The sequence below is a fragment of the Roseibium litorale genome (assembly GCF_014842915.1).
GTDB classification, from domain to species: Bacteria; Pseudomonadota; Alphaproteobacteria; order Rhizobiales; family Stappiaceae; genus Roseibium; species Roseibium litorale.
This window is the reverse complement of sequence record NZ_JACYXI010000003.1, coordinates 1-230,686: the sequence shown is the minus strand read 5'-3', so window position 1 is coordinate 230,686 and position 230,686 is coordinate 1. Positions and strand designations below refer to the sequence as shown.

Below are 230,686 nucleotides of genomic sequence, written 5' to 3'. Positions count from 1 at the left end.
CCCGCCCGCCTTGCCAGCCAGCTGGTCGCCTATCTGGACGGCCTGCCGCGGGGCGCCAGCTCGATCTCCGATCTCTCCTCCCATCTGGAAGAGGCCGTGGAGCGCGGTTGGGTCTATGGCTCCCTGATGCTGGGCGCAAACCAGGTGCGCACGGGCCATCTGATCCTCGGCATCGTCAAGACCAGCAGCCTGCGCAACCAGCTGGAGGCCATGTCGGCGGAATTCAAGAAGATCAAGGCCGAGGATCTCTCCACCCGCTTCAACGAGATCCTGAAAGGTTCGCCGGAAGAAGGTCTGGCGCCGCAGGACGGCTCAGTCTCTGCCGGGACCGGCGCGCCTGCCTCCGCGTCGTCCCTGCCGCAGCTCGGCGGCAGCGCGGCGCTGGAGCAATATTGCACGGACCTGACAGAAAAGGCCCGGGTGGGCGAGATCGACCCGGTCATGGGCCGGGACGAGGAAATCCGCCAGGTGGTGGATGTGCTCATGCGCCGCCGCCAGAACAACCCGATCCTGACCGGCGAGGCCGGTGTCGGCAAGACCGCTGTGGTCGAGGGCTTTGCCCTGCGCATTGCCCGGGGTGACGTGCCCCCTGCCCTGCGCGATGCCCGGCTGCTGACGCTGGATGTGGGCCTTCTGCAGGCGGGCGCTTCCATGAAGGGCGAATTTGAAAACCGCCTGAAATCTGTGATCGAGGAAGTTCAGGCGAGCCCGGTGCCGATCATCCTCTTCGTCGACGAGACTCACACGCTGGTGGGCGCTGGCGGCGCGGCGGGAACGGGCGATGCGGCCAATCTGCTGAAGCCTGCCCTTGCCCGCGGCACCCTGCGCACCATCGGCGCGACCACCTGGAGCGAATATAAGAAGCATATCGAGAAGGACCCTGCCCTCACCCGCCGCTTTCAGGTGGTGCAGGTGGCCGAGCCGGATGAGGCCAAGGCCGTGCTGATGATGCGCGGCATTGCTTCCATGCTGGAGCGTCACCACCAGGTGCAGATCCTCGACGAGGCGCTGGAAGCCTCGGTGAAACTCTCTGCCCGCTACATTCCCGCGCGCCAGCTGCCGGACAAGTCGGTCAGCGTTCTGGACACGGCCAGCGCCCGCGTCGCCATCAGCCTTCATGCCATGCCCGCCTCGCTGGATGATTGCCAGCGCCGACTGGAGGCCTTTGAGACCGAACTGGAGATCATCGCCCGGGACGAGAACGCGGGCAGTGACGTGACCGCGCGGCGCGCCACGGCCCTTGCGGAGCTTGAGGCCGAGAGCCTGCGCCACGGCGAGCTGACCGCCCGCTGGGAAGCGGAAAAGGCCCTGGTCAGCGAGATCCTGACCTTGCGCGCCAAGCTCAGGGAAGGCGGCCAGCCGGTGGAGGCAGAATCTGATAAGCCCCCAATTGCCCCCTCACCCCAGCCCTCTCCCCAAGGGGAGAGGGAGTCCGGTCCGGACACAGTCACTGCCGCACCGGTAGACCGGGACACCCTGATGGCAGAGCTTCGCGCCAAACAGGCAGACCTCGTCGCGCTGCAGGGCGAAGATCCGCTGATCCTGCCGATTGTCGATGCCCAGGCCGTGGCGTCCGTCGTCGCCGACTGGACCGGCATTCCCGTTGGCCGCATGGTCAAGAACGAGATCCGCACGGTGCTGAACCTTGCCGAGCATCTTGGCAAGCGGGTGATCGGCCAGGACCACGCGATGGAGATGATCGCCAAGCGGGTGAAAGCCTCCCGCGCCGGGCTGGACAATCCGTCAAAGCCCATCGGCGTCTTCCTGCTGGCCGGAACCTCCGGCGTCGGCAAGACGGAGACCGCGCTGGCGCTGGCCGAGACCCTTTATGGCGGCGAGCAGAATGTCATCACCATCAACATGTCCGAGTTCCAGGAAGCCCACACGGTCTCCAGCCTCAAGGGCGCGCCTCCGGGCTATGTCGGCTATGGCGAAGGTGGGGTCCTGACCGAAGCCGTGCGGCGCAAGCCCTATTCGGTGGTGCTGCTGGATGAGGTCGAAAAGGCCCATCCGGACGTGCATGAGATCTTCTTCCAGGTGTTCGACAAGGGCATGATGGAGGACGGCGAAGGCCGGATGATCGACTTCCGCAACACCCTGATCCTCCTGACCTCCAACGCGGGCTCCGACGTGATCATGGACCTGTGCTCCGATCCGGAGCTGATGCCAGAGCCGGAAGGCATGGCCAAGGCCCTGCGCGATCCGCTGCTCAAGGTCTTCCCGCCAGCGCTCCTGGGCCGCATGGTCGCCATTCCCTATTATCCGCTCTCGCCGGACATGATCGGCAAGATCACGCGCCTGCAGCTCGACCGGATCGCCAAACGGGTGAAGGACACCTATCAGGTGCCTTTCAGCTATTCCGAGGAGGTGGTCGACACCATCGTCTCCCGCTGCCAGGACCTGGAAAGCGGCGGCCGCATGATCGACGCCATCGTCACCAACACCATGCTGCCGGAAATCTCGACCGAGTTCCTGACCCGCATGCTGGACGGCAGCAAGATCGAAGCCATCACCATCAGCATCGAAAACGGTGACTTCGCCTACGGATTCAGTTGAGCGAGAAGGCCGCAATTTTTTTTGCTCCCCGCCCGAACCTCGGGCAGCCGCGCGGGCACTTACTAGGGAACAGGCTGGAATTTCTGGCCTTGCATGTCCCCTGGATGAGCTTGTGGAGAGCGGCAGATGTCGAAGAGCGGTCAGAAATTCGTTGCGCGCAACCGGGCGCCGCGGGTGCAGATCGAATACGACGTTGAACTGTACGGCGCGGAAAAGTCCGTCCAGCTGCCCTTTGTCATGGGGGTCATGGCGGATCTGACCGGCAATCCGGCCGAGGAGCTTGCCTCCGTCAACGACCGCAAGTTCCTCGAAATCGACGTCGACAGTTTCGATGAGCGGATGAAATCGATGAAGCCGCGGGCGGCCTTCACCGTGGCCAATACGCTCACCGGCGAGGGCAATCTTGCCGTCGATATCACCTTCGAAAGCCTTGAGGACTTCACCCCTGCCGCCATCGCCAGGAAAGTCGAGCCGCTACGCAAACTGCTGGAAGCCCGCACCCAGCTGGCACATCTGACCACCTATATGGACGGCAAGACCGGCGCGGAAAACCTGATCGCCCAGCTGATCAGCGATCCTGCGGCGCTCGCGGCCCTCAGCGCTGTTCCCGCCGCATCGTCCAGCGACGCGGAAAAGCAGGCCGCCCTTGCCGGATTACGGGCTGCTGGTGAGGCAATCCGTGAAACGGTCCCAACCGACGCCGCAGCCGATGTTCTTGCTGGACTGAAGGCACAGCCCGTCGCGCAGGCGGCAGAAGACACGGGCACGGCGGAGGCGCTGGCCGGTCTTCGTACCCTCAGCGAGAACCTGCCGGACACGGACCTGGAAGACACCAACACCGCAGACGTGCTGCAGGGCATGAAGCTGTCCGCGCCCGAGGAAGTGCCTGCCTCCGGAGAGGATGGCGACCTGAACCTTGCCGCCCTGCTGCGCATTGAAGAGGACGATGACCTTGGCCGTCTGGAGGCGGAGAACGGCGCAGATCTGGCCGCGATGCTGGCCGGTCTGGAGACCGACGCCTCCGCTGACGAAGCCGGTGAACCGGAGGTCGATGAGGCGGAAGCGGACTTCGACGCCGAACTTAAGGCCCTGATGGCTGACGATGACAGTGATGCCCTTCCCACCGAAGAGATGCTTTCGCAGGAGGTTTCCGAGGGCGATGACGGAGATGCGGACGATGAACTCGCCGCCCTTCTCGCCGGGGACATGTCCGGCCTGGAGGATCTTCTAAACGGCGACAGCGAAGGCGAAGAAGAGGACGGCGCTGCCGAGGAAGCCGCAGAGGACGAAGAGGGCACCGGGTTCGAATTCGAGGCACTGGACGCACAGGAAGAAGATGCGGATCTGGCGGCGCTTCTGGCCGCTGCTGCCGACGATACGGATGAGGCAGACGAAGAGACGTCTGACGAGACCCCGGATGACGCAGAGGCAGAAACCGAGGCAGACACGGATCTGGATTTCGATCTCGCTGCCCTGATGGTGGAAGACGACGGCGACAACAGCAGTGACAGCGATGACCTCGCCGCGCTTCTCGCCTCTGTCTCGGACGATACGGATGAGGAAACGGGGGAAGAACCCTTCGAAGACGTCTCCGAGGATGCGGACGCAGAGGTCGATACGGATTTCGACGCCGAGCTCGCGGCACTGACGGCGGATGACGAAGGCGCCGCTCTGTCCTCGCTTCTGGACGGCGGCGATGAGGCCCTTGATGAGGCCGGGGAAGACCCGGCGGACCTCTCGGCAGACGATGAGCTCGCCGAGCTGATGGCCGGTGACGCCGACGACGCGCTGGCCGCCCTGCTTTCCGGCAACGACACTTCGGACGAGACGCTGGGCTTCGACGAGGAGGAAGCGCCCGTTCCGGCAGATCCCTTCGGCATCCTGACCGCCCCCCTGCCGGAAGACCATGGCAAGCCGCGCACCAAGTTCCGCATCGCGCTTCTGGGAGACTTTTCCGGACGCGCCAGCCGGGGCGACATGGAAACCGGTGACGGGCTGGCCAGCCGCAAGCCGATCAAGTTCGATGCCGACACCATCGACGATGTGATCGCCCGTTTTGCCACCACCCTGGTGCTGCCCATCGGGGAAGAGGGCGCAGGGGTCGAGGTCCGGCTGTCCAGTCTGGATGACCTGCATCCGGACGAGCTTTACGAAAATGTCGGCCTTTTCGAGGAACTGTCCGCCCTGCGCCAGCGGGTCGTCCGCAGCGATAAGTCCGCTCTATCTGACCTGAAGACCTGGGCGGCGGAAAACGGTAAGAGCAGCGGCTCTTCCCGCCAGCGGGCCAAGGGCAGCGCGGTTCCCGCGGACCGCAAGCTGAGCGATTTCCAGAGCCTGATCGGTGACATGCAGGGCAAGCTGGCAACAGCCAGCCCGGCAGAAGACCTGATCAGCCGGATCGTAGGGCCTCACATCGTTGCTGCCGCCAGCCAGGAACAGGCAGACCTGCTGGCCGCCCTTGACGAAGCCCTGTCTGGCGCCATGCGCACGATCCTGCATCACCCGGATTTCCAGGCGGTGGAATCCACCTGGCGCTCGCTGGAGTTTCTGGCCCGCCGGATCGAAACCAGCGCAACGCTGGAAGTGGTTCTCTATGACGTTTCCGCCGAGGAATGGGCGGCGGATCTGGCTGCGCAAGACGATCTCGCCAAAAGCGGTCTCTTCCGGATGCTGGCAGAAGAGCCACGGCTGGACGAGGCGCAAGGCCCCCTGTCAGCGGTCTTCGGGCTCTACACCCTGGAAGAAACCCCACCCCATGCGGAGCTGATGGCCCGCATGGCCAAGATTTCGGCCTGGATGAATGCGCCCTTCGTCACCGCCATCTCCTCGCACTTTCTCGACACCCCGAAGAAGGACCGGCACCCGCTGACCGCCAAGGCCTGGGACACGATGCGGTCGCAGCCGGAGGCAGCCTTCGCGGGTCTTGCCTCCCCCCGTTTCCTTCTGCGTCTGCCCTATGGCGCGAAGACCGAGCCGGTCGATCCTTTCGACTTCGAGGAATTCAGCCTGCGCAGCGGCGTGAAGGGCATGCTCTGGGCCAATCCGGTCATCCTGAGCGCCGCCCTGCTGGCTGCCACTGTTCAGAAGTCAGGCAAGGCCATGCGTCTCGGCGAGGTCATGTCGCTCGGGGATATCCCGGTCCACACCATGGTCGACCAGTATGGCGACCAGGTGGCCCTGCCCTGCACCGAGCGCCTCTTGAACACCCGCACCATGGCCGATGTGGTCAGCCGCGGGTTCATGCCGGTTCTGTCGATCAAGGGCCGCAATGAAGTCCGGCAAGGGTCTTTCCAGGCCCTTGGCGCGGGCGAACTGAATGGCCCGTGGGAACTGTCTCCGGGCATGGGCTCGGCTGCTTTCGGGACCAGCATCGCTTTTGGCGCAGCACCTTCCTCCGCCAAAGCCAAGGCAGGTCACGCAGCAGGTCCAACCTCCGCCGCCGGGGCTGAAGATGATGCGAACGACAGCGCCCTCACGGGCAGTGATGACGACGGCTTCAATCTGGATCTGGGCGGCGGGGACGACGACGACAGCGATCTCGACAATCTGCTGGCCGGATTTGGAACGGACGAGAGCGAGGATGACTGCGAAATGGATCCTGAGCTGGCCGCGCTTTTGGGAGATTTGTGATGAGCATGGAACCGCAGACCGTTGAACATGAGCCAGATGCCGGTGAGACCGCTGGCGTTCTGCTGGGCCAGGTTGGCAACGCCTATTGGCTGCTGGACGGGGAAGAGCATCTCGACGCGCTGCTGTCGGGACAGGAGTCTTACCCCGCGCCGGTCAAATGCCTGCGCTTTTCCTCGTCGTTTCATATGCAGGCACTGATGCCCATGGGGCAGCAAACGGGCCACCTCTGGGGCGTTCACCCCGCCATCATCGAGCGCCTGAAACGGCGCGGCGAACTGATGGTCTTCACCGCTCCCGAGGCCAACTGATCCACCTCCCGCGAAAGGGAACCCTGATGCCGCAAGATATTACTCTCGAAGGACGTAAGGCCCGCGTGAACCTGCCCGGCAAGCTCAAGGGTTGGCTCGTGCGCGCGCAGGTGGATGACGGCCTCAGCCGGATTCCCGAGACGACCATCGAGTTCATGTCCACGGACATCGATATCGACTTGCAGAAGGTGATGGGCGAGCGGCTGCGCCTGGAGATCGACGCGCCCAAGGACAAGGTCCGCTACTTCCAGGGCCGTTGTGTTGCCGCCGAATATCTCGGCTCCCATGCCGGGCGCGGCTATTACCGCGCCGCCGTCCGTCCCTGGCTGTGGTTCCTCACACGCACCCAAAACTGCCGGATCTTTCAAGACAAAACCGTCATCGAAGTGATCAAGGATGTCTTCGGCAAACACGGGTTTTCCGATTTCAAGGACACGACCAAGCACAAGTACCGCAAGCGGGCTTACTGCGTTCAGTATCAGGAGACCGACTTCGCCTTCCTGTCGCGGCTGATGGAAGAAGAAGGCATCTATTATTACCACACCCACGAAAAGATGAAGGAAACCCTCGTTCTTGCGGATGATTCCAGCACCCACAAGGCCATCGAGGACAATGCGGATATCGACTTCTATTTCCGTGAGGACGAATACCGCCGCGCCAATGACCACATTTTCGAATGGCGCAGCGGCGAGCGCATCCGTTCCGGCAAGGTAACCCTTCAGGACTATGATTTCGAAAGGCCGAAGTCGGACCTCCGGTCGGTTAAGTCCCTGCCCGTCGGCGGCCACGCCTACAGGTCCTATGAAGTCTACGACTATCCGGGCCGGTATCTGGACACGGGCACCGGCGAGCATCTGGCACGGGTGCGCGTCGAGGGCCTTGCCGCCGAAACCCAGCGCTGGCATGGCGTTAGCAATGTGCGGCAGATGGCGGCCGGTGCCAAGTTCAAGCTGAAGAAGCATCCGCGCAAGGCTGAAAACGCTGAATATCTGGTGATTTCCGCCCGCCACCAGATCCAGATCGACGCGGATATCGAGGATAGCGAATACGTTGAAGCCATTCTGGGAACGGAGCTGTCCTTCGACACCAGCAACAGCCTGGACATGTACCGCTGTATCTTCGAGACCCAGCCGGTCAATGCGCCGTTCCGGGCGCCCCAGACCACGCCCTGGCCCCGGTTTCCGGGGGTTCAGACCGCCGTGGTCGTGGGCAAGAAGGGCGAGGAAATCTGGACGGATGAATATGGCCGGGTGAAGGTTCACTTCCACTGGGACCGGCAAGGTAAGCGGGACGACACTTCCTCCTGCTGGATCCGCACCTCCGTACCCTGGAGCGGCAAGGGCTGGGGCGCGATCGGCGTGCCGCGCATCGGTCAGGAAGTCGTCGTTCAATTCGAAGATGGTGACCTCGACCGGCCGATCATCACCGGCATGGTCTATAACGGGGAAACCAAGGTTCCCTATGCCCTGCCAGCGCACCAAACCCAGAGCGGCGTGAAGACCCAGAGCACCAAGGGTGGCGGCGGCTTCAGCGAACTCGTGTTCGAGGACAAGAAGGACGCCGAGTTCGTGCGCCTCCAGTCCGAGCGCGACTTCAAGCAGATCATCAAGAACAACGCCGAGATCACCGTGGGTCTGGAGCACAAGAAGGGCGGCACCTACACCCAGACCATTCACGGCGACAAGACCGAGACGATCCGCGAGGGCAATCACTCCTTCACTGTCGCCAAGGGTGAGGAAACCCAGTCCATCGCCAAGTCGCGCAAGACCGACATCGGCGCCGACGACCTTTTGAAGGTGGCGGCCAATCAGGCGGTCTCGATCAAGGGCAAGAAGAACCAAGACATTTCCAGCAGCTACACCATTGATGTGGGCGCCGCGCTGGACATCTCGGCCAAGACAAAGATCACGCTGACCTGCGGGGCCTCCAAGGTCGAGATCACCCCGTCGAAGGTCACGATTTCCTCGCCTCAGCTTGAGTTCAAGGCCGATGCAACCGCCAAGCTGACCGCCAACGGCCAGCTGAAGCTGGAAGGCAGGGGTCAGGCCGAGCTGAAAGGCGGAGGCATGCTCAAGCTCGAAGGCGGCGGCATGACCCAGTTGAAATCCTCAGGGCTGCTGATCGCCAAGGGCAGCCTGACGATGATCAATTGAGGAGGCCCGGATGACCACGCCGCAAATGACCAGCTCCAACCGGTTTTCAGACCTGACCAAGGTGCCCGCGGCCCCTGCCGCCAAGGTGCTGGCCCGCGGCAACGCGGTGCTGCAAACCCCGCTCGATGCCCCGGCGAGCGCCTCCGTCGCCGATGTGCTGGCCGAGCTGGAAGGCAAGGGCGCTTTGATCGACATGCTGCAGGTGCTGGCCCATTCGCTGCCTCCACGCGAGGCGACCTGGTGGGCCTGCCTCTCCGCCCGCGACACGCTGGCCGAAGGCGCCCCGGTTCCCCCCGCCCTGAAGGCTGCCGAAGCCTGGGTCTTTCAGCCCGGCGTGAAGACCAGAACCGGGGCCCGCGAGGCTCTCGATACGGCCACCAACGAGGACGAGACGGTGCTTTGCGCCATGGCCGCGTCCTTTGCCGATGGCACGCTTGGCCCCGGTGAGCTGGAAGATTACGACGCCCCTGCAGGGGCCGTCGGTGCCGCAGCCTTCGGCATGGCCCTGACCGCCTTGTTCCACGACGAGGACAAGGTGGAAGAGGAAGGCAAGCTGCTGCTTGCCCGCGCCCTGGACATTGCCCGCGGCGGCAGCGGCACTCTTTCATCCGGTTCCAACGCTGCTCCCGCCAATGGACTTGCAGCCGGATCCGGCCCAGCACCCAAGGGGGAGCAAACCCCATGACCCTTCCCGCGGCCCGTGTCGGCGACAATCACGTTTGCCCGATGATCACCGGTGTCATCCCCCATGTGGGCGGACCGGTGGTCGTGCCCTGCCCGACCGTCCTGATCGGCAAGATGCCGGCGGCAACCGCGACGGCAATGGCCGTCTGCATCGGCCCGCCCGACCTGATCGCCAAGGGCTCTGTCACGGTTCTGACCGGCAAGAAGCCCCAGGCCCGCCTGACGGACACCTGCGGCCATGGCGGCCTGATCGTCATGGGCTGCCCCACCGTTCTGGTTGGAGGCTAGACCATGAGCCTGACCCTGCGCCTGATGAATTCCGGAACCCTGCCCAACGGCATGTCCTCCGTCCCGATGAAGGACGGCGTGCTGACCATTGGCCGGGGCGAGGAAAACGACCTATCCCTGCCCGATCCGGACCGGCTTCTATCCAAGCGCCACTGCGTGATCGAAGAGCGGGCCGGTGACTTCGTCATCATCGATTTCAGCACCAACGGCACGTTCCTCAACTATGGCTCCGAACGGATCGGCCAGATCCCGACCCCGCTGAGCCATGGGGATGTGGTGCTCCTGGGCGCCTTCGAGCTGGTGGTGGACATCACCTCGGCCCAGGCCCATGCGATGGCGGCCGAGCCCCTGCCCCCGGCCGAGGACAGCCGCCACGCGCCGGTCTCGCCTGTGCGCGACCCGGCCCATATCAGCCTGGACGATCCGCTGGACAATGGCGCGGAGCCCTGGGACGCCTTCTTCGGCGAACCGCTGGACGCACCCGGCCATGGGTCCTTGCCGTCTGGCCAGCCTGCTGCTCATCCCGGAGCCTGGGCGCCGCCCGTGCGCCCGTCCGATCCCCTCGCCTTTGACGACCCGCTCGGCAGGGATGATCCGCTTGCGCCAGGAGCCCCGCTCGGGCTGGACGATCCCTTTGCCGCAGCGCCCGAAGCCTTGCAGGGTGGTATGCCGGGGCAGAGCGCCTGGCCCCATGGCGCCAGCGAAGGCGACCACCGGCCGACGCAGCAGGATTTTTTTCCCACACCCTCCGTGCAATCGTCCCTGATACCGGACGACTGGGACGATCTTCTGCCGCCCGCAGCCGCACCGCAGGCAAGCCCCGCCGCTCCGGCGCAACAGCCAGTTAAACAGGTTTCCCCGGCTCCTCAAGCTTTCAAGCCGGTGCAGGCGCCCTTTGACGATCCGCTGGATGGACCGCTTGAGGGCTCTCTGCCCGAGTTGCAGCCAGAAGCCTTTCCGGATCCTCTCTCCGAGCCTGCCGCGAACCCGTTCGCAGAGCCGCTGCCTGAGGCGCGGGCCGCTGCAGCCTCTCCTGCGGCCCAAGCTCCGGCCCCCTTGACGCCTGCTGCCCCGGCTCCCATGGCCGCTGCACCGGCACCGTCTCAAGGGTCTGAAGCGGCGGCCCGCGCCTTTCTGGCCGGTGCCGGTGCCGGGCATCTCGCCATTCCGGCGGAAGAGCTTGAAGAAACCATGGCCCGCATGGGCCGGGTCTTCGCCGCTCTTGTCGCGGGCATGCGCGAGATCCTTCTCACCCGCGCCGCGATCAAGAGCGAAATGCGGATGAACCGCACGATGATCAGCAGCGGCGGCAACAATCCGCTGAAATTCTCCATCAGCCCGGAACAGGCGGTGGAAGCAATGATCCGCCCCTCCGTGCGCGGCTATCTGGACGCGGAGACGGCGGCGGCTCAGGCCCTTGCCGACATCCGCGCCCATGAAATCGCGATGATGTCCGGCATGGAAGCCGCCCTCAGGGATTTACTGATGCGGCTCGACCCCAACCAGCTCTCCCTGCGCATCGAATCCAGTTCGTCTCTGGGCGGACTGCTCGGCGGCAAGAAGGCCCGCTACTGGGAGGCCTACGAGAAGATGTACGCCCAGATCGCCCGGGAAACCGAGGACGACTTCCAGGCGGCCTTCGGCCGTGAATTTGCCCGCGCCTACGAAGAACAACTCAAGAAGCTATGACAGGAACACACCATGCGTCTTAAATCCGCAGCCATTGCTCTCTTCAGCCTTGCCGCTCTTGCCGGATGCGTTTCCGGCGGGCCCAAGCCCACCACGGTCGATCTGGCCATCTCGGGGACTGCCAACATGAACGGCGGCGCCCCGGCCAAGGTGAAGGTCTATTACCTCGCCTCGCCCGCCACCTTCCAGAGCAGCGACTTCTTCTCCCTTTTCAACAATCCGGAAGCCACCCTCGGCACGGACCTGATCGCCGTCGACGAGTTCCAGCTGGCACCGGGCCGCACCGTCTCCGACGTCAGAAGCGTCAATGGCACGCCGGTCGCCATCGGCGTCGTGGGCGCGTTCCGCGACATCGACCGGGCGAAATTCAAGGGCGTGAAGCGCCTGGTGCCCAATTCCGGCAACCGCGTCCGCGCCACCCTGTCCGGCACCACGGTTTCGGTCCGCTAATCCTGTTCGGGCCAAAGGAGTATTCAGAGCGTGTCCTGGGAAAACAAGGTTGTCTGGCAGGAGGGTCTTTTCCTCCAGCCCCACCACTTCCAACAGCATGATCGCTACGTCGAGGCGCTTGTCTCCGGCGTTGCCGCCGCTGCTGCCCCCTATCTGTGGGGCCTGAGGGAGCTGACACTCGACGAGGATCTCCTGAAGCTCGGCAAGATCGCCGTGAAATCCTGTTCGGGCCTGACCCCGGACGGGGTGACCTTCAAGGTGCCCCAGCGCGAGGATCATCCCCAGGCGCTGGATGTGCCGGGGGGCATCAAGAACACGGTGGTCTATCTCGCCATTCCGATCCGCCGCGCTGGCGCTGCGGAAGTGGACCTGACCGGATCGCCCAAGTCTGCCGCCCGCTATCAGGTGGACGAGATCGAGGTCACGGACAGCATGGGCATGGACCGCCGCAGCGTGCTGATGGCCATCGGCAAACTGCGTCTGCAGTTCGCGCTGGATCTGGACGACCTGTCGGATCAGATGGTGATCCCCATCGCCCGGATCATTGAGGTCCGCCAGGACCGGGAAATCATCCTCGACCGGTCTTTCATCCCTTCCTGCACGGATGCGCGCGCCGCGCCGCCGCTGCACGGGTTCCTGAAGGAGCTGGAAGGCATGCTCAGCCATCGGGCCGAGGCCCTGGCCGGACGGCTCAACCAGAACGGCAATGCCAAGGGTGTGGCCGAGATCGCCGATTTCCTGCTGCTGATCTCCGTCAACCGCGCTCTGCCGGTGATCCGGCACCTGACCGCTATCGAGAATGCGCATCCGCAGGTCATCTATCAGGCGCTTGTTAGCCTTGCCGGAGAACTCGCCACCTTCATGACGGCGGAAAAGCTCTCCACCGAGTTTCCGGCCTACCGCCATGACGACCTGACCAACGTATTCCAGCCGGTGTTCCGCATGCTGCGCCAGCATCTCAGCGCGGTGCTGGAACAGGGCGCCGTGTCGATCTCGATCGAGCCGCGCAAATACGGGATCTCGGTGGCGATGATCTCCGACAAGCGCCTGCTGCAGTCGGCGACGTTCGTGCTGGCGGCAAAGGCTGCCGTTCCGTCTGAAAGCGTACGCCGCCACTTCCCGACCCAGGCCAAGCTTGGCCCGGTGGAAGAGATCCGCCAACTGGTGAACTCGGCCCTGCCGGGCATTGGTCTCAGGCCTTTGCCGGTCGCCCCGCGCCAGGTCCCCTATCACTCCGGTGTCGTCTATTTCGAGCTCGACGCCACCAGCCCCTACTGGAAGCAGATGACCACCTCCGGCGGTCTTGCCATCCACGTGGCGGGGGATTTCCCGGACCTCGAAATGGAACTGTGGGCCATCCGATGACCCGCCGCACGCTCAGGAGCGACCGATGAACCGCGACGACCCCTTTGCCGAACCGTTCGACACGGAAAAGACGGTGATCCGGCCCAATCCGGCTGGCCGCAGACCGGCAGCGCCAACCCCTATGCCGCCACCCGAAGGCGCTCAGCAGGCCTATGACCAGCCGCATGCGCAACCCCAGTCGCAGGCTTATGGCCAGCCCGCGCCCAAAGGCATGCCTGTAGCCGGTGGACTAGCCCCCGCCTACCAGGCCGGCGCCTCTGCCAGACCGGCGGTTCCCCTGAGCAATGCCTCTGCCGGGATGAACCCGCTGAATGCAGCCGCATCGCCGCTCTTCGCGCTCGTTGCCCGTATCCGCAACCGCGCCCAGCATGCCGATCCCGCCGCCCTTCGCGAAAGCGTGATTGCCGAGGTTCGTGCCTTTGGCAACAACGCGCTCGCAGCCGGCGTTCCGGCGGATATGGTCCGCATGGCCCGCTATGCGATCTGCGCGACCGTTGACGACGTGGTGCTCAACACCCCCTGGGGCGGCCAGAGCATCTGGACCCAGCAGAGCATCGTCGGCACCTTCCACAAGGAAACCTATGGCGGCGATCGCTTCTATGATCTCCTGACCCGTCTGGAGAGCGCCCCCTCCCAGAACCTCGACCTTCTGGAGTTCTTCTATGTCTGTCTCAGCCTCGGTTTCGAGGGGCGGCTGCGCGTCGCGCAGCGCGGGGCGGAAAAGCACCTGTCAATCCGCGACGGCCTCGCCCGCCTGATCCGCACGCACCGGGGCTCCGCCGAGCCTGCCCTTGCTCCGCACTGGAAGGGCAGCGGCATCAGGCACAAGCTGCTGTCGGTCTGGACGCCGCTTTTCATCGCCAGCGGTGTGGCGCTTGCGGCCATCTGCCTGATGTTCTTCGTGTTCTCGTTCCTGCTCAGCGGCGACACCCGGCAGCTTAGCATCCAGATCGCAGCCCTCGACTTCAACGGCCCGATTGAACTGGCCCGCCCGGCTCCCCCACCGCCGCCGCTGCCACCCGCGCCAAAGGAAGTCGAGACCATCGAGACCGTTTCCGCCTTCCTGGAACCGGAAATCAAGGAAGGCCTTGTCAGCGTCCGAAGCCAGGGCAACACCTTGACCATCAACATTGCCGGAGAAGGCATGTTCGCCTCCGCCTCCGACCTGCTGGACCCGCGTTTCCAGGAAATCATGGACCGGGTCGCCAAGGCGCTGGACGACGAACCCGGGCGCATCATCGTTGCCGGTCATTCCGACAATGTGCCGATCCGGACTGCCAGGTTCCCATCCAACCTCCAGCTGTCGCTCGCCCGCGCCCAGTCGGTGATGGCCCGCATCTCCGCCTCGCTCAAGGACAACGGCCGCATCAGCGCCGAAGGCCGGGCGGACAAGGAACCCGTTGCGTCCAACGACACGCCCGAAGGACGCGCCAAGAACCGGCGCATCGAAGTCATTCTCGTGAAGGCAGGCTGACCCATGCTTCAGAAAATCCGATCCCTCGTCTTCAGCCCCATCAGCCTCCTGACCCTGTTCAGCCTGATCCTGGCCGCAACCCTCTGGTATCTCGGCCCGCTGCTCGCATTCGGCGGCATCCGGCCTTTCGACAGCACTGGCAGCCGCCTGATCGCCATCGGCGCGGTCGCCGCCCTGACCGTGATTGCCATTCTCGGCATCCTTCTGGCCCGCCGCTCCCGCGACCGGAAGATGACAGAGGCCATCACGACCAGCGCAGCGGCTCCCGCGCGCGGGAGCGATGAGGAAGCCGTGGAGGCGGAACTCGGAGAATTGCGCCAGCGGTTCACCGAAGCGCTTGCCTTCCTGCGCAAGTCCAAGCTCGGCGGGCGCTTTAGAACCCGCTATCTCTACCAGCTGCCCTGGTACATCATCATCGGCCCTCCGGGCGCGGGCAAGACGACCGCCATCGTCAATTCCGGCCTGCAATTCCCCCTGGCCGAACGCATGGGCAAGACAGCCATTGGCGGCGTTGGCGGCACACGCAACTGCGACTGGTGGTTCACCAACGAGGCGGTTCTGATCGACACCGCCGGGCGCTACACCACCCAGGACAGCAACAAGGATGCGGACGCGAAGGCCTGGAGCGGCTTTCTCGACATGCTGAAAAAATACCGGCGCCGCCAGCCGGTGAACGGTGCGATGGTGGCCATCAGCCTGTCGGACCTTTCCCTGCTGGACGAGGAAGGCCGCCGCGCCCATGCCCGTGCCATCCGGGTCCGCCTGCACGAGCTGCGCGAACGTCTAGGTGTCCGGTTCCCGGTCTATATCCTGCTCACCAAGGCGGATCTGATCGCCGGTTTCCAAGAGTTCTTCGACAATCTCGGCACCACTGAGCGCGAGCAGGTCTGGGGTTTCACCCTGCCCTTCGAGAAGGCCTCCAAAGAAGGCGATCCGGTCGCCGCCTTCGATGCCGAGTTCCAGACGCTGGTTAACCAGCTGTCCAGCCTGAGCCTTGAACGCATGCAGGCCGAGACCGATTACCAGCGCCGCAGCCTGATTGCCGGTTTCCCCTCCCAGATCGCCTCGCTCCACGGCGTGGCCAAGGCCTTCCTCACGGATATTTTCCAGGAAAGCCGCTACGAGGACAGCCAGCTTCTGCGGGGGGTCTATTTCACCTCCGGCACCCAGGAAGGCACCCCCATCGACCGTCTGATGATGGGCATGTCCCGCACCTTCGGGATCGGGCGTCAGGCCATCGGCACCGGCCGGGGCCAGGGGCGCAGCTATTTCCTCACCCGCCTGCTCAATGGCGTCATCTTCCAGGAGTCCGGCCTCGTTTCCGCCGATGATGTGGTCGAGCGGCGCTACCGCTGGATCAAGCGCGGTGCCCTGGCCGCCGGTGTGGTGGGCCTTGCGGGTGCCGCCGCGGTCTGGACCAACAGCTATCTGGGCAATCTGGATCTGGTGGCCGGCGCAAGGGCTCAGGTGGAGCAGTTCCGCGAGATCTCGAAGGAAATCCCGGGCAACCCGATCGCCGATGACGATCTTCCACCCATCGTTCCGGCCCTCAACACCCTGCGCGACCTGCCGGGCAATCCGGCGGCCAGCGATCCGGAGCCGCCGGTCGAGCTGACCTTCGGCCTTTATCAGGGCGATGCCATCGGCACGGAATCCGCGCAAGCCTATCGCGGTGCGCTCAATTCCCTCTTTCTGCCGCGCATGCTGTTCCGCCTTGAAGAGCAGATGCAAGCGAACATCAACAACACCGACTTCCTGTTCGAAGCGCTCAAGGTCTATCTGATGCTGGGCCTACAGGGCACGATGGATGAGGCGACGGTTAAGCAGTGGATGCTGGCGGATTGGGCGCTGGAATATCCGGGGCAGGACGCGCTTCAGGCCGATCTTGCCGATCATCTGGACGAACTCCTGAACCAGCCCATGCGCCGCATCGGGCTCAACGGGCCGCTGGTCGACCAGATCCAGTCCCTTCTGGCGGAAACCCCGCTGGCCGAACGGATCTACCAGGGCATCGTCAAGTCTCCGGCAACCCAGCGCCTGACGCCCTTCCGCATCACCGATGCAGGCGGTCCCGCGGTGTCGCGTGTGTTCATCAGAACCTCCGGAAAGCCGCTGAGCGCGGGTGTCGAAGGCGTCTACACCTATGAGGGCTTCCACGCCTACTTCCTGCCCGAACTTGCCACCATCGAGGACCGGGTAAAGTTCCAGAAGCTTGTTCTTGGCCCGAAGGCCGAGGAAGTGACTCCGGAAACGCTCAGCCGCCTCAGCCGTGATGTGCTGGCGCTTTATGAAAACGACTATGTGTCCCGCTATGATGAGCTGCTCGCGGATGTGGACATCATTCCGATGGAAAGCCTTGGCCAGGCGACCCAGGTGGTCAACGTCCTGTCCGGCCCAACATCTCCGGTGCGCAACATCCTCAATGCGGTGGACAAGGAAACCCGGCTGACACAGCTTCCCGGCACCGAAGCGGTGAAGAGTGGCGCGGCATCCGCAGCGGCCAGTTTCGTCCGCGACGAAGTGGTCTCCGCCCTCGATGCCCAGGGGCAGTCCGCGGTCGCAGCCCTGTCCTCCGCCATTCCGGCATCGGACTCCGGAGCGCAGCCTGCCATTCCCGGCGCGTTCGTTGAGGAGCGTTTTGCGACCCTGCATGATGTGATTGCCGGGGGCGGCGTACCGTCCCGCCTCGACGAGGTTATGCAGCGGATGAGCGCGGTTTTCGACGAGCTGAACCGACTGTCGCTCGGCCAGGATTCCGGCGCGTCCATCGTGGGCCAGAAGGCCACGGCTTCCGATCAGCTGGAAGTGCTCACTACCCAGTTGCCGAACCCGCTGCAACGCTGGACCGCGCAGGTGGTGGCTGCCTCTTCCGGTGCAGCCGTTGGCGGGGCCCGCACGGACCTCAACATCAAGTGGCAGGCTGATGTGCTGCCCTTCTGCCAACAGGCGATCAATGGCCGTTACCCGGTCGACCGTCAGGCCAAGGCGGACATCGCTATCAAGGACTTCGGCAAGCTGTTCGCGCCCGATGGCCTGATCGACGGCTTCTTCAAGGAGAACCTTGCTCCCTTCGTTGACACCTCCGCCAATCCCTGGCGGCTGCGCCGGGTAAACGGGGTCGACATCGGCATCTCCAGCGCGGTCATCTCCCAGTTCCAGAAGGCACGGGAAATCCGGGACAGCTTCTTCCTGGCCCCGGGCCTGCCCTCGGTCACCTTCGACATCAAGCCCGTTGCGCTGGATCCGAATGTGGAACAGGTGGTGGTGGAGATCGACGGCCAGCCGGTCACCTATGCCCATGGCCCGCCGGAAGTGACACCGCTGGTCTGGCCGGGTCAGGGCGGCGGCGGACGCACCCGCGTCACCGTTTCCCCTGCCCGCTCCGATCTGAACAACACCATCCAGCGGGAAGGCCCCTGGGCCTGGTTCCGCCTGCTGGACACAGCTGAAGTCCGCCGCACCAATGTGTCGGACCGCAACCGGGTGATCTTCAACCTCGGCGGCCGCATCGCAATCTTCCAGCTGCGGGCAGGCTCGGCGCTGAACCCCTTCACCATCACCGCGCTCAACAACTTCTCCTGCCCGAGCTCGCTGTGATGGAGGACGGGGGCATCCTCAAAGCCGCGTGGCAGGCCGGATGGTATGGCAAGGTGCCCTGCACCGGCGATTTCATCCGCTCCGGCCTGTCGGCGGGTCTCGTTCGCAGTCTGGACCAGTGGCTCCAGGAACTGCTGACGGCAGGCCGGCAGGCTCTGGGAGATGAGTGGCAGGCGGCCTATATGACCGCGCCGATCTGGCGGTTTTCAGCCCCTGCCGGTGTGCTCGGCCCCGCACTCTGCGCCGGTGTGATCATGCCGAGCGTCGACCGGGTCGGGCGCCAGTTCCCCCTCTGCCTTGTCCTGGAAGGCCAGGAAACCGGAGAGGGCCCCATGAGCGCCGTGGACGCCTACGATCTGCTGGATCCTATCTTCCCCGCCCTTGAGGACGCTGCCCTTGCCATGCTGGACGAGGAGGCCAAGCTCTCCGTGCTTGAAGAGGCCGTGGCACAGATGACGAAGCAAAGGCGGCAGGCGCCATCAGATGCCCTGCCCCTCGACCAGCTTCAGGAAATGCTGGCGCCCGGTTCTTCTGCGCAGGCCAGCCCGGTCCTGAAGGTAAGCTCTGCCGGTCCTGCGCAGCTCATCCTGCTTGAGGAAGATCACCCCCCTCTGTCAGCTGCGCTGACATCTCCCCCGCAAGGGGGGAGAGGGGCCGGTACGGGAGGCTCAGGCACATCTTCGATCCTTGCCGCAGCGCCCTTCTCCCCCCTTGCGGGGGAGATGCCCCCAAAGGGGGCAGAGGGGGGTAACGCCATCGAAACAACTGGGAACGCCTCCCTTCCCGATCCGCTGACCACCAGCCTCTGGATCTCCGCCTATCAAGGCACGGAGCGCTTCATTCTGGTGCCGGGATTGCCTGAAGGAGCCGATCTGGCATCGGCCTTCTTCGATCTGGAGGCGCCCTGCTGGCAGCCTGCCGCCCCGGACCTTTCAACCCGTACGCCAAACCCGGAAAGTTCAGGATGACCGGCAGCCTTCTCAAGGACACAAGAGGCCACAGCGCCACGACCCACACCGGCTTCGTGCGCAAGGTCAACGAGGATGCGATCCTTGCCCGCCCGGACCTCGGCCTCTGGGCCGTCAGCGATGGCATGGGCGGACACGCCGGAGGCGACTTTGCCAGCCAGACCGTCGTTGAGGCCTTGAACCGGCTACCCGGCGGACTGGATCCGGCCAGCGTGATGCAGGAGGCGAGACGGGCGCTGTTCGAGGCCCATGAGGCCATTAAGGCCGAGGCGCAGCGCCGGGCCCATGGCACCATTGGCGCCACCGTGGTGCTCCTGGTCCTGTCGGAGCAGCATTTCATGTGCCTGTGGGCGGGGGACAGCCGTCTTTACCGGCTGCGCCAGGGCAGCCTCAGCATGATCAGCTTCGATCATTCCGTCGTGGGCGAACTGGTCGAACAGGGGCGCATGACCTGGGAGGAGGCAGCCGCCTGCCCGGGCAGCAACCAGATAACCCGCGCGGTCGGGGTCGGCAGCGAGTTGGAGATCGACAAGCGCCGGGGGGATATCCTGCCTGGTGACCGGTTCCTGCTGTGTTCCGACGGTCTGTCCCATTATGCCGACGATGAGACCCTGCTCCACTATCTCACCTGCCACCCCATCGAAACCGTCGCCGGGAGCCTGCTGTCGGTCGCCCTGGCAGGCGGCGCTTCCGACAATGTGTCGGTGATCGCCGTGGAGGTCTGATCCCAATGCCCTGTTTCTGCACCGTTCCGGCCGACGCCGCCCGCAACATGTTCATACCGGGCATCACCCCGATGTTCCCGTCCGTGCCCCTGTCGCTGAAGCTGGCCGCCGCCCTGCCCAATCTCGATCCGGCCAGCCGTCTGGATGTGCAGATCGCCGCGGGCATGAACCCGGTTGCAATGCCCAATGTAAACTTTGGCGGCGGGCCGATGATCGGCTTGTCCATGATGCTGTCGCTGGTCGCTGGCAACTTCGTTCTGGACAATCTGCCCATGCTGGAAATGCAGATGCAGCAGGCAGCCACGAGCCTGGTCAACAATGTCTGGCCCCGGCTCGGCTGGCTGACGAGCCTCAAGCTCCAGCCCCTAGTCAACTACGCGATTATCGCCAGGCTGGTGATCGACCTGCAGGCCATGGGCCTCGACCCGATCGCCATGACGGCCTTTCCGCCCGCGCCCTATTTCACCAGCTTCAGCACCGTTCTGACCCGGCCGCAAATCACCATGGCGAAGTTTCTGGGAGGCCTGCCAAGTCTTCTGAAGATGAACCAGGCCCTGAATCTGCCGCCGCTCGGCGATGCCGGGGCGATGCCTGCTCTTCAGAACCACCTCATGGGCCTTGCGAAACTGTCTCCGCCGAACCTCGTCGTCCCCACGCCCCTGCTGCAGAAGCTGGCGCTGGTGCTGGAAGCACTGACCACCATCAACCAGGCCTTCGGTGACGGCTTCTCCCCCATGACCATCTCCACCATCGAGCGGATGCTGGCGGTGTGGAGCAAGTTCCAGGTCCCCATCCCGCTCGGCGCCCTGCGGCTCAACAACCTGCTCCTGACCTTGCCCAAGCTCGAGGACATCCAGCTTGGGGAAAGCATGGCGGGCTCTTCCAGCTTTGCGATGCCCATCGCTCAATTCACCCCGCCGAAACTCGCCATAGCCCCCTTCCTCAACCTGGTGATGGCCCTCCACGCCGGACTGCAAGTAGCCCTCGACATGGAACCCTTCGACATGTGCTCCATGTGCAATTGCGCCTGAGGCGGGCGGCAGGCTTTTCCTGCTTACCTGGAGACTGACCTCCGGCGGCAAAACCGCCGTTCAGATGAACCTTGCGGACGCTTCCGGGCACTTACACAGCAGCAGGATATGCCTTTGCAGCCTCCTTCCCTGAACCGCGGGGAGGACTTCCCCGCTCTCAGGGAAGCCAGGCCCGTCAAGCAATTGACGCGGCTCTGTCCTCACAAGCGCCGGAAGGACAGGAAACCCCATGCCATACACAATTGACGGTCTGAAATATCCCGACACGCTCAAGGGCGTGGTGCAGGATTCTGAACTGACCACCGTGATGATCGGAAGTTTTAAGGGCATCAAGCCCTATCAGAACATGGTGCGGTTTTACCGCTCGCCCCCCAAACCAAGCCGGGCCTATACCGAATATCTGGCAGACGACGCGCCCGGGTATTTCCAGGTTCCGGACCGCATCCGCAGGCACATCACCGACCTTATGAAGAATGGCGGCAGCGACGATCCGAAGTCCTGGCAAGGCATTACCGAACTGACAGTTTCGTGGATCGAGCAGTATTTCAAAAAGGAAGTTCTGCCGGTCTTCTACACCAGACGTCTGTTTGAAATCTATCACGACAAGAAGGCCCGCGCCTTTGCCCTCAAGAAGATCGGCGACCCCAAGAAGGTGGCCGACAAGATGGGCATTACCGACGTGGATACGCTTCAGGAAATGCTGATTGCCCAGCCCCTGGGCCGCAAGGCGGAAGCGGCAAAGCTAAGCGCGAAGCTCAAGGCGGACGGCGCCAAGGCCAAGAACGGCAAAGACGCCAAGGTAGGAAAGCCCCCCAAGTCCGATGCCAGCATCAGGAAGCTGAAGCTCTGCGGTTTCGAGAAGGCCGGAGAACAAAAACTGCGCGACGCGGTCGGGGAAATGGCTGAGGCCTATATGGCGGAAGACCTTGTTGCCGCCCGCGCGGCCCACAAGAAGGTGCTCAACGTCGAGCCGAAGACGAGCATGGCAGGCAAGAACAGTTTCGACGGCCTGATCAAGCTGCTGAAGCAGTTCAAGGTGATCACGGCCTGAGGCTATGGATGTCAACAGGTTCCGGGAAACCGGGACCTGAGACTTCTTACAAAAGCTGCCAACGCGCTTCCCGGGCGCAGCGAAGCGGAGATCCGGGAACTTTCGCCATTTATTCTATTGAAAGAAATAGACTTTTTAGACAGATCCCGGCTCAAGGCCGGGACGGCACGGGGAGAACGTCCTGAAGCCTTAGGTTTGTCATCACGCTCAGGCCCCGGCTGCCTGGGGCCATTTCAGAAGCAGGGAACTTTCCTCCTCCCCTTCCAGCCGGTCCAGGTCACTTGCTCAGGACCTTGGCCTTGAACAGCGTCTTCAGGAGGATCTGGGGACTCATCTTGGCGATGGGGGAATCCCTCGGCTCAAGCCCGCAGAGGTTCTTGGCAAGAGACAGGAAGAGGACACGATCGTTTTCGTGAACAGCCTTCACCAGCTCCTTGACCGCCTTTTGCAGGGTCTTGTCCTTTGGTTTGCTAAACCCACACCGGCTCAGGCTTTCCGGCGTCACATTCATGGTCTTGGGCTTCGCATTGGCCGCAGGAACCTTGCCGCTCTTCAGAGCAGTGAGGAGCGTCTTCTTGTCGATGGAGAGTTTTTCCGCCCGGATCAGCTTGTCAGCCAGGGGCCCGGCCTTTTCCATCTCGTTGAGGGTGACGGCAATCATCAGGGACTCGAGCTGCTTGACATTCCTGACCTTCAGCTTGCGGGCCACGGTCTGAGGACTGTCCATGGCGTCCCGGGCGGCGCTGAGCACATTATCCCTGTGAAAGGCCTCGAACCGCTTGCTCTTGTAGAAGGCCGGGAGAACCTGGCTGTTGAGGATCTTCACGAAGTCCTTTTCCAGGGCCTTTGTGAGAGGCGCCCAGTCAGCCGCCTCACCGGCTTCCTCACGCGCGCGCAACGCCTTCACCTCCGCAGACAGCCGTCCATTGACCGGCACGGGAAGGGACGCATCCGGCGCCAGATAGACACTGTAGATGGACTTGGGGCTCGGCTTCTCATCCACGAAGCTGACCATGTTCCAGACCTGCGGCGCCTTCGTCGCATAGGGGTAGAACACCTCAAGCAAATCCGGGTCCATGACCAGATCCTGAATGGTTTTGGGATAGCGGATTGCGGCAATTTTGTTGGCCATGGAGATCCTCTCTGGTGTCTTGGCCTGAAGCCTGAGGCAAAAAGAAAAATGCCGACCGGGTCAGATTTCCCCGAGCCGGCGCCATTGCAGCAGCTTTTCGCGGCTGACTTCGAAATGCATGGAATCCTCCCGGCCAAAGCCCGCGCCCCAGATCCAGCCTTCCTTCTTGAAGAAATCCGCCAGAAGGATCAGGCCAAGCTGCGTGCGGCCATCGGCCAGTGTGTCGAGAACGCCGTCGATGTTGATGTCCACGGCCAGCCCATAGGCATGGGAGGAGGCAGAGGTGATCGAACCGCGAATCCGGCGCACGCACAAGGAGCCCGCGCTCTTGATCCGGGCATAAAGCTCCGGTTCGAACACCTGAACATTGGCAAAGACCTGCCGCAGGGAAACCAGCGCAGGCTCCAGCATGCGGGCATCGATCGGCCCGACATTCTCCGTCTTCAAGAGGTCCTTCAGCGCCGGATTTGTCGCCGACTGGCAGTCGTCCGTCAAACCTTCGCGCGGCAGGCCCAAAAGGTCCTGCAGGAACGACGGCGAGGCTACGGTGAGCCCTTCGTTTGCGGCCCGGCGGTCGGCAATCAGCACCACCTGGGCGAAGGACTCCTTCAGGCTGTCGGAAGCGCTGGGGGATTCCGGCGCAGGCTCTTCTTCCGCCCCCCCCCGGCTCAGACCAAGAGAGGTGCGGATGTCCAGACCGTCGACACGCTCCTGGAGCTGGGTCACCTGCTCCTTCAGCGCCGCCACTTCCACTTCCAAAGCCTTGGTATCAGCAACGGGCGCGGCAGGCGGCACCGGCGCCAGCTCGCGCTGCGCGTAGTGCCAGGCAAACGGCACCGAAGCGATCGCCAGAGCAATCAGAAAAGCAGACAACAATCGCATGACGCCAAACCCCAAGTCCCGGCCCGGATCCCGGCCGAGTGTCTGACCCACCATCAGGCCAGCCTCAGGTAGTCCGGGCAGTTCCTTGGGTAAGTGACGCGGTCAGGGCAAAAGGTTCATGCGAGGAGCAAGGAAATGACGCTTCCGGAATGCGGTTTCCGGCAAGCCTCACTGCTTTCCGGCTTAATTTCCGGGATTTCATCCAAGATGATGAAATCTAATCTCATTTCCGGCTCAAAACTTGATGAGACACGAAAGCCGCGCGGCATACTCAGCAAAAAGCTGCAATGTTCCGGGGGGGGGGGGGGGGAGAGGCCTATACACCCTCTGCCCCCATTCGGCGGCATATCCCCCGCAAGAGAGAGGCAGGAGCAAGCCGAGTTGCCGGTGTATCTGGAACAGATGTCTAAACCGGACACCAGTGGACAAACCTCACGTCAAGCTCCGGATCGGCGTGCCCTTCCGGAAGGCGGCGATAGCCTCGACGGTGTCCTGATAGAACAGCCGCCAGGTGTCTTCGGTGACATAGCCCAGATGCGGCGTCAGCAGAAGTCGAGGGCCGAATTCCTTTGCCGCGGCGCGCCAGGGATCGTCTGCGGCCAAAGGCTCTTCTTCGAAAACATCGATGGCCGCCTGGGCGGGTCTTTTCTTGCGCAAGCCCTCGAAAAGGGCGTCCCGGTCGATCAGCCCGGCGCGGGAGGTGTTGAGAACCATCGCCTCTTCCGGCAGGGCGGCGAAGGCCTCCGCGCCGATCAGGCCCCGGGTCGTCTCCGACAGCACCATATGGACAGAGAGAACGTCACTTGCGGCCGTCAGATCCGTCAAGCTGCCTGCAAAGCCGACGCCGATCGCATGGCAGCGCTCCCCGGTGAGGTTCGGCGACCATGCAGCCACTTCCATGCCGAAGGCCTTGGCAAGCACGGCCACCTGGGTGCCCACATTGCCGAGCCCCACCAGCCCCAGGCGCAGGCTTGCCAGGTCGCGGCCGGGGGCGCCCTGCCAGCCGCCAGAGGCCAGAAGGCCGGTTTCCTGGGGCAGGCGGCGGGCCAGCATCAGCATCAGGGCCAGGGTCAGCTCCGACGTGGTGGTCTTGCGCGAGCGGGTGCCGCAGACGGTGACCCCCTGTGCCTTCGCAGCCGCCACATCAATGCTGAGATTGCGCGGGCCAGTGGTCACGATCAGCCGCAACCGGGGCAAGGCCTTGATGACACTTGCCGGAAAGGGCGTACGCTCACGCATCAGGCAGACCACATCGAAGTCCTGAAGCGCCTCGACAAGCCCCTCTCCGAGCGGTTGATCAAAAAAACGGACGTCAACCTCAAGCCCGGCCCAGTCGGCCATGGCAGGGGCGGCTTTCGCCCAGTCATCAAGAACAGCAACTTTCATGAAGGCTCCGCAGGTCTGCAGCAATGAACATTTCCCGGCCAGTATATTCCGCCTTCAAACTCCCCGCCAATGAGGGGGCCAGCACCCCATGCGGCAGAAACCATATGCTATGCATCCGGTACCCGTTTCAAGGATAAGGGAATGCCTGTGTCTCTCACGATCAGACCTGCCCGGGAGGCCGATGTTGCGGCGGTCTTTGATGTGTGCAGGTCCGTGAGGGAAAACCATCCTTCCCGGCAGCAATTGCAGGAACTCGGGATCAACGAGGCGGCGATCTGCAGGATGATTGCCGCAGCGCCCTGCGCCTGGGTCGCGGAAGTTGGGGGCGGAAGGAACTCTTGAACAGGCCAGCCTGACCTTCGTTTCCTCCATTGCCATGGCCGAGCTTGCAGCCAGCGGCTATGGGGTGGCGCTTCTGCCCTGGCGCATGTTCGAAGCGCAGCTTCAAAGCGGCCGCCTGGTCCGCCCCTTCCGCACAGAGATCTCCAAAGGCCGCTACTGGCTCACCCGCCCAAGCCTCAAACCCGCCACACCGGGCATGCATGCGCTGGAGGTGTGGCTGAAGGCGGAGGCGGGGTGATGGGGGTTCGGCGAGGCCCTGCCGTCCATCCTTGTCACTTGTTCAATTGGTACTCAATGGTCCTACTCCACCAATCTCTTCTCTAAATAAGCTGCAATAGCTCTGCGGTTCCGGATGACAGATCGCCACATGGTTGTATATTCTTGCCAAAAGTGTAATGCGGAGAAACATTTTGTCTTTTGTAGAAAACCAACGCGTAGCTCAACAGAGATTTTCGCTACTACATCAGAAAAAAGATCAAGTGATTCTGATACATTATTCCTGCGAGAGTTTCTATGACTCTGAAGACGGCCGCACACCCAGAATAACTTCGATTGCCTGCCGCAACCTCGGAAGCGCACAGACTCGTTCTTTCTCGATCCACCAAGTCTCGGAACTTCCAAAGTTTTCTGGTGTGGATGCATGGGATAACTATGACAATATTGAGAAAGAACTCCTGGATCAGTTTTTTGCTTATGTTCAGGAGCATGTGGCTCATGCACTTTGGGTGCACTGGAATATGCGCGATATAAACTATGGATTTCAGGCTATTGAACACCGTTATAAGGTCTTGGGAGGCACACCAACAGAGATACCTGACGAAAGAAAGTATGATCTAGCGCGCATGTTTGTAGCAAGATACGGCAAGCGTTACGCAGATCATCCCCGCCTCGAGAGCATCATGAAGATCAATAACATAACCGACATCGGTTTTTTGTCTGGAAAAGATGAGGCATACGCTTTCAAGGATCGAAAATTTATCGCATTGCATCAAAGCACACTGAGAAAAGTCGACGTAATTTCGAGTCTGCTTGAAGCAGAAATCTCCGGACACCTTAAAACGAACGCCAAATGGTGGGACGTTAATGGTGGTTCTGCGCGACTTGTATGGGAGAAATACATTTGGACTCCCGCCGGCAAAGCAGTTTCTGCATTACTAATCATACTTGCATTGGTCGAGTGGTATAATCCAGATGCAAAGCACGACTTTGCGACATGGATAAAAAATATCGCGGATAACAATACGGAAAACTCATCAAAATAAAGTCTCCGATTAATCTTCTCAGCTCGCGATTGACATGATCGTTTCGATTGCCCAGATGTGAGTGGTTTCGTGAATGAGGAAGGAGGCGAGATCGACCTTCAGGACTTCGACGCTGTCGTAGAACGTCTCTCGCATCTTCACTCAGAAGAGCTTGTCCAGCACGGTTCTATTTAAGCACTCCTCGGAGCCGTCGTTTCTTTGGCGTTCTGACCTTGATGTAGCGTTACTCACACAGATGCTTTGCGACAGTCCTTATCTGAATTATGCAGCTGTGTTCACGCTCCGGATGAAGAATAGACCAGATCACGCCATATCCTCCCACGGATTCAGCAGCCTGATACCGGTTGCCTGAAAATCTGAAACGTTCCGGGTAACGACGGTCATGCCATGCACCTGCGCGGTGGCGGCGATCAGCGCGTCCCGTTCGGAGCGGGGATCGGGCACATGCAGGCGGGCGCAGGCGATTGCGACGGATGCGTCGACGGGCAGCGTCCGGTTCGAGAACTCTGGCACCACGCGGGTGTCCATCCAGTCTCTCAGCCGCGCGCCCTGTTCGGGGTCGCGCCGTTCTACCCGCAGGATACCAATCTCCAGTTCCATCAAGGTGACTGCGGAAATATAGAGACTGTCCGCGCTCTTCTCCTCGACCCAGGCCATGAGATTGGGGTCTGCACGCCCATCCCCGGTCTTGCGCAATTCGGAAATGACGTTCGTATCGAGCAGGAACATTCAGGACAGGTCCACTGGACGGCTTTCTATCCGCACCGGTTCCGGCTCGAAGGTGATGCCTGACAGACCAGGCATTGTCAAAGCTTTGACAAGGCTTCTCTTTCCGCCAGTCAGCTTTTCATAGTCGCCGATCGTCAGGAGAACGTGCGCAGGTTTGCCCCGGTCGGTGATGACCACCGGTCCCTCTGCCGCAGCCTTTTTGGCCCGGCCAACGTCCTGATTGAATTCCCGGCTGGAAAGACGGGTCACGGTCATGAAGACCTCCTGACTGCGGCTGGAAAACTTGTAGTTACATTACTACATCTACAGTCCGTCGTAAATCTTTCTGGAAGCCCCCCTCAAAACGCTTCCTGGTAGAGCGCCAGCGCATCTTCCTCGCGCACTTCCACAGGGTTGTTGACCAGCAACCGCGTCTGTTTCATCGCGTCTGCCGCCAGCATGGCCAGGCTGTTGCCGGTCACGCCCACATCGCGCAGACGGCGCGGGGCGCCGCTGTCATTCATCAGCTGTTCCATATGGGCGACGAAGGCGCTGGAGCGGGTGGCGGCGTCGCCCCCTTCCGATAACCTTACGCCGGACACGCCCAGCACATCGGCCAGCTCCGCATAGAGAGGCGCGGCGGCTTTGGCGTTGAAACGCAGCACCGGGCCCAGCATCAGGGCGTTGGAGAGGCCGTGGGGGATGTGATAGTGGCCGCCGAGCGGATAGGCGAGCGCATGAACAGCTGCCACCGGCGAGTTGGCGAAGGCCTGACCGGCCAGCGTGGCCCCCAGCAGCATGGCTTCGCGGGTGGCCCGGTTGGTGCCGTCCTGGCAGGCGGTAACGAGATTGGCGCCGAGCAGGCGCAGCGCCTCACGGGCCAGCGCATCGGACAGCGGGTTCTTCTTGTGGGCGCTGGTATAGGCCTCGATGGCATGAACCATGGCGTCAATGCCGGTGGCCGCCGTATGGATCTGCGGCAGGCCCACGGTCAGCTCCGCGTCCAGCAGCACGTAATCGGCATAAAGCTGCGGCGAGACGACACCCATCTTGGTGGTCTCGCCCGTGGTGATGATGGAGATGTTGGTGACTTCCGAACCGGTCCCGGCGGTCGTCGGCACCAGAACCATGGGCAGACGACCGCCCGTCACATTGCCGATGCCGTACATTTCGGAAAGCGGCTGGCCGGATGTCAGCAGAACCGCCACCAGCTTGGCGATGTCCAGGGACGAGCCGCCGCCCAGCCCCACCACGAGATCAACGCCCGCCTTGCGCGCCTCTTCCACACAGGCCTGAACCACATGTTCCGGCGGATCTGCGACCACCTTGTCGAAGAGGGTGACAGTGAGACCGGCGGCCTTCATGTTTTCCGCGACCGGCGCAATCAGCCCGGCCTTGACCAGACCGGCGTCTGTGACCAGCAGAACATTGCTGGCCTCAAAGCGGGCCTTGAGAATCTCCCCCAACCGCTGCGCCCCGCCCCAGGCCACCTCCATGGCCGGAACCGTGCGGAATTCAAAGGGTCTCATCGTCATCTTGTTTCCTCCAGGTGCAGCCAGTACTCTTGACCGGCTGCGGATCCGATCTCAAGGGGGACTTATGCCTTCCGGAACATCTTCCAGAACCTGGGTGGAGATTGTCGAGGCGAATGCCGCCAGATACGGCGATCTGGTCGCCGGCATCGATCCCTCCCTTCCCGATCTGCCCCGGTTTTTCGAGCAGGACGACGGTTCCGGCTGGATTGGCCGGTTTACCGATTTTCTTCTGGAAACCATTGAAGGGCATGTCGGCTTCGTCAAATTCCAGGCCGCCTATTTCGAGGCGGGTGGCCTTACCGGGCTGAACGCGCTTTCCTCCGGCATGAAAAGGGCAAAAGCCGCTGGCATAGGCGTTATTCTGGACGCCAAACGCGGGGATATCGGCGCGACCGCAAGCGCCTACGCGCGCGCCTATCTGACTCCGCCGGAACATGGCGGCAGCGGAGACTTCGAGGCCGATTGCCTGACCGTCAACCCGCTCATGGGGCCGGACACCCTCGCCCCCTTCGCCGACTGCGTCACACGCTTCGGCAAGGGCCTGTTTGTCCTGTGCCGCACGTCCAATCCCGGTGCGGGCTGGCTCCAGGATAAAATGGCCGGAAACAGACAGATTTCGGATCGTGTCGCGGATATGATCGCGGGCCTTGCCGCGCCAGACGGCGAAGGGCTTGCCCCCGTAGGGGCCGTCATCGGCGCTACCGTCCCGAACGAGGGGCGCCGCCTGCGGCATCTTCTGCCCCGCTCGATCATCCTTGCGCCGGGCCTCGGCGCTCAGGGCGGCGATATCGCCAGCATCCACGCCTTGCGCGGCCCACGGCCCGGAGATCTGCTGGTCCCCGTCTCCAGAGGTCTGACGCAAGTCGAGGACCGTGGGATCTCCCTACAGGCCTATCGCGGCCTGATCCTCGAAAGAATAGACCGGTTCAAAACAGCGATCGGCCGCGATCCTTCCCAGGTGCAGCCGGCAACAAGGGCGGAGAGCCGGACGGTCGCATGAAACAGCACCTGCCGGCGCTCATCCGGACAAGCCTCGCGGTGGTCTGTGCCTATCTCTTCGTCACCCGCTACTGGCTGAACCGGGACTGCATTGCGGAGGCCGCGTCGAGCTGCCGTCTGGATGACGGCAGCAATGTGACCAGCGGGGCCATGCTGTGGGGTCTTCTAGCCTTGATCTTTGCCGTGCTGGCCCTGCGGTCTGCCGGGAGAACCCGAGGCTGAGTGGCCTGGCGATAGCCTGCCATGATAAGGGCGCAGGCCTGGAAGGCACCGGCATTGCGCTGAAGACCAGGATGCTGGGGTGAGGAATGTATACGGTCCTGAAATGAAGCGCGCTCCTCATTCCGGTCCGCACATCTGACCCTACGCGGCTTGTGAGAAGACGCGAAGATCTTTGCCGGAAGGTGGCCGTTCTGTTCCAGCGATAGATTGCTTCCGGCTGCGCTGGCTCAGCCATAAAATTTTCCATAAATCACCCAACGGTTTGACAATCTCGCCCCGCAAGCCAAGATGAACGCTGCGGCATGCAGGGTGCCTGGCGGATATCCACGGGAGAGCCAATGAACAAACTGCTCCAAGCGTCAGACCGGCCCCAGTCCAGCCAGGATGTCTGTTTCGTCAACATGCCACTCTCCGGTCTTGAGCGCCCCTCCATCGCTCTCGGCCAGCTTCAAGCTCTCCTGTCTGGTGCCGGAATTGGCACCAAGTCCATCTATGCCAATCTCTGGTTCGCCGAATACTTTGGTCTGGAATTATGCCGTGTGCTGCAGACCGTTCCGCCGGAAGACGCTCTGGTGGACTGGCTATTCGGCGCTGCCGCCTTTCCGGATTTCGAGCCCGATCACGCGCGCTACCTGGCCCTGATGGAGAAGAAAGCGCCTCAGCTTGGCCGTGCCGGCATCACCTCTGAGACACTTATGGATCTCAGGGGCAAGATGCAGGCGTTCACGGACTGGACGGCTGAAAAGATCCTGCGCCGGACCCCACGCATTGTTGGTTGCACATCCACCTTTCAGCAGCACGTCCCCGCGCTTGCCCTGCTGCGCCGGATCAAGGAAATGGCACCCGATGTGGTGACGATCCTGGGCGGCGCCAATTGCGAAACCACCATGGGCCTGACCACCCACAGCCAGTTCACCTGGGTGGATTACGTGGTGTCCGGTGAGGCGGACAGTTTCATCGTTCCCTTCATTCAGAACGTTCTGGCTTCAGGGTGCGCAATTGAGGCAAGTGACCTGCCCTTCGGCGTGATGGGTCCTGTCCACCGCCTCTCCGGCTATCCGGTGACGGATCAGGGCGACGGAGTGCCAAGAGCCATCACCCAGGATGCACGCAACCTGCCCCTGCCCGATTATGACGATTATTTCAAGGAACTGAGCCAGTTCCTCTATAGCAGTGTGATCGAGCCTGGCCTGCCGATGGAGTTTTCCCGCGGCTGCTGGTGGGGCGCCAAAAGCCACTGCACCTTTTGCGGCCTCAATGGCGGGTCCATGGCCTATCGTGCAAGAGCACCGGAGACCGTGGTCGATGACATGACGGCGCTGACCTCCCGCTACAATGTCGACCGGGTGGAAGCCGTCGACAACATCATGGACCTCCGCTATTTCAAGACGGTTCTGCCGGAGCTGACAGAACGGAAAAAGCCCTTCCGGCTGTTCTTCGAGACAAAGGCAAACCTGAAGAAGGATCAGGTTAAGGCCCTGGCCAATGCAGGTGTTATCTGGATCCAGCCCGGCATTGAGAGCCTCGACAGCCGCATCCTCACCTTGATGGGAAAGGGTTGCACCGCCGCGCAGAACATCATGCTGCTGAAGTGGTGCCGCCAGTTCGGCGTGCGCTCCAGCTGGTCGATCATCAGCCATTTTCCGGGAGAAGAAGACAGCTGGTACGAAACGATGGCAGAGCTTGTGCCAGCTCTGACCCATCTGCAGCCCGGCAACATGGTGCCCCTGCGCTTTGACCGCTATTCGCCCTATTTCACCCGTCAACAGACCTACAAGCTCAAACTTAAGCCCGCCGAACGCTACCGCTACGCCTATCCACTGTCTGACGAACATCTGTTCCGGCAGGTGTATTTCTTTGAAAATGAAGCAGAAACCGGGCCTGAAGACCGCCCCGGCGTCAAAGCCATGCGCGCTGCCATGACAGCCTGGCTCAAGGCCTGGCGCAACGGCCCGCCGCCGGTTCTCTCCATGACGCCCACGCCTGAGGCCCTGATCGTGGAAGACAGCCGGCCCGGTGGTGTCACCATGTCTTTCGACGGCATTCACCGGTTGATATTGGAACTCTCTGACGATGGCCCCTCCGAGCATCAGGTGATCAAGACCCTGACCGGCATGGGGCACAGAGAGGAAGAGGTTCTGAACGTCATGGAAGATCTAGAGGCGCAGAAATTGCTGATCCGGATCGATGGCCGCGCCATAGGCCTTGCGCTGACAGCCCCTCACCAGCCTGTTCCCTTGCCGTCGGCCTTCCCGGGCGGCAGCATTGCGTCAGGCCGCGACAAGTTGGGAACGCTCCTTGCTGCGCTCTGACCCAGAAGGGCGCCTGGAAGACAGGCTCAATGCCCGCCCGCATCTCATCACGCTGGCAGATCCCTTGCAACTGCAAAGCGGCGCGGTGCTACCTGATGTCCAGATCGCCTGCCAGAGCTACGGCCACCTGAATGAGGCGCAGGATAATGCTGTTCTGGTGCTTCATGGCCTGACCTCTGACCAACATGCGGCAGGCGCATCCAGCGGACCGGCGAGAAAGCCGGGATGGTGGAACGCCGCGATCGGACCGGGCAAGGCGATCGATACGGACCGGTATTTCGTCATTGTGCCGAATGTTCTGGGCGGCGCAGGCGGCACCACGTCTCCAGCCGCTCAAAATCCATCAACCGGGCGCCCCTATGGGCTCAGTTTTCCTGTGATCACTCTGGCCGATATGGCAAAGATGCATGCTGCGCTGCTGGACGCGCTCGGTATCGAACAGCTGCACGCAACCATCGGCGGCTGTTTGGGCGGGTTTCAGGTTCTGGAAATGCTGGCGGCCTGTCCAGCCCGCACCGGTAAATCCGTCATCATCAGCGCAACAGCCCGGACCAGCGCCCACAACACAGCCCTTTGGGCGGTGCTTCGTGCGGCCCTGATGAGTGATCCGAACTGGCGCGGCGGCGACTATTATAATGGCCCCGGACCATCAGCTGGGCTTGGGCTTCTCGCCATGACGGGCGCGTTGTTCTGGATGTCCCGCGAAACGCTGGAGCGCAGATTCGGCATCGCCCCCGTGTCCGGTGTGCCCCGCTACACGATGGAGCCGGACTTCGCCGTCGAGCAGTTCCTCAATTCAGTGAAAGAGAATGCTTCCAAGGGCCGGTTGGACGCCAACAGCCTGATTTATCTGACCCGCGCCATCGACTATTTCGATCTTGCCCGGGATGCCGGATCGCTGCAGCTGGCACTGAAAGGGGTGCAGAACCCGGTGCTGCTGGTCAGTTACGCCTCAGACTGGCGCTATCCAGTGGAGGAAATGGCAGAGATCGCCAAGGCTCTGCCGGAAAACGTGCCTCATCAGCATCTCACCCTGGAAAGCACCATGGGACACGGCGCCTTTCTCTATGAGTTCGAGAGCTTGCGCCCAGCGCTGTCAGAGTTTCTCCGCTAGCACCAGATGATCGACGGACATGATCGGGTCGCCCATCATGGCGTGCCCCAGATCGACCTGTGGGCGGGACAAAAGCCCGGCGGTCCGGCTCGCTGCCCGGTGCACGGAGATCTCGGTCAGGAGCTGACCTGAATAGCCGTGGGCGGCATCAAGTCCGGTGATCAGGCTGCGGCCAATGTGGCGGGCTGCCCTTGCAGGGTCGACCGTATGGGCCTCGATGCAGACCATGCCGTGACGTGCGATCATCGGTTTCCAGGACCGGAACAGGGAAACCAGCGAACTGAAGGCCTGATCGGCTGAAATACATCCCCCTGAAGGATCACAGAACACCGCATGGGTCGGCGGAGATGTCAAGATCTCCTCCGATTCCATGAAAGTCCGGTTATGAAGGACCGACTTGTTGATGTGCAGAGCATCGGACGCGTCAACGCCCAGGGCGGCCAGTGTCCCGGCAATTTTTATGGGGGCGCCGATATCACCATGAACCGCATGGAACGGGCAACCAAGAGCTGCCAGACGACGCTCGGTCGTCACCCTTGCGACTTCCTCATATTCCACACCAACAAGCGTCAGAGGATGAACGTCCAGCACTTTGCCGCGTTCGGTCTGCGTGGCGATGGCTTCATAGAGCTCCGCCAGAACCGTGCCGTCCCCAGACCCGGTGTCGATCAATGCCGCAGGCTGCTTGCTCAAGGGACCATTGAAGACCGGCAGGACAGCGGCCAGAACCGGCGGTTTGCAGGCATTGGAAAACACCTTGCCGCTGAAGGCGATATCAAGCCCCCGGTCGACCGTATCCTCAGCCGTTCCACTGGCAGCTCCCTTGACCAGAATACGGGAGACGGCCTGATAGGTCGGCAGATAGGCCAGCGGATAGACATACTGGGGCGCAAGCGGCCTGGCGCTCAAGCCATCTTCCGTCCAGCCATGACCATCATGCCAGCCAGTCTGGCGCAGGAAGCCGCGCACCCAATCCACGGCAAGATCACCTGATGGATCGCTCCAGCTATTGTCCCGCGACAGCCGGTACCAGAGCGCGGCGCAGATCGGGCCGATCCGCTGAAGAGCAAACCGCTCCGGCATTCCATCAATAGGGAAAATGTCTTCTACCGCTAGATCCGGCGCAAGCGGTCCTTCGACCAGGAGATTGCGGGCAAAGGCAACACGCTGCCGCGCTCCCAAAGTCCAATCAGGCCGGGACGCGATCCACTGGCCGTCCAGCGTCAGCGCGTAGTCGCCATCCTCACCTGCAGCCAGACCTTGAGAGACCAGAAGCTTCAGCACCAGCGCTGCATAGCCAGGGCGAATACCGGTGGCCTCAGAAAGCCACCCGGACGTTACGGCCCCCTTTGCGAGGACATCATAAGCGCCAAGCTCATGCAGGGCTTCGTGAAGGGTTCCGGTGGCAATTCCATCGCAGTGATGGCACAGGGTGGCCCAGGCGCTGGTCAAACTCATTTCAACTGCCGCATGACAAGACGCGCGAAATGGCCATTGGCGGCGATCAGCTCGTCATAGGTTCCCTGCTCCGCCACCTGCCCCTTGTCCAGAACGATGATCTTGTCGGCTGTCTTGATGGTGGACAGGCGGTGAGCAACGATGATCTGCGTGCAGTTCATCTTGTTCAGGTTTTCCGTCACCCTGGCCTGGGTGATATTGTCGAGCGCGCTGGTCGCCTCGTCGAGAAGCAGGATGCGGGGTTTTCGGATCACGGCCCGGGCAATCATCAAGCGCTGCTGCTGCCCCTTGGACATCATCGCGGCCCCGTCGCCGATCATCGTGTTCAAACCCATCGGCCAGGATTTGATCTCTTCGGCAAAGCCCGCGATCTCCAGCGCCGCACTGACCTCCTCCATCGTATAGGGATGCCCGACGGCCACATTGTCGTAAATGGACCCACTCAGCAGGCTGCCATCCTGAATGACGACCCCGAAGAGCTGCCGCAGGCTCTTCTTGTTGAGGAAGGCCACATCATTGCCATCCACCAGAACCGTGCCGCTCTCCGGTTCGTCAAAGCCGAGAAGCAAGCGGAGGATCGTCGACTTGCCCGCTCCCGACGTGCCCACCAAGGCTGTCGTCTTGTTCTGCTCAGCAATGAAGGACAGGTTGGACAGGACCAGCCCCGTAGAGGTCGAATAGCGGAAGGTTACATCCCGCAACTCAACGTCACCACGGATTTCCGTCAGCTCTTCATAATCGGCATCCTCTTCCGGCTCGGCTTCCAGAATGGGCAGAACGCGGTTGTAATGCGGCTTCAGAAGGTAGAAATGCAGGATGCCCCGCGTTGCCATGAACATCGCCGAGGTGAACTGGCCAATGGCGACATTCAGGCTGACGAACCGCGAGGTGGGCATGACGAAATTGCCCTTCTCGACCGGCAGCGGCGTTGAGGCGAAGAAGTCGAACAGAATGCCGAGCTGAAAGCCGATCATGCCCAGAACAACAAGCGTCAGGAGATAGGGAAACGCCGAGCGGATGACCTTGAGCCGGTAGTTCTGAATGCTTTGGTGCAAGGACAGACCAACCATCGTGCGGTATTCCCGCATCCAATAGGCAAAGGCCCTGTTCTCCGCCCCTGCAACCCTCAGCTTGGGCACCGTGTTGGTGATCTGCAGCATCAAGCCCTGCAGCTTGCCGCTCTGATCGAGCACCTTCTGGTTATAGCTGAGGATGAGCCGGCCATAGACAATCGCCACGACCGAGAAGGCCAGAGAAACCAGCAGCACGATCAGCGTCACCCGCCAGTCATAGTAGAACATCAGCAGGAGACTGAAGACGGCCCCGACGCAACTGGTCATCAGCATGGAAACGGCCTGCGCGGCGGTCGAACGCATGGCGTCCACACTGTCGGCACGGCTTGCCAGGTCGCCCGCATTGTATTTCCGGAAGAACTGGGCACGCAGATTGAGAATGTGAACCCAGATTGCGGTCTGGACCCGGTACTGCATGCTGCCTTCCATCCTCAGCGCTGCCAGCGACTGGACGATGCCGGTCATTGCCGTTGCCGCGGCTGTCACCAGAAGCAGGGCGGTAAAGACCTTCACCTGCGCCAGCTCCGCGCTCGGAATGACGGAGCCCATCAGCCAGCCGATCGAAATCGGTGCCACGAGCGAGAAGAGCGCTCCGAGGATCAGGCAGAAGATGATGTTGCGGACATCCCGCCCTCTGCCGAAAAGACCAAAGCGCATCAGATGCCAAGGGTTCGGATCTCCTTCAGGCGTTGGCAGGAGGAAGGCATAGACCAGCGGATCAATCGCCACCGCGATCTGGGGTGTCACCCGTTTCCGGCCTTCCGGTGTGCTGACTTCGTAGCCGCCTGGAATCTGCAAAAGAGCAACCGGTTCCCGCGTCTCCCGCATATAACCCAGAAACGCGCCGTGGTCGCCGGTCCACCATTTCTCATCCAGCTTGACCGCGCGAAGCTGAAGATTGTTGCGGCGGCAGAACCGGACGGCCACATCCATCTCACTGTCGTCGGACCGGGGCAGAACCATTTCCGGAGTTCCGGCATAGCCGGTTGCCCGCAGGACCTGCCGGGCAACGGAATAAAAGGTGGCACCCCCGGACTCCGTTGGACGGAAATGCCGGTCCACCAGCTCCACCGTCTCCGCCAGGGCAGCAGCAACGTTTGCATCGACCTTCAACTTGGAAACTTCGGATCTGGTGTCCCGGCTGTGCCGCAAAGTGCCGAAACGAGCCGCTCCCTCCTCCAGGATCTTCTCACTTGCACCAGCGATTGCCTGGCGGAAGGTCTCCAGGGAAGCCTCAGGCGTAGCGAGGCCTTGCGCTGCCTCCATCGCGCTCAGGCTTTCAAACCAGGCGGCAGCCATGGTCTCAAGACGAACCGTTCCATTCTGACCGGAGAAGGCATGGAGTGCATCAAGCGAGGTCTGCACGATCTCCGTATCTTCGGAGGGGATCGCGATTGCGTGCGTGGCAGCCCCTTGCGGTGAAAGCGCTATGGCCAGGCCTCCGGCCTCGACCTTGCCAAGGAAGACACGTCCTTCCGGGCAGGACCAGAGGATATCGAGGGAACCTGAAAGAACCAGCCAGCAGGTGCCTTCCCCCCAGAGATCGAGCCGGTCCGATGCATCGGCAACCCGGCGGGCTTCCAAGAGCCCCATGCCCCGGACAATGGAGGCCGCCGGATCCTGCCAGTTGGCTTCCAGGATCTTTTCCAGCGCCGAGCTTTCGCCCAGGATGTCGTCGAGAAAACTCATTGCGATGACACCAGCTCGGCATAGATCCCCTTGAGGCGCATCAACTCGCGATGCCCCCCGCTTTCGGCGATCTTGCCATCTTGAAGAACGTGGATTGCCTCGCAGTCGCGGATCGTGCTCAGGCGGTGCGCGACGGTGAGGCAGGTAATGCCGCGGCGCTGGACATTGCTGATGATGCTTGCCTCGGTCTCCGCATCCAGCGCAGACGTCGCCTCATCCAGCACCAGGATGGCCGGTTCACTGGCCAGAACCCGGGCAATTTCAAGCCTCTGCTGCTGTCCTCCGCTGAAGTTGCTGCCGCCGGCCATCACCTTGGAGCCATAACCGCCTGCCCGGCTCATGATCGTCTCGTGAATGCAGGCATCTCTTGCTGCTGTCATGACAGAGGACATGGGCGCGGTATGATCCCAGAGCGTCAGGTTCTCCAGAACCGTGCCTTCGAAAAGTTCGCTTTCCTGATCCACCCACCCGAGGGCTGATGAAAAGCTCTGCCGGTCAATCTCCGCAATCGGCCTGCCGTCATAGAGCACCTCCCCTTTTGACGGCTGATAAAGCCCCAAAATCAGCCGCAGCAAGGTCGACTTACCACAACCACTGTGACCAACGAGGGCAATGCGCTGGCCGGGTTCAATGGTCAGGCTGACATCATCGATCACAGGCCGTTCGAGAACGGAATAGCCGAAGGTCACGTTCCGCAATTCGATCCGCCCATTCAGCAAACCCTGCCCTTTCGGTGCCGGACTGGCCTTCCCTTGCGCTTCAAGCAAGGCATCGGGTGGTGTCTCGAAGACGTCATTCAGCCGGTTCACATGACCATAGGCTGCCTGAATCTGGCTGTTGAAACCCATCAGCTGCTGCACGGCGGCCATGAAGTGACCGAGCAGCATCTGATAGGCAACGATGCCGCCGATGGAGAGATTGCTCTCGATGATCAGATAAGCGCCGAAGCCGAGGATCACCGCCGTGGTCACCGCGCTCAGCAGGGTTGGCACCGCCATCATCCAGGTCGAGATGCGCTCCAGATGCTGAGAGGCGTTGACTGCATTGGTCTGATATCCCGACCAGATGCCGAAGAAGTCACTTTCCGCGCCCGTCGCCTTGAGCGTTTGGATCGACTGCAGCCCAGACATGGCTGCACCGGTGATCTTCGCGCTGGTGTTCAGCAGGGACGAGTTCAGATCCCGGATCTTGCGCTGGACGATGACGACGACCAGAAAATTGACCGCCGTCATCGCAACCGCGACCATCGTCAGGGGCAGGCTGAAGATCGCCATGAAAGACACATAGGCGATGGCGGAAATCAGACTGACCACGGCCTGGGGTATGTGGCTGGACAGAAGCAGGGCGATGAAGTTAGTCGATTGCAGGCGGGAGATGATGTCGCCGCTATAGCGCTGGGAAAAGAACATCACCGGCAGCCGGAGCAGGTGCCAGACGAAGTTGGTGGCAATCGTCACCGCGAACTTTATCTGAAGCCGCAACAGCACGGATTGCTGAAGCCACGTCATCGCCGTGTTGAAGACACCGGCAATTATCAGCCCAAGCAAAAGCGGGAAGAGCCAGGAATTGAAATTCTGGGTCAGCACCTCGTCGATGAACACGCGCAGAACAGCCGACATGAAGATTGTCGGCACCACCAGCAGCAGGCTGATGGCGGCAACCAGAAAGACCGCCTTCAAGGATCCAAGGGACCATTTCAGGAGAGACGGCCAGGTTCTGGCGTGATGTCCGCCCTTGGTGAAACCTGGGCCGGGTTTCAGTTCCAGCGCAATGTCCGAGAAACTCTCCTCAAATTCCTTGAGAGACACGGACCGGCGCCCCTCAGCCGGGTCGTTCAGATAGACCCTTCCCCGCTTTGAACCCTCAACAACGACGAAATGATTGCGGTTCCAGAACGCTATGAAAGGCGGCGGGAGATCCAGTGCCTGGCTGGCATTCAGCTGCACGCCCTTGGAAACGAGGCCGAATTTCTCTGCCGCATGGCCAATCTGCGAGGCCCGGATGCCATCGCGCGAGACACCGCAGATCCGCCGCAACTCCGGTAAGGGCACAAACCTGCGGTAATAGCCGAGAATGATGCCGAGTGCCGCAGCCCCGCACTCCATCGCCTCCATCTGCAGGACGGTCGGCGTTGAAACACGTCTATGGCGGTGGCTGGTCCCCGGCATTGTCATCACTGCACCGTGAACCAGGTTTGCAGCACCGGCAGCAGAAGGCTGATCGGCTGCCTCCGCTCTGTCAGAACCCTGACATCAGCGGTCGTCCCGGCGCTCATCTGGACGGGAGGGCCCTCCGATGAGGTCCAGCGTAAACCGCTTTTGGTTGCGGCATCCGTGTCCAGCTTGACGGTCACCTTGATGGGGGCCCCCTGTGCCATCATCTGCGCGGCAAGGGCCGGGTTGCCCAGACTGTTTTCCAGAACGGACTCGGTGACCGGCAACGGGCTGACCTCAGTGACCGTGCCGCGGATGGAGCCGTAGATATTCCGCTCGACTGAGGAAGGAGAGATCTCGGCGGTCATGCCAGGTTCGACCTGCTTGCCTTTGCCAATTGGCAAGTAGCCCTGGACAGTGAGAACCGGCAGTCCGGACTGCACCGCCCCAAGCTCCTCTCCCTCGGTCACCACTTTGCCAACCTCAGTCGCCAGTTCGGACACCGTTCCGGAAACCGGAGACAGGATTGCTCCACCGAATTTCAGCTTCGCTTCATAGTCGTTCAGGGTCCCTTCCGCAGTGGCAAGATCGATCTTGAGTGCCGACATATTGTTGCTGATCGAGTTCTCGAACTCGACTTGCTGCTGCTTAAGCTGAGCAATGGAGCTGATCTTGTCGCTGATGTCCTGCTGAACCGAAATCAGCCGCTCCATGGACTGCTGGAGAACCGGCTGGGTCATGAGGCCCTTTTTCACAAGCTCCAGGTTGCCATTGTAGATTTCCTGCAGCTGGGTTTCATTCTTCCGCTGACTGGCAAGATAGGTGTTCAGGAAATCGAGCTGCTGATCCAGGTTCGCCTTCCGCGTTTTAATGTCCTCGGCAGACGTTTTCTCGTAATTGTCGACTTCCTGCTGCTGCTGTTTCAAAGCCTTGGCCGCGCCGTCACGCTGCGCCTGAATGGTCGATTGATCCACCACGAACAAGACATCGCCGGTCTTCACAGCATCGCCAGCCTTGACCTTGATCTCCTTGACCACGCCCTGGGCTGTCGCCTGGATGACAGCGATGTCGCCGCCAGTGAATTCCAGAACACCCGGCCCGTGCACATAGACCAGCAAGCGCCCGACCAGGCTCCAGACCACGACCGATCCGATACACAGCGTGAGCACGGCAAGCAGGATCCAGCTCGAAGCGGAGGTCAGCCGGATCGCGCTGTTCAGCTGATCCGGCGAGCGCAGCGGTTCGTCAGGAATGCTTGGCTTCAAGGCCATATCAGAAGCTCCTGTCCGGAAGTGCGCGCGATAGGATCGAGAGGAATTTCAAACCAGAACACCTCCGCCGATCTGAATTGGAATATGAGACAAGGCATGGGTCAGCACGGCAGCTTCAAAGCCGTAACGCAGGTAGATCAGCCCGGCGGCAATGCCGATGATGCCATTGAGAACCAAGGCACGGGTCACCACGATCACATCGATACTGACCATCGTGGAGGTCAGCGGCAGATGTGCCAGACCGAAGATCAGCGCAGCGGCGATCACGGCGGCAAACCGGAGGCTCTTGTTTTCAGCGGCTTGCCGCCCGAAAATCCGGGAAATAGCCCATATCAGCACAGAAACCAGGAACAGCCGCATCAGCACTTCCTCGTTGACGCCGCCGTAAAGAAATCCGCCAAGCAGTCCAGTCCAGAAGGAATCCGTCTCAAGGATGCTTTCGTATCCTGGATGCAAGCCGACGGCTTGGCTTTGGAAAATCAGGACATCCGCCAGAACCATGGCCATGCCCCCGGCTATGCCAACAATGGCCGCCAGAAGGAAACTGAATGGCTCCACGCTTTTGCGCTCACCACCAACCCATCGCAGCACCAGCGGCGCGCCCTTGAGGCCGCAGGCCTGCGCCGCGCAAAGTCCTAGAAAGGCTGCTGGCGCAAACAGCAGAACCGATTGCAGAACAGCAGAGCCATAGAGCTCCCAGCCGGGCACTTCCGGGGCATGTAACCTTGCACGTGCAGCAATAATCGCTGGAAGGATCGACAAGGATCCCAAGATACAGGCGAAGGTAAGCAGTGCAGTCGCACGCAGTTTGATAATCACCGGCGCCCCCTCGTGCCTTCAACGTCAACAAAATACCGGAACGGAAAATCCGCCCCTTTTCATAAAAAATTCTCTCTATATGACAGTCAGAAGATCTCTCCGCAGAACGCAATAATCTGACCATCAATTTGGTAAGAGGCTCTTAAGAACAACGCACGAATAGTTCATTTCTTCGAGTTTGGGCTTCATGCGTCTTGCAACAAACTTCGCCATTCGCGGCTGGTCCATCGAGACCGTGAAGCAAAAGCGGGCCACAGTCCCCAACGCCTTCTGCCGCTTCGCACAGGCAAGCCAGAGCGGAATGATCATGGCCTGATGCTGAAGCTCGGGCGCGACAAAAGAGCAGGTCCAGCGGATCAGATCTGCACCGATCTGATGAGTGATGATCCAGCCCCGGACCCTGCCGTCCCGTTTATCCCGCAGGGCTACGCTGGTTGGCAGATGCGCATCCCCTTCGAACACAAAGGGACTCAGATCCGGTGGCGACAGGCCGCCAATTGCCGCCGAGATCCTCGCCCGCGCCGCCTCGTCAACCTCCTGCCAGGCGATGACTTCAAAAGGATCCGGCAACCGCGCCTTGACCAGCCAGGAGGTCTCGAACGCCTTTTCAATCGTTGTCCGGCAGTTCAGCCCGGTTACGCGAAGGTTCGGCCAACCGGCAGACCGCAGGAAATGCAGAGGGCTCTGATCCTCCGGTTTCACCGTGACGTAACTTGCGCCCGTGCGGCAGCCTTCCGCCACAAAGGCCTGCTCCATCTCCCTTAGCAAGCGGGTCCCGAGGCCTTGGCGGCGGTAAAGCGGCAGGACATAGAGCGAGGCAAGCTCGAAGTCCGCATTGGGACCAGGGACACCAACGGCCAAGCCACAGGGAAATCCGCCGTCCTGAGCGATGGCCAGCTTAACCCCCGCTTTTCCGCGGAGTTTTTCCCGTAGAACCGGAAAGGTGAGATGCGCAACGGGTTCGAAGCCAGCCAAAGATGTCACAGTAACATCCACGCCTGCATGAGCCGCCGCCACCTCTGGGATCTGCGAAAGGAATGTCACGTTCTCCCCCGTGTCCCGTTTTTTCTCCGCCATTGCCAAGGACTGATGAGACCAGGACGGCATCATGCTGACACCGCCCTGTCTGATGTTCACTCAGCCGGAATGGCCGCCAGATTGGCCTCCAGAAGCTCGCCACGTAGCGCGTCGGCTTCTGCCTGAGAGCTGTATTCCTCAAGCACACCGGCGCTGAAGACCGTGTCCATGAATTCGGCTGCAACCATGAGACCCGTTCCCGCCTCCAACAGCACAGACACAACCTCGCCCATGGTCAGGTTACCGGCGGCAATGAGCTCTCCTGCTAGCCGGCCGCAAGCGGGGTTCTCGATCGTGTGCTCCTGGCATCTGGATATAAGCCTGAAGCCATATTTTGCCGGCTCGTAAGCGAGATCGGCACGGAACCGTGCCGGCCAGCTGGCAGGCATGTCTGTCATCATGTGCGTGTCAATCAGGTCATCGATAGCGGCCCCGAACGACGCAGCATCCTCGAAGTGGCGCTCGCCGAACACACGATAGCCAAGCGGATATTTATCGCTGCCCGGCACCGGAACAACGAGCTGCACGGTCTGGCGGACCATCGAAACCAGGAAGCCGGAAACACAGGCAATGGTCGTGTGATCGATTTCCAGCTCAGAAATCTTCTCGGACTTGCCGGCCTCCCTCAACTTCTGAACCCGCTCCCGCGCCCGGCCCGCATGCGCCTTGGCCGAAAGCGAATGCTTGCTCTGCAGGACCAGTTCCACACCCATGAGTTCTTCCGGTGTGAAAGCCGCATGGATCTTGTCCAGGTGCCGGACGCTCAGGACAGAGAAGCGGTTGGTGACGGTCTTGAACTTGTCGAAGAGCGCCAGAACGCGGCGGGTCAGCGCCTCGTCCTTCAGCGGCGCCGCCGTCGTCGTTTGCGGAAGCGCGCCGGTGATGTGGTAATAGTCCTCGATGAACCGGTCATAGTCCGGGTTGTCGCAGGGGTCCGTTGCCCAGTAGCAGAAACCGGTCTGAACAGCTGTGTCGAAGCGGTCGTTCATCGCCTTGACCACACCCTTCCACAGCTCGCCTTTCTCTTCATAAGAAACATGGCCGCGGAACTTGTCCGCCGACAGGCCGCAGAACCAGCAGCCGACAGTGCAGCCCTCGCTCAGCTCAAAGGCGACGATGGGGTGAACCACAGCATGGGCGGAAGCGCCGAGTTCGCTGTAGGACCGGCGGATCTGCCTTTGCCGCCAGCGGTCAAACTTCGGATGAATATGCTCTGTTGCGCCCTCATCGCGGATCATGTCGCGGTGGGTGAGCATATCCTTGATATAGTCATCCCAGGCCGCAGCCATGGGCCACCGGTGACGCTCTTCGGAATGGCGCCACTTGCGGTGGTCCACACGCCAAAGGGTCGGGACTTCTGCCGGGTCCAGCTCCAGACCGAAGGCCTCGGATGCCTTTGAGGGACAGTCCAGGTTCTCACCGAGAGCCTGCCGGAAAGCCGGGTCGGTCGCCAGTCGTTCCATGAACCGCTTGGTATGGGCCAGCTCGCGGATCTGCTCCGCGCTCCGGGTTTCAAATATGCCGCGGTAATGTCGTGTGGCCTTGGTGATTTTCATCGAGCAAAACGCCCCTTTCAACCGGTCCCCAAAAGGCATTTCCGCCCGCCCCCGATGCCGGAGACGGCAAGGGGCGGACCGAACCGTGCCAGCTCAATGCCGGCTGGATCAGGTCAGGACGGCAGCAGCCACGGCCACGACTTCGACAGCGGCAGCCACGTCAGCAGCCGCTTCAGCCACCTGCACCGCGCTGGTCGCCACTTCTGCCGCCTCCACGGCGGAACTGGCGACTGCTGTGGTCTGAGCAACAGTGCTCGAAGTAGCAACAGAGCTGTGGTGATGCTTGCCGCCGGCAATGGCGTCGAGCTGTTCGTCGGTGAGATCCTGGGGAGACCGGGACAGAATATATTCTTTCGCCTCATCAATCGAGAAATCATAGCCTCTCGACTTTGCAAATTCCACGACAGACGCGAGCCCGGTCGCCACTCCCTTAACAGCATCTCTCAGTTCCGGATCCTTTGCAATTTCGTCAGCAAATCGTTTTGCATCAGCAACAGACATATTGGCCTCCTGAAATGAGACTACAGACCCCGCATAGACGTATAAATTGCGGTATCAATCAGATTTACGTCGTTAAGGTACGTCCTTTCCGAAAGCCTCGTCCAGAATTAATTGTAGTTAACTCTGATTTAACTGCGAATTTCTCTACGTAATATATCAACACCCAACCCGACCTTTCCAAAGGCAGCCAGGGAAACACAATCATTCCGGGTACTTCCCGCACCCGCTCATGTATCCTCAAGGCGTTTTTTTTAAAACACATAAACAGGATTCCACCACTGTTCAGGTGCAGGCAAAGCAGGATACCGTTTCCGCCACAAACTCCTGCCCAAGGTCACATGATGCCCCGTGAAGATTTTGCACGCACCGGCCCCACTCGCCATACTGGAAGCTACTATGCTGCCAGCGCTAATCCGGCCCCAGACCGCCCGACGCTAAGTGGAGATCTCACGACCGACATATGCATTGTCGGCGCTGGCTACAGCGGCCTGTCCACTGGACTGCATCTGGCTGAAAAGGGCTACAAGGTGGTCATGATCGAGGCCGCTCAAGTCGGCTGGGGCGCATCGGGACGCAATGGCGGACAGATCGTAGCCGGGCTCAACGCCAGCCTTCAGACCATCCGCATGCGATATGGTGCGGACACGGCTACATTTGTCGCGGGTCTGGTTCAGGAAGGCGGACATATCATCCGCGAGCGGATCAAGACTTACGATATCCAGTGCGACCTGAAGGAGGGCAACATCTTTGCCGCCTATACGGGCGCACATATGCGAGAGCTGGAAGACCGCTTGAAGCTCTGGGCAAGCTATGGCCTGCACAATCAGGAAATGCTCAGCAAGGAACAACTTCGCAAGCACGTGGCGTCCGATGTTTATGCCGGCGGCATGATCGACCACTCGGGCGGCCATGTACATCCGCTCAATCTCGCGCTTGGGGAAGCTGCCGCCTTTGAAAGCCTCGGCGGCGTCATTTTTGAACAGTCGCCTGTCGTGAAGGTGGACACCGCTGCTGCCAGACCGAAGGTCATGACCTCCGGCGGATCAATCACCTGCAACACCCTGGTTCTGTGCGGCAATGCCTATCTCGGCCATGTGGTTCCGGAGCTCACCGCGCGCGTCATGCCCGTTTCCACTCAGATGCTGGCAACAGCGCCCCTTGGAGAAGACCGCGCCAATGCCCTCATTCCGACGGATGTCTGCGTCGAAGATGTCCGCTACATCCTCGACTATTACCGCCTGTCCGCAGACAAACGCCTGATCTTCGGCGGCGGCCTCGTCTATGGCGGTACGGACCCGAAGGACATCAAGGCCAAGCTGCTGCCGAACCTGGAAAAAGTCTTTCCGCAGCTCAAGGGCGTTGCCATCGACTATGCGTGGAGCGGCAACTTCGCTCTGTCCTTCAGCCGCGTTCCACAGATGGGGCGCCTCGGCAACAACACCTATTTTGCTCATGGCTACAGCGGGCACGGGGTAACTGGCTCGCACACATTCGGCCGTATTCTCGCCGAGGCCATCAGCGGCGACCGCTCGCGCTTCGACGTCTTCGAGAAGGTACCATGGTACCCCTTCCCGGGCGGGCGCATGTTCCGCGTGCCCTATTCCGTCATGGGCTCCTGGTGGTACGCCCTGCGCGACCGGCTCGGGGTGTGACACCCCTTTCCCTTCCTTCCCCTCACTGCGCCCGGTGGTTCAGATCGAACACCGGCACCACCTTTCCCTCCCGCCGGATCAGCTCGCGCAAGGCTGTAACATCCGGGCGGGCGGGTGCAGGAGGCAGGGCGGTGTCCATTCCACCCTTTTGAGCGAGCACTGCACAGGCAAGAACTGTTTTTCCGGGCTGGATCGTCCCGCGCAACTGGGGCACCAGGGAGCGGGCATTGATGATGTTGGTATTGCTCAGTGGGCTCAGAACCAGAGGCGTCCGGTCGTCATAGGCCTTGACCGCGCTCACATCGCTCCGGGTCGCGACCTGCGCCAGACCGTCCCCGCAGCCTTCCTGCCAGGCCTTGAAGTCCGGCTTTGCAATCGCAAACCCGCCTTCGGCAACCTCGAGCGGCCGGGCAGTCATGATCTCGTGAAGGCGCACATGCCATGGCCCTTCCGGGTAGATCCAGCTTTCCACCATCACATCGTCCATCGGGCTCCAACGGGAATAAAGCACATTCCCGGCATATTCCGCATCCTCACAGGTCTCGCGGATCCGGAAATGAAGACCATCCGACGAGAAGGAGATCATGTTGTCCGTCGCCGCGCTTGGGAAATGCCGCTCGTTGGCTTCATTGGAAAAGCCATAGCGAGTGGAATAGGCAAACTTGGCGTATTTCTCCGGCGTTCCCCGCCAACGGGCATAGTATTGGCCGGACGTCAGAGCAACCGTGTGTCCGGGAAGGTTCTGCATGACCATCCCTGCTTCGGGCAGAACCACTGGATCAGCTGACTTCTTTGGCAGCACTTCTTCAGCCGTCCAGAAAGGATGATCCTCCGGCAGGGCAAGAGGCAGGAAGGCCTTCATCGCCCAATAGGGCGAACCGGCGGAATTGTAGCCTTCGCTCATCAGGAGGTTGGGATAGCTGAAGCCGACGGACAGGACGCCATCCCGCTCGAACATGGGCTGACGGGCCCACCAGCGCAGGTTCCTGAGATAATAGCCCTTGATCTCGCCCCAGGGCAGAGCCTCAACACCGGCAAAGGCCAAAGCGCCCCAAAAGCCCGCATGGGCAAACCGATAGGTCAGGCTGCGGCCAAAGGGCAGCGCCGCCCCGTCTTCCGCATACCAGTGGCGGATCGAGCGGGCAAAGGCCGCCGCTCTCGCCTTGTAACGCTCTGCGCGGGCCTCATCGCCAGAAAGAACCGCATAGATCAGGCCGTAATAGTGAAAGGCGAAGGGAATGTAGTGGTCGGCGCTGCGGATCGGCCCGTCCCGGGACCAGCCCTCGCCCATATAAAAGCCGTCGATATCATCCAGATAGGCCTCCCGCATGGAGGCATCGACCGGGACGCCGCAATGCTCCAGGCCGAGATCCACCATAACCCGGAAGAATTTCCAATTGCTGTTGACGAACTCCCGGTCCCGGCCGGACTTCAGATAGGCCGCAACATTGCGCTTGGCCGTGTCTTCCAGCGGGCCCCAGATCTCAGCGCGCGCCAGCCGCAGGGCAAGACCGATGGCCGCCAATTCAACTTGCCGCTGATCGATGTCGGAAACGTCGCCCCAATACTCCGGGTGGTCCGGATCGGTGCCGTTCTTCAATCCCTCCCGGTAAAGCGCCCAGTGATCGAAGGCGCCTTCTCCCACAGTCAAAGGCACAATCCCCCAGAGCGGGCGGGCAAAGCCCTCCAGTTCTGCTGCGGCCTGATCGAAATGGGCCGACATGCTGCTCAGCCTGACGCGTGCCCCGGAGGCCGAGAAATGGGGCAGAAGCGGTTCAAAAAGCTGATGGACAGCGGCTAGAACATCGCTCCGGCAGCGCAAAGGATTCTCGGAAAAAGGATTGTTGGGCACGTGCGATGGGTCCGGAGTTGCGGGGCCGACACCAGGCCGGCCCCGCTCGGTTGGTTACTTGATACCTGCGACGTCGGCATTCATCTGGGCGATGCCGTCATCGATGGAGATGTTGTCGGTCATGATCTCGTCATGCACGCGGTTCAGCACCAGCTCGTACTCGGCGGCCTTCAGGTCCACCGGCATTTCCAGGTAGGTCGCCGTGGTGGTTAGGGCTTCGGCACTGGCCTTGTCCTGCGGGAAACCCGGCTTTGAGGTGATGGTCTCGATTACGTTGCCATCACGCAAGGCCGGGATGGTGCCGGTGGCAGCAATGATGGCAGCCCCTTCCGGACCGGAAACCCAGGACACGAACTCCTTCGCAGCTTCCGCATGCTTGGAGTTGACGTTAACGCCCAACGAAGTCACCTGACCAGCGGTAGAACCAGCTGCAACGTCATCCGGATGCGGATACTTCACGATGCCCCAGTTGGTGGCCTTGGATTCACCCGATTCCACCTTGGCGATCTGGGTCCCAATGAACCAGGTGCCCATCGGCAGCATGGCAATCTGACTGGCAAACCACGGTCCGGAATAGTGGGTCTGCGAGGTCTTCAGCGAAGCATAGCTGCGCACCGCCCCGTCCTTCTGGAGAGACAAGGCCCGCTCATACCAAGGATTCAGGAAGCTGTAGTCCTTGGACACCAGCGTATGTTCCCCGCTCTGGATGGCCGGAAGCTGGACTGTGGACCGCCAGGTGTGGAAGTGGGCACCATAAACCTTGTTCGGACCGAAGCCTTTGGTCGCTGCCCGGGCCTTCTCGTCGAATTGGGCCCAGGTCATATCGTTGGTTGGATACTCGACACCGGCGGCGTCGAAGGCATCCTTGTTGTAATAGACGATCCAGAAGTCTGTGCGGAAAGGCAGACCGTATAGACCTCCGCCCACGTCCAGCGCCTCGATCAGACCGCCATAGCCGCCGGTCTGCGCCGGGGCATCCAGCTTCATCAGACGGCTGGTGTTGACCATCTGGGCATAGCCCGGAACGTCCTTGATCGTGACAACATCGATATCATCGCCGCCGCCCGTCAGCTGGGTCATGACCATCTGGTTATAGTCACTCGAGCCAAGATCGGTGTGTTCGATCTTCACATCCGGATGAGCGCTCTCATAAGCCTCAATCAGCGGCTTGTAATAGGCCACCTTGTCCCAGTCCCAAAGGGCCCAGTTCAGCTTGATGTTTTCCGCCATGGCGTGGGCGGGCAGCAAGGCCAGAGCGGTCGCCGCCATCAAAACAGGCTTCATCAATCTACGCATTTGCATTGTCTCCTCCATTGTCAGTTCAAAGTGCCAGGCCTGTCCGGTCTCCCTTCGGACAGGTCAGCTATCGCGGGCTGTACGGGAACAGCCGAGTTCCACTCCCTTGAGCATCGCGAAACTCATGAGCAATGCGCCGAGGGAGAAGTTGACCAGCACCGGCAGAAACACCGACACGGGATAGAAAAGGATGTGCGCCAGCCAAAGCCCGGCCACGACGCCGAGAGCTGCCAGTCCCGGCAGCGGACGGGCCAGAACCGCGAGAGCAGCGATCCTGATCACCAGCCCGAGGGCCTGGACCTTCGCTTCCGGGCCCTCCGTCTTTGCCAGACTGACGAAAAAGCTGCTGGCGGCGAGCGGCAGCAGAACGGAAACCATCACGGCAAGCGCGAAGGGGGCCGCGAAAACAAGGTTGTGCTTGGCCTCTGCGGCATAGGCGGGAATGGCAACCCAAGCGAGGACAGCAGCAGCGGCAAAGACCGCCCCGCCAACCGTTGCCAACCAGAACCCTGACCGGAATGCTGCCCAGAAGTCCCGCCACAGATAGACGTTCCGGTCTTCGATCATGGCGACGCAGACGGAAACCGCCGCGGAATAGGCAGCCGGCACGGTCACCAGCGGCAGGCACGCCGCAATGAACAGAACGTTGAGCCGCAGCAAGTCCCACCATTCGCGGACAAGGATAGCGCCAAGCAGACGCAGCCCTTCAGGCTTCGGCGCATCCTTGTCGATGCCCGGCCCTTCGCGAAAATAGAAATTGGCGACCCAGTTCATATGGTCTTGTTTCCTTGCGGTCTCAGTGCGCCGGACGGCCAGTCCGGAGCGCGATTTCCGTTTCCTTGTCGAAAAGGTGAGCGGCAGACAGGTCGGCGATCAGCGGCACCGTGTCTCCGGTTCTCGCCCTGCAGCGCGGCGACACCCGGGCAATGATCCCATGGCTTCCCAGCTTGCCGTTCAGGTGCACTTCTGCGCCCATCGGTTCTGCCAGTTCCACCGACATCTCGACCGGAGCTGTCAAGGCAGGATCGACGTCCACCGGCGGGCGTTCGTGGAAGTTCTCCGGACGCAGACCCAGCACGCAGCTGCGGCCCTCATGACCAGCCACGGCCCGCGCAAGATGCTCCGGCAAAGGCAGGAGCTGGCCTTCATATTCCGCGGCAAACCCGCCGGCCGTCTTGCGGATGATCACATCCAGGAAGTTCATCTGAGGCGCCCCGATGAACCCTGCCACGAACATGTTGGCCGGCTCGTCATAGAGAACCTGCGGCGTATCCACCTGCTGAATGTAGCCGTCCTTCATGACCACGATACGGTCGGCCATGGTCATGGCTTCAACCTGGTCATGGGTCACATAGATGAAGGTGGCGTCCAGGCGGCGGTGCAGCTTGGTGATTTCCGCCCGCATGGCTGTGCGCAGCTTGGCGTCCAGGTTGCTGAGCGGCTCGTCGAGCAGAAAGACTTCGGGCGAACGGACCATTGCACGGCCCAGCGCCACGCGCTGCCGCTGGCCGCCGGAAAGCGCCTTCGGCTTGCGGTTGAGCAGATGGGTGATGTCCAGAACCTCGGCGGCATCCTTCACCTTGCGATCGATGTCCTCGCGCGGGTGACGGCGCAGCTCCAGCCCGAAGGCCATGTTCTTGTAGACCGTCATATGCGGATAGAGCGCGTAGTTCTGGAACACCATCGCGATGTCCCGGTCCTTGGAGGGAACGTCATTGACGATAGTATCGCCGATCACGAGATCACCGCCCGAAATTTCCTCCAGGCCCGCGATCATGCGCAGGGTCGTCGACTTTCCGCAGCCCGACGGGCCGACCAGGATGATGAATTCCTTGTCTGCGATCTCAAGGTCGATGTCGTGGATCACCCTCAGTTCGCCGTAGGTTTTCCGCAGTTTACGAAGTGAAATACCGGCCATTCGTCTTGCCTGTCCTCTCAGCCTTGTCCGCACTCACCAATAGGGAGCCCATTGCCGCGACAAGCGCGTCAGACCTTCGAAATAATAGTAGTCCCCCCAGGCGACACACTCGTCGACGCCCTCGCCCCGGCAGGTGTTGTAGGGGGTTTTCTTGGAATAGGTGCCGTGCAGCACCAGCCCGTTGGAGACCTCCGGATCACGAACCGCATAATTGCGCCAGAGGCTTGCCAGCATGCGCGCGGCAAGATCCTTGAGTTCCGCTGCCCGGTGCTCGTCCACCAGCTCAGCCATTTCCAGAAGGCCGCAGGCGGTGATGGCAGCGGCAGAAGAATCCCGCGGCTCATCGCCCTCGGTGAAGGTCAGGTCCCAGTAAGGAACCAGATCGTCCGGGAGACGCTTGAGGTAGTAGGCGAGCAGGTTCTCGAACGCCTCCAGATAGGCCTCGTCCTTTTCATAGCGGTAGCAGACCGCCATGCCGGCAATGCCCCAGGCCTGGCCGCGCGCCCAGGCGCTGTCATCCTTGTAGCCCTGCTTGGTCGCCCCGCGCACCGGCCCACCGGTTACCGGGTCCATGTAGAAGGTGTGATAGGTGGAATGATCCGGGCGCACGGAATGGGCCAGCGTCGTCCTTGCGTGTTTCAGCGCCTTGTCCCGGTAAACCGGATTGCCACTCTCATGGCTGGCCCAATAGAGCAGCGGCAGGTTCACCAGACAGTCGATGATGAAACGGTAATTGTCCGGTGCGCCCATTGCGCCCCAGGCCTGCAGGAACTCGCCCTTCTCATGGAAGCGCTCCAGAAGCTGGTCGGCCGCGAGCAAAGCCGCATGCCGCCCATCCTCATCTCCCACCAGTTTCCAGGCGGCAACGCAGGTCGGCGAATAGAGGAAGCCCATGTCGTGATGGTCCGTCGCGATCCGGTTCTCAATCCGGTGCAGGAAGCTCTGCACATGGATCTGGGCTGCGTAGCGGAAAAGCTTGTCGCCGGTTGCCTCATAGGCGAGCCAGATCGTTCCAGGCCAAAACCCTGCGGTCCACTGGTCGTTGGGAACCGGTGGATAGAAGTTGTTCACACTGGAATGGTTCTGCGCCGAATAGGTGAAGCTAGGCAGATTGCGCCGGATCTGCGAAACGGTGGCCTGGATCGCATCGGCCACTTCGTCGTCGGTGATGGCGGCAATGGTGTGGGCGCGGTCGGCTGCGTCGAGCATGATTATCCCTTAAGTCCCGTCGAGGCGATGCCTTCGACAAAGAAGCGTTGCAGTGCGAGGAACACGATTAGAACCGGGATCAGCGACACGACGGACGCGGCCATGATCAGTCCGTATTCCTGGGTGTATTGCGTGATGAACATCCGGATGCCGATCTGGATCGTCTTCAGGTCGGTTTTGGTCAGGTAGATCAAGGGGCCGAGGAAGTCGTTCCAGGTGTTGACGAAGGTGAAGATCGTCAGCGTCGACAGGGCCGGCATGGACAGGGGCAGCATGATGCGCCACCAGATGCCGTATTCGCTCATGCCGTCGATCCGCGCGGCCTCACACAGTTCATCCGGGATCGACATGTAGAACTGGCGCATCAGGAACACGCCAAAGGCGGTGAAGGCCTGCAGGCAGATCAGCGCCATGTGGGTGTTGTTCAGCCCGAACTCCCGCATCAGAATGAACTGCGGCACCATATAGACCTGCCAGGGCATCGCGATCGTGGCGATATAGGCAAGGAACAGCGCATTCCGGTAGGGGAAGTGCAACTTGGCAAAGGCATAGGCGGCAAAGCTGGATGTCAGCAGCTGCAAGACGGTGACGATGACCGTCAGCTTGGTCGTGTTGAGCACGAAGATGCCAAGCGGGATCTTGGTCCAGATGTCGATGTAATTCTGCCAGCGCGGCTCGGAGGGGATCCACTCGATCGGGAAAGCGAACACGTCCCGGTCCAGTTTCAGCGAGGCGGACAGCATCCAGACGAAGGGGGCCAGCATGGTCAGGGTGACGATGATCACGACCGCATAGGTCAGGATCAGCCCCCAGTTAATCCGGCGTGGCGGCCGCTTCAGCGTTTCGGAGGACGTGGCAAGGCTGACAGATGTCATGCGGTGTCTCCTTCATTCCTCTGGCTCCAGCGGAACTGGATGATCGTGATGGCAAGAACCAGGAGGAACAGCACAAGCGCGACCATGCTCGAATAGCCGAGATCCCAAGAAATGAAGGCCTGGTTATAGATGTGATAGACGAGCACAAGGGTAGAGGTGCCGGGACCGCCCTGGGTGATCATGAAGATCTGGTCGAACACCTTGAAGGACTGGATCGTCAGCATCACCGAGACAAAGAAAGTGGTCGGCGCGAGCTGCGGCAGGGTGATGCGCCAGAACTTCTGCCAGGGCGTTGCCCCGTCGATATCCGCCGCCTCATAGAGTTCCGCACTGATGCCCTGAAGGCCCGCCAGATAGATAACCATGAAGTAGCCCATGTTCTTCCAGACGGAAAACAGGATGACCGTGACCATGGCCCAGTGCCGGTCGGCAGCCCAACCCGGCAGATTGCTCGGATCAACGCCCAGCGTGTAGAGGATCATGTTCACCGGACCGAATTCCGGATTGAAGATCATGTTCCAGACGACGGCCACCGCCACGAGCGAGGCCACATAGGGGAAGAAGGCCACCGTGCGGAAGAAATTCCGGCCGAAGATCTTCTGGTTCAGAAGGATGGCAAGTCCGAGCGAACAGATCAGCGTCAGCGGCACCACGAAGCCGGTGAAGATGATCGTGTTCCAGAATGCGGCCTGAAACACCCGGTCAGAAAACAGCCGCCAGAAATTGTCGAGGCCTGCAAACTCCATCGGATTGCTGCCGTCCCAGCGCATGAAGGCAAGGACGAAGGCAAACAGGATCGGCCCGAGCGTGAAAACTGCAAAGCCGATGAAGTTCGGAGCAATGAACGAATAGGCGACCAGCGTGTTCATGATCTTCCGCCGGCGTTTGGAAACCGCCGTGCGGACCGGAGACCTGGCGGCCGCGCGGACTGCTAGGCTGGCACCGGTTCCTGCCGCTGTCTTTTCCGTCGTGATTGTCACCCGGGGTCTTCCTCCTATTCGATCCGCAAGCGCAGCACCGGCCCGGAAAGCGGCACCAGCACGCGGTAAATGCTCTCCGGCCAGGCAAGGCGCAGACGCCCGTCCGTGACGGGAATCTCTTCAAGCTTCAGCTGCCCCGCGCCTTCCAGCGAGAGACAGACACCGGACCTCAAGCGGAGCGACGTGCCGGAAATCTCGGGCCGGTCGCCCAGCATCAGGGAGAGCACCGCAGGCAGGTCACCGTCATGACGGTCCTCGAGCTCAATCCCCCTGCCCTTCAACAGCCGGACCGTGCGCCTGTAGCTGCGCAGTTGCGCCTCTTCCGGATAGGCCCCGGCAATATCCATCTGGATGGAGGCAACCTCGTCAGACAGATCAACGCTCACATCCCGCGCGGCAAAGGTCAGACCTGCCTGCTGCTGCACACCGCCGAAGCCCGGAAGATTGTGAAAGCCGGACTGCATGGTCCAGATCTCGTAGCGCTGCGGGGAGAAGGTCTTGGCCGTATAGGTCTCGACGCCAACGTCGATCAGAACCGGCTCGCCGTCCTTATAGACCGTCAGGCTGCCAACATCATTGTGATTATGGCCGTCATCATTGTCTCCGGCCTTCACCGCCAGAACAAATCGATCATCCCGCGCAATGAACAGTCCGCAGCTCGGATAGTAGATATCCGGAAGACCAGTCATAGGCTCGTTATAAGCTTGCATCTCTGCGTGCGTGCTGAGGGCAAGGAGCCGGTAGGAGAGATTGATTTCGTCCGGCAGATCCGGGCGCGGGTTGGCCTTCGCGTCTTTCGCGGCCAGCGCACAGAGCGGCTTCGAACCAACGGCTTTGCCCGCCAGAAACTCCCGTGCTCCACAAGGTTCCAGCACGGCGGAAGCATCCGCGAAATTGATATAGGTCCGGCCGGCAACGTGATTGTGAGCAATGAACTCCGCCATGTTGCGGAGCTTAGGCCAGTTCCACAGCGCCGAGACGCTGCCCGGAGCCACCCGATCAATCACGTTCAAGGCTCCGAACAGGCAAAGCGTGCCATGGCGATAGTAGAAGGCCCCTTCCTCGCAGGCGCCATCTTCCCCGAAATCCTTCAGAAAGGCATCCAGGCTTCCTGCTGCTTTTTGCAAGACCTTCTGCCGGAGAGCGGCATCGAAAGGACGGGTGAAAGCACTGATGAGGACATTCTGGCTGCACCAAGCTGTCCAGTTGTTCATCGGCTCGTCGCCGTTCCCCATCCACCAGAAATGCCGGTCAAGGTAAGGCTTCAGCACACGCTGCAGGACCTCCCTGTCGATCCGGGACAGGATGGCCGGAGACAGGCGATCCAGCGCATCGCCATGAAGATGGGCAACGACCGCGAGCTGGGCGGCGGTTTCCGCTGCAAAGAGATCCACGACCGGATTATCCGGATCCGGCAGGAGATCCCGCACCCCGCCCCGCTGGTGGGCGTTGTGAGCCGGAAGCTGCCAGCCGCTTTCCTCAAGGATCAGGTAAAGGCCATCGACGAGCGCATCAAGAAACCGTCCCTGCCCTTCGACAGCTTCCGCAAGAGCCAGCGCATTCACCTCACGGCGGCGCTGGAAATAGATCGTCTCATAGCCGGCCCGGTCGCCCTGTTCCCGGTAGGCCCGGTAGCCGCAGGCGGTCAGCAGACCCCATCCGCGTGCAAGAGCCTCTTCGCCACCGGCAAGAAGATCAGCTTGGATATTCTTAGGCAGGCTGACCCAGAAAGAGCGGTCTGACGCGTCCGGGCCGGGCACAAAATCACGCAAGGTTGCACCAGATGCGCTCACGCATCCAGATACCCGGTGTTCCGGGGCCTGCTCCTGACCAGCCAAATCCACGACGGAAAACTCCTCCTGTCGCCCTCCCGGCGAACGGCCTTAGTCAGACAAACCATCGTCGCAAAGTCAATTATTTTTTGCAATTTACGCAAATTTGCTTTTTTGCGTAACTTTTGCATAATTGCAAAATAGATCCTGAACCCCTAAAAATGCGGGGCGTCCGGACAGATAGAACGATTCTAAAATGGGGATGACCTTGACCGACAGCGACCGCGCAAATGCAGGCGAGAACGCTTTCCAGCCCCCGGCTTCCGGCAAGGTGACCCTGAAGGATATTGCCGACGCAGTCGGCGTTTCCATCAGCACAGCATCCCGGGCACTTAAGGGCATGCCGGGAATTTCCTCGGAAGTCCGCTCCCGCATTCAACAGGCAGCCGAACGGCTCAACTACGCAGGCACCTCGCAGCCCGGCGGGGTGCTGACGGTCCTGTCCGATCTCCACCTTGCAGAAAGCGCGACCGGAGAATTCATGCAGGCCGTTCAGGCCGGTATGGAAAAGCGCGCGAGAGAGCTGGGCCTGCCCATGTCCATGCAGCTGGTCAATCCGGCGGCCATGCGCCAGCTTGATCCGGATGCGGCAACCTCCGGCTATCTGCTTTTTTCCATGCAGCATGAAGACATCGTCTCCCTGTTGCACGAGCGCGGCATTCCGGCCGTCATCGTCAATGGCCGCGAACCCCTGATGCGCCTTGACGCCGTCGCGCCCGCAAACCGGACCGGCGGCTACCTGGGCGCCCGACATCTCACGCAACTTGGCCACACCCGCATCCTGAGGCTGACCCACTCCCCCCGTCCGACCATCCGCGACCGGATGGCTGGTTGCGTGAAGGCGATGCTGGATGCCGGGCTTGAAGACCACAACGATCTGGTCGTGGAACTTGAAGCCATGCGCACCCATTTGGCCTACCAGGCCATCAAGCAGTGGATCGAGGCAAAGGGGAAAACCGGCTTCACCGCGATCCTGTGCTGCAACGACGCCTGTGCATTCGGAGCGATCGCAGCCCTGAGCGAAGCCGGGATCAAAGTGCCTGAGGACGTCTCCGTCGTAGGCTTCGATGATATCCCGACAGCGGCCCTGAACTCGGTTCCGCTGACAACGATCCGCGTGGATGCCGAAGACATTGGCGCACGCAGCGTCAACCGTTTGCTCGAACGGATCAGGGGGCTGGACCCGCTTGCGACCTATACAGAGACAGCGGTCAAGCTTGTGGTCCGGGATTCCACGGCGAAAGTTGCTGAGTAAGTGAGAGGTCCGGGATTTGGCGGCCGCCGGTGTGACACAGCGGTACAATACCTGCCCGCTTTATTCACCTGCCCGCCTTATTCCGTTGACAACCAGCGCCCTGTCTGGCTTTTTGCCTCCAGCAAAAGTTGAGCTCGTATTTCACTCGCCAAGCTCAGCTTGAACGGAATTTTTTTGATTTTCCTGCAGGGTTCCCCGCTCTGATTTGCAGCAAATCCAATTGTCCCAGACCCCGGAAAGCAGTTTGATGCTCCGCCGCTTTGCAGCCTACTACGCCCCCTACAAGACCCTTTTCCTGCTCGACTTCGGCTGTGCAATCCTTGCCGGTTTGCTGGAGCTTGCCTTTCCGATGGCAGTGAAGCTCTTCGTCGACGATCTTCTGCCCACCCGAAGTATCGAGCTGATCCTGATCTCGGCGGCTGGCCTTCTGGTGATGTATGCCGCCAACACCGCCCTGACGGCCGTGGTGGTCTACTGGGGCCACATGCTCGGGATCAACATTGAGACCGATATGCGCCGCAAGGCTTTCGAGCATCTGCAGAAGCTCTCGTTCCGGTTCTACGACAACCAGAAGACCGGGCACCTGATTGCCCGCATCACAAAGGACCTAGAAGAAATCGGCGAGGTTGCCCACCACGGCCCCGAGGATCTCTTCATTGCCATTATGACCTTTATCGGCGCCTTCGTGCTGATGGCGTTCATCAATACGGAGCTCGCCCTGATCACCGCTGTCATTGTGCCGCTGGTTGCCTGGGTGACCAGCCGGTACGGCGGCCGCATGACCCGGAACTGGCAGGCGCTTTATGGCCGGGTCGGTGACTTCAACGTGCGTGTTGAGGAAAACGTCGGCGGCATTCGCCTGGTCCAGGCCTTTGCCAACGAAGATCACGAGCGCAAGCTCTTTGCCAAGGCAAACACAAGCTACCGCAGCACCAAGCTGGAAGCTTACAAGATTATGGCGGCCTCCACCTCGCTCAGCTACATGAGCATGCGGCTGGTCCAGCTCACTGTGATGCTGGCGGGCAGCTACATGGTGTTGCGCGAGCATCTGAGCTACGGGGGCTTCGTAAGCTTTCTGCTGCTTGTAACGGTCTTTTTCCGTCCCATCGACAAGATCAACGCGGTGATCGAAACCTATCCGAAGGGGATTGCCGGGTTCCGCCGCTATCTGGAACTTCTTGCGACCGAGCCGGATGTCGCCGATCTGCCTGGCGCTAAGCCTGTCAAGCATCTGGCGGGCGATATCCGCTTTGACCGTGTCAGCTTCGGCTACAGCGATGAACGCCCGATCCTTCAGGACATCAGCCTAGACATCCGCTCTGGTGAGACCATCGCCTTCGTTGGTCCATCGGGGGCAGGCAAAACCACCCTTTGCTCACTCCTGCCGCGCTTTTATGACGTGACCGGCGGAGCCATCACCATTGATGGCCTGAACGTTCAGGAAATGACGCTGGCGTCCCTGCGCCGGAACATCGGCATCGTCCAGCAGGATGTCTTCCTCTTCGGCGGCACCTTGCGCGAGAATGTCGCCTATGGCCGGATCGGCGCCAGCGAAGAAGACATTATGGAAGCCCTGCGCCGGGCCAGCTTTGACAAGGTGCTGGAGACCTTGCCTGAGGGTCTCGACACGGTGATTGGCGAGCGCGGAGTGAAGCTCTCCGGCGGCCAGAAGCAGCGTCTCGCCATCGCCCGGATTTTCGTCAAGGACCCGCCTATTCTGATTCTGGACGAGGCAACCTCAGCCCTCGACACCCAGACAGAGCGGGACATTCAAGCCTCACTGGAAGAACTGTCACGCGAACGGACCACTCTGGTCATCGCCCACCGTCTGGCGACCATCCGCAAGGCCGACCGGATCGTCGTCATCGACAAGGGGCGGATAGCCGAGCAGGGCACCCACAAGGATCTTCTGTCCCGCGAAAACAGCCTCTACCGCCGCATGCATGACGTGCAGTTTCTGGAAGAGGCAGAGATCCACTGAATTCAAACCAAAAGCGAAAACCCCGCCCGGAGCGTTTCTCCGGGCGGGGTTTTGCATTTCAGCATCCGGACACGGGGTCAGGCGGTCTCGGACACGATGCCCGGCTGCTTGGACCAGCCCGCGTACCAATCGCGGAAGAGCTTGAACTGGGCTTCGACATAGTTGCGCTGCGCGTCATTGAGGGCATCCTCCTCATTGAAATGCAGCGTGTATTCCGCATCGCCGGTCAGAACCATCAGATGCTTGTAGAAGAGCACCAGATCCGGGCCTTCGTCGAAGGTGGACAGGACATGCAGGGCTTCATCCAGTTCCTTTGCCTTCACACGGGCTTCCACATGGCCAGTTGCAGCCAGCTTACACAGCGCCGTCAGATGCAGGACTTCCCTAGGCAGGGCATTGCCGATGCCGGTGATGGCACCGGTCGCGCCACAATTGACGAAGCCATGGAAGACGTTGGTGTCGACACCGATCATCAGGGTCACATCGTCGCTCTGTGAGGTGATGTTCTCTGCCGCGTAACGCAGATCCGCTGCCCCGCCGAACTCCTTGAAGCCGATCAGGTTCGGATGATCCCGGCGCAGTTCGAAGAAAAGATCGGCCCGGGTGGCAAAGCCATAGTAAGGGCTGTTGTAGATCACCGCCGGCAGCTTCGGCGCTGCCGACAGGACCGCCTTGAAATGCGCCTTCTGGGCTGAAACGGACGTGCCGCGGGAGAGAACGCGCGGGATGACCATCAGGCCGCGCGCGCCAACTTCAGCAGCATGGGCAGCCAACGAGACCGCGCTCTTGGTGTTGATCGCACCGGTACCGACAACGACCGGAACGCCGGCAGCAGTGAGACGGGCAACGCCTTCCTTGCGCTGGTCGTCGGTCAGAAGCGGCCAGTCCCCCATGGAACCGCAATAGACGACGGCAGACATGCCGACGGCAATCAGCTCCTTGCCCTTCTTCACCAGGGCATCGAAATCCGGTGTTCTGTCGGCCTTGCAAGGGGTCATCAGGGCCGGCATGCAGCCGGTGAAAGTCGTATCAGCCATATTTCAGTTCCTCAGGGTCTGGTCCCGGCCTGTGCCGGGGTATTCTAGAAGTCTTGTCTGCGGCCTCACACAAAAGGAGGCGGCGGTTGTTATAAGTCCGTCAGAAGCCCACGATCTGTTCCGGCAGCCAGGTTGCAAGCTGCGGGAAGAGCGCGAGAAAGATCAGGGTCACGAGCTGCAGCAGAATGAAGGGCACCACACCACGGCACATCTGGCCGTAGGTCATGTCAGGTGGTGCGATCGACTTTAGATAGAAGATCGACGACGCCATTGGCGGCGTCAGGTAACTGGTCTGGATCACCACGATCACCATGGTGCCGAACCACACCGGATCAATGCCGGTTTGGCGGATGATGGGCGTGAAGAGCGGCACACAGATCAGCACGTTGGCCGTCCAGTCCAGCACAAAGCCCAGCAGGAACACGATCACCAGGAAGAAGATGATGATGCCTGCGTCGCCAAAGCCTGCTGCTTCCACCGCATTGCGGATGAGGCGCGAGCCGCCGTTTGCCGCGAAAGTGCCCATGAACATGGTGCCAGCAGCGACGATAAGGAGGATCATTGCCGATATGCGGACGGTGATCTGAAGGGATTCCCGCAGCATCGCAACGCTGAAGCGGCCATAGGCAACACACAGTGCAAGCGCACCGACCGCACCGACAGAGGCAGCTTCCGTTGGCGAGGCAATGCCTGCCAGCAGAGAGCCGAGCACTGCGAAGATTAGCGCGAAGATCGGCAGAAGCGACGTGATGGTCAGGGTGACCTTCTCCCGGAGCGGGATCTCGTCCATCTCTGCCTGGGCTTCAGTCTTTTCCGGCGGCCAGATCAGGCCATGGACAATGATATAGGCGATGAAGAGCACGATCATCAGCAGGCCGGGGAACATCATGCCCGCCAGCAATTCACCGACCGATATCTGTGCAAGAGAGGCATACATGACCGCGATCACCGACGGCGGGATCATCGTGCCGAGCGATCCGCCCGCGCAGATCGTGCCGGCAACCAGGCTATTGGAATATCGGAAGCGCTGCATGGCGGGGATGGCCATCATGCCGATCATCACTTCCACAGCCCCGACAACACCAGCGGCCGCGGCAAACACCGCACCCATGGCGATGGTGGCCACAGCAAGCCCACCCGGCAAGCGGCCAAGCCAGAGCTGCATCACCTTGAACAGGCGCTCGGCAATGCCGGACCGTTCCAGAATGGCTCCCATCAGCACGAACATCGGGATGGCGGCCAGAATGAAGTTGGTCGCGGCGGAATAGAAGGAGCCGTAGAGTTGGGCGAAGACATTTGGTCCGAAGACCATCATGCCAGCGCCCGCTGACACAATTGTCAATGACAGGGCGATTGGAATGCCTGCTAGAATGAGCAGGAACAGAAGCGGGAACATCAAGGCTGCGACAGACATCGGATCAGGCCTTCAGCTCGAAGCTGCCATTGGGCGCACCAGCAAAGGCACGCAGGCCCTGCACCGCCAGTTGAAGGGTAAGAGCCGAAAGGCCGAGAGCCAGAAGACCGTAGAAAGGCCAGACAAGCGGCGCCCAAGGGCTGACCATCTCGACCTCAGAGGTCTCGAAAGCCCGCCAGGCGCGCTTGATCCCGAACCAGGCAAGGCCGCCATAGACCGGCGTCAGAAGACAGACGAACACCAGACCCTCGATCCATTCGCGAAGGCGGAGAGGCATCTTCTGAGCAAGGAAGTCGATCCGCACATGGGCATCTTCGCGCAGTGCATAGGCGGCTCCCAGAACGAACAGCGTGCCGGTGCACATGTAGGAGATATCGAAGGCCCAGATGGTCGGCGCGTTAAAGACGTAACGCGCCGCCACTTCGTAGATCATGGAGGCGACCAGGACGAGCGTCACAGCCTCCGCAATGCGCGACAGGATTTTTGAAATCATATCTATCGCGTTGAAAAGGCCCGTCATCCTGATCCCCCTCCCAGATCACTTACCGTTGCGGATAAGATAGCTGCTTTCAGCAGACCAGCGGTCCATGAAAGCGGTATAGTTTGCAAGCAGGTCGGCCATTTCCGGCTTTCCTTCCGCCTTCTGGGCTTCAGCCTTCTTGGAAACCCAGTCCTTGCCGGCATCTGACAGCTGCTTGATGAACTCAGGCTCCAGCGTGATGATCTCGTTCTTGCCCGTCCGGTAGGTTTCGAGTGCCTTCACGTCGGCGCTGTAGAAGTGGATCAGGCCTTCCATGGTCGTCACTTCAGCCGCTTTTTCGATCAGGGGCTTCAGGTCTTCCGGCACCGCATCCCAGGTTTCCTGCTTCAGCACCACTTCCCACAGGAAGGTCGGCTGGTGCACGCCCGGAACGATGATGTACTTGGCTGCTTCATGGAAGCCCTCCGGAAGGTTTGCGGAGGGCGGGCCCCACTCGATCAGGTCAACGCCCTTGCGCTGCAGGAGGGTGTAAATTTCTCCCGGCGGCACAACGGTCGGCACCGCGCCAAAATATTCCTTCATGACTTCAGCCCATGGGCCCGAGGTGCGGTACTTCAGGCCCTTGAGATCTTCGGCCTTGGTCACCGGCACGTTGGAATGTGCCATGATTTCGGAGGATCCGATGCCCACAATCAGGCTCTTGAAGCCTTCCTTGGCGCGGAAGTCGTACAGAGCTTCCTTGCCGCCGTCCTCATAGATCCAGGTGATGAAAGCCTCCGGCCCCATACCACCCGGAAAGCCTGCGAAAATCGCGTTTTCCGGATCCTGGTTCACCCGGTAGCTCGGCGTGGAGTGACCGGCCTGGATGACACCGTCCTTGACGCCATCATAGACCTGAAGGGCAGGAACGAGAACGCCAGCGCCGAAGGGCTCGATCTCCACCCGGCCGCTGGTCATCAGCTTCACATTGCCGGCGAAACGCTCCAGGAAATTCACATAGAAGGGCGAACCTTCCGGAACAGAGGTCGGAACCTGCCAGGTAATCTCCTGCGCCAGTGCGGGCGCCGTCACAGCCAGCAGGGAGACCGCAAGTCCCCAAGCCTTCAATCGATCAAACATCATTCGTCTCCTGTTGATGCACGGGGCTCAGCGCCCACAAACTGGAAAGGGGGGTTCCGTTCGCCAATTGGACCGCCGGAAACTCTTATTGGGAACAAGCTACGGCAAAATATATTTCTTGTCGACAAATAAAATACAAAAAGAATCTGACAAAATGCGCCTTGTCCAACCCATTGAGATAAGCCGGTTTCTCAGGTCCCAAACTGTGAAAAAAGAAGGAAGTGCCTCGGGCCGGAACTCAGAAAGCGATGCCGCTGTTCAGCCGCCGGTCATCGGCGATGTAGCTCTGGATCTGCCGGACGATCTGGTCTGCATGCTGCTTGGCGATCCGGTCTGCCATCTCCACATCCCGCGCCTCAATAGCACAGACCATCTTCTCGTGCTCATCCAGATAGACCTGAGGTAGTTCGTCATTAAAGGAGGAATAATAGAAACGCAGCAGCCTGCGGCCTTCATCGAGCAGCCGGTCGAAGAGCTCGATGTAGTACCGGTTCTTGCCCGCCCGGGCGATCATCGAATGGAAGTGCCGGTTGACCTCGATCATCCGGGAGACATCCTTGGCAGCCACCGCTTCGGCATAATCGGCCTGGAATTTCCGGATCCGCACCACTTCCGCATCCGTCCGGTTCTGAGCCGCAAGACGTGTTGTCACCCGGTACATCAGGGTCAGGGCATCGTAGAAGCTGGGAAGTTCCAGGAAGTCCAGCGGCGCGACGATGGTCGAGCGGTTCGGCAGCGTGACCACGAGACCGTCATTGGCCAGCTTGATCAGCGCCTCGCGGATCGGCGTACGGGACATTCCGAAACGGGCCGAAAGCTCCGTCTCGTCCACCGGACTGCCCGGACGAAGCTTGAGCTCAAGGATCTCCTGCTTCAGCGTGTCATAAGCCGTCGCAACGCCGTGCCCGCGCCGGGGTTTTGCCCCTGCTGCCTCCGCCGCATTGCTCTTGCTGTCCGCTTCCATTGGTCATTTCCAGCTTCTGGGAAAACTATACTTGGGGACCAGAGCAAGGAAATGCAGCTCTGTCGACGCCCTAACAGATCTCAATGCCAATAGATCACAGTTTGCTGCCGATCCACCCCGCAAAGATCCGTCAGCCTATGGCAAGGTTCAAGCCGGCGCCGTCAGCGATCGCCGCTGGCCGTCTCCGGGACACCGCAAAGGCTTATCCCTGAACTCTTTTGCGTAAAACAAACGCGTGCGATGAACCATTTGCCCCCGTAGCACTACTTACCGGATGAGTAGACTCACCTCAGCTCTTCAGGGCAAGATCAACCGGTGCTCAGCACCTGCGGCTAAACCTGATTGCTGATCCTTATTCCGGGAGAGAGAATTGACCGTTCTGGACCAAAACAGATCTGCAAACATGACGATTGGCAGCATTCCCCGTTACTCGGTCGCCGCAAGACTGCTGCACTGGATCGTGGCCGCCCTCGTGCTTGCCACCTGGCCGCTCGGCCTCATGATCGGCTTTACCAAGAAAGAGGTGTCTCTCGACTTCTACCTTGTGCACGAAAGCCTCGGCTTTCTGGTGCTTTGGATCATGCTGGTCCGCGTTGGCGTCAAACTGACAAGCCGCGCTCCGCACCATGACGGACCGATAATCGAGCAGATCGCCGCCCATACGGTTCACGGCCTGCTCTACCTGTTCCTGATCCTGATGCCGGTCAGCGGTTTCCTGGCCACCAATGCCCATGGCTTCCCGCTCAAATGGTTCGGCCTGGTCGAGGTCTGGAGCCCGATCGGCAAGACGCCGGATATTGCCTGGACCCTGTCCGGTATCCACGCCTGGAGCGCCTGGATCCTTCTCGGTCTCTTCGCACTCCATATTGGCGCGGTGCTGATGCATCACATCATCAAGCGGGACACCACCCTTTACCGGATCATTTGAGACCAAGCAGCGGGGTCAGGACGGCAGGGCCAGAAGGTCGAAGTGCCCGACCTCGCACAAGCTTCCGGCAGCAGTCAGCGCCTCCAGCCGGAAGGACAACCAGTCCTCGATGTCCTTCTCCGGCAGGTTGCCAATCTCTGTCAGCGGCTGCCGGAAGCCATCGAGAAACATGCCCTGAAGCTCAGCGTCCTCAGGCCCCATCCTCCAGGGACTTTCCGCCAGACGGACACGATAGCCTTCCGCCTCCAACAGAGCGGCAAGCCGGGGAGCTGCATCAGGACCGAGAGCAGGTCCCAGCCCCTTGTCTGTCCGCTGGTGCCGGTTAAAGGCGTCGACGACAGCTCCATCCAGGGGATGCTCGATAGACCAGCGCATCACCCCGTCATAGTTGAGCGCGGCATAGACGCCGGATCCCTCGAGAGCCACTTGTTTGACGAAGGCCTTGCAGAAATCCTCCGAGCAAAGGTCAAACAGCGCGGATGCTGTCAGCAGCGAGACGCCATCCAGCGGCAGCCCGGCGATGTCGTTCAGATCATGCTGGCAATAGGAAACCTGCGCGGTGTCTCCGATCTGCCGGGCCGCCTCGGCCAAAAGTGTCCCGTCATTATCCAGAAGGGTCCAGCGGACCGTCTTCGGAAAGACCGGTGAAAGCGCGCGCCATGTCGAGCCGGTCCCGCAGCCGATATCCAGCACTTGGGGAGAATTCACCTTGCCGGTGAGCCAGTCAGCGGCAGCCTCAGCAAGCGTCCTGTCTCTGGCAAGACCATCCACGGGTTCGCGAAGCGCCAGCCAGCGCGGGTCAAATCCGCTCATAGAAGGGTCTCCAGCCTATCGGCAATCAGCCGGGCAGTTTCCGGCCAGCCAGGCAAAAGCCTGCCGGCCTCGTTAGCCCCGTCCGCATAGCGCAAGCGCGCGTCATCATCAGAAACCAGCACACGGAGCGCATCGGCGAAGGCCGCCGGATCATCGGCCGGAACCAGTTGCCCCGCTGTTTCAGGCACCACATCGGGAACCGCGCCTGCGCTGCAGGCGACGATCGGCAACCCGTCCACGAGCGCCTCGGCAAACACCATGCCGAAGCCTTCGTAGCGGCTCGCAAGAGCGAAGATATCCGCCTCGGCCATCAACAAGCGGCTGTCGCTGCACTCGCCCGGCAAATCAATCCGGCCACCAAGTCCGAGCCCGGCGGCCAGAGCATCCAGCTCTTCGGCAATTTGCGGATCCAATGTCCTGCTGCCGATGATTTTTGCTTCCCAGGGCAGGTCCTCAATCAGCTTCAGCGCCTTGATCAGGACATCATGCCCCTTTCGGCGGGTCAGCGTGCCGACAGAGAGGATCTGCAAAGGCTCGTCCGGCTGTCTGTCTCGCCGCGGGCCTGCTGACGGGTCGGTTCCCGGAATGGCAATGGTAATGCTGTCCCGGGGGACGCCAAAATTCGCAGCGAGTTCCTTGGCGGTCATCGGCGAGGTCACGATGACCGCAGCAGAGTGGGCCAAGGCAGCCCTCTCACTGCGCCGGAACCTTTCGGCCTGCTTGGGCTCAAGCCCTGTCTCCAAAGCAAGCGGATGATGGACCAGCGCTGCGATCTTCAGCCGCGCGTTTTCCTGGGCTGCCCAATCGTCCAGAACGCCATAGGCCAGACCATCAATCAGAACCAGAGTGTCATCAGGCAGGGCCGAGAGACGCCGTTCAGCCTCCAGCTTTGTCTCCCCAGACGGAAAGGGAAACCCCTCGCCCAGAGACAAAAGATCCACTGTCCAGCCGAGGTCGCGAAGTCCCTGAATCACGCGCCGGTCGTAGCCATAGCCACCGGTGCGCAGCTCCAGATCTCCCGGATAGGCAAAGGTCAGAGAGAGGTTCAAAGATCAGCCTCATACCACCCGCGGGCAGCATGGGATTCATGCAAGGTAACCTTCAGCCTGCAGATCCGGTGGCTGCCCTCGCCCAGCTTCTTGTCCCGGACAGCTTCGGCCAGCTGATCGAAAATATGCTTGGCGATGACTTCCGTCGTGGTGACCTTGCCCCGGAACAGTTCGACTTCATCAAGGTTCTGATAGTTCAACGGCTTAAGTACAGCCCCGAGAACCTCGGTTGCCGCGCCAATGTCGACGGCAAGGCCATCCTCATCAACATCCTTGGTGAAAAATGCGGCGTCGACCACAAAAGTCGCACCATGCATGCCTTGCGCCGGACCAAAGACCGGGCGCGGCAGGCTATGGGCGATCATGATGTGGTCGCGGACTTCAACTGCAAACATGCAAACAAACTTTCTCAGGAAGTGAATTGAAAGGGTGTCAGTAGCGGATACGATGGCAAAGCGTTGCTGGATCCGTCAGGATGCCTTCATAGGCTTCTGACAGATCCTGAAACCGGGTTTCGCCGGAGATCAGCGCATCCAGCCTGGGGTCTTCCAGAAGGCTCAAAGCTTTCCCCATGCGGCGGGCATAGTCCCAGCGGGCCCGCTGCCGGGCCGGGATCGTCCCCACCTGTGAGCTGACAAGCGACAGGCGGCGCGCATGAAACGCTCCGCCAAGAGCAAGGGAAACAGGCATCTCACCATACCAGCTTGCCTCGACGACGCGCGCTTCCAAGCCTGCGCACTCAATAGCCGACGACAGGGCCTGCCCGGAAGCGGATGCATTGATCAGGACATCGAACGCGCCGGACAAGTGGTCGGGCTTGGCAAACTGAAGACCGAGCCGGGACGTCAGAACCTCCCGGGCTGGATTTGGGTCAGCCAGCACAGTCTCCGTTCCGGGAATACGGCTCGCCAGAAAGGCAACGAGCGCGCCAACGACGCCTGCCCCGAACACAGCTACCCTGTCTCCAGGCAGCACCTCTGCATCCCAGAGAATATTAAGCGCCGTTTCCATATTCGCCGCGAGAACGGCACGTTCCGGCGGTATGGTTTCAGGAACAAGGCGCAGAGCATCCTCAGAGACGACAAACCTGTCCTGGTGGGGATGCAGACAAAAGACGGTCCGGCCCACGAGGTCCGAACGGCCATCCTCAACCAGCCCAACTGCCGAATAGCCATATTTGACCGGAAACGGGAAAGCGCCGCCCATATGCGGACCGCGCATGCGCTCATGCTCGCTTTCCGGCACTTGGCCTTTGAAGACAAGGGACTCAGTCCCCCGGCTGATCCCGCTGAACAGCGTTCTCACCCGGACCTGCCCCCGCTCCGGGCGCGCGAGGTCTTCGGTTCGAAGCTCTGAGGTCTTTGCCTTGGAAATCCAGAAAGACTGAGCACAGGTCACGCCGCTTGCTCCGGACTTGGAATGAGGTCTGTTCAAGGGTCTTCACTTTGTTCAACGTCTTGGATCAACCAAAAACCCAAGACGGCTCAGTCTTTTATCATATAGTGCCGCAAACAGCTCCAGAGGTTCATCCAACAGCTGCCCGCTCACAAACATTTTTGTGACAGGTCCGCAAAGAACCTTGCCGCGTAAACCGGGCACTCACATAAAGTGAGCAACGAAGGAGTTTCACCATGTCCTGCATCCCGGGGCCGGAAAACAGGAGCGCACATGCCGTTTCGTCTCCGCTGAGGGCAAGCGCATTGAAAACATTGGGCGCGGTGTTTGCAGCCGCGATCGCCGTCTTTGCCTATGCGGGTTTGCATCCCGGTCTCGGCCTTGCCGCCCCGGCTGCCGCAGCAGCCGCCTTGTTCTGCATTTACGCGCTAGTGCTTGGCGGTTTGCGCCATCATCCCCATCCCAAACTGGGTGCGGCCAATCTTGTCACCGCCATCCGCGCGGCGATGGTCTGCCTGGCAGGGGCAACGGTGCTCCTGGCAGATAACATCGCATCCTCCAACCAGTTGCTCTGGGGACTGGCTGCCCTCACCTCTGCAGCCCTCCTTCTCGACGGCGTTGATGGCTATCTCGCCCGGCGGAACGGCGAAGCGTCCGATCTTGGCGCCCGGTTCGACATGGAAACAGATGCGCTTCTGATCCTGATCCTGTCCGCCGCAGCCTTCATTCTGGGCAAGGCAGGCCTTTGGGTGCTTGGCATTGGCCTGATGCGCTATGCCTTTGTCCTGGCTCAAGTGGCGCTTCCGCGTCTTCGCGGGTCCCTCTCCCCGTCCTTCCGCCGGCAGCTCATTTGCGTAGTGCAGGTCGGCGCCTTGTGTCTCCTGCTGCTGCCGTTCATCGTGCCGCCGGTCTCGACCCTTATCGCCGCTGGGGCATTGTCCCTCCTCGCCTACTCCTTTGCGGTGGATCTGCGTGCACTCTGGGTGGGTGAGGCCTAAATTTTCCGGCTTCCCGGTCCGCGCCGGGCAAAGCTCCAGAGCGCAATTGCCGCAGCTGGAACAGCTGCGCCAACAAGACACAGCGCCCCATAAAGCAGACTGGCCGATACGCCTTGCGCGGCCGTCAGTCCGAAGAGAGGCCACAAGGCCGCAGCCGCGGCCTCCCGCGTTCCCCAACCGCCAACGCTGACAGGCAACACCATGGACAAAAGGCAGAGCGGCACAATGGTCACAGCCGCCAGCGGCGGCAAAGGCGCACCAACGGCCTCGGACGCAAGAAGAAAGGTCGCGGCGTAAGATGCGACGATCAATGCACTCAGCCCGAACTGGACGAAGAATGCGCCTTTCCGCCAGAACACTTCCGCCAGGTCCTGCGCAATGGTTTGGTACCGCGGCAGCAGAACCCACCGGAAAAGCGCAGCCCCAATCAAGGCAAGCAGACCCGCCACCACCCAAAAGCCGGCCAGGAGAGGACGGAACTCCACAGGCAGACGGCCGGCCAGAAACACGGGCCACGCAATCAGACCGCTTCCAGCCAGCAGGAAAAACGCCAGCTGCCCGGAGGCCCGCTCCAGAACAACCGCGGATGCGGGCCGCTTCCAGCCACCGGGTGTATCGGTACGCACCCGGTAGGCTCGCAGCGCGTCCCCTGCAACACCGCCTGGCAAAACGAGGTTCAGCGCCGAGCTGACGTAATATTCACCCAGCGCCCGCCCAAGCGGCAACTCCTGTCCCAACCGCGCCGCTGTAAAACGCCAGCGCACCGCCGACAACCAGATCTGCGTCTGAACGAGAACAAGGCCCGCAATCAGAAAGCCCGAAGAGACATGACTGAAATTATCCAGGATCCCTGCGGGACCGGCAAAAACCAGCACCAGAATCAGGATGCAACAGCAGAAGACAACGGAAAGAATGCTGAGGATGGGCAAGCCTGCCACTTTCATTTAGGTTGGCCGCCCTATCGGACAGCAAGGCGGAAGAAACCTGTCATGGCGCGGAATTCAAGGACCGGCAAGAGAGAGCAGACACAATCCGCTTTCAAGATCCTGACATCCGCAATCCTTTTCGCCACGACAGCATTCGTCATTCTGGCCCTTCCGGCTTATCCTGCTGGGCTTTCCGGCCCGTGGTTTCTGCGCATTCCGCTTGAAGTGCCGCTTGCCGGGCTTGTCTTGCTGCTGCTCCCAAGGAAGCTGGCTAAGCCAACCGCCGCATTCATAACGATCACGCTGCTTATGCTTCTTGTTCTGAAGCTGGCGGACCTGGGCGTTCAAACTGCCTTTCAGCGGCCATTCAACCTCTATCTAGATGCGACGCTGGTGAAGAACGGCTGGTTGTTCCTGTCCACCACGTTTGGCGTTCTCAGAACCTCATTGGCGATCGCCCTGATCTTGAGCGCATGCGCGGGAGCCGGATTTCTGCTCTGGCGGGCGCAGACAAGCTTGATCAACACCGCACGTCCGATGCGGCGGACGCTCACCCTCTGCTTCGCGGGCGCTTCGGCTCTGACCGCGGCCTTGACCGTCTTTCCTCCAGCAACAGAGAGGATACCGTTAGGAACCTTTCACGCCGCCCGTGACATCAGTGTCGGACTGGTTAGAACAGTTCAGGCTGCGAGCGACCTGCAGGCTTTTGAAACGGAGCTGGCGGCACCGCCGCCCTCTTCTCAGGACAATCTGTTTCAAGCCATCAAGGGAAAGGATGTCGTTCTTGTCTTCATCGAATCCTATGGCCGCAGCGCCCTTGAGAACCCGTCCTTCAGATCCCTGACCGCCCCCAGGCTGAAAGACATCGAAACCACGCTCAGCGGAGAGGGAATTTACTCAGCCAGCCTGTGGTCAGGCTCGCCGACCGTCGCCGGGCTGAGCTGGCTCGCCCATGGAACGCTGCTGTCCGGTCTCTGGGTAGACAATCAGGCCCGCTATGACCGGCTGATGTCCAGTCAATGGACAAGCCTCAACCGGATGTTTTCAAAGGCGGGCTGGCAGACGAGCGCCATCATGCCTGCCATCACGATGGATTGGCCGGAAAAGAACTTCTTTGGCTATGATCAGGTCCTGACCGCGAAGGATCTAGGCTATCGCGGCAAGCCCTTCAACTGGGTCACCATGCCGGATCAATACACGCTCACAGCCTTTGAGCGCCTTTCCCGCATGCCAGCCCACGCCAGCGGCAAGCCCATGATGGCGGAAATCGCCTTGATTTCAAGCCACGCGCCCTGGACACCTGTAGCGCATCTGATTGACTGGCAAGCCGTGGGAGATGGAACAGTTTTCAACCAACAAGCAACATCCGGCGAAACGCCAGAGGCGGTCTGGTCCGATCCCGTTCAAATCCGCGATCATTACATCCGCACCATCGACTATTCGCTGGCAACGCTTGGAGAGTATATCAGCCGCTTCGGGCAGGACGCTGTTTTCATCATCCTCGGCGACCACCAGCCAGCAGAGATTGTGACCGGCGAGAATGCCTCCCGTGAGGTTCCGGTGCATGTCATCAGCCGTGACAAAGAGCTGATCACAAGACTGGAGAAGACTGGCTTCACGGCAGGACTTCTGCCTGACTCAAACACCGCCTCAATCCGGATGGACCGCCTGCGACAGGTCCTTATAGAGGCACTCAGCGGGAATGCGGCCACTCCGGTAAATTGAGAGCTTGAGACAGGTCTCCCCCGGAAACGCACCCATGATGCGCGGCCCCACAACTCCGTCAGGACACAAGCACTACGCCTGGGAGCTCTTTTGAAACCCAAGGATCGCGCTGCCGATCAAGCCCGGCTCGATGGTGCAAGCAGCAGGCACGACGAGCGGGGAAGTAAACCGTCGAAGGGTCTTGCTGCGCGTTGCCGCATCCAGCCGTTCGATCAAACCGGTCGCGTTGGACAACCCGCCCCCGACAGGAACGCGGGACGCACCGGTAGTGTTGATGAGAACAGCGAGCGGTCCAGAGAGAATATCGACATGGACATCGACCGTTTCAGCCGCTCTTTCATCCCCCTCTTCCCACGCAGCGATAATCTCCACGCTGGAGAGCTCGCGGCCATGCAGATGCTTGTCGAGACGCTCAAGTCCCCGGGCACTGCCAATGGCATCCAGGCATCCGGTTTGACCACAGCCGCAGGCAAACTGCGGAACCGAATGCCCGCCAGCTCCCGCTGTTGTCGCCGAGATGGGACCGTGCCCCCACTCTCCGGCATAGCCGCCGCCTTCGTTGATCAGACGGCCGCGAACCACAAGCCCGCCGCCGACGCCAGACCCGAGGATCACCCCAAAGACGACTTCATGGCCCTGCCCGGCCCCAAAGCCGGCTTCCGCCATCGCGAAGCAATCTGCGTCATTGGCCACCACCACCGGCAGTGACAGGCGGCGCTCCAATTCTTCCTGCAGACGGACACCGTGAATGCATGGAATATTGGCAACGATCGCCTGACGGGTGTCTGGATCAATCACCCCGGCGATAGACAGGGACACCGCCTCGACCGGCTCCGGAGCGGCATCAACTACGAACGCAAGAGCGGCCACGAAGGCATCCAGATCATGCCCCGGTGTCGGAATCCTGGGCAAAGGCTGAATGCCTTCCGGGGTGGTCGCATAGGCCCCCTTGATGGCCGTGCCACCGATATCGAAACAGACGATCATGCGGAACCCTTGCCGTGCTCCTGCCACTGACCGCCGCAAATGCTGGCGTGAATGGTCAGGTCGGAATTCAGAACCAGGAAGTCAGCCCGTTTACCCGTGGTCAGACTTCCAACCGCGGACAGGTGCGCCGCCCGGGCTGGGTAAAGGCTTGCCATTTTCAACACGTCATCCAGCTCCATGCCGATACAGCCGGCCATAAAGCGGACACAGGACAGCATGTCGATATCCGCACCGGCCAGAGTTCCATCGGCCAGCGTCAGTTTGCCGTCCCGCCGGAAAACTTCGCGGCCATTGAGCTGAAAACTGTCCCCATCCCAGCCGATGGAAGACATGGCATCGGTCACGAGAAAGATCTGGCCCGGCCCCTGCTTTGCCTTGAGAGCGACCTTTATCGCCAGCGGATCAACATGATGGCCATCAGCAATCAGACCGCAGCTCAGTTCGCCGAAGCACAGCGCAGCCCCGACCATCCCCGGTTCCCGGTGCTGCAACGGGCTCATGGCATTATAGAGATGCGTCACCATGGACGCACCAGCCTGTACGAACGGCTTGATTTGCGCGACACCTGCATCGCTATGGCCGAGGCTGACCACCACACCGTCTTCCACAAGCTTGCGGACCTGATCTGGCGTCGCATTCTCCGGCGCGAGCGTGACCAGCAAGCAGGGCAGCTCTCTCACCGCCTCCAGAATCAAGGCCAGATCCGCATCGGTCATCGGACGGATCAGCTCCGGCGCATGGGTCCCCTTGCGGGCGAGAGATAAATGCGGTCCCTCCAGATGCAGCCCTGCAAATCCGGGAACACCCTTCTTTGCAGCCTCAATACCCGCGGCGATAGCCAGCCGGGTGTTCTCCGGCGTGTCCGTGATCAAGGTCACCAGAAGTGCCGTGGTGCCAAACTGACGGTGGGCCTGGCAAATGGTCTCGATGCCAGAGACCGTTAGGTCATTGTTGAACAGAACACCGCCACCACCATTCACCTGCAGGTCTACAAAGCCCGGCACGATAAGGCTGCCTTCCGGCAACTGGTGCAAGTCCGTTGCATTGGTTTCAGAGGAAATCCCGGTAATCTCGCCCTCGCAAACCTCGAGCACCTTGCCATCATGCCAGGATTGGCCATCGAAAATCCGGGCGCCAGCAAATGCCTGATCACCAGCCGGTTCGGCTCTTGAACTCATAGGGTCTCTGTTACTTTCTGAAGGGCGGCAGGGGCGTCGGGGTTGAGATCGCGAAGGAACGACAGGCGCTCCACCATCTTGTAATAGGGCACAATCTGGATCAGCGCATCTGTCAGTGGATGCCCTGTACGGACCGTCGGCAGAACCGTTGCCACACGCGAAAGCGGCGAGGTTGAAAACACTGTGCCGCCCTTTTCCGCCAGCTTGTCGGCAACGCCCGCTGCTGAGGCCTCAGCCGCATCGGCAGCCGCAAACACCAGCACGGGGAAGCCGCTCCCAACCAGCGACACAGGCCCGTGCAGGACCTCTGCCGAGGAATAGGCCTCGCCGTGAAGCTCGCAGGTTTCCTTGCACTTCAGCGCTGCTTCCGCAGCAACAGCAAGGGACGGGCCGCGGCCCAGGAAATAGAGTGACTGAGCTTCTACGAGGCTGCTGGTAAGACTTCCCCAGTCCAAATCCAATGCCTGGCGGCAATGATCCGGCAGCTTTGAAAGCGCCGCCTTCAAAGCATCGTCCTGCGTCCACTCAGCAAGGATCGCGAGCCCTGCAACGACAGAGGCGACATAGGACTTGGTCGCTGCGACAGCCAGTTCCGGTCCGGCTTCGAGAGGAACCGTCACCGAGCAAGCCGAGGCAAGCGGCGAGGGAACCGTATTCACCAGAGCGACCGAACGCGCGCCGCTGTCCGTGACTGATTGGGCCAAGGCGACAATGTCCGGGCTCTTGCCCGACTGTGAAATGGCAATTGCGGCAGCATTCTTGAGCTTCAGGGAACGCTGATAGATCGACGCAAGAGATGGCCCTATCGAGGCGACCGGAACACCGGCCTGCAATTCGATCGCATATTTCAGGAAACCGGCAGCATGGTCGGAAGTTCCCCGCGCAATGGTCACAACAACGGCCGGATCAAGTTCCCGGAATTGCGCTCCACAAGCGCTCAGAGCACCTGCGGACTTTGAGAACAGCCGCTCGAGAGCGTCCGGAATCTCGTGAACTTCCTGGAGCATGTGGGATTGCGTCATGAACTTTCCGGTTTTGGTTCAGGCAGGCGCGATGATCTGCTCGGCGACAAGATCATAAAGGTCACTGCGATAAAGGGTTTTGGTCGTTTCAATGGCTCTGCCACTGCTGAGATACGCAAGCCGGTGAACGGCAAGGCCAGCCTCGCCTTCCGGCACGGCCAGAAGCCGCGCCTCTTCTGAGGTCAGCAAGCGGGCCGAGATGCGCTGCACGGCACGCACCGGACGGGCCTTCAGACTTGCAAGATGCGCATAAAGGGACAGATCCACCTTTTCAGGGTCCGGCAGAATATCGGAAGGCAAAGACGCATTTTCCAAGGCGACCGGCACACCATCCGCAAGACGAAGCCGTTTGAGACGGGCAACCTTACTGTTGCCGGTCAGACCTAAGCTCATCATCTCATCAGAACTGGGGAGATAAAGGCCCCGGTCTAGCCAGCGCGAAGACGACACCATACCGCGTCGCGCCATGTCTTCGGAAAACGAGGTCGCGCAAGACAGCGGCTGATCGATACGCTCGCGGGGCGCGGCGACGAACGTGCCAGACCCATGCCGGCGGACAAGAGCCCCCTCATCGACCAGCGCATCAATGGCCCGGCGCACGGTGACGCGGGACACATTGCAGATCTCGGAAATATCTCTCTCGGAAGGAAGCGCATCGCCCTGCTGTAGCTGACGCGCATGGATGAAGGCCTCGAAAGCCAGCTTTAGGCGCATGTAGAGAGGGCCGTCGAAACGCTCCTGAAATCCCTGAAGCCCTGAAATACCGCTCATAACGCCCTTCTCCGGCGCAAAATCGCACCCATCCGCCGCGAGATAAATCACCGCGGCAGCTTTGAATACCAAATAAATACCAAACTGCGATCTGTCGAACATTTTTTTCGAGTTTTCGCCGTTTGAATATTTTTCAAACCTCAAGCAATTGATTTAATGCGATTTTTCTAGAAAGCCCATTAACGCGGCATTAACTGGCGCAATTCTGGTATTGCATTGGTATCAGAAATTGGTTTTGATCAGCCCAAGGTTCCGCGACGGTTCCGGGGATCATGACCTTCCGCACACAAATCCGGAAAATCCGGAATGCGCGCCGCAGATGTGAAATTAATTTTCATAATATCACATTGAAGGCGGTTCCATGTTGACGGTCACCGCGATTTGTCGCAACTTCAAGAAAATAAATTACAAGCTCAGAGGGCGTCAGGAATGAAGGTTGGAATTATCGGTCTGGGATTCCGTCTCGGCTATCTCGGGTTCGTTTTCGATCAGATGGATCCGGATTTTGAAATCGTTGGTTACGTCGACCCAGCGCCGGCCGGACTGCCCATGCTTGAGGAAAAAGGCATTTCCGCTGGCAAAGCCTATGCCTCACCTCAAGAGCTGATCGCAAACGAGGAGATGGATCTGCTGATGATCGGCTCCCCGAACCATCTTCACCTTGAGCACATCCGGATTGGTCTTGAAGCCGGTCTGAAGGTCTTCAGCGAAAAGCCGATCGTCATGACGGTCGAACAGAGCTATGAGCTCGCCGAACTCCTCCATCAGCATGGCCACGAGCGTCTTCTGGTCGGCCTGGTTCTGCGTTACTCCCCGCTTTACAAGGATCTGCGCAAGGCCCAGCAGGATGGTCTGCTCGGCGAGGTCGTCTCCATCGAGGCCTCCGAGCACATCCAGCCCTATCACGGCGCCTTCTTCATGCGCGACTGGCGGCGCTATGAAAACTACGCCGGCAGCTTCATGCTGGAAAAATGCTGCCACGACCTCGACCTTTACAATGGCGTTGTTGGCGCAAGGCCGCGTTTCGTGGCCAGCTTCGGCGGCCGCAAGAGCTTCACGCCGCAAAACGCGCCTGCGAACGACGGGGTCAATGATCTGGAGGTCTATCACCGGAAGCCAAGCGGCTGGCTCGGCGCGGACAATGTCTTCGACAGCGACGGCGACATCGTCGACTACCAGACCGCCATTGTCGAATATGAGAACGGCGTGTCCATGACCTTTCACACCAACATCAATGTTCCGGACGAGTTCCGCCGTTTCTGCGTGATCGGCGCAAAGGGGATGGCAGAGGGCGATTTCGTGCGCGGCTTCCTCGATGTGCACAATGCACGCGATAACGCGAAACTGATTGGCAAAAGCTATCAGGCGCCAAGCGCAACCTCGCATCACTACGGCGCGGACGAGCAGATGGCAGAGGACGTCTTGAAACACGTGTGCGATGGCGCAGCCCTTCCTGTCTCGGCCCTAGATGCCCTCGAAGCTGGCATTCTGGCACTGACCATGGACGAAGCCCGAAAGACCCGGAAGGTCATCGATCTCGCGCCGGTCTGGCAACGGTATGACGAGGCCTTGAACGGTGCAGCTGCAGAGCAGCGCCCGCTGAAGTCAGCTTGAGGGGAGCACGATGAACGTCAAGCGGAGTGCCGTCATCTTTGCCTGGATGCTGCTGCTTCCCGCAGTTCTCTACATCTCGGCAATCGTCATCTATCCCCTGATCGACACGGTGAACCTGTCCTTCACCAATGCGTCGCTGCGCAAGACCTACAAGTATGTCGGCTGGCTCAACTACGACAAGATCTTCAACGAGACCTTCGCAGCCGTCATCATCAGGACGTTCATCTGGACGTTCTTTTCGGTGCTGATCAAGATGATCATCGGCACCTTCGGCGCGATCATGCTCAACACCGCCGTTCCCGGCCGCGCGCTGTTCCGCATCCTGACCATGCCGCCCTGGATCGTTCCCATGGCCATCGGCATCTTCATGTGGGGCTGGATGTATAACGGCCAGTTCGGGATGATTTCCGGCATGCTGCAGAACTGGGGTCTGGTCGATGGGCCTGTCGCATTCCTCGCCTATGGCACGACGGCTTTCTGGGCAACCATTGTCACAGACGTATGGATCGGCGTGCCCATGGTAACGCTCTATATGCTGGCTTCGATCCAGGCCATTCCGCAGGATCTCTATGAAGCTGCCTGGACCGATGGCGCGGGGCGCATGTACCGCTTCCGCCGGATCACCCTGCCGCTTCTGGTCCCCTCCCTGATCACCATGTCCATGATCTCGCTGATCTCGACCTTCAACTCGTTCGACATCATCTGGATCCTGACCCAGGGCGGCCCGAGCGGCTCCACCACGACCATGATCATCGACACCTACAAGACCGCAATCGGCTCCTACAAATATGGCGAGGGCGCTGCCCGTGCCGTGCTGATCTGCATCTTCCTGTCGATCTTCTGCTTCTTCTACTTCCGGGTGACCAACCGGCTTTCGACGGAGACGGCACGATGAGCAATCAGACGGCCATGATCAACCGCTACAAGTGGTACGAGACGATCGCGATCTATGCAGGGATCGCCCTGTTCCTGATCTTCGTTCTCTCTCCCTTTGTCGAAGGCTTCCTGGTGTCGCTGAAACCCTTGAGCCGCCTGTTCTCCTCTCCCTACCGGTTCTGGCCGGAGAACGGCTCGTTCGACGCCTATGTGACCATGTGGGACAGCGTTCCGGGCTTTGCCCTCTACGTCTTCAACTCCCTCTTCATCTCCTCCATCGCGACCGCCATCGTTCTGGTGCTTGTGGTTCCGGCGGCCTATGCCTTCGCCCGGTTCGAGTTTACCGGCCGTGGACCGTTGCTCGGAGCCTTTCTCGCGGTCAACATGTTCTCGGGCGCAGTGCTGCTGATCCCTCTTTTCCGGCTGATGCGGTCGATGGGCGCGCTCAACACCTATGCAGCGATGATCATTCCCGGCGTTGCGTTCCTGATCCCGACGGCCATCTGGCTGTTGCGGACCTACATGGTGCGCATCCCGAGGGAACTGGAAGAAGCCGCCTATGTGGACGGCGCGAGCCGCTTCTACACCTTCCGGCGCGTGATCCTGCCGCTGGCAATGCCAGGGATTACGGTCGTCGCCATTACCACCTTCATCGGGGCCTATGCGCAGCAGTTCATTTTTGCGCTGACCTTCAATTCCAAGACGGAATACATGCCTTTGCCGATCGGGCTGTTCGCCTATTTCGGCCGCCAGGAAGTGATCTGGAACGAACTCATGGCAGCAAGCTTTGTCGGCATTGCACCCGCCATGATCGTGATCTTCTTCCTGCAAAGATATCTCGTCAGCGGGCTGACCGCTGGCGCGGTGAAATAAGAAAAACAACGAGAATCCACACCAGAGTATGGGGATACAGACAATGAAACTGACATCGATGAAGCTCGGGGTTTGCGCCCTCGCTCTTCTTGGAGCCACAACTGCCGGCTCTTTGAGTGCCCTGGCCGCTGACCAGGAAATCAGCTGGATCTATTGCGGCGACAAGATCGACCCGATCCACGAGAAGTACATCGCGGAATGGGAAGGCAAGAACCCGGGCTGGAAGGTTACGCCGGAAGTCGTCGGCTGGGCTCAGTGCCAGGACAAGGCAACAACCCTCGCCGCAGCTGGCTCCCCGGTCGCCATGGCTTATGTCGGCTCACGCACGCTGAAGCAGCTGGCCGAGAACGACCTCATCATCGACGTTCCGATGACCGACGAGGAGAAGGAAAGCTACTATCCGAACATCGTCGACACGGTTACCTTCGACGGCACCCAGTGGGGCGTTCCGATTGCCTTCTCAACAAAGGCACTGTTCTGGAACAAAGCCCTGTTCAAGGAAGCTGGCCTTGACCCCGAGGTTCCGCCGAAAACCTGGGCCGAAGAGATCGAATTCGCGAAGATCATCAAGGAAAAGACAGGTATTCCCGGCTATGGTCTGCCTGCCAAAACCTTTGACAACACCATGCACCAGTTCCTGCATTGGGTGTACACCAACAACGGCAAGGTCATCGACGGTGAAGGCAACATCGTGATGGACAGCCCGGAAGTTCTCGCAGCCCTTCAGGCCTACAAGGACATCACCCCCTATTCCGTCGAAGGCCCGACCGCTTACGAGCAGAACGAAATCCGCGCCATCTGGCTGGACGGCAAGGTTGCGATGATTCAGAACAGCTCCGGCGCTGCTGTGCGTGCAATCGATGCCGGCCTTGATTGGGGCGTCACGACCTTGCCGCTTGGCCCGTCCGCTACCGGTCCCGGTACCCTGCTGATCACCGACAGTCTGGCCATCTTCAAGGGGTCGGGCGTTGAGGAAAAGGCAGTCGAATTTGCCAAGTACATCACCTCTCCTGGTCCGCAGGGTGAGTTTGAACTGCAGGGCGGCGCCGGTCTGACCCCGCTGCGTCCGTCCGAAAAAGTGGATGAATTCGTCAAGAAGGATCCGTACTGGGAGCCGTTCATCGACGGCATTTCCAATGCTGGTCCGGAACCGCTCTTCACGGACTACAAGGGCTTCCAGAACGTGATGATCGAGATGGTTCAGTCTGTCGTGACCGGCCAGGCCGAACCGAAGGCCGCTCTCGAAAAAGCCGCTGCCGACCTCGAGCAGTACAAGTAAGCCGCGTTGGCGCGCCGCCGCAGCCCTAACCGGTTGCGGCGGCAAGCACCGCCCACGCCCAGTCTCATTGCCTGAACAGATGGCAGTGATGGAAAGAGGTCAGTCTTGGGACAGCTCTATCTCAACAAGGTAACCAAGTCCTTCGGGGATCTTGACGTTATCAAGGGTGTCACACTCGATATTCAGGACGGCGAGTTCGTTGTCTTCGTCGGCCCTTCCGGCTGTGGCAAGTCCACGCTTCTGCGCATCATTGCCGGGCTGGACGATGCCACCGCGGGCGACATTGTCATTGATGGCCTGAAGGTCAACCACCTTGCTCCGGTCCACCGCGGTATCGCAATGGTGTTCCAGTCCTATGCGCTTTATCCGCATATGTCGGTCTTTGAGAACATCGCCTTCCCGCTGCGCGTGGAAAAGATGCCCGAAGCGCAGATCAAGGAAAAGGTGGAGAGCGTTGCCCAGGTGCTCCAGCTCGACCAGCGCCTGCAGCAGAAACCCGGCATGCTGTCCGGCGGCCAGCGCCAGCGTGTTGCCATCGGCCGCGCGATTGTGCGCGAACCCAAGATCTTCCTGTTCGATGAACCGCTGTCCAACCTTGATGCCGCCCTGCGCGCAGACATGCGGATCGAACTGACCAAGCTGCACCACGATCTCGCAGCGACCATGATCTACGTGACCCACGACCAGGTGGAAGCCATGACCATGGCAGACCGCATCGTGGTTCTGAACGGCGGCTATATCGCCCAGACCGGAAAGCCGCTCGAGCTCTATCACAAGCCGCAGAACATGTTCGTGGCGGGCTTCATCGGCAATCCGAAGATGAATTTCCTGCCGGCCACCTGCAAGGCTGTCAGCGACGAAGGTGTTACCGTCCATTGCCTCGGCCGGGATGTCACCATTCCCGTCGAACCACGCAAGGATCTGGTCGGCAGCAGCCTGACCCTCGGCATCCGGCCAGAACACACATTCATCGGCAAGGGCGAACTGGACTTCCAGATCACCCCGACCGTGGTCGAGCGCCTGGGCGTCAACACGATCGTCTATTCCTCGACCAGTGGCGACGACCGTTTCAGCGCCCTGCTTCCGGGAGCGGCCCCCGTTGTCGTCGACAAGCCGGTCACCATCGGTTTCAACGCCGCCGACTGCCACCTGTTCGATGCGAATGAGAATGCTCTTGAGCGCCGCACCGCGCTCACCGAGATCGACCTCGACCAGCTTGCAAGTCAGTAGACATTAAAAAAACCGGCCCCGGATTGCTCCGGGGCCGGATGTTCTTTGCCAAGTGAAGACCGCTTTACCAGACGCGGCCGCGGGCAGCGACGGCTTCCACCCGGGTGACAACCCCGTTCCGATGAAACACCATGTGGTCCACCAGATTGGAGACCACGCAGGTGTGGTTCGGAATGATCCGGATCCGTTCGCCGATCTGCGGCCGCGCATCTGGTGCACATTTGCTGAGGTCGAGAACCCCGTGCTCTTCGGAAAGACCGGTAATCACCGCATCCGGATAGTCGACCACATAGCCGAAATCATCGAACCCGAGCAGATCCGAGGTCAGAGCCTTTGATCCGGCATCGGTGACCGCACGGTCTTCGGTTGGACGGGAAACCACCGTCGCCAGAATATGCATGGCGCAGTCGTCATAGGAACAATGACCAGAACGGACCATAGCCCGGTCGTTATAGATGTAGGTCCCAGCCCGGTGCTCCGTTGCAGAGGTCACCTTGCCCGCCTCGAACAGGCTCGGCGTGCCACCATTGCTGACGACCGGGCATGCAATGCCCTTGCCCTCAAGAAGCTTCAAAGTACTGGAGAAGAAGACTTCCACAGCCTCTTCACTGAAGGCTTTCGGATAAGTCAGAAGCCCACCGAACGTCAGGCTGGGCGCCGCCACAATGGCCTCCGCAAGCGCCTGAGCGGCTTCCGGAGACTGAACACCGCAGCGCCCGCCACCGGTATCGCATTCGACCAGCACAACCAACGGCCGCGAGGCGCTTGCAAAAGCCTCAGAGAGCCCCCGAACCGTAACGTCATTGTCGGCGGCGACTTTCAACCCTGAGATCTGCTCGTTCAGCGCAACAAGACGTTCAAGTTTTTCAGGGCCTAGAATATTGAAGGTGATCAGAATGTCATCAAAGCCGGCATCGGCGAAGATTTCCGCCTCCGTCACCTTCTGGCAGTTGATCCCCTTCGCACCGGCAGCAACTTGCTGCTCCGCCAAGGCCGGGACCTTGTGGGTCTTGATATGCGGACGGAAAGCCTTTCCCTGGCCATCCATATAGGCCTGCACGCGCGCGATGTTCGCGGCCAGACGATCCTCGTCGATCACTGGTATGGGCGTTGAAAGCTGCTCGATGCGCGAGCCGGTCAGATCGGCTCCAGGGATCAGGTTAGGCAGCTTCCGTTCCATGCGGGTTCTCCATCATTGGCCAGATGTCCCGGCGCACGAGACGATAGGGATTGTGCGCGGGCGAATTGGGATAGGGCGTTCCTGCAGAGCAATACAGGATCTCGGACGCAATTCTAGAGAAGGATGCGTGAAAATGGTTCGTCGACTTGATGACCAGGATCTTCTTCGTGGTCGGGTCGATGCCCATCACCGAGAAGAGAGAAGGATCAAAGCTTTGGGCGCGGACGGAATTCAGGATGATGTCCGTGCCATCCAGCCGGATATGTGCTGCATCGCCAAAGGGCGCAAAGCTCTCGCCGAAGCGCATTTCCGCATTCCGGACCAGCTTCACGACCGTCACGCGGCCGTCAATCGGATTGCCCGTGCCTGGAGCTGACTTCGCACCGAAGCGCAGGGGAATTTCAGCTCCCTCACCAGCTGCCATACAGATTTGTACGGCCACAGGATCCCAGATTGTCCCGACCGCAACGCCCTCGGCCTTGCGCGCCAGAAGCTCGGCAAGCAGAACTGTGGCGTCCCCTGCCGTGCCGCCGCCCGGATTGTCCCACATATCGGCAATCACCACCGGCCCGGTCTCAACGCTCATTGCCCGGCTGACAGCTTCATCGACCGTCAGCTGAGGCATCATGTGGCGGCCGCGATTGGCGAAGAGCTCCAGGCCGAGCGAGCGGGCAAGCTGAGCGCCCTTTTCGGCCTTGCCGTTGGTGACAGCAATCAGCTTGGTGCCCATTTCCGGCACGTCGCCCGCCATGAAGCCGTGAATGACCGACAGGGACAAAACATCATCGTCTTCCGCCTCGATCCGCTGCAGCTTGTCGACAAAGGACCGCATCGGCTCACGGGACGTCGGAAAGACATCAATCATCCGGCAGTCGAACACGGACATGACCGGCTTTACCCGCCCCTCCAGAACATCAACGGCAATGCGCCAGAGATCCTCCGCCCGGTCGACGAAATCCGTATGAGGGAATTCCTTGAAGGCAACGAAGAAATCCGCAGCTTCCACCCGCTTCGCCGTCAGATGGCTGTGAGGATCAAGCTCCGTGCAGATCAGAATGTCCGGCCCGACGATGTCCCGGATCCGGCTCAGAAAATCGCCTTCCGGATCCAGATAGCCATCGGCAACCATGGCGCCGTGAAGTCCGAGGATGACCCCGTCAACCGGCATGGCCGCACGCAGCTGATCCAGGATCTCGTCTCTCAGACCTTCATAGGTCTGCCGGTTGATCAGGCCTGCGGGGTCAGCCCAGGCAGCACTTCCCTCCACCAAGGTCCAGCCCTTTTCCGCACAGACCCTGCGCCCCACCGTCAAGGGAGCCGAGCAGAGTGTCGGCGTCACCGGATGCTCACCCGGCCTTGCATAGAGCGAGGCCTCGAAGGCCCGCTTGTCGATACAGATCGGCGAGAACGTGTTGGTTTCCGTCGCAAGGACTGCGGTAAAGAGTTTCAAAGGATGTTTCCTGACTTGGAGACCACGCTTGTTGTTTACGCGTCTTTCCAGGGATAAGGCAGATAGCCGGTGAAGCCGGAGATTTTCCAGCGCCCTTCATGAAAGCGGCAATAATAAAGCGTCTGCCACTGCATGACGTCGAAACCGCCACCGGCCAGCTTGATGCCGCCGTCGAACTTCTTGCGCACCAGGGCGGTCCCGTCCTGGATGTCGATCTCTTCCAGCCGTGTGGCGGTGTGGATTGCGGTGCTGGCATCTTCGGCCAGTTTTACAGAGGCAAAGTCCTTCGCTTGGCGCAGCCATTCGTCCTGGTAACGCTCCAGCGTCGGGAAAGCCAGCGTCCAGTCATCCGGATTGCGGGTCTTGTTGCCGCTGATGCCCAGGAACCCTTCCGGAATGAAATCGTCTTCGACCAGGGACCAGTCTGCCGCCAGGAAGGCCGCAATGTCCCGGCTGACAAGCATCTCCCAGATGGCTCTGCGATCATGATCCTGCTCAGGGAACGGATTGAGAAAGGGGTCCCGCATTCTTACCTCTGTCTAAATTATTTTCATATTATGCGATTTTTCCTAGTCAATTTCCCGCTGATATGGTTCGATGTCAATCGACAAAGAAAATAATTTCCATAACGGAGCACATCTATCCTCATGAGCATCAAGAGATATGGCGCTGAGAAAGCCGGTGCAGGCGGACAGAGACTTCCTTTCGCCCGTGCCGTAGAGGCAGACGGCTGGCTTTACGTTTCCGGCCAGGTCGCAATGGAGGACGGTGAGGTGATCGAGGGTGGCATCATCCCCCAGACCCACAAGACCATCCAGAACGTTCTGAGCATCCTCGAAGAGGCTGGATACACCACGGCAGATGTCGTGCGCTGCGGCGTCTGGCTGGATGACCCGCGCGATTTCTGGACCTTCAACAAGATCTATCAGAGCTATTTCGGCGAACATCCTCCGGCGCGCGCCTGCGTCCAGTCTTCGATGATGGTCGATTGCAAGATCGAAATCGACTGCGTAGCCTATAAATCAAAGGCTTAACTTCGCAGACAAGGCACTTGCACCCATGGACATTCTCGCCCGGATTCAGAATGAGCAGGAACAGTTTTCGCAATCCGAAAAGCGGATCGCGGAGATTTTGCTCAATGACTTCGATTTCGCGGTGAATGCCTCCATTGTCGAGCTGGCGGAGCGCGCGGAGGTTTCACCGCCAACGGTTACCCGCTTCTGCCGCCGGCTCAATTGCCAGAACTATGCCGACTTCAAGATCCAGCTTGCCAAGACCATGTTCGTTGGTGCCCGGTATCTTAATCCAGGCACGCGCAGCACAGCCCCGGCGGATGTGGCGGAAGATATCGTAACAAAGGCTCAAAACGCCTTGTATCTCTTCCACCATGCCTTCAAGCCGGAAGCCGCTCAGACCGTTGCTGAAATTCTGTCCAGATCCGGCATGATCTACGCCTTCGGGTCTGGCGGCAATTCCTCGATGATTGCCCAGGAACTGCAGAACCGGCTGTTCCGGCTGGGGCTCAGGGTGTCTGCCTGCACCGACCATCATATGCAGATGATGATCGCGGCGGCAGCCCGGCCGGAGGACACGATCATCGGATCGTCGTTCTCCGGACGGAACATGGAACTGGTCCGGGCCTTCACCCTGGCACGGGAAGCAGGAGCGACGACAATTGCCCTCAGCCAGTCGGACAGTGCCGTGGCGACGGCAGCTGACCATGCGCTCACCATCGATCTGCCGGAAGGCGACAACATCTTCCGGCCCACCTCGACCCGCTTCGCCTATCTGGCACTCGTCGACATTCTGGCGAACCTCACCGCCTATCAGAACCGGTCGCAGGCCACCGTCACCCTGCGCCACATCAAGCATCAACTGGTTGCCCATCGTGATGGAGACGACAGGCAGCTTCTCGGGGACTGACCGCCTGCGCGGTTCCTGTCTCCCCTTACCACTAGGACTCGACATGTCTGGAACCGTAGCAGTTGTCACCGGTGCCGCCGGTGATATCGGCCTGGCCATTGCCCAGCGCCTTTCACAAACCCACGACAAGATCATTCTTGCCGATATCAACACTGAAGCGGTCACGAAGCTTTGCGAGGGACATAGGGACCAGTTCGTTCCAGTCACCTGCGACGTGACACGGGAGGCGGACTGCGCGACCCTTGCCGCAGAAGCTGCTGGTCACGGCACGGTCTCCGTGCTCGTCAACAATGCGGGCGCGGCCCGCGCCGTCAGCCTTGGCGACACCACCGCAGAAATCTTCCGGCAGGACACGGCCCTCAATCTGGAAGCGGCCTTCCTGACCTTTCAGGCGCTGGAAGCGGACCTCAAGTCCACGCGCGGCAGCGTGGTCAACATTGCCTCTGTCAACGGCCTCGCCGTCTTCGGCCACCCGGCCTATAGCGCGGCAAAGGCAGGTCTCATCCATCTGACCAAGCTGATCGCGGTGGAATATGGGAAATACGGCATCCGCTGCAACGCGATTGCGCCGGGAACGGTGAAGACACAGGCTTGGGAAGCCCGCGCCGCCGCCAATCCCAATGTCTTTGAAGATGCCAAGCGCTGGTATCCACTGCAACGGGTCGTCGACCCGAAGGATGTCGCCAACGCCGTGGCCTTCCTGTCCGGCGCCGAGGCGTCTGCGATCACAGGCGTCTGTCTGCCGGTCGACTGCGGCCTTCTCGCAGGCCAGGCGGAACTCGCCCGCACCTTCAGCCAATCTGACAATTACTAACAACAATCAGACTTCCAGAGGAACCATTCATGGCCAACCTTCCGTTTGCGCTTGAGAACAGCTGGCATGCGATCGAAGGCGATCTGACCGGCGGCTTTTCCTTCGTCCTGCACAACATGTCCGGCACCGAAATCTCGGATTTTCGCGTCGTCTTCACCAGCCTGACCCGGGTCACGTCCAAGGTCACCTGCGAAAATGCGGTCTTCCTCCGGCGCAACGCCAACTTCCACGAGGTCAGCCCGCCTGCGGGCTTCAAGCTCACTCCCGGAGCATCCTGGTCCTTCAAGGTCGATGGCCTTCACCGCCCTGCCCGGCACCGCACGGACGGCGCAAAATCCGCTTACGTGACCCTGGCCGATGGCACGCACAAACCATGTGCCGTGGGAGATCTGATGCTGGAAGGCGCACATAGCGAACCGGCACATCCACTCCTGCCGGAAGGCAAGGTCGAAGCACCTTACTTCTTGCTGCCCTGGCCAAAGTCTGCCGCACTCGGTGAAGGCGCAGCCTATCCGGTCGCGCTTTGCCTTGCAGAGGCAACAGCGGCAGAAAAGGAAGCCGTCCAGAAGGTGCAGTCGCTCTATCAGCGCCTGTTCGAGGCAGCCCATGTGCCCTTCTCCCTCAGCCCGGTTCATGAAGGTCGGGAACTATCCCTTAGCCAGACCGAAAGCCTCACCGGCCCGGCCTACAAGCTGACGTTCGGCGCGGACAAAGTCACCCTTTCCTATGGCACTGAGGCAGGTCTTCAATACGGGCTGACCACCCTTGCCCAGCTGCTCCATGGCGCCAGACTTGACAGCAAGACCTTCCTTTTCCCGGTGTCCGGCACGATTGAAGATGCCCCGCGCTACGACTGGCGCGGCTGCCATCTGGATGTGTCCCGCCAGTTCTATCCGCTGGCCGATGTCTCCCGTCTGGTCGACATCCTGGCCTGGTTCAAGATGAACATCTTCCATTGGCACCTGACCGATGACGAAGCCTGGAGGCTGGAAATCAAGGCCTATCCGGAGCTGACGACCGTTGGCGCGACCCGGGGGCCGGATGAGATCCTTCTGCCGCAGCTCGGCAACGGAGCGGAGCCTGTCTCCGGCTTCTATTCTCAGGAAGACGTGAAGGCGCTTGTCGCCCACGCCATGAGCCTCAATGTAGAGGTCGTGCCGGAAGTAGACATTCCCGGCCACTCCACCGCGACCCTTGCGGTGTTGAAGCCCCTCTCAGACGGACAGGAAGCGCCCGACAGCTATCACTCCGTCCAAGGCTATCCGAACAACGCGCTCAACCCGGCGATCGAGGAAACCTACGATTTCCTCGCCACTGTCTTTGACGAGATGGTCGAACTCTTCCCCTGCCGCTACCTGCACATTGGCGGCGACGAAGTGGCGGATGGGTCGTGGCTTGCCTCGCCGCGCGCCAAGGACCTGATGCAGAAGGAAGGACTCGAAGGCACCTTCGGGCTCCAGTCCTATTTCATGAAGCGCATCCAGGATATGCTGAAAGAACGCGGCAAGCTTTTGGCAGGCTGGGATGAAGTCTCCCACGGCGGCGGCGTGAGCACGGAAGGCACACTGCTCATGGCCTGGCAGAAGCCGGAAGTCGGCATCGAGCTGGCCCGTGGCGGCTATGACGTGGTCATGACCCCCGGCCAGGCCTATTATCTGGACATGGTGCAAAGCGAAGCCTGGCAGGAACCGGGCGCAAGCTGGGCCGGTACCGTTCCGCCCGAGCACAGCTATGGCTATGAAGCGGAAGGCGACTTCCCGGATGACCTGCGCGCCCGGATGAAGGGTATTCAGGCCTGCATCTGGTCAGAGCACTTCCTCTCCCGCGGTTACTTCAACCATCTCGTCTTCCCGCGCCTTTGTGCAGTTGCCGAAGCGGCTTGGTCGCCGAAATCTGTCAAGGACTGGCAGCGCTTCGCCGCCATTGCCCCCCATTCACCCAAGCTTTGAGGTTCGGTTCGATGCGTATTGCAGTTGGCGGCATTCATACGGAATGCAGCACATACTCGCCGGTGCTGATGCAGCTGGAAGACTTCTTCGTCATGCGCGAGGACGCTCTGCCGAAGTCGGAGTATTTCTCCTTCCTGCCTCAGCCGGATGTCGAGATCGCCCCGCTTCTCCATGCCCGCGCGGTTCCCGGCGGGCCAGTAGCCCGGGCAACCTATGAAGCGTTCAAGGCAGAGTTTCTGGACCTTCTGAAAGCGGCGCTGCCCGCCGACGGCATTTATCTCGCCATGCATGGTGCAATGAATGTCGACGGCATGGATGATGCGGAAGGTGACTGGATCTCCGCTGTCCGGGAACTGGCCGGACCGGACATCCCGATTGCCGCCAGCTATGACCTTCATGGCAATGTCAGCCAGAAGATCATCGACCAGCTCGACATCTTCGCTGGTTACCGCACAGCGCCCCATATTGATGTGCGTGAAACCATGATCCGCGCCTATACGATGCTGGTGGACTGCCTGAAGACCGGCACCCGCCCCGGCATTGCCTGGGCACCGGTTCCTGTCTTGCTGCCGGGTGAGCGCACCTCGACCGAAGATCATCCGGCAGCAGGTCTCTATGCCGCTCTACCCGGTCATGACCAGACCCCCGGCGTGCTCGATGCCAATCTGATGGTTGGCTATGTCTGGGCAGACGAGCCGCGGGCAACGGCCTGTGCCGTCGTTACAGGCACAGACCGGCAGGCGGCGATAACAACCGCTGAGACCATCGCTCAGTCCTACTGGGATGCGCGTAACGGCTTTCAGTTCGGACCGGTCACCGGGCCCCTGTCAGAAATGATGGATCTGGCGGAACAGGCAACAACAAGACCTGTCATTCTGGCAGATTCCGGCGACAACCCGACCGGGGGCGGCGTTGGCGACCGGGCCGATGTTCTGGCCGAACTGCTCCGCCGCGGCTTCACCGGAGCCGTCGTGGCCGGCATCACCGACAAGCCTGCGGTTGAAGCCTGCATCGCTGCCGGAGAAGGCAACATGGTTCAGCTCACGATCGGCGGCTCGCTGGATCCCTCCAGCCAGAAAGTTGGAGTCACAGCCAAGGTGCTGAAACTGGACGACACCCCAGGCGGCACGCGGGATGAGCGACAGGCCGTGGTGGAGATCGCCGGGAACACAGTGGTTCTGGCCGCAAGACGGAGGCCTTATCACAACATCCCGGACTTCACCCGTCTCGGGCTTGATCCTAAAGCGGCCCGGATGGTCGTGGTCAAATCCGGATATCTGTCGCCGGAACTGGCGCCGATCGCGGCCCCCAACCTCATGGCCCTGACGGACGGGGTGGTCAATCAGGACATCGAACGGCTGACAAACGCCCGCCGTTCCGCTCCTGCCTTCCCGTTTGACAGGACTTTCAACTATACGCCTGCCGCCCGCCTTTCCGCCCGCTGGCAGGCCTAACTTTCCCGGCTGCCGGATCGTCCGGCAGCCCCTTTCCGGTTTTCCCAAATGTTCTCCATGTACGCGGCAGCCTTCCGCCATGCCCCGATCCGGGTCAGCGCAATGGCCATCTTCTTCTTCGGCTTTGCAGGCGCTGCGACCAGCCCCTTCCAGTCCGTCATCGCTATTCAGGAATTTGGCCTGAGCGACGCGGCCTATTCCGCCGTGATCCTTTTCGCTGCGATCATCAACGTGATCGCGAGCGTGGTGATCGGCATCTTCTCGGACCGGCTCGGCGACTACCGGCGCGCCTTGATCGTCGTCAGCTGCTTCGGCATTGCCGGCTCGGGCATCATCTATTTCGGAGCGAATACGGTCAGCTTCCTGATCGGGCTTCTCGCCCTGTTGCCGATCTTCGGCGCCCTGAACTCCCTGATCTTTGCCAATGTGCGGGCATATTCGGTAACGCTGCCGGGCAATGAGCTGGCAGGTATCAATGCCGCTGTCCGCGCGATGATTTCCCTGTCCTGGGTGCTGGTGCCGGGTCTTGTGGGCATGGTTCTCGCCAACGCAGGCAGCATGTTGCCTGCCTATCTGATCTCCATGAGTGCCTGTCTTGTCTGTTTCGGCCTCTTCCAGTTCGCCTTGCCGCGCAAGCTGCCATCCGACGGCGGATTGAAGACGAACATTCAATTCCTCGCCTCCCTCCGCCGTGTCGCAAGGCCGGGTGTACTCGTGCGGCTTCTCGCCATCTCGCTCATCACGTCCATGCTGCATGTGAATGCGGCCGTCCTGCCGCTGATCACCACGGAAACCGCAGGCGGAACCCTGACCGATGTCGGCATAGTCATCGGGGTCGTTGCCATGCTGGAGATCGTCTTCATCATGTTCTGGGGCCGGATGGAGCCAAAACTCGGCCCGGTTCTCTCCATCTGCACGGGCGCCGCACTCTATGCGGCCTATCTCGTGCTGCTTGGCCTGTCATCTTCCCCCTTGCACGTCTATGCGCTGTGCCTGATCAGCGGATTGGGTGCCGCGGCAATCATCAGCCTGCCGATCACCTATCTGCAGGAACTCATCCCGGATCTTGCGGGGCTTGGCAGCTCGCTGATTTCGGTCAATCTCTTCATCAGCGCTGGTCTCAGCTCGGTGCTCTTCGGCTTCGGCACCTATGTGTCCGGCTATGCCGGAACCTCCATGATCGGCGGTCTTGCAGGGCTGCTCGGCGTCGCCCTCGTCTATGGACTTGATGGCCGCAAGCCGGCGGCCACAAACTGACTTTGCACACCATCCGGAGACCCGCCCCATGACCACTTCTGCGCACACCACCCCGGACAGCGTTCTGCTCGAAGTCTGCGTTGATACGATGGACGGCCTTCTGGCCGCCGTCGAGGGCGGGGCCGACCGGATCGAACTCTGTTCGGCCCTGTCCACCGGTGGACTGACGCCTTCCCCTGGCTTCATGCGCCAGGCGGCAAGTGCGGGCATCCCCATCTATCCTCTGATCCGCCCGCGCCAAGGCGGCTTCCAGTATTCACAAGCGGAAATCGGCATCATCAAGCGCGACATTGAGGCGGCCGCGGACTGCGGCCTGCCGGGGGTTGTCATCGGTGTCAGTACCGAGGACGGCCGCCTCGACACCAAAACTCTCTCCGATCTGATCAAACATGCCGACACACTGGACGTGACACTCCACCGTGCCTTCGATCTTGCCCCGGACCTCACCGAAGCACTGGAGGCCGCCATCGACCTGGGCTTCTCCCGCATCCTGACCTCAGGTGGAGCGCCCACCGCAGAAGCCGGATTGGATCAGCTCGCCGCCCTTGCCGAGCGCGCTGGCGACAGGATCTCCATCATGCCCGGCAGCGGCATCAATCCCGGCAATGCCGCCCGGTTCACTCCCACCCTTGCCATCAAGGAAATTCACGCGTCCTGTTCCACCGTTCAAACGGTCACTCATCAGCGGCTGCTCGACCTCGGTTTCCTGTCCGGTTGTCCCAAACAAACCGATGCCGGTGTTGTGCGCCAGCTGAAGGCCCTGCTTGCAGGAAGACAACCCTGAGAGGCAACATCCCCTAAAATTTAATGGGCCGTCGGGCAGAGATCCATACTGGAAAGTCTCAATATTTTCAGCATTCTAAATTATTTCAGTTGGTCTGTTCTGCAAAGCTATCCGGTCCTCCCGGCCACTAATCCACATCACGCTTCGGCACAGACTATCGCTCAAGTTGCTGGTTTTGCTCAAAAAATGAAACGATACAAATTTTTGTATCGTTTCATATTGACCAGCCTGCCCAAGCCGTGATTTCAATATTGCAGCCGCTCCGGGGCACTGATCTGTCACGCAGAGAAGCGGCATATTTTGGGAGGAATACAATGAAATTTTCCAAGCTCGCTGCCGCCGCAGCGACCAGCCTCATATTGCTTGCTGGTACCGCCAACGCTGCTGACAAGCCTGTCGTCGGCCTCATCATGAAGTCCCTCGCCAACGAGTTCTTCCAGAACATGATGAAGGGCGCGGAAGCCCATCAGCAGAAGCGCGGCGACTATGAACTCGTTGCTGTCGGCATGCAGAACGAGACCGATTTCGAATCCCAGATCAACGCGGTCGAAAACTTCATCACCCAGGGTGTTGATGCCATCGTCGTTGCACCGGCAGATTCCCGCGCAATGGTCCGTCCGCTGAAAAAAGCTATGGAAGCCGGCATCGTCGTCGTCAACTTCGACGTGGCACTTGATGAGGATGCCAAGAAGCAGCAGGGCGTGGAACTGGCGTTCGTCGGCCCGGACAACCGGGGCGGCGCTAAGCTGGCAGGTGACGCACTGGCCAAAAAACTTGGCGAAGGCGCCAAAGTCGTCATCATTGAGGGGAACCCAGGGGCGGACAACGCGACCCAGCGCCGTCTCGGCTTTGAAGACTCCGTTGCCGAGTACAAGCTGAACCTGCTCGACAGCCGTACCGCTCACTGGGAAACGGAAGAAGCCAACTCGGTCTTCTCCACCATGCTGACCGCACACCCGGACATTCAGGGCGTCATGGCTGCCAATGACTCCATGGCCATCGGCGTGGTCAAGGCGCTTGAAAGCGCAGGCCGCAAGGACATTCAGGTTGTCGGCTTCGACAACATCCCGGCCGTTGAACCGATGATCAAGGATGGCCGCATGCTGGCAACCGTCGACCAGTTCGGCACGGACATGGCAGCCAACGCCATCGACATGGCTCTGAGCGTCGTTGCAGGCGGAAAACCGCTCGAAGGCTGGGTCAAGACCCCGATCGAGCTGGTCACCGCTGACTGACCCTATCCTCCCAGCTCCCGTCCCGGTCCGCCGGGGCGGGGGTTGATTTTAAGCTGCACCATTCTTCCGGAGGCCCGATGACCTCTTCCCCGCTCCCGGCAGCGCCCTTGAAGGCTGCTCTCCCGGACCAGGCATTTCTCCAGGCTGAAGGTGTGAAGAAGCACTTTGGCGGAGTAAAAGCCCTTGATGGCGTCAGCTTTTCCCTCAGGCAGGGGGAAGTCCATGCGCTGGTCGGCGAAAACGGCGCTGGCAAGTCGACCCTGATCAAGATTCTATCCGGCGTGTTCCCTTATGACGCTGGAACCATTCATCTGGATGGCGAGGCTTACCACCCGTCCTCCCCACACGACGCCAAGGCTTCCGGCGTTCAGGTGGTGCACCAGGAATTCAATCTCCTCGACCACCTCAGCATTGCCGAGAATATCTCCATCGAGAAAATGCCGAAGACCCGTTTCGGCCTGCTCGACCGCAAGGAGATGAATGAGCGTGCGCGCAAAGCGCTGGACGCCATCGGCTTGACGGACGTGGATGTCCGTGCGCCGGTCAACTCTCTCGGCATTGCACATAGGCAGCTGGTCGAAATCGCCCGTGCCCTGCAATCCGACAGCCGTATTCTGATCCTGGACGAGCCGACCGCAACCTTGACCGAGCGCGAAACCCGCCGCCTGTTCGAGATCGTCGCCTCCATCAAGGACCGCGGCGTGACGGTTGTCTTTGTGTCCCATCACCTGGACGAGGTCTTCGCCATCTGCGACCGGGTGACCGTGTTCCGCAACGGTCAGAGCATCGTGACCGAGAACATAAGCGAGACCTCGCCGGGAGGCATCGTCCAATGGATGGTCGGGCGGGATCTTGGCAGTGATGACTCCGCGAATGAGGAGCGCCCGCAGCCAGGCGCAATCGCTCTGTCTCTCGACAATCTCCAGACCCGGCAGAACCCGAAAGACAAGGGCGTCTCCCTTGACCTGCGCTACGGTGAGATCGTCGGCATTGCCGGTCTTGTTGGCGCAGGCCGCACCGAACTGCTGCGGGCCGTCTTCGGGATCGATCCGCCCCGCTCCGGCACTCTTCTGCGCGATGGTCAGGCCGTAACTTTTTCCGGTCCCCGCGATGCAATTGCCTCCGGCATCGGCTTTGTGACCGAAGACCGGAAGGACGAAGGCCTGATCCTGGACATGCCGATTGCGGCCAATGCCTCACTTGCCAGCATGAAGGCTGTCTCCCGCTCCGGGATCCTGAACTTTGCCGCCGAACGCGAGCTGGCACGGACTGGCGGCAAGCGCCTCAAGCTGAAATACGGACGTCTGGCGGACGCGGTCTCCAGTCTCTCGGGCGGCAATCAGCAGAAAGTGGTTCTGGCCAAATGGCTGGCCCGGAACCCGAAGGTGCTGCTGCTGGACGAGCCGACCCGGGGCGTGGACGTCGGCGCGAAAGCCGAGATCTACGCCATTCTCAAGGCGCTGGCGCGGGAAGGTGTGGCTCTGCTGGTGGTCTCTTCCGAAATGCCGGAACTGATGACCCTGGCCGACCGGATTCTTGTGCTGGCCGAACACGAAGTCCAGGGCGAAATCTCCCGCCCGGACTTCTCTGAAGAAAACATCCTGAAACTGGCCTACGGGCAAAACCAAACGGCCGGAGAACAGTAACGATGATGACCGACACCATGAAGAACACGGGGTCCGCACGAAACGGGATCTCCTTGCAGGCTGTGATGCAAAACGCGGGCATTGGCCTGGCACTGCTAGCGCTGATCATCTTCTTCTCGGTTACCACCGAGCATTTTCTGACCGCCAACAACATCACAAACATCCTGACCCAGATCACGATCAACCTCGTTCTGGCGGTTGGCATGACCTTCGTCATCCTGATCGGCGGCATCGATCTCTCGGTGGGTTCTGTCATGGCTTTTGCCGCCGTTGTCGCGGGCAAAGCGATCACAATGCCTGGGTTTGGAGATGCCGAGGCCATTGCGCTCGCGATCTTCGCAGCCACCATGACAGGTGTTCTCTGCGGGCTCTTCAACGGCATTGTCAGTGCCTTCTGGTCCCTGCCCTCTTTCATCATCACCCTTGGCATGCTGAACATCGCCAGAGGCGGCGCCCTTCAGATTTCGGGTGCACAAACCATCTACTCCTTCCCCTTCGCCTTTGAGGAATTCGGCTCGGCGATGATTTATGGCGTGCCGGTGGTATTTCTGGTGGCTCTGCTGTTCGTGCTGATTGCCTGGTTCATCCTGAACTTCACTGTCTTCGGACGGCTGCTTTACGGCATCGGCAACAATGAGGAAGCGGTGCGTCTCGCGGGCCATCCCGTGTTCTGGTACAAGGTCGCCGCCTTCACCATCTGCGGCCTGACGGCAGGCGTCGCGGCGGTCGTCTATATGGCCCGCCTTAACATCTCCAGCCCGATTGCGGGCATAGGCTTCGAACTCAACGCCATCGCGGCTGTCATCATAGGCGGCACAAGCCTGAGCGGTGGCCGTGGCTCCGTGATCGGCACCCTGCTCGGGGCAATCATCATCGGGGTTCTCGCGAACGGTCTCATTCTGTATGGATTGAGTGACTTTATGCGCCAGATGATCACCGGTGTGGTTATCATTGTCGCCGTGATACTGGACTATTACCGCGCAAGGTTCGCCAGAAAATGAAACGCACAGCTCTTTTGAACCGCCACCTGAGTTCCCTCGTTGCCCGCGCCGGTCATCTGGACGAGATCGTCGTGGCCGATGCCGGACTGCCCATGCCGCGCGGCGTGGAAGTGATCGATCTTGCGATCACTTCCGGTCTGCCCAGCTTGCAGGACGTTCTCGCTGCCCTCAGAACCGAACTGGTGATCGAAGGCGCTGTCTGGGCTAACGAGGCTTCCACGGAGGTCGCGTCGATGATGAAGGCAGAGGCCGGCAGCTGGGCTTCGGCGACCGGCAAGCAGGTCGCCACCTCAACCTTGTCTCATGCGGATTTCAAAGCCCGCAGCCAGTCGGCTCTGGCCGTGATCCGGACCGGTGAAATCACGCCCTACGCCAATATCATCCTTGTGTGCGGGGTTGCGTTTTGAAACCCGTTACCGTTGCCGGCAGCATCAATCTGGATCTGCTCAACTACCTCGACCGCTGGCCGAAAGTGGGCGAGACCATCGCCGTGCGCGAGACCTCCAACTCGCTCGGCGGCAAGGGTGCGAACCAGGCAGCAGCCGCCGCCCTTCTGGGAGCCGACGTGACCATGCTGGGCGCGACCGGTAAGGACAGTTTCGGTGCGGACGTGCGCCAGCAGCTGGAAGCCAAGGGCGTGAAAACCCAGCTGGCGGAGTTTGAAAACGTCTCGACCGGCATGGCCTTCATCGATGTGGTTCCAGACGGAAGCAATATCATCCGTCTGGCAGGCGGCGCCAATGCTTGCCTGTCTGTTGAGACCATCCGGGAAAATGCCGCACAGATCGAGAAAAGCAGCGTCCTGCTGCTCCAGAACGAGATCTCGCTGGAAACCTCCCTTGAAGCTGCCCGCATCGCGCGCAAGGCAGGCGTTCTTGTGATCATGGATCCGGCTCCCGCGGCGGTACCGGCTTGGGGGCCTGAGACGTTTACCTGTTTCGACATCATGACCCCCAATGCGGAAGAAGCAGGCGCCATCCTCGGCGAAACGCCCCAAACCCTGGACGAAGCGCAGGACGCAGCGCGCGCGCTCAAGGCTCAAGGCTTGAAGGGCGCGATCATCACCATGGGCGGCATGGGAGCGGCCTGGGCCTTTGAAGCTGAGACGGGCGCACTGCCTGCCCCGAAAGTGAAAGCTATTGATACGGTTGCCGCTGGCGACTGCTTCAACGGTGCGCTGGCCACCCGGCTTGCGGAAGGCGAAGGCTTCGAAGCGGCCATCCGCTTCGCCATGCATGCAGCAGCCATCGCAACAACACGCAAAGGCGCGTCATCTTCTCTGCCCACCCGCGAGGAAGTCTTGTCATTTCTGTCTTCGACGGCAGGATAGGGAGAAATTCAACCGGAATAGGGTATAAGACGGCAAATCTGTCCCGCCTCTTGGAGAAGTGCCTGAATGCCGACGATCAAGGACGTCGCCCGGAAAGCCGGAGTATCCGTCGGCACAGTTTCCCGCGTGCTTGCCAAGAACGACACGGTCAAGCAGCCCCTGCGCGAGCGGGTGCTCAAGGCCATGGCGGATCTGGACTATTCGCCCAACCTGACCGCCCGTGCGCTGCGCACCAACAAGATCGACGTGCTCGGGCTCGTGATCCCGGACATCACCAATCCGTTTTTCGCCCAGCTCGCCAAGAGCATCGAGATGGAAGCGGCCAAGCGCGGCCATTCCGTGATGCTGTCGAATTCCCACGACGACCCGGAAGCGGAAGCTGTCCAGATCTCGGCCCTCTGTGACCGGGCCGTGCGCGGCATCATCGTCGTTGCCACCCATGGCAGCCAGGTGAGACGGGCAGTCGATCTTCCGATCGTGTCTCTCGACCGGCGCTATGGCGATTACGCATTGGTAGCGACCGACCATTTCAACGGGTCCCGCCAGATCGCCGACCATCTTCATGCGCTCGGGCACAGGAAGATCGCCTATATTGCTGGCCCTATGTCCATGGATGTGGCCCAGCAGCGCAAAAGCGGCTTCGTCTCGCGCATCGAGGCCTTAAACACGCCCGAAGACCCGATCGAACTCACCCTTCACGAAGGGCACTTCGATTATGATTCAGGCGAGGAAATTGGCCACCAGATCCTGTCTGAGCCAGACAGGCCGACCGCGATTGCGGCGGCAAGCGATCAGCTTGCCATCGGCGTGCTGCGTAGCGCCCGGGATTTGAAAATCGACATCCCAGGCGAACTGACCGTAACAGGCTTCGACGACATCACGCTCGCCTCGCTCGTCGTCCCGCGCCTGACCACAATCCGCCAGCCGTTTGAGGCACTCGCGAGTTCTGCTGTTCAGCGCATTTTCGATAGCGCTCAAACGGATACCGGCGATGAGGCCATCGCCGGTGACCTGGTCATCCGTGAGACGTCAGCACCTGTGCCGGAAGCGGCTGCCGTTTAACTTGCCTTGGCCTCCACCGGACGCACCTTGCTGGCTGCTTCCTGCACCAGGGGATCGAACATGTCCGGGTTTGTCTTCAACAGCTCAAACAGCTGCGCGCGCATTCTTGGTTCCCAAAAATCGTTGAGATGACCTGCTACACCATCAACCCCTTCCTGATGCGGACGACTCTTGAAAAACGTGGCGATCTGATTGGCCATTCGGGCCAATTTATCAGGCGACATCAGGCATAACTCCATCAATGATCCGGTCTGGCCGGGTATAGATATCAAAATCACTGCCGCGGGCGAGCGCCACAAGGGTCATGCCCGCATTCTCCGCGGTCGAGACCGCAAGGCTCGTTGGCGCCGAGACGGCAATCAGAATTCCGCACCCGGCCACAGCTGCCTTCTGAACCAGCTCAATCGAAAGCCGGCTGCTCATCACAACCGCCCCGCCTGCAAAGATCTGTGCCGGAACGCCGTCCATGGTCCGGGCTCTCGCTCCGATCAGCTTGTCCATGGCGTTGTGCCGCCCGGCATCCTCGCGCACAGTGACCGTGCAGGTCACTGGGTCATAAAAGCCTGCAGCATGAACAGCGCGGGTCAGGCGGTTCAGCTCCTGCCCCCGCTCCATCCGCGCAACCGCCTCGATGATCTGAGCCGGTTGAAGCCTTATGGTGCTGAAAACTTCCGGTACATGGCGCATGGCCGCTTCAATGCTTTCAAGCCCGCACATGCCGCATCCCACGGGTCCGGCCATGGCCCTGCGGCGCTTGGCCAGGGTATCCGCGGCTTCGTCCGTAAGCCAGACCTGAACATCGGCACCAAGGGGGGTCTCCACCACCTCGATCCGCTCGATCTGGTCCTTGCGCGCAATCCCCTCGCTGAGCGTGAAACCCAGCGCCAGATCCTCAAGATCTGACGGGGTCGCCATGAGAACGGCATGAGCACTGCCGTTGTAGCTGATGGCCACCGCCGTTTCGCAGGCGAGCTCCCGCGACAGACGCTGAAAGCTGCCTGCGCGGTAAGCATGTCCCTCGGAACGGCGGGAGCGGTCCATGTTACTCGGCGGCCTCGATCCGGCGCGACCGGTCCGACAGTTCCTGATACTGGGTCTGCCAGTCGGACGGGCCGTTGGACGGGCCAACTTGCACGGCGGTAACCTTGTATTCCGGGCAGTTGGTCGCCCAGTCGGAATAATCGGTGGTGATCACGTTGGCCTGAGTCACCGGATGGTGGAACGTCGTGTAGACGACACCAGGAGCCACGCGGTCGGTGATCTTGGCGCGCAGGGAGGTTTCCCCTGCCCGGCTCGCGAGCTTGACCCACTGGCCATCCTTCACGCCGCGCTGTTCAGCATCGTGCGGATGGATCTCGAGCAGATCCTCCTCGTGCCAGACCACATTCTCGGTCCGGCGCGTCTGCGCACCCACGTTGTACTGGCTGAGAATGCGGCCCGTGGTCAGCAGCAGCGGGAAGCGCGGACCTGTCCGCTCGTCGGTCGCCACATATTCCGTGCGGATGAACCGGCCCTTGCCGCGGACAAAGCCATCCACATGCATGATCGGCGAGCCTTCCGGCGTTGTGTCATTGCACGGCCACTGGATCGAGCCTTTCTCTTCCAGCAGCTCATAGGTGACATTGGCAAAGCTCGGCGTGGTGGCCGCGATTTCCGCCATAATCTCGGACGGATGCTTGTAGGACCAGTTCGCGCCCATGGCATTGGCCAGAAGCTGGGTGACTTCCCAGTCCGCATAGCCGTTGCGCGGGCTCATCACCTTGCGCACCCGGTTGATCCGGCGTTCCGCGTTGGTGAACGTGCCGTCCTTTTCCAGGAAGGTAGATCCCGGCAGGAAGACATGGGCGTAATTGGCGGTCTCGTTCAGGAAGAGGTCATGAACAATGACGCAGTCCATCGCCGCAAGCCCAGCAGACACGTGATGGGTGTCCGGATCAGACTGCAGGATGTCCTCGCCCTGGATGTAGATGCCCTTGAAGGTGCCTTCGACAGCCGCATCGAGCATGTTCGGGATACGCAGGCCCGGCTCATCGGAAATCTCGACGCCCCAGAGGCTTTCGAAGATCGAACGCACTTCCGGGTTCTTCACATGGCGGTAGCCCGGCAGCTCATGCGGGAACGAGCCCATGTCGCAGGAACCCTGCACATTGTTCTGACCACGCAGCGGGTTCACACCTACACCGCGCCGGCCGATGTTGCCGGTCAGCATGGCAAGGTTGGCGATGCCGATAACGGTCGTGGAGCCCTGGCTGTGCTCGGTGACGCCCAGACCGTAATAGATCGCACCATTGCCGCCGGTCGCATAAAGACGGGCGGCCTTGCGCAGTTCTTCGGCAGGAACGCCTGTTACCGCCTCAACCGCTTCCGGGCTGTGAGCCGGATCGGCTGCGAATTCCACATAGTCCTGGAACTCGTCCCCATCGCAACGTTCCCGGATGAAAGCCTCATCGAACAGGCCTTCCGTCACGATCACATGGGCCAGAGCCGTAACAACAGCAACGTTGGTGCCGGGGCGCAGAGCCAGGTGATGAGCGGCACGAATGTGCGGCGACTTCACCAGATCGATGCGGCGCGGATCGATGACGATCAGCTTCGCTCCCTGGCGCAGGCGCTTCTTCAAGCGCGAGCCGAACACCGGATGGCCATCCGTCGGGTTGGCGCCGATCACAATGACAACGTCGGTATCCTCGACGCTGTCAAAGTCCTGGGTTCCAGCGGAGGTGCCAAAGGTCTGACCGAGACCGTAACCCGTCGGCGAGTGACAGACGCGGGCGCAGGTATCCGTGTTGTTGTTGCGGAACACGGCACGGGTCAGCTTTTGCACCAGATAGGTTTCTTCATTGGTGCAGCGCGAGGAAGTGATAACGCCGATGGACTCCCGGCCATGCTCGAACTGGATCGCCCGGAGCTTGTTGGCGGCAAAGGTCAGCGCCTCATCCCAGGATACTTCCCGCCAGGGCTGATCGATGCTGTCGCGGATCATCGGCTCGAGAATGCGGTCCTTGTGAGAAGCATAGCCATAGGCAAAGCGGCCCTTGACGCAGGAATGACCCCGGTTGGCCTTACCATCCTTGTAGGGCACCATGCGCACCAACTCTTCGCCGCGCATTTCCGCCTTAAAGGAGCAGCCAACGCCGCAGTAGGCGCAGGTGGTGACGACCGAATGTTCAGGCTGGCCGATCTCGATCACCGACTTTTCCGTCAGGGTCGCCGTCGGGCAGGCCTGCACACAGGCGCCACAGGAAACGCATTCGGAGGCCAGGAACTGCTCATGCATGCCCGGTGACACGCGGCTTTCAAAGCCCCGCCCCTCGATGGTCAGCGCAAAAGTACCTTGCACTTCCTCGCAGGCCCGGACGCAGCGCGAGCAGACGATGCACTTGGAGGGGTCATAGGTGAAATACGGATTGCTCTCGTCCTTGGCCATCCAGCGGGCGTTCTGCTCACCGGAGGTGTCCCGCGCCTTGACGTGGTTGCCACCCTCGTAGCCGTAACGCACATCGCGCAGGCCAACCGCACCGGCCATATCCTGCAGCTCGCAATCGCCATTGGCAGCGCAGGTCAGGCAGTCGAGCGGGTGGTCGGAGATATAAAGCTCCATCACGCCCTTGCGGATGTCCTTCAAACGTCCCGTCTGGGTGTGAACCACCATGCCGTCCGCCACAGGCGTCGTACAGGACGACGGCGTGCCGCGGCGGCCTTCGATTTCAACCAGGCAGAGGCGGCAGGAACCAAACGCATCGACCATGTCCGTCGCGCAAAGCTTCGGAATGGCAATACCGGCTTCCATGGATGCCCGCATGATGGAAGTGCCTTCGGGAACGGTGACCTCAAAGCCATCGACCGTCAGCGTGACCTGTTTTTCCGCTTTGGAGGCGGGCGTACCGTAATCGGTTTCATGTACCAGACCCATCTTCGTCACTCCGCTGCTTGTGCCATCGGCGCTGGCTTGAAGTCTTCAGGGAAATGCGTGATCGCGCTCATCACCGGATAGGGCGTGAAGCCGCCCAGAGCGCAAAGCGACCCGAATTTCATTGTGTTGCAAAGATCGCTTGCGAGTTCGATCTGCTTTTCCGGTTCGATGCCGGCCTTGAGCTTGTCCAGCGTCTCGACCCCGCGTGTGGAGCCGATACGGCAGGGCGTGCACTTGCCGCAGCTTTCGACCGCGCAGAATTCAAAGGCAAAGCGGGCCTGCTTCAGCATGTCCACCGTGTCATCGAATACCACGACACCCGCATGGCCAATCAGGCCGTCGCGAGCGGCAAAGGCCTCGTAGTCAAACGGCGTGTCGAACAGATCCCGCGGGAAATAAGCCCCGAGCGGACCACCCACCTGCACTGCACGCACCGGACGGCCCGTTGCCGTGCCGCCGCCGATGTCATCGACGATTTCGCCCAGTGACAGACCGAAGGCTGTTTCAAACAAGCCGCCGTATTTCACATTACCGGCAATCTGGATCGGAATTGTACCATGAGACCGGCCCATACCGAAATCCCGGTAGAAGGCAGCTCCCTTGTCCAGGATCACCGGAACCGAGGTCAGGGAGATCACGTTGTTGACGACGGTTGGTTTACCCAGGAACCCTTCCAGCGCCGGAAGCGGCGGCTTGGACCGCACGACACCGCGCTTGCCTTCCAGCGAGTTCAGCAGGGAGGTTTCCTCGCCGCAGACATAAGCGCCAGCGCCCACCCGCACTTCCATGTCGAAAGCGTAGCCGGAACCCAGAACCGAGGGACCGAGAAGACCTGCCTTGCGGGCAATCCCGATCGCATCATTCATTGCCTTGATGGCATGGGGATATTCGGACCGGGTGTAGACATAGCCGTGCTCGGCCCCGACGGCGATGGCGGCAATCGCCATCCCTTCGATCAGGACGAAGGGATCGCCCTCCATGATCATACGGTCGGCAAAGGTGCCGCTATCGCCTTCGTCCGCATTGCAGACGATGTACTTTTCCGAGCTCGGCGCATCGTGGACGGTCTTCCATTTGACACCGGTCGGGAACCCGGCACCGCCACGGCCTCGCAACCCGGAATCCGTCACCTGCTGGATGATATCAGCGCGCGGCATCTTCAGGGCGTTGCGCAAACCCGTCAGACCGCCATGGGCCTCATAGTCTTCAAGCGAATGAGGATCGATGATGCCGCAACGGGCAAAGGTCAGGCGGGTCTGGCGTTTCAGGAACGGAATTTCCCCGGTCAAGCCCAGGTTCAGTGCATGATCACCACCCGTCAGGAACCCCGCGTCGAACAGGCTGGAGACATCGCCCGCAGAAACCGGCCCAAAAGCAACACGCCCGGCATCGGTCACGACTTCTACGAGCGGCTCAAGCCAGACCATACCGCGTGATCCGTTGCGGATAATCTTTACATCCTTGCCGCGGGCGGCCGCTTCCTTACGGATCGCATCGGCAACTTCGTCAGCGCCAAGGGCGATGGCCGCAGCGTCCAGCGGCACATAAACAGTAACGCTCATTGGCCGCACTCCGTAATGAGGGTGTCGAGTTTACCCGCATCCAACCGGGCGACAACCTTGCCGTCGACCATGGCAGCAGGACCGCACGCACACAGGCCTAGGCAATAGACCGCCTCAAGCGTCACAGCTCCGTCCGATGTCGTGCCGCCGAAAGTGATATCGAGGCGGGTCTCCGCTTGACCCGCCAGGTCATCAGCGCCCATCGACTGGCAGGCCTCGGCCCGGCAGATCTTCAGGACGTGGCGGCCCGCAGGGGCTTCCCGGAAATCATGATAAAAGCTGGCGACACCATGCACTTCGGCCCGGCTCAGGTTCAGCTCTTCAGCAATAACCCTAAGGGCCCCTTCCGGCACGTGACCAAATTCGTGCTGCAACTCGTGCAGAATCGGCAGCAAGGGCCCCTTCAACTCGGAATGGGCTTCGACAACCGCGCGCGTCCGCTCGGCAATGTCCTTTTCGGACAAGATGACTCTCATTGGGCTCTCCTCCCATGGCCGTACAGAATCGCCCATGGCTCCTTCCCGTTCAATACCGACTTTCCGTTGAGCAATTGCAAATCCCGATCAAGCCGGATGCCAACGATCAAGTCTTCCCATCAAAGGCCCAGGACAGCCGGACTGATGGCGGAAATCTGCTTCGCGTGGCGCAGCAGCGCCTCCACGACAGGTGTATGCGGCTTGGCCCGTGCGGTAACCGCGCCAACAAGTTGCGTGGCGTCCGGCTCGCTCAGTCGCAGAGTCCTTACCGGCCCCGCTTCGCTGAAGAGGCCTGCCAGCTTTTCCGGCAGGATACCTGACCACAGGCCTGACCGGATATGCGAGACCATGGCCAGAACGGAGTCCGTCTCGATCCCCGCCTTGGGCTCAACGCCAGACAGTGCCAGATAGCGGTTAATAATCCTGCGATTCTGCATGTCCGGTGTCAAAAGGCAAAGCTGCTCGCCACCGGTCTCGGCCCAGGTGACCTGGTCCCGTCCGGGAAAAACCGCCTCATTCGCAGTCACGAACAGATACCTCTCCAGATAGAGCGGAACCGTGACCATGGTCGGCAATGGCTCGTTTTCCAGATAGGTAATACCGAAATCAGCCTCCAGATTGCCGATCAGATCGAGGATCTGATCGGATGTTCTGGACAGAATCGAAAAGCACACATCCGGATAGACCTCGTGAAACGACTGGGTCAGCTCATGCACCATGGCCAAAGCCGTGGGAATGACGGCAATCCTCACATTGCCTGACAGGCCTTTCCGCGATGCCTGGATATCCGCATTCATCGACCGGTAGTCGCCGACAATGCGGCGGGCCCAGTCGAGAACCTTCTCACCCTCCGGTGTCAGGCCCTGAAACCGCGAACCGCGGCGGACAAGCTGAACACCCAGCTGATCCTCAAGCTGCTTGATCGCGGAAGACAGGGTCGGCTGACCAATATTGCTGGCCTCCGCAGCGCGCCCGAAGTGGCGCTCGCGCGCCAGTGCCATGAACAGTTCCAGCTTTTCGATCATGTCCCAGATCCGGCAGGTCCAGCCATTCCCCTTTGCAAGGATTGGATACCCCAGCATAGGCTGGAGTATCCTTTTCCTAAAGGGTCAGGCCTTGCCCGGCGCCGGGACGGCACCCGCCTCCATATGATGGCGGTCATCCACCGGGCGTACCATCATGTTCGCAACAAGGGCAATCACCAGCAACCCGGCCATAGTGTACATGGTCGTGTTGTAGAGGCTAGGCGTCGGATCGACCGTGCCTGCCGGAGCGATTTCCATCAGGCGGGCAATTGTCACCGTCTTGGCTGCCACCAGCGTGTCGAGCTGATCAAGACCGGCACCGAACTTTTCCTGGAAGGCGGACGGGTCCACTTTGCCCGCCAGATCCCGCACAGAGTTGCCGATCGAGATCTCACGCAGCTTGGTGATGGCGAGCGGTCCCAGAACACCTGCGGTGCTCCAGGCCGTCAGCAGACGTCCGTGGATGCCGCCGACATATTTGGTGCCGAAGATATCCGCCAGATAGGCCGGGATCGTCGCGAACCCGCCGCCATACATGGTGAAGATGATCATGGTTGCGGCATAGAACATCACCAGCCAAGTAACAGCCGGATTGACAGCGACCTGCTGAGCCGCGAAGGGGATCGACAGGTAAAGGACAACCCCCAGGATGAAGAACACATGATAGGTGTTCTTGCGGCCGATGTAGTCAGAAGTCGACGCCCAGAAGAAACGGCCAACCATGTTGAAGACCGAGATCATGAACACGTAGGTCGCCGCAAAGGCGGAGTTCACGATGGTTGGCAGGGTGCTGCCGAAGATTTCGGTCATCATGGTCTTTGCAACGCCGATCACACCTATACCAGCGGTCACGTTGAAGCAGAGCACGATCCAGAGCAGCCAGAACTGCGGGGTCTTCAGCGCCTGATCGATATGAACGTTGGCATGGGTGATCATTTTGCGGGAAGCAGCCGCAGGCGGGGCCCAGCCAGCCGGAAGCCAGCCCTCACGCGGAACGCGGTAGGAGAAGGAAGCAATCATCATCACGATGAAATAGGCGATCCCCAGGGTGAAGAACGTCGCAGCAGCGCCGGTGTTGCCGGTGCCAACTACATAAACGCCTTCCTGAAGCGCAACCGGAGCAGAGGCAAGCTGCTTCGCAGTGGCAACCACCACCTCCACCATCTGGCCATTCACATCGGCCATGCGCTTGCCGCCTTCGGTAACCAGGGCGACCGCACCTTCCGCGCCGAGATAGGCCGGAGCCTGATAATAGAGGCCAAGCAGCCATTCCTTGATCGGCGTTGCGATCATGGCACCGCCACCAAAGCCCATGATGGCCATGCCGGTTGCCATGCCGCGCCGGTCAGGGAACCAGCGGATCAGCGTTGACACCGGCGACACATAGCCAAGACCAAGACCGCAGCCGCCGATGACGCCGTAGCCAAGATACACCAGCCAGAGCTGGTGGGTCATGATGCCAAGGCCGCCAATGAGAAAGCCGCCGCCCCAGCAGAAGGCAGCAACGGCGCCGACCATGCGCGGGCCGACTTCCTCAAGCCACTTGCCGCCGAAAGCTGCGGAAAGGCCGAGAAACACGATCGCAACCGAGAAGATCCAGACAACCGACTGCAGACCCCAGTCGCCGGAAGACGCCGCAACGACACCGAATTCCTTGGTGAGCGGCGGGTTGAAAATGCTCCAAGCATAAACCGACCCGATGCAAAGATGGATCGCGATGGATGCCGGGGGCACCTTCCACCGGTTGAAGTCATCGCCAGCGACGATGTGCTCCTTCTTCAAACTGTCAAACATGTAGTTCCTCCCATATTGGCCGTCGCATCGGCGGATCCCGGCGGTATCCAGTCCGGGCATTCCTCGCATTCCCCAACGCGCGGCCCACGGGGTAAGGATTGCAATGGGCGTACCAACTGGGAGGAAACGGAAAAGTCGGGAGAAAGCGGCCAGTCACGACAGAAAGCTCCACCCGAACGGATCATTCAGGGTGCGACATTTTGACCAGGTAGAGACATTTTGTCTTAATGCGCGCGGCCAGAAAATTCCGGCAGCCAGATGGTGAAGGCGGTCCCCTCACCCGGCGTGCTCTTGACCTTGATGGTCCCCTCAGCCTCCGTGACCAGCATGTGGCTGATGGAAAGACCAAGCCCGGTGCCGGTCCCTTTCTTGGTGGTAAAGAAGGGATCGAAAATACGGGAGGCCACTTCCGGCTCCATACCCACGCCTGTATCGGAGACGGTCAGGGCAACCCCGTTACGCCCGTCCTTAACGTGGTCTTCGCTTGCCAAAAGAAGCTCGCCCCCGTCCGGCATCGCGTGGATCGCATTGACAATCAGATTGACGAGAACCTGCTGAAGGGCCGTCCGGCTGATGGCCGCCAGGCCTTCAGCATGGAGATCCTCCCGGACCGAGATCTGCTGTTTGCGGATGAGGTGACGAACGAGGGGCAGGCAATCCCGCACCACTTCGCCGGTCCCGCTGGCTTCTTCCCCGCCGGAAAACTCATCCGGCCGGGCAAAGAGCAGCAGCTTGGTCACGATCTGGCGCATCCGCTCGGTCTGCTCATCGATCAGACGAAACTCCGTCTGGGCATCATTCGCCCGGTCGCCGACAATTTCGCGAAGCACTTCCAGATTTCCCTGAATGACCGCGATCGGATTGTTGATCTCATGGGCAATGCCTGCCGTGATTTCCCCGATGGCCGCAAGCTTCTCGGACATGACCAGTTGCTTGGTGGTGCTCTCCAGCTGACGGTTCGCTTCCAACAATTCGGAGGTCCGCTCCTCCACCCGCGTGTTCAGCTCCTCGTTCCAGCTCCGCAGCTGATGATCACGCTTCTGGATCCGATCGAGCAGATCATCGAGGTGACTTGCCACATGGGAAATCTCGTCTCCGAGATCGGGCATACCCGACCGGGCATCCAGATCGCCCCCCTCAACCCGGTTGATGGTATCAGTCATCCGCTCCAGGGGGCGGAAGATGGCCCCGGCCCATCGCATGAACAAGGGCACGGAAGCTGCAGCGACAGCCACAAATGTCAGAACGACCATAACCAGCGTGATGATTTTGGTTTGCCGGAAGGGTGCTTCCAGAAACCCGACATAGAGCATGCCGACCCGCTTCCCATAGCTGTCCCTGATAGGCTCATAGGCGGAGATGTACCAGTCATTGACCACGAAGGCCCGGTCGAGCCAGACGTGCCCTTGCCCCAGAACTGAGTTTCGAACCACTGCCGAGACACGCGTTCCCAAAGCGCGTTTCCCTTCGAACAGGCGCACGTTGGTCGAGATCCGGACGTCATCCAGGAAAAGCGTTGCCGTCCCCTGACTGCCCTGGGGCAGACTGCCGGGCTGATAGACCAGATCATTGATCGTATCGATAAATTCCAGGTTCCGGTTGAGCAGAATACCTCCGACCAGAAGCAGCCGCTCCCCATCCTCAAGAATCACCGGGGAAGCGGCGTGAACGACCATCCCCTTGGAATTGCGGTCCGTATCGCTCGAAACCGCATTTTCTGTCGGGATCAGATCAAGCGACGCTCTGGCAGCAAGACGGCTTGCGATCCCGGCAAGCTCGGTTCCGGAAAAGATGTCGATCGCGACGGCGGGCTCCCCTTGGGTGGCCTTGGCAATGACTGGCCACTTCAGGTCCGCGTGGCCTGGTGCGCGTCCCCCGGCAGCAGAGATCACCGTGCCGTCGCTGCGGGTGGCATAGAGAAAATCCAGCCCCAGCACCGTGCGCCGGGTGTTGAGCAGACCGGCAAGCTGGCCGTTCGGCTGTCCGGGAACCCCCGCCTTGACCGCGGCATGAAACGCGACCGACTCTCCAAGCGCCGTCAGTTCATCGCTGGTGCTCTCCAGGATGCGGCTGAAATACTGATGTGCCACGGTTAGGTCGCTGCGGACCTTGGAAATCAAAATTCCGTCGAACTTCGCATTCCACCGCAGCATGGTGGCACCCAGAAGCACCGGAATGACCACCAGCGTCGGCAGCAAGGCGATGGCAAGAAGACGGTAGCGGACAGGCAGGCGCGGACGTCTGCGCGGCTCAGGCGTCATTGCCCATCCCACTGCGCCAGCTTGCGCTCAATGGTCTTGCGCGAGACGCCAAGTCTGCGGGCCGCTTCCGAGCGGTTGCCATCACACTGCTCCAGGGTCCGGAGAATGTGATCCCGTTCGATATCCTCGAGAGTATTCCCTGCCGCAACCGGAACCATGGGCACTGCCGGCGTCAGGTCGGGGAACTTGCCCAGGATCAAAGACCGCTCGATCAGGTTACGGAGTTCCCGGACATTACCCGGCCAGTCATATTGGCGGAAGGCTTCGCGCGCGCGCTCTGTCAGATCAATGGACGGCATGCCAAGCTGCTGGGCAAGCTTGGTCAGAAACAACTCGGCAAGCTCGATCACGTCGTCGCCGCGGTCTTTCAGAGGCGGCATATCGATCCGCATTACGTTGATGCGGTAATAGAGATCTGTCCGGAACCGGCCCTCTGCGACAGCCCGTTCCAGATCGGAGTTGGTTGCGAAGACGAAGCGCAGGTCGACAGAGGCCTCGCGTTCGGAACCGACCGGCCGCACCTTCCGGTCCTCCAGAGCCCGTAATAGCTTGCTCTGCAGCTGCAAGGGCAGCTCCGCGATTTCATCGAGGAACAGCGTGCCGCCATGGGCATGAAGGAACAGCCCTTCGCGCGAGTCACCGGCTCCGGTGAAGGCGCCCTTCACGTGACCAAACAGCTCGGCCTCGATCATGTCCGCTGGAATGGCCGCGCAATTGACCGGCACAAAAGGCTTGCTCGACCGGTCGGACAGCGCGTGGAGCGAACGGGCCGCCACTTCCTTGCCCGAGCCTGAAGGGCCGCAGATCAGCACGGAGGTCGGCAAGGGGGCCACGCGTGTGATCGCCTCGCGAATGCCTTCAATACCCTGGGAGTGGCCGATCAAACGATGGCGCAGGGCAAGATGGTCGCTCGCCGCCATAAGCTCATGCCGCAGCACGAAATTTTCCCGCTGCAGGTTACGCCGTTCAAGGCAGCGGGACATGGCATTGAGGATCTGATTGGACCGGAAGGGTTTCAGGACGAAATCCATTGCTCCGGCCCGGAGCGCCTGGATCGCAGTTTCCAGATCCGCATAGGCGGTCATCAGGATCACGTCGGAAAAGAACCCGATAGCCCGCTGCTCCTCCAGCCATTCAAGCCCGCTCCTGCCCGGCATGATATTATCAAGAATGACGATGTCGTAGCGGTTGTTATCGACCAGCGCGGTCGCCTCTGCCACATCCGCGGCGACATCCACATGCGCACAACGGGGCCCCAGAGTACGCTTAAGGAAATTGCGCATGCCCGGCTCGTCATCGACAACAAGGATGGAGGCGCGTGCGAGAAGCGGGCCGAATTCCTTGCCTGAACCTGGGCCAGAGCCTGCAGCTGGATTCGCCGCCTGCCCGGATGCGTGGCTGCCCTGCGGCAGAACTTGCTCTTTGCTGATGGTCACCGTCTGCGGCCCTCCCCTCCGCTACTTTAAAGCGAGACCATGTTAGCCTGCCGGGAGTCAAGCGCCTGGCCCGAATGGTGCCAGTCAGCAAGTGTTCAATTCAGCCAAAGGTGAATGAGCGCGGCTTCCACGGTCTGTTTGCCGCCATTTTCAACGCCCGTCGCCCACAGTCCGGCTCCCGCGGCATAACTGCCGGGTACAAGGCCGCCGGTTTCACACTGGCTGACAGCACGGATGCGTTTGCCTGCCTTCACCGCAAGGCTCAGGGCTTCCAGGATCGAGCGCTCGGACATGGCTGTGCCGGAGCCGAACACCCGCAAGACCGCACCATCGAGCACGGAGAGAGACGCAGACAGAACCTCCGCAGGCATTCCGGGCGAGAGGGTGAGCACCCCGAGCTTGCGCTTGTCAAAGCGCCGGCTCTTCGGTGGCGGTAGCGGATCCTGCGGGATAGAACGGAAGGAATCCGCCGCATGGCTCTCGTGCTTCACGAGCCCCTCCGCGTGCAGAAGCTCTCCCGAAAAGGCAAGCTGAACCCCCTCTCCAGAGGTGCGAAGCGCTGAAAGCGCCAGGTCCAGATTGGTCTCCGCATCACCGCCCATGTGTAGCGGCACCATGGATCCGCACATGACAACCCTGCGGTTCAGTCCTGCCAGCGCCTGAGACAACGCAGCACCGGTAAAAGCCATGGTATCTGTGCCATGGGTCAAAAGAACACCGGCTTCCGGCGCCGCGTCTATCGCCTCCAGCATGTCATTCCAATGCGCTGCTCCCACGTCGGAACTGTCGAGAAGGGGGCGGAAAACATGGGTCTTGAGCGTCTCTCCTGCCGTGAGCCGCTGGCGTACGGCCTCTTCGACCAGTCCTTCGACCGGAGCAAGCCCCTGCGGCGTACGGCCCATAGCAATCGTGCCGCCTGTGTGTATCAGGAGAATGGTCATTGGAAGCCTCGCTCCTCTCGCATCAAATGCCGCAGCATCACAGCCCATTTCCGCTTTCGGATGCCTTATTCGGGCAGCCGAGCGGGAAGATCAAGAGGGGTGAAAACAGAAATGCCGGGCATGCAGCAAGCAGCCCGGCATTTGATCTGGAAACCAGATCTGAGAAGAACCTGGCTCTACTGTGACTTGGAAGCCGTTTTGGTCAGTGCCAGACGCGGTCCGGCATTCTGGTCGACCACTTCCGGCTTGGATGTGTCGACATCCCCACTCCAGCCACCACCCAGCGCCTTCTGCAGTGAAATGTAGTAAGTGGTCAGCAGAACCTTGCTCTGGATCAGGCTGTCTTCTGCCGAATAAAGCGACCGATCAGCGTCGAGAACGTCCAGGAAGCTGACCGACCCCGTCTGGTAAAGAGACTGAGAGAGGGACGCCGCGTTCCGGTAGGAATCCACCGATTTCTGCAAGCTGCGCAAACGGACCCGCTCTTGCGAGAAGCCGACCAGTGCGTTCTCAACATCCTCAAGAGCACTGAGAACGGATGATTTGTAAGCGAGGAAATACTGATCCCTCTGGGCCCGTGCCACATCGGCCGCTGCCGCAAGTTTGCCGGCATTGAATATTGGCACTGACAAGGTCGGGCCAAACGACCAGCTGATCGAGGAGTTCTTTCCAAGGTCGCCAAACTTTGCAGCCGACGTGGCGATACTGCCGGTCAGGCTGACAGCAGGGTACTTCGCCGCTTCAGCAGCTCCAATATTGGCGGTGGATTGCGCCAGTTGACGCTCCGCCAGCCGGACGTCCGGACGCGTGAGAAGAACCGTTGCGGGAACACCTGAGGGCATTGGAAGCCGCGGCGTCGGAATGCTGGTGCTCCTCTTCATCCGGTCGGTCAAGGCCGTCGGCTCGCGCCCCGTCAGGACACCAAGACGGTGTACCGAAGACGCAAAAGCAGTTTGCAACGTCGGAATATTGGCTGCGGTACTGGACGCTTGGCCTTCCGCATTCGCCACGTCCAACCCTGAGGAAGATCCAACCTGGAACCGGTTCCGGGTCAGCTTGGCGGTTTCGTCCTGAGATTCTGCCGTCCGCCGCGCCAGAGCTATGCGTGACTGATAACCGCGAGCCTCGACATAGTTGGTGGTCACGTCTCCGATCAGAGTGAGCAGAGTTGCCCGGAGTTCTTCTTCCGCAGCGTCAAGCCCGTATTTCGAAGCCTCCGACGCCCGGCGGTTCGCACCAAAAAGATCCAGCTCCCAGCTCGCGTCAAAGCCTCCATTGTACAGGTTGCCGACAGTTCCGGTCGATCCATTGCTCCCGGCCGCCTTACTTCTCGTCGCAGAACCGGAGGCATCCAGCGTTGGGAAAAGGGCGCCGTTGGTCTGACGGTAACTTGCTCGGGCCTCACGGACTTTTGCCTTGGAGGTCCGGACGTCGAGATTGTTCTCAATGGCCTCCTCAATCAGCTGATTGAGAAGCGGGTCATCAAGTTTTTTCCACCAGTATGCAAGCTCTGGCGGGCGTGAGGGGGTATCCGCATTGGCATTCCGCCAATGAGAAGACAACGGCATATCCGGCTTCTGATAGTCCGGCCCGACTGCACATCCTGCAAGCAGGAGCGCCGTTCCTGTAATCAGAGCTGCGTATTTCGCACCTTGCATCAAGCCGCCAGAGCGAGCGGCATGAGGCTGCTGCGCTGACTTCATCGGGTCGTTTTTACGGAACATGGCAACAGAACACTCATTCAGCATGTGAGCGGGCATCGGAAGAAGCCGGCGCAGTGGTGGCAGTCTTGCCGCCGAAGAACTTGCGGACGACGACGAACAGGAGTGGGGCAAAGAAGACACCGAGAACTGTAGCAGCGATCATGCCGCCCATCACCCCGATACCGATGGAATTCTGAGCTCCCGAACCGGCACCAGTTGATGTTGCCAGCGGGGTAACACCGAGAATGAACGCAAAGGACGTCATAAGAATCGGACGAAGTCGCTGCCTTGCGGCTTCCAGAGTTGCCTCAATCAGGCCAAGTCCCCCGTTCTGGCGCTCGATAGCAAACTCCACGATGAGAATCGCGTTCTTCGCCGCCAGACCGATTGTCGTCAGCAGACCAACCTTGAAGTACACATCGTTGCTCTGGCCGAACAGAAGAGCCGCGGCCAAAGCCCCGAACACTCCGACGGGAACAGCCAGCATGACCGCAAAGGGAATGGACCAGCTTTCATAAAGAGCAGCAAGGCTCAGAAAAACGACCAGGAGGGAAATCGCATAAAGCGATGTTGCCTGATCGCCAGACAGCCGCTCCTGGTAGGACAACCCTGTCCATTCATGCGCATAGCCGGCTGGAAGCTGGGCCACGAGTTCATCGATCCGGTCCATCGCATCCCCCGAACTGACGCCGACTGCTGCCTGCCCTTGGATCTGAACTGCGGACGACCCGTTGTAGCGCTCCAGCCGCGGAGATCCAAAAGACCAACTCGTCTTGGAGAATGCTTCAAAAGGCACCATGTCGCCATTGGAATTGCGGACATGCCACAACCCCAGATTGGAGGGCTGCATGCGATAGGGAGCGTCGGACTGGACATAAACGGTCTTCACCCGGCCACGGTCAATGAAGTCGTTGACGTAGTCGCTCCCCCATGCTGTGGAAAGGGTTTTGTTGATGTCCGAGATGGACAGGTCCAGAGCACGTGCTTTTTCGCTATCTATGTGGACGGAGAACTGCGGCGTATCCTCCTGACCATTCGGCCGGGTTGCAACCAGCTTAGGATCTTGAGCTGCAAGTCCCAGAAGCCTGTTGCGGACATTCATCAGGGCTTCATGGCCAGCGCCATTGATGTCCTGAAGATAGAATGTGAAGCCATTGGTGTTGCCCATACCCTGTATCGCAGGAGGCGCGAGCGCAAAGACACGGGCTTCATTGTACTGGGAGAACGCTCCCATCGCGCGCCCGGCCACGGCCTGCGCCGACTGAGCGGGAGACTTACGCTCCGCGAAATCCTTCATACGAACGAAGGCAATACCGACGTTCTGACCCTGACCGCCAAATCCGAAGCCTGCGATCGTAAAAACACTCTCGACCGAGTCCTTCTCCGTCTCCAGAAAGTGGTTCCGGATCTTTTCCAGTACACGCAGCGTGCGGTCCTGGGTAGCACCGGTCGGAAGGGTCGCGCTTGCGATAAGCATGCCCTGATCTTCTTCAGGCAAGAACGAACCTGGAAGTTTGGTGAGCATCCAGCCCATTGCACCGACCAGAATGAGAAACAGAATAAAGAAGCGTATGCTGCGCTTCAGAACCCCGCTCGCACCTGCCCTATATGCCGTTGCGGTCTTATCGAAAGCCTTGTTGAACCAGCCGAAAGGCCCCTTCTTGGCGGCATGACCTTCGTGCTTCTTCAGGATTGTCGCGCACAAGGCCGGGGTCAGGATCAACGCCACAAGAACAGAGAGCACCATGGCCGAAACAATGGTGACCGAGAACTGGCGGTAGATCACACCTACCGAACCGCCGAAGAAAGCCATCGGAATGAAAACTGCCGACAGAACGGTCGCAATACCGATCAGCGCGCCGGTGATTTCCTTCATGGATTTGAGCGTGGCTTCCTTCGGAGGCAGGCCCTCCTCAGCCATCACGCGCTCGACGTTCTCAACCACCACGATGGCGTCATCCACGAGAAGGCCGATCGCCAGCACCATGGCAAACATCGTCAATGTGTTGATCGAGTAGCCGAAGGCCGCAAGAATCCCGAAAGTCCCAAGCAGCACCACGGGCACGGCAAGGGTTGGGATGAGCGTTGCACGGATGTTCTGCAAAAACAGAAGCATCACCAGAAAGACGAGAACAATTGCCTCAATCAGCGTGCGTGCCACTTCCTCAATCGAAAGCAGCACGAAGGGGGTCGTATCATAGGGATAGACCACTTCGACACCAGCCGGGAATGTGGAAGACAGGCGGCCAATAGCGGCCCGAACGGCCTCCGCAGTGTCGAGGGCATTGGCGCCAGTGGCAAGACTGATGGCAAGACCGGTTGCCGCCTTACCATTGTACAGCGCAGAGGTTGTGTAACTTTCCGCCCCTATCTCCACACGTGCAACGTCGTTCAGACGCACCAGAGATCCGTCGCCGGAGCTCTTCAGGATGATGTCCCGGAACTGCTGAACTGTTTGCAGGCGGCTGCTCGCCGTGACGGTTGCGTTCAGCTGCTGACCGGAAACTTGAGGAAGACCGCCCAGCTGACCGGCAGAAACCTGAGTATTCTGAGCTTCAATAGCCGAGGTGACATCACCGGGCATCAAAGAGTACTTGTTCAGCTTCTCCGGATCGAGCCAGATCCGCATGGAGTAGCCTGAACCGAAGAGCTGCGTTTCCCCGACCCCTTCGACACGCTTCAAAGTATCGTTGAGGGTACTGTCGACATAGTCGGCAAGATCGTTCTGGGTCATCCGGTCATCGGTCGACACAAAGCCAAGCACCATCAGGAAGCCGGAGGTCGACTTCGTCACCGTGATGCCGTTGTTCTGCACCGCCTGTGGCAGCTGGCTGGTTACAAGCTGAAGCTTGTTCTGAACCTGCATCTGCGCAACGTCAGGATCCGCCTCATTTGTGAAAGTCAGCGTCAACTGAGCCGAGCCTGTCGAGGAAGATGTTGAGGTCATGTAATCGAGATAATCAATCCCCGACATGCCCTGCTCGATGACCTTGGTCACCGAGTTTTCAATCGTTGCCGCGTCGGCCCCTGGATATGAGGCATTGATGTTCACGGTCGTCGGGGCGATCTGTGGATATTGCGATATCGACAATGTGGTAATGGCGAGGAGGCCGCCAAGCATCGTAACAATCGCAATCACCCAGGCGAAAATCGGCCTGTTAATAAAGAATGCGGACATCGGCGTTTATTTCCCGTCTGAGTTCGCGGAGGCATCACCCCGGGTACGGACTTCACCTGTCGTCTCGTCGATTGTGACCGGCACCGCAGTCACTTCCTGACCGGCCCGGACGAACAGACTGCCTTCGACGATCACCTTGTCGCCATCCTTGATGCCATCCGCCACAAGCCAGTTGGTTCCGATGTTGCTCTTAACATCGAGAATACGCTCTTCGACCTTGCCATCCTCGCCAACGAAAAGGGCAACGGCCTCACCACGCGAGTTGCGGCTCACACCACGCTGGGGAACCAGGAACGAGTCCTGGGCGATACCCTCTTCCACGATGGCACGGACATACATGCCAGGCAGCAGAAGGCGGTCAGGATTAGGGAACTCCGCGCGCAGCGTGTATGTACCCGTGGTTTCATCCACATAAGCCTCGGAAAATTCGAGACGCCCTTGCTCGCTGTAATCCTCACCGGTTTCGAGCTTCAGGCGGACATGAACATTGTCGCCACTGAGCTTAACCCGGCCATCCCGGACCGCCTTGCGCAGATTAAGCAGATTGGTGCTCGACTGAGTCACATCCACATTGATCGGATCAAGCTGCCGGATGGTGGTCAGAGCTGTTGTCTGGTTTGCAGTCACCAGCGCACCAACCGTCAAGCTGGACTTTTCAATACGGCCGGAAATCGGCGCCTTGATTTTGGTGTTGTCCAGATTGATCCGGGCTGTCTCAACAGCAGCCTTTGCCGCGGCAACTTCCGCCTTGGCCTCCGCCAGAGATGCAACAGCATCATCCAGATCCTGTTTTGCGACAGCATTCTGTTTAATCAGATCCTGGTAGCGGTCCAGCTTTGTCTGTGCGCTAGGCACCGAGGCTTCGGCCTTCTCCAGATTGGCCAGCGCGCTATCGTAGTCTGCCAGATAGGTCGAATCGTCAATCTGGTAAAGCAGCTCGCCTTCCTGAACTTCGGAGCCCTCACGGAACAGCCGCCCCTTCACGATACCGCTCACCTGGGGCCGCACCTCGGCAATCAGCGGAGCGCTGATACGGCCGGGCAATTCCGCGGTAATAGCCACCGATTGCGGATGGAGTTCCACGATACCGACTTGAGGCTTGGCACCTCCGGCCGATGGGCCAGGCCCAGGTTTGTTACCCCCCTGCTCATTGCACCCAGCAAGAGCAAAAGTCGACAAAAGCGCTGCTGCGGCAGCAAATTTGAATTGACGGGAAAAACTAAACGCTTTGCCCAACCGGGCCTCTTGCGCATTTGCACCGCTCATCACGTCACACACCTGCCACGATCATTGAGTTTTAGGAAACTTACAAGTACCATTAATGGCGAAGCACAAGGCGAGTCAAACGCTAATCATACGGGGAGGGAGAATTTTTCAAGATGAATGACCGAAATGACACATCTTTGTCACCCAAAAGCTCGAAACCGGCAAACAGGAAAATTGTGTCAAAATGTAATAAGCGCGGAAGACCAAGAATTAATAATGATAACGAGCTTAAAACGACCATAATTGAGGCCGCTCTTAAAATATTCGTCGATCTTCAGTATGCCGGAACGACAATGGATCTTGTCGCATCGCACTGCGGCATTTCAAAACGTACTCTTTACGGATACTTTCCTTCCAAGACCAGTCTCTTCCAGGAAATGATCGTTACACACCGCTCCGCGATCATCGCGTTACCGGGTAACTATGATCACCTGACCTTGGAGGACGCCCTGATGGAAATCTGCCGTTTCAATCAGACGGAGGAGGAATTCGCTCGGCAGAATGCGATTCTCCGGGTCTTCTTCATGGAAACGCCCGCAACGCAGGAACTGGAAGAGATCCTCACTGAGCACGGCGGGGTGAATGCTCACACACTGCTGTCCGACTGGATTAAAGATCAGGTCGCAAAAGGAAGGATAGAAACGGATGACGTGCCGGCCGCAGCCAAGGTTCTCATCGACATGATGATCGCCATCCGTGTTGCCATGCCACTCACCAGCAATGGTGCGCCCGCGGTCTTCAGAAATGACCTCAGCTACCGCAAGGCGCTCGTCAAGGTGATTGCAAGGGGCCTCAGCCCTCACTGAACTTCACCGCCACAACCTTTCTGCAAAACAATGTCAGCGAGTTGCGGCGCATGGAAGTCAGCGAAGACCAACCACGACACGCTCGCCTGTTTCCGCAGATCTGGCGACGGCGTGAATGACCTCCTCGAAGTGGAGCGCGTCGGTAAAATTCGGTTTAGCCTCACGCCCCTCGACGATGGCACGCAGGAACTCGTGAACCTCGATCACCTTAAGATCGTTGAACCCGAGCTGATGTCCGGGCGCGGGCACGAACTCACCGTAAGGCGGATGTGCAGGTCCCGTCAGGATTGTTTTAAAGCCCTGCTCGGCCACCTCACCACGATTTTGATAAAGATGCAGCTCGTTCATCCGCTCCTGATCGTAGCGGATCATGCCTTCAGTGCCATGGACCTCGAACGCGATATAGCTCTTGCGGCCCCATGCGCTGCGGGAAGCGGTAATCAGACCCTTCACACCATTGCGGAAGGTCAGCAGAGCCGAGGCAATATCTTCGTTCTCCACCGGCTTGCGGCCGCCGCCTTCGACGGGGCGGGTTTCATGCACAGTCTGCATTTCGGCCACCAGACTTTCCACGGGCCCGACCAGCGCATTCGCAATGCTGACCAGATGACAGCCGATGTCGCCCAATGCCCCAAGTCCCGCCTGTTCGCGCATCGCGCGCCATGACCATGGCAGTTCGGGATCTGCCTGATAGTCTTCATCGATCACACCACGGAACTGGACCACGCGGCCGATTGCACCGGCATCAATGAGACGCCGGGCGTGGGTAATTGCCGGATTATGAAGATAGTTATAGCCCGTGATCGTGCGCCCCCTGGCGCCTGCCGCTGCTGCGGCCATCTGCCGGGCATCTTCGATGGTCAGGGCCATCGGCTTTTCGAGATGCACATGCTTGCCGGCGGCCAAAGCCGCCAGCGCCATTTCCTTATGCATCTTGTTGGGAGTCGTGATGCAGACGATATCCACCGCGGGATCCGCAATCAGATCCCGCCAGTCCGAGGTCGAGCGGGCAAAGCCGAAGCGGCCGGCATATTCAGCCGCCTTCTCGGAAGGCACCTCACATAGGACTTCAAGACGCGGCGCCGGCACATCGCCGAACACCGCCTTAACGGCCCCATAGGCAAGCGCATGACACTTGCCCATGAAACCAGTGCCGATCAGGCCAATGCCGATCGTTTTGATATCTTGCTGCATCCGCTCTCCTCCCAAATCGCAGCTGTATGGTTGCCGGGGATCAGATCTCGCTGATCGAAACAGCCCTCTTTTCGGCAATGGACTTCAAGGCAGCTTCAGCGATCAGAAGGGCTGCAAGGCCATCCTTGCCGCTTGGGCTCGCCGGAACACCACCTTCAACCGACTTCACGAACGCTGCGATTTCGGCTGCATATGCCTCGGTGTAGCGGGTCATGAAGAAGTCGTGCAGCGGCGGACGGGTATAACCATCGGCAGTTGCCACTTCGATGGAGACCGGACGCTGGTTCTCGGCACTGACAGCCCCCTTGGAGCCATGCACTTCAATCCGCTGATCGTAGCCGTAGGTGGCCCGGCGGGAGTTGGAGATGGTGCACTGCTTGCCGCTCGCAGTGGTCAGGATCACCGATGCACTGTCAAAGTCGCCCAGACGGCCGATTTCCGGATCAACGAGAGCGGAACCCGTTGCCATCACAGTGTCGACGTCCTCACCCAGCAGGAAGCGGGCCATGTCGAAATCGTGGATGGTCATGTCGCGGAAGATGCCGCCGGAAGACTTGATGTAGGACGGCGGCGGAGCACCCGGGTCACGGGACGTGATCTGGACCATTTCCACATCGCCAATGCGGCCCGCATCAACTTCAGCGCGAACGGCACGGAAGTGCGGGTCAAAGCGGCGGTTGAAACCGAGCATGAGAACGGCGCCGGTTTCCTCGACAACCTTCAGGCACGAGCGGACGCGTTCAACGGACAGGTCCACCGGCTTTTCGCAGAAGATCGCCTTGCCGGCACGGGCAAAACGCTCAATCAGGTCGGCATGCGTGTCGGTCGGCGTGCAGATGATAACGGCGTTCACGTCAGCAGACGCTTCAATCGCGTCAATGCTGCGCACTTCCGCGCCATAAGCAGACGCAAGCGCATTTGCAGCTTCAGCCATCGCGTCCGCAACGGCGACCAGACGGGCGCCTTCGGTGGCGGCAATAGCCTTGGCGTGAACCTTGCCGATGCGGCCTGCACCCAGCAGCGCAACATTGAGCGTCATAATCTGTATCCTCCCGGATGAATCTTGGCATCATCGGCTCGCCAATCGCGAGGGTTGCCACTTTGGAATAAAAATTCCAAAATCACTTTCAATAGAACGTGTCAAGCACGAAAAGACAAACCATGACAACTGACCTGGCACCGCAAACCATCGACGCATTCATCGAACGCCTTGGAGAACGGGCGGAATTTCTTCCAAAGCGGCTGAAACAATGCGCCGATTATGTCGCAGCCAATCCCGACCGGGTTGCTGTCTCCACCGTCGCGGAACTGGCGGCTGGCGCGGATGTTCAGCCCTCCGCCTTCATGCGCTTCTGCCAGGAGATGGGCTTCTCAGGCTTTTCCCAGATGCAGAAACTGTTTCGCACAGATTTCTCTCAGAAGTGGCCCGATTATGGAACCCGCCTCGCAAAGCTGCGGGAGCATGGAACGGAATCGCCCTCCGCGCTTTTGGCAGAGTTCGTGGAAGTTGGACGCGCGTCACTGGAAAACCTGATGACGTCGGTGGATCCGGCGGCGCTGCAAAAAGCCGTCGAAACCCTGTCCAAGGCCCGCACCATTCACCTCGTGGGTTTCAGGAGAGCATTCCCGGTTACCTCTTACCTCGCCTATGCCTTTGAGAAAATGCAGGTTCCCAGCGTTCTGCATACGGGCATCGGAGGCATTCGCTTCGACCACACCATCCAGAAGGGCGACGCAGTCATCGCCGTCACCTTCGCTCCCTATTCCGAACAGACCCTTGAGATTGCGGAAGCCGCCCAGCGTCAGGGTGCGGACCTGGTCGCGATCACCGATCTGGTGACAAGTCCTCTGGTCCGGATGGGCGCGACAAGCCTTTTGGTGGTGGAGCTGGATGTCGGTGACTTCCGGGCTCTTTCTGCCAGTTTCGCACTGGCTATTGCGCTTGCCGTTTCGGTGGGCGCCCGTCGGGAAAAGTCCTGACATAGAAAATTTTCATTGCGCGATTCTAGATTTGGAATTTATATTCCATTTCATGGTCAGCCTGAGGAGACGGCGAGCCATGACAATTTCCTGGTCTGGCACAGCCGCCAGGCCAACCGTTCTGGGAGGAACCCGATGAAAAAGACATTTATGGCAATGGCGGCCGCAGCCCTTGCCCTCACCTCGGTCGCGATGCCTGCACAGGCTGAAGGCGAACGTTATATTCTGGTAAGCCATGCACCGGACAGCGACAGCTGGTGGAACACCATCAAGAATGCCATCAAGGTCGCCGGTGACCAGATGAACGTCACCGTCGAGTACCGCAACCCGCCAACGGGTGACCTTGCCGACATGGCCCGCATCATCGAGCAGGCATCTGCATCCAATCCGGACGGCATCATCGCCACCATCGCCGACTACGACGTTCTGTCCGGCCCGCTGTCCAACGCAGTTGCCAAGGGCATCCCGGTCATCACCATCAACTCCGGCACCGAAGAGCAGTCCAAGGCCATTGGCGCTCTGATGCATGTGGGTCAGCCTGAACATGCTGCTGGCATGGGCGCGGGCGAAAAGGCCAAGGCTGCTGGTGTTACCAAGTTCCTCTGTGTGAACCACTACATCACCAACCCGGCGTCGGTTGAGCGTTGCCAGGGCTATGCAGATGCGCTTGGCGTCGAACTGGGTAACCAGATGATCGACAGCGGCCAGGATCCGGCAGAAATCAAGTCCAAGGTCATGGCTTACCTGCAGGCCAACCCGGACACCAACGGCATCCTGACCCTCGGGCCGACGTCCGCTCATCCGACCCTTGCTGCGCTTGAGGAAATGGGCAAGTCCGGCACCATCCATTTCGGCACCTTCGATCTTTCCGGCGAAATCGCCGCAGCCATCAAGTCGGACGTCATCGCATTCGCCATCGACCAGCAGCCCTACCTTCAGGGGTATCTGCCGGTCGTGATCCTGACCAACCTGACCCGCTACGGCGTTGTTCCGGGGAACTCCATCAACTCCGGTCCTGGCTTCGTCACGAAGTCCAACATCGGCCTGGTCGAAAAATACGCAGGTGAATACCGCTAAGGACTATCACTCCGCATAAGCGGTCCGGCGCCACGCCAAAGTTTTCGTGGCGCTGGAGCCTCCTTCGGGAGGCGCCAACACAAAGATCACCAAACAGCGTTATCTGCACCCTTCACGGGGCAGGCAGTTGGACGGCCCGGGCTTGGCTCGCGGCTGGCAGGAGGATGCAATGGCTGACACAAGCGGCCAGACACCCGAACAGATCACAGCAGCGATCAAGGACGAACGCGTCCGTGAAATTTCACCGCTGCGCAAGGCCCTGATCCGGCCCGAGCTCGGCGCCATCTGCGGCACCATTCTCGTCTTCGCCTTTTTCCTCACCATCGCTGGCGACAGCGGCATGTTCGCTCCTGAAGGCATCATCAACTGGGGCACCGTGTCCGCTCAGTTCGCGATCATTGCTGTCGGCGCCTGCCTGCTGATGATTGCCGGTGAGTTCGACCTTTCCGTTGGGTCGATGATCGGCTTTTCCGGCATTATTATCGCCCTGATGACCGTTCAGTGGGGGTTCCCCACCTGGGTCGCGATCCTTGCCGCCTTTGCGCTGGCGCTGCTGATCGGCGCGCTTAACGGCTATCTGGTGATCAAGACGGGCCTGCCCTCCTTCATCGTCACCCTCGCTTTTCTCTACATTCTGCGCGGTTTGACGATCTTCATTTCCATCACCACCACCCGCAAGACAATCATCGGCGGCGTGCGCGAAGCTGCTGAAGGCGATCCCATCGCCTGGCTCTTCGGCGGTAAGATCTTCAGCGGCGCATTCGTCTGGCTCGCCGACATGGGCGTCGTCGGCAAGTTCGTCGCCGGACCCAAGGCTGGCCAGCCAGTGGTGGAAGGTGTTCCGATGCTTGTGGTCTGGGCTCTCGCGCTGATCATCTTCGGCCATGTCCTTCTGACCAAGACGCGCTTCGGCAACTGGATTTTTGCAGCTGGCGGGGATGCGCAAGCTGCCCGCTACGTCGGCGTACCTGTCGACCGGGTCAAGATCCTGATGTTCATGCTGACCGCTTTCTGCGCAACGGTTTTCGCAACCTGTCAGGTCATGGAATTCGGCTCCGCCGCGGCTGACCGCGGCTTGCTGAAGGAATTCGAGGCCATCATTTCGGTGGTGATCGGCGGCGCTCTGCTCACCGGGGGCTATGGCTCTGTCATTGGCGCGGCGCTCGGCGCTCTCATCTTTGGCGTGGTTCAGCAGGGCCTGTTCTTCGCTGGCGTGGAAAGCTCGCTGTTCCGCGTGTTCCTGGGGGTGATCCTGCTGCTTGCCGTGATCCTCAACACCTACATCCGCCGCATGATCACGGGAGAACGCTGAGATGACCGCTCCCCTTATCGAACTCGTCAACATCGAGAAACACTTCGGCCCTGTCATCGCCCTCAACGGCGTGTCCGTCTCGGTCATGCCCGGCGAATGCCACTGCCTGCTGGGCGACAACGGTGCAGGAAAATCCACCTTCATCAAGACAATGTCTGGTGTCCATAAGCCGACCAAGGGGCAGATCCTGATGGACGGCAAGGAAATGCGGTTTGAAAACCCGCGCGAGGCCATGACAGCCGGAATTGCAACGGTCTATCAGGATCTCGCCATGATCCCGCTGATGTCCGTGACCCGCAATTTCTGGATGGGCCGTGAGCCTCAGCGGCGGGCTGGCCCGTTCAAGTTCTTCGACTTCGGGCAGGCCAATGCCGTCACGATGGAAGAAATGGCAAAGATGGGCATCCATCTGCGCTCCCCGGACCAGGCGGTCGGCACACTCTCTGGCGGCGAACGCCAGACGGTTGCCATCGCACGGGCCGTCTATTTCGGCGCAAAAGTGCTGATCCTCGATGAACCCACTTCGGCGCTTGGCGTACGCCAGACCTCGAATGTGCTCGCCACGATCGACAAGGTCCGCAAGAAGGGCATCGGGGCCGTTTTCATCACACACAACGTGCGTCATGCCATGGCCGTTGGTGACCGGTTCACGGTTCTGAACCGGGGCAAGACACTTGGCACAGCAAGGAAAGGCGAAATTGCAGCGGAGGAGCTGCAGGATCTGATGGCGGGAGGACAGGAATTGGCAGAACTGGAAGGTTCCCTCGGCGGAACAGTTTGACGAACGGATAGACCCTTGAAGAAACTAGATGTCATCACAATCGGACGGTCCTCCGTGGATCTTTACGGCGCTCAGATCGGCGGCCGCCTGGAGGACATGGCGTCCTTCAACAAGTATATTGGCGGCTCGCCCACCAATATGGCGGCTGGCACCGCGCGCCTTGGCCTGAAAAGCGCCCTGATTACACGCGTTGGCGACGAGCATATGGGCCGGTTCATCCGGGAGCAGCTGGCACGCGAAGGCGTGGACGTCACCGGCGTCAAGACCGACCCGGAGCGCCTGACAGCCCTCGTTCTGCTGGGCATCCGTGACGAGCACCAGTTCCCGCTGATCTTCTATCGCGAGAACTGCGCCGATATGGCCCTGTGCGAAGATGACATCGATCCGGACTTCATCGCTTCGGCGCGGGCGGTTGTGGCCACAGGCACGCACCTGTCCCACCCCCGCACCGAGGCGGCTGTCCTGAAAGCCCTGCGTCTTGCCCGGGAAACCGGCGGGCGCACGGCACTCGACATCGACTACCGTCCGAACCTCTGGGGCCTGTCCGGCCACGGCGACGGCGAGAACCGCTTCATTGAATCGGCCAAGGTCACCGAAAAGCTGCAGTCGACCCTGCACCTCTTCGACCTGATCGTCGGCACCGAGGAAGAGTTCCATATCGCAGGCGGGTCGACCAACACCATCGAGGCGCTGCGCAATGTCCGCAAGGTCTCCAAGGCAACGCTCGTCTGCAAGCGCGGCGCCATGGGCGCGGCAGCCTTCACCGGCGGCATTCCGGATACGCTGGATGAAGGCTTGTCCGGCCCAGGTTTCCCCATCGAAGTCTTCAACGTTCTGGGCGCTGGCGACGGCTTCATGTCCGGGCTTCTGACCGGCTGGATGACCGACTGCGACTGGGTCACCAGCCTGACCTATGCCAATGCCTGTGGCGCGTTTGCCGTCAGCCGTCATGGCTGCACCCCTGCCTATCCGAGCTGGGAAGAGCTGCAGTTCTTCCTAAAGCGCGGGGTGAAGACCCCTGCTCTGCGCAAGGACGCTGAACTGGAACAGATCCATTGGGCAACCAACCGGGATCTGGACTGGCCGGAAATGCGGGTTTTCGCCTTCGACCATCGCATTCAGCTGGAAGAAATGGCGGATGCAGCTGGCGTGTCTCATGACAAGATCGGTGAATTCAAAAGCCTGTGCCTGCGCGCTGCCCGTGACGTGGCCGGAAACCAGTCTGGTTACGGCATCCTCTGCGACAGCCGCCTTGGCCGGGAAGCTCTTTATGAGGCAGCTGGTACGGGGCTCTGGATCGGCCATCCGGTCGAATGGCCCGCCTCCCGTCCGCTGACCCTGGAGCCGGAACTTGGACCTGACTTCGGCGGCCTGTCCGAATGGCCGGTTGAGCATGTGGTCAAGGTGCTGTGTTTCTATCATCCGGACGACACGGACGAGATGAAGGCAAGCCAGGAAGACACCCTCATCCGTCTCTTTGCTGCTGCCCGCCGCAACCGTCTCGAAGTGCTTCTGGAAGTCATCCCGTCCAAGGTTGGCCCTGTGGATGACGAGACCACCGCAAAGGTCATTCAGCGCATGTATGACATCGGTCTTTATCCGGACTGGTGGAAGCTGGAACCGATGACGACGGGAAAGGCTTGGGCGCTTGCCTGCGACGCGATCACCCGCAACGATCCGAACACCCGTGGTATCGTGGTCCTCGGACTCGACGCCCCCGAAGAGGCTCTTGCGGCAAGCTTCGCGGAAGCAGCCCGGTTCGACCTGGTGAAGGGGTTTGCGGTTGGACGCACGATCTTTGCCGAGGCCGCCCGCCAATGGCTGGCTGGCTCTCTTGACGACAACGCCGCAATCGCCGACATGAGCCAAAAATACCGCCGCCTGTGCGCGATCTGGGACAAGGCTCGCGGCGAAGCCAAGGCAAGCGATGCGCAAGGAAAGACCGCATGACTACCATCCGTCTCACCGCGGCTCAGGCCATGGTCCGCTATCTCTCGGCTCAGATGACCGAAGACGGCGAACGCTTCATTGATGGCGTCTGGGCCATTTTTGGCCACGGCAATGTCGCCGGTCTCGGGGAAGCGCTGGAAAAGGCAGGCAACGCCCTGCCGACCTGGCGCGGCCAGAACGAGCAGACGATGGCCCATACGGCCATCGCCTATGCCAAGGCCAAGAAGCGCACCCGCGCCATGGCCGTCACCTCCTCCATCGGCCCCGGCGCGACCAATATGGTCACGGCAGCCGCCCTGGCACATGTCAACCGTCTGCCGGTTCTGCTGATCCCCGGCGACGTCTTCGCCAACCGCCGCCCGGATCCGGTGCTGCAGCAGGTCGAGGACTTTGACGACGGCACCGTCTCCGCCAACGATTGCTTCCGCCCGGTCAGCCGGTATTTCGACCGGATCAGCCGTCCGGAACATCTGCTGACAGCCCTGCCCCGCGCTTTCCGGATCATGACCGATCCGGCCAACTGCGGCCCGGTCACCCTTGCGTTCTGCCAGGACACTCAGGCGGAAGCCTATGACTATCCGGAAAGCTTTTTCGAGCCGAAAGTCTGGCGCATCCGCCGCCCGGCTCCAGATGCTCAGGATCTGGCCGACGTCGTCGCGCTGATCAAGGCCGCGAAAAACCCGGTCATCGTCTGCGGCGGCGGCGTGATCTATTCCCAGGCGGAAGACACGCTTGGCACCTTCGCCATCAAGCACGGCGTGCCGGTGATCGAAACCCAGGCAGGCAAGTCCGCTCTGGCTCAATCTCACCCGATGAACTTCGGCGCTGCCGGAGTAGATGGTGCGGAAAGCGCCAATAAGCTGGCGGAAACAGCTGATCTTGTGATCGGCGTCGGCACCCGTTTTCAGGACTTCACCACAGGCTCGTGGACCCTGTTCAACCAGCCGGGCCGTAAGCTCGTCTCGATCAATGTCCAGGGTTATGACGCGGGCAAGCACGGCGCCATTGGCCTGGTTGCGGACGCAAAGGTCGCTCTGGAAATGATTTCCGAAGGGCTTGGCGGTCACAAGGCGGAAGCCTTCGATCCGCAGTCCCGCCTCGACTGGCTGGCCAAGGTCGATGCCCATTGCAGCGCACGCACGGACACACCGGAGGGCTATCTGCCGCTCGATGCCGAAGTGATCGGCGCGGTGCAACGCACCTCGACGGACAAGACCATTGCGATGTGTGCGGCCGGAACCATGCCGGGCGCGCTCAAGCTGCTTTGGCAGGCACCTCAGGCTGGCTACCACATGGAGTATGGCTTCTCCTGCATGGGCTACGAGATTGCCGGCGCCATCGGCATCAAGCTGGCACAGCCTCACCGTGACGTGGTCTGTTTCGTCGGCGACGGCTCCTACATGATGGCCAACTCCGAACTGGCCACCGCCGTCATGCGCCGGGTGCCCTTCACAGTGGTTCTCACAGATAACCGTGGTTATGGCTGCATCAACCGGCTGCAGATGGGCACCGGCGGAGAGCGCTTCAACAACCTCTATAGTGACTGCAATGTCGAGCAGCAGCCAGACATCGACTTTGTCTCCCACGCAGCCTCCATGGGCGCTCATGCAGTCAAGGCCAAGGACATCGCCGATCTGGAAGCCCAGATCCTCGCAGCCCGTGACCGGGCCATCCCGACCGTGATCGTCATCGACACGGACCCGATGCATGGCCCGGGCGAAAATGGCGGCGGCCACTGGTGGGACGTTGCCGTGCCAGAAGTTGGCAGCACCGGAAAGCTCAAGGAGGCCCGTGCTTCCTATGTGGAGAACATGAAACGCCAGAACCTGGTGAACTGATCTCCTCAAACGAAACGATCCGCCCGGAAGTCTTCCCTTCCGGGCGCCTCCGGTCTGCAGGGACCTGCCCTGCAAATGACAAAAAACCGGGACAGATATCCCGGCATTGGTTCGATCCCTCCTATATCGTTCAGGAACCTTCGAAATGATCCTCTACGGCACCAACCCGATTGCTTGGGCAAACGACGACGACCAGACCCTCGGTGCTCATATCCCGACAGAACAGATCCTCAAGGAGGCCTCTGAAATCGGCTTCGACGGGATAGAGAACGGCCACCGCTGGCCGAACGATCCGGAAGCGCTGAAGCAGCTTCTGGGCAGCTATGGCCTGAAGTTCATTTCCGGCTGGTACTCTCTGAACCTGCTAGCTCAGTCCGTCGAGGAAGAGAAGAAGGCCATTCAGCCGCATCTCGACAAGCTGAAGCACAATGGCTGCAAGGTCTGCATCGTCTGCGAGACCTCCAACACCATCCAGGGCTCCCAGACCGACCTGGCCCAGAGCCCGGTCCTCAGCGCGGATGACATGAAGGCTTTCGGTGCCAAGGTTGAAGAACTCGCTACCTTCTGCGCCGGGCAGGGTATTCATCTCGTCTACCACCACCACATGGGCACCGTGGTCGAGACCCCCGAAGAAATCGACGCTTTCATGGCGGCGACCGGTCCGGCAACCAAGCTGCTGTTCGACGCAGGCCACTGCTACTTCGGCGGTAAGGGCGTTGACCCTGCACCGGTCCTGAAGAAGTACGTCGACCGCGTCCGTCACTTCCACGCCAAGAACGTGCGTCCAGCCGTGATGAACGAAGTCCGCGAAAAGGGCCTGTCCTTCATGGACGGCGTGCGTGCCGGTGTCTTCACCGTTCCGGGTGACGAGGAAGGCGGCGTGGACTTCGCCCCGCTGATCCAGATCCTCAAGGACGCAGCTTATGAAGGCTGGATCGTGATTGAGGCCGAGCAGGATCCGGAAGTGCGCAATCCCTTCCAGTATCAGAGCCTCGGCCTGAAAACCCTGAAGACACTCGCAAAAGAGGCCGACCTGAAATGAGCGATCTCCTCCGCAAGCCCTCCGGCACCGCCGGCAAGGTTCATGACATCACCATCGAAAACGCCAAGGGACCCAAGTCTCCGGACTGGGGCTATGTCGGTTTCGGCCTCTACCGGCTGAAGGCTGGCGAGACCGTGTCCGAGACCACTGGCGATCTCGAAGTCATTCTTGTCATGGTCGAAGGCAAAGCCGAGATTTCCGCCGCTGGCGAAAACTTCGGTGAGCAGGGCGAGCGGATGAACGTGTTCGAGCAACTCGCTCCTCACAGCGTCTATGTCCCGTCCGGCAGCGACTGGTCGGCCAAGGCCACCACGGACTGCACCATCGGCGTCTGCACGGCCCCCGGCAACGGTGGCCACAAGGCCCGTGTTTTGCCCAGGCCGGAAAAGGTCGTCCGCGGCAAGGGTGCGAACACCCGCTACATCTTCCCGATTGCCATGGAAGAATCCGACGTTGCGGACAGCCTGCTGGTAACGGAAGTCTTCACGCCCGCCGGAAACTGGTCCTCCTATCCGCCGCACCGGCACGATGAGGACAATTTCCCGGACATGACCTATCTGGAAGAGACCTATTACCACCGTCTCAACCCGGATCAGGGCTATGGCCATCAGCGCGTCTTCACAGAAGACGGAGAGCTGGACGAGACGGTGTCGGTTTCCAGCCATGACGTGGTTCTCGTCCCCAAGGGCCATCACCCCTGCGGCGCACCCTATGGCTACGAGATGTACTATCTCAACGTCATGGCAGGCCCGATGCGCAAGTGGCGCTTCAAGAACCATCCGGACCACGACTGGATCGCCCAGCGCGACGCCTGATCGCTGTTGCCCGGATAACAAGAAGCCCGCGTCTCCTCCCCGCGGGCTTCTTTTGTTTTAGCCTGATCACATCGGCTGAGCCACTTCCTTCACGGTCTCCATGGCAACAAACGTCGAGGTGGCGGAGACGTGGGGGAGAGACGAGATCTTTTCGCCCAGAACCCGGCGGTAGTCGGCGATATCCCGCGTGCGGATCTTCAAGAGATAGTCATAGCCGCCCGCGATCATGTGGCATTCCTCCACCTCCGGAATGCGGGAAACGGCCAGGTTGAAGGCCTGCAGAGCCGGTTCGCGTGTGTCCATCATCCTGACTTCCACAAAGGCGATATGGGCAACACCCAGCCGCACCGGCGAGATCATCGCCCGGTAGCCGGTGATCACCCCCAGCTGCTCAAGACGCCGGACACGGGCAAGCACCGGCGTTTTGGACAGGCCGACCTCCTCCGCCAGCTGGGTCATTGAAATACGGGCATCCGCCGCCAGCACCTTCAGGATCGAGACGTCGATCTTGTCGAGGTCTGCTATTCCATTTGGATCGTCTCTGCCATCATCTTTGGTTCTTTTGACCATAGGATTTCATCCTTCAGACGAAATGAATTCCTGAACAGCAGTATCATAGGCGATCTTCCATTGGAGAACAAAAATGCTCGCGGCCCATCCCACGCTTGATCGTATCGATGCCCTGAAGCTTCAGGATGAACCGGCCCTTTTGCGGAGCTTGAGCGCAGAGGCAAATCTGTCAGCAGACGAGCGGGCAGCCATCGTGCGCTCAGCGGCAGAGCTGGTTGCCAAGATCCGGGCTGATGGCGAGCTGGGCCTGATGGAAGTGTTCCTGGCAGAATATGGCTTGTCCACAGAGGAAGGCATCGCGCTGATGTGCCTGGCCGAAGCCCTTCTGCGCGTGCCGGATGATGCGACCATCGATGATCTGATCGAAGACAAGATCGTCCCGCACGACTGGGATGCCCACCGGGGCCATTCCACCTCGCCGCTGGTCAACACCTCAACCATTGGCCTTGCCCTGACAGGCAAGGTCTTGAGCGACAAGAAGTCCGGTCTGACGGGCATTGTACGCGGCGCCGTGAAGCGTCTTGGCGAACCAGTCATCCGCGCCGCAGTTGCCCAGGGCATGCGCGAAATGGGCCGCCAGTTCGTTCTGGGCGAAACCATTCGCAAGGCCATGGACCGGGCGGAAAAGAAGGAAGCCAAGGGCTTTACCTATTCCTATGACATGCTGGGCGAAGCCGCGATGACCGCGAAGGCCGCCACCCACTATCACAAGAGCTACGCCGACACGATCGACGCCCTGGCCAGCGCCTGCACCAAGCCGGACATGCGCGACAATCCCGGCGTTTCCGTAAAGCTGTCTGCTCTGCATCCCCGGTATGAGACCGCAAAGGAAGCGCGCGTTCTGGCCGAGCTGGTTCCAGCTGTGAAGGCACTTGCCGTAAAGGCCAAGGCCGCCAACATGAACCTCGCCATCGATGCCGAGGAAGCGGACCGCCTGATCCTTTCCCTTCAGGTGATTGAGAAAGTTCTGGAAGACGAGGCCCTTGCTGACTGGGACGGGTTCGGCATCGTGGTGCAGGCCTACAGCCGCCGGGCCGGAGCGGTTCTCGACTGGCTCCATGATCTCGCGAAGCGGTTGAACCGCCGCATCACCATCCGGCTGGTCAAGGGCGCCTATTGGGATGCGGAGATCAAGCACGCCCAGGTTCTGGGCCTGCCCAGTTTCCCGGTCTTCACCCGCAAGGTTTCGTCCGACGTCAGCTACATTGCCAATGCCCGCAAGCTGCTCGGCATGACGGATCATGTCTATCCGCAGTTCGCCACCCACAACGCCCACACCATGGCCGCCGTTCTGGAAATGGCCACTGGCCTTTCCAAAGATGCTTTTGAATTCCAGCGCCTTCACGGCATGGGAGAAAAGCTGCACGACATCGTGAAGCAGGAAAACGGCACCCGCTGCCGGATCTACGCGCCGGTTGGCGCACATCGGGATCTGCTGGCCTATCTCGTCCGCCGGCTTCTTGAAAATGGTGCGAACTCCTCCTTCGTGAACCAGATCGTCGACAAGAGCATCGCCCCGGAAGACGTCGTCTCCTGTCCATTCGCCGCGCTTGAAGCCGTTGGCTACACGCCCGGCAAGAGCGTGACACCGGGCCCGGACATCTTCTCCCCCTCCCGCCGGAACAGTGCTGGCCATGATATCTCCAGCCGGGGTGTTCTGAGCGTCATCGAGACTGCCCGCAACGGGGACGTTCCGGTCAACGCCACATCGCAGCTGGCAACTCAGCCAAGCGCCGGAGAGAGCGTGCGTGCTGTGAACCCGGCAACGGGCGAAGCCTTCGGCACGGTCACCAATGCGTCACCCGAAGATGTCGAACAGGCCCTGGCCGCGGCCCGCAGCTGGACCGCCGCCATCGAGACCCGGGCAGCCGTCCTCAACCGTGCGGCTGATCTTTATGAAGCAAACACCGGCGCCTTCTTCAATCTCCTGGCGAGAGAAGCCGGCAAGACCCTGGCCGATGCGGTCGGAGAAGTGCGCGAGGCAGTCGACTTCCTGCGCTACTATGCGGATCAGGCGGCCAAGCATGCAGAAAACCCGAAAGGCATCTTCACCTGCATCAGCCCCTGGAACTTCCCGTTGGCGATCTTCTCCGGCCAGATTGCAGCAGCCCTTGCCACAGGCAACGGCGTTCTGGCAAAGCCTGCCGAGCAAACCCCTCTGATCGCAGCCCTTGCAGTGAAGCTTCTGCATGAAGCAGGCGTTCCTCGGGAAGTGCTTCAGCTCGTTCTCGGCAAGGGATCTGTCGTTGGCGCAGCTCTCACCTCCGATGCACGTGTCTCCGGCGTCGCCTTTACAGGCTCCACACAGACCGCGCTGAACATCCGCAAATCCATGGCTGTCGGCACGGCACCGGACGCGCCGCTCATCGCGGAGACCGGCGGTCTCAATGCCATGATCATTGACAGCACCGCCTTGCCGGAACAGGCCGCCCGCGATGTATGCGCCTCTGCGTTCCAGTCCGCAGGCCAGCGCTGCTCGGCCCTTCGCTGCCTCTATGTCCAGGAAGATATCGCCGAAGACTTCATCACCATGCTTCAGGGCATCATGGATGAATATCAGCTAGGCAATCCCTGGGAGCTGACCACGGACATTGGACCCGTCATAGACAAAGCCGCCAAGGCCACGATCGATCAGCATGTAGAGACCGCCCGCAAGGACGGCCGCCTCATCAAACAGCTGCCCGCCCCTGAAACTGGACACTTCGTCGGCCCGGCCCTGATCAAGGTGTCCGGCATCAGAGATCTTGAACGCGAGATCTTCGGCCCCGTTCTGCATGTGGCAACCTATCGCGCGGAAGACCTCGAAAAGGTCATCGGCGAGATCAACAGCTGCGGCTACGGCCTTACTTTTGGTCTGCACAGCCGTATCACCAAACGGGTGAAAGAGGTCAGCCAGGCGGTACATGCCGGAAACATCTATGTGAACCGCAATCAGATCGGTGCGGTTGTCGGCTCCCAACCCTTCGGCGGTGAGGGCCTTTCGGGTACAGGTCCCAAGGCAGGTGGCCCGAATTACCTGCCGCGTTTCAAGAGCCGCCCGGCTCCCGGAACCTATGCTGCGAGCCTTGATGGCGGCGCCAGCACCACAACCAAAGGCCTTGAAAAGCTCCTGAAGACCGCCCCTCCTGCGAAGGAAGGACCGTCCGTAGGCATGCCGGGACCGACCGGCGAAAGCAACATTCTGACCCGTCATCCACGTGAACCCGTGCTCTGTCTGGGTCCGGGCGCGGACATTGCGGCAGAGCAGGTCCGCCGCGTGCAGGAACTGGGCGGCACGGCGATTGCCCACGCTCTGCCGGTCGACCCGGCAGTCCTGACGGAGGCAAATGGCTTCTCCGGCGTGATGTGGTGGGGCGATGTACAGACGGCGCAAAGTTTTGCACAAGCACTGGCCAACCGGAATGGCCCGATCCTGCCGCTGATCGGAGGTCTGCCGGACGTCGGTCATGTGGCGCACGAGCGGCATGTCTGTATCGACACGACAGCTGCCGGAGGCAACGCCGCATTGCTCGTTCAGTCGGCTCAGCTCGCCGGGAAATCTTAAAACCTGTCCTGACAGAAATCCTGATAAAATCCAAAAGGGGGAAATGGATGCTGGAGACCGCTGCAACGCGTCAGAAACAGAGACCCGCTTCGTTATCTGCAAAGGGTCATGTGGATGTGCTGTCCTTTGGCTGTTCCGAGATAGCCGCCGCCATTTTAGCCGGATGGGAAAAGCAGAACCCGCATGCGGCTCTAGCCGTGGTGGATCCCCATGTCGAGAGGATCAGAGACGTCCTGTCAAAATGCTCCCGGATCCGCCTGCTCTGCAGGGCGGACAGAGCAAAAGCACTGAAGCCGGAAATTCTTCTGCTTGCGGGTAAGGCGGCGGTGCTCGATCAGCCTTGCCCGGCTCTCGTCGAGCTGGCCCAGGGGGCGATTGTCGTGTCCATCATTCCCGGCCTCTCCCTTGACCTCATCAAGGAAAGGCTGGAGACGGAAAAGGTGGCCCGTGTCACACCGAACCTCCCGGTCATGGTCGGCGAGGGAATGTCCATCGGACATTGTTCCCCCTCCACACTCACTTCCGCCGAGCAGAAGGCCGTCGCCAGCCTCATGGCCTCTGTCGGCCAGTTCAACTGGCTGGAGAACGAAAGCCACTTTGACCTGGCTTCAGCCGTATCTGGCGATGGGCCTGGTTTTGTTTTCTCGCTGGCAGAGCAGATGATCATGACCCTCTACACCGAGGGCATGCCCCTGAGCCTTGCTGAAAGCCTTGTGCAGCAAACATTGTTCGGCGCGTCCGCCATGCTGCGCCAGGATGCCCGCAGCCCTGCCGCTCTCAAACAGGAAGCAAACCTGGCAGGAACCAGCCGGACCGTGCTGGAGCATCATGATGCTTTGCCGCGGCTCATTCCTGCCGCGATTTCCGAAGCACACCAGCGTTTCCAGGGGTCGTCCAGACGGATGCAATCGTGATGAGTGAGGTCCCCGGCAGGCCGGGGACCATTAAAGTCATCTGTAGATGATCGAAGGCAGCCAGAGCGTCAGTTCCGGCACGAAGGTCAGAAGCAGAAGCACGGAAATCAGCGGGATCAGGAACGGAGCCGTCGCCACGACGCAACGCTCGAAAGGCACTTCCGACACTTTTGACAGAACGTACAGCACCATCCCAACCGGCGGCGTCAGCAACCCGATCATCAGATTGAGGATCAGGATGATACCGAAATGCACCGGATCCACGCCCACCGACAGGGCGACCGGCAACAGCACCGGCGTCAGAATGGTAATGGCCGCAATGGTTTCCATGAAACAGCCGATCACAAGAACGATCAGCATCATCAGGAGCAGTATGGCCGTCTTGTTCGTGGTTAGGTCCAGCAAACCGGATGCAAACACCTCGGCAACCTGATTGGCCGTCAGGATCCACGCAAAGATCGTCGATGTGGCAACGATCATCATAACCGAAGCCGTGGTTTCGACCGTGTCCATGGACACACGCAGAACGCGCCGCCAATCGAGTGTCCTGTAGACAAACAGCCCCAGGAACAGCGCATAGGCGACCGCCGCGATCGCCGATTCCGTCGGCGTAAAGATGCCGAACAAAATACCGCCCACGATGATGACCGGGGTCAGAAGCGGCAAGAGCGCGGCCCAGAGCGTGCGGAAAAAGACGTCAAAGCGGAACCGGTCATCCCGCGGGTATTTCCGAATCCGCGAGTAATAGGCGACCATGATCATCAACGAAAAGGCCATCAGCAGACCAGGTATCAGACCTGCCGCGAACAGGCGGCCGATCGAGGTGTCGGCAATGACGCCATAGACTACCAGAGGCAGGGACGGCGGAATGATCGGCCCGATGGTCGAGGACGCTGCCGTGATGCCGACAGAAAAATCCGTATCATATCCGGCCTCCCGCATGGCCTTGATCTCGATGTTTCCGAGACCGCCCGCATCTGCCACGGCTGCACCGGACATGCCTGCAAAAATCACGCTAGCACCGACATTCACATGGCCCAGCCCGCCATGCATCCAGCCAACAGCGGCGCGGGAAAAGGCGAAGATCTTGGTGGTAATGCCGGCTGTGTTCATCAGATGCCCGGCCATGATGAAAAACGGCACGGCGATCAGGGGGAAGCTGTCGATACCGCCGACCATGCGGTGCAGCACCACCATGCTCGGAACCCCTTCGATCAGCGCATAGGTCAGGGATGCGGCACCGAGGGCAACGGCAACGGGCGCCCCGGCAATGAGCAGCACAAAGAGAATGATAAAGAGAAGCGCAAGGGCCATTGGGGATCCGCTTAGTCAGATATCTCGGAAAGAGCCTGTTTCTCGATCTGTTTCACCAGATCCTCCGGCCGCTGCCGGATCTTTCTGATCAGCCAGAGGGCCGAGTAGAAAGCCATGAAGGCCAGGGCAATGGCGGCCGCATAGAACAGAAGGTTCTTCGGCAGCTCAATAGACGCCATCTTGGTGCGGGTCTTCTGGCCAAGCAGAACTGCCTGATAAGCCATATAGCCCCAGAACAGCATGGACACGGCCTCCATTGCCACAGCCATAAGCTTGGCAAACCGGAGCGGCAGATAGCGGTAGAAGAACTCCAGGAAGATGTGCTGCCCCTTCCGCGAAACGGACACCGCCCCGAAAAAGGCGACCACCACCATCACGTAGCGGGCGAGCTCCTCGGTCCAGGCCAGACTGTCGTTGAGCACATAGCGGGTGAAGAACTGCAGGAAGACAATGACGGTCAGTGCCCAGATGGCAATCAGCCCCGGAATGTCCGTCACACGGAAATCTGAGATATCGGCGTCCCGGTCGAAGCCGTCCATCGCCAGATCCGGGTGCGCCGCTGGCGCACCCTTCCCTTCACGTTTTTTCATCATGAAAACAGCTCCGGATCATGCCCTCAGAGGGCACCAAGACGCTCGAACTGCTCCATGGTGTAAGGCACACCGTCGCCTGTCAGAGACGGTAGAACCGCATCCTGGAACGGCTTGCGGTCGACCTCGTTAACCGTAACGCCCTGCTCGCGGAACCAGGCGACCAGATCGTCTTCCTGCTGGCGGATTTCATCGGAAACAACCATCGCAGTCTTGTCCATGACCTCACGGACAATCGCAGCATCTGCCTCGCCAATGCGCTCCATCGCATCATCTGATGCGATGATCAGCAGGGAGTTCAGAAGGTGGCCGGTGAGGTTGATGTTGGACTGAACCTCATAGAACTTCTTGAACTTGATGGTCGGCAGCGGGTTCTCCTGCGCATCCACCACGCCCTGCTGAAGGGCCAGATAGACTTCGGAGAACGCCATCGGCGTCGGGTTCGCGCCCACCGCTTTCGGGAACATCAGCATGAGCGGGGAATCCGGCACGCGGATCTTCAGACCCTTCATGTCTTCAGGCTTCAGGATCGGTTTGTTGGACGTCACGTGGCGCATGCCGTAATAGAGCAGGCTCAGCACCTGATTACCGGTGGCCTCGTGATAGCCTTCAGATAATTCCTTGAACAGATCCGACGTGCGATAGCTCTTCCAATGATCATAGCCCCGCATGATGAACGGATAGTCGGAAATGGCGATCGGACCGTAATAGCGCTCCACGAAACTCGGGCCGGTGTAGATGATGTCCACCGCGCCAATACCAAGACCCTCGTTGATTTCCACTTCCTTGCCAAGAGACGACGCCGGGAACACCTTGATATCCACGCGGCCTTCCGTGCGCTCTTTGATTTCGGCAGCCGCGGCAAGCGCCTGCTGGTGATAGGTCGACCCGTCTTCATAGACGTGTGCCCATTTCAGTTCCTCGGCAGAATAACCAGTGGATGCACCAGACAAAAAGATGCACCCGGCAGCAAGGGCTGCCTTGAACGACTTGATCATCGAAATCCTCCTCATGAAAACCAGTCTCCCTCTGGTTTTTTCAGCCTCCAGTCTTTTCAGAACGGACAGCCGACACATTAACTGGTATGCAAGATAAATCAGGAAATCAAGCTCGCAGCTATGATGCAGGGCAGCAATTACTATGAAGCCGACCCCTCCAAAGCTTTCCCAGGTCCAGGTTTCTCCGGAAGATCCCCGGCCACGAAAACGCAGAAACCGCGCACCGAACAGCGGACCGACGGGTCCTGCACATTGGCTCATCCGGTCCAACGTCTCCATCGGCGAGCGGCTCTATAAAAAGATCCGGACCTCGATCATTGAACTGGATCTCCTGCCAGGCACCCCGATTTCCGAGAACGCTATCGCCCAGCTTGAAGGTGTCAGCCGCACGCCGGTCCGGGAGGCCATCCTCCGGCTGGCGGAAGAACGGCTGGTCGAGGTCGTTCCCCAGTCAGGTTCCTACGTGGGGCGCATTCCTGTCTCGGCTCTGCCTGAGGCCATGCTGTCGCGCAGGGCCCTTGAGATGATGCTGATAAAGACGGCGACTGCCAGAGCTACAAGAGATGATTGGCAGCAACTGGAAGCACATCTCGCCCTTCAGGCCGATGTTGCCTGTATGGATGATATTGCGGGCTTCCATCACCTTGACGACGAGTTTCATGAGCTGATCGGACGCATCGCCGGACTGCCCCGGGTCTGGGAACATGTGCAGGAAATCAAGGTTCAGATGGACCGCTTCCGCCGTCTCACCTTCGCACAGGCAGGCCGTATGGACCTCGTCGTGCGCGAGCACACGACCATCGTCGAAGAACTCAAGGCAGGCAGCCAGGAGCGCGCCGCAAAAGAGATGGCCACCCATCTGACGGGCTTGCGCAGCTATATCGCGAAGGGGGTCGCGCAGAACCCGCAGTATTTCATCATCGATATCGATCTAGACAATCTGCCGGAGAGCGTCGTCTGAGGCTCAAGCATGCAGGGACTGAAACCTCAGCCCCCTCTCAGGCTGGCATTCGAAGGTGCTCCGGAGCGTTCAGAAGCTTTTCGCCGCTCATGATGCATGCGGAAACGGCCATCATGAGCGGGCCGACGCCCTTTGGATCGTCCGCAACAACCGCTTCAGTGAGGTAATATTCCGGCGTTCCATCGCGATAAGCGCCAGAAAAGCCACCCAGACCAGCCACATGGCAGATGCGCTGAAGGGCGGTCTCTCCATTGCCGCCTGGTATCAAGGCAGACTTGATCACCGTTTCCAGCGCCTTTTGTCCTTCCGCTATCCCCTTTTCCCATAAGCCTGAACTGCCCGCCTGCAGAAAGGCATAGGCAAACATCGCCGATGAAGAGCTTTCGGAATAATTGCCTGGCAGGTCTGGCTGGTCTATCACCTGAAGCCACAAGCCGTCCTGAGCCTTCAGCGCCAGAAGCTTCTCGAAAAGATCCAGGCTGCGGGCCTCAAGCCCTTTTACCCGGAAAGCCTCCCGGCCTGAAAGCATAGCAACATCGGCGAGAGCCATGGCGAGCCAGCCCATCGCCCGGCCCCAGCAAGCCGCCGAGTGCCCGGTCTCAGGATCGGCCCAGGCCTGCTGGCGGGCTTCGTCATAGCCATGAACATAGAGGCCATCGCCGCGCCCGGTCAGCTCCAGCGCCCGGACGAGCTGATCCAGCGCGTCATTCACAAGCATGTCAGAGCCAGCCCTCCGGCCATATTCGATCTGGAAGGGCAGTCCCATATAGAGCCCATCCAGCCACACCTGGTTTGGATAGATCCGCTTGTGCCAGTAGTTGCCCGACTGCGTGCGCGGATGGGTCTGCAACTGGCCGATCAAGCGGTCAGCGGCCGCCATATAGCGCGGATCGCCGGTCACATCCGCGAGGTAAAACAGGCACTGGCCCGGCATGACATTGTCGATGTTGTATTCGTCCGGATCATAGCCTCGCAGCGCGCCATCCGGCGCAATCTGGGCATTCGCCAAGCGCAGCAGATGATCCAGAAAGCGCTGGTCCCCAGTCGCTTTGTGCAGGAGGGAGAGTCCGCGATAAATAAGCCCATCCTCATAGCACCAGTTGCCCCCCTTATATGGCTGGCAGCACTCCGCATAGCGGTTAAAAAACTCAAGCGGGTTCATGACGACACTCCCTCGCAGACGTGCAGATGGGGGCCGGAGCCCGTTGTTTCGCAGACGAGTTCCGCATTCTCGACGACCAGTGGCATGTGACGCATGTTCCGCACGCCGTCTGCCATAACCGGCACACTAGCCTGAGCATCCGGTGCGTAAGTTACGGTCAGGCCGCGGATCTTGACTCCGGTAATCGGTGCTTCTGGCAGGCCCAGAAAGGCCCCTGCAGCGATACTCACGTTTCTCAAATTGACATCTTCAACGAGAATGTCCCTGATCAAGGGTGTGGTGACATCGACCGGTGCATGAGCCCGGTTCTGCACCCAGCCATCGTGACCATCCGGATCGCAGAAATAAAAAGCATTGGCGGTCAAGGCAGCGTGGACGCCGTCCATATCCACCCGGCGGAAAGTCACCCCGCTGACGGTGCCGCCGCGTCCGCGCCTTGTTTTAATGCGCAGACCCCGGTCGGTGTCGACCATCTCGCAATCTTCGACCAGCACATCATGAATGCCGCCGCTCATCTCGCTGCCCAGCACAACACCGCCGTGACCGCGCTCCATCAAACAGTGGCGCACGGTGACGCCGCGGGTTGGTGAAAGGTGGCAAAACTGGGAGGGAGCACGTTTGCCGGACTTTATGGCAATGCAGTCGTCCCCGACAGAAAACCTAACGCCCTCAATCAGGACTTCGGTGCAGCTTTCTGGATCAAAGCCATCCGTGTTCGGACTATCCGGTGGATTGGAAATATGAAGCCCAACCGCAGTCAGCCGTCGGCACCCCTGCGGGTGGACCGTCCAGGAAGGAGAGTTGCAGATCGTCAGTCCGAGCAGCAGGACATCCTCACAGCCGATCAGATGCATCAGCCGTGGCCGGCGGGCTCCCTCCCGGGTTTCCTTCGGCCAGGACCACCAGTCCCCCCGGTCACCGCCGCCGTCAATGACGCCCGGTCCGGTGATCGACAGATCCTCCGCACCAACCGCGTTCACAACACCCGCATAGCAGCGGGCGGGCAAGCCCTCCCAAGAGCCTAGCATCTTGCCATTGGCATCTTGAGCCTCGAGGATCGGCCAGTCTGTCCGGTCGCCAATTGCAGCGATAACCGCCCCGTCCTCCAGATAAAGGGTCATGGCAGACTTAAGCTGGATAGGGCCGGTCTTCCACGTGCCACGGGGAACGATCAGCGTACCGCCGTGAAGAACGGCTGCAATCGCGCAGGCGAAGGCGTCACGGTTGTCTTCCGCCCCGGTCGATGCACCGAATTGATCAAGCCTGACAGCGCCAGCACAGGGCCGGGTACGAAACTCAAGAAGCTCGCCCTCGGCCTCGAACCGGTACCGTGTTCCCGGCTCCAAATCATGCAAACAGACCATCGACTTGTCCGTCTGGCCAAGCCGCACATTTCCCCTTTGCGAGGACAGGCTCCAGTCCACCGGATTCTTCAGGTGATACTTGGCCTCAGGCATGGCAAGAACAATGGCCGCTGAACGGGCGCCTGCGGCACTGAGACGGATCTGGGGCTGAGACATAGAACTTGTATCGGATCTCTGGGTGGAGTAGCGCGCATTGGAAGTCAGCCACCCAAAGGCGGCTGACCCGTTCTGAGATAGTCAGTTCAGTTCGGACAAGGTGGCGTTTGCATCCTCGATGATGCGGTCAGCTGTCTCGTCAGCGCTGATCGCGCCATAGGCGAACTCCTCAAGAGTGTCCTTAAAGATATCCCGGATCTGCGGATGCTCGTTGTAGGGCGAAATGCTCGGACCTTCGCTGGCCATGACAATCTCATTCGCCTTGAGAAGGATCGGATTGACCTTGCCGGTCTCGGACAGCAGCGCGGCCGCAGCCTTTGATGCAGGCAGCCCGCGGGTCGCCCCCAGAGCATTGATGCCTTCCGGCTCATTCATCAGGCAGTTGACGATCTGGGCCGCAGCTTCCTTGTTCTTCGAATTCTTCGAAATCGAGAACAGCATGGAAGGCTTGCGGTAGACGCCCTCGGTAACGGCCCCATCAACCTTGAGAATCTTCACCGGCTCCAAGACACCGCCACTCGCTTTGAGCGGATCTGAGTATTTGAAGTAAGTGGAGTCCCACTCGTACGAGCCGCCAATCATGCCGTTAGCCCAGCGCGGATCCTCATGCAGCATGACGTTGCCCTCGGCAGCGGCGGCCTTCCAGCTCGGAACGACATGCGCATCCACCAGAGACTGATAGAAATTGATGGCCTGAACAAGCTGATCCTTGCTCCAGGAGACCTGACCGGTTTCCGGATCGACCAGATCCTTGCCGGAGAGCTGGGTCGCGATCTGACCGATCAGAAGGACCGCATTTTCCTGGCTGGCCTGGAACGGATAGTAGTCATCCCCAAGCTTTTCCTGGAACACTTTTCCGGCAGCAATCAGCTCAGCGAAGCTTGTGGGGACCGGGATACCCGCCTTCTCGAAGGTGGTCTTGTTGAACATGTAGACGCGGCCAGTCGTCGAGACCGGCAGACCATCCAGCTTGCCCTCAACCGTGGCGCTATCCAGCTGTTCCTTCGTCCAGTTGTCCAGCTTGATCGTGCCGGACAGCTCGTTCAGATCCGCAAAGCCATCGCCATGGGGCGAGAACAGCGGCAGCCAAGGCCAGTTCACCTGCATGATGTCTGCTTCGGTGCCGCCCGCGATCTGGGTCGTCAGCTTCTCAAGATGCCCCTTGAAGCCGGTGAACTCCGGATTGATCGTGTGGCCATATTTAGCCCCGCAGGCTTTCAGCGCTTCCTGCGTTGCCACATGGCGGCTGTCACCACCCCACCAGGACATGCGCAGATCCGCAGCCTGTACCGCTGAGGTTACCAAAAGTGCAGCTGCCGCCGCGCTCAGGAAAAAAGACTGTTTCATTTCTGTTCCTCCCAATAGAACTTTCAGGCCGCTCACGCAGCCTCGCGCGCCAGCGACACATTTTCCCCGCTGGCCGGATCGAACACATGAACCGACGCGGCCTGCGGCTTGAGACGCAGCTGGCCTGATGAGCGGTCCAGCGCTTCGTAGTCAGCAGCTCCTACAACGGCGATGACTTTCACTCCGCCGAGATCGACATGCAGATACACTTCGTGACCCATGAACTCGACGTGCGAGATGCAGCCATTCAAGCCGCTTCCAGCATCCGCACTGACCAGCTCGAAATGCTGTGGCCGGACGCCGACAGTCGCTTCCGACGAAGCCGCGAATGCAAGCCTGCAACCCAGTTCGCGGCCAAGATGGACTGACTGGTTTCCAAGGCGGAAAACGGGATCGGAAACATCCTCAAGCCGCCCCTGCATCAGGTTCATTTCGGGCGATCCGATAAACCCGGCGACAAAGAGATTTGCCGGGCGGTTATAGAGGGTCTTCGGATCCGCCACCTGCATGATCCGGCCTTCCTTCATGACGCAGATCCGGTCACCCATGGTCATGGCTTCGGTCTGATCATGAGTCACATAGACCACGGTCGCAGGCTTGCCTTCCTGCTTCAGCCGCCGGTGCAGGTCGATGATCCTCACCCGCATGGAGGCACGCAACTTGGCGTCCAGATTGGACAGCGGCTCATCGAACAGGAAGACTTCCGGCTTTTTGATCAGGGCGCGCCCAAGAGCGACACGCTGCGCCTGGCCACCAGACAGCTGCTTCGGCAACCGGTCCAGAAGCTCTTCAATTTCAAGGATACGGGCGACCTCTTGCGTCGCGGCCTCGCGCTCCGCTTTCGGCATATTCTGGATGCGCAGGCCAAAGGACAGGTTGGAGCGCACCTTCATATGCGGATAAAGCGCGTAGTTCTGAAACACCATAGCGATGCCGCGCTTTCCCGGAGCCAGATCGTTGACCACCCGGTCCCCAATCCGGACTTCCCCGCCGGAAATGGTTTCGAGACCGGCAATCATGCGCAGCGTGGTGGACTTGGCACAGCCGGACGGGCCGACAAGCACCATGAACTCGCCTTCTTCGACATCCAGGTTGATGCCATGCACCGCCTTGAACTGATTGCCATAGGTCTTTTCGAGATTTCTGAGTTGCAAGCGCGCCATGGTTATCCCTTCACCCCGCCGGTGGAGATGCCTTCGATGAAGTATTTCTGAGCCAGGAAGAACACGATCAGAGCCGGAGCCAGCGCCAGTACGGACATGGCCAGGATGCGGTTCCACTCAAAGGCTTCGGTGGTGTCGATTGACAGTTTCAGCGCCAGGCTGATCGGATATTTATCGACCGAGGAGATGTAGATCAGCGGCCCCAGGAAGTCGTTCATGGTCCACATGAACTGGAACAGGCAGACGGAAATCAGAGCCGGGGCCAGCATGGGCACAACAATGAAGACCAGCGTCTGGAAGCTGTTGGCGCCATCCACACGGGCCGCCTCTTCCATGTCCCGCGGGATCGCCCTCAGAAACTGGACCAGCATGAAGACGAAGAACGCATCACCCGCCAGTGCGGAAGGCACCCAGAGCGGCATAAAACTATCGAGCCACCCCAGATCCCGGAACAGCAAGTATTGGGGAATGCGGGTTACCACATTCGGCAGCAGCAGCGTTGCGATCAGCGACGCAAACAGGATCTTCTTTCCAGGAAACTCGAAGCGGGCAAACCCGTAAGCGACTGCCGTGCAAGAGATCGCCGTCCCAAGAGTCTTCGGGAAGATGATCAGAAACGTGTTCCAGAAGAAATGGGTGAAAGTGTAAGGCGTGGAAGTCTGCCAGCCCTTCACATATCCATCCAGCGTTGGATTTTCCGGGATGAAGCCCGGATTGGCGAAGATCTCGGAATTGGTCTTCAGCGAGGCCCCGATCAGCCAGATCAGCGGATAGAGCATCACGAAGCCGACAGCGACCAGTAGAGTATAGCGGACTGCCGCCGAGATCCGCTCGTTGCGCAGCTGCCTTGCGGCCATGGCTCGCGAAGCCGCCAACATGGCTTCGGTCTCATTCTCCCGAAGGAGAGGATCTGAGGGAGTGGTCCGTGCGTCCATTGGCTCAGCTCCTCTTGTCGCCAGCGTAGTAGACCCACTTCCGGGAAGACCAGAAGGCGACCACCGTTAGAACCATGATGATTGCAAAGAGCACCCAGGCGAGCGCTGACGCGTAGCCCATGTCGAACCGCTTGAAGGCTTCGTCGTAAATGTAAAGCGGCAGCAGATAAGTGGACTTGAGCGGCCCGCCCTGGGTGATGATGTAGGGGCCGTTGAACTCCTGGAACGCCTGAACCATCTGCATGATCAAATTGAAGAAGATCACCGGCGTGATCAGCGGCAGCGTGATGAAGAAGAAGGTCCTCATCTTGCCGGCACCATCAATCGCAGCTGCCTCGTAGAGCGATTTGTCGATGGACTGCAGCGCCGCAAGGAAGATCACCATCGCGGAGCCGAACTGCCACATGCGAAGGAGCGTGATGGTGAAAAGCGCATTGGCCGGGTCGCCGAACCAGTTGACCGCCTCAAAGCCGAGAGAGGTCAGGATCATGTTCACGAGCCCAGCTTCCGCGAAGATGTAACGCCACAACACCGCAATCGCGATCGAGCCGCCAAGGATCGACGGCACGTAATAGGCAGTGCGGAAAAAATTGATGAAGGCCAGCCGGTAGTTCAGGATGTAGGCGATGAACAGGGCAAAGACGAGCTTCAGCGGCACCGTCGTGAACACATAAACCAGCGTTACCCAGAGCGATTTCTTGAACGTCCGGTCACGGGTGAACATGTCGATGTAATTGTCGAGCCCGGCCCATTTCGGAGCGCTGATCAGATTGTAATCGGTGAAGCTCAGATAGAGCGATGCGATGAAGGGGATCGCCGTGAAAGCCAGGAGCCCGATCAGGTAGGGCGCGAGATAGGCAAGCCCGAGAAAACGGTTATTGCCCATGAGCTGCCCCTGCACGCCTGCCGGTGGCAAGCACAGATGTTCCGAGTTCGATTTCGTGCATTTTTTGGCTGTTACAGCAGACGCCAAGGTTTCCCGGCCTGACGGCAGGAAAGGGACGCCAGCTGCCTCCTCCCGTTGACAGCAATGGTATTCGCTCTCTTCTTGCCCTGTTTATGGCCTTGGACTACCCTTCATGAAATTGACATTTCCGGACAAAAAGATGGACGAAATCGAAGGTAGCATTCTTGCTGAAGTTCCGCCGCAGGCGCTCACGCTGACCCTGACACGGTCCACCATCCCCATGCAGCACTCCGCCACCTGGTTCATCGACAAGACCAATCAGGTGGAAGACCTGATCATCGGGCTGGAGGGCGAAGGCCGCTATCTGATTGAGGGTGAGGAAATCTCGGTCACCCCAGGCGATGCGCTGCTCATCCCGCGCGGCACGCGCTTCCGGGGCTGGAATCCGGGCACCGGAACCTACATCGGCATCGCACAGCATTTCACCCTGACCATCTTCAACCAGCATGATTTCACCGCTCAGATGAAACTCCACCGGAAAGCGCGTCTTTCCAAATGGCCTCTGCTGGAACCTCTCGCGCGGCATTACCGCCAGAGCGCACCTGCAAGCTCAACCACTCTCTCCCAGCATCACATGTTCATGTTCCTGCTGACCAGTTTCATCGATGATGCCTTCATCGCCTGGCAGCATCAGGAAGAAGGCCTGATGGCGACCGGCGATTCTCTTGCTCTTGCCATTATGTTTGCGGCAACACAAATCAGCGCCGATCCGCTCAATCCCGGGATTGCGGACGAGGTGGTGGGTGCAGCGCCCTATAATCCGGACTATTTTCAGCGGGAGTTCAGAAAGAGGGTCGGCTCGACACCGAGGAAATTTCAGGAGTTCAAGCGCATGGAGCGCGCCATGCATTTCCTGGGTTCAGGCCACAGTGTCAGCCAGTCGGCGGCACAGGTCGGATATCAGGACGTCTATTATTTCTCACGCATGTTCAAACGCCACATCGGCACCAGCCCGCGGGGCTATGTCCAGAACCTGCAGCTGCACCGGGACGGCGCCTTTCCAAAAGGCGAGGAAGATGGTCTCATCCATTACCCCCTGCGGCAAAGCCCTGCGGGCTAGCTCGCAAGAGACCGAAGCAGACCAGCCAGCTGCTCACCGGCTTCGGAAAGCGTGCCGGCATTCTCGATCTGGACCACATCCGGCCCTGCAACAGGCACAACACTGCGGTTGAGGCGGGCCTCGACAGCTGCGGCGCTCTCACGCCCGCGCGCCGCAAGCCGCTGCGCCCTCACCTCCGTTGGCGCCGTGATCTCGACGATCTGCAAACGCTGAAACACTTGCCGTGCCATCTTCAGCATTTTCCGAGAGATATTGGCCGTGACGACTTTGCCCGCAGCCATGTCGTCGTGAATGCTTGAAGGCAGACCATAGCGCAGGCCATGCGCTTCCCAGGTCATGGCGAACCGGCCGAGTGCCTCGGCGTCTTCAAACGCGGCAAGAGACAAGCTGTCGTGGTCTTCCAGCTCCACATAAGCCGTCCGCGTCACGGTCCGGCGGACGAAAACGAACCTTGGATCAGGGTGTAACGCCTGCCGTGCATAGGCGATCAGGCTGTCCTTGCCGACACCGCTGGAGCCGACAACCGCAACGAACACGCCGGACGGGCTTTCAAGGGAAAAGTCAGCTTCGCTCACGATACCCGCAGCCCTTCCCGCCAGACGGACCGGACGAGAGGAACGTCCCCTTCCAGATGGACACGCACCACATCCCCGCGCCGTCCCGTCTCGATCGCCCCGCGATCCGTCAGCCCCACCACTTCCGCCGGCACCTTTGTCACCATGTTGATGGCTGTGTTGACCGACAGTCCCTCGACACTTTCCGCCAGCAGGAAGGCGGCCTGGATAAGGCTGAAAGGCACATAGTCGGAGGACAGGATATCGAGCACGCCATGAGCTGCGAGGTCCCGTGCGGAGACGTTGCCGGAATGAGATCCGCCGCGCACCACGTTGGGGGCCCCCATCAGCACACGCATACCTGCCTCGTGGGAGGCTTTGGCTGCCTCAAGCGTTGTCGGGAATTCGGCGACCAAAGTACCGAAACGAACGGCCTCCTCCACATGGACAAGGGTCGCATCGTCATGGCTTGCCAGAACAATGCCGCGCTCCTTGCAAAGTTCAGCGACGGCCTTGCGGTTCATATCCGACCATTGCGCGGCCTGTGCCTGCCGTTTGGCGGCATAGATGTTGAACTCCTCGTCCGACATACCGGTCTTGCCCTGATAATAGAGCTTGTAAGCCGCCAGGCTGACGAACTGCCGCTGACCCGGCGTATGATCCATCAGCGAAGCCAGACGGAAACGGGAATCAGTCTCGAACAGACGCACGCCGGACATGATGTCTCCGCCCGAAACTTCACAACGCAAGTGTATGAAATGATCGGCCCTGAGACGGTTCCGGGACTGCCCCTCTTCGATCGCATCGGCCAGAAGCCGCATGTCCGCGGCCGTAATCCTGGCGTCCTCGTCCATACCGACACGCAGCGCATCAAACACGGTGGTGATGCCTGAGGCCGCGATCTGCGCATCATGCGCCTGAACGGCGGCCAGCGGGTTCCACCGCACACCGGGTCGCGGCGCATAGTGGACCTCCAGATGGTCCGTATGAAGTTCCACCAGACCCGGTATCAGCCAGTCACCCTCGCAGTCCTGTCCCTCGGACCGGGTGTTGCCCGAACTAATGTCCGCGATGATGCCCTCTCTGATCAGCAACGACCCATGTATGACCGTGTCGGGTAAAACCAGGCGGGCATTCTTGAAGACGATGTCTGCGGTGGGTTCAGGCATGTCATTCCTCGGTTTCGGCAGAGACTAGAAGATGGCGGGATTGAACCTGAAATGCAGCGCCCGGTTCAGTTTCAACAAAAACGGCCAGCGCATCGATGGGCAGCGGTTTTCCGGTGAAGGCCGCGAAGCTTGTCTTCAGAAGCTCTTCCACGTCGTCGAACTGTTCTGCCGGAACAGAACCTGTAAGGGTCATATGGAAGCGGAACTCTTCAAACACATAAGGATAGCCCCACTCGCACAGCAGAGCATCCTGCCGGGGCGAAAGCCGGGACTTGCGGCGGCGCTCCAGATCCTTGTCGCTCAAGGGCGCACGGAAAGGCTCGAAGTGGCGCACGACATCCCCCGCGAAAGCATTCAGCGCATCGCATGGACGTGCAGGAACCAGCGCGAAGAACGATCCAAGCCGTCCCAGAGCAAGTTCCGGCACCGTAAAGCGGCACCTCGATGCAGCAAACTCAGCCGCAGCTTGTTCCAGCTGCTCAAGGCTTTTGCCATCGGCAAGAGCGAACGGCGCCTTCAAAGTGCCGTGGAACCCGTAGCGCCGCGGGGCATCCACCAAACCATCTGATCCGGAAACATCCGAAACAACCGATTCACCAGTGAAAGGATCCCGGCCCAGCCATTCGGCAGCAGCCAGCGTCAAATCAGAGTCGCGGGAGGGCGTGAAATAGAGAGCAGCGCGCATGAAACCGGTCTTCGGAAGGTGGAGAAGCCACAACGTGCACAAAAATTGCGACGTGGGAACGACGGCAGGATGGGGCTTAAGATAGCGCCGCCTGACGCAAATCAGAAGCCCGCGGGAAAATCTATTTCAGCCAGCCTTCGCCCGCGCATAGCGTTGCAACCGCTGATCAAGTGTTCCGGTATGCAGCTCGAAAAGATGATTGTCGTGGTCGTGGAAATAAATGGAGCGCCCCTCTCCCTCGACACGCGGCCGGGGCGGACGCATATCGAGGCCTAGCGCCTCGATCCTATGGACACACGCGTTATAATCGTCCTCTGAAATCTGGAAGGCGACATGATTGTAGGTCCGCTCCGCCAGCGGCTCGCCTTTCATGATAGCGATCCAGACATCTCCCACCAGAAAGAACTTCTCCTGAGACAGGGAGAACGTGTCGTCTCCGCTTGAGTAGACCTCTTTCGCTTCCAGAACCGAGGTGAGCATTAAGCTCATGCGTTCAAGGTCGGAGACAATGAACGTGATATGAGACAGTCCGCTGGCCAATCCGGAACCTCCTGCTGCTGCAATTCCGGCAAGCTTGCCCGTTGATTCCGGCAATCCGGTGTCACCAAACCCTGATTATTGCGGCTCCGCGCTTGGCAGCCGGGTTCCCTGAAAAGTTTCATGCCATCTGCGGATAAACTGCTCCCGCTTCTGACGGTCGAGCGCCACCAGAAGCGTTGGCGAAAGACCGATAGGCCGCAGAGCCGTCTCACTGATCCTCTCCCCTTCCGCCCCCTCTTCATTCACCAGTGGCATGATCAGCCGGGCCCGCTGCAGCTCAGTCTGACCGGCAGAGGACAAAAGGTAATCAAGAAAGGCCTGCGCTTCGGAGGCGTGGCGCGCGGTTTTGGGGATCATCACGGCACGGGAGAGCACCAGTGTATAGTCTTCCGGCATCACAACACCGATCCGGTCATCGCCAAAGGCACGCTCCATCGCATAGGAGCCGATGACGTTATAGGCGATCAGATATGTGCCGTCCGCCACGCCGGAAATAAGTTCCGCTGAACAGCAGGTCGCGATGGCATCTGTCCGGCCGAAGGATTCCAGCAAGCCGCCAAAAGTCGCCGCTTCTCGGGAATCCGCAAAAGCGAACAGATATCCGAGACCTGACCGCTCGATGTCATAGGTCGCCACGCGCCCCGCATAACGGGACAAAGATGGCCGCAGCAAGTCGAGCAAGTCGAAGCGCGTGCGCGGCACTTCCGAAGGCGGTACGAGCGCGCGGTTATAGACCATCACCACCGGCTCGCGGGTAACACCCCAGAGTTCATCGCGCCAGCGCAACGCGGCTGGCAGGTTCTCCGTTTCAGGAGACCTGTAGCTCCGGGCGCAGGCATCATTGACCAGTTTGACCATCTGGTGGACACCGGAACTCATGACCATATCGGCGGGATCCGGACCACCATGGCACCCATCCACGCTGTCATCATAAAGGTCATTGGAGCCCCACTGCTGATAGGTGACAGCAAGACCCGCCCTGGTTGCCAGATAGGCTTCGATAACTTGACCAAAGATCGACAGATCGGCGGTCGACCGGATCAGCAAATGCCGTGGTGCGTCACCGTCGCCGAACCGCTGAACGATCTCGGGAGCGCGGGCTTTTGCAAGGCCCGGCGCAAGACACAAGGCCACGAACAGAACCCAGCCTCTCATGCGCTTGCGGAGCGTAGCTCTCATCCTCTGGTCTCCATGAGCGGCAGAACAACAGCGGCGCGGAAGCCGCCTGTTTCCGGACGCGTGAAAGAGAGACGCCCGTCGAAGGCTTCGGCGACCGCCAGCGCAATCGAAAGCCCTAGACCTGAGCTGTCGCCCCGCGACACGGCCGAGCGCAGGAACCGTTCTCCAAGTGCCTCTTCTACTGACGGTGGCAGGCCCGTGCCGGCATCGCGAACCCAGATACAGCCTTCGCCATTTTCCACGCTCACGCCGATCTCCACAGGTGCCTTTCCATGTTTGATCGCATTGGCAACGAGATTCTTCACTGCCTCCTGTAGAGAGGGAACATCTGCCAGGACCTCAACCGGCTCCTCGCCGATTTCCAACCGCACACCGGCTTCCGGTGCGAGCAGGTTGAAGTCGCCGCTCTCGAAGACATCCAGGGCGACGTCTCTCAGATCCAGGATCTCACGCTTGGCGCTGTCACCACGGTGCACCACCAAGGCCCGGCTCAACAGTTGATCAAGTAACGCTCCAAGGCTCACCGAACGCGCGTGAATGCGGGCAACAATGGAACGGAGCCTTTCCTCATCGTCAACTCCGGCAGCCAGATCCGCCTGTGCCCGCAAGGCTGCGACAGGTGTGCGAAGCTGGTGAGCCGTATCCGAAATCAGATTGCGCATGGCACTCATCTGCCGGTCAAGCCGCGCCATGAACCCATTCAGCGCTCCGATCAAAACGGCAGCTTCGCGCGGGACATATGGGTCAACGGGCGTCAGATCATGAGGATCGCGGCCTGCAATGGACTGGGCAATCCGGTCCAGCGGTTTCAAAGCGGACCGCACGACAAAAACCGCGAGGAGCAGCATTGCGACGCCGGAAAGGACGGCCGCAAACAGCGCCTTCCGGGTAATGTCCAACGCCAGGGCATCGCGGGCCAGCATCGTGTGCCCGACGATAACCTGAATGGTGCCGTTAAGGCTGCGCTCGGCGATGCGCCGCAGGATCAGAACATACCGGGCGTCCTCACCCGTAAATTTGCCGTCAAAGAAACGAGAGCCGCTCGTTCCACCGAGATCTTTTGGAACGGCCAGTTCGTCGTAGCCGGTCAGGGTCCGGCCATCGACACCGATAACCCGGTAGGCGATCCGGTCATCAGGAGCCAAGGCCAAAAGCTGAAATGCAGACGTCGACAGATCGACAACCGCTTCTCCGTTCACCACGGAAATCGATCCTGCAATGTCGTTGGCAGCTCCGAGCAAAAGGCGGTCATAGGCTTCCTGGGCGGCTTGACGGCCATAGGCGAAAGCCGCAATCGAAACGAGAACGCCTCCGATCACAAGCAACGTTGTGACCGCAAGGGCCACGCGCATGGTGAGGGAGCTGGTTCCGAGAGAAAACAGCTTTCTAGGCATCCACATCCAGCTTGTAGCCCAAACCCCTCTGCGTCTCGATATGGACGGAACTCCCGGTGAGTTTCTTGCGCAGCCGGGCGATGTAAAGCTCGATTGCGTTCAGGCCGACATCCGTATCGGAAAAGGAGAACAGCCCCTCAAACAGCCGCTCCTTGTCCATAACTTTACCCCGGTTCCGCACCAGCATCTCAAGCAGGGTGAATTCGCGGCGGGTGAGCGCGATCGGCACATCGTCCTTGCGCAGAACCTTCGCGGATGGATTGAACGTCAGGTCTCCGAGCCGGATTTCCTGCCCTTTGTCCCCCTGCTCGCGCCGGTAGAGGGCCCGGATCCGGGCTTCAAGCTCGCGCTGATCGAAGGGCTTGATGAGATAATCATCCGCCCCAAGGTTCAGGGAGGAAATCCTGTCATCGACCGAAAACTGGGCCGTCAGCATCAGAACCGGCGTCCGGTCCCCCATGGAACGGCGTTCCTGCAGAAGATCCGTACCAAGGCCATCAGGCAGATTGATGTCCAGAACGATTACATCATAGCGCTGAACGTCCAGAAAGGCTCTGGCTTCGTCGAGGCAATTGGCCACATCGCAGGCAATGCCTTCCTGTCCCAGCCGTATCGATATGGCCTCGGCCATATCCAGCGTATCTTCCACCAGCAACAATCGCACGCCCGCGTCTCCTTATGCCGGTTCTGCCTCAAGGCGAAGATCCGTGCAACAGCGCTCTGAGCCTGTGACAGGTTCACGACAGTTTCAAGCGCTAACACTTGAAGGCCGTTCCGCAGGCGCTCGCTGTCTGCCGCAGGCTTTGCCGGACGGTGGAGGAGAGCAGCCGGGAGGAACGGCTGCATTGACTGGAGGAAACATAACAATGGCTTTCAAATCGACCCGCCTGCTGCTGGCGGCGGCTGTTCTTGGCGTCTCGGCACTGAGCGCGAGTGCTGCGGACTTCATGCCCGAAAATCCGGAATGCGTTGCTCCGGCCAACCCGGGCGGCGGCTGGGACTTTACCTGCCGTCAGGTTGGCAAGACGCTTCAGGACCTCAAGCTTATCGACAAGACCATGCAGGTTTCAAACCTCGCTGGCGGCGGCGGCGGCGCAGCCTACGCCTATGTCGTTTCCAAACGTGACAGTGATAACGACCTCATCGTTGCGGCATCCTCCGCAACCGCGACACGTCTCGCGCAGGGTGCGTATCCGGGCAACACTCAGGACCAGGTCCGCTGGGTTGCTTCCGTTGGCGCCGACTATGGCGTGATTGCAGTCGCTGCCAACAGCCCGATCCAGACGCTTCCCGAGCTACTGGAAAAGATGAAGAATGACCCGAATTCTGTATCCGTTGCTGGCGGCTCTGCAGTTGGTGGCTGGGACCACCTGAAGGTTCTGATCGCTGCCAAGGCTGCCGGCGTGGAAGATGTCCGTAAGGTCAAGTACATTGCCTTTGATGGCGGCGGGGAAGCTGTGACTCAGCTTCTGGCTGGTTCCGTTGACGCCTTTACCGGCGACATTTCCGAAGCCAAGGGCTTCGTGGACGCCGGTGACATCCGCGTGATCGCCGTTCTTGCTCCCGAGCGCCTGGAAGGCGAATTCTCCAAGTTCCCGACCGCGCGTGAGCAGGGCGTCGAGGCGATCGGCGCAAACTGGCGCGGGTTCTACGCTCCTGGCAAGATGTCCGACGACGCCTACAACGGCTGGGTTTCCAAGATCGGCACGCTTTACGCCAGCGATGAATGGAAGCAGGTGATGGCGGCCAATGGCCTGGCACCACTGAGCCTGCAGGGAGCCGAGTTCCAGGATTTCGTTGCGAAGTCTGTGCAACAGATCCAGGACATTTCCCGCGAAATCGGTATCATCAAGTAAGCGGTTCAAACCGCCCCTTTCGAGGGTGTTGGAGCGGCGCAAGCGCCGCTCCAAAGTTTTATCCGACATATGACGGGCGGCGGCTTTTCCTTGGCCCTTGAACCGCCCGCACGAGGAGAACCCAATGAGCGACCGCATCTTCGGCATCATCGGCCTCGCCCTGGCAATTGGCTACGCGTGGGCAGCCGTGAATATCGAAGAAAGTTTCTTGTCCGACGCCGTCGGGCCAAAAGCTTTCCCCCTGATTATCGCCGCCGTTCTGGGGCTGGCGTCCATCGCCGTTATCCTGAAGCCGGATCCTGATCCGCATTGGCCGAGCCTGGTGCGTCTACTGGAGATCGTTGCAGCGGTTGTTGTTCTGCTGCTCTATTCCACGATGCTGCCTGTGGTCGGGTTTGTCATAGGGACGGCTGCCGCCGGTGCCTATCTGACCTGGCGCCTCGGCTCGAAGCCGCTGGGATCGGTCATCACCGGGGCTTCCACCTCGGTTGGTATCTATGTCGTTTTTCACCTGATCCTCGGCCTCTCCCTGGCCAAGGGTCCGCTCGGCTTTTGATGGAGCTTGTCCATGGAGACGCTTTCTTCCCTTGCCGATGGCTTCATCATCGCGCTGACCTGGCAAAACATTCTGCTCGCTCTGCTCGGCTGTTTCCTCGGAACGATCATCGGCGCCCTTCCCGGCCTTGGCCCGTCCAACGGCGTCGCAATCCTGATCCCGCTGGCCTTCTCACTTGGCCTCGGACCGACGCCAGCACTCATCTTGCTAACCTCGGTCTATTACGGTGCCATGTATGGCGGCCGCATTTCGTCAATCCTGCTGAACATTCCGGGTGACGAGCCAGCCATGATGACCTGTCTGGACGGGTATCCGATGGCAAAGGCAGGCCGTGCCGGTGAAGCGCTCGCGCTGTCCGGTATCGCCAGCTTCGTCGGTTCGTTCATCGCAACCTGGGGTCTGATCCTGCTGGCTCCGCAGTTGGTGAAGATCGCCCTGTTGTTCGGTCCGGCGGAATATTTCGCCCTCTTCACCCTGGCCTTCGCGACCCTTGGCGGCGTCTCTTCGACCAACCAGTCCAAGACCGCGATTGCGACTGCGCTCGGCCTTGGCCTTGCGATGGTGGGCGTCGACACCCAGACCGGCGTTCCCCGCTTCACCTTCGGCGAAGTGCACCTTTATGATGGCATAGACTTCCTCGTCGCCATCGTCGGCCTGTTTGCCCTGTCGGAAGTCTTTGTCTTCCTGGAGCACAAACATGGCTCTTCGGATGCTGAAGGACAGAAGATGGAAATCGGCCGGATGATGCCGACCTGGGCTGTACTGAAGTCGTGCATTCCCACCATGTTCCGCACCAGCTTCCTCGGCTTCCTTGCCGGCGTTCTGCCGGGAGCAGGCGCTTCGCTGGGCTCCTTCATTTCCTATTCCATGGAAAAGAAGCTGGTCGACCGGGAAGGCACTTTCGGCAAGGGTGATCCCCGCGGTGTTGCTGCTCCCGAAGCAGGCAACAATGCGGCCGCAGGTGGCGCGCTGGTTCCCATGCTTGCACTTGGTGTTCCGGGCTCCGGCACCACGGCGGTTCTGCTTGCCGTGCTTCTGGCGCTGAACATCACCCCAGGTCCCCTGCTCTTTGCTCAGAAGCCGGATGTTGTCTGGGGCCTGATCGCGGCACTCTTCATCGCCAACTTCATGCTGCTGGCGCTGAACATTCCGATGGTCGGGATCTTCACCCGCCTGCTCCTGGTACCACCGCGTATCCTGATGCCCATCGTCGCCATGGTGAGCTTCGTCGGGATCTACGGCATCTCCGGCTCGACCTTCGACCTTTATGTCATGGTTGGCTTCGGCGTGATGGGCTGGGTACTGCGCAAGCTGGACGTGCCGCTGGTGCCCGTGATCCTGGGCACGCTGCTTGGCAATGCCATGGAGAGCAACATGCGCCGTGCGATCACCATCGACAATGGCAACTGGTGGACCCTGATCGATAGCCCGCTGTCGGCCTCGCTCTGGGCGCTCGCCTTCATTGGCTTCGTACTGCCCATGGTCTTCGGCAAGGTCATGAAGGCGCGCATCAAGCGGATGGCAAAGGACGAAGAAGGCGCGATTTCGGATTAACGCGCCCGGTTTGTTGAAACTACGCCCGCTGCATTTCTGATGCCGCGGGCGTTTTTATTTGAGCTTCAGCTGACCGCAGACCGCCAGTTCCAGGCGTAGTTCCTCAGCAGCGGATCAATTTCTGCCGGAGCTCCGGGCGCGGCAATTGCTCTACCAACATCTGCCAGGGCGAGCATGGCCGCACCGATGCTCGTGCCGGTCGCGGAGCTGCCCTCGGCGATCACCGGCCGGCCTGCCGCCGCCTCCAGCATCGCCTTGTACAGTCCGTTTCGGGCAAAGGGCCCCTCAATGATCACCGGCCCATCCGCGCCAATCATGCCGAGGCACTCGGCGGTCATCAGCGCCAGATAAAAGGACATGCCTGCCTTGCGCAGTCCCGGCGTCAACTGGTCTTCCGGAACGCTCCAGCTGCCCTTGCGGCCCTGAAACGGGCCGGAGCGCTGCTCGATGGCTGGCAGCAGAAAGATGTTCTCCCGCAGCACCTGGTCCCTGTCCGCATCAGCCGGCTCGCCCTCAAGACCGCCGCAGACGAGCTCGAACTCCCGCCCGCCCATGAACCTTGCGGAGGGAACCGGGTTCCCCAACGCATTGACGTTGATGAGCGTGTCCCGGTCAGGATCCAGAGTGACCGGCTTGCCGCCAATCGACAAAGCAATCACCCAAGTGCCTGTGGACACAACGGAAAAGGGAGCCTCCCGCCGGCGCAGATGCGGATAAAGCGACGCATTGGAATCGTGAATTCCGCAAAAAACTGGCGTATCCGTAGCAAGGCCTGTCGCCTTCGCAACTGTGCCCGTAACCCGTCCGAGGCAATCCCCGGCAAGGCGAACGGGAGCCATCTTGCCCGCAAGACCCAGGCTGCCGACCAGCGTGGAATAGCGGCCGGCATTGGGGTCCCACAAATCCGTATGGCATCCAAGCGACGTCACTTCATTGGCCGCAACGCCCGAGAGCCGGAAGGACCAGTATTGCGGATAGGTGAGCACCTGGCTCACGTGGTCCTGCAAACCGGGGACCTGTTCCAGTTGCCAGAAAATCTGCGCGCCCGCGTTCAGGCCCATGCCAAGGCGCGGTGAGCCGGTTTCCGCGAAGTCCGGCCGGATCGCATCATAGGCTCCGGTCAGACTGTCCGGGCCATCATGCTCGTAGTCCAGAACGGGGGCTGCCAGCGCTCCCGCCCGGTCCAGCAGCACAACAGACGCGCCGTGGGTCGTAACGGACAGGGCATCAAGACCCACTTCCTCTTGCAGGGCCTTGAGGCTCTCAAGAATAAAGGCCCAATGGCCGTCGATGTCGTAATGGGGATAGGGCCCGTCCCGCAGAACCGTATTCGGCCGGGTGCGCACAGCAACTTCCCTCAGAAGCCGGGCATCGACGGCGGCGACCTTCGCGTTGGTCTTGCCAATATCGATGACACCGACCGTACGGATTTCCTTCATGTCCCGCTCAATCCATATGGAAGACGGTTTCGAGCGGCACGGCCACCGGCTCGTTGTCCGGATGGGTCAGCATGATATCGGCCATGTAGGCCCACCATTTCTTCATGACCGGCTCCAGCGGAAGCTGGTTCATGGTGTGGTCGTCGTCCCGCCACAGAACGCCGAAGAGAGCGTGAGTCTCCCGGTCAAGATGGATGGAATAATCGGAGATCCCCGCATCCTTCAGGAGCTTCGACAGTTCCGGCCAGATCTCGTCATGGCGTTTCTTGTACTCGGCCTCGCATCCGGGCTTCAGCGTCATACGGAACGCATATTTTTCCATGTTCGAAGTCCTCTCAATACGCCGCGCGGCGCGGGAAGAACCGGCGGGCAAGCCTCGGCAAGGCGATCACCGCGATCAGCAGAATGCCGATGAAGATGGACATCACGATGCCGGGAACATTGAGCAGCCCAAAACCGAAAGTCACAAGTCCCATGATCAGCGCAGCGATCACGACACCTGCAATGGACCCGGAGCCGCCGAGAATATTGACTCCGCCGAGAACCACCATGGTCACCACCTCCAGTTCCATGCCCGAAGCGATGGAAGGCCGGGTCGCGCCGAGACGGGAAGTGAGGCAGACCGCTGCCAGACCCGACATCAGACCCGTTAGCAGGAACAGGCTGAACTTGACCCGCGGAACGCGGATGCCGGAAAAAAGCGCTGCCACATCGTTGTTGCCGATGGCATAGACCGAGCGGCCAAAGGCTGTTGCGTGCAGCAGAATGCCGAAGATGACCGCCAAGAGGAAGAACAGGGCCAGTTCGAAGGAAAACACCCACCAGACATAGCCCTGACCGAACCAGGAGAAACTGTCCGGATAGCCGGTGAAGGCCTTGTCTCCGAGAACGATGTAGGAAATGCCGCGGAAGAGGCTCATGGTACCGATGGTCACCACAATCGACGGCAGACCGAAGCCGGTGATCAGGGCGCCGTTCACCGCGCCGCACAGCAAGCCGGTGAGAAGGCCTATCCCGACCAGGGCAGGCGTATCCGACCCCATCTGTACCGCGAGCCCCATCGCCGTGGAAGCTAGCGCGATGATCGAAGCCACCGACAGGTCGATTTCCCCCGAGATGATCAGCAATGCCATGGCAAAGGCGATCATCGCCTTTTCCGTGAAATTGAAGGTGGCGTCCGAAAGGTTCCACGGATCGAGGAAATAAGGCGAGGCAAAGGAGTTGATGCAAAAGACCAGAGCGAAGACCAGAAGCAGCAAGGTTTCCCAGCTGGCCAGTGCCCGCTGCAGCGGCGTGCGCAACCGGTCCGGGATCTGCCGGCCCTGAGGGATCTGACCGGACACTTGGGTCTGGGTTACAGATGTCATACCGCGTGCTCCTCTTTCTTCAGGATCACTCTGCCCTTGGGCCGGTTCTGGGTCACGTTGACCGCGACTGCGATCAGGATCGCAGAGCCGGAGATCGCCAGCTGCCAGAAGGGGGAAATGTTGATGACTGGGAGAGCGTTCTTGATAATGCCCAGGAACAGCGCGCCAAGAACAGCCCCGCCCACGGATCCCGCACCGCCTGCAATCGAGATGCCGCCGATCACGCAAGCCGCCACCACGTCGAGCTCGAATCCGCCGGCGATATCGACATAGGCAACCGCGTAGCGCGCTACCCAGAGATAACCTGTCAGCCCTGCAAGTGCGCCGGACAGAACGAAGGCGGCGCATTGGGTGAAGCCGGAATTGATGCCGGCATATTGTGCGGCATTCGGATTGCCGCCGACCGCATAGAAGGCGCGGCCAAGAGGCGTCCGGGTGATCAGAATGAAGATCGCAATGACTGCCAGGATCGCGATCCAGGACAGGACAGGCAGTCCGAGCAGAACCTGACGCGGGAAGGCCTTGAAGCTGTCACTCATCTGATGCGCATTGATCCAGCGCCCATCGGAAATCAGGAAGATGATCCCCCGGTAGATGGTCATGGTGCCGAGCGTCACGACAATCGGCGGGATCGACAGGCGCCAGACTAAGAGACCATTGACCAGACCCATGGCCGCGCCAAGGCTGACCGCCACCAGCAGGATCAGCGGGATCGGCAGATCCGGCATGGCCGTATTGATCATCGCGGCGGCCATGCCGGTCAGCGCCAGATTGGCGGCGACGGACAGATCAATGCAGCGCGTCAGAATGACCGCCATCTGGCCGAGGGCCAGAATGATCAGCGGAGCCGTGTCATTGAAGACATTCGCCAGATTGCCCGGTTCCACGAAAGCCGGAAACCGCGTTGCGATCAGCCCGAGCAGGACCAGCATGGCACCGCCCAGCACGACTTCCCGGCTGATATGAATACGCCTGCTCATGGCCGCGCCTCCTCAATGCCGGCTGCGGCCCGGACCAGGTTTTCAGGGGTCAGACCCTCGCCCTCAAACTCGGCAGCAATCCGCCCTTCCCGCATCACGATGACCCGGTCGGACATGCCGAGGACTTCCGGGATTTCGGAGGAAACGAGAATGACCGCCAGGCCTTCACCGGCCAGTTCCGCCATGAAGTCATGGACAGCAGCCTTCGATCCGATGTCGATGCCCTTGGTCGGTTCGTCCAGAATGATCACCCGCGGCTTTGTCGCCAGCCACTTGGCAATGATCACTTTCTGCTGGTTGCCGCCGGACAATTCGCCGATATCCTGATCCAGCGCAGCGGCTCTGAGATCCAGCCGCTGGGTATAGTCCCGCGCCAGTTTGAATTCCTCGGCCATCTTGAGAAAGCCTTTGGCGGAAACCTGCCCGAGCGACGGCAGGGTCACGTTCTGGAAGATCGGCAGCCCCTTGACCGCGCCCTGCTTGCCGCGGTCCTCCGGCACATAGACGATGCCCTTGCCGATCGCCTCGTTCGGTGTACGGATGACCGCAATTTCGCCGTCAATCCGGATCGCGCCCTTGGAAGGCTTGGTGATGCCGAAGAGCGCCTGCATGAACTCGCTGCGCCCAGCGCCGACAAGCCCGTAGAAACCGACGATCTCCCCGGACCGGAGGCTGAAATTAATGTCCTCGAATTCGGTCGGATGCGCATAGCCCGCAACCTTCAGAACCTCGTCTCCGAGATTTGGGGTACGTTTGGGGAAGACCTGATCAACCGGACGGCCGACCATAAGCTTGACAAGCTGCCCCTCGTCAACGCCCTGCATCAGGCCGGAGCCGACAAGCTCCCCATCCCGGAACACGGTGTAGCGGTCGGCAACGCGGAAGATCTCGTCGAACTTGTGGCTGATGAAAAGGATGGCCTTGCCCTCGGCCTTGAGCCTGTCCACCAGCTCATAGGTCTCTTCGATCTCCTTGTGGGAGAGAGAAGCCGTCGGCTCGTCCATGATCACCACGCGGGCGTCAATGGAGAGGGCCCGGGCGATGGCGACCAGATGCCGGTTGGCGATGCCCAGATCCTTGAGCGGCACGGACGGATCAATCCGCGCTCCGATACGCTCAAGAAGACTGCGGGCCCTGCGCAGCATCTGCTTGCGATCGATCAACCCGAACCGGGCTTTCGGCGCATGGCCGATGAAGATGTTTTCGGCAACGGTGAGCTCTTCAAAGAGCACCGTTTCCTGATGGATTGCGGTCACGCCGCATCTGGCGGCAGCCTCCGCCGTGGGGAACTGGACCGCCCCGCCATCGACCCGTATCTCGCCCTCGTCCGGCTGATAGATGCCGGTCAGGATCTTCACGATGGTCGACTTTCCAGCGCCATTCTCGCCAATCAGCGCCGTAACCTGACCTGGATAAAGGTCAAGGGCTACGCCGGACAGCGCCTTCACACCCGGGAAGGACTTCGTGATTCCGGCAAGGGAGAGAACAGCACGGGTATCAAGCGCCGCATCCGCGCGCAAGCCACCTGCTTCAGGTCCTTTTTCCGGGCTTTTGGCAAGCATGACCATGTCCCAAGACACTCAAGAAATTCAAAGGAGAATGAGGCGGTCCGGCGACAAGCCGGACCGCAGGGAGTTGTTCGAAAGGATCTCAGAAGATGTCCTTGAACTGGTCGATGTTGGAGCTGTCATAGACGAACGGATCTGCCATGGCGCCGGAGTTGGTGTCGTCCAGGGTCAGCGTGCCCATGCGGCCCATCGGGATCTGTGCGCCCGGCTTGGCTTCTGCCTTGCCGCTGGCCAGATTGTAAGACAGCACGGTCGCGGCGTAGCCAAGATCAATCGGATTCCAGATTGCGAAGGACTTGGAAGCACCTGACTTGATGTGCCCCGCCATTTCGGACGGCAGACCGAGGCCGGTCACGTTGACCTGGCCGATCTTGCCAGCATCCGTCACGGCCTGGGCAGCTGCCACGATGCCAACCGAGGTCGGCGCAATGATCGCCTTGAGATCCGGGTAGGTCTGCATCAGGCCCTGAGCTTCGCGGTAGGACTTGTCTGCCAGGTCATCGCCATAGACGGTGCCGACCACATTGATGCCCGGGTAGTTGCCCTTGACCTTGTTCATTTCCTCGATCCAGATGTTCTGGTTCGTGGCCGTGGCAGAGGCGGAGAGAACTGCGACATCACCGCCATCGGGCAGATTGTCCGCAGCCAGCTTGATGATCATGTTGCCGATCAGCGGATTCGACGAGGGGTTGAGGTGCAGCTGGCGGCCTTCCGGAGCAACGCCGGAATCCCAGGAAATCACAGTGATGCCGCGCTGCATGGCCTTCTTCAGAGCCGGAACGAGCGCGTCCTGGTCATTTGCTGAAATGGCAATCGCATCCACCTTCTGGGCGATCAGGGCGTTGATCACCTCGATCTGGCCTTCTGCGGTCGTGTCGGTCGGGCCGGTGTAGATGACTTCCACATCGCCCAGTTCCTTGGCCGCTTCTTCTGCGCCCTTGGCAGCCGCTTCAAAGAAGCCAATGCCCAGCGCCTTGACGACAAGCGCGATGCGCTTGGTTTCCGCCTGCGCAGGCGCGGTGAATGCAATTGCTGCGACGGCGGTCGCTGCAAGCAAGGTCTTGAACAATTTCATAGTCTTCCTCCCAAATTTCCGCCGGCATTTCCTCCTCGCCGGCAGAAAACCAAATCAGCCGCTTTGCGTGGCTGCTTCCTGCGCCGCGCCAGTGGCGACGGCAATCACCCGGATGCCCGCATGCTCCAGCATTTGGGCCGCATGGTCCGGAATTCCTTCATCGGTTATGACCGTCGTAATCCGCTCCAGCGGGCAGAGGATCAGGCTGGAACGGCTCGCAAACTTGGACGAATCCACCAGCACAACCAGTTCGTCAGCCTGTCCAATCAGCTTTTGCTCCGCCTGGATCAGCAGCGGGTCTGCCTCCATCAGCCCAAGCGGCCCCAAGCCCTGAGCGCCCATGAACATGCGCTTGGCGTAGAAGTTCCGCGTCACGTCATTGTCGAACGGGCTGAGAATGATGTTCTGCTCCCGGTAGATCACGCCGCCCGACAGGATGATCGTGTTCTTCGAGTGCTTGAGCAGATGTTCGGCGATCGGAAACGAATTGGTGAAGATCTGCATCCGCTTGCTCGCCAGGGGATGCACCATCTGAAAGGTCGTCGTGCCGCCGTTGATGATGATCGCATCGCCATCATCGCAAAGCTCCACGGCAGCACGCGCAATCGCCCGCTTCTGAAGGCCATGAAAGGCTTCGTTCACGCTGAATGGCCGGCCGGCAAGCCCCACGAACTGCGGTGGTGTGATGGATTCGGCCCCGCCGCGAACCCGGCGCAGCTTCTTCTGCACATGCAGCGAGGCAATATCACGGCGGATCGTCGCTTCGGAGGAATCCGTCAGCGTCACAAGCTCGGCAACTGTCACGACCGGGCGGTCCTGGATGGCAGACAATATGATCCTGTGACGTTCTTTTTCGTGCATGAAGTCCTCCCGACACAATCAAGGCTTCCATCTATTCCAAGCATTGTCAATCAAAATTCGTCAGATTGCTGCAATGCAGCGCGTTTTTTGATCGATTATGATTGAAACTGATTGACAACTGCGCTTCCAAAAGCAAGTCTTCGGGCAAATTGCTGGTTCAGACCAGACACCCTTTGGGAGGAAAATATGCAGAATTCCGCCACCGGTTCCCGGCTCACAAACCTTTGGGACGACGCGAAGGCCGCGGCCATGAGCCAATCCGAGCTGCTGCTCTACCGCTCGAACCTGCTTGGTTCCGACAAGCGCATCACAAACTATGGCGGCGGCAACACCTCGGCCAAAGCCATGGAAACGGATCCGTTGACAGGCCAGATGACAGAGATTCTCTGGGTCAAGGGCTCTGGAGGCGACGTTGGCACCATCAAGATGGACGGCTTTGCCACCCTCTATATGGACAAGCTCCGTACCCTCAAAGATCTCTACCGGGGCGTCGAGTTTGAAGACGAGATGGTCGGCTATCTGCCCCACTGCACCTTCAACCTGAACCCGCGCGCGGCCTCCATCGATACGCCGCTGCACGCTTATGTGCCACGCAAGCATGTGGACCACATGCATCCGGACGCGATCATCGCCATTGCCGCCTCAAAGAACAGCAAGGAGCTGACCGCAGAGATCTTCGGCGCCGACATCGGCTGGCTGCCGTGGAAGCGTCCCGGCTACGAGTTGGGTCTGTGGCTGGAAAAGTTCTGCCTGGAAAACCCCGATGCCCGCGGCGTCGTGCTTGAAAGCCATGGCCTCTTCACCTGGGCGGATGATGCCAAGGAATGCTACGAGACCACCATCGAGATCATCAACAAGGCCATCGGCTGGTTTGAAGGCAAGCTTGCCGGCAAGGCAGCCTTTGGCGGCCAGAAGGTACAGGCCCTCGCTGCCGAAGACCGCCGCGCCATCGCAGCCCAGCTGATGCCCGCCATCCGTGGCATGGTCAGTGGCCAGCAGCATATGGCCGGTCATTTCGATGACACCGACGCCGTTCTGGAATTCGTCTGCGCCAGGGACATGGAAGCGCTTGCAGCTCTCGGCACCAGCTGCCCGGACCATTTCCTTCGCACCAAGATCCGTCCTCTGGTGGTCGATTTCGATCCGCAGAACCCGGATGTGACGGCGACGCTCGCCAGACTGCCGGACGCCGTGGACGCCTACCGCCGCGATTACACGGCCTATTACGAGCGCTGCAAACACGCCAACAGCCCTGCCCTGCGCGATCCCAACGCCGTTGTCTATCTGGTCCCCGGCGTCGGCATGATCACCTTTGCCAAGGACAAGGCAACCGCCCGTATTTCGGCTGAGTTCTACACCAACGCCATCAACGTGATGCGTGGCGCTTCCGGTGTATCGACCTATTGCGGCCTGCCGGAACAGGAAGCCTTCGACATCGAATACTGGCTGCTGGAAGAAGCAAAGCTGCAGCGCATGCCCAAGCCGAAGAGCCTGGCAGGCCGGGTCGCCTTCGTCACCGGCGGCGCAGGCGGCATCGGCTCGGCGACAGCAGAACGCTTCCTCAAGGAAGGCGCCTGCGTGGTTCTGGCAGACATCGATGCGGCCGCTCTGGCCCAGACGGCAGAGCAGCTCTCCAACCGCTACACCCCGGACGTGGTGCACACAGTTACCATGGATGTGACCAGCGAGGCGGCTGTAGACGCGGCCTATGCCAATGCCTGTGTGGCCTTCGGGGGCATCGACATTCTGGTCTCCAATGCGGGGATCGCCTCCTCCGCACCGATTGAGGAAACCAGCCTCGACCTCTGGAACAAGAACATGTCGATCCTGTCGACCGGCTATTTCCTTGTCTCGCGGGCCGCGTTCAAGGTTATGAAGGCACAAAAGGTGGGCGGATCCATCGTCTTCATCGCCTCCAAGAACGGCCTTGCCGCTTCGCCTGGCGCCAGCGCCTATTGCACGGCGAAGGCCTCGGAAATCCACCTCGCCCGCTGCCTGGCGCTGGAAGGTGCGCCGGACGGCATCCGCGTCAATGTGGTCAACCCGGATGCGGTTCTGCGCGGCTCCAAGATCTGGTCGGGCGACTGGCTGAAGGAACGGGCCCAGGCCTATGGCAAGGACACGGCCGATCTTGAAGAGCACTACCGCCAGCGCTCGCTTCTGAAGCGCTCGGTTCTGCCCGAGGATATTGCGGAGGCGACTTACTTCTTCGCCTCTGAGAATTCCGCGAAGTCGACCGGCAACATCATCAATGTCGATGCTGGCAACGTCCAGTCCTTCACACGTTGAGGAGGCTTTGACATGACCATGATCAGCAAAGACGTCCTAGAGAAAGACAATTCCGCCCGCGAAAGCGCGCTGCGGCAGGACTATGATCATCTGGGTGAACAGCTCGCCCGGCGCAGCATCGCCATTGACGAGGTAAAGGCCAGGGTATCCGCCTATGGCGTTGCCGTTCCCTCCTGGGGCGTCGGCACCGGCGGCACGCGCTTTGCCCGTTTCCCGGGCGCTGGCGAGCCACGGCACATTTTTGACAAGCTGGAAGACTGCGGCGTCATTCAGCAGCTGACCCGCGCAACGCCAGCCGTGTCCCTGCATATTCCGTGGGACAAGGACGATCCGAAAGCGCTTCTGGCCAAAGCAGAAGAGCTGGGCCTGACCTTCGATGCAATGAATTCCAACACTTTTCAGGATCAAGACGGTCAGGAGAAGTCCTACAAGTTCGGCTCTCTCTCCCATACGGATGCGGCAACCCGCGCTCAGGCGGTTGAGCACAATCTGGAATGTATCGAGATCGGCAAGGCCATCGGCTCCAAGGCCCTGACCATCTGGATCGGTGATGGCTCCAACTTTCCGGGCCAAGCCAATTTCACCCGCCAGTTCGAACGCTATCTGGGCGCGGCCAAGCAGATCTACGCGGCTCTTCCGGGTGACTGGCGCCTCTTCACCGAACACAAGATGTATGAGCCGGCCTTCTACTCCACCGTTGTGCAGGATTGGGGCACCAACTACATGATCGCCCAGGAACTCGGCGATCAGGCATACTGCCTCGTCGATCTTGGCCACCATGCGCCGAACGTCAACATTGAGATGATCGTCGCCCGGCTCATTCAGTTCGGCAAACTTGGCGGCTTCCATTTCAACGACAGCAAATACGGAGATGATGATCTGGACACCGGATCTATCGATCCCTACCGGTTGTTCCTTGTCTTCAACGAGCTGGTGGACGCGGAGACGCGCAGGGCACCGGGCTTCAATCCGGCCCACATGCTGGACCAGTCGCACAATGTGACCGATCCGATTGAAAGCCTGATGGTCAGCGCCATGGAAGTGCAGCGGGCCTATGCCCAGGCTCTGCTGGTGGACCGCAAGGCACTTGAGGGTTTCCAGGAAAGCAACGATGCGCTGATGGCGACTGGAACCCTGAAGACCGCCTTCCGCACGGATGTGGAGCCGATCCTTGCCATGGCCCGCCTGGAACAGGGCGCTGCCATTGATCCGGTCGCAACCTACCGCGCCTCCGGATACCGGGCGAAGGTCGCGGGTATCCGCCCGGCGGTCTCCGGCGCCGGTGGGGGAATCGTGTAATCCACAGCTGACCCGGCAGACAATCGGCTGCGGGCGAACGGCTTAACCGTCAAACCGCAACCGGGAAGGATGCAGTTGTCATCAGAAGAAGCCGGAAGGAATATCTTTCCCCACCGGCGCCAAACACATTGGCAAGCCGGCAAAACCGGGCTAACAGGCGGCTGCAGCAATATGGAAGCAGCCGCCGATGACACAGGAACCCGCCTTCGCCCTTGAGGTTGAGGATGTTCACAAAAGCTACGGGAACAATGAGGTCCTGAAGGGGATTTCCATGTCTGCCCGCAAGGGTGACGTGATCTCGCTCATCGGCTCTTCCGGGGCAGGCAAGAGCACCTTCCTGCGCTGCCTCAATTTTCTGGAACAGCCCGACCGCGGCCGCTTCATCGTCAATGGCGAGGAAGTTGCGCTGAAAGCGGATAAACAGGGACGGCTTCATCCGGAGAACTGGCGCCAGATCGAACGCCTGCGCACCGGCCTGTCCATGGTGTTTCAAAGCTTCAATCTCTGGGCGCACATGACGGTTCTGCAAAACGTCATCGAAGCGCCGATGCATGTTCTTGGACAGAACCGCCGGGAGGCAACTGAGCGCGCAGAGGCGCTGCTTGCCAAGGTCGGCCTCTTCGACAAGCGCGACGCCTACCCTGCCTTTCTCTCCGGCGGCCAGCAGCAACGAGCGGCCATCGCCCGCGCGCTCTGCATGGAGCCTTCCGTGATGCTGTTCGACGAACCGACCTCTGCGCTGGACCCGGAGCTGGTCGGCGAGGTGCTGAAGGTCATTCGTGATCTGGCAGAAGAAGGCCGCACCATGATCCTCGTGACCCATGAAATGAGTTTCGCGCGCGATGTTTCCGACCACGTGATGTTCCTGCACCAGGGCCGCGTTGAGGAAGAAGGCACGCCGGAAAAAGTCTTCGGTTCCCCCGACAGTGCGCGCTGCCGGGACTTTACCGCCAATCTCAGAAACTGATCCCAGATCCATCTCAACCAACGGATATTCTTCATGAAGAAGCTTCTTTCCGGCCTCCTTGCAGGCGCAGCCCTCGCAGCCACCACTCTGTCCGCCTCTGCCGAAGTGCGCTTCGGCATCATGAACGAGCCCTATCCTCCCTTCTTCACCAAGGACGCTTCGGGCAAGTGGGTCGGCTGGGAGATCGAGCTGATGGACGCTGTCTGCGCGGAAATGCAGGAAACCTGCTCCACTGTCGACATGTCCTGGGATGGCTTGATCCCGGCTCTTGAAGCCAAGAAGTTCGACGTCATCTGGTCGTCCATGTCCATCACTGAGGACCGCCAGAAGATCATCGACTTCACGGACAAGTACTACAAGACCCCGAGCAAACTGATCGGCTACAAGGACGGCAACATTGGCGCCGGTCCCGATGATGTTGCGGGCAAGATCATCGGCATCCAGGTGTCGACCATTCAGTCGAACTACTACGCCAAGTATTTCAAGGACAAGGCGGACGAGCAGACCTACGCCACCCTGGATGAAGCCTTCCAGGATCTGGCGGCTGGACGTATCGACTATGTCTTTGGCGACTCCATGGCGCTGGAAGAATTCCTGAAGTCCGATTTCGGCAGCGGCTGCTGCGAGGACAAGGGCAACGTCAAGGACGATCCGGCCATTCTCGGTGAGGGCGTCGGCGGTGGTCTGCGCAAGGACGACACGGAACTGAAGGAAAAGCTGAACAAGGCCATCGCTGCCGTCCGCGCCAGCGGGAAGTACAAGGAAATCACCGACAAGTACTTCTCATTCGACGTCTACGGCGACTGATCCGGAACCGTGACCTCTTGGGAGCGGCAGCCGCCGCTCCCTTGCACTCCTTCGAGGCGGCATGGCGAACCTGTCCTATCTTGAGCTTCTGGCACCCTATCCACCCGGATGGGGCGGCGTGCTTCTGGCTGGCGCGGCCTCGACCCTTGCCATTTCCTTCGGCGCCTATCTGACCGGTATGGCCCTTGGCCTTATGGGCGCCTGGGGCAAGCTGAAGGGCGGCAGGATATCGGCGTTGCTGCTGGATGGCTACACCACAGGCATCCGGGCCATCCCCGAGCTGATTCTGATCATCGGTCTCTATTATGCGGGCACCGACGGATTGAACCGGCTTCTAGCCGGCCTTGGACTGCCGCCGGTCGAAGTCAACGGCTTCATCGCCGCTGTTGCCGTGCTCGGGATCGTCCAGGGCGCGTATATGACGGAAGTGTTCCGCGGCGCGATCCTCGCCGTTCCAACCGGCCAGATCGAAGCCGCCGCAGCTTTCGGCATGCGCCCCTCCTTACGCTTCCGTAGGGTCATCCTGCCTGCGATGATCCCCAATGCGCTCCCGGGTCTGGCGAACCTCTGGATGTCCGTAACCAAGGACAGCGCATTGATCGCCGTTCTCGGCTATCAGGAGCTTGCGCTCGCAACCCGGATTGCGGCGGGAAACACCAAGCACTATTTCCTGTTCTTCCTGGCCGCCGCAGCGATCTATCTGGTGATCAGCCTTCTCTCCACCCGCCTTTTCAACCTGCTGGAACGCCGTGCCCGGCGCGGCCAGCCGCTGCCGCACTGAGGGAGGACGGATATGGATTTCAGCTGGATCGCCCAATACGCCCCTCTGCTTCTTTCAGGCGCATGGCAAACGGTAGCCCTGCTTGTGATTTCCGTTGTCTGCGGGTTCACGCTTGCGATTGGCCTTGCCCTTGCTCAAGTCTCCAGTCCGCGCTGGTTGAAGCTCCTGGCACGCGGCTATTGCGGCTTCTTCCGGGGCACGCCCCTGCTGATCCAGCTCTGGCTGCTTTACTACGGCGTCGGTTCCCTGCTGCCGATGGTGCCAGGATTGCGCGGCAGTTTCCTGTGGCCGGTTCTGCGCGAAGGGTTCTTCTTTGCAGCTGTCAGCTTCACCCTGAACCACGCCGCCTATCAGGCGGAGATCCTGCGCGGCGCGCTGCTCAGCGTGCCGAAGGGAGAGCTGGAAGCAGGCCGCGCCTTCGGTATGACTCCCGCGTTGCTGCTGCGCCGCATCTGGCTGCCGCGCGCCATCCGCACAGCTCTTCCCAGCATTACGGGCGAAATTGTTCTGCAGCTGAAATCCACACCTCTCGCCTTCACGGTCACGGTGATGGATCTCTATGCGGTCGCTTACAAGGTCCGGCAAGATACGCTGCTCGTCTATGAGCCGCTGCTTGTCGTCACTGTTTTTTACGTCTGCCTGACTCTCATCCTGACAAGAGTCTTCAGGCATATCGAGCATCAAGTGCCTATCCGCCGCTAAACGCTGCGGAGCCTTGAGGCACACACGAGAAGGAACACACAATGACCGGCAAGATCCGGATCCTTGATGGCGGCATGAGCCGCGAACTGCTGCGTCTTGGCGCCGAGCTGAAGCAGCCGGAGTGGTCGGCCCTTGCTCTCATCAACACACCGGACATCGTCCGTCAGGTGCATGAGGATTTCATCCAGGCGGGCGCAGACGTCGTGACCACCAACAGCTATGCCCTCGTGCCCTACCACATTGGTGAGGAGCGGTTTCAGCAAGAAGGCAGACGCCTGATCGCCCTGTCCGGGCGTCTGGCACGGGAGGCTGCCGATGCCGAAACCTCCCGCAAGGTGCTCGTGGCGGGCGGATTGCCGCCGATTTTCGGCTCTTATGAGCCCGAAAACTTCGATCCCGCCCGCGTACAAGACTATCTCTCCGTTCTCGTGGAAGAGCTTGCGCCCTATTCCGACGTCTGGCTCGGCGAGACTCTGAGCCTGATCGCGGAAGGCGAAGCCGTTCGTCAGGCCACAGCCAGCACCGGCAAGCCCTTCTGGATCTCCTTCACCCTTGAGGATAGCGACACGGCGGAAGCTATCTCCAATCCGAAACTGCGTGGCGGGGAAACCGTAGCAGCAGCGGCGGAGTGGGCTGCCTCGTCAGGTGCGTCCGCCCTTCTCTTCAACTGCGCAAAACCGGAAGTCATGGCCAATGCAGTCAAGGTTGCCTCTGCTGTTTTCGGTCAGAAAGGCGTTGCACTTGAAATCGGCGTCTATGCGAATGCCCTGGATTCGGAGGCTGACGACGGTGCGGCAAACGGCAAGCTGCATGGCACGCGGGCCGATCTCACCGGGGCAAGTTATACCGGCTTTGCCTGTGAGTGGGTGGAAGCGGGCGCGACAATGGTCGGCGGCTGCTGCGGCATTGGCGCGGAGCATATACATAGCCTTGCCTCCACCTTGAGGCACCGGACGAACTGAAGCAGCCCGAACTTGCCCACTCCGGTCCGCAGCTTTCTGCGGACCGGAGCCAGATTTCAACGTGTTCCCGAGAGTGCGGCAACCGGGTCGAGGCGCGCCGCATTACGGGCTGGCAAATAGCCGAACACGACCCCGATCAGGCTGGAGACAGCAAAGGCTGCCACCATCGACTGGGCCGAATAGATAAGCTGGAAGTTTGTGCTGAGCAGACTGAAGCCATATCCGAACGCCAGCGCGAGGCTTATGCCGAGCACGCCGCCAATCAGGCAGACCAGCACCGCCTCAATGAGGAATTGCTGCAGAATGTCGCCCTGACGTGCCCCGACCGCCATTCGGACACCTATCTCCGAGATCCTCTCGGACACGGTGACCAGCATAATGTTCATCACACCAATTCCGCCGACGATCAGCGCGATCACCGCAATGGCAGAGATCAGCAGGGCCAGGGTCTGGGTTGTGCTGGTGATGGTTTTCCGGATGTCGTCGGTGTTGAGAATGAAGAAGTCTTTGGTTCCGTGGCGCCGGGTCAGGAACTCGGTCACGGCTTGTTCCGCAACGCTCATATCAACCTCATCGGAAACACGTACCGTGATGCTGCGCAGGCTCGTGCTGCCGAGAAGACGGGTTTGAACAGCAGTGTAGGGCAGATAGACGGAAAGGTTCTGGCTATCCCCGAACCCCTGCTGCTTCGCGACAACACCAACCACGCGCACAGGAACATTGTCCGCAAGAATGACCTGCCCGATCACGCTTCCGGCATGGTCTGCGAACAAGGATTTACGCGTATTCTCGTCGATCACCCCATCCGGCTGACGGCCAGAAACGCTTGATACATCGAAGAAGCGGCCTTCTTCCAGGGTCAAACCTTTGGCAAGGAAGTATCCCGCTCCGACACCGCTGATCTGACCTGTCGCCTCGACATTTCCGCGGCGCAGCGTTGCGCTCGTCGAAACGGTAGGAGTGACTGCCGCCACATAAGGCTGGCGGGCAAGCTGATCAGCATCCGCCACAACAAGTGTTGTGATCTTTCCGGACCGCATATCGCCGAAGTCCTTTCCGGGAAAGATCTCCAGCGTGTTGGTGCCAAGGCTGCTGATATTCTCCAAAACCTTTTGCTGCGACCCCGTTCCCAGCGCGACGACACAGACCACGGAGGCAATGCCGATAACAATCCCGAGCATGGTCAGCAAAGCCCGGACCTTACGCGCCAGCATCGACCTGACCGCCATTCGCAGGGCTTCTCCTGCCCGGTCAATCCTTGCACGGAACCAGTTCATCTGGTTACTGGCCTTCTCCGGTGACCCTTCTGCGCCCGCCATCTCGGCAGACCGAGGTTGACCGGCGGAAGGCTCCGGGTTCGGACTGTCCGAGATGATCATACCGTCGCGTATTTCGATGATCCGTTCCGCCCGCGAGGCGATATCGGCATCGTGCGTGACAAGAATAATTGTCTTCCCAACGGCGTGCAGTGCTTTCAGCTCTGCAAGCACATCCGCGCCGCTCTGACTGTCCAGTGCGCCAGTCGGCTCGTCGGCAAGGATGACATCCGCCCCGTTCATAAGCGCGCGGGCAATGGAGACCCGCTGTTGCTGCCCGCCCGAAAGCTGGCCAGGCCGGTGCGTCGTCCGGTCCCCAAGACCAAGACGCTCCAGCAAGGAAATGGCCCTTTCCCGGCGATGACGTGCATCGACCCCGGCGTAAATCGCCGGAATTTCGACATTGCCGATAGCATTCAACTCGGGAAGAAGATGATAACGCTGAAAAATAAAGCCGAAATGTTCCCGCCGCAGACGGGACAGATCGTCGGGCTCCAGCATCGAGATCTCGATGCCATTGACCTCGTAGCTGCCGCTCGAAGGCCGGTCCAGGCAACCGAGGATGTTCATAAGCGTCGACTTACCCGATCCGGACTGGCCGACAATGGCCACAAACTCGCCACGGCCGATGTCCAGATCAATGCCCTTGAGAACCTGCACCGTCCCCTCTCCGGAGGGATAGGCTCTGCCGACACCGCGCAGTTTGAGCATGACGGCGCTCCTTAAAGACCCATCGGCGGAGGACCGCCGCGCTGAGCCGTCGCTGTAGATGCCCCGGCCGCCTTCTGACCTGAGATCACGCGCTCTCCCTCAGAAAGCCCGGACAGGACCTCCGCAGTGATCTTGTCATTCAGACCGATCTCCACCTTCCGGTTCTCCATGCTGCCGTCCTTCGCAGCGACGAGAACCATATAGCGTCCGTCCGCATCCCTGCTTTGCAGAGCGGAAGAAGGAACGGTCAGCACGTTCTCCGCCAGCCCAAGCCGAATCCGCACATCCGCAGTCATGTAGGTTCGCAGGTCACCATCCGGGTTGGGCACGTGAAACACCCCGATGTAATAGACCGCAGATGTCGAAGTCGAGGAAGAGGACGAGGAAGACGGCAGGCTGCTATCATCCACAATGGATTCAGGCGCAGGCTCGATGGTCTCCAGCTTTGCTGAATAGGTAACATCCGGCGCCCCCATAACCGAGAAGGTCACCGGTAGCCCTGGCTTGATCTTGACGATGTCGGCTTCGGAAATTTCGGTCCGGACAGCCATGGTGTTCAAGTCGCCCAACACGATGATTGTCGGAGCTGACTGCACCGCATTCACTGTCTGGCCTTCCTGGCTGACAATCGCGAGAACCGTTCCATCGGAAGGAGCCTTGATCTTGGTATATCCAAGATCAACTTCGGCAGCCGCGACAGCAACGTCTGCCGACTTGATTTCGGCTTTCAAAGCTTCGATCTGAGCCAGTATCGTCTTTTCGCCTGCAACCGCGCTGTCCAGGTCCGAGGTTGCGGAAATCTTCATGTTTGCGAGGCTTTGTTCCCGCTTCAGTGTCTGCCGCGCCAGAACCAGTTCCGCTTCTTTTTCGGCAAGTTCCGCCTCTGTCTTCGCCCTGGCGGCCTCTGCCTCTAGAAGAGCATTCTCCTGACTGACGGAATCAATCTCGGCGACGAGATCTCCAGCCTTCACCTCCTGCCCAAGCGCGACATGAAGTGCCGTAATCCGCCCGGACGCCTGCGCGCCGACGGCGACAAGGTTTTTCGGCTTGAGAATACCGGTAGCGAGAACCGTCTCTTCGACCCTTCCCTTGGTCAGGGTTGAAACCATGTATCCGGCGAGCGGATCCCGTTCTTCAAGACGGCCGGTCGCATAGGCCCAAGTCAGGCCTCCCGCTGCGGCAAGCGCAAGAAAACCGAGGACTTTGACAGTGGCCTTGAGAGCCGATTTCCGCTTCATACATCTACTTTCGCACAGAACTCATCCAGCTCTACGGAACCGGACTAACAATCTGCGTTGCGGAGAAGCGCGGCTTCCGCCATTCCGCGAAAGTACCGCCACGAGCCAGCACAGCCCACCATCCACTGCTCACCTTTCCGCAAGGCGCCGCACAGGCATATAGAGACATGCCTTAAAGCTCAAGACAGAAGATTGTAACAAAATGACCACATCGATACGTTTGAACGCAACATGAGAAAAGAATGGAAATAAAAGTCTGAAATGGTCAAGAAATAAAAGCTGGAAAAATTTGATAAATTTATTCAATTTTATTCTGTAAGATGACTTTTTTTAGGATATTTTCACATTTAAGTCGCTTAGAGCATCGTAAATACGAATATATACATACATGGTTTTATTCAGTAGTAGAATCAGTTTCCCGCTCTGCAGCGCAACTCAGGCATTAAAGCCTCGACAGACGAGCTTTCTACAAGCGATTAAGAAGTTTGTATGGCAACAGTCAGCGATCTCGGCACTGCCCTCACTTCAGTGGACATGACAACCCTTGCTGTCGAAGCTACGAACGACAAGACATAGCCTGAGAGTCCTCACCTACCTTAGATAAACCCAGCTCACTTCAGAAAAGTGGGATCCAACGATCCGTTAATCTGGACGTAAGTCAGTGTTTTTTGTTCACTCTCAATGACTTCTGCCTGGTTACCGAGATCGGAAACTCGCGACCAATCCCCCCCCGAATACCTCTCCTTTGTTGCCGTTGCGCGACCTTGCCTGCAACCTGAGTGGGAATACCAGCTGCAGCACCTCTTTCTCACTTTACAAAAGTAATACTATATGATTTTTAAGAGACTGACTTCGGTCACATATGTTGTTCTGGGAGGAACCAATGACTTTTAAGACTGTTCTGGCGGGAGCCACACTCCTGGCCACCCTTTCGCTCGCCTCAACTTCTGCACTCGCCTTGACCGTCGGCTTTTCGCAGATCGGATCCGAGTCCGGCTGGCGCGCTGCAGAAACGACCTTGACCAAGCAGCAAGCTGAACAGCGCGGCATCGACCTCAAGTTCGCCGACGCTCAGCAGAAGCAGGAAAACCAGATCAAGGCTCTGCGCTCGTTCATTGCTCAGGGTGTTGATGCTATCCTGGTCGCACCTGTGGTTGCAACTGGCTGGGATGCCGTTCTCAAGGAAGCCAAAGAAGCCGAGATCCCGGTCGTTCTGCTCGACCGCATGGTCGACAGCGACAAGGACCTTTATTTGACCGCTGTCGGTTCTGATCTGGTTCATGAAGGCAAGGTCGCAGGCGACTGGCTGGTCACCGAAGTCAACGGCAAGCCCTGCAACGTTGTCGAACTTCAGGGTACGACCGGCTCCTCTCCCGCCATCGATCGCAAGAATGGCTTCGAGCAGGCCCTGGCAGGTCATGACAACCTCAAGATCATCCGCAGCCAGACCGGCGACTTCACCCGCACCAAGGGCAAGGAAGTCATGGAAAGCTTCCTGAAGGCAGAAGACGGCGGCAAGAACATCTGCGCCCTCTACGCTCATAACGACGATATGGCCGTCGGCGCCATCCAGGCCATCAAGGAAGCAGGCCTCCAGCCGGGCAAGGACATTCTCGTCGTCTCCATCGACGCTGTTCCGGATATCTTCCTCGCTCTGGCAGCCGGTGAAGCCAACGCCACCGTCGAGCTGACCCCGAACATGGCTGGCCCGGCCTACGATGCTCTGGACGCCTTCTTCAAGGACGGCACCCTGCCTCCGAAGTTCATCCAGACCGAGTCCAAGCTCTACACCCAGGCTGACGACCCCAAGAAAGTCTACGAAGAAAAGAAGGGCCTCGGCTACTAAGCCCAGCGCCACGGACCAGACAGGAGAACCCTGTCTGGTCCGTTTCTGTTTGACCAAATACATTTACCTGGAGCTGGACGGTGCCAAACCCCACGCCCTCCCCTCAACGTCAGCCGTCTGCCGGTGCTGATGTGCCGCTGCTGCACGGCATGGGCATTACAAAGTCCTTCCCCGGAGCTCTGGCGCTCGACAACGTCGACTTCGTGCTCAAGGCGGGAGAGGTTCATGCTCTCCTTGGCGAAAATGGTGCGGGCAAGTCCACCTTGATCAAATGCCTCACCGGGGTCTACAGGCCGGAAGGCGGTTCAATCCTGCTCGACGGCACCGCGATTACACCGCGCAGCACGCAGGATGCACAGGACCACGGCATTGGCACCGTTTATCAGGAGGTCAATCTCCTTCCGAACCTGACCGTGGCAGAAAACATGTACCTTGGGCGCCAGCCTACCCGTTTCGGCGTGGTCGACAGCCGCAAGATGAACCGAGAGGCCGCCGCACTGCTGGCCGAGTATGATCTTCACATCGATGTAACGGAGGACCTTGGCAGCTACTCCGTGGCCATTCAGCAGATCATTGCCATCGCCCGGGCGGTCGATCTGTCCGGAAAGGTCCTGATCCTGGATGAGCCGACCGCCAGTCTGGACGCCCACGAGGTCCGGCTGCTGTTCGATGTGGTCCGGCGTCTCAAGGCCCGCGGCCTCGGCATTGTCTTCATTTCCCACTTCCTCGACCAGGTGTTCGAGATCAGCGACACGATTACCGTTCTGCGCAATGGACAAAAGGTTGGAACCCGTCCTGCGGAAGGCCTTGGCCGCCTGGAACTGGTCGCCATGATGCTGGGCCGCGAACTGGAAGAAGAAACCAGAGAGCACGGCAAGGTTCACTCCAGCGCCGGCCCGGTGCAGTTCTCCTTCAAGGGCTTTGGCCGGAAGGGCAGGATCGAACCGTTCGATCTGGAAATCCGCAAGGGCGAAGCCGTCGGCATTGCCGGTCTCCTCGGCTCCGGCCGGACAGAGACTGCCGAGACCCTCTTCGGCATTCACGCCGCCGACAGCGGCAAGGCTATGATTGGAAGCACCGAGGTCTCATTGCCGACCCCGCGCTCTGCCGTGCTGCAAGGGTTTGGCTTTTGCCCGGAAGACCGCAAGGTGGATGGCATCATCGCCGATCTCTCGATCCGGGAAAACATCATCCTTGCCCTTCAGGCCCTGCGCGGCTGGACCAAGCCGATCCCGCGCAAGGAACAGAACGCCATTGCCGACAAATACATCAAGGCGCTGGACATCCGGACCACCGACAGGGAAAAGCCCATTGGGCAGCTGTCCGGCGGCAACCAGCAAAAGGCGATCCTGGCCCGCTGGCTCGCCACTCATCCCCGTTTCCTGATCCTGGACGAGCCGACCCGTGGTATTGACGTGGGCGCGCATGCCGAGATCATCCGCCTGATTGAAGATCTCTGCGACCAGGGCATGTCCCTGCTGGTCATTTCCTCCGAACTGGAAGAGCTGACTGTCTACAGCCACCGGATCATCGTGGTCCGCGACCGGAAGCATGTCGCGGAACTGGCGGGCAAAGACATCACCACATCAGCGGTGGTTGACGCCATCGCTGGCAGCGGCCTAGCGGTGCAGGAGCTTGCGGAATGACACCCCAGACGACCCTTCCCGGAGTCAGGTACGCCCCTCAGATCATTACACTTCTGGCCGTTCTCGGACTGTCAGCCTTCCTGTTCCCGGGTTTCCTGAGCATCGAAATGGCAAATGGCCGCCTCTATGGCAGCCTGATCGACATCTTGAACCGCGGCGCCCCCGTCGCCCTTCTGGCAATCGGCATGACGCTGGTGATCGCGACCAAGGGCATTGACCTGTCGGTCGGCGCGGTCATGGCGATTTGCGGCGCCGTTGCAGCTGCCACCGTCACAGCGACCGGCAGCGCTCTTCAGGCCGTGACCCTCGCTCTTGCGGTTGGGCTCGCCTGCGGGCTCTGGAACGGTCTGCTGGTCGCCGTCGCTGGAATTCAGCCGATTATCGCCACGCTGATCCTCATGGTCGCGGGCCGCGGCATCGCCCAGCTGATTACCGAGGGCACGATCCTCACGTTTACCAACGAGAACCTTGTCTTTCTGGGCAGCGGCGCGCTTTTCACGGTGCCGACACCCATTGTCATCTGGATCACGGCAGCCGCGCTGGCCATGATCCTGGTAAGGCGGACAGCTCTCGGTATGCTGATCGAGGCCATCGGCATCAACCGCCGGGCAAGTACCCTCTCCGGTGTGAACAGCGGCATTCTGCTAGTCTGCGTCTATATGATTGCCGGGCTCTGCGCTTCAGCTGCAGGGACGATTGCGGCAGCAGACATCAAAGGCGCCGACGCAAACAACGCGGGCCTCTGGCTGGAGCTGGATGCGATCCTTGCCGTGGTCATTGGCGGCACCTCGCTGCTCGGCGGCCGCTTCACCCTCCTCGGATCGATGATGGGCGCCATGATCATCCAGTCGGTCAACACGAGCATCCTGATTTCCGGGTTCCCGCCGGAATTCAATCTCGTGATCAAGGCCCTGATCATCATCCTGATCCTTCTGATCCAATCGCCCGCCCTGCGCACCCGCCTCAAATCGGCCCGCCGCAAGAGCGGACAAGGCGAAACGAGAATTCTGGTGAAGCCATGAAGACCCGCCACCTTCCCTTCGTTGCCACATTGGTCATCTTCGTGCTGGCCTACGCGCTCTGCTACACGCAGTTCCCCGCCATGCTGTCCACGCGGGTTATCGGCAACTTGCTGACAGACAATGCCTTTCTGGGCATCGCGGCCGTGGGGATGACCTTTGTCATCATTTCTGGCGGTATCGATCTGTCGATAGGCTCGGTGATTGCCTTCACCGGTGTCTTCATTGCGGTCATGCTGAAGAACACCGGCCTGCATCCCATGACCGTCTTTGCCATGGTTCTGCTGATCACCTGCCTCTTTGGTGCGGCCATGGGAGCAGTCATCCATTTCCTCGAGATGCCGGCCTTCATCGTGACACTTGCCGGGATGTTCCTTGCGCGCGGCCTTGCCTTTGTGCTCTCGACGGATTCAGTACCAATCTCCCATGAGTTCTATGGAACGCTTCAGGAGCTGTTCTGGCGGATGCCCGGCAAAGGCCGCTTGACCCTTATTGGCGGGATCATGCTGGTCACAGTCGGTGTCGGCATGCTGATTGCCCACAGAACCCGCTTCGGTTCAAACGTCTATGCTCTCGGCGGCGGTCAGGCCACCGCCCGGCTGATGGGCGTTCCCATCGCCGTGACAACCATCGGCATCTATGCACTGTCTGGTTTTCTTGCAGGTCTTTCCGGCATCGTGTTTTCCCTCTACACATCCGCTGGATATTCCCTGTCCGCCGTAGGTGTGGAACTGGATGCCATTGCAGCAGTTGTGATTGGCGGCACCTTGCTGACAGGCGGCAGCGGCTATATTGCAGGCACCTTGTTTGGTGTCTTCATCATGGGACTCATCCAGACCTACATCATTTTCGATGGCAGTCTGTCGAGCTGGTGGACCAAAATCGTGATTGGCCTGCTTCTGCTCTTGTTCATTTTGCTCCAAAAGGGGTTAACCTGGGCATCCTCAAGAGGCATCGCCCCAGCACACAGGACAGCATAGACCCTTGTTTGAACTTCTCTCCCCAGATCACGCCAGCCGGAAACCCCGGACGAGCCACGCCCATGTGGTCGCAGAGCTTGGAGGAGAGATCGTGGCAGGTGTTTTCCCGGTCGGATCGACTTTGCCGGGAGACGCGGAACTCGAACAGCGGTTTCATGTCTCCAGAACCGTGCTGCGGGAGGCCATGAAGACACTGGCGGCGAAAGGCCTGGTTGAAGCCCGCGCCCGGATCGGCACGCGGGTTACCGACCGCAAGCGCTGGAATCTTTTCGACAGCGATGTCCTGTCCTGGCACTTCAAGTATTCCTCCAACGAGGATCTCTTCAAGCATCTCGTGGACGTCCGCCTAACATTGGAACCAGCGGCAGCAGCTATGGCGGCTCTGCACGCGAGTGCCGAGGATATTGCCGAGCTGTACAAGCATGCGGACGACATGGCCGCTGCTGAAAGCAGCACTGAGTTTGTCAGGGCCGACCTCAAGCTTCACCTGGCGGTTCTGGGCATGTCCAAGAACCCGTTCATGTGGTCTGTCGGCTCTCTGATCGGCGCTGCGCTGAACCGCATTTTCCATCGCAGTTCACCAGCCTCAAATCCGGAGGATATTGCCCGTAACGCCGGAAACCACCGGGCCATAGTCGATGCCATAGCAGCACGCGATCAGGACGCTGCTTCCGCGGCCATGCGTAAGGTCATCATCGTGGGTGCGGAACGGGTTGCCGGCAAGGCCTGACAGGCGTCACTCCCGGACTGAGGCGCGAGACAGGATGAGGTCATGGAAATTCTGCGCGACAGGCGCGAGTTTCCTGTTTGCCAGCTTGATCAGCGAATAAGGCTGAATCGCGACATCACCTACGATGTCCAGAGACGCGATGCGGGCATCGGCACCAACACCGGCGGTGAAGAAATCGCCGACCGGTCCGGCGACGATCGTGATCGCGTTGGTCTGGCAGATCACCATCAGCGTCAAAAGGATGGAGCTGGTATTGAGCACCTTGGCCGGATAGGGAATGCCCCTGTCGCGCAGATAAGTTTCCACGGCCACCCGCAACATTGCCCCCTCAGGCTGGAGAACCCAATCATAAGCGATGCAATCCCTTAAGGTGAGGTCCTTCATCCGGGTAAGCGGGTGTTCTGCACGAACAATCAGCCGCAGAGGCTCCTGATCCAGATAGCGCGCCTCATAGCCGCGCGGATCACTTCCAGCAGGCACTCGTCCGATGAAGAAATCTATGCGCCCGTCATCCAGGGCGGCCGTCAGCACGTCGCTCGTGTTCACCTCCACGCTAACATTGACCAGCGGATGGGTGACACGGGTCTGCCGAATGGCCGGAAGCACATATTCCACGGCGGCACCAGTCACAGCGCCTATGGATACAGTCCCCGCAAGACCGCTCTTCAGATTCTCCAGTTCACGGTCCGCTTCGTCCAGCTCCCGAAGAACCAGCCGCGCCCGGACGGCCAGCCTCTCGCCATAAAGCGTCAAGGTCATGCCTCGTCCCTGCCGCTCCGCCAGCTTGACGCCGGTGATCTGCTCCATCTCGGTCAGGAGACGGGAGGCAGCCGGCTGGGAAGTGGCCAGAAGGTCCGCCGCCCTGCTGAGATGCCCTGTGCGCTCGACCGCAAGAATAAGGCGCAGATGCGCGAGACGAAGCCCCTTTTTCAGGAACCGGTCAGCCGTTTTTGCCTCGGCCAGCTGCAGCAGCGGATCCAGGCCTTTTCGTTTGGGCATGGTATTGGCGTCCCCTTTTCAACCTTAGGTGCAAGGCACTCATTATCATATCAATAACGATATAATAAAATCATAAATACTGATTTGTTTGATATAGCTTCCCGCACTAACGTGCCTTCGTCTATGGCAGGCCGTGCCGGACTGATGCGACAGAACGGGAGACCGCAGTGGTGCGCTCCCGGTAAGCCGCCCAGCCGCTAAGGCCGGAGGATCCGGCAAACGGCCCAGCCATTTCGATGGGAGGACATCATGAAATTTTTGAAAGCGGCTGCGGCTGCACTCGCTCTTTCTGTATCCATGTCTGCAGTGCCTGCGCTGGCCGATGGTCTCGTGGGCATCTCCATGCCGACCAAGTCGTCCGCACGCTGGATTTCAGACGGCAACTCCATGGTCGAGCAGTTCCAGGCCGCCGGCTACACCACCGACCTACAGTATGCGGAAGACGACATTCCGAACCAGCTCGCCCAGATCGAGAACATGATCACCAAGGGCGTCGACGTCCTGGTCATCGCTGCGATTGACGGCACCACGCTGTCCAACGCGCTGGAAAACGCATCCGCTGCCGGCATCAAGGTCATCGCTTATGACCGTCTCATTCGTGAAAGCGGCAACGTCGACTATTACGCCACCTTCGACAACTTCAAGGTCGGCGTGCAGCAGGCAACTTCGCTGGTCAACGGTCTGAAGGAACGCTTCGGCGACGGCCCGTACAACGTCGAGCTCTTCGGCGGTTCTCCGGACGATAACAACGCCTATTTCTTCTACAATGGCGCCATGTCCGTCCTGCAGCCGCTGATCGACGCCGGTACGGTCAACATTGCCTCCGGCCAGATGGGCATGGACAAGGTCGGCACCCTGCGCTGGGACGGCGCTGTCGCTCAGGCCCGCATGGACAACCTTTTGTCCGCTCACTACACCGACAAACAGGTCAATGGCGTACTGTCTCCGTATGACGGCCTGTCCATCGGCATCCTGTCGTCCCTCAAGGGCGTTGGTTACGGCTCCGGCGATCTCAAGATGCCGATCGTGACTGGTCAGGACGCGGAAGTTCAGTCGGTCAAGTCCATCCTGGCTGGCGAACAGTACTCGACCGTGTTCAAGGACACCCGTGAACTGGCGCGTGTCACCGTCGGTATGGTCAACGCGGTTCTTGGCGGTTCTGAGCCGGAAATCAACGACACAACCACCTATGACAACGGCGTAAAGGTCGTTCCGTCTTACCTGCTTGAGCCGGTCTCCGTGGATGCTTCCAACTGGAAGGAAATCCTGATCGGCAGCGGCTACTACACCGAAGATCAGGTGAAGTAAGCGGTTCAACGCAACAGACCTGCCCGCCTGGCCACAGGCCGGGCGGGCAGGTTCCTTATTGCCAACGGGTGCGCAGGTGTCATGTCGACCCTCTTGAGAATGCAGAACATCACCAAGACCTTCCCGGGCGTCAAAGCTCTGGACAGTGTCAATCTTGAGGTGAATGCAGGCGAAATTCACGCGGTAGTCGGAGAAAACGGCGCCGGAAAATCAACCCTGATGAAAGTGCTGTCAGGTGTCTATCCTTACGGAGAATACGAAGGCCAAATCCTGTTCGAGGGATCAGAGGCCCGATTCTCCGGGATTTCCGACAGCGAGAAACAGGGCATCATCATCATCCATCAGGAACTGGCCCTGGTGCCACTCCTATCCATTGCGGAAAACCTGTTCCTAGGCAACGAAGTCGCCAGCCGCGGCGTGATCGACTGGCAGGAAACATTCCGCAAGACGGAAACGCTGCTGCGCAAGGTTGGCCTCCGGGAAGCGCCGACAACCCTCGTCGACAAGCTCGGTGTCGGTAAGCAGCAGCTCGTTGAGATCGCCAAGGCCTTGGCCAAGGAAGTCAAGCTGCTTATCCTGGATGAGCCGACCGCAGCGCTTTCGGAAGCCGACAGTCAGGCCCTTCTGGATCTCTTACTGGAACTGAAATCTCAGGGCATCACGTCGATCCTGATCAGCCACAAGCTGAATGAGGTGGAACGTGTTGCCGACAGGATCACGGTCATCCGGGACGGAACGACGGTCTCGACCCTGCAGGCAGCCAAGTCCGAAATCAATGAGGAGCGCATTATCCGGGACATGGTTGGCCGGGACATGGCCCACCGTTATCCGGAGCGCGTGCGCTCTATTGGCGAGGTGCTGTTCGCGGTGAAAGACTGGACAGTCTATCATCCCGAGCATGCGGAACGGCAGATCATCCGCAAGGCATGTTTCCACGTCCGGAAGGGAGAAATCGTCGGCATTGCCGGACTGATGGGCTCTGGGCGGACAGAGCTTGCAATGAGCCTCTTTGGGCGCAGCTATGGCCAGAACATTTCTGGCGAAGCCCATCTGCATGGCAAGCCGATCGACGTCTCAACAGTGTCATCCGCCATCGCGTCAGGCCTTGCTTATGTCACGGAAGACCGCAAGGCACTTGGGCTGGTCCTGGACGAAACCATCCAGAAGAACATCAGCCTCGCCAATCTGGAAGGCATCTCGCGCGCCGGTGTTCTGAACGAAGCTCATGAGCAGACTGTGGCCGAAGGCTACCGGCAAGCCATGAACATCCGTACGCCAGGCGTCTACCAGAAGGTCGTGAACCTATCTGGTGGAAACCAGCAGAAGGTTGTTCTGTCCAAGTGGCTCTTCACCGAGCCGCAGGTTCTGATTCTGGACGAACCGACCCGCGGGATCGACGTGGGCGCGAAGTTCGAAATTTACGGCATCATGAACAAGCTGGCCGACGAAGGCCGCGGCGTTCTGATGATCTCTTCTGAAATGCCCGAGTTGTTGGGCATGTGTGACCGGATTTACGTGATGAACGAAGGTGCCCTGGTTGGGGAACTGGCTGCCGCTGAGGCAAGCCAGGAGCGCATCATGTCGTTCATCGTGAGGAGTTGAGAATGAGCACGGACCTTGCTGAAAAGACGCATGGCGGCGCTTCGGTGGCCAGTTATCTTGCGAGCCACCTGCGTGACTACGGCATGCTGCTGGCCCTGATCGCCATCATGGCGTTCTTTCAAGTCATTACCGACGGAACGCTTTTAAAGCCCGTCAACATTACGAACCTGTTCCTGCAGAACAGCTATATCATCATTATGGCCCTCGGCATGCTGCTCGTCATTGTGGCAGGGCATATTGATCTGTCCGTGGGCTCCGTTGTCGGCTTCGTCGGCGCGTTGGCCGCTGTGATGATGGTGGAATGGCAATGGTCCGTCTATATGACGATCCCCGTGTGTCTGGTGGTCGGCATCTTGATCGGAGCGGCACAGGGCTACTGGGTCGCCTTCTGGAAGATCCCGTCCTTCATCGTGACGCTCGCAGGCATGCTCGTCTTCCGCGGAGCATCCCTGTGGCTGCTGGAAGGCCAATCGGTTGGCCCGTTCCCGCGCGAATTCCAGGCGCTTTCCACCGGCTTCATCCCGGACCTTCTGCCCTTCATCAAGTCGATCTTCGGCTTGCAGCGCATGAACGGTCTTGCGGTTGTCGCAGGCATTGCAATCGCTGCTGTACTGGTCTGGCTCGGCATGCGGGCGCGCACCAGAAACAAGGCATATGGCATCGAAGGCGAGCCATTCAGCTTCTTTGTTCTGCGCAACGTTCTGGTGGCAGGCGCGATCATCTTCGTGTCCTACAAGCTGTCGACCTTCCGCGGCCTGCCCAATGTTCTGATCACCATGGGCATTCTGACGGTGATCTACGCCTTCCTGACTGAGAGCACCGTTCTTGGGCGCCGGATCTATGCGCTTGGCGGCAACCAGAAGGCAGCGAAACTGTCCGGTATCAAAACCGAACGGCTGACCTTCCTGACCTTCATCAACATGGGCATGCTTGCAGCTCTGGCTGGTCTGATTTTCGCGGCCCGCCTCAACACGGCTACACCCAAGGCCGGGGTTTCCTTTGAGCTGGATGTGATCGCAGCCGTGTTTATCGGCGGGGCATCCATGTCCGGCGGCGTTGGCAAGATCGTCGGCGCAGTGGTCGGCGCCTTCATCATGGGCGTCATGAACAATGGCATGTCCATCATGGGCATCGGCATCGACTATCAGCAGATGATCAAGGGCCTTGTCCTGCTCGCTGCCGTGATCTTCGATGTCTACAACAAGAACAAGTCCGCGTGAGCGGTGGAGAGGTTCAAATGCTTCTGTCACAAATCCAGATGCCGGACGGCGCAACCGCAGTCGTCGCGCGCGAGGGCACCGAAGCCTATGTGGTGAAGGGCGTTGCCTCCATCTACGATCTGGCGCTTGATTGCATCCGTTCCGGCCAATCCATCGCAGCCAAGGTCGCAAGCCTTGGCGTCGGGGAAGCGGTTGATCTGCACCGCGCTGCCGAAGAAGGCCGGCTGCTGCTGCCGATCCTGCCGCCGGATCCGGCTCACCTTCATCTGACCGGCACTGGCCTCACCCATCTGGGCTCCGCCTCCGCCCGCAACGCCATGCACCAGAAGCTGGCAGGCGACGCGGAAGAACTGACCGATTCCATGAAGATGTTCCGCCTGGGTCTTGAAGGCGGCAAGCCTGACGGTGACAAGCCCGGCGTTCAGCCCGAGTGGTTCTACAAGGGCAACGGTTACTGCGCCGTCCCTTCGGGCGCCCCGCTCAACGCGCCCGACTTCGCGCTCGATGGTGGGGAAGAGCCGGAAATCGCCGGGATCTACGTCATCGGCGATGATGGCACGCCCTATCGCATTGGCTTTGCGCTCGCCAACGAGTTCTCCGACCATGTGATGGAGCAGATCAACTATCTGTATCTCGCCCATTCCAAGCTGCGCCCGGCGGCATTCGGTCCGGAGATCCTGCTCGGCGACCTGCCTCAGAACATCGAGGGCACCTCGAAGCTGATCCGCGACGGCCAGACCTTCTGGGAAAAGCCCTTCGTTTCCGGCGAGGCGAACATGTCCTATTCGCTGGCCAACCTGGAACACCACCACTTCAAATATGACGTATTCCGCAAGCCCGGCGACGTTCATGTGCACATGTTCGGCACGGCAACCCTCTCCTTCTCGGACAAGATCCGCACACAGGATGGGGACGTGTTCGAGATCTCGGCCCCGGCCTTCGGTCTGCCTCTGCGCAATCCGCTGAAAATGACCGGTGAAGGCGAAGCTGCGGCCATGACGAAAGTCACCGCTCTTTAAGATGCATCCCATCAGCCGGACGCACATGTGCCCGGCTGACCAGATGGAGCAAAAAAGCTCCAGAACTCCAAATGGACACGAAGAAAATGCGCAAGCTGCCCCAATGGCCCAGACGTCTGCGTTCGCAGGAATGGTTTGAAGGCACGGAAAAAGACCAGATCTATCACCGCTCCTGGATGCGCAACCAGGGCCTGCCCGCCGACCTGTTCGATGGCCGTCCGGTCATCGGCATCTGCAACACCTGGTCCGAACTGACACCCTGTAACGCGCATCTGCGCGACCTGGCCCAGCGGGTGAAGCACGGCATCTACGAGGCAGGCGGTCTGCCGCTGGAGTTTCCGGTGTTCTCTCCAGGCGAAAGCTCACTTCGCCCCACGGCCATGATGTTCCGCAATCTCTGCGCCATGGGCGTCGAGGAGGCCCTGCGCGGCAATCCGCTCGATGGCGTAGTCCTTATGGTCGGCTGTGACAAGACCACGCCGGCGCTTCTGATGGGAGCTGCCAGCGTGGACATTCCGGCCATCGTGGTCACTGGCGGCCCGATGCTGAACGGCAAATGGCGCAATCAAGACATCGGCTCGGGCACCGCTCTCTGGCAGTTCTCGGAAATGGTAAAGTCCGGCGAGCTAACGACAGATGATTTCGTGGAAGCCGAGCAGGCCATGTCCCGCTCCCCCGGCTCCTGCAACACCATGGGCACCGCCTCTTCCATGGCCTGCATGGCGGAAGCGCTCGGCATGGCCCTGTCCGGCAATGCCGCCATTCCCGCTGTCGACAGCCGCCGCCGGGTGATGGCCCATCTGACCGGCCGCCGCATCGTGGATATGGTGAAGGAAGACCTGAAGCCTTCTGAAATCATGACCCGCAAGGCCTTTGAAAATGCCATCCGCGCCAATGCGGCCATCGGTGGCTCCACCAATGCGGTGGTTCACCTGCTGGCAATCGCAGGCCGCCTCGGTCTCGACCTGACCCTCGATGATTGGGACAAGTTCGGCCGGGACATTCCGACCATCGTGAACCTGATGCCCTCCGGCAAATATCTGATGGAAGAGTTCTTCTATGCCGGCGGCCTGCCGGTGGTGCTGAAGTCCCTTCTGGAGGGCAACCATCTCCATGGTGACAGCCTGACAGTCTCCGGCCGGACCATGGCAGAAGAAATCGCTCCGGCCCGCAACTGGAATGAAGACGTTATCCGTCCGGTCGATAAGGCCCTGACCGCATCAGGCGGCATTGCGATCCTGCGCGGCAACCTTGCCCCCAAGGGCGCAGTGCTGAAGCCGTCGGCTGCATCCGAGCACCTGATGCAGCACCGTGGCCGCGCGGTCGTCTTCGAGGATATCGACGACTACAAGGCCCGCATCAATGACGAAGATCTCGACATCGACGAGAGCTGCATCATGGTGATGAAGAACTGCGGACCGCGCGGCTATCCGGGCATGGCGGAAGTTGGCAACATGGGCCTGCCGCCCAAGGTGCTGCGCAAGGGCATCAAGGACATGATCCGCATTTCCGATGCCCGCATGTCCGGCACGGCCTATGGCACCGTGATCCTGCACACCGCACCGGAAGCCGCTGTTGGCGGACCGCTCGCCATCGTCCAGACCGGTGACTGGATCGAGGTCGACGTGCCACGCCGCCGCTTGCATCTCGATATCCCGCAGGAGGAAATCGACCGGCGCCTTGCCGCATGGACCCCGCCTGTCGCGGCTCCGGAAAGCGGCTATGCGAGCCTTTACCATCAACATGTGATGGGGGCTGACGAAGGCGCGGACTTCGACTTCCTGCGCGGTGGCCGTGGCAATGCGGTGGCCCGCGAGGCGCATTAAAGGCAAGACACAATCAAGATGACTCAAAAGCCCCCTCACAAGGTCGCTCTCGTCGGCCTTGGCAAGATCGCGAAAGACCAGCACGTTCCCTCGATCACCAAGTCCGAAGCGTTCGAAGTTGGCGCCATCGTCAGCCGCAGCGCCACCGGTCAGAAGGTACCGGTGTATGAAACGCTCGACGCGATGCTGGCCGGCGAGCCGGATATCAAGGTCGTCTCGCTCTGCGTCCCGCCCCAGGTCCGGTTCGACATGGCAAGGCTGGCGCTGTCCCGCAAGCGGGATGTGCTGCTTGAAAAGCCGCCGGGAGCCAGCGTTGCCGAGGTGCATGCGCTCGAACGGCTCGCAAGGGAAAACGGCTGCGTGCTCTATGCGACCTGGCATTCCCGCCACGCCATGGGCGTCGCCGGTGCAAAGGCATGGCTGGCAAGCCGCAAGCCCTTGTCCGCCCGCATCACCTGGCGTGAAGACGTGCGCCACTGGCATCCGGGTCAGGCGTGGATCTGGGAGGCTGGCGGTCTCGGCGTCTTCGATCCGGGTATCAACGCCCTGTCAATCATGACCGAGATCCTGCCGGTGCCAGTGCATGTCTCGTCTGCGGACCTGACTTTTCCGGAAAACCGCGACACTCCGATTGCCGCTGCTATCCGTCTCAACGGTGCGGACGGCCTGACGGTGGAGGCGGACTTCGACTGGCGCCAGACCGGCACGCAGACGTGGGAAATCGAAGTTGTCACGGACCAGGGAACAATCCTGCTGTCCGGCGGCGGTGCAACTGTCACCATTGACGGTAAAGAAGTATCGTCAGACGAGGCCCTCGCCTCGGAATATGACGGCATCTATGCCCATTTCGCCGATCTGCTGGCATCCCGCACCAGCGACGTCGACCTGACACCTCTGGTTCATGTCGCCGACGCCTTCATGCTTGGCAAACGCCTCCAGACGGAAGCCTTCTTCGACTGAAGAATGTACCGCCCGGACTGAAGCAAACTATCATGTTACACCCCGCCTGAATCAGCACCCGGCGGGGTGTACTTCATTTGACGAAAGACAATCACATCCGTTCGATGATGACGGCGATGCCCTGACCACCGCCAATGCACATGGTGGCAAGGCCATAGCGGCCACCGGTGCGCTGAAGCTCATAGGCCAGCTTCACCAGAATGATTGTCCCCGATGCCCCGACCGGATGACCGAGAGCGACCGCGCCGCCATTCGGATTGACCTTGGCCGGATCAAGCCCGAGGTCCTGCGTCACCGCACAGGCCTGCGCCGCAAAGGCCTCGTTGGATTCGATCACATCGAGATCGGCAACCGTCAACCCCGCCCGCTCCAGCGCCTGGCGCGAGGCCGGAACCGGCCCAAGGCCCATCACTTCCGGCGCAACACCACCAAGACCATAAGCAACGATCCGCGCTAGCGGCTTTACGCCCCGCGCTGCCGCTAAGTCTTCGGCCATCAGCACCACAGCACCTGCCCCGTCATTGATGCCGCTGGCGTTGCCTGCGGTGACCGTTCCCTCCTTGCGGAAGGCAGGGCGAAGCTTGGCCATGTCCTCAAGGGTTACACCCGGACGCACGTGCTCATCCGTGTCGAACACCGTTTCGCTCCGGCCCTTCTTCACCATCATCGGCAGGATCTGATCCTTGAAATAGCCTGCCTCGATCGCACGCGCTGCCCGGCGATGGGACTCGACAGCAAACGCATCCTGGGCCGCCCGGTCGATCTTGCCCCGCTCGGCGACGTTCTCTGCCGTGATGCCCATATGGCCGTTGCCGAAAGGATCGTTGAGCGCACCGAGCATCATGTCGACCACAACTGCATCGCCCATCTTCTGGCCGTTACGGGCTTGAGTCAGGAGATGCCCCGCGCGGCTCATGCTTTCCGTACCACCCGCCAGAACGATATCCGCATTGCCGAGCATGACCTGCTCTGCCGCCGTCACCACCGCCTGAAGGCCGGAACCACACAGGCGGTTGAGCGTCAGCGCCGGTGAGGTTTCCGGAACACCGGCACGCATGGCGGCGACGCGGCTGACATACATGTCCTCCGGCGCCGTGTGGATCACGCTGCCGAAAACCGACTGCTGGATATCCTTGCCTTCACAACCCGCCCGGGCAATGGCCTCACGGGCAACAGCTGCTCCCATGTCGCACGGGGAAATGCTGGCGAGCGATCCGCCAAAATCTCCGATGGCGGTGCGGACACCGGATGCAATGACAACAGAACGGGACATGAGCTTCTCCTCCTGGCCGGCCGGGCCTGACTTCTTTCATTGAAGCGCAAGGTAACGGGCTCAGGAGAACGGATCCAGCCGCAACCTAAGGGAAGCTCGCCAAAAGAATGAGGAGGATCGCTTTCGTCAGGCTACCGTCAGGCCGAGCAATGCGCAATCAGGCGGTTGAGGAAGGCGTCGCAGGCAGCCAGTTCGCTGATTTCGACGAATTCGTCCGGCGTATGCGCCTGGGCAATATCTCCCGGACCAACGACGACGGTCGGAATGCCCGCCATCTCGCGGAACAACCCGGCTTCCGTGCCATAGGCAACCTTGGAGAAGCCATTGCGGCCCGCCAGATGCTTGGCGAGCGCCACGATCTCCTCATCTGCCCCGGTCGCAAGCCCCGGAATGCTGGAGATCAGATGGAAGCCGATTCCGCAGTCCGGGTCCACCGCCTTCATGCGCGGCTCCAGAACGTCACGGGCATAGGCGAAGACTTCCTCATTCAGGGCCTCCGCATCTTCCTCCGGCAGGGAGCGGAACTCGAAGTCGAAGCTGCAAAGCTCCGGAACGATGTTGAGCTGGGTGCCGCCCCGGATCACCCCCACATGACTGGTTGTCACCGGCATGTCGTACAGCTCATCATGGCGGCCCTTGGCCAGACGCTCGCCAATCTCGCGGATCTTCATGATCAGCGCCGCCGCATATTCAATGGCATTGACGAAATTTGGCGCCAGCGAAGAGTGACCGGACTTGCCCGTTACTGTCACCCGGAAACTGTGCTTGGCCTTGTGGCCGGTGATCACATCCATCTTCGTCGGCTCACCGACGAAACAGCCGAGCGGTTTCAAATCCCATCCGGCCATATCCGCAACCATGCTGCGCACGCCGATACAGCCGACTTCCTCGTCATAGGAAAGGGCGATATGGAATGGCGACTTTAGATCCGCTTCCAGAAAATGGGGCACCTTGGACAGGCAGCAGGCCACGTAGCCCTTCATGTCGCAGGCACCGCGCCCGAAGAGCTTGCCATCTTCTTCACGCAGCACAAACGGGTCGGACGTCCAGTCCTGGCCCTTCACCGGCACCACGTCCGTATGCCCGGACAGAATATAGCCCGGCACATCCTCAGGACCGATGGTCACAAGCAGATTGGACTTGGTGCCCGTCGCATCGGGAAAACGGCACGGCTCAAGACCAAAGGAACGCAGCCAGTCTTCCACGTGGTCGATCAGGGGCAGATTGGAATTTCCGCTCGTAGTGTCGAAAGAAACAAGATCTGCAAGCACTTCCCGGCTTGTGGGCCGGGCCTTGGGCATCATGAAATACGGCATCTGTGTCTTTCGGCCGGAGGCGGAACACACCCTGTGAAGGCGTGAGCACGGAGCGGATCGCACCGCACAATCACTTGAATAAGTAGCCTGCGGCTCGATGAAGCTCAAGGCCGCAGGGCAAGTGCCTGAAACAGGCCCGTCCCGGACAGTCTCAGACGCTGTAGTAGTCCCGGTACCATTTCACGAACCGGCCAACCCCTTCCTGGACCGTGGTCCGGGGCCGGTATCCGGTGAGCTTCTGCAGGAGATTGGCATCGGCCCATGTCGCAGGAACGTCGCCCGCCTGCATCGGCATCAGGTTCCGTTCGGCGCGCTTGCCCGTCGCTTCTTCAATGGCACCGATGAAGTCGGTCAACTGCACCGTATTGGAATTACCGATGTTCACCACCCGCCATGGCGCAACGGGAGAGAGGCTGTCGCCCTCTTCCACCACACCGTCTTCGGGACGCACGGGAACCGCGTCGATCAAAAGCCGGATTCCCTCGACCAGATCTTCGACATAGGTGAAGTCCCGCTTCATGTCGCCATGATTGTAGACATCGATCGGCTTGCCTTCGAGGATCGCCTTGGTGAATTTGAAGAGCGCCATGTCCGGGCGTCCCCAGGGACCATAGACCGTAAAGAAGCGGAACATGGTCACCGGCAGATCGAAGAGATGGGCGTAGGAATGGGCCATGTTCTCCGTCGCCTTCTTGGTGGCGGCGTAGAAGGACATCTGATGGTCTGCCTTGTCTGTCTCCCGGTAAGGCATCTCGGTGTTGGCGCCATAGGCCGACGAGGTTGAGGCCACCAGCAGATGCTGCGGCGGATGGGCGCGGGCGGCTTCCAGCAGCTCGAACGTGCCGCAGATGTTGCTTTCCAGATAGGACCGCGGATTTTCAATCGAGTAGCGCACACCCGCCTGGGCCGCCAGATGGATCACCACATCCGGCCGCTCCCGGCTGAAGAGGTTCATCAAGAGATCCGGCGTCTCGACCCGGTCATTGATGGCGGTGAAATGCTCGTGCTGCAGCAGCATTTGCTGCCGCCGCTGCTTCAGCGCCACATCGTAGTAGTCCGTCATGGCATCTAGGCCGATGACCCGGAACCCGTCTGCCAGCAGGCGCGTGCAGAGAAAGTATCCGATGAACCCGGCCGATCCGGTGACAAGAGCAGTGCGCATGCAGCAATGACCTCAAAGAAGCGGATTCAAAAAAGAAGCTGGCACGTGCATAGCCTGCCAGCTTCTGATTTGACAAATCATTCCGCCCCTGGACGATCAATTCCAGGTCAGGCAGCCGTCTCGGCGCGGTCGACAAGGGCGCCGCGGGCGCCGATCACCGCACCGGCAAGCCGCACTCCGGCCTGCACAGCCTGTTCGAGGGCGACACCCTCGCAATAGGCGGCCAGGAAACCGGCATTGAAGCTGTCGCCTGCTGCGGTCGTGTCCACCACGATGGCGACCGGCTGAACCGGAACAACGGTCCGGCCCTCGCCGGACACGCAAACAACTTCTTCCGGGCCGTTCTTGACAACCACCAGGCCGCAACCGGCCTTGCGGTAGCGCTCTGCTGTATCGTCCGGCGTCTTGTCGCCAAAATAGGACGCCTCGTCCTCGTAAGAGGGAAGAGCAATGTCGCAAACCGCAGCGGCGTCCATGATGGAGTTGCACATGGTCACCACATCCGGCCACAGACGCGGACGCAGGTTGGGATCGAACACGACAGTCGCACCCTTTGCCCGTGCCCGGCCAACCGCCGCAAGAAAGGCCGTACGGTCAGCCTCTGGCAGAACCGCGATGGTGATGCCGGAGAAATAGACGATCTTTGCCGGCGCCAGAACCTTTTCGACGTGAGCGATGTCAGCAGCCAAGCAGCGCGCAGCGGAATCGGAGCGCCAATAGGCAAAGCTGCGCTCGCCATTGGTGAGCTGAATCATGTAGAGGCCGACAGTCTTGTCGGTGCGGCGCTGAATTGGATCCGTCGTGATGCCGGAATCCTGCATGAAGGCAACCATCCTGTCGGACACCGCATCCGTCCCGACGGCGGTCAGATAGGACACATCCCAATTGGCAGGGAACATACGGCGGGCATACCACGCGGTGTTCAGCGTATCGCCCGCAAAGCCCATGGAATAAGTGCCCTCCACGGTCGGAGCCATTTCCACCATGCATTCGCCTATGGCGACAAATCGATTAGTCACTGGAAGCCTCGTTTACGAAAAACTCTTCGTAGTTGCGGCGGATGCGCGGCAACTGTTCCTTGATGCGGGCGAGATGCCGCGTCATGGCCTCGACCGCACGGGTCTTTTCACGGGACTTCAGCGCGTCCAGGACCTTGATGTGATCCTCGAACGCATCCCGTGATGCAAAGGACAGAGAGAGAAACCGGACACGGTCCATGTGCGCCTTGTTCTCGCGGATGATATCCCAGGCAAATTCCAGTCCGGACCGTTCACAGATTTCCTTATGAAACAGGTCGTCATATCGGTGAAAGGTCTCGGGATCCAATTCCTCGACCGCCTGTTTCTGGCGGTTCATGATACCGTCGAGAGCGGCGAGATCAGTAGAGGTCAGCGTGTCGCAGGCCACCTGAACGGTCTGAACCTCAATGGCATTGCGCACAAACCGGGCCTGGTAGACCGCGCTCTCAGAGATCTGCGTCACGGTAGTTGCCCGCTGGGGCCGGATGAGAAGAAAACCCAGCTTGGAAAGCCGGTAGAAAGCATCGCGCACAGGCTGCCGCGACACGCCCAGCGCCTTGGCGACTTCCGCCTCGGACATCTTGGTCGCAGGGGGCAAGTCCAGGGACAGGATCTGCCGGTAAAGCGTCTCGAACACAGTGTCGGCGACAGATTGCCTCTGCAACGGCTCAAGTGCCTTCAACGGCCCCTTCTCCAACATGGCCTCTCCATCCCATTCACATCCCGGCGCATCCGGTTTCCGGATTGTAGCCGTGCTTGTTTTTCTTCCTGCCAATCAGCCTCGGGACTCCACCGGAACCCTTCCCGGCCCAGTCACGACCCCGCACAAAAGGGAGTGTGATTTGAGCCTTTCCGGAGACTATCGCCCTAAAGTCTGATTTGACATCATCTGGCATATTAGTATACTAGAAGCGATAGAGAATGCAAGTTCTGCAAACCATCAAGACATTGATTGAGGGAAGAAAATGGCGTCCCAGCTGGACCCGGACAGACTGTTTCCGGCAGATACCCGCACACGCGAAATCGCACGTTCGCTCTACGCAACGATTGCGGATTTGCCGATTATCAGCCCTCATGGACACACCGATCCCCGCTGGTTTGCGGAGAACGAAGCCTTCCCGGATCCGGCTCAGCTTTTCATCACTCCGGACCACTACGTTTTCCGCATGCTCTGCTCACAGGGCATCGCGCTGGAAAGCCTCGGCGTGCCGCGCATTGACGGTGGCTGGACCGAGACCGATGGCCGCAAGATTTGGAAGCTCTTCGCTTCAAACTATCATCTGTTCCGCGCTACCCCGTCCCGCATGTGGCTGGATCATTCGTTCGAAACCGTTTTCGGCTGGACCAAGCGCCTGAACGCGGAAACCGCCGACGAGGCCTATGATCACATCGCTGACTGCCTGACCCGGCCGGACTTCCGGCCGCGCGCCCTGTTCGAACGGTTCAAGATCGAAGCCATCGCCACCACGGAATCCGCTCTGGATGACCTGAAGTGGCACCGCATGATCCGCGAAAGCGGCTGGTCCGGCAAAGTCATCACCGCCTACCGTCCGGACTCAGTGGTCGATCCGGAATTCGACGGCTTTGCTGAAAACGTCGAGAAGTTCGGTGAACTTGCTGGCGAAGATGCCACCACCTGGGCCGGCTATCTCGCAGCCCACCGGAACCGCCGCGCCTATTTCAAGGAATTCGGTGCAACGTCTTCCGATCATGGCCACGCAACGGCCCGCACGGAAAACCTGCCTCAGGCAGAAGCGGAAGCCCTGTTCCAGAAAGCCCTCAAGGGCACATGCACTGCGGAGGAGGCAGATGCATTCCGGGGCCACATGCTGACGGAAATGGCCCGCATGAGCCTTGAGGATGATCTGGTGCTCCAGATCCATCCGGGCAGCTTCCGCAACCATTCCGGCCCGGTCATGAAGACCTTCGGCCGCGACAAGGGCTTCGACATTCCTAGCCGCACCGACTACGTCCGCGCCCTGCGGCCGCTGCTCGATGCCGTCGGCATGGAAAAGAACCTGTCTGTCATCGCCTTCACGCTTGATGAAACCTCATACTCGCGCGAGCTGGCGCCGCTGGCTGGTGTCTATCCGGCGCTGAAGCTGGGCCCGGCATGGTGGTTCTTCGACAGTCCGGAAGGGATGCGCCGGTTCCGTGAAGCCACAACGGAAACCGCAGGCTTCTACAACACGGTCGGGTTCAACGATGACACCCGCGCCTTCTGCTCCATTCCGGCCCGCCACGATGTGGCCCGCCGTGTGGACTGTGCTTATCTCGCCCATCTGGTCGTAACCGGCCGGTTGGCGGAGGATGAGGCTTTCGAGGTCGCGCATGACCTCGGATACCGGCTTGCCAAGCAGGCCTACCGGCTCTGACGAGCCATCATTTGGGAGGAGAATCCATGTCCTACTTGAAATCCTTTGCTGCAGCGCTGCTCGCCAGCGCTGCAATTGCCACCTCGGCGGCAGCTTGCGAAGTTACATTGAAGTCTTCGGACACGCATCCGGATGGTTACCCGACGGTCGAAGCTGTCAAGCAGATGGGCAAGCTTCTGGAAGAACGCACCGGCGGCCGTCTTTGCGTTGAAGTTTTCCATTCCGCGCAGCTCGGTCAGGAAAAGGACACCATCGAGCAGACCAAGTTCGGTGTGATCGACCTGAACCGCGTATCAATGGGCCCGTTCAACAACCTGATCGAAGAGACCAAGGTCGTTTCGCTGCCTTATATCTTCAAGAACACCGAGCACATGCACAAAGTGATGGATGGTCCGGTTGGTGACGAGATCCTCAAGGCCTTCGAGCCTCATGGATATGTCGGTCTGGCCTTCTATGATGGCGGCTCGCGCAGCTTCTACAACAAGGTCAAGCCGATCAAGTCGATTGATGACCTGAAGGGCATGAAGGTCCGTGTCATGCAGTCCGACATCTTCGTCGACATGATGACGGCCCTTGGTGCGAACGCCACCCCGATGCCTTATGGCGAAGTGTATTCAGCCATCCAGACCGGCGTTATCGACGGGGCTGAAAACAACTGGCCGTCCTTTGAGTCCTCCGGCCACTATGAAGTCGCGGGCTACTACACGCTCGACGAACACCTGATCGTTCCGGAAATCTTCGTCATGTCCAAGGTGAGCTGGGACCAGCTGTCTCCGGAAGACCAGGCAGCAGTCCGTCAGGCAGCCAAGGACTCCGTTCCGGTCATGCGTGATCTGTGGGCGGCCCGTGAAAAAGCCTCCGAGGAAAAAGTCCGCGCCGCTGGTGTGGAAGTTATCACAGACATCGACAAGGCTCCATTCATGGCAGCTATGGACAGTGTCTATGAGAAGCATGTCACGTCGGACAAGCTCAAGGACCTCGTAAAGCGCATCCGCGCAACCGACTGATAGAGTTTACCCGGTCTATGGCGGCCTTCCGCCATGGACCCTTCGTGGGGGGAGAAACGTGCAGAACTTGATGGAGAAAATCGCAATAGGGATGTCCCTGGTTGCGAGAGTTGCTCTTTTGCTGGCCTGTGCCGGCCTGATCCTGATGACCGTCTTCATTTCGGCACAGGTCTTCATGCGTTACGTGCTGAACAGCTCACTCGTCTGGAGTGAGCCCGCCGCCGTGATCCTGATGGGGTGGTTTATTTTTCTGGGCGCGTCTGTCGGTATCCGCGAAGGCTATCACCTCAGCTTTGATGTCCTGCTCTATTTTCTGCCCGAAAGCGCTAAGAACTGGCTGTTCAGCATTTCCGATGTCATCGTCACGGCCTTCGGCTTCGGCATGTTCTGGTATGGCGGACAGCTTATGCTCTCGGCCTGGGACGTCACCCTTCCTTCCCTTGGTATTTCCGGAGCCTTCGACTTCCTGCCGCTGGTCGGCGGAGGCGCTCTCGTGATGCTGTTCTCGCTTGAACGCCTGGCCCGCCGCGCGGCCGGCTTGCCGACGTCCCGCTTCGGCGACGTTGTGGAGGAATGATATGGAAGTCTGGGTTCTCTTCGGAACTTTCGTGTTCCTTCTTCTGATCGGCACGCCCGTGGCCTTCTGCCTCGGCGCGTCGTCTCTAGCCACCGTCGTCTATCTCGGGCTTCCGCCCGTCGTGGTCTTTCAGCGCCTGAACTCGGGCGTGTCAGTCTTCGCCCTGATGGCCATTCCCTTCTTCATCTTTGCCGGTGAACTGATGGTGCGCGGCGACATCGCCCGGCGCCTCGTGGCTCTCGCAGGCGCCCTGGTCGGGCATATGCGGGGCGGCCTCGGACAGGTGAACATCACCGCGTCCCTCATGTTCGGCGGCATTTCCGGTTCTGCGGCAGCGGACGCGACCGCCATCGGCGGCCTCATGATCCCGCAGATGAAGGAAAAGGGCTATGACGTCTCCTACGGCGTCAACGTGACCGTTGTGTCCTCGATCATCGCCCTGATGATCCCACCCTCGCACAACATGATCATTTATTCCATTTCCGCCGGTGGGCGCCTGTCCATCGCGGATCTGTTCACCGCAGGCATCATTCCGGGCATCATCCTGGCGATTTCGCTGATGGTCGCAGCCTGGCTGGTGGCGAAGAAGCGCAACTATCCGACGGAAATCTTCCCCGGCTGGGGCGCTCTCGGCAATCTCTTCATCAACGCGATTCCGGGCATCCTGCTGATCGCCATCATCTTCGGCGGCGTGCGTTCGGGCATTTTCACTGCTTCGGAAAGCTCCTGCATCGCGGCGGTCTACGCGCTCGGCGTCACGACCCTTGCCTATCGCACCATGAACTGGCGTGACTTCCTGGAAGCAACGAAGGCAGCGGTGCGTACCACGGCGATGGTTCTTCTGGTCATCGGCTGTGCAGCGTCCTTCGGCTGGCTTCTGGCCTTCCTGCGCATCCCGGCCGAACTGGTCAACTTCATGCGTGAAGTCTCGTCCAATCCGATTGTCATCCTGCTGCTGATCAACGTGGTGCTCTTGGTCCTGGGAACGTTCATGGATATGTCCCCCCTGATCGTGATTACCACGCCCATCTTCCTGCCAGTGGCGGCTGCCTTCGGGATCGACCCGATCCATTTCGGCGTCATTCTGGTTCTTAATCTCGGCATCGGCCTTTGCACCCCACCCGTCGGCACGGTGCTTTTCGTCGGCTGTGCCGTTGGCCGGATTTCAGTCTGGGAAGCCATCCGGACCATCTGGCCCTTCTACGCCGCAGCCTTTGCGACACTCATGCTGGTAACCTACATACCGTTCCTGTCGCTCTGGCTTCCATCCATGTTCCACTAAGGAGACCCAGATGCTGGTCAAGACCTTTCCAGAAGTACCCGCGGATCCTGGCGTCAAACGCCAGGTTCTGTCCGACAGCCCGGAGCTGATGGTCGTCGCGTTCCGCTTCCAGGAAGAAGGCGCGCAGGGCAAGCTGCACAACCATCCGCATGTCCAGTCGACCTATGTCGAGTCCGGCCGCTTCGTCTTCACCGTTGACGGTGAAGAGCTGCAGGTCGGCCCCGGCGACAGCTTTGTGATCCCCTCTATGGCCGTTCATGGCTGCACCTGCCTGGAACCTGGCACCCTGATCGACACCTTCACGCCCCGGCGTGACGATTTTCTCTAACAATTAACGTCCCTCCTCCCAAGCAAAGGACTTAGTTATGCTTACAGTCGAAACCCGCCACGCCATCGATCCGGCGACTGCAAAGACGCTCGACACCGACGGCCTGCGCGCGCATTTCCATGTTGGCGGCCTGTTCGCCGATGGTGAAATCCGGCTGACCTACACCCATTACGACCGCATGATCGTCGGCGGCGCCGTGCCGGCCGGCAAGGATCTGGTCCTGGACGAAGTCAAGGAATGCGGCACCAAGAGCATTCTCGACCGCCGCGAAATGGCCGTCGTCAACATCGGTGCAGCCGGTTCCGTTTCCGCCGGTGGTGAAACCTATCCGATGAACCGTGGCGACGTGCTCTACATCCCGCTGGGCGCAGGCGCAGTGACCTTCTCCGGTGAAGGCCGCTTCTACATCACCTCCGCACCGGCTCATAAGGCTCTTCCGGCCCGCCTGATCCGCATCGAAGACGCCAAGAGCTTCCGCACCGGGTCTGCAGAGACCGCCAACGACCGCACGATCTACCAGTTCGTCCATCCGGAAGTCATGGAATCCTGCCAGCTGGTTGTGGGCTATACCCAGTTCCACGGTGGCTCGGTCTGGAACACCATGCCGGCCCACCTGCATGACCGCCGCATGGAAGCCTATTGCTACTTCGACATGGACGCGAATTCACGCGTGTTCCACTTCATGGGCCGCCCGGATGAGACCCGCCACCTGGTCATGAAGAACGAAGAGGTCGTCGTATCCCCGCCGTGGTCCATCCACTGCGGTGCAGGCACCGGCAGCTACACCTTCATTTGGGCAATGGCTGGCGACAACGTCGACTACAAGGACGTTGAAATGGTTGCAATGGAGGACCTGCGGTGAACCCTTTCTCCCTGGAAGGTAAACGTGCCCTGGTCACCGGTGCCAACACCGGCATTGGCCAGGCCATCGCCATCGCCATGGGAGCGGCCGGTGCAGAGGTTCTCTGCGCCGCCCGCCGCGACTGTGACGAAACCCTCGCCCAGATCAAGAACGGCAAGGCCATCAGCCTCGACTTTTCCGATCCGATGGCGGCCCGCGACGTGTTCAACGACGAGCATGTCGACATTTTGGTCAACAACGCCGGCATCATCCGCCGTGCAGATGCGGTCGACTTCTCGGAAGCTGACTGGGACGACGTCATGGACGTCAACCTGAAGGCCCTGTTCTTCACTTGCCAGGCATTCGGCAAGGCCGTGCTGGCCCGTGGCGGCAATGGCGCAGTGGTCAACATCGCGTCGCTGCTGTCGTTCCAAGGTGGCATCCGCGTGCCATCCTACACCGCCTCCAAGCATGGCGTTGCCGGTCTGACCAAGCTGCTTGCGAACGAGTGGGCGGCAAAGGGCATCAATGTGAATGCCATTGCTCCGGGCTACATCACGACCAACAATACCGAAGCCCTGCGCAACGATCCGGATCGCAACAAGGCCATTCTGGACCGCATTCCGGCTGGCCGCTGGGGTGAGGCAAGCGACATTGGCGAGGCAGCTGTGTTCCTGTCGTCTCCGGCTGCCCGGTACATCCACGGCGCGATCCTGAATGTTGATGGAGGCTGGCTTGCCCGCTGATCTTCCCAGCCTGACCCGCAAGAAGGGCCCTGCCCCAAAGGCAGGCATCGTCCATCTGGGTCTGGGCGCGTTCTTCCGTGCCCATGGCGCGGTCTATATCGAAGAAGCCATGGAAAAGTCCGGTGGCGACTGGGGCATTGTCGGCGTCAGCCTGCAAAGCCCGACCATGCGCGACCAGCTGGCTCCGCAGGAATTCGTCTATACGGCACAGGAACTCGGCCCGAAGGGCGAGACCCTGAGGCAGGTCGAGATCATCACTGGCGTTCTGGTTGCCCGTGAAGATCCCGATGCTGTTCTGTCTGTGATGTCGGGTGAAAACATCCGTATCGTCAGCCTGACCGTGACGGAAAAAGGCTATTGCCATGACCCGGCGACCGGCCGTCTGAACCGCCAGCACCCGGACATCCTCAAGGACCTGGAGAACGAGCTGCCGGTTTCCGCGCCTGGCTTCCTGGTTCGCGCCTTGCAACGCCGGAAGGCTGCCGGTCTGCCGCCGTTCACCGTGCTGACTTGCGACAACCTGCCAGAAAACGGCCGTCTCGTGAAGGGTATCGTTCTGGAACTCGCAGGCCTGATCGACCCGGACCTTGCAAGCTGGATCGAGGCCGATGGCCGCTTCCCGGCAACCATGGTCGACCGGATCGTTCCAGCCACCAAGCCCGAGGACATTGAAGCTCTGGCCGCAAAGACCGGCTTCAAGGATGCAGCTCCGGTTCTGCACGAACCCTTCCGCCAGTGGGTTGTCGAAGACGAATTCGTCGAAGCCTATGGCAAGGACGCCCGTCCGGATCTCGGTGCCGTCGGCGTTCAGATGGTCTCCAACGTGACCGCCTATGAGCACATGAAACTCCGGATGCTCAACGGCACCCACTCGTCCCTCGCTTATCTCGGCTATCTGGCCGGCTACGAAACTATTTCGGAAACCGTGGCTGACCCGATCCTTGCGGATTTCGTGAAGGCCCTGTGGCGCCGTGAGATCATCCCGTCCTTCACCCCGCCGGAAGGCGTGGACCTGACCGCCTATGCGGACGCTCTGTTCGAGCGCTACGCAAACCCGTCGATACGGCACCGGACCTGGCAGATTGCCATGGACGGCAGCCAGAAGCTGCCCCAGCGCATCCTCGGCACCGTCCGGGACAATCTGGCAGCTGGCCGTAGCTGCCCTGGCCTTGGAACGGCAATTGCCGCCTGGATGATCTATGTCGGTGGCGTCGACCTGAACGGCAATCCGATCGACGTCCGAGATCCGTTGGCAGCCAAGCTGAAGGAACTTTCCGACGCAGCTCAGACGCCGGGCGAAAAGGTCGCTGCGCTTCTGTCCGTCGATCAGATCTTCGACGCAAAGCTTGCCTCGCAGATCCGTCTCGACCTTGAAGCCTCCTATATCCTGCTGAAGGCCGATGGCGTCCGGAAGGTTCTGGAGGACCTGGGATGAAAGAAGGCTGGCGCTGGTACGGCGGTTTTGACCGGATCTCGTTGAGTGAAATCGCCCAGACAGGAGCAAGTGAGATCATCACCGCGCTCCATGAAGTGCCCTATGGCGAAGTCTGGACACGGGAAGCCATTGCGGCTTGCCGGACCGAAATCACCAGCGCCGGTTTTGGCTGGCACATTGTTGAAAGCCTGCCGATCCATGAAAGGATCAAGCGTGGAGAGGGCGACTTGTCCGCCCTCTTCGCCAACTACCGCCAGTCAATGGCGAACCTTGCGGCCGAAGGCATCAAGGTCATCTGTTACAATTTCATGCCGCTGCTCGACTGGACGCGCACCGATCTGGCCGCCCCGGTCACACGCGGCGGCTCCTGCCTGCGCTTTTCTTCCGTCCGGATGGCGGCCCTCGAACTCTTCATGGTCGAGCGCGCCGAAGCCGAAAAGGACTATCTGCCGGAGGTCGTGACTGCGGCAAAGGCCTGGTTCGACGGCTCCACCCAGGAAGACCGCGACGGGCTGATCCATGCGGTCATGGCCGGACTGCCCGGTGCTTACGACCGGTATGATGCCGCCGGGCTTCGCTCCGCTCTGAAGGCCTATGAAGGCATAGGACGCGCCGAGCTTCGGGCAAATTACAAGCGTTTCCTGGACGAGGTCATCCCGGCGGCGGAAGATTTGGGACTAAGTTTTGGCGTTCATCCGGATGACCCTCCGCGGGATATCCTGGGCCTGCCGCGCATCGTCTCCAACGCCGAGGATATCGGCTGGATTCTTTCGGCTCACGTCAGCCCCGCCAACGGGCTGACGCTGTGTTCCGGCTCACTGGGAGCAAATCCGGCCAATGACGTTCCAGCCATCGCCCGGCGCTTTGCCAGCAAGATCCATTTCGCCCACCTGCGAAACGTGCGCAAGGATGCCGATGGGTCCTTCGAGGAAGCTGCGCATCTTGCCGGCGACACCAATATGGTCGACCTTGTCAGCGCTCTTCTGGAAGAAGAGACCCGCCGCCACGCGGAAGGCCGTACGGATTATGAGATCGTCTTCCGCCCGGACCATGGCCATGAGCTGCTGGACGACGCCGCCAAGGGAACCCACCCAGGCTATCCGCTGATCGGACGTCTGCGCGGACTTGCAGAACTTCGCGGCGTTATTGCCGCCCTGACCTACACCAGGAATGCCGCATGAGCACCCAGAAGCCAATTGTCCTGCATCCGTCGGACACAGTAGCCATCCTGACCACCCGCGCAGCCAAGGGCGAAGATCCTCTTGATCTCGGCGCTCCGCTGGCGGGTCCTGTTTCCCCCGGCCACAAGCTTGCCCGCAAGGAACATGCGCCGGGCGACTGGATCTACAAGTTCGGCCAGATCATCGGGACGGCCACGCAGCCGATCCGGCCCGGCGAGCATGTGCATACGCACAATTGCGCCTTCTCCTCCCATGATGAGGACTATGCGATCGGTGCCGATCTGGCGCAGGCCCTTGCGGCCATCCCGGCGCCTCCGGAACGCAGCTTCATGGGCTACCGCCGCGGCAATGGCCAGATCGGCACCCGCAATTACATCGCCCTTTGCGCAACGGTGAACTGTTCGGCGACCGTCGTCCGCCGCGCGGCCTTCGAACTGGAAGCCTCCGGTGCGCTTGAGGCCTTTCCGAATGTGGACGGCATTGTCGCCTTCGCCCATGGCACCGGCTGCGGCATGGACAGCGAGGGAGCAGGCTTCAAGATCCTGCAGCGCGTTCTCTGGGGCCACGCCACCCATCCCAACGTCGGCGCTACCGTCTTCGTCGGTCTTGGTTGCGAAGTCATGCAGGTTGGCCGGATGAAGTCCCAGTTTGGTGACACGCTTGCCGACCGCTTCCATGGCCTGACCATCCAGGAAACCGGCGGAACCCGCGCCACCATCGAGCAGGTAAAGGCCAAGGTTCTGGAACTGCTGCCGGAGGTCAACCGGATCGAGCGTTCGCCCTGCCCGGCCTCCAGCCTCAAGGTCGCCTTGCAATGCGGCGGCTCGGACGGATTTTCCGGCATCACCGCCAACCCCGCCCTCGGCGTTGCCTCGGACCTTCTGGTCGGACTTGGCGGCACGGCCATTCTGTCGGAAACCCCTGAGATCTACGGCGCGGAGCAGCTTCTGCTGCGCCGGGCAGCCAGTGACGCCGTAGCTCAGAAGCTGATCAACCAGATCCACTGGTGGGAACGCTATACGGAAATGAACGGCGGCAGCATGGACAACAATCCAAGCCCCGGAAACAAGGCAGGTGGCCTGACCACGATCCTGGAAAAGTCGCTCGGCGCTGCCGCAAAGGGCGGTTCGACACCCCTGACTGCGGTCTATGACTATGCCGAACCTGTCACCGACGCTGGTTTCGTCTTCATGGACACGCCGGGCTATGATCCGGTCTCTGCAACCGGTCAGATTGCAGGCGGTGCGCAGATCGTTGTCTTTACGACCGGCCGTGGATCGGCTTTCGGCTCCAAACCGGCTCCCACCATCAAGCTGGCGACCAATGAAGCCCTGTTCCACTCCATGCCTGAAGACATGGACCTGAACTGCGGCGACATTCTCTCGGGCAAGGTTTCCATCGCAGAAAAGGGCGCAGAAATCCTGGACATGATCCTGGAGATCGCCTCTGGCAAGCAGAGCAAGTCCGAAGCACTTGGGCTGGGTGACAATGAGTTTGTGCCCTGGCAGGTCGGCGCGGTGATGTAGACCCATGATGTGACCGGAACTTGAAATGGCAGGGGAGCTTTCCTCGCAGGAATTCCTGAGGAAAGCACTCGACATTTCTTGCCTTTTCCTGCGATTGGTTGGATAAGGTGCGCGCAATTGCGTTGGCTCCCTATCCTTGATGGGTCCCGCCAGCGCGACGCTGAACCGCAGGACGCAACTCAAATGGCCGCTCCCGAGCATCGCCCGGGCGAAATGGTGGATCTCACCGACTTCGCCGGATCGCTGTTCCACGGCCCGGCAGCCCATCTGGCGAGCCGGTTCGAGGCCGCTCCGGCTGTTCAGGGCGACATCAGCTGCATTCGGATGCTCGACCCGAAAGGTCTCACCGACATTCTGGAGACATACCGCTCGGGCAAGCTCCCGACGAGCGACCGCCGCGCCATCGCCTCCTTCTGGTCCCAGTGGTATTTCGGCTTCCTGATCCCGCCGCTACTGATGCTCAGTCAAGCTGCAGGAACCCGTGTCCCTGCCAATCCCGGACGGCTGACGTTCCGCCACGACGGCAAGGGACAGCCCTTCAGTTTCAAGCTCATTCAGCCGTCAGCGATCACATCGGAACCGGACGACAGCCCATTCGATCTGATGAGTGAGCTGATCGACAATCATTTGTCGCCACTGGTCTTTTCTCTGGCGGCACGGTCCGGAGCGTCTGCGAAGGTGTTCTGGATGAATGCAGCGGTTGCCATCGATTACACCTGCGACGTGCTGCTTGATGGCAAGGCACCGGCATTCAAGGCGGTGACCCAAGCGCCGGCACGCCCGAACGGCGGACGGAACCCGCTCTTCGGCCCCTACCGCCCCTCCGGATCGGAACTCACACGCACACGCCGTGTCTGCTGCCTGCGCTACCTTCTGGAAGGCGTCGACCGCTGTCCGGATTGCTCTCTGATGCCGGCTTCCGGCAAGACCGAACGGCCCGTCGTTCCGGGGGCCGGACGGACCGATTGATCAGCCAGCTTCACGGCGTCAATCGCGGTAAAGATAAGACAGACCATCCTCTCCAAAGAGATGCAGTTTTTCAGGCGCAGCCGCCAGACTGAGGCCTGCGCCTTTCGCCACCTTATGAATGCCGGGCAGCTTGGCAATCAAAGGATCTGTCCCCGTATCGACCGGCTTGAAATAGATGACGGTGGTCTCGCCGAGCGCTTCGATAATCTCGACATCCGCCTTGAGGAAGCTGCCTTCCGGCGGCGCCAGCGTGAGGTCTTCCGGACGCACGCCCAGACGCACTTTCGCACCGGCATCCTCGGCACGCGAGGCAATCGGAACGGTCACCTCACCACCGTGGTCGAGCCGGACGGTTGTTGAGGCTCCGGTTTTCACAACAGAGGCATTCAGCAGGTTCATCGCTGGTGAGCCGATAAACTGGGCAACAAACGTGTTGGCCGGACGCTCGTAGAGTTCCAGCGGCGCCCCGACCTGCTCAATATCCCCGCCATGAAGCACCACAATCCGGCTCGCCAGCGTCATTGCTTCCACCTGATCGTGGGTCACATAGATCATCGTGCTTTCCGGCATGCTTTCCTTCAGCTGGGCGATCTCGATCCGGGTCGCAACACGAAGAGCGGCATCCAGATTGGACAGCGGCTCGTCGAACAGGAAAACCTTCGGATCGCGCACAATGGCCCGTCCGATGGCAACGCGCTGACGCTGGCCGCCCGACAGGGCCTTGGGCAAACGGTCCAGATAAGGCTCCAGTTGAAGAATGCGGGCCGCATTGGCAACGGCGGCATCAATCTCCGCTTTCGGCTTCTTGGCGATTTTCATGCCGAAAGCCATGTTGTCGCGAACCGTCATATGAGGATAGAGCGCGTAGGTCTGAAACACCATTGCGATGCCGCGTTGCGCCGGGGGCGTGTCGTTCATGCGGATATCATCGATCGTAAGATCTCCGCCGGTGATGGTCTCGAGCCCCGCGATCATTCGCAACAAGGTGGACTTGCCGCAGCCGGATGGGCCCACGAAGACAATCAGCTCCCCTTGTTCAATCTCAAGGTCGATGTTCCTGAGAACCTCCACCGTGCCGTAGGACTTGCTCACATTTTTCAGCGAAACCGAGGTCATGCGTACCGCCCCTCATGATCTTTTTCTTGTTTGAAAACGCTCTTGGTCATTTCACCGACCCCGCCAGCAGCCCGCGCACGAGATAGCGCTGCAAGGTGAAGAAGACGAGCAAGGGCACCGCGATGGACACGAAGGCGGACGCTGTAAGAATTTCCCAGTTGCCACCACGGGAACCGAGCAGTTCGCGCAGCCGCCCGGTCATCACCAATTGCTCTTCGTTGTTGCCGAGAAAGACGGTTGCCACCAGCAGGTCGTTCCACACCCACAGGAACTGGAAGATCGCGAAAGAGGCCAGAGCCGGAAAGGACAAGGGCAGAACGATCTTCACAAATATCGCAAAGTCCGAAGCTCCATCGACACGTGCGCTCTCGATAATCTCCTTGGGCAGCCCCTTGATGTAATTGCGCAGAAGATAGATCGCGAGCGGCAGCCCGAAGCCTGTGTGCGCCAGCCAGATCCCCACATAGCTCTTACCGATGCCAACATCCGTGTAGAGCCTCAGCAAGGGAATAAGCGACATCTGCAGCGGCACGACCAGCAAACCGACCACCACGGCCACCAGCAGCGACCGACCGGGAAATGCCATCCAGGACAAGGCATAGGCCGCATAGGCAGCGATCAGGATCGGGATCACCGTCGCTGGAATAGTCACGGTCATCGTGTTGATGAACGACTTGCCGATGCCTTCGGAGAAAAGAACTTTCCGGTAGTTCTCCAGCGTGAAACGCGGCGGATCGATGGACGTGAAAAAGATCCGCGTACCACGCTTGTCCGTCATCTTTTCAGGTGAGCTGATCCGGAAATCACCAGTCTCGCTGAGTGACAGACTGGCCCCGTCCTTCAGTTCAACCGGGGTCCCGGGCGTATAGGCCGCAGGCTCACGGCTGGAAACGCCAAAGGCAGTGATCCGGCCGGGCTGGCTGTCTTCAAAGACATTTCCGGCAATAACCCATTGCCCGCCTTCCTCCACTTGAGCGTCGGCTGCCGGAGCGCGGAAGACAATGTTACGCTCGGTGGATGTTAATGCGGTCCACCAGCCGGAGACCGAGAGCTGGTCCCCATCCCGGAAAGAGGACACCAGCAAGCCGAAGGTCGGGATGGTCCAAAGCACGACAAGTGCCAGCACGGACAGGTGAACGACCCAGAGGAGCATGGGCTTGCGCCCTGCGATTCCATCCATATTAGTCTCTCCTATGCGTCCTTGCGGGCTTCGCGGATGTTCCAGATCATGATCGGAACGACCATGACCATGATCACGAGCGCAATCGTGGCCGAACGGCCGAAATCGAGCCCCCGGAACATCCAGTCGAACATGTAATTGGCGAGCACCTGGGATCCCCATTGGCCGTTCGTCATCGCCAGAACAATGTCGAAGACCTTGAGGACCAGGATCGTAATGGTGGTCCAGACCACTGCAATGGTGCCCCAGATCTGCGGCACCTTGATCTTCAGGAAGATCTGGAAGGGATTGGCACCGTCCAGCACCGCGGCCTCTACCGTCTCCTCCGGGATCCCCCTGAGGGCCGCCGATAGGATGACCATGGCGAAGCCGGTCTGGATCCAGATCAGGATGATCATGAGGAAAAAATTGTTCCAGAAAGGCAGCGCGATCCAGGCCTGCGGTTCCCCGCCCAGCGCAACGACGATGGCATTCAGAAGACCGATCTGATCCACATCCTCACTGCGGATGTCATAGACGAATTTCCAGATCACCGAGGCACCGACGAAGGAAATCGCCATGGGCATGAAGATCAGCGACTTGGCGATGTTCCCCCAGCCAATATTGTCGGTGAGCGTCGCCGCGATGAGCCCGAAGAAGGTCGCCGCAGCCGGAACAACGATCAGCCAAAGGAGATTGTTGCGCATGCTCTCATGGAAACCAGGATCCGCGAGCAGCCACGTGTAATTCGAGAAGCCCACGTAGGTCTCCGCCGAAGGCCCGTAGAAAGACAAAACGAGCGAGTTGAAGACCGGATAGATAAGATAGACTGTCAGCAACACCAGTGCTGGCCCGAGAAAGAGCCAGGGCCTGACCATATTGGCCCTGCGGATGTTCGGCCCAATATCGGGGCCGCGAGCCGGAAAAATCAGGTCCAGAACAGCGTTTCCGCCCCAAAAATACAGGACACAGGCGCCGACCCCAGCCGCCATGGAAGCCAAAGCGCCAAGCAATTGCTCCATAAATTCCTCCCCAGGTTCACAGCCTCCGGAAAAGGCTCTTCAGAGCTTCTTCCCAACCGGAGTGCCGGATTGCGGCCGTGCGGAGCAGAAGCCCGCACGGCCTTTTTTTGCTTATCCGTTACTTCTTGATGGCGTCCCAGCTGGCCTGGATTTCATCCCCCACGGCCTGCGCGGACTTTCCGCCCACGAAGTCCACCATGCCACTCCAGAAGGAGCCTGCACCAACCGCGCCTGGCATCAGGTCAGAGCCGTCGAAGCGGAATGTCGTGGCATTCAGCAGGATCTGACCGAGACCCTTGAGCGTGTCATTGGCATAAGCATCCAGGTTCACGCCCCGGTGCGGCGTCAGGAAACCGGACTGAGCCATCCAGACTTCATGCGCGATCGGCGTCTTCAGGAATTCGATCAGAGCCCGTGCTTCAGGGCTATCGTTGGTGATCGCAAAGACCGTGCCTGCTCCCAGAACCGGAGAACCGAGGTCCTTGCCCGCATAGGCCGGGAAATAGAAGAAGTCCGCGTCGACCCCCATTTCCGTGCCTTCCGGGAAGAAGGAAGGAATAAACGAGGCTTGGCGATGCATGTAGCAAGCGGGAGGAGAGGTGAAGAGCCCCTTCGGGCTGTCCCGGAAGTCTTGGGCAGCGACAGCACCCGGAGCATCAACGAATTTCGGATTGTTGGCGAACCAGCCAAACTCCTCGATTGCGCCAACGACGCGCGGGTCGTTGAACTTGATCTCGTTGCTGACCCACTTGTCATAGACTTCAGGGGTCTGGGTTCTGAGCATCATGTCCTCAACCCAGTCGGTCCCTGGCCAGCCTGTCGCTCCACCTGAGCCCAGACCGATACACCATGGCGTTCCACCATCGGCGACTATCTTTTCTGTCAGCGCCTTCAGCTCTTCCATGGTCTTGGGAACGTCGTATCCCGCATCCTCGAAGTTGTCGGGGCTGTACCAGACCAGTGACTTCACATCGACCTTGTAGAAAAAGCCGTAGAGATCCTTCTTGCCGTCCTTGCCTGCAAACGTGCCGAGATCCACCCAGGACTGACCCGCAGCGTAGTTGTCCTTCACCCAGTCTGCCGTTTCCTGCCCAAGCGGCGCCAGAAAGCCTTTCGAAGCTAGATCGGCAGCAAGGCCCGGCTGCGGAAAGACCGCGATATTGGGAGCAGAGCCAGCCTGTGTGTCGATTACGATCTGCTGTTCAAAGCTATCGGACCCGGAATATTCGACCTCGATCCCTGTCGCCTCTTCGAAATAGGCCAGCGTGTTTTCCACCAAGTCCTTGTCTGGCCCAAGCCAGGGCCCGAACACGGTCAGCTTCTTTCCGGTTGAACCGGTCGACTTGAAAGCTTCATAGCTTTCCCAATTGAAGCGCGGGTCCTCACCCGGTTTGAACTTCAGCTCGGCAGCAGAGGCAGCACCTGCCGCGCCAATCATCAGCGCAATGGCCGCGGTGCAGCCAAACAAACGAATAGTCATTACGATCCTCCCAGATCTTCACCCGGCACACTCCGGCGCCAGCATTCAGGTTCGGCCAACACACGAGCAGATTGCAACAGGTGATCCGAAACAATCTTCCAAACCGCTTTGAATACGAGAGAAACATCACCGCAGACCAGTCTCTTGTCAAGAACACTATTTGGCTCATAAGCTCTACTTGCGAACAATGCGCTCCTCTGGCAGGACGCTCAAAGCGATTTGGACTAGGGAGTCAGGCGTTTGAACCTCAAGGATCTGGCGAAAGCACTGGAGCTGTCCCAGACGACGGTCAGCCGCGCATTGAACGGCTATCCTGAAGTCAACGAGGACACCCGAAAGCGGGTCGAGACGATGGCCCGTAAACTGGGATACGCACCCAACCAGCAGGCCCGCCGCCTGGCGACAGGCCGCTCCATGTCTATCGGCCATGTAATTCCCCGCACCTTGCATGAAATGATGAACCCGATCTTCATGGAGTTCATTGCCGGCGCAGGCGAAGCCTATTCCCGCTTGGGCTATGACATGATCATTTCGGTGGTCGAAGACCGTCAGGTCGAAGCCACTTACCGGGAAATAGCCGCGAAAAAGAAGGCGGATGCGGTGATGGTGCATGGCCCCCGCAACAACGACAAACGGCACCTGCTGCTGAAAGAGCTGGGCATCCCCTTCCTCGTTCACGGCCGGGTTCCGGGTGCGGAAAGCTCAACCTCCTGGATTGACGTCAACAACACCCGCGCCTTCGAACGGGCTACCGACCTGCTGCTGGATCTAGGCCATCGCAGGATCGCCTTTCTGAACGGTCTGGAGAATATGGACTTCGCGATCCGAAGACGGGCGGGCTTCGAAAGGGCATTCCAGAACCGGGGCCTTGCTCCCGATCCATCTCTCATGCGCCAGTCCGAAATGACGGAACCTTACGGCGCTGATTGCGCGCTTGAAATGCTGCGCACGGACAAGCCTCCTACCGCCTTTCTCGTCTCCAGTATGATATCCGCGATAGGCGTCTCCCGCGCCATCAGCCTTTGCGGCCTTGAAATTGGCAAGGACGTGTCTGTCATCACGCATGATGACGCCCTGTCCTTCCTGCCGAACAGCGGAGAGGTGCCAATTTTCACCTGCACCCGCTCATCCGTCCGCTACGCCGGCCGCCGCGCAGCCGAGCTTCTGATCGAAAAGATTTTGCCCGATCCGGATACGAGGATCGAGGAACACCTGGAAGCAGAGCTGATCATCGGCCGTTCGACCGGTCCGCGTCAGCGCTAAAACGCCGTTCAGCCGATCATCTTCGCCGGATCGACAATTTCGTCAAACTCCGCCGGACTGACATAGCCGAGAGAGAGAGCAGCCTCTTTCAGGGTCGTCCCCTCTTCATGCGCTTTGTGAGCCACTTCGCTTGCCTTGTCATAGCCGATCACCGGGCTGAGAGCCGTGACCAGCATCAAGGACCGCTCCAGCAACTCACCTATCCGCTTGCGGTCGGCTATCATCCCCTTGACGAGGTGATCTGCAAAGCTGCGGCTTGAGTCCGCGAGGATCCGGCCGGACTGCAGCAGCGCATTGATGATCACCGGCTTGTAGGCATTCATCTCCAGATGCCCGGCGCTGCTGGCCATACCGATGGTCACATCATTGCCCATCACCTGCAACGCAACCATCGTTAGGGCTTCGCACTGGGTCGGATTGATCTTGCCCGGCATGATCGAGGACCCGGGTTCATTCGCTGGAAGCGACAGCTCAGCGATGCCGCTACGGGGACCGCAGGCCAGAAAACGGATGTCGTTGGCGATCTTGAACAAGGAGCCCGCCAAGGTCTTGAGCGCGCCGGACAAAGCAACAAGCGCAGCATGGGCTCCTTGCGCCGAGAATTTATTCGCCGCCGTGCGGAAGGGAAGGCCGGTCATCTTTGCGATATGCCCAGCCGCCTTTTCCGCAAAATCCGGATGGGCATTGATTCCGGTTCCAACGGCAGTGCCCCCAAGAGCAAGCTCATAAACGTCGTTCAGTGCATAGGAAATCCGGTCCATGTCCTGATCGAGCATATGAACGAAGCCGGAGAACTCCTGCCCAAGGGTCAGCGGCGTAGCATCCTGCAGGTGGGTACGGCCGATCTTGATGACGTCCGCCCATTCCTTTGCCTTGGCATCCAGCCCGTTTCTCAGATGCTTGATTGCCGGCAAGACATTCCGTGATACCTGGATCGCGGCAGCCATATGCATGGCGGAAGGAAAGCTGTCATTGGTCGACTGGGACATGTTGACGTGGTCATTCGGGTGTACAGGCGACTTGCTGCCAAGCACCCCTCCCGCCATTTCGATGGCACGGTTGGAGATAACCTCGTTGACGTTCATGTTGGTCTGGGTTCCGCTGCCGGTCATCCAGACCCTGAGTGGAAAATGATCGTCCAGCTTTCCTGCCGAAACCTCGTCCGCAGCGGCACAGATCAACTCGCAAAGTTTTGCATCGAGAAGTCCGAGATCCCGGTTGGTGAGAGCTGCCGCCTTCTTCTGCGTGCCATAGACATGGATCAACTCCAGGGGCATCAGATCGGAGCCAATAGCGAAGTATTTCAAGGACCGCTGGGTTTGCGCGCCCCAATACCGGTCCTTTGACACTTCAATTGGACCAATTCCGTCGACTTCGGTACGCATCGGCGTCTCCTTCGTTACCTGTCCCTAATGTAGGGAGAGAGGCGGGACAGGCAATCCGAAGACGCCCGCCCAATGAAGAACCTGAACCACCCGGCACATCGAAGCTCTCTTTTGGAAGAGACAATATGCCGGTCAAATCTGAGGCAGACGGAAATTCTCGAAAATCGCGGCAAGCGCCGTGTGCGCTTCTTCCCTGTGGTTGCGGGCAGCCTCCCTGGCCGCATCCACATCCCTGGAAAGAATAGCAGACAGCAGTTCCCTGTGAACCTCTACGCCGTCAACCGGCGCCTTCATCAAGCGCAATAGGACCAGGCGTCCGCGCCGGACCTGATTGACGAGGCTCTCCAGGTAGCCCGCGAGACGTGAGTTTCCAGACATCCGGGCCAGCGTCAGGTGGAACATATCGTCAGCTTCAATCCACGCTTCCAGATCGCCTGTCGCGGATGCCTCTTCCATGGCATCGAGAATAGACTCCAGCTTTTCAACGCAGACCGTGTCCAAGGGCTGACTTGCAAGACGCCCGGCGGCGACGGGTTCAAGAACGAGCAGCAGTTCATAGATATCTCTGAAATCCTGGGGGGAAAGGCCCAAAATCCGCGCACCCCGCCGGGGAATAAGCTCCACCAGTCCATCCGCCTCCAGACGAATCAATGCCTCACGTACCGGTGTGCGGCTCATTCCCAAACGGTCCGCAATATCCGGCTCCGGAGCCTGAAAGCCCGGCGGCAACTGACTGCTCAGAATCTCTTCCTTAAGGCGATCATACGCATTGTCGACACGGGTTGTTTTGTTTCTGGGTTCCATCAGACGCGCAAACCTTAGGTAAAAAACAAGCGCACGGAACACGTCAGGCGCCTATGGGCCCCTGCCATTTATTCCGATGCAAATTCAGCCTTCGGTTATCTGTTCTGCCGGGAATTTGGTTAGCGAGAGTTAAAAAGAAACTTCGCATTTTATGTATACCGCTAATAATCCGGCTTATGTGGAAAATTGTGCATACATTCATTGAGGTGAAAAATAGTCTAAAAATATAAATCCAGACAATAGGAGAGATTAAAGTACAATTTTATTCAAATCTCATAGCAAAGATAAAAAATAAGTGGCGGAATCTATAAAGACGCCGCCACCTAAGGATTCATACCGGACCAAACGCGGACCCGATTACATAAACTCGATCAAACGGACCATCAGTGCTCAGCCGGCGTCACCATCGCGGAGATCGTGTCCTGTACGGTCAGAACACCGACCGGCATGCCCTTCTTGTCGATCACATTGGCTTCCGACTGGCCGGTATCGGCAAAGTGCTTGGCCGCATGTTCAAGACGCACACCGCGCGGAATAGTCAGGCCATCTGGAAGGGTACGGGATTTATCCATGATCGTGTCGACCATGATCACGCGTCCCCGGTTCACTTCCTTGACGAAGCTGGCGATATACTCATCCTGCGGCCGCAGGACAATTTCCTGGCCAGTTCCCTGCTGGATAACCTCTCCATCGCGAAGGATGGCAATCCGGTCACCAAGCCGCAGAGCCTCGTCCAGATCATGGGTGATGAAGACGATCGTTTTGTGCAGCTCCTTCTGCAGGTCCAGCAAAACGCTCTGCATGTCCATCCGGATCAGCGGATCCAGCGCGGAGAAGGCCTCATCCATGAGCAGGATGTCGGAATCATTGGCCAGCGCCCGGGCTAGGCCTACACGCTGCTGCATGCCACCTGAAAGCTGATTGGGATAATAATCCTCATAGCCCTCGAGACCGACACGGGTAATCCACTTGGCAGCCCGCTGTTCGGCCTCTCTCGAATTAACGCCCTGGATCTCCAAGCCGTAGACGGTGTTCTTCAGAACCGTGCGGTGCGGCAGCAGCGCAAATTTCTGAAACACCATAGCTGTCTTGAGCCGCCGGAACTGCCGGAGCTCCATCTTGGACATCTTGCAGACATCCGCATCGCCATAGAGCACTTCACCGGTGGTCGGCTCGATCAGGCGGTTGATGTGCCGGATCAGGGTGGACTTTCCAGAACCTGAAAGCCCCATCACAACCTGGATTTTCCCCGCTGGCATGGAGATGTTGATATCCTTGAGCCCAAGCACATGATTGTACTTTTCGTTCAGTTCGGACTTGGACATCCCTTCCTTGACCTTCCCGACCAGCTCAGCACCGTCCGGACCGAAGATCTTGTAGAGCCCCCGGATGTCGATGCTGACCGACGCATTGGGCCAGCGCTATCGTCGGCTTGGAGCGCAAGACGATCCGTTATAGCACCCCCGTCCACCGGAGACGACGCTGCATAAATTAAATGCTCAGGGCCTCAACCGCTTGCTCCCACAGCACCCCCGATAGATTAACACAGTTGGTCAAAATTGTAATCGCAACTGGATGAAATTCCAGTGGTAGGTCAGAATGGAGCAAACAAAATGCCGATAGGGCTGTCTACTGGATGCTGAACCAGTCGAAATAGAAAGCTTTGCCAATAGACGTCTAAGCTGCTTGACTATAGAAAAGAAAAGGCTGCAAGCTCTGCTTCGCGGAACAATTTTCCGGATGATGCACACAGATCAACATCTACATCGCCTACCGACGCAGCCCGGATCACATGCTCCTCCATCTGCAACAGCGCATCGAAGTCCTGCCGGATTGCTTCAAGCTCGGCTACAAGGTTGAGACCATTCGTCCAGAAATCCTCGATACCATGCGACGTACTATCCCCCGAAACGAAGACCCGGCGCGCGTGCCTCAAACGCATCCTTTCCAGGCGCGCTTTGGCGATCTTTGGCCATTGGATCAATCCGAGCGGGTTTTCATCGCTGGCGAAATCGCGGCTGATACATTCGATCTCGCCGCTCAGAACATAATCAACTCGACGAGTTACGAACCACGCTACCATCAGCAAAGCATCTATTAACTTGCCCTGCGCCAGCGCAAGCGCTGGATTCACGAACGACCCACTCGGAGCAACATCGATTTTGCCCTGGCCTTCGAAAATGAGCGGATTACCGGTCGATTTCATCAATCCGGTCTGGATCTCGAGCGCGAGTTCAGAAAGGGCTCCGGAATAGGCGGCGATAATTTCGTTTGAGCTGCGCATTGAAACGCGCCCCTGCGTATCGTCGACCGCCTCAGGAGCACCGTCATGGATGAGACGGAACAGATCCGGCAGCATTGAACCGTCACTGGGCCAGGGAGCCACCCGCCGTACCGGAAACAAGCTATGAAAACGGCAGGTATTGGATACGAACCTCAGCCAGTCCGAGTTAAGCAAAGTGAAAATCCACGCGGCGGCACCCACATGAACGAATGCTCCGTTGATCAGCGCCATGCCCTCTCCGGCCTGCAACCGATAGTCGGGAAGGAGCGCCAATGTCTGACGGCTCCAATGGGCGCCCGGCACTACATCCCCTGAGGAATAGGACAAGTCACGAGGAATGGACGGAGAATAGGTCGGCTCACCGAGTAGACCAAGCAGCAACTCAAAGAACCGGTCCGAGACAAGCGTTCCACCGAAAGAAATGCTGTAAGCCTTGGCGAATGACACGAAAATACCGGTCGTTTCCGGAAAATAGTCGCCGGTTGGCAGGCAATGGTTTTCAATCAGGTCGGTCTGATAGTTCGCGACATAGTCCACCGTAGGCGTCTCACCCTCCCTGTGCCCGGGAAAGGTGTTCAGACCGTAGACCTTTTCGCGCTCATCATAGCCCTTGAAAAAGGACGTATACCGGTGCCGTACGATGGCAAGTCTCTCACAAAGTATCGGCCCAACTCGCCGTTCCTGACATTCGGAAACGAAACCCCGCAAATCGTCTAGGGGTATCGGTGCGGCCATTGCGTCACTCCTCGCTTCGGTAGGAGGCATATATTGCGCCAACTACTAGTATCAACGCAAAGATATTGGTCGTCACATTGAAATCGATCCATGAGAAAACGTCGTGAAGCCCGTATATCGCGTTCTTCCGCGGACTGCTGGAGAAGGCAAACAGGTCAACGAGCAATTGGAGGACTTGTAAAGAAGCGAGAATGACCAGGAAAAATTTGACAACACGGCGGTCAGAGCGGCCGACGAAATAGCTCCTGCGCTTGATTCGCGCTTCGACGATGACGTCCCTTCCCTTGATGACATCGCAAATCCGCGAGATACTGAAAACTTGGCACAAATGAACAAAATGAGTCTTCCGGACATGCTGAAGGGACAACTCGACATCAATTAATTCATTCTCGATGTAGCCGATGAAATCTTCCATCCGGCTGTATCGCCTTATGAGTTTTTGAAGCTTGTTCTTGTTGTTCTCCAGCGAGATCAGCCGGAAGATCTGATTTTGGTTGGCGTTCATGATATCGAACAGGCAGAAATAGTATTGTGCAATGCTCGAAGCGAACAGGAACTGGTCGAGCAGATCGTCCCTGGAAATAAAACTGGTTCCGACGTGAAACACCGAGCCATCCCGATCATGAACGCCGTTCTTCACCAGCTCGTCGTACCGCAGCAGCGCGGCACACCCGTCGTTCGCATCGACATCCTGTTTCGAGAAAACCCGGTGCGTCCAGAAACAGGATGACAAGGTCTCGTCCCATCTTGGAAACGGATGCGCGTTCAAATCGGAAAAGACTTCAAAGCGCCGCGCAGGACGCAGCACCTTGATTTTATTTCTCTTTCGGTCAAATGCGCTCATTTTTTCGAGATACAGCGCAAGAAATTCGTTGTTGATCGTCTCACAAATGCATTGGCCGATGTCCGAGAAGAAGCCCTCAAACTCCCCGGCAACCCCATCAGCTTTTATGTTTGTGGGCGAAAAAGAACCGCAGATCGACAGCACGGCGATGGTATTGTCGTAGAGATCCACATAGGCACGTTCGATCGAAAATCCAGACAAGCCAAGCCTAAGCTGCGTTTCAGGGGCAAGCCCGCCGATTTTCCTCGCCACCGCCGCCGGATCAAGCGTTAGGACCAATACCGGCCGGCTGAACCAAGCGAGTTGATCTTCGTCGAGGCTACGAAATCCCAGCTTGGACTCACTTGTTCCGGCATCAATCAGGCGTGCGCTCAATATGTCTGTTGGCAACGTGATCTGACGAAGGGCTGCGTCCATGACCGCGAAAGCCTCATTCCGGTGAACGGAAACAGCTTCCGTTTCCAAATTCAATAATGTTCTAAACGGCGTGCTAAGCCCGAATTTCACGTTTGCGCTCCTGTACATAACCGAACCGTCAATGATATCTCCTGACATTAAAGACGATTGTCGATTATGGTCACCCCTTTTTGTCGCAGCGTCATGTCTTTTCACAACAGGGACTTGAAATCATGCGCTCCTGTTTCCACCTCGCCTACCATGTCACGGATCTTGATGAAGCCCGCGCCTTCTACGGCGGCTTGCTTGGCTGCCCGGAAGGCCGCAGCACCGGGACCTGGGTCGACTTCGATTTCTTCGGCCACCAGATCTCCCTTCATCTTGGAGAACCCTTCAAGACCACGAACACCGGCAAGGTCGGTGACCACATGGTGCCGATGCCCCATCTGGGCGTGGTGCTCGGGATGGATGACTGGCAGTCCCTTGCGGATAAGCTGACCACTGCTGGCATTGAATTCGTTCTGCCGCCCTCCGTCCGCTTCAAAGGGGAGCCGGGTGAGCAGAGCACCATGTTTTTCCGCGACCCCTCAGGCAATCCGATTGAGGTCAAGGGGTTCAAGGACACGTCCGGAGTTTTCGCCGCATGACCCGGATCATTCCCTTTGTCACCCGCAGCGGCAAAAGCGAGGCGGCCGGCTGGCTGACCGCGCTGAACGGCGTCCTCGCGCCCCATGCCGAAATCCGGCTGCTTGCGGACGTCAGTCAAGCCGACCGGCAGGTTACCGAACTCGCAATCGTTGCCAATCCGGATCCGGCCGAATTGCTTTTGCTGCCGAATCTCAAGTGGGTTCAGAGTCTGTGGGCGGGCGTTGAGCGGATGGCCGCAGAGCTTCCTCCTTCCAGCCTCAAGATCGTCCGTCTGGTCGACCCCCAAATGGCAGAAACCATGTCGGAAGCCGTTCTGGCCTGGACGCTCTATCTCCACCGGGACATGCCAACCTACGCAAGGCAGCAGGCCCAGCAGCGCTGGCAGGAGCACGATCTCAAGCTGCCGGAGGACCAGACGGTCACGCTACTTGGCCTCGGCCACCTGGGAGCCGCCGCCGCGCAACGTCTCAAGGCCAATGGCTTTACCGTTCAGGGCTGGAGCCGGAGTGAGAAGACGCTGGATGGCATCAGGACCTTCTCGGGCGAGGCAGGCCTGAAACAAGCCTTGGCCACGACGCACATCGCCGTCGTGCTGATGCCCCTGACCAGCGAGACCCGCGGACTTATGGGCAAGGAAGCCCTCGCAGCGCTGAAGCCGGGCGCGAGCCTGATCAACTTCGCCCGTGGGCCGGTCATTGATGACAGCGCCCTCCTCGAAGCCCTCGACAATGGGCACGTGAAGCATGCCGTTCTCGATGTCTTTGCGACCGAGCCTCTTCCTGCCGGTCACCGCTACTGGACTCATCCGTCGGTAACGGTGCTGCCGCACATCTCCGCCCCCACGATCAAGAAAACCGCATCCCAGCTTGTGAAGCGCAATGTCATGGCCTTCCTCAACACGGGAGAAATTCCCGCGGCCATCGACCGCAGCCGGGGTTATTGAGGAACGAGGCCTTCGGGCAGGATCAGCGCAAAAACACCATTTGGTAAAATCTGAAACCAAAAAGACCCGCGCAAACCTGCGCTGGGCGAGCTTGATGACAAACCCAAGTCTCCAGGATTTTTCTCCGTGCCGTCCCGGCCTTGAGCCGGGACCTGTCTAAAAATCCTATTTCTTTCAATGGAATAAATAGACGATAGATCCCGGATCTTCGCTTCGCTACGTCCGGGAAAGCGCGGTGGTGGGGTTTGTCAGCAGTCTGACCCCGCGCAGATTTGCGCGGGGCTTTTTGTCTTCAGAAAGGCTGGACCAATCAGCCCATGGCCCAGGGGCCATGATAGCCCTTGCCATCCTTGTCGGTGCGCTCGAAACCGTGGGCGCCGAAGAAATCGCGCTGTCCCTGCAGCATGTTGGCGGTCGAGCGGCCAGTGCGCATGATGTCGAAATAGGACAGCGCAGACGACAGGGCAGGAACGGCCAGGCCGTTCAGAGCGCCAAGAGCCACCACCTGACGCAGGGCGCCGTGGGTTTCCTTGAGCTTGTCTGCGAAGAACGGCGCAAGCATCAGATTGCGGGCCGGATCTTCGGCCAGCGCGCTGGCCATGTCGTTCAGCATGGCGGAGCGGATGATACAGCCGTTGCGCCAGATCTTGGCGATTTCCGGCAGCGGCATGGCCCAGCCATACTGCTTGGCAGCTTCCAGAATCAGGCCGAAGCCCTGCGCGTAGCAGACGATCTTGCCGGCAACCAGAGCGGACTCCAGAACGGAGGTGGCAATGGCGGCCTTGTCGAGCGCTACCGGGGCCGCACCGAACACAGCCTCGCCTTCCTTGCGCTCAGCAATTCTCGCCGACATGTTGCGGGCGGCGACGGCCGCCTCGATGGCGCTGGCAGGCGTACCCAGCATCAAGCCCTCGATGGCCGTCCAGCGGCCGGTGCCCTTCTGGCCAGCCGTGTCCAGGATGATGTCGAGCATCGGTTTGCCGGTGTCCGGATCAGCCGTATTGGCAACCTTGCCGGAAATCTCGATCAGGTAGGACTGCAGAATTCCGCCGTTCCAGGTCTCGAACACGGAACCGATTTCAGCGGAGGTCATACCGAGACCGTCCCGCATCACGCCATAGACTTCTGCGATCATCTGCATGTCGGCATATTCGATGCCGTTGTGAACCGTCTTCACCAGATGACCGGCACCAGCTGCACCCAGATGGGCAGCGCAGGGCGTACCTTCATGCTTTGCGGAGATCGCTTCCAGGATATGACCAACCTGTGTCCAGGCATCAGCCGGACCGCCAGCCATGATGGAGGGACCGAACCGGGCCCCCTCTTCACCGCCGGAGACACCGATACCCATGAAGCGCGGGCCTTTGGCAGCGGCTTCCTCATCGCGGCGGTTGGTGTCGTGATAGTTGGCGTTGCCGGCATCGATGATCAGGTCCTGCGGATCCAGAAGAGGACGGAGCGCTTCGATCTGCGCATCCACAGCCTCGCCTGCCGGTACCATCAGGATGATCGCGCGCGGGCTCTTGATCGCCTTGATAAAATCTTCAAGCGTCTTTGCTGGAACCAGCTTTTCCGCAAGCGGGCCAGCCTTCGCCATGAACTGATCGGTCTTGTCCGTGGTGCGGTTGAAGACCGCGATGGAAAAACCATTCTCAGCAATGTTCAGCGCCAGGTTTCCCCCCATGGTGCCAAGGCCGATCAATCCGATCTCGGCAGTCGCCGTCGTTGCGGACATGGAAAGCTCCTTTCGCTTCTTGTTCGATCTCGCGTGTTCGCTGGCAGCGTAATATCCCAGTTTGCTCGCAGTCCGCAATTCCACAGAACGCCCAAAGAGTTCGCTTTTTCAATTTCACGGCCCAGAAAAGCGCGAGCCCGGCACCTTCCAGTACCGGGCTCCAATTGCAATCCAGGATGCGAAAATTACTTCCGACCACGGTTCATGGCAGCGGCAAGTGCGGCTGCCATGGCGTTGTTGGCGGGAGCTGGGGCATTGCCCGGCTTGCCGCCGCCGGAACCACCGCCGGAACCCGTGCCGCCAGGTCCACGGCCGCCCGTGCCCCGGTCATTACGATGCCCAGCCTGGCGGTTGTCCGCTGCGCGCTCGCGCTGGCCCTGATAGTCTACGTCTGATTTCATGGTCATGGAGATCCGCTTGCGCTTCACATCCACTTCCAGGATCGTCACTTTCACGATATCGCCAGCCTTGACCACCTTGTGCGGGTCATCAACGAACTTGTCCGCCAGCTGCGAGACGTGAACCAGACCATCCTGGTGAACACCCACATCCACGAAAGCACCGAAGTTGGTGACGTTGGTCACCGTGCCTTCCAGCTTCATGCCCGGCTTCAGGTCGGAGATTTCCTCGACACCATCGGCAAGGGAGGCTGTCTTGAACTCCGGACGGGGGTCACGCCCCGGCTTTTCCAGTTCCGACAGGATGTCCTTCACGGTGGGAAGACCGAAGCGCTCGTCGGTGAATTCCTTTGGATCAAGTCCGCGCAGCACCGAGCTGTCGCCCATGAGCTGGCGCACGTCTCGGCCGCAGGCCTTCACGATGCGCTTTGCCAGCGGATAGGCTTCCGGATGTACGGAGGAAGCATCCAGCGCCTCCTCGCCATCATTGATGCGCAGGAAGCCTGCGCAAAGCTCAAACGCCTTGGCGCCAAGACGGGGCACTTCCTTGAGCTGCTTACGGCTGGTGAACCGTCCGATGCTGTCACGATGCTCGACTACAGCGCGGGCAAGACTATCCGACAGACCGGAAATGCGCGACAGAAGTGCCGGAGACGCCGTGTTGAGATCGACGCCAACCGCGTTCACCGCATCTTCCACGACGGCATCAAGGGCTCGGGCAAGCTTGGTCTGGTTGACGTCATGCTGATACTGGCCAACGCCGATGGATTTCGGCTCGATCTTCACCAGCTCCGCCAGCGGATCCTGGAGACGGCGGGCGATGGAGGCAGCCCCGCGCAGGGACACGTCGATGCCCGGCATTTCCTTGGAAGCCAGCTCGGAGGCCGAATAGACCGACGCGCCGGCTTCGTTGACAATCACCTTGACCGGACGGCTGGCGGGTGGAATGTCGCCCAGAACCTCGGCAGTCAGACGGTCCGTTTCGCGGCTGGCGGTGCCGTTGCCGATGGCGATCAGCCCCACCTTGTGCTTGGCGATCAGCGCCAGCAGCGTTGCCCGTGAACCTGCAATATCGTTGCGCGGCTGGAACGGGTAGATCGTTGCCGTGTCGATCAGCTTACCGGTGGCGTCGACAACAGCAACCTTGACGCCGGTCCGGATGCCAGGGTCGAGGCCCAGTGTCGCCTTGGCGCCAGCAGGTGCCGCCAGCAGCAGATCCTTCAGATTCCGGGCGAAGACCTGGATCGCCTCCTCTTCCGCCTTGTCGCGCAGGTCCCCCATGAGATCCAGTTCGATATGGAGCGCCAGCTTCACCTTCCAGGCCCAGCGCGCAACATCCATCAGCCACTTGTCGCCTGGACGGCCCCGCTCAGCGATACCATAGGTGTCGGCCACCAGCTTTTCGGCGGGCTTCACCGGCGACACATCATCCGCATCCACGGTCAGATCAACGGAAAGAACACCTTCATTGCGGCCACGGAACAGCGCCAGCGCACGGTGGCTTGGGATCTTGGAGAGCGGCTCGGAATAGTCGAAATAGTCGGCGAATTTTGCACCCTTCTCACTCTGGCCATCGATCAGTTTGGACTGAACAACGCCCTTTTCCGCGACATAGCGGCGGAGCTGGCCAACGAGAGCAGCGTTTTCCGCAAAGCGCTCCATCAGGATCTGGCGCGCGCCATCAAGAGCTGCCTTGGTGTCGGCAACGCCCTTCTCTTCGGAGATATAGCTGGCAGCTTCCTGTTCCGGGTCCTTCGAAGGGTCACCCAACAGCGCGTCGGCCAAAGGCTCAAGACCAGCTTCCCGGGCAATCTGCGCCTTGGTGCGGCGCTTCTTCTTGAACGGCAGATAGAGATCTTCAAGAACAGACTTGGTGTCGGCCAGAGCAATGCTCTTGGCCAGCTCGTCCGTCAGCTTGCCCTGCTCCTCAATCGACTTGACGATGGCAACGCGCCTGTCTTCCAGCTCACGCAGATAGATCAACCGCTCTTCAAGTTTGCGCAGCTGGGTGTCGTCCAGGCCGCCGGTTGCTTCCTTGCGGTAACGGGCGATGAAGGGAACCGTCGAGCCTTCGTCCAGAAGCTGGACCGCAGAGTTTACCTGCGTCGGCTGGCACCCGATCTCATCTGCGATCTGCCGCGCAATGCGGAGGGCAACATCCGGGGCAAGGGCAGACGCCTTGGTGCCGGGAGCAGAAAGGGTCAGGTCAGAGAACTCGGACATGCGGCGTTTCCATGTTGTCGTATCGTGAGGCCTGCCTGCCACCAACGGCGGCAAGCCAAGAACGGGGACGATAGAGCCGCCAATCCAGGCGATAAAGAGACAGGATCGCGAAGTCCACGGAAATAGGAGCAGCACAGCCTGAGCTCCGGGAGCCCCTCACGATGCCGAAACGTAAACTACCAAGAGGAAAAGCAGAAAGATCCCCATACTCCGGAAAGAAACAGTGATTTCTAATTACAACTTTTGTATTGGTATTAATACATAATATCAAATCAAGGATACCGTTGGAGTTATTATAATTTTAATTCCCAGCACTCATATTCCGAAATTAATTTCGTAATTCTTCGAGACGCTGCGGAGTAAAAGATGAGATTTGCCATCAAGGTAAAACTGCCTGCGATTATTGTTGGCCTTGCGCTGGTGAGCGCTGCGACAATGGGGTTCATCGGATGGAGCGGCGCGCGCACCGCACTCTCTGATGCGGCAGAAACACGCTTGATGCTGGCGGCAGATGCCCGGAAAGACCTTCTAGAGGCGTCAGCACGGCGGATATCCCTGAGCTTTGTCAATTTGGCTGAGGACAAGCTGGTCATCGCGAGTATCAAAGATCTCGACAAGAGCATCAACACCGCAAAAGAGCAGGAAAAGAATCTTGCGTATTTCTCAGGCGCTGCAGAGGAAGTTCTTGAGAAGGACGGCGCGGACTCCGACACCATGTATGGCTACCGGCACGCAAAAGTTCACCCTGCACTTCTTGAAGCAACCCGAAGGGGTGGCTTTGCCGATATCCTGCTCCTCTCTCCAACAGGTCAGGTCGTTTACTCCGTAACCAAAGGCGCGGACTTTTCACTCTCACAGGATAACTCTGACGTCGCCGCGAGTGGCCTAGGCAAGATATATCAAAAGATGACAGCCAATCCTGGCACCTTGGCTTTTGAAGACTTTGACCATTACAGTCTGGCGGGCGGCAGCGAAAGCGCCTTCCTCGGCCAGGCGCTACAGCGGAACAGCAACGGAGCAATGAACGCGGCGCAAACGGTGGAGCTGGCTGGCTTTCTTGTCATCCGCCTCAGTCCCTCCGTCTTCAACGCAGTTCTCTCAGACCGCAAGAACCTTGGAGAAACAGGCGAGACCATCGCGGCCGGGATGGACGGCCTCCTGCGCACGGCCACTCCCGGAGGAGAGGCGGTAGCCGGTGATCCGGTCGCAAAGCTTGGTTTCCAGAGCCTTCCGTCTGCCGGGGAAGAAGTCCTCTACATGAGAAACGGCGTTCCCTACCTGTCGACAACGAGCTCTGTCGATATCTTTGACAGCTCATGGCTGTTGATCGCCTCACAATCTAAAAAGGAGGCCTTGCAGGCTGTCAACGACATAAGCGACACCATGCTCATGGCCGCCGTTGGCCTCCTGATCGGAACTGTCCTGATCGGCTTGTTCGCTGCCCGCGGGATCACGAAGCCTCTAGCCTCCCTGACGAAGACCCTGCAGGTCATGGCTTCAGGAGAAAGCGATGTTCCGATTGCCGGCGCGAACCGAAACGACGAGGTCGGCGACATTGCACAGGCAGTGGTCGGCATCCGAGAAATGACGGAAGCGGACGCGCTGAAGCGCCGGGAGGCGGAAGCACAAGAACACCAGCGCCAGGAAGAAGAACGTCGTGAGATGACATCTCAGCTGGCTCGGGACTTTGAATCAAAAGTCGGCTCTGTCGTCGAAACATTCGTCGAAGCCGCCGCAGCCCTGGAGAAATCCGCTGAAGAAATGGCGGTCATTGCAGAACAGAGCAGCGACCGCTCCAATGCCGTTGCAGAAGCCTCGGATCAGGCCAGCGGCAATGTCCGGTCCGTTGCAGCGGCCTCAGACCAATTGTTCAGCTCGATCCGCGAGGTCTCGCAGCTCATCCAGAGATCCGGCGACATTGCCAAGGACGCAGACGAACACGCAGCCTCCACCAATAACATCGTGGAGTCTCTCGCAGGCACAGCTGCCCAGATCGGTACGGTGGTCGACATCATTCAGTCCATCGCCGAGCAAACCAATCTTCTTGCCTTGAACGCGACGATTGAAGCTGCAAGAGCGGGAGAAATGGGCAAGGGTTTTGCGGTCGTTGCAGGCGAGGTCAAGAGCCTCGCCAGCCAGACGGCGAAGGCAACCGAGGAAATTGCGGGACAGATTTCCGACATGCGTGGAGCAACCCAGAATGCGGTTGACGCAATCCGCAAGATCCGTGCTGTTGTTGGTGAGATCGGCAATGCCGTAGGGTCAGTTGCCGCCGCTGTTGAGGAGCAATCTGCCGCCACCAGCGAAATCGCACGATCCGCGCAAAGCGCCTCGGAAGGCACCAGCAGCGTGTCTGCGAACATCGGCGACGTGCGCAACTCCGTGGAACGGACCGATAGCGCCGCTGGCAGTGTTGCCGAGCAAGCGCGTAAACTTGGCCAGGAAGCAAGCGGCCTGCGAGACAGCATGTCCAGCTTCATCAAGCAGATCCTGGCCGCTTGACCCGCGATTGACCGGCGGGCACCAACAGGCCCGCCGGTTGCGCTCCCGGTAATCTCCGGCTGACGCCAGCCTCCCTCCCGCAGAAGTGCTTGCCACTAGACCGTGCGGCTTCTAGAGCGTGTCGCGTTTAATCACTTTGATATCCCGCCGCTTTGAGGAAGTTGTAGCACTCCTCCTCGGGGAAGAGATTGCAGACGTGCCCGACGGCATTCCACAGGTCTTCATAGGTTCTGGCGGCA

The 230,686-nt window shown here is 60.0% G+C and carries 191 protein-coding genes (1 of these 191 cut by a window edge); 94 read left to right on the top strand and 97 right to left on the bottom strand.

The features are described from left to right. The 15 genes from tssH to IG616_RS06955 all read left to right on the top strand — a co-directional run. Positions 1-2,556, top strand: the 3' portion of a protein-coding gene (gene tssH / locus IG616_RS07025) for a type VI secretion system ATPase TssH (protein WP_192147428.1). It extends 189 nt beyond the left edge of the window; the window shows 2,556 of its 2,745 coding nt (coding positions 190-2,745); the start codon falls outside the window, past its left edge; the stop codon is at positions 2,554-2,556. Positions 2,557-2,682: 126 nt separating this feature from the next. After that, positions 2,683-6,186, top strand: coding sequence for a type VI secretion system contractile sheath small subunit (gene tssB / locus IG616_RS07020; protein ID WP_192147427.1), 3,504 nt, complete (start codon positions 2,683-2,685; stop codon positions 6,184-6,186). Beyond that, a complete protein-coding gene (locus tag IG616_RS07015) occupies positions 6,186-6,494 on the top strand; it encodes a hypothetical protein (RefSeq protein ID WP_192147426.1) in 309 nt (102 codons plus the stop codon). Before tssB ends, IG616_RS07015 begins: the two co-directional genes overlap by 1 nt. A 26-nt stretch (positions 6,495-6,520) precedes the next feature. Continuing rightward, positions 6,521-8,647, top strand: a complete 2,127-nt coding sequence (locus IG616_RS07010) for a type VI secretion system Vgr family protein (RefSeq protein ID WP_192147425.1) — start codon at positions 6,521-6,523, stop codon at positions 8,645-8,647. Positions 8,648-8,657: 10 nt separating this feature from the next. Next, complete coding sequence (locus IG616_RS07005; RefSeq protein ID WP_192147424.1) at positions 8,658-9,332, top strand: DUF6931 family protein; 675 nt, start codon at positions 8,658-8,660, stop codon at positions 9,330-9,332. Continuing rightward, entirely contained in the window at positions 9,329-9,619 is a 291-nt protein-coding gene (locus IG616_RS07000) for a PAAR domain-containing protein (protein ID WP_192147423.1), read from the top strand. The genes IG616_RS07005 and IG616_RS07000 overlap by 4 nt, the downstream gene beginning before the upstream one ends. Before the next feature lie 3 nt (positions 9,620-9,622). Continuing rightward, positions 9,623-11,308, top strand: a complete 1,686-nt coding sequence (gene tagH, locus IG616_RS06995) for a type VI secretion system-associated FHA domain protein TagH (RefSeq protein ID WP_192147422.1) — start codon at positions 9,623-9,625, stop codon at positions 11,306-11,308. Between the two features lie 12 nt (positions 11,309-11,320). Continuing rightward, the gene (gene tssJ, locus IG616_RS06990; RefSeq protein ID WP_192147421.1) at positions 11,321-11,758 is read left to right on the top strand and encodes a type VI secretion system lipoprotein TssJ; all 438 of its coding nucleotides are present in this window, start codon (positions 11,321-11,323) and stop codon (positions 11,756-11,758) included. Between the two features lie 30 nt (positions 11,759-11,788). Beyond that, positions 11,789-13,123, top strand: a complete 1,335-nt coding sequence (gene tssK / locus IG616_RS06985; RefSeq protein WP_192147420.1) for a type VI secretion system baseplate subunit TssK — start codon at positions 11,789-11,791, stop codon at positions 13,121-13,123. A gap of 25 nt (positions 13,124-13,148) precedes the next feature. Next, on the top strand, positions 13,149-14,597 hold the full coding sequence (tssL, locus tag IG616_RS06980) for a type VI secretion system protein TssL, long form (RefSeq protein WP_192147419.1): 1,449 nt from the start codon (positions 13,149-13,151) through the stop codon (positions 14,595-14,597). Positions 14,598-14,600: 3 nt separating this feature from the next. After that, entirely contained in the window at positions 14,601-18,194 is a 3,594-nt protein-coding gene (gene tssM, locus IG616_RS06975) for a type VI secretion system membrane subunit TssM (RefSeq protein WP_192147418.1), read from the top strand. Beyond that, positions 18,194-19,162, top strand: coding sequence for a type VI secretion system-associated protein TagF (tagF, locus tag IG616_RS06970; protein ID WP_246476156.1), 969 nt, complete (start codon positions 18,194-18,196; stop codon positions 19,160-19,162). The genes tssM and tagF overlap by 1 nt, the downstream gene beginning before the upstream one ends. Then, the gene (locus tag IG616_RS06965; protein ID WP_192147416.1) at positions 19,159-19,887 is read left to right on the top strand and encodes a PP2C family protein-serine/threonine phosphatase; all 729 of its coding nucleotides are present in this window, start codon (positions 19,159-19,161) and stop codon (positions 19,885-19,887) included. Before tagF ends, IG616_RS06965 begins: the two co-directional genes overlap by 4 nt. Before the next feature lie 5 nt (positions 19,888-19,892). Further along, positions 19,893-20,918 carry a hypothetical protein gene (locus IG616_RS06960; RefSeq protein ID WP_192147415.1) on the top strand — a complete coding sequence of 342 codons (1,026 nt, stop codon included), beginning with the start codon at positions 19,893-19,895 and terminating at the stop codon, positions 20,916-20,918. A gap of 229 nt (positions 20,919-21,147) precedes the next feature. Continuing rightward, entirely contained in the window at positions 21,148-21,969 is an 822-nt protein-coding gene (locus IG616_RS06955; protein WP_192147414.1) for a hypothetical protein, read from the top strand. A gap of 277 nt (positions 21,970-22,246) precedes the next feature. Here the strand turns inward: IG616_RS06955 and IG616_RS06950 are convergent, their stop codons facing one another. From IG616_RS06950 to IG616_RS06940, 3 genes are all read right to left on the bottom strand, one after another. Further along, complete coding sequence (locus IG616_RS06950; RefSeq protein ID WP_192147413.1) at positions 22,247-23,101, bottom strand: hypothetical protein; 855 nt, start codon at positions 23,099-23,101, stop codon at positions 22,247-22,249. Between the two features lie 60 nt (positions 23,102-23,161). Then, positions 23,162-24,037, bottom strand: a complete 876-nt coding sequence (locus tag IG616_RS06945) for a M15 family metallopeptidase (RefSeq protein WP_209007328.1) — start codon at positions 24,035-24,037, stop codon at positions 23,162-23,164. A 378-nt stretch (positions 24,038-24,415) separates the two neighbouring features. Further along, positions 24,416-25,369: a D-2-hydroxyacid dehydrogenase family protein gene (locus IG616_RS06940; protein WP_192147412.1), complete on the bottom strand. Its 954-nt coding sequence runs from the start codon at positions 25,367-25,369 to the stop codon at positions 24,416-24,418. Positions 25,370-25,655: 286 nt separating this feature from the next. On the opposite strand from IG616_RS06940, the gene IG616_RS23265 reads away from it, so the two are divergent. Together IG616_RS23265 and IG616_RS06930 are read left to right on the top strand one after the other, a co-directional pair. After that, complete coding sequence (locus IG616_RS23265; protein ID WP_192147411.1) at positions 25,656-25,949, top strand: LysR substrate-binding domain-containing protein; 294 nt, start codon at positions 25,656-25,658, stop codon at positions 25,947-25,949. A 172-nt stretch (positions 25,950-26,121) separates the two neighbouring features. Next, positions 26,122-26,973 carry a hypothetical protein gene (locus tag IG616_RS06930; RefSeq protein WP_192147410.1) on the top strand — a complete coding sequence of 284 codons (852 nt, stop codon included), beginning with the start codon at positions 26,122-26,124 and terminating at the stop codon, positions 26,971-26,973. A 303-nt stretch (positions 26,974-27,276) separates the two neighbouring features. On the opposite strand, the gene IG616_RS06925 is transcribed toward IG616_RS06930, so the two are convergent. The 3 genes from IG616_RS06925 to IG616_RS06915 all read right to left on the bottom strand — a co-directional run bounded on the left by IG616_RS06925 (position 27,277) and on the right by IG616_RS06915 (position 29,216). Then, positions 27,277-27,702, bottom strand: coding sequence for a type II toxin-antitoxin system VapC family toxin (locus tag IG616_RS06925; RefSeq protein WP_192147409.1), 426 nt, complete (start codon positions 27,700-27,702; stop codon positions 27,277-27,279). Continuing rightward, complete coding sequence (locus tag IG616_RS06920) at positions 27,703-27,957, bottom strand: type II toxin-antitoxin system Phd/YefM family antitoxin (protein WP_192147408.1); 255 nt, start codon at positions 27,955-27,957, stop codon at positions 27,703-27,705. Positions 27,958-28,040: 83 nt separating this feature from the next. Further along, positions 28,041-29,216, bottom strand: a complete 1,176-nt coding sequence (locus IG616_RS06915; protein WP_192147407.1) for an iron-containing alcohol dehydrogenase — start codon at positions 29,214-29,216, stop codon at positions 28,041-28,043. A 64-nt stretch (positions 29,217-29,280) separates the two neighbouring features. Here IG616_RS06915 and pyrF point away from each other — a divergent pair, with 64 nt between their 5' ends. From pyrF to metX, 4 genes are all read left to right on the top strand, one after another. Continuing rightward, positions 29,281-30,216 (top strand): orotidine-5'-phosphate decarboxylase, encoded by a 936-nt coding sequence (gene pyrF / locus IG616_RS06910; RefSeq protein WP_192147406.1) that lies wholly within the window; start codon positions 29,281-29,283, stop codon positions 30,214-30,216. Beyond that, positions 30,213-30,437: a hypothetical protein gene (locus IG616_RS06905; RefSeq protein WP_192147405.1), complete on the top strand. Its 225-nt coding sequence runs from the start codon at positions 30,213-30,215 to the stop codon at positions 30,435-30,437. Before pyrF ends, IG616_RS06905 begins: the two co-directional genes overlap by 4 nt. Before the next feature lie 338 nt (positions 30,438-30,775). Further along, complete coding sequence (locus IG616_RS06900; protein ID WP_192147404.1) at positions 30,776-32,749, top strand: RiPP maturation radical SAM C-methyltransferase; 1,974 nt, start codon at positions 30,776-30,778, stop codon at positions 32,747-32,749. Beyond that, positions 32,736-33,863, top strand: a complete 1,128-nt coding sequence (gene metX / locus IG616_RS06895) for a homoserine O-acetyltransferase MetX (protein ID WP_192147403.1) — start codon at positions 32,736-32,738, stop codon at positions 33,861-33,863. Before IG616_RS06900 ends, metX begins: the two co-directional genes overlap by 14 nt. Here the strand turns inward: metX and IG616_RS06890 are convergent. From IG616_RS06890 to IG616_RS06855, 8 genes are all read right to left on the bottom strand, one after another. Then, positions 33,846-35,321 (bottom strand): AprA-related methyltransferase, encoded by a 1,476-nt coding sequence (locus IG616_RS06890; protein WP_192147402.1) that lies wholly within the window; start codon positions 35,319-35,321, stop codon positions 33,846-33,848. The genes metX and IG616_RS06890 overlap by 18 nt on opposite strands. Further along, complete coding sequence (locus IG616_RS06885) at positions 35,318-38,083, bottom strand: ATP-binding cassette domain-containing protein (protein WP_192147401.1); 2,766 nt, start codon at positions 38,081-38,083, stop codon at positions 35,318-35,320. The genes IG616_RS06890 and IG616_RS06885 overlap by 4 nt, the downstream gene beginning before the upstream one ends. Then, positions 38,080-40,257 (bottom strand): NHLP family bacteriocin export ABC transporter peptidase/permease/ATPase subunit, encoded by a 2,178-nt coding sequence (locus IG616_RS06880; RefSeq protein ID WP_192147400.1) that lies wholly within the window; start codon positions 40,255-40,257, stop codon positions 38,080-38,082. Before IG616_RS06880 ends, IG616_RS06885 begins: the two co-directional genes overlap by 4 nt. Next, entirely contained in the window at positions 40,257-41,507 is a 1,251-nt protein-coding gene (locus tag IG616_RS06875; protein ID WP_192147399.1) for an NHLP bacteriocin system secretion protein, read from the bottom strand. The genes IG616_RS06880 and IG616_RS06875 overlap by 1 nt, the downstream gene beginning before the upstream one ends. A gap of 48 nt (positions 41,508-41,555) precedes the next feature. Further along, positions 41,556-42,326, bottom strand: a complete 771-nt coding sequence (locus tag IG616_RS23340; RefSeq protein ID WP_192147398.1) for a CPBP family glutamic-type intramembrane protease — start codon at positions 42,324-42,326, stop codon at positions 41,556-41,558. Between the two features lie 123 nt (positions 42,327-42,449). Then, positions 42,450-43,370 (bottom strand): GNAT family N-acetyltransferase, encoded by a 921-nt coding sequence (locus tag IG616_RS06865; protein WP_192147397.1) that lies wholly within the window; start codon positions 43,368-43,370, stop codon positions 42,450-42,452. Positions 43,371-43,459: 89 nt separating this feature from the next. Next, positions 43,460-44,959, bottom strand: coding sequence for a radical SAM family RiPP maturation amino acid epimerase (locus IG616_RS06860; RefSeq protein ID WP_192147396.1), 1,500 nt, complete (start codon positions 44,957-44,959; stop codon positions 43,460-43,462). 108 nt (positions 44,960-45,067) lie between these two features. Next, positions 45,068-45,460 (bottom strand): Nif11-like leader peptide family natural product precursor, encoded by a 393-nt coding sequence (locus IG616_RS06855; RefSeq protein ID WP_192147395.1) that lies wholly within the window; start codon positions 45,458-45,460, stop codon positions 45,068-45,070. A gap of 338 nt (positions 45,461-45,798) precedes the next feature. Here IG616_RS06855 and IG616_RS06850 point away from each other — a divergent pair, with 338 nt between their 5' ends. Continuing rightward, complete coding sequence (locus IG616_RS06850) at positions 45,799-47,112, top strand: NAD(P)/FAD-dependent oxidoreductase (RefSeq protein ID WP_192147394.1); 1,314 nt, start codon at positions 45,799-45,801, stop codon at positions 47,110-47,112. Between the two features lie 22 nt (positions 47,113-47,134). Here the strand turns inward: IG616_RS06850 and IG616_RS06845 are convergent, their stop codons facing one another. From IG616_RS06845 to IG616_RS06810, 8 genes are all read right to left on the bottom strand, one after another. Further along, the gene (locus IG616_RS06845; RefSeq protein WP_192147393.1) at positions 47,135-48,964 is read right to left on the bottom strand and encodes a DUF2264 domain-containing protein; all 1,830 of its coding nucleotides are present in this window, start codon (positions 48,962-48,964) and stop codon (positions 47,135-47,137) included. 54 nt (positions 48,965-49,018) lie between these two features. After that, positions 49,019-50,260 carry an extracellular solute-binding protein gene (locus tag IG616_RS06840; RefSeq protein ID WP_209007327.1) on the bottom strand — a complete coding sequence of 414 codons (1,242 nt, stop codon included), beginning with the start codon at positions 50,258-50,260 and terminating at the stop codon, positions 49,019-49,021. 63 nt (positions 50,261-50,323) lie between these two features. Continuing rightward, positions 50,324-51,034, bottom strand: a complete 711-nt coding sequence (locus IG616_RS06835) for a DUF624 domain-containing protein (RefSeq protein ID WP_192147391.1) — start codon at positions 51,032-51,034, stop codon at positions 50,324-50,326. A 22-nt stretch (positions 51,035-51,056) separates the two neighbouring features. After that, the gene (locus IG616_RS06830) at positions 51,057-52,178 is read right to left on the bottom strand and encodes an ABC transporter ATP-binding protein (RefSeq protein WP_192147390.1); all 1,122 of its coding nucleotides are present in this window, start codon (positions 52,176-52,178) and stop codon (positions 51,057-51,059) included. Positions 52,179-52,211: 33 nt separating this feature from the next. Next, positions 52,212-53,387 (bottom strand): glycoside hydrolase family 88 protein, encoded by a 1,176-nt coding sequence (locus IG616_RS06825; RefSeq protein WP_192147389.1) that lies wholly within the window; start codon positions 53,385-53,387, stop codon positions 52,212-52,214. Between the two features lie 2 nt (positions 53,388-53,389). Further along, a complete protein-coding gene (locus IG616_RS06820) occupies positions 53,390-54,262 on the bottom strand; it encodes a carbohydrate ABC transporter permease (RefSeq protein WP_192147388.1) in 873 nt (290 codons plus the stop codon). Continuing rightward, positions 54,259-55,242: a carbohydrate ABC transporter permease gene (locus IG616_RS06815; protein WP_343072349.1), complete on the bottom strand. Its 984-nt coding sequence runs from the start codon at positions 55,240-55,242 to the stop codon at positions 54,259-54,261. Before IG616_RS06815 ends, IG616_RS06820 begins: the two co-directional genes overlap by 4 nt. Before the next feature lie 14 nt (positions 55,243-55,256). Then, positions 55,257-57,035: a heparinase II/III domain-containing protein gene (locus IG616_RS06810; protein WP_192147574.1), complete on the bottom strand. Its 1,779-nt coding sequence runs from the start codon at positions 57,033-57,035 to the stop codon at positions 55,257-55,259. A 247-nt stretch (positions 57,036-57,282) separates the two neighbouring features. Between IG616_RS06810 and IG616_RS06805 the strand changes: the two genes are divergently transcribed. After that, a complete protein-coding gene (locus IG616_RS06805) occupies positions 57,283-58,329 on the top strand; it encodes a LacI family DNA-binding transcriptional regulator (RefSeq protein ID WP_192147387.1) in 1,047 nt (348 codons plus the stop codon). A gap of 247 nt (positions 58,330-58,576) precedes the next feature. After that, positions 58,577-60,310, top strand: coding sequence for an ABC transporter ATP-binding protein (locus IG616_RS06800; protein ID WP_192147386.1), 1,734 nt, complete (start codon positions 58,577-58,579; stop codon positions 60,308-60,310). A gap of 77 nt (positions 60,311-60,387) precedes the next feature. Here the strand turns inward: IG616_RS06800 and IG616_RS06795 are convergent, their stop codons facing one another. From IG616_RS06795 to IG616_RS06775, 5 genes are all read right to left on the bottom strand, one after another. Then, positions 60,388-61,347 (bottom strand): dihydrodipicolinate synthase family protein, encoded by a 960-nt coding sequence (locus IG616_RS06795; RefSeq protein WP_192147385.1) that lies wholly within the window; start codon positions 61,345-61,347, stop codon positions 60,388-60,390. A 100-nt stretch (positions 61,348-61,447) separates the two neighbouring features. Further along, on the bottom strand, positions 61,448-62,761 hold the full coding sequence (locus IG616_RS06790; protein WP_192147384.1) for a TRAP transporter large permease: 1,314 nt from the start codon (positions 62,759-62,761) through the stop codon (positions 61,448-61,450). 4 nt (positions 62,762-62,765) lie between these two features. Further along, positions 62,766-63,281: a TRAP transporter small permease subunit gene (locus IG616_RS06785; protein ID WP_192147383.1), complete on the bottom strand. Its 516-nt coding sequence runs from the start codon at positions 63,279-63,281 to the stop codon at positions 62,766-62,768. 18 nt (positions 63,282-63,299) lie between these two features. Further along, positions 63,300-64,361, bottom strand: coding sequence for a TRAP transporter substrate-binding protein DctP (gene dctP / locus IG616_RS06780; protein WP_192147382.1), 1,062 nt, complete (start codon positions 64,359-64,361; stop codon positions 63,300-63,302). A gap of 238 nt (positions 64,362-64,599) precedes the next feature. After that, positions 64,600-65,325 carry a GntR family transcriptional regulator gene (locus IG616_RS06775; RefSeq protein ID WP_192147381.1) on the bottom strand — a complete coding sequence of 242 codons (726 nt, stop codon included), beginning with the start codon at positions 65,323-65,325 and terminating at the stop codon, positions 64,600-64,602. Between the two features lie 403 nt (positions 65,326-65,728). Between IG616_RS06775 and IG616_RS06770 the strand changes: the two genes are divergently transcribed. After that, positions 65,729-66,253 carry a cytochrome b gene (locus IG616_RS06770; protein WP_192147380.1) on the top strand — a complete coding sequence of 175 codons (525 nt, stop codon included), beginning with the start codon at positions 65,729-65,731 and terminating at the stop codon, positions 66,251-66,253. 15 nt (positions 66,254-66,268) lie between these two features. Here IG616_RS06770 and IG616_RS06765 read toward each other — a convergent pair whose 3' ends face one another. Genes IG616_RS06765 through IG616_RS06750 form a run of 4 tightly spaced genes read right to left on the bottom strand, consistent with a single transcriptional unit; the run spans position 66,269 to position 69,549 of the window. Next, a complete protein-coding gene (locus tag IG616_RS06765) occupies positions 66,269-67,066 on the bottom strand; it encodes a class I SAM-dependent methyltransferase (protein WP_192147379.1) in 798 nt (265 codons plus the stop codon). Further along, positions 67,063-68,115 carry a glycosyltransferase family 4 protein gene (locus tag IG616_RS06760; RefSeq protein ID WP_192147378.1) on the bottom strand — a complete coding sequence of 351 codons (1,053 nt, stop codon included), beginning with the start codon at positions 68,113-68,115 and terminating at the stop codon, positions 67,063-67,065. The genes IG616_RS06765 and IG616_RS06760 overlap by 4 nt, the downstream gene beginning before the upstream one ends. After that, complete coding sequence (locus IG616_RS06755) at positions 68,112-68,510, bottom strand: 6-pyruvoyl trahydropterin synthase family protein (RefSeq protein ID WP_192147377.1); 399 nt, start codon at positions 68,508-68,510, stop codon at positions 68,112-68,114. Before IG616_RS06755 ends, IG616_RS06760 begins: the two co-directional genes overlap by 4 nt. Before the next feature lie 37 nt (positions 68,511-68,547). Beyond that, positions 68,548-69,549 (bottom strand): zinc-dependent alcohol dehydrogenase, encoded by a 1,002-nt coding sequence (locus IG616_RS06750; RefSeq protein ID WP_209007326.1) that lies wholly within the window; start codon positions 69,547-69,549, stop codon positions 68,548-68,550. 197 nt (positions 69,550-69,746) lie between these two features. Here IG616_RS06750 and IG616_RS06745 point away from each other — a divergent pair, with 197 nt between their 5' ends. Continuing rightward, positions 69,747-70,508, top strand: coding sequence for a CDP-alcohol phosphatidyltransferase family protein (locus IG616_RS06745; RefSeq protein WP_192147376.1), 762 nt, complete (start codon positions 69,747-69,749; stop codon positions 70,506-70,508). Here the strand turns inward: IG616_RS06745 and IG616_RS06740 are convergent. Next, positions 70,505-71,452, bottom strand: coding sequence for a lysylphosphatidylglycerol synthase transmembrane domain-containing protein (locus IG616_RS06740; RefSeq protein ID WP_192147375.1), 948 nt, complete (start codon positions 71,450-71,452; stop codon positions 70,505-70,507). The two genes, IG616_RS06745 and IG616_RS06740, sit on opposite strands and share 4 nt — an antisense overlap. Positions 71,453-71,497: 45 nt before the next feature. Between IG616_RS06740 and IG616_RS06735 the strand changes: the two genes are divergently transcribed. After that, complete coding sequence (locus IG616_RS06735; protein WP_246476150.1) at positions 71,498-73,159, top strand: sulfatase-like hydrolase/transferase; 1,662 nt, start codon at positions 71,498-71,500, stop codon at positions 73,157-73,159. 72 nt (positions 73,160-73,231) lie between these two features. Here IG616_RS06735 and IG616_RS06730 read toward each other — a convergent pair whose 3' ends face one another. From IG616_RS06730 to IG616_RS06715, 4 genes are read right to left on the bottom strand one after another with little or no spacing between them, the layout of a single operon-like run. Continuing rightward, positions 73,232-74,146, bottom strand: a complete 915-nt coding sequence (locus tag IG616_RS06730) for an ROK family protein (protein WP_192147374.1) — start codon at positions 74,144-74,146, stop codon at positions 73,232-73,234. Next, positions 74,143-75,324, bottom strand: coding sequence for an N-acetylglucosamine-6-phosphate deacetylase (nagA, locus tag IG616_RS06725; protein WP_192147373.1), 1,182 nt, complete (start codon positions 75,322-75,324; stop codon positions 74,143-74,145). The genes IG616_RS06730 and nagA overlap by 4 nt, the downstream gene beginning before the upstream one ends. Continuing rightward, positions 75,321-76,346, bottom strand: coding sequence for an SIS domain-containing protein (locus tag IG616_RS06720; RefSeq protein WP_192147372.1), 1,026 nt, complete (start codon positions 76,344-76,346; stop codon positions 75,321-75,323). The genes nagA and IG616_RS06720 overlap by 4 nt, the downstream gene beginning before the upstream one ends. An 18-nt stretch (positions 76,347-76,364) precedes the next feature. Further along, positions 76,365-77,117 carry a GntR family transcriptional regulator gene (locus IG616_RS06715; RefSeq protein WP_192147371.1) on the bottom strand — a complete coding sequence of 251 codons (753 nt, stop codon included), beginning with the start codon at positions 77,115-77,117 and terminating at the stop codon, positions 76,365-76,367. 429 nt (positions 77,118-77,546) lie between these two features. Between IG616_RS06715 and IG616_RS06710 the strand changes: the two genes are divergently transcribed. The 5 genes from IG616_RS06710 (at position 77,547) to IG616_RS06690 (ending at position 82,989) form a co-directional block, all read left to right on the top strand. Next, positions 77,547-78,731: a Gfo/Idh/MocA family protein gene (locus IG616_RS06710; RefSeq protein WP_192147370.1), complete on the top strand. Its 1,185-nt coding sequence runs from the start codon at positions 77,547-77,549 to the stop codon at positions 78,729-78,731. A gap of 10 nt (positions 78,732-78,741) precedes the next feature. Then, entirely contained in the window at positions 78,742-79,626 is an 885-nt protein-coding gene (locus IG616_RS06705) for a carbohydrate ABC transporter permease (protein WP_192147369.1), read from the top strand. Continuing rightward, complete coding sequence (locus IG616_RS06700) at positions 79,623-80,480, top strand: carbohydrate ABC transporter permease (protein ID WP_192147368.1); 858 nt, start codon at positions 79,623-79,625, stop codon at positions 80,478-80,480. Before IG616_RS06705 ends, IG616_RS06700 begins: the two co-directional genes overlap by 4 nt. A gap of 43 nt (positions 80,481-80,523) precedes the next feature. Next, positions 80,524-81,759, top strand: a complete 1,236-nt coding sequence (locus tag IG616_RS06695; RefSeq protein WP_246476149.1) for an ABC transporter substrate-binding protein — start codon at positions 80,524-80,526, stop codon at positions 81,757-81,759. 105 nt (positions 81,760-81,864) lie between these two features. Beyond that, complete coding sequence (locus IG616_RS06690; RefSeq protein WP_192147367.1) at positions 81,865-82,989, top strand: ABC transporter ATP-binding protein; 1,125 nt, start codon at positions 81,865-81,867, stop codon at positions 82,987-82,989. A 64-nt stretch (positions 82,990-83,053) separates the two neighbouring features. Here the strand turns inward: IG616_RS06690 and IG616_RS06685 are convergent, their stop codons facing one another. Genes IG616_RS06685 through IG616_RS06675 form a run of 3 tightly spaced genes read right to left on the bottom strand, consistent with a single transcriptional unit; the run spans position 83,054 to position 86,146 of the window. Further along, complete coding sequence (locus IG616_RS06685; protein ID WP_192147366.1) at positions 83,054-84,169, bottom strand: D-TA family PLP-dependent enzyme; 1,116 nt, start codon at positions 84,167-84,169, stop codon at positions 83,054-83,056. Further along, positions 84,150-85,619 carry a M81 family metallopeptidase gene (locus IG616_RS06680; protein ID WP_192147365.1) on the bottom strand — a complete coding sequence of 490 codons (1,470 nt, stop codon included), beginning with the start codon at positions 85,617-85,619 and terminating at the stop codon, positions 84,150-84,152. The genes IG616_RS06685 and IG616_RS06680 overlap by 20 nt, the downstream gene beginning before the upstream one ends. A 35-nt stretch (positions 85,620-85,654) precedes the next feature. After that, complete coding sequence (locus IG616_RS06675; protein WP_192147364.1) at positions 85,655-86,146, bottom strand: hypothetical protein; 492 nt, start codon at positions 86,144-86,146, stop codon at positions 85,655-85,657. Positions 86,147-86,266: 120 nt separating this feature from the next. On the opposite strand from IG616_RS06675, the gene IG616_RS06670 reads away from it, so the two are divergent. The 13 genes from IG616_RS06670 (at position 86,267) to IG616_RS06610 (ending at position 100,074) form a co-directional block, all read left to right on the top strand. Further along, positions 86,267-86,653 carry a RidA family protein gene (locus IG616_RS06670; RefSeq protein WP_073013331.1) on the top strand — a complete coding sequence of 129 codons (387 nt, stop codon included), beginning with the start codon at positions 86,267-86,269 and terminating at the stop codon, positions 86,651-86,653. A 25-nt stretch (positions 86,654-86,678) separates the two neighbouring features. Then, on the top strand, positions 86,679-87,542 hold the full coding sequence (locus tag IG616_RS06665; RefSeq protein ID WP_192147363.1) for a MurR/RpiR family transcriptional regulator: 864 nt from the start codon (positions 86,679-86,681) through the stop codon (positions 87,540-87,542). Between the two features lie 43 nt (positions 87,543-87,585). Then, positions 87,586-88,356 carry an SDR family oxidoreductase gene (locus tag IG616_RS06660; RefSeq protein WP_192147362.1) on the top strand — a complete coding sequence of 257 codons (771 nt, stop codon included), beginning with the start codon at positions 87,586-87,588 and terminating at the stop codon, positions 88,354-88,356. A 29-nt stretch (positions 88,357-88,385) separates the two neighbouring features. Continuing rightward, complete coding sequence (locus IG616_RS06655; RefSeq protein WP_192147361.1) at positions 88,386-90,305, top strand: beta-N-acetylhexosaminidase; 1,920 nt, start codon at positions 88,386-88,388, stop codon at positions 90,303-90,305. Positions 90,306-90,316: 11 nt separating this feature from the next. Beyond that, positions 90,317-91,759 (top strand): M81 family metallopeptidase, encoded by a 1,443-nt coding sequence (locus IG616_RS06650; protein WP_192147360.1) that lies wholly within the window; start codon positions 90,317-90,319, stop codon positions 91,757-91,759. A gap of 48 nt (positions 91,760-91,807) precedes the next feature. Next, positions 91,808-93,016, top strand: a complete 1,209-nt coding sequence (locus tag IG616_RS06645; RefSeq protein WP_192147359.1) for an MFS transporter — start codon at positions 91,808-91,810, stop codon at positions 93,014-93,016. A 28-nt stretch (positions 93,017-93,044) separates the two neighbouring features. Then, the gene (locus IG616_RS06640) at positions 93,045-93,800 is read left to right on the top strand and encodes a copper homeostasis protein CutC (protein ID WP_192147358.1); all 756 of its coding nucleotides are present in this window, start codon (positions 93,045-93,047) and stop codon (positions 93,798-93,800) included. A gap of 314 nt (positions 93,801-94,114) precedes the next feature. After that, on the top strand, positions 94,115-95,035 hold the full coding sequence (locus IG616_RS06635; protein WP_192147357.1) for a sugar ABC transporter substrate-binding protein: 921 nt from the start codon (positions 94,115-94,117) through the stop codon (positions 95,033-95,035). A gap of 77 nt (positions 95,036-95,112) precedes the next feature. After that, complete coding sequence (locus IG616_RS06630) at positions 95,113-96,681, top strand: sugar ABC transporter ATP-binding protein (RefSeq protein WP_192147356.1); 1,569 nt, start codon at positions 95,113-95,115, stop codon at positions 96,679-96,681. Between the two features lie 17 nt (positions 96,682-96,698). Beyond that, a complete protein-coding gene (locus tag IG616_RS06625) occupies positions 96,699-97,682 on the top strand; it encodes an ABC transporter permease (RefSeq protein WP_425504161.1) in 984 nt (327 codons plus the stop codon). Next, the gene (rbsD, locus tag IG616_RS06620; RefSeq protein WP_192147354.1) at positions 97,679-98,089 is read left to right on the top strand and encodes a D-ribose pyranase; all 411 of its coding nucleotides are present in this window, start codon (positions 97,679-97,681) and stop codon (positions 98,087-98,089) included. The genes IG616_RS06625 and rbsD overlap by 4 nt, the downstream gene beginning before the upstream one ends. Then, the gene (gene rbsK, locus IG616_RS06615) at positions 98,086-99,012 is read left to right on the top strand and encodes a ribokinase (RefSeq protein WP_192147353.1); all 927 of its coding nucleotides are present in this window, start codon (positions 98,086-98,088) and stop codon (positions 99,010-99,012) included. Before rbsD ends, rbsK begins: the two co-directional genes overlap by 4 nt. 66 nt (positions 99,013-99,078) lie before the next feature. After that, positions 99,079-100,074 carry a LacI family DNA-binding transcriptional regulator gene (locus IG616_RS06610; RefSeq protein WP_192147352.1) on the top strand — a complete coding sequence of 332 codons (996 nt, stop codon included), beginning with the start codon at positions 99,079-99,081 and terminating at the stop codon, positions 100,072-100,074. On the opposite strand, the gene IG616_RS06605 is transcribed toward IG616_RS06610, so the two are convergent. From IG616_RS06605 to IG616_RS06545, 13 genes are all read right to left on the bottom strand, one after another. Then, on the bottom strand, positions 100,071-100,298 hold the full coding sequence (locus tag IG616_RS06605) for a formate dehydrogenase subunit delta (protein WP_192147351.1): 228 nt from the start codon (positions 100,296-100,298) through the stop codon (positions 100,071-100,073). The two genes, IG616_RS06610 and IG616_RS06605, sit on opposite strands and share 4 nt — an antisense overlap. Beyond that, positions 100,288-101,115 carry a formate dehydrogenase accessory sulfurtransferase FdhD gene (gene fdhD, locus IG616_RS06600; RefSeq protein WP_192147350.1) on the bottom strand — a complete coding sequence of 276 codons (828 nt, stop codon included), beginning with the start codon at positions 101,113-101,115 and terminating at the stop codon, positions 100,288-100,290. Before fdhD ends, IG616_RS06605 begins: the two co-directional genes overlap by 11 nt. Position 101,116: 1 nt before the next feature. Further along, positions 101,117-103,987: a formate dehydrogenase subunit alpha gene (gene fdhF, locus IG616_RS06595; protein ID WP_192147349.1), complete on the bottom strand. Its 2,871-nt coding sequence runs from the start codon at positions 103,985-103,987 to the stop codon at positions 101,117-101,119. A gap of 5 nt (positions 103,988-103,992) precedes the next feature. Next, entirely contained in the window at positions 103,993-105,549 is a 1,557-nt protein-coding gene (locus tag IG616_RS06590) for a formate dehydrogenase beta subunit (RefSeq protein WP_192147348.1), read from the bottom strand. Then, complete coding sequence (locus tag IG616_RS06585) at positions 105,546-106,025, bottom strand: formate dehydrogenase subunit gamma (protein ID WP_192147347.1); 480 nt, start codon at positions 106,023-106,025, stop codon at positions 105,546-105,548. Before IG616_RS06585 ends, IG616_RS06590 begins: the two co-directional genes overlap by 4 nt. Before the next feature lie 119 nt (positions 106,026-106,144). Then, on the bottom strand, positions 106,145-107,050 hold the full coding sequence (locus IG616_RS06580) for a LysR family transcriptional regulator (RefSeq protein ID WP_192147570.1): 906 nt from the start codon (positions 107,048-107,050) through the stop codon (positions 106,145-106,147). 84 nt (positions 107,051-107,134) lie between these two features. Then, positions 107,135-108,844 (bottom strand): OFA family MFS transporter, encoded by a 1,710-nt coding sequence (locus IG616_RS06575; RefSeq protein ID WP_192147346.1) that lies wholly within the window; start codon positions 108,842-108,844, stop codon positions 107,135-107,137. Positions 108,845-109,068: 224 nt separating this feature from the next. After that, the gene (locus IG616_RS06570; RefSeq protein WP_192147345.1) at positions 109,069-111,105 is read right to left on the bottom strand and encodes a sensor histidine kinase; all 2,037 of its coding nucleotides are present in this window, start codon (positions 111,103-111,105) and stop codon (positions 109,069-109,071) included. Next, entirely contained in the window at positions 111,102-112,541 is a 1,440-nt protein-coding gene (locus IG616_RS06565) for a sigma-54-dependent transcriptional regulator (protein WP_425504158.1), read from the bottom strand. Before IG616_RS06565 ends, IG616_RS06570 begins: the two co-directional genes overlap by 4 nt. Before the next feature lie 95 nt (positions 112,542-112,636). Next, entirely contained in the window at positions 112,637-113,482 is an 846-nt protein-coding gene (locus IG616_RS06560) for an asparaginase domain-containing protein (RefSeq protein ID WP_192147344.1), read from the bottom strand. A gap of 176 nt (positions 113,483-113,658) precedes the next feature. Then, positions 113,659-115,206: an efflux transporter outer membrane subunit gene (locus IG616_RS06555; RefSeq protein ID WP_425504157.1), complete on the bottom strand. Its 1,548-nt coding sequence runs from the start codon at positions 115,204-115,206 to the stop codon at positions 113,659-113,661. A 13-nt stretch (positions 115,207-115,219) separates the two neighbouring features. Continuing rightward, positions 115,220-118,363: an efflux RND transporter permease subunit gene (locus IG616_RS06550; RefSeq protein ID WP_192147343.1), complete on the bottom strand. Its 3,144-nt coding sequence runs from the start codon at positions 118,361-118,363 to the stop codon at positions 115,220-115,222. A 6-nt stretch (positions 118,364-118,369) separates the two neighbouring features. Continuing rightward, a complete protein-coding gene (locus tag IG616_RS06545) occupies positions 118,370-119,629 on the bottom strand; it encodes an efflux RND transporter periplasmic adaptor subunit (RefSeq protein WP_192147342.1) in 1,260 nt (419 codons plus the stop codon). A gap of 113 nt (positions 119,630-119,742) precedes the next feature. Between IG616_RS06545 and IG616_RS06540 the strand changes: the two genes are divergently transcribed. Then, positions 119,743-120,435: a TetR/AcrR family transcriptional regulator gene (locus IG616_RS06540; protein WP_192147341.1), complete on the top strand. Its 693-nt coding sequence runs from the start codon at positions 119,743-119,745 to the stop codon at positions 120,433-120,435. A 57-nt stretch (positions 120,436-120,492) separates the two neighbouring features. On the opposite strand, the gene IG616_RS06535 is transcribed toward IG616_RS06540, so the two are convergent. Beyond that, positions 120,493-121,617, bottom strand: a complete 1,125-nt coding sequence (locus IG616_RS06535) for a Gfo/Idh/MocA family protein (protein WP_192147567.1) — start codon at positions 121,615-121,617, stop codon at positions 120,493-120,495. A 52-nt stretch (positions 121,618-121,669) separates the two neighbouring features. Continuing rightward, positions 121,670-122,668: an inositol 2-dehydrogenase gene (gene iolG, locus IG616_RS06530; RefSeq protein ID WP_192147340.1), complete on the bottom strand. Its 999-nt coding sequence runs from the start codon at positions 122,666-122,668 to the stop codon at positions 121,670-121,672. Positions 122,669-122,790: 122 nt separating this feature from the next. On the opposite strand from iolG, the gene IG616_RS06525 reads away from it, so the two are divergent. The 8 genes from IG616_RS06525 (at position 122,791) to iolB (ending at position 132,424) form a co-directional block, all read left to right on the top strand. Further along, positions 122,791-123,609 (top strand): MurR/RpiR family transcriptional regulator, encoded by an 819-nt coding sequence (locus tag IG616_RS06525; protein WP_192147339.1) that lies wholly within the window; start codon positions 122,791-122,793, stop codon positions 123,607-123,609. Positions 123,610-123,744: 135 nt separating this feature from the next. Beyond that, positions 123,745-124,686, top strand: a complete 942-nt coding sequence (locus IG616_RS06520) for a sugar ABC transporter substrate-binding protein (protein WP_192147338.1) — start codon at positions 123,745-123,747, stop codon at positions 124,684-124,686. A gap of 169 nt (positions 124,687-124,855) precedes the next feature. Further along, complete coding sequence (locus IG616_RS06515; protein WP_192147337.1) at positions 124,856-125,998, top strand: ABC transporter permease; 1,143 nt, start codon at positions 124,856-124,858, stop codon at positions 125,996-125,998. A 1-nt stretch (position 125,999) separates the two neighbouring features. After that, on the top strand, positions 126,000-126,779 hold the full coding sequence (locus IG616_RS06510; RefSeq protein ID WP_192147336.1) for an ATP-binding cassette domain-containing protein: 780 nt from the start codon (positions 126,000-126,002) through the stop codon (positions 126,777-126,779). A gap of 15 nt (positions 126,780-126,794) precedes the next feature. Beyond that, the gene (locus tag IG616_RS06505) at positions 126,795-128,729 is read left to right on the top strand and encodes a bifunctional 5-dehydro-2-deoxygluconokinase/5-dehydro-2-deoxyphosphogluconate aldolase (RefSeq protein WP_192147335.1); all 1,935 of its coding nucleotides are present in this window, start codon (positions 126,795-126,797) and stop codon (positions 128,727-128,729) included. After that, positions 128,726-130,567 (top strand): 3D-(3,5/4)-trihydroxycyclohexane-1,2-dione acylhydrolase (decyclizing), encoded by a 1,842-nt coding sequence (gene iolD / locus IG616_RS06500; protein ID WP_192147334.1) that lies wholly within the window; start codon positions 128,726-128,728, stop codon positions 130,565-130,567. The genes IG616_RS06505 and iolD overlap by 4 nt, the downstream gene beginning before the upstream one ends. Before the next feature lie 145 nt (positions 130,568-130,712). Then, positions 130,713-131,609, top strand: coding sequence for a myo-inosose-2 dehydratase (gene iolE, locus IG616_RS06495; RefSeq protein WP_192147333.1), 897 nt, complete (start codon positions 130,713-130,715; stop codon positions 131,607-131,609). Then, complete coding sequence (gene iolB / locus IG616_RS06490) at positions 131,606-132,424, top strand: 5-deoxy-glucuronate isomerase (protein WP_192147332.1); 819 nt, start codon at positions 131,606-131,608, stop codon at positions 132,422-132,424. The genes iolE and iolB overlap by 4 nt, the downstream gene beginning before the upstream one ends. Positions 132,425-132,490: 66 nt before the next feature. Here iolB and IG616_RS06485 read toward each other — a convergent pair whose 3' ends face one another. Beyond that, positions 132,491-132,994 (bottom strand): Lrp/AsnC family transcriptional regulator, encoded by a 504-nt coding sequence (locus IG616_RS06485; protein ID WP_192147331.1) that lies wholly within the window; start codon positions 132,992-132,994, stop codon positions 132,491-132,493. Between the two features lie 73 nt (positions 132,995-133,067). Between IG616_RS06485 and putA the strand changes: the two genes are divergently transcribed. Continuing rightward, positions 133,068-136,538 (top strand): bifunctional proline dehydrogenase/L-glutamate gamma-semialdehyde dehydrogenase PutA, encoded by a 3,471-nt coding sequence (gene putA, locus IG616_RS06480; RefSeq protein WP_192147330.1) that lies wholly within the window; start codon positions 133,068-133,070, stop codon positions 136,536-136,538. A 47-nt stretch (positions 136,539-136,585) separates the two neighbouring features. Beyond that, on the top strand, positions 136,586-137,452 hold the full coding sequence (locus IG616_RS06475) for a pyrroline-5-carboxylate reductase family protein (protein ID WP_192147329.1): 867 nt from the start codon (positions 136,586-136,588) through the stop codon (positions 137,450-137,452). 36 nt (positions 137,453-137,488) lie between these two features. Here IG616_RS06475 and IG616_RS06470 read toward each other — a convergent pair whose 3' ends face one another. The 3 genes from IG616_RS06470 to IG616_RS06460 are packed head-to-tail and all read right to left on the bottom strand — an operon-like array spanning position 137,489 to position 140,354. Then, complete coding sequence (locus tag IG616_RS06470) at positions 137,489-138,766, bottom strand: TRAP transporter large permease (RefSeq protein WP_192147328.1); 1,278 nt, start codon at positions 138,764-138,766, stop codon at positions 137,489-137,491. Positions 138,767-138,777: 11 nt separating this feature from the next. Beyond that, positions 138,778-139,359, bottom strand: coding sequence for a TRAP transporter small permease (locus tag IG616_RS06465; RefSeq protein ID WP_192147327.1), 582 nt, complete (start codon positions 139,357-139,359; stop codon positions 138,778-138,780). Between the two features lie 23 nt (positions 139,360-139,382). After that, a complete protein-coding gene (locus IG616_RS06460) occupies positions 139,383-140,354 on the bottom strand; it encodes a sialic acid TRAP transporter substrate-binding protein SiaP (RefSeq protein WP_246476148.1) in 972 nt (323 codons plus the stop codon). Between the two features lie 142 nt (positions 140,355-140,496). On the opposite strand from IG616_RS06460, the gene IG616_RS06455 reads away from it, so the two are divergent. Beyond that, entirely contained in the window at positions 140,497-141,315 is an 819-nt protein-coding gene (locus tag IG616_RS06455) for a GntR family transcriptional regulator (protein ID WP_192147325.1), read from the top strand. 37 nt (positions 141,316-141,352) lie between these two features. Here the strand turns inward: IG616_RS06455 and IG616_RS06450 are convergent, their stop codons facing one another. The 6 genes from IG616_RS06450 to IG616_RS06425 form a co-directional block, all read right to left on the bottom strand. Further along, positions 141,353-142,477, bottom strand: coding sequence for a glycoside hydrolase family 88/105 protein (locus tag IG616_RS06450; RefSeq protein ID WP_192147324.1), 1,125 nt, complete (start codon positions 142,475-142,477; stop codon positions 141,353-141,355). Further along, the gene (pglA, locus tag IG616_RS06445) at positions 142,474-143,997 is read right to left on the bottom strand and encodes a polygalacturonase PglA (RefSeq protein WP_192147323.1); all 1,524 of its coding nucleotides are present in this window, start codon (positions 143,995-143,997) and stop codon (positions 142,474-142,476) included. The genes IG616_RS06450 and pglA overlap by 4 nt, the downstream gene beginning before the upstream one ends. A gap of 81 nt (positions 143,998-144,078) precedes the next feature. Beyond that, positions 144,079-145,344, bottom strand: coding sequence for an ABC transporter substrate-binding protein (locus IG616_RS06440; protein WP_192147322.1), 1,266 nt, complete (start codon positions 145,342-145,344; stop codon positions 144,079-144,081). A gap of 32 nt (positions 145,345-145,376) precedes the next feature. Continuing rightward, a complete protein-coding gene (locus IG616_RS06435; protein ID WP_192147321.1) occupies positions 145,377-146,507 on the bottom strand; it encodes an ABC transporter ATP-binding protein in 1,131 nt (376 codons plus the stop codon). A gap of 2 nt (positions 146,508-146,509) precedes the next feature. Then, the gene (locus IG616_RS06430; protein ID WP_425504160.1) at positions 146,510-147,364 is read right to left on the bottom strand and encodes a carbohydrate ABC transporter permease; all 855 of its coding nucleotides are present in this window, start codon (positions 147,362-147,364) and stop codon (positions 146,510-146,512) included. A gap of 82 nt (positions 147,365-147,446) precedes the next feature. Next, entirely contained in the window at positions 147,447-148,328 is an 882-nt protein-coding gene (locus IG616_RS06425; protein WP_192147320.1) for a carbohydrate ABC transporter permease, read from the bottom strand. Positions 148,329-148,548: 220 nt separating this feature from the next. Between IG616_RS06425 and IG616_RS06420 the strand changes: the two genes are divergently transcribed. Then, entirely contained in the window at positions 148,549-149,469 is a 921-nt protein-coding gene (locus IG616_RS06420; protein ID WP_192147565.1) for an AraC family transcriptional regulator, read from the top strand. On the opposite strand, the gene phnN is transcribed toward IG616_RS06420, so the two are convergent. The 7 genes from phnN to IG616_RS06385 form a co-directional block, all read right to left on the bottom strand. Then, a complete protein-coding gene (phnN, locus tag IG616_RS06415) occupies positions 149,466-150,044 on the bottom strand; it encodes a phosphonate metabolism protein/1,5-bisphosphokinase (PRPP-forming) PhnN (protein ID WP_343072348.1) in 579 nt (192 codons plus the stop codon). The genes IG616_RS06420 and phnN overlap by 4 nt on opposite strands. Then, the gene (locus IG616_RS06410; RefSeq protein ID WP_192147319.1) at positions 150,041-151,192 is read right to left on the bottom strand and encodes an alpha-D-ribose 1-methylphosphonate 5-triphosphate diphosphatase; all 1,152 of its coding nucleotides are present in this window, start codon (positions 151,190-151,192) and stop codon (positions 150,041-150,043) included. The genes phnN and IG616_RS06410 overlap by 4 nt, the downstream gene beginning before the upstream one ends. A gap of 1 nt (position 151,193) precedes the next feature. After that, positions 151,194-151,877: a DUF1045 domain-containing protein gene (locus IG616_RS06405; RefSeq protein ID WP_192147318.1), complete on the bottom strand. Its 684-nt coding sequence runs from the start codon at positions 151,875-151,877 to the stop codon at positions 151,194-151,196. A gap of 126 nt (positions 151,878-152,003) precedes the next feature. Continuing rightward, positions 152,004-152,417 carry a FosX/FosE/FosI family fosfomycin resistance hydrolase gene (gene fosX, locus IG616_RS06400; protein ID WP_192147317.1) on the bottom strand — a complete coding sequence of 138 codons (414 nt, stop codon included), beginning with the start codon at positions 152,415-152,417 and terminating at the stop codon, positions 152,004-152,006. Between the two features lie 75 nt (positions 152,418-152,492). Further along, positions 152,493-153,596 (bottom strand): ABC transporter substrate-binding protein, encoded by a 1,104-nt coding sequence (locus IG616_RS06395; RefSeq protein WP_246476146.1) that lies wholly within the window; start codon positions 153,594-153,596, stop codon positions 152,493-152,495. Beyond that, positions 153,593-154,990, bottom strand: coding sequence for a sensor histidine kinase (locus IG616_RS06390; protein WP_192147316.1), 1,398 nt, complete (start codon positions 154,988-154,990; stop codon positions 153,593-153,595). Before IG616_RS06390 ends, IG616_RS06395 begins: the two co-directional genes overlap by 4 nt. Next, positions 154,983-155,654 carry a response regulator gene (locus IG616_RS06385; protein ID WP_192147315.1) on the bottom strand — a complete coding sequence of 224 codons (672 nt, stop codon included), beginning with the start codon at positions 155,652-155,654 and terminating at the stop codon, positions 154,983-154,985. Before IG616_RS06385 ends, IG616_RS06390 begins: the two co-directional genes overlap by 8 nt. 202 nt (positions 155,655-155,856) lie before the next feature. Here IG616_RS06385 and IG616_RS06380 point away from each other — a divergent pair, with 202 nt between their 5' ends. From IG616_RS06380 to IG616_RS06370, 3 genes are all read left to right on the top strand, one after another. After that, positions 155,857-156,846, top strand: a complete 990-nt coding sequence (locus IG616_RS06380; protein WP_192147314.1) for a Bug family tripartite tricarboxylate transporter substrate binding protein — start codon at positions 155,857-155,859, stop codon at positions 156,844-156,846. A gap of 124 nt (positions 156,847-156,970) precedes the next feature. Beyond that, entirely contained in the window at positions 156,971-157,402 is a 432-nt protein-coding gene (locus IG616_RS06375) for a tripartite tricarboxylate transporter TctB family protein (RefSeq protein ID WP_192147313.1), read from the top strand. A 12-nt stretch (positions 157,403-157,414) separates the two neighbouring features. Then, the gene (locus IG616_RS06370; protein ID WP_192147312.1) at positions 157,415-158,956 is read left to right on the top strand and encodes a tripartite tricarboxylate transporter permease; all 1,542 of its coding nucleotides are present in this window, start codon (positions 157,415-157,417) and stop codon (positions 158,954-158,956) included. A 65-nt stretch (positions 158,957-159,021) separates the two neighbouring features. Here the strand turns inward: IG616_RS06370 and IG616_RS06365 are convergent, their stop codons facing one another. The 7 genes from IG616_RS06365 to IG616_RS06335 form a co-directional block, all read right to left on the bottom strand. Continuing rightward, positions 159,022-160,395 carry an FGGY-family carbohydrate kinase gene (locus IG616_RS06365; protein WP_192147311.1) on the bottom strand — a complete coding sequence of 458 codons (1,374 nt, stop codon included), beginning with the start codon at positions 160,393-160,395 and terminating at the stop codon, positions 159,022-159,024. 7 nt (positions 160,396-160,402) lie between these two features. After that, complete coding sequence (rhaM, locus tag IG616_RS06360; protein WP_192147310.1) at positions 160,403-160,717, bottom strand: L-rhamnose mutarotase; 315 nt, start codon at positions 160,715-160,717, stop codon at positions 160,403-160,405. Positions 160,718-160,730: 13 nt separating this feature from the next. After that, the gene (locus IG616_RS06355) at positions 160,731-161,762 is read right to left on the bottom strand and encodes an ABC transporter permease (protein WP_192147309.1); all 1,032 of its coding nucleotides are present in this window, start codon (positions 161,760-161,762) and stop codon (positions 160,731-160,733) included. Further along, the gene (locus tag IG616_RS06350) at positions 161,759-162,742 is read right to left on the bottom strand and encodes an ABC transporter permease (RefSeq protein WP_192147308.1); all 984 of its coding nucleotides are present in this window, start codon (positions 162,740-162,742) and stop codon (positions 161,759-161,761) included. Before IG616_RS06350 ends, IG616_RS06355 begins: the two co-directional genes overlap by 4 nt. After that, entirely contained in the window at positions 162,739-164,304 is a 1,566-nt protein-coding gene (locus tag IG616_RS06345; protein ID WP_192147307.1) for a sugar ABC transporter ATP-binding protein, read from the bottom strand. The genes IG616_RS06350 and IG616_RS06345 overlap by 4 nt, the downstream gene beginning before the upstream one ends. Positions 164,305-164,392: 88 nt before the next feature. Further along, positions 164,393-165,385: a rhamnose ABC transporter substrate-binding protein gene (rhaS, locus tag IG616_RS06340; RefSeq protein ID WP_192147306.1), complete on the bottom strand. Its 993-nt coding sequence runs from the start codon at positions 165,383-165,385 to the stop codon at positions 164,393-164,395. A 54-nt stretch (positions 165,386-165,439) separates the two neighbouring features. Then, positions 165,440-166,246 (bottom strand): DeoR/GlpR family DNA-binding transcription regulator, encoded by an 807-nt coding sequence (locus tag IG616_RS06335; RefSeq protein WP_192147305.1) that lies wholly within the window; start codon positions 166,244-166,246, stop codon positions 165,440-165,442. A 186-nt stretch (positions 166,247-166,432) separates the two neighbouring features. On the opposite strand from IG616_RS06335, the gene IG616_RS06330 reads away from it, so the two are divergent. From IG616_RS06330 to IG616_RS06300, 7 genes are all read left to right on the top strand, one after another. Beyond that, positions 166,433-168,535, top strand: coding sequence for a bifunctional rhamnulose-1-phosphate aldolase/short-chain dehydrogenase (locus IG616_RS06330; protein ID WP_192147304.1), 2,103 nt, complete (start codon positions 166,433-166,435; stop codon positions 168,533-168,535). A 12-nt stretch (positions 168,536-168,547) separates the two neighbouring features. Further along, positions 168,548-169,834, top strand: a complete 1,287-nt coding sequence (gene rhaI, locus IG616_RS06325; RefSeq protein WP_192147303.1) for an L-rhamnose catabolism isomerase — start codon at positions 168,548-168,550, stop codon at positions 169,832-169,834. A 187-nt stretch (positions 169,835-170,021) separates the two neighbouring features. Further along, the gene (locus IG616_RS06320; protein ID WP_192147302.1) at positions 170,022-170,801 is read left to right on the top strand and encodes an ABC transporter ATP-binding protein; all 780 of its coding nucleotides are present in this window, start codon (positions 170,022-170,024) and stop codon (positions 170,799-170,801) included. A 33-nt stretch (positions 170,802-170,834) separates the two neighbouring features. Beyond that, a complete protein-coding gene (locus tag IG616_RS06315) occupies positions 170,835-171,608 on the top strand; it encodes a transporter substrate-binding domain-containing protein (protein WP_192147301.1) in 774 nt (257 codons plus the stop codon). Positions 171,609-171,669: 61 nt separating this feature from the next. Then, a complete protein-coding gene (locus IG616_RS06310) occupies positions 171,670-172,389 on the top strand; it encodes an ABC transporter permease (RefSeq protein WP_192147300.1) in 720 nt (239 codons plus the stop codon). A 12-nt stretch (positions 172,390-172,401) separates the two neighbouring features. Continuing rightward, positions 172,402-173,091 carry an ABC transporter permease gene (locus IG616_RS06305; protein WP_192147299.1) on the top strand — a complete coding sequence of 230 codons (690 nt, stop codon included), beginning with the start codon at positions 172,402-172,404 and terminating at the stop codon, positions 173,089-173,091. A 41-nt stretch (positions 173,092-173,132) separates the two neighbouring features. Then, entirely contained in the window at positions 173,133-174,053 is a 921-nt protein-coding gene (locus tag IG616_RS06300; protein WP_192147298.1) for a homocysteine S-methyltransferase family protein, read from the top strand. A gap of 56 nt (positions 174,054-174,109) precedes the next feature. Here IG616_RS06300 and IG616_RS06295 read toward each other — a convergent pair whose 3' ends face one another. Together IG616_RS06295 and IG616_RS06290 are read right to left on the bottom strand one after the other, a co-directional pair. Beyond that, positions 174,110-176,080: a MacB family efflux pump subunit gene (locus IG616_RS06295; protein ID WP_192147297.1), complete on the bottom strand. Its 1,971-nt coding sequence runs from the start codon at positions 176,078-176,080 to the stop codon at positions 174,110-174,112. 11 nt (positions 176,081-176,091) lie between these two features. Next, on the bottom strand, positions 176,092-177,318 hold the full coding sequence (locus tag IG616_RS06290; RefSeq protein ID WP_192147296.1) for an efflux RND transporter periplasmic adaptor subunit: 1,227 nt from the start codon (positions 177,316-177,318) through the stop codon (positions 176,092-176,094). A gap of 883 nt (positions 177,319-178,201) precedes the next feature. Here IG616_RS06290 and ytfQ point away from each other — a divergent pair. The 5 genes from ytfQ to IG616_RS06265 all read left to right on the top strand — a co-directional run bounded on the left by ytfQ (position 178,202) and on the right by IG616_RS06265 (position 183,539). Beyond that, a complete protein-coding gene (ytfQ, locus tag IG616_RS06285) occupies positions 178,202-179,164 on the top strand; it encodes a galactofuranose ABC transporter, galactofuranose-binding protein YtfQ (RefSeq protein WP_192147295.1) in 963 nt (320 codons plus the stop codon). Positions 179,165-179,313: 149 nt separating this feature from the next. Further along, positions 179,314-180,810: a galactofuranose ABC transporter, ATP-binding protein YtfR gene (gene ytfR, locus IG616_RS06280; RefSeq protein WP_192147562.1), complete on the top strand. Its 1,497-nt coding sequence runs from the start codon at positions 179,314-179,316 to the stop codon at positions 180,808-180,810. Further along, the gene (locus IG616_RS06275) at positions 180,807-181,832 is read left to right on the top strand and encodes an ABC transporter permease (protein WP_192147294.1); all 1,026 of its coding nucleotides are present in this window, start codon (positions 180,807-180,809) and stop codon (positions 181,830-181,832) included. The genes ytfR and IG616_RS06275 overlap by 4 nt, the downstream gene beginning before the upstream one ends. Then, entirely contained in the window at positions 181,829-182,809 is a 981-nt protein-coding gene (gene yjfF / locus IG616_RS06270; protein ID WP_192147293.1) for a galactofuranose ABC transporter, permease protein YjfF, read from the top strand. The genes IG616_RS06275 and yjfF overlap by 4 nt, the downstream gene beginning before the upstream one ends. A 4-nt stretch (positions 182,810-182,813) precedes the next feature. Continuing rightward, complete coding sequence (locus tag IG616_RS06265; RefSeq protein ID WP_192147292.1) at positions 182,814-183,539, top strand: FadR/GntR family transcriptional regulator; 726 nt, start codon at positions 182,814-182,816, stop codon at positions 183,537-183,539. 6 nt (positions 183,540-183,545) lie between these two features. Here the strand turns inward: IG616_RS06265 and IG616_RS06260 are convergent, their stop codons facing one another. Then, positions 183,546-184,538, bottom strand: a complete 993-nt coding sequence (locus IG616_RS06260) for a LysR family transcriptional regulator (RefSeq protein ID WP_192147291.1) — start codon at positions 184,536-184,538, stop codon at positions 183,546-183,548. 249 nt (positions 184,539-184,787) lie between these two features. Here IG616_RS06260 and chvE point away from each other — a divergent pair, with 249 nt between their 5' ends. The 6 genes from chvE (at position 184,788) to IG616_RS06230 (ending at position 192,473) form a co-directional block, all read left to right on the top strand. Then, positions 184,788-185,846 carry a multiple monosaccharide ABC transporter substrate-binding protein gene (gene chvE / locus IG616_RS06255; protein ID WP_192147290.1) on the top strand — a complete coding sequence of 353 codons (1,059 nt, stop codon included), beginning with the start codon at positions 184,788-184,790 and terminating at the stop codon, positions 185,844-185,846. 81 nt (positions 185,847-185,927) lie between these two features. Further along, positions 185,928-187,448, top strand: coding sequence for a multiple monosaccharide ABC transporter ATP-binding protein (mmsA, locus tag IG616_RS06250; RefSeq protein WP_192147289.1), 1,521 nt, complete (start codon positions 185,928-185,930; stop codon positions 187,446-187,448). Positions 187,449-187,450: 2 nt separating this feature from the next. Next, on the top strand, positions 187,451-188,668 hold the full coding sequence (gene mmsB / locus IG616_RS06245) for a multiple monosaccharide ABC transporter permease (RefSeq protein ID WP_192147288.1): 1,218 nt from the start codon (positions 187,451-187,453) through the stop codon (positions 188,666-188,668). Between the two features lie 17 nt (positions 188,669-188,685). Then, positions 188,686-189,687, top strand: coding sequence for an AraD1 family protein (gene araD1 / locus IG616_RS06240; RefSeq protein ID WP_192147287.1), 1,002 nt, complete (start codon positions 188,686-188,688; stop codon positions 189,685-189,687). Between the two features lie 86 nt (positions 189,688-189,773). Next, the gene (araD, locus tag IG616_RS06235; protein WP_192147561.1) at positions 189,774-191,513 is read left to right on the top strand and encodes an L-arabinonate dehydratase; all 1,740 of its coding nucleotides are present in this window, start codon (positions 189,774-189,776) and stop codon (positions 191,511-191,513) included. A gap of 18 nt (positions 191,514-191,531) precedes the next feature. Next, positions 191,532-192,473 carry a Gfo/Idh/MocA family protein gene (locus IG616_RS06230; protein WP_192147286.1) on the top strand — a complete coding sequence of 314 codons (942 nt, stop codon included), beginning with the start codon at positions 191,532-191,534 and terminating at the stop codon, positions 192,471-192,473. A 91-nt stretch (positions 192,474-192,564) separates the two neighbouring features. Here the strand turns inward: IG616_RS06230 and IG616_RS06225 are convergent, their stop codons facing one another. The 5 genes from IG616_RS06225 to IG616_RS06205 form a co-directional block, all read right to left on the bottom strand. Next, the gene (locus IG616_RS06225) at positions 192,565-193,746 is read right to left on the bottom strand and encodes an acetyl-CoA C-acyltransferase family protein (protein ID WP_192147285.1); all 1,182 of its coding nucleotides are present in this window, start codon (positions 193,744-193,746) and stop codon (positions 192,565-192,567) included. 137 nt (positions 193,747-193,883) lie between these two features. Beyond that, positions 193,884-195,062, bottom strand: coding sequence for an acetylornithine deacetylase (gene argE, locus IG616_RS06220; RefSeq protein WP_246476145.1), 1,179 nt, complete (start codon positions 195,060-195,062; stop codon positions 193,884-193,886). A gap of 151 nt (positions 195,063-195,213) precedes the next feature. After that, positions 195,214-196,224 carry a GDP-mannose 4,6-dehydratase gene (locus IG616_RS06215; RefSeq protein ID WP_192147284.1) on the bottom strand — a complete coding sequence of 337 codons (1,011 nt, stop codon included), beginning with the start codon at positions 196,222-196,224 and terminating at the stop codon, positions 195,214-195,216. A gap of 107 nt (positions 196,225-196,331) precedes the next feature. Then, the gene (locus IG616_RS06210; RefSeq protein WP_192147283.1) at positions 196,332-197,243 is read right to left on the bottom strand and encodes a PfkB family carbohydrate kinase; all 912 of its coding nucleotides are present in this window, start codon (positions 197,241-197,243) and stop codon (positions 196,332-196,334) included. Further along, positions 197,236-197,943 (bottom strand): GntR family transcriptional regulator, encoded by a 708-nt coding sequence (locus tag IG616_RS06205; protein WP_192147282.1) that lies wholly within the window; start codon positions 197,941-197,943, stop codon positions 197,236-197,238. The genes IG616_RS06210 and IG616_RS06205 overlap by 8 nt, the downstream gene beginning before the upstream one ends. 265 nt (positions 197,944-198,208) lie before the next feature. Here IG616_RS06205 and uxaC point away from each other — a divergent pair, with 265 nt between their 5' ends. The 11 genes from uxaC (at position 198,209) to fhuF (ending at position 209,510) form a co-directional block, all read left to right on the top strand. Next, a complete protein-coding gene (uxaC, locus tag IG616_RS06200; RefSeq protein ID WP_192147281.1) occupies positions 198,209-199,618 on the top strand; it encodes a glucuronate isomerase in 1,410 nt (469 codons plus the stop codon). A 26-nt stretch (positions 199,619-199,644) separates the two neighbouring features. After that, positions 199,645-200,625 (top strand): TRAP transporter substrate-binding protein, encoded by a 981-nt coding sequence (locus IG616_RS06195; RefSeq protein ID WP_192147280.1) that lies wholly within the window; start codon positions 199,645-199,647, stop codon positions 200,623-200,625. 70 nt (positions 200,626-200,695) lie between these two features. Next, the gene (locus IG616_RS06190) at positions 200,696-201,202 is read left to right on the top strand and encodes a TRAP transporter small permease (RefSeq protein ID WP_192147279.1); all 507 of its coding nucleotides are present in this window, start codon (positions 200,696-200,698) and stop codon (positions 201,200-201,202) included. A gap of 1 nt (position 201,203) precedes the next feature. After that, positions 201,204-202,484 carry a TRAP transporter large permease gene (locus IG616_RS06185; RefSeq protein ID WP_192147278.1) on the top strand — a complete coding sequence of 427 codons (1,281 nt, stop codon included), beginning with the start codon at positions 201,204-201,206 and terminating at the stop codon, positions 202,482-202,484. Positions 202,485-202,494: 10 nt separating this feature from the next. Beyond that, on the top strand, positions 202,495-202,812 hold the full coding sequence (locus IG616_RS06180; protein ID WP_192147277.1) for a cupin domain-containing protein: 318 nt from the start codon (positions 202,495-202,497) through the stop codon (positions 202,810-202,812). Positions 202,813-202,849: 37 nt separating this feature from the next. After that, the gene (gene kduI / locus IG616_RS06175; protein WP_192147276.1) at positions 202,850-203,674 is read left to right on the top strand and encodes a 5-dehydro-4-deoxy-D-glucuronate isomerase; all 825 of its coding nucleotides are present in this window, start codon (positions 202,850-202,852) and stop codon (positions 203,672-203,674) included. Next, positions 203,671-204,399: a 2-dehydro-3-deoxy-D-gluconate 5-dehydrogenase KduD gene (kduD, locus tag IG616_RS06170; RefSeq protein ID WP_073013511.1), complete on the top strand. Its 729-nt coding sequence runs from the start codon at positions 203,671-203,673 to the stop codon at positions 204,397-204,399. Before kduI ends, kduD begins: the two co-directional genes overlap by 4 nt. Then, positions 204,389-205,834 carry a mannitol dehydrogenase family protein gene (locus IG616_RS06165; protein ID WP_246476144.1) on the top strand — a complete coding sequence of 482 codons (1,446 nt, stop codon included), beginning with the start codon at positions 204,389-204,391 and terminating at the stop codon, positions 205,832-205,834. The genes kduD and IG616_RS06165 overlap by 11 nt, the downstream gene beginning before the upstream one ends. After that, positions 205,831-207,015, top strand: a complete 1,185-nt coding sequence (gene uxuA / locus IG616_RS06160) for a mannonate dehydratase (RefSeq protein ID WP_192147275.1) — start codon at positions 205,831-205,833, stop codon at positions 207,013-207,015. The genes IG616_RS06165 and uxuA overlap by 4 nt, the downstream gene beginning before the upstream one ends. Further along, entirely contained in the window at positions 207,012-208,541 is a 1,530-nt protein-coding gene (locus IG616_RS06155; protein WP_192147274.1) for a UxaA family hydrolase, read from the top strand. The genes uxuA and IG616_RS06155 overlap by 4 nt, the downstream gene beginning before the upstream one ends. A 183-nt stretch (positions 208,542-208,724) precedes the next feature. Continuing rightward, the gene (fhuF, locus tag IG616_RS06150) at positions 208,725-209,510 is read left to right on the top strand and encodes a siderophore-iron reductase FhuF (protein WP_192147273.1); all 786 of its coding nucleotides are present in this window, start codon (positions 208,725-208,727) and stop codon (positions 209,508-209,510) included. 18 nt (positions 209,511-209,528) lie between these two features. Here the strand turns inward: fhuF and IG616_RS06145 are convergent, their stop codons facing one another. From IG616_RS06145 to IG616_RS06130, 4 genes are all read right to left on the bottom strand, one after another. Then, entirely contained in the window at positions 209,529-210,626 is a 1,098-nt protein-coding gene (locus IG616_RS06145; protein WP_192147272.1) for an ABC transporter ATP-binding protein, read from the bottom strand. A gap of 46 nt (positions 210,627-210,672) precedes the next feature. Continuing rightward, positions 210,673-211,806 (bottom strand): carbohydrate ABC transporter permease, encoded by a 1,134-nt coding sequence (locus IG616_RS06140; protein ID WP_192147271.1) that lies wholly within the window; start codon positions 211,804-211,806, stop codon positions 210,673-210,675. Between the two features lie 11 nt (positions 211,807-211,817). Further along, positions 211,818-212,807 (bottom strand): carbohydrate ABC transporter permease, encoded by a 990-nt coding sequence (locus IG616_RS06135; RefSeq protein WP_192147270.1) that lies wholly within the window; start codon positions 212,805-212,807, stop codon positions 211,818-211,820. Between the two features lie 118 nt (positions 212,808-212,925). Continuing rightward, a complete protein-coding gene (locus IG616_RS06130) occupies positions 212,926-214,287 on the bottom strand; it encodes an ABC transporter substrate-binding protein (RefSeq protein ID WP_192147269.1) in 1,362 nt (453 codons plus the stop codon). Between the two features lie 240 nt (positions 214,288-214,527). Between IG616_RS06130 and IG616_RS06125 the strand changes: the two genes are divergently transcribed. After that, positions 214,528-215,550 (top strand): substrate-binding domain-containing protein, encoded by a 1,023-nt coding sequence (locus IG616_RS06125; RefSeq protein ID WP_192147268.1) that lies wholly within the window; start codon positions 214,528-214,530, stop codon positions 215,548-215,550. A gap of 8 nt (positions 215,551-215,558) precedes the next feature. On the opposite strand, the gene fumC is transcribed toward IG616_RS06125, so the two are convergent. From fumC to IG616_RS06100, 5 genes are all read right to left on the bottom strand, one after another. After that, positions 215,559-216,935 carry a class II fumarate hydratase gene (fumC, locus tag IG616_RS06120; protein ID WP_192147267.1) on the bottom strand — a complete coding sequence of 459 codons (1,377 nt, stop codon included), beginning with the start codon at positions 216,933-216,935 and terminating at the stop codon, positions 215,559-215,561. A 132-nt stretch (positions 216,936-217,067) separates the two neighbouring features. Then, the gene (locus IG616_RS06115) at positions 217,068-217,739 is read right to left on the bottom strand and encodes a GntR family transcriptional regulator (RefSeq protein WP_192147266.1); all 672 of its coding nucleotides are present in this window, start codon (positions 217,737-217,739) and stop codon (positions 217,068-217,070) included. A gap of 383 nt (positions 217,740-218,122) precedes the next feature. After that, a complete protein-coding gene (locus IG616_RS06110; protein ID WP_192147558.1) occupies positions 218,123-219,136 on the bottom strand; it encodes a betaine/proline/choline family ABC transporter ATP-binding protein in 1,014 nt (337 codons plus the stop codon). Positions 219,137-219,429: 293 nt separating this feature from the next. Then, positions 219,430-220,758: an aromatic amino acid lyase gene (locus IG616_RS06105; RefSeq protein WP_192147265.1), complete on the bottom strand. Its 1,329-nt coding sequence runs from the start codon at positions 220,756-220,758 to the stop codon at positions 219,430-219,432. Positions 220,759-220,762: 4 nt separating this feature from the next. Continuing rightward, positions 220,763-222,109, bottom strand: a complete 1,347-nt coding sequence (locus tag IG616_RS06100) for a hypothetical protein (protein ID WP_192147264.1) — start codon at positions 222,107-222,109, stop codon at positions 220,763-220,765. A gap of 122 nt (positions 222,110-222,231) precedes the next feature. Here IG616_RS06100 and IG616_RS06095 point away from each other — a divergent pair, with 122 nt between their 5' ends. Further along, positions 222,232-222,645 carry a VOC family protein gene (locus tag IG616_RS06095; RefSeq protein WP_192147263.1) on the top strand — a complete coding sequence of 138 codons (414 nt, stop codon included), beginning with the start codon at positions 222,232-222,234 and terminating at the stop codon, positions 222,643-222,645. Then, positions 222,642-223,589, top strand: coding sequence for a 2-hydroxyacid dehydrogenase (locus IG616_RS06090; RefSeq protein ID WP_192147262.1), 948 nt, complete (start codon positions 222,642-222,644; stop codon positions 223,587-223,589). The genes IG616_RS06095 and IG616_RS06090 overlap by 4 nt, the downstream gene beginning before the upstream one ends. A 310-nt stretch (positions 223,590-223,899) precedes the next feature. Here IG616_RS06090 and gndA read toward each other — a convergent pair whose 3' ends face one another. Together gndA and IG616_RS06080 are read right to left on the bottom strand one after the other, a co-directional pair. Continuing rightward, positions 223,900-225,324, bottom strand: a complete 1,425-nt coding sequence (gene gndA / locus IG616_RS06085; RefSeq protein WP_192147261.1) for an NADP-dependent phosphogluconate dehydrogenase — start codon at positions 225,322-225,324, stop codon at positions 223,900-223,902. 185 nt (positions 225,325-225,509) lie between these two features. Continuing rightward, positions 225,510-227,945 (bottom strand): Tex family protein, encoded by a 2,436-nt coding sequence (locus tag IG616_RS06080; RefSeq protein WP_192147260.1) that lies wholly within the window; start codon positions 227,943-227,945, stop codon positions 225,510-225,512. 366 nt (positions 227,946-228,311) lie between these two features. Here IG616_RS06080 and IG616_RS06075 point away from each other — a divergent pair, with 366 nt between their 5' ends. After that, the gene (locus IG616_RS06075) at positions 228,312-230,447 is read left to right on the top strand and encodes a methyl-accepting chemotaxis protein (RefSeq protein ID WP_192147259.1); all 2,136 of its coding nucleotides are present in this window, start codon (positions 228,312-228,314) and stop codon (positions 230,445-230,447) included. Positions 230,448-230,686: the final 239 nt, after the last annotated feature.

Coding starts and splice junctions, on each gene's coding strand:
- IG616_RS06545 (WP_192147342.1), bottom strand. CDS start 119,629: ATGAGCGGTGCAAATGCGCAAGAGGCCCGGTTGGGCAAAGCGTTTAGT.
- IG616_RS06685 (WP_192147366.1), bottom strand. CDS start 84,169: ATGGAACGGAAGCTGCCTAACCTGATCCCTGGAGCCGATCTGACCGGC.
- dctP (WP_192147382.1), bottom strand. CDS start 64,361: ATGTTTGATCGATTGAAGGCTTGGGGACTTGCGGTCTCCCTGCTGGCT.
- IG616_RS06920 (WP_192147408.1), bottom strand. CDS start 27,957: ATGACCGTGACCCGTCTTTCCAGCCGGGAATTCAATCAGGACGTTGGC.
- IG616_RS06290 (WP_192147296.1), bottom strand. CDS start 177,318: ATGAAGCGGAAATCGGCTCTCAAGGCCACTGTCAAAGTCCTCGGTTTT.
- tssM (WP_192147418.1), top strand. CDS start 14,601: ATGCTTCAGAAAATCCGATCCCTCGTCTTCAGCCCCATCAGCCTCCTG.
- IG616_RS06135 (WP_192147270.1), bottom strand. CDS start 212,807: ATGGAGCAATTGCTTGGCGCTTTGGCTTCCATGGCGGCTGGGGTCGGC.
- IG616_RS06185 (WP_192147278.1), top strand. CDS start 201,204: ATGGAAGTCTGGGTTCTCTTCGGAACTTTCGTGTTCCTTCTTCTGATC.
- IG616_RS06775 (WP_192147381.1), bottom strand. CDS start 65,325: ATGGAAGCGGACAGCAAGAGCAATGCGGCGGAGGCAGCAGGGGCAAAA.
- IG616_RS06960 (WP_192147415.1), top strand. CDS start 19,893: ATGCCCTGTTTCTGCACCGTTCCGGCCGACGCCGCCCGCAACATGTTC.
- IG616_RS06850 (WP_192147394.1), top strand. CDS start 45,799: ATGATGCCCCGTGAAGATTTTGCACGCACCGGCCCCACTCGCCATACT.
- IG616_RS06225 (WP_192147285.1), bottom strand. CDS start 193,746: ATGTCCCGTTCTGTTGTCATTGCATCCGGTGTCCGCACCGCCATCGGA.
- IG616_RS06590 (WP_192147348.1), bottom strand. CDS start 105,549: ATGAGCGTTACTGTTTATGTGCCGCTGGACGCTGCGGCCATCGCCCTT.
- IG616_RS06470 (WP_192147328.1), bottom strand. CDS start 138,766: ATGGCCCTTGCGCTTCTCTTTATCATTCTCTTTGTGCTGCTCATTGCC.
- IG616_RS06365 (WP_192147311.1), bottom strand. CDS start 160,395: ATGAAGGAAATCCGTACGGTCGGTGTCATCGATATTGGCAAGACCAAC.
- IG616_RS06785 (WP_192147383.1), bottom strand. CDS start 63,281: ATGACGGGCCTTTTCAACGCGATAGATATGATTTCAAAAATCCTGTCG.
- IG616_RS06610 (WP_192147352.1), top strand. CDS start 99,079: ATGCCGACGATCAAGGACGTCGCCCGGAAAGCCGGAGTATCCGTCGGC.
- IG616_RS06890 (WP_192147402.1), bottom strand. CDS start 35,321: ATGAGTTTGACCAGCGCCTGGGCCACCCTGTGCCATCACTGCGATGGA.
- tssJ (WP_192147421.1), top strand. CDS start 11,321: ATGCGTCTTAAATCCGCAGCCATTGCTCTCTTCAGCCTTGCCGCTCTT.
- IG616_RS06115 (WP_192147266.1), bottom strand. CDS start 217,739: ATGGAACCCAGAAACAAAACAACCCGTGTCGACAATGCGTATGATCGC.
- rhaI (WP_192147303.1), top strand. CDS start 168,548: ATGACCATGATCAGCAAAGACGTCCTAGAGAAAGACAATTCCGCCCGC.
- IG616_RS06710 (WP_192147370.1), top strand. CDS start 77,547: ATGAAGGTTGGAATTATCGGTCTGGGATTCCGTCTCGGCTATCTCGGG.
- IG616_RS06405 (WP_192147318.1), bottom strand. CDS start 151,877: ATGCGCGCTGCTCTCTATTTCACGCCCTCCCGCGACTCTGATTTGACG.
- IG616_RS06350 (WP_192147308.1), bottom strand. CDS start 162,742: ATGAGCAGGCGTATTCATATCAGCCGGGAAGTCGTGCTGGGCGGTGCC.
- IG616_RS06950 (WP_192147413.1), bottom strand. CDS start 23,101: ATGGCCAACAAAATTGCCGCAATCCGCTATCCCAAAACCATTCAGGAT.
- IG616_RS06790 (WP_192147384.1), bottom strand. CDS start 62,761: ATGTCTGTCGCAGCCTTGATGTTCCCGCTTCTGTTCCTGCTCATTCTA.
- tagH (WP_192147422.1), top strand. CDS start 9,623: ATGAGCCTGACCCTGCGCCTGATGAATTCCGGAACCCTGCCCAACGGC.
- uxaC (WP_192147281.1), top strand. CDS start 198,209: ATGGCGTCCCAGCTGGACCCGGACAGACTGTTTCCGGCAGATACCCGC.
- IG616_RS06275 (WP_192147294.1), top strand. CDS start 180,807: ATGACACCCCAGACGACCCTTCCCGGAGTCAGGTACGCCCCTCAGATC.
- IG616_RS06180 (WP_192147277.1), top strand. CDS start 202,495: ATGCTGGTCAAGACCTTTCCAGAAGTACCCGCGGATCCTGGCGTCAAA.
- IG616_RS06390 (WP_192147316.1), bottom strand. CDS start 154,990: ATGCCTAGAAAGCTGTTTTCTCTCGGAACCAGCTCCCTCACCATGCGC.
- IG616_RS06295 (WP_192147297.1), bottom strand. CDS start 176,080: ATGCTCAAACTGCGCGGTGTCGGCAGAGCCTATCCCTCCGGAGAGGGG.
- IG616_RS06380 (WP_192147314.1), top strand. CDS start 155,857: ATGGCTTTCAAATCGACCCGCCTGCTGCTGGCGGCGGCTGTTCTTGGC.
- IG616_RS06440 (WP_192147322.1), bottom strand. CDS start 145,344: ATGAAACAGTCTTTTTTCCTGAGCGCGGCGGCAGCTGCACTTTTGGTA.
- IG616_RS06825 (WP_192147389.1), bottom strand. CDS start 53,387: ATGCTCGACGCAGCCGACCGCGCCCACACCATTGCCGCCATCACCGAC.
- IG616_RS06905 (WP_192147405.1), top strand. CDS start 30,213: ATGAAACAGCACCTGCCGGCGCTCATCCGGACAAGCCTCGCGGTGGTC.
- araD1 (WP_192147287.1), top strand. CDS start 188,686: ATGCTTCTGTCACAAATCCAGATGCCGGACGGCGCAACCGCAGTCGTC.
- IG616_RS06260 (WP_192147291.1), bottom strand. CDS start 184,538: ATGCCCAAACGAAAAGGCCTGGATCCGCTGCTGCAGCTGGCCGAGGCA.
- tssB (WP_192147427.1), top strand. CDS start 2,683: ATGTCGAAGAGCGGTCAGAAATTCGTTGCGCGCAACCGGGCGCCGCGG.
- ytfR (WP_192147562.1), top strand. CDS start 179,314: ATGGGCATTACAAAGTCCTTCCCCGGAGCTCTGGCGCTCGACAACGTC.
- IG616_RS06410 (WP_192147319.1), bottom strand. CDS start 151,192: ATGCCTGAACCCACCGCAGACATCGTCTTCAAGAATGCCCGCCTGGTT.
- IG616_RS06875 (WP_192147399.1), bottom strand. CDS start 41,507: ATGGCCTTGAAGCCAAGCATTCCTGACGAACCGCTGCGCTCGCCGGAT.
- IG616_RS06625 (WP_425504161.1), top strand. CDS start 96,699: ATGAAGAACACGGGGTCCGCACGAAACGGGATCTCCTTGCAGGCTGTG.
- IG616_RS06550 (WP_192147343.1), bottom strand. CDS start 118,363: ATGTCCGCATTCTTTATTAACAGGCCGATTTTCGCCTGGGTGATTGCG.
- IG616_RS06635 (WP_192147357.1), top strand. CDS start 94,115: ATGAAATTTTCCAAGCTCGCTGCCGCCGCAGCGACCAGCCTCATATTG.
- IG616_RS06650 (WP_192147360.1), top strand. CDS start 90,317: ATGCGTATTGCAGTTGGCGGCATTCATACGGAATGCAGCACATACTCG.
- IG616_RS06455 (WP_192147325.1), top strand. CDS start 140,497: ATGAAGCCGACCCCTCCAAAGCTTTCCCAGGTCCAGGTTTCTCCGGAA.
- IG616_RS06080 (WP_192147260.1), bottom strand. CDS start 227,945: ATGTCCGAGTTCTCTGACCTGACCCTTTCTGCTCCCGGCACCAAGGCG.
- IG616_RS06215 (WP_192147284.1), bottom strand. CDS start 196,224: ATGCGCACTGCTCTTGTCACCGGATCGGCCGGGTTCATCGGATACTTT.
- IG616_RS06105 (WP_192147265.1), bottom strand. CDS start 220,758: ATGGCCGCACCGATACCCCTAGACGATTTGCGGGGTTTCGTTTCCGAA.
- pglA (WP_192147323.1), bottom strand. CDS start 143,997: ATGTCTCAGCCCCAGATCCGTCTCAGTGCCGCAGGCGCCCGTTCAGCG.
- IG616_RS06420 (WP_192147565.1), top strand. CDS start 148,549: ATGGACGAAATCGAAGGTAGCATTCTTGCTGAAGTTCCGCCGCAGGCG.
- IG616_RS06755 (WP_192147377.1), bottom strand. CDS start 68,510: ATGTTTGCAGTTGAAGTCCGCGACCACATCATGATCGCCCATAGCCTG.
- IG616_RS06465 (WP_192147327.1), bottom strand. CDS start 139,359: ATGATGAAAAAACGTGAAGGGAAGGGTGCGCCAGCGGCGCACCCGGAT.
- IG616_RS06830 (WP_192147390.1), bottom strand. CDS start 52,178: ATGGCCGGTATTTCACTTCGTAAACTGCGGAAAACCTACGGCGAACTG.
- IG616_RS06770 (WP_192147380.1), top strand. CDS start 65,729: ATGACGATTGGCAGCATTCCCCGTTACTCGGTCGCCGCAAGACTGCTG.
- IG616_RS06370 (WP_192147312.1), top strand. CDS start 157,415: ATGGAGACGCTTTCTTCCCTTGCCGATGGCTTCATCATCGCGCTGACC.
- IG616_RS06585 (WP_192147347.1), bottom strand. CDS start 106,025: ATGAGAGTCATCTTGTCCGAAAAGGACATTGCCGAGCGGACGCGCGCG.
- tagF (WP_246476156.1), top strand. CDS start 18,194: ATGGAGGACGGGGGCATCCTCAAAGCCGCGTGGCAGGCCGGATGGTAT.
- IG616_RS06860 (WP_192147396.1), bottom strand. CDS start 44,959: ATGAAAATCACCAAGGCCACACGACATTACCGCGGCATATTTGAAACC.
- fdhD (WP_192147350.1), bottom strand. CDS start 101,115: ATGGACCGCTCCCGCCGTTCCGAGGGACATGCTTACCGCGCAGGCAGC.
- IG616_RS06670 (WP_073013331.1), top strand. CDS start 86,267: ATGAGCATCAAGAGATATGGCGCTGAGAAAGCCGGTGCAGGCGGACAG.
- IG616_RS06720 (WP_192147372.1), bottom strand. CDS start 76,346: ATGACGCAATCCCACATGCTCCAGGAAGTTCACGAGATTCCGGACGCT.
- IG616_RS06335 (WP_192147305.1), bottom strand. CDS start 166,246: ATGCACGAAAAAGAACGTCACAGGATCATATTGTCTGCCATCCAGGAC.
- IG616_RS06640 (WP_192147358.1), top strand. CDS start 93,045: ATGACCACTTCTGCGCACACCACCCCGGACAGCGTTCTGCTCGAAGTC.
- IG616_RS06795 (WP_192147385.1), bottom strand. CDS start 61,347: ATGGCTGATACGACTTTCACCGGCTGCATGCCGGCCCTGATGACCCCT.
- IG616_RS06430 (WP_425504160.1), bottom strand. CDS start 147,364: ATGGCCGCAAGGCAGCTGCGCAACGAGCGGATCTCGGCGGCAGTCCGC.
- IG616_RS06355 (WP_192147309.1), bottom strand. CDS start 161,762: ATGACATCTGTAACCCAGACCCAAGTGTCCGGTCAGATCCCTCAGGGC.
- IG616_RS06155 (WP_192147274.1), top strand. CDS start 207,012: ATGAGCACCCAGAAGCCAATTGTCCTGCATCCGTCGGACACAGTAGCC.
- argE (WP_246476145.1), bottom strand. CDS start 195,062: ATGCCGTATTTCATGATGCCCAAGGCCCGGCCCACAAGCCGGGAAGTG.
- fhuF (WP_192147273.1), top strand. CDS start 208,725: ATGGCCGCTCCCGAGCATCGCCCGGGCGAAATGGTGGATCTCACCGAC.
- IG616_RS06915 (WP_192147407.1), bottom strand. CDS start 29,216: ATGACGATGAGACCCTTTGAATTCCGCACGGTTCCGGCCATGGAGGTG.
- IG616_RS06095 (WP_192147263.1), top strand. CDS start 222,232: ATGCGCTCCTGTTTCCACCTCGCCTACCATGTCACGGATCTTGATGAA.
- rhaM (WP_192147310.1), bottom strand. CDS start 160,717: ATGGAAAAATATGCGTTCCGTATGACGCTGAAGCCCGGATGCGAGGCC.
- IG616_RS06575 (WP_192147346.1), bottom strand. CDS start 108,844: ATGTTTGACAGTTTGAAGAAGGAGCACATCGTCGCTGGCGATGACTTC.
- gndA (WP_192147261.1), bottom strand. CDS start 225,324: ATGTCCGCAACGACGGCGACTGCCGAGATCGGATTGATCGGCCTTGGC.
- IG616_RS06745 (WP_192147376.1), top strand. CDS start 69,747: ATGTCCTGCATCCCGGGGCCGGAAAACAGGAGCGCACATGCCGTTTCG.
- IG616_RS07010 (WP_192147425.1), top strand. CDS start 6,521: ATGCCGCAAGATATTACTCTCGAAGGACGTAAGGCCCGCGTGAACCTG.
- IG616_RS06555 (WP_425504157.1), bottom strand. CDS start 115,206: ATGTTCCGTAAAAACGACCCGATGAAGTCAGCGCAGCAGCCTCATGCC.
- IG616_RS06450 (WP_192147324.1), bottom strand. CDS start 142,477: ATGAACCCGCTTGAGTTTTTTAACCGCTATGCGGAGTGCTGCCAGCCA.
- IG616_RS06305 (WP_192147299.1), top strand. CDS start 172,402: ATGGATTTCAGCTGGATCGCCCAATACGCCCCTCTGCTTCTTTCAGGC.
- kduI (WP_192147276.1), top strand. CDS start 202,850: ATGCTTACAGTCGAAACCCGCCACGCCATCGATCCGGCGACTGCAAAG.
- IG616_RS06190 (WP_192147279.1), top strand. CDS start 200,696: ATGGAGAAAATCGCAATAGGGATGTCCCTGGTTGCGAGAGTTGCTCTT.
- IG616_RS06940 (WP_192147412.1), bottom strand. CDS start 25,369: ATGAAAGTTGCTGTTCTTGATGACTGGGCGAAAGCCGCCCCTGCCATG.
- IG616_RS06515 (WP_192147337.1), top strand. CDS start 124,856: ATGGCTGACACAAGCGGCCAGACACCCGAACAGATCACAGCAGCGATC.
- IG616_RS06090 (WP_192147262.1), top strand. CDS start 222,642: ATGACCCGGATCATTCCCTTTGTCACCCGCAGCGGCAAAAGCGAGGCG.
- IG616_RS06540 (WP_192147341.1), top strand. CDS start 119,743: ATGAATGACCGAAATGACACATCTTTGTCACCCAAAAGCTCGAAACCG.
- IG616_RS06425 (WP_192147320.1), bottom strand. CDS start 148,328: ATGGGCAATAACCGTTTTCTCGGGCTTGCCTATCTCGCGCCCTACCTG.
- IG616_RS06475 (WP_192147329.1), top strand. CDS start 136,586: ATGCTGGAGACCGCTGCAACGCGTCAGAAACAGAGACCCGCTTCGTTA.
- IG616_RS06965 (WP_192147416.1), top strand. CDS start 19,159: ATGACCGGCAGCCTTCTCAAGGACACAAGAGGCCACAGCGCCACGACC.
- mmsB (WP_192147288.1), top strand. CDS start 187,451: ATGAGCACGGACCTTGCTGAAAAGACGCATGGCGGCGCTTCGGTGGCC.
- IG616_RS06800 (WP_192147386.1), top strand. CDS start 58,577: ATGCTCCGCCGCTTTGCAGCCTACTACGCCCCCTACAAGACCCTTTTC.
- IG616_RS06205 (WP_192147282.1), bottom strand. CDS start 197,943: ATGTTGGAGAAGGGGCCGTTGAAGGCACTTGAGCCGTTGCAGAGGCAA.
- iolG (WP_192147340.1), bottom strand. CDS start 122,668: ATGACGCTCAATGTTGCGCTGCTGGGTGCAGGCCGCATCGGCAAGGTT.
- IG616_RS06460 (WP_246476148.1), bottom strand. CDS start 140,354: ATGATCAAGTCGTTCAAGGCAGCCCTTGCTGCCGGGTGCATCTTTTTG.
- IG616_RS06660 (WP_192147362.1), top strand. CDS start 87,586: ATGTCTGGAACCGTAGCAGTTGTCACCGGTGCCGCCGGTGATATCGGC.
- IG616_RS06925 (WP_192147409.1), bottom strand. CDS start 27,702: ATGTTCCTGCTCGATACGAACGTCATTTCCGAATTGCGCAAGACCGGG.
- IG616_RS06630 (WP_192147356.1), top strand. CDS start 95,113: ATGACCTCTTCCCCGCTCCCGGCAGCGCCCTTGAAGGCTGCTCTCCCG.
- IG616_RS07015 (WP_192147426.1), top strand. CDS start 6,186: ATGAGCATGGAACCGCAGACCGTTGAACATGAGCCAGATGCCGGTGAG.
- IG616_RS06705 (WP_192147369.1), top strand. CDS start 78,742: ATGAACGTCAAGCGGAGTGCCGTCATCTTTGCCTGGATGCTGCTGCTT.
- IG616_RS07000 (WP_192147423.1), top strand. CDS start 9,329: ATGACCCTTCCCGCGGCCCGTGTCGGCGACAATCACGTTTGCCCGATG.
- IG616_RS06730 (WP_192147374.1), bottom strand. CDS start 74,146: ATGATCGTCTGTTTCGATATCGGTGGCACGGCCATCAAGGGGGCCTAT.
- IG616_RS06485 (WP_192147331.1), bottom strand. CDS start 132,994: ATGGTCAAAAGAACCAAAGATGATGGCAGAGACGATCCAAATGGAATA.
- IG616_RS06310 (WP_192147300.1), top strand. CDS start 171,670: ATGGCGAACCTGTCCTATCTTGAGCTTCTGGCACCCTATCCACCCGGA.
- IG616_RS06140 (WP_192147271.1), bottom strand. CDS start 211,806: ATGGATGGAATCGCAGGGCGCAAGCCCATGCTCCTCTGGGTCGTTCAC.
- IG616_RS06880 (WP_192147400.1), bottom strand. CDS start 40,257: ATGACAATGCCGGGGACCAGCCACCGCCATAGACGTGTTTCAACGCCG.
- iolD (WP_192147334.1), top strand. CDS start 128,726: ATGACTACCATCCGTCTCACCGCGGCTCAGGCCATGGTCCGCTATCTC.
- IG616_RS07005 (WP_192147424.1), top strand. CDS start 8,658: ATGACCACGCCGCAAATGACCAGCTCCAACCGGTTTTCAGACCTGACC.
- IG616_RS06835 (WP_192147391.1), bottom strand. CDS start 51,034: ATGAACTGGGTCGCCAATTTCTATTTTCGCGAAGGGCCGGGCATCGAC.
- IG616_RS06075 (WP_192147259.1), top strand. CDS start 228,312: ATGAGATTTGCCATCAAGGTAAAACTGCCTGCGATTATTGTTGGCCTT.
- uxuA (WP_192147275.1), top strand. CDS start 205,831: ATGAAAGAAGGCTGGCGCTGGTACGGCGGTTTTGACCGGATCTCGTTG.
- IG616_RS06315 (WP_192147301.1), top strand. CDS start 170,835: ATGAAGAAGCTTCTTTCCGGCCTCCTTGCAGGCGCAGCCCTCGCAGCC.
- iolB (WP_192147332.1), top strand. CDS start 131,606: ATGAGCGATCTCCTCCGCAAGCCCTCCGGCACCGCCGGCAAGGTTCAT.
- IG616_RS06715 (WP_192147371.1), bottom strand. CDS start 77,117: ATGAGCGGTATTTCAGGGCTTCAGGGATTTCAGGAGCGTTTCGACGGC.
- IG616_RS06885 (WP_192147401.1), bottom strand. CDS start 38,083: ATGAGTTTTCTCGACGACATCCTGGGCGAAAGCTCGGCGCTGGAAAAG.
- IG616_RS06955 (WP_192147414.1), top strand. CDS start 21,148: ATGCCATACACAATTGACGGTCTGAAATATCCCGACACGCTCAAGGGC.
- IG616_RS06375 (WP_192147313.1), top strand. CDS start 156,971: ATGAGCGACCGCATCTTCGGCATCATCGGCCTCGCCCTGGCAATTGGC.
- IG616_RS06145 (WP_192147272.1), bottom strand. CDS start 210,626: ATGACCTCGGTTTCGCTGAAAAATGTGAGCAAGTCCTACGGCACGGTG.
- iolE (WP_192147333.1), top strand. CDS start 130,713: ATGATCCTCTACGGCACCAACCCGATTGCTTGGGCAAACGACGACGAC.
- nagA (WP_192147373.1), bottom strand. CDS start 75,324: ATGAGTTCAAGAGCCGAACCGGCTGGTGATCAGGCATTTGCTGGCGCC.
- IG616_RS06695 (WP_246476149.1), top strand. CDS start 80,524: ATGAAACTGACATCGATGAAGCTCGGGGTTTGCGCCCTCGCTCTTCTT.
- IG616_RS06345 (WP_192147307.1), bottom strand. CDS start 164,304: ATGCTTGCCAAAAGCCCGGAAAAAGGACCTGAAGCAGGTGGCTTGCGC.
- IG616_RS06655 (WP_192147361.1), top strand. CDS start 88,386: ATGGCCAACCTTCCGTTTGCGCTTGAGAACAGCTGGCATGCGATCGAA.
- yjfF (WP_192147293.1), top strand. CDS start 181,829: ATGAAGACCCGCCACCTTCCCTTCGTTGCCACATTGGTCATCTTCGTG.
- IG616_RS06510 (WP_192147336.1), top strand. CDS start 126,000: ATGACCGCTCCCCTTATCGAACTCGTCAACATCGAGAAACACTTCGGC.
- araD (WP_192147561.1), top strand. CDS start 189,774: ATGCGCAAGCTGCCCCAATGGCCCAGACGTCTGCGTTCGCAGGAATGG.
- IG616_RS06645 (WP_192147359.1), top strand. CDS start 91,808: ATGTTCTCCATGTACGCGGCAGCCTTCCGCCATGCCCCGATCCGGGTC.
- ytfQ (WP_192147295.1), top strand. CDS start 178,202: ATGACTTTTAAGACTGTTCTGGCGGGAGCCACACTCCTGGCCACCCTT.
- IG616_RS06560 (WP_192147344.1), bottom strand. CDS start 113,482: ATGACCATTCTCCTGATACACACAGGCGGCACGATTGCTATGGGCCGT.
- IG616_RS06435 (WP_192147321.1), bottom strand. CDS start 146,507: ATGGCGCGCTTGCAACTCAGAAATCTCGAAAAGACCTATGGCAATCAG.
- IG616_RS06735 (WP_246476150.1), top strand. CDS start 71,498: ATGGCGCGGAATTCAAGGACCGGCAAGAGAGAGCAGACACAATCCGCT.
- IG616_RS06665 (WP_192147363.1), top strand. CDS start 86,679: ATGGACATTCTCGCCCGGATTCAGAATGAGCAGGAACAGTTTTCGCAA.
- fdhF (WP_192147349.1), bottom strand. CDS start 103,987: ATGGGTCTGGTACATGAAACCGATTACGGTACGCCCGCCTCCAAAGCG.
- IG616_RS06675 (WP_192147364.1), bottom strand. CDS start 86,146: ATGCGGGACCCCTTTCTCAATCCGTTCCCTGAGCAGGATCATGATCGC.
- chvE (WP_192147290.1), top strand. CDS start 184,788: ATGAAATTTTTGAAAGCGGCTGCGGCTGCACTCGCTCTTTCTGTATCC.
- IG616_RS06580 (WP_192147570.1), bottom strand. CDS start 107,050: ATGATCGAAAAGCTGGAACTGTTCATGGCACTGGCGCGCGAGCGCCAC.
- IG616_RS06570 (WP_192147345.1), bottom strand. CDS start 111,105: ATGACGCCTGAGCCGCGCAGACGTCCGCGCCTGCCTGTCCGCTACCGT.
- IG616_RS06195 (WP_192147280.1), top strand. CDS start 199,645: ATGTCCTACTTGAAATCCTTTGCTGCAGCGCTGCTCGCCAGCGCTGCA.
- IG616_RS06330 (WP_192147304.1), top strand. CDS start 166,433: ATGCAGAATTCCGCCACCGGTTCCCGGCTCACAAACCTTTGGGACGAC.
- IG616_RS06605 (WP_192147351.1), bottom strand. CDS start 100,298: ATGTCGCCTGATAAATTGGCCCGAATGGCCAATCAGATCGCCACGTTT.
- IG616_RS06900 (WP_192147404.1), top strand. CDS start 30,776: ATGAACAAACTGCTCCAAGCGTCAGACCGGCCCCAGTCCAGCCAGGAT.
- mmsA (WP_192147289.1), top strand. CDS start 185,928: ATGTCGACCCTCTTGAGAATGCAGAACATCACCAAGACCTTCCCGGGC.
- rbsD (WP_192147354.1), top strand. CDS start 97,679: ATGAAACGCACAGCTCTTTTGAACCGCCACCTGAGTTCCCTCGTTGCC.
- IG616_RS06855 (WP_192147395.1), bottom strand. CDS start 45,460: ATGTCTGTTGCTGATGCAAAACGATTTGCTGACGAAATTGCAAAGGAT.
- IG616_RS06320 (WP_192147302.1), top strand. CDS start 170,022: ATGACACAGGAACCCGCCTTCGCCCTTGAGGTTGAGGATGTTCACAAA.
- IG616_RS06395 (WP_246476146.1), bottom strand. CDS start 153,596: ATGAGAGCTACGCTCCGCAAGCGCATGAGAGGCTGGGTTCTGTTCGTG.
- IG616_RS06130 (WP_192147269.1), bottom strand. CDS start 214,287: ATGACTATTCGTTTGTTTGGCTGCACCGCGGCCATTGCGCTGATGATT.
- IG616_RS06525 (WP_192147339.1), top strand. CDS start 122,791: ATGACAACTGACCTGGCACCGCAAACCATCGACGCATTCATCGAACGC.
- IG616_RS06740 (WP_192147375.1), bottom strand. CDS start 71,452: ATGAAAGTGGCAGGCTTGCCCATCCTCAGCATTCTTTCCGTTGTCTTC.
- IG616_RS06230 (WP_192147286.1), top strand. CDS start 191,532: ATGACTCAAAAGCCCCCTCACAAGGTCGCTCTCGTCGGCCTTGGCAAG.
- fumC (WP_192147267.1), bottom strand. CDS start 216,935: ATGCGTACCGAAGTCGACGGAATTGGTCCAATTGAAGTGTCAAAGGAC.
- IG616_RS06840 (WP_209007327.1), bottom strand. CDS start 50,260: ATGCGTAGATTGATGAAGCCTGTTTTGATGGCGGCGACCGCTCTGGCC.
- IG616_RS06945 (WP_209007328.1), bottom strand. CDS start 24,037: ATGGTGGGTCAGACACTCGGCCGGGATCCGGGCCGGGACTTGGGGTTT.
- pyrF (WP_192147406.1), top strand. CDS start 29,281: ATGCCTTCCGGAACATCTTCCAGAACCTGGGTGGAGATTGTCGAGGCG.
- IG616_RS06765 (WP_192147379.1), bottom strand. CDS start 67,066: ATGAGCGGATTTGACCCGCGCTGGCTGGCGCTTCGCGAACCCGTGGAT.
- IG616_RS06300 (WP_192147298.1), top strand. CDS start 173,133: ATGACCGGCAAGATCCGGATCCTTGATGGCGGCATGAGCCGCGAACTG.
- IG616_RS06700 (WP_192147368.1), top strand. CDS start 79,623: ATGAGCAATCAGACGGCCATGATCAACCGCTACAAGTGGTACGAGACG.
- IG616_RS06820 (WP_192147388.1), bottom strand. CDS start 54,262: ATGACATCTGTCAGCCTTGCCACGTCCTCCGAAACGCTGAAGCGGCCG.
- putA (WP_192147330.1), top strand. CDS start 133,068: ATGCTCGCGGCCCATCCCACGCTTGATCGTATCGATGCCCTGAAGCTT.
- IG616_RS06520 (WP_192147338.1), top strand. CDS start 123,745: ATGAAAAAGACATTTATGGCAATGGCGGCCGCAGCCCTTGCCCTCACC.
- rhaS (WP_192147306.1), bottom strand. CDS start 165,385: ATGAAATTGTTCAAGACCTTGCTTGCAGCGACCGCCGTCGCAGCAATT.
- tssL (WP_192147419.1), top strand. CDS start 13,149: ATGAACCGCGACGACCCCTTTGCCGAACCGTTCGACACGGAAAAGACG.